The sequence below is a fragment of the Bradyrhizobium guangzhouense genome (assembly GCF_004114955.1).
In the GTDB taxonomy this organism is placed as follows: Bacteria; Pseudomonadota; Alphaproteobacteria; order Rhizobiales; family Xanthobacteraceae; genus Bradyrhizobium; species Bradyrhizobium guangzhouense.
In genome coordinates, this window is record NZ_CP030054.1 from 57,672 (window position 1) to 288,357 (window position 230,686).

183 protein-coding genes and 45 pseudogenes (2 of these 228 only partly in view) are annotated in these 230,686 nt (G+C 58.9%); 97 read left to right on the plus strand and 131 right to left on the minus strand.

What is annotated here, in order from left to right; genetic code table 11:
- From ehuD to XH91_RS34340, 6 genes are all read right to left on the minus strand, one after another.
- On the minus strand, positions 1-168 hold the 5' portion of the coding sequence (ehuD, locus tag XH91_RS34315) for an ectoine/hydroxyectoine ABC transporter permease subunit EhuD (protein ID WP_128955088.1). 492 nt of this gene lie to the left of the window's left edge; 168 of the gene's 660 nt are visible here — the first part of the coding sequence; the start codon lies at positions 166-168; the stop codon falls past the left edge of the window.
- Entirely contained in the window at positions 165-848 is a 684-nt protein-coding gene (locus tag XH91_RS34320) for an amino acid ABC transporter permease (protein ID WP_128929681.1), read from the minus strand. The genes ehuD and XH91_RS34320 overlap by 4 nt, the downstream gene beginning before the upstream one ends.
- A gap of 28 nt (positions 849-876) precedes the next feature.
- Positions 877-1,722, minus strand: coding sequence for an ectoine/hydroxyectoine ABC transporter substrate-binding protein EhuB (ehuB, locus tag XH91_RS34325; protein WP_164933832.1), 846 nt, complete (start codon positions 1,720-1,722; stop codon positions 877-879).
- A gap of 277 nt (positions 1,723-1,999) precedes the next feature.
- Positions 2,000-2,923: a LysR family transcriptional regulator gene (locus XH91_RS34330; RefSeq protein WP_128929683.1), complete on the minus strand. Its 924-nt coding sequence runs from the start codon at positions 2,921-2,923 to the stop codon at positions 2,000-2,002.
- Positions 2,924-3,006: 83 nt separating this feature from the next.
- Positions 3,007-3,912, minus strand: coding sequence for a TrmB family transcriptional regulator (locus XH91_RS34335; protein ID WP_206733164.1), 906 nt, complete (start codon positions 3,910-3,912; stop codon positions 3,007-3,009).
- A 782-nt stretch (positions 3,913-4,694) separates the two neighbouring features.
- Positions 4,695-5,579: a LysR family transcriptional regulator gene (locus XH91_RS34340; protein ID WP_232995588.1), complete on the minus strand. Its 885-nt coding sequence runs from the start codon at positions 5,577-5,579 to the stop codon at positions 4,695-4,697.
- A 92-nt stretch (positions 5,580-5,671) separates the two neighbouring features.
- Here XH91_RS34340 and XH91_RS34345 point away from each other — a divergent pair, with 92 nt between their 5' ends.
- From XH91_RS34345 to XH91_RS34355, 3 genes are all read left to right on the plus strand, one after another.
- Entirely contained in the window at positions 5,672-6,730 is a 1,059-nt protein-coding gene (locus XH91_RS34345; protein ID WP_128929685.1) for a YeiH family protein, read from the plus strand.
- Between the two features lie 185 nt (positions 6,731-6,915).
- Positions 6,916-8,157, plus strand: coding sequence for a CaiB/BaiF CoA transferase family protein (locus XH91_RS34350; RefSeq protein WP_128929686.1), 1,242 nt, complete (start codon positions 6,916-6,918; stop codon positions 8,155-8,157).
- A gap of 24 nt (positions 8,158-8,181) precedes the next feature.
- A complete protein-coding gene (locus XH91_RS34355) occupies positions 8,182-9,051 on the plus strand; it encodes an HpcH/HpaI aldolase/citrate lyase family protein (protein ID WP_128929687.1) in 870 nt (289 codons plus the stop codon).
- A gap of 54 nt (positions 9,052-9,105) precedes the next feature.
- Here XH91_RS34355 and XH91_RS34360 read toward each other — a convergent pair whose 3' ends face one another.
- From XH91_RS34360 to tcuA, 5 genes are all read right to left on the minus strand, one after another.
- Positions 9,106-9,939 (minus strand): ABC transporter ATP-binding protein, encoded by an 834-nt coding sequence (locus tag XH91_RS34360; RefSeq protein ID WP_128929688.1) that lies wholly within the window; start codon positions 9,937-9,939, stop codon positions 9,106-9,108.
- Positions 9,929-10,696, minus strand: a complete 768-nt coding sequence (locus tag XH91_RS34365) for an ABC transporter permease (protein ID WP_128929689.1) — start codon at positions 10,694-10,696, stop codon at positions 9,929-9,931. The genes XH91_RS34360 and XH91_RS34365 overlap by 11 nt, the downstream gene beginning before the upstream one ends.
- Positions 10,697-10,767: 71 nt before the next feature.
- Entirely contained in the window at positions 10,768-11,637 is an 870-nt protein-coding gene (locus tag XH91_RS34370; RefSeq protein WP_128955089.1) for an ABC transporter permease, read from the minus strand.
- A gap of 10 nt (positions 11,638-11,647) precedes the next feature.
- Positions 11,648-12,643, minus strand: coding sequence for an ABC transporter substrate-binding protein (locus XH91_RS34375; protein WP_206733163.1), 996 nt, complete (start codon positions 12,641-12,643; stop codon positions 11,648-11,650).
- Between the two features lie 54 nt (positions 12,644-12,697).
- Positions 12,698-14,206 carry an FAD-dependent tricarballylate dehydrogenase TcuA gene (gene tcuA, locus XH91_RS34380; RefSeq protein ID WP_128929691.1) on the minus strand — a complete coding sequence of 503 codons (1,509 nt, stop codon included), beginning with the start codon at positions 14,204-14,206 and terminating at the stop codon, positions 12,698-12,700.
- 130 nt (positions 14,207-14,336) lie between these two features.
- On the opposite strand from tcuA, the gene XH91_RS34385 reads away from it, so the two are divergent.
- The 5 genes and pseudogenes from XH91_RS34385 to XH91_RS34405 all read left to right on the plus strand — a co-directional run bounded on the left by XH91_RS34385 (position 14,337) and on the right by XH91_RS34405 (position 19,918).
- Positions 14,337-15,086 (plus strand): electron transfer flavoprotein subunit beta/FixA family protein, encoded by a 750-nt coding sequence (locus tag XH91_RS34385; protein ID WP_128929692.1) that lies wholly within the window; start codon positions 14,337-14,339, stop codon positions 15,084-15,086.
- The gene (locus XH91_RS34390) at positions 15,086-16,024 is read left to right on the plus strand and encodes an electron transfer flavoprotein subunit alpha/FixB family protein (RefSeq protein WP_128955090.1); all 939 of its coding nucleotides are present in this window, start codon (positions 15,086-15,088) and stop codon (positions 16,022-16,024) included. Before XH91_RS34385 ends, XH91_RS34390 begins: the two co-directional genes overlap by 1 nt.
- Positions 16,025-16,320: 296 nt before the next feature.
- Positions 16,321-17,181 carry a tyrosine-type recombinase/integrase gene (locus XH91_RS34395; protein WP_128929693.1) on the plus strand — a complete coding sequence of 287 codons (861 nt, stop codon included), beginning with the start codon at positions 16,321-16,323 and terminating at the stop codon, positions 17,179-17,181.
- Between the two features lie 9 nt (positions 17,182-17,190).
- Positions 17,191-18,369 carry an IS91 family transposase gene (locus XH91_RS34400; RefSeq protein WP_128955091.1) on the plus strand — a complete coding sequence of 393 codons (1,179 nt, stop codon included), beginning with the start codon at positions 17,191-17,193 and terminating at the stop codon, positions 18,367-18,369.
- Between the two features lie 488 nt (positions 18,370-18,857).
- Positions 18,858-19,918 (plus strand): annotated as a pseudogene (locus tag XH91_RS34405) (IS701 family transposase).
- Here the strand turns inward: XH91_RS34405 and XH91_RS34410 are convergent.
- Positions 19,807-20,043 (minus strand): response regulator transcription factor, encoded by a 237-nt coding sequence (locus tag XH91_RS34410; RefSeq protein WP_128929695.1) that lies wholly within the window; start codon positions 20,041-20,043, stop codon positions 19,807-19,809. The pseudogene XH91_RS34405 and the gene XH91_RS34410 overlap by 112 nt on opposite strands.
- A 761-nt stretch (positions 20,044-20,804) precedes the next feature.
- A pseudogene (locus XH91_RS40170) lies at positions 20,805-21,157 on the minus strand (type IV secretory system conjugative DNA transfer family protein); the annotation flags it as partial.
- An 894-nt stretch (positions 21,158-22,051) separates the two neighbouring features.
- On the opposite strand from XH91_RS40170, the pseudogene XH91_RS34420 reads away from it, so the two are divergent.
- Positions 22,052-23,166, plus strand: a pseudogene (locus XH91_RS34420) (IS630 family transposase).
- Positions 23,167-23,577: 411 nt separating this feature from the next.
- Here XH91_RS34420 and XH91_RS34425 read toward each other — a convergent pair.
- The 4 genes from XH91_RS34425 to XH91_RS39135 form a co-directional block, all read right to left on the minus strand.
- Entirely contained in the window at positions 23,578-24,372 is a 795-nt protein-coding gene (locus XH91_RS34425; protein ID WP_206733162.1) for a phosphosulfolactate synthase, read from the minus strand.
- On the minus strand, positions 24,372-25,649 hold the full coding sequence (locus XH91_RS34430; protein ID WP_206733161.1) for a 2-methylaconitate cis-trans isomerase PrpF family protein: 1,278 nt from the start codon (positions 25,647-25,649) through the stop codon (positions 24,372-24,374). The genes XH91_RS34425 and XH91_RS34430 overlap by 1 nt, the downstream gene beginning before the upstream one ends.
- Positions 25,594-27,006, minus strand: coding sequence for an MmgE/PrpD family protein (locus XH91_RS34435; RefSeq protein ID WP_128929697.1), 1,413 nt, complete (start codon positions 27,004-27,006; stop codon positions 25,594-25,596). Before XH91_RS34435 ends, XH91_RS34430 begins: the two co-directional genes overlap by 56 nt.
- A 574-nt stretch (positions 27,007-27,580) precedes the next feature.
- The gene (locus tag XH91_RS39135) at positions 27,581-27,757 is read right to left on the minus strand and encodes a hypothetical protein (protein ID WP_164933831.1); all 177 of its coding nucleotides are present in this window, start codon (positions 27,755-27,757) and stop codon (positions 27,581-27,583) included.
- Between the two features lie 355 nt (positions 27,758-28,112).
- On the opposite strand from XH91_RS39135, the gene XH91_RS34440 reads away from it, so the two are divergent.
- From XH91_RS34440 to XH91_RS34465, 6 genes and pseudogenes are all read left to right on the plus strand, one after another.
- Positions 28,113-29,039 carry a Bug family tripartite tricarboxylate transporter substrate binding protein gene (locus XH91_RS34440; RefSeq protein ID WP_164933830.1) on the plus strand — a complete coding sequence of 309 codons (927 nt, stop codon included), beginning with the start codon at positions 28,113-28,115 and terminating at the stop codon, positions 29,037-29,039.
- Between the two features lie 189 nt (positions 29,040-29,228).
- Positions 29,229-30,029 carry an IclR family transcriptional regulator domain-containing protein gene (locus XH91_RS34445; RefSeq protein ID WP_164933829.1) on the plus strand — a complete coding sequence of 267 codons (801 nt, stop codon included), beginning with the start codon at positions 29,229-29,231 and terminating at the stop codon, positions 30,027-30,029.
- A 25-nt stretch (positions 30,030-30,054) separates the two neighbouring features.
- Complete coding sequence (locus tag XH91_RS39140; protein ID WP_128958244.1) at positions 30,055-33,810, plus strand: hydantoinase B/oxoprolinase family protein; 3,756 nt, start codon at positions 30,055-30,057, stop codon at positions 33,808-33,810.
- A gap of 16 nt (positions 33,811-33,826) precedes the next feature.
- Positions 33,827-34,528 carry an RraA family protein gene (locus tag XH91_RS34455; protein ID WP_128929700.1) on the plus strand — a complete coding sequence of 234 codons (702 nt, stop codon included), beginning with the start codon at positions 33,827-33,829 and terminating at the stop codon, positions 34,526-34,528.
- 46 nt (positions 34,529-34,574) lie between these two features.
- Positions 34,575-35,776 (plus strand): annotated as a pseudogene (locus XH91_RS34460) (pyridoxal phosphate-dependent aminotransferase).
- A 236-nt stretch (positions 35,777-36,012) separates the two neighbouring features.
- Positions 36,013-37,359, plus strand: coding sequence for an IS5 family transposase (locus XH91_RS34465; RefSeq protein ID WP_128929701.1), 1,347 nt, complete (start codon positions 36,013-36,015; stop codon positions 37,357-37,359).
- 174 nt (positions 37,360-37,533) lie between these two features.
- Here XH91_RS34465 and XH91_RS34470 read toward each other — a convergent pair whose 3' ends face one another.
- The 11 genes and pseudogenes from XH91_RS34470 to XH91_RS40190 all read right to left on the minus strand — a co-directional run bounded on the left by XH91_RS34470 (position 37,534) and on the right by XH91_RS40190 (position 44,928).
- Complete coding sequence (locus XH91_RS34470; protein WP_128929702.1) at positions 37,534-38,943, minus strand: DUF2130 domain-containing protein; 1,410 nt, start codon at positions 38,941-38,943, stop codon at positions 37,534-37,536.
- 595 nt (positions 38,944-39,538) lie between these two features.
- Positions 39,539-39,718 carry an IS66 family insertion sequence element accessory protein TnpB gene (tnpB, locus tag XH91_RS40175; protein WP_128929704.1) on the minus strand — a complete coding sequence of 60 codons (180 nt, stop codon included), beginning with the start codon at positions 39,716-39,718 and terminating at the stop codon, positions 39,539-39,541.
- Positions 39,696-39,884, minus strand: coding sequence for a hypothetical protein (locus XH91_RS39550; protein WP_232995589.1), 189 nt, complete (start codon positions 39,882-39,884; stop codon positions 39,696-39,698). Before XH91_RS39550 ends, tnpB (XH91_RS40175) begins: the two co-directional genes overlap by 23 nt.
- A 65-nt stretch (positions 39,885-39,949) precedes the next feature.
- Positions 39,950-40,048, minus strand: a pseudogene (locus XH91_RS40180) (hypothetical protein); the annotation flags it as partial.
- Positions 40,027-40,295 (minus strand): annotated as a pseudogene (locus XH91_RS40185) (IS110 family transposase); the annotation flags it as partial. The pseudogenes XH91_RS40180 and XH91_RS40185, both read right to left, overlap by 22 nt.
- Before the next feature lie 873 nt (positions 40,296-41,168).
- Complete coding sequence (locus XH91_RS34485; RefSeq protein WP_128929705.1) at positions 41,169-41,609, minus strand: VirK family protein; 441 nt, start codon at positions 41,607-41,609, stop codon at positions 41,169-41,171.
- A gap of 197 nt (positions 41,610-41,806) precedes the next feature.
- On the minus strand, positions 41,807-42,781 hold the full coding sequence (locus XH91_RS34490; RefSeq protein WP_232995590.1) for an IS4 family transposase: 975 nt from the start codon (positions 42,779-42,781) through the stop codon (positions 41,807-41,809).
- Entirely contained in the window at positions 42,778-43,293 is a 516-nt protein-coding gene (locus tag XH91_RS40005; protein ID WP_232995591.1) for an IS4/Tn5 family transposase DNA-binding protein, read from the minus strand. Before XH91_RS40005 ends, XH91_RS34490 begins: the two co-directional genes overlap by 4 nt.
- A gap of 190 nt (positions 43,294-43,483) precedes the next feature.
- Positions 43,484-43,910: pseudogene (locus XH91_RS34495) on the minus strand (IS66 family transposase); the annotation flags it as partial.
- Between the two features lie 428 nt (positions 43,911-44,338).
- Positions 44,339-44,503, minus strand: a pseudogene (tnpB, locus tag XH91_RS34500) (IS66 family insertion sequence element accessory protein TnpB); the annotation flags it as partial.
- A 110-nt stretch (positions 44,504-44,613) separates the two neighbouring features.
- Entirely contained in the window at positions 44,614-44,928 is a 315-nt protein-coding gene (locus tag XH91_RS40190; RefSeq protein ID WP_128929707.1) for a transposase, read from the minus strand.
- A 2,043-nt stretch (positions 44,929-46,971) separates the two neighbouring features.
- Between XH91_RS40190 and XH91_RS34510 the strand changes: the two genes are divergently transcribed.
- The 4 genes and pseudogenes from XH91_RS34510 to XH91_RS34525 all read left to right on the plus strand — a co-directional run bounded on the left by XH91_RS34510 (position 46,972) and on the right by XH91_RS34525 (position 53,690).
- Positions 46,972-49,617, plus strand: a complete 2,646-nt coding sequence (locus XH91_RS34510; protein ID WP_128929708.1) for a PAS domain-containing protein — start codon at positions 46,972-46,974, stop codon at positions 49,615-49,617.
- A gap of 1,271 nt (positions 49,618-50,888) precedes the next feature.
- A complete protein-coding gene (locus tag XH91_RS34515) occupies positions 50,889-51,587 on the plus strand; it encodes a response regulator (RefSeq protein ID WP_128929709.1) in 699 nt (232 codons plus the stop codon).
- Positions 51,588-51,657: 70 nt separating this feature from the next.
- A pseudogene (locus tag XH91_RS34520) lies at positions 51,658-53,048 on the plus strand (type II and III secretion system protein family protein).
- Positions 53,049-53,057: 9 nt separating this feature from the next.
- Positions 53,058-53,690, plus strand: coding sequence for a CpaD family pilus assembly lipoprotein (locus XH91_RS34525; RefSeq protein WP_128929710.1), 633 nt, complete (start codon positions 53,058-53,060; stop codon positions 53,688-53,690).
- 166 nt (positions 53,691-53,856) lie between these two features.
- Here the strand turns inward: XH91_RS34525 and XH91_RS34530 are convergent, their stop codons facing one another.
- The 11 genes from XH91_RS34530 to XH91_RS39145 all read right to left on the minus strand — a co-directional run bounded on the left by XH91_RS34530 (position 53,857) and on the right by XH91_RS39145 (position 62,542).
- Complete coding sequence (locus tag XH91_RS34530; protein WP_128929711.1) at positions 53,857-54,894, minus strand: EscU/YscU/HrcU family type III secretion system export apparatus switch protein; 1,038 nt, start codon at positions 54,892-54,894, stop codon at positions 53,857-53,859.
- Entirely contained in the window at positions 54,891-55,706 is an 816-nt protein-coding gene (gene sctT, locus XH91_RS34535; protein WP_128929712.1) for a type III secretion system export apparatus subunit SctT, read from the minus strand. The genes XH91_RS34530 and sctT overlap by 4 nt, the downstream gene beginning before the upstream one ends.
- A gap of 263 nt (positions 55,707-55,969) precedes the next feature.
- The gene (locus XH91_RS34540; protein ID WP_128929713.1) at positions 55,970-56,245 is read right to left on the minus strand and encodes an EscS/YscS/HrcS family type III secretion system export apparatus protein; all 276 of its coding nucleotides are present in this window, start codon (positions 56,243-56,245) and stop codon (positions 55,970-55,972) included.
- Position 56,246: 1 nt separating this feature from the next.
- A complete protein-coding gene (sctR, locus tag XH91_RS34545; protein WP_128929714.1) occupies positions 56,247-56,912 on the minus strand; it encodes a type III secretion system export apparatus subunit SctR in 666 nt (221 codons plus the stop codon).
- Positions 56,905-57,978, minus strand: a complete 1,074-nt coding sequence (gene sctQ / locus XH91_RS34550; protein ID WP_128929715.1) for a type III secretion system cytoplasmic ring protein SctQ — start codon at positions 57,976-57,978, stop codon at positions 56,905-56,907. Before sctQ ends, sctR begins: the two co-directional genes overlap by 8 nt.
- A 44-nt stretch (positions 57,979-58,022) precedes the next feature.
- A complete protein-coding gene (locus XH91_RS34555) occupies positions 58,023-58,559 on the minus strand; it encodes a hypothetical protein (protein ID WP_128955093.1) in 537 nt (178 codons plus the stop codon).
- On the minus strand, positions 58,535-59,890 hold the full coding sequence (gene sctN / locus XH91_RS34560) for a type III secretion system ATPase SctN (protein WP_128929717.1): 1,356 nt from the start codon (positions 59,888-59,890) through the stop codon (positions 58,535-58,537). Before sctN ends, XH91_RS34555 begins: the two co-directional genes overlap by 25 nt.
- Entirely contained in the window at positions 59,887-60,510 is a 624-nt protein-coding gene (gene sctL, locus XH91_RS34565; RefSeq protein ID WP_128929718.1) for a type III secretion system stator protein SctL, read from the minus strand. The genes sctN and sctL overlap by 4 nt, the downstream gene beginning before the upstream one ends.
- The gene (locus XH91_RS34570; RefSeq protein ID WP_232995592.1) at positions 60,507-61,139 is read right to left on the minus strand and encodes a nodulation protein NolU; all 633 of its coding nucleotides are present in this window, start codon (positions 61,137-61,139) and stop codon (positions 60,507-60,509) included. The genes sctL and XH91_RS34570 overlap by 4 nt, the downstream gene beginning before the upstream one ends.
- 10 nt (positions 61,140-61,149) lie before the next feature.
- Positions 61,150-62,016 (minus strand): type III secretion system inner membrane ring lipoprotein SctJ, encoded by an 867-nt coding sequence (sctJ, locus tag XH91_RS34575; RefSeq protein ID WP_128929719.1) that lies wholly within the window; start codon positions 62,014-62,016, stop codon positions 61,150-61,152.
- A 10-nt stretch (positions 62,017-62,026) separates the two neighbouring features.
- Positions 62,027-62,542: a nodulation protein NolB gene (locus XH91_RS39145; RefSeq protein ID WP_232995593.1), complete on the minus strand. Its 516-nt coding sequence runs from the start codon at positions 62,540-62,542 to the stop codon at positions 62,027-62,029.
- 207 nt (positions 62,543-62,749) lie between these two features.
- On the opposite strand from XH91_RS39145, the gene XH91_RS34585 reads away from it, so the two are divergent.
- From XH91_RS34585 to XH91_RS39555, 8 genes are all read left to right on the plus strand, one after another.
- A complete protein-coding gene (locus tag XH91_RS34585) occupies positions 62,750-63,421 on the plus strand; it encodes a nodulation protein NolW (protein ID WP_128929720.1) in 672 nt (223 codons plus the stop codon).
- A 715-nt stretch (positions 63,422-64,136) separates the two neighbouring features.
- Entirely contained in the window at positions 64,137-65,930 is a 1,794-nt protein-coding gene (locus XH91_RS34590; protein ID WP_128929721.1) for an HrpF/NolX family T3SS translocon protein, read from the plus strand.
- Between the two features lie 1,209 nt (positions 65,931-67,139).
- Positions 67,140-67,373, plus strand: coding sequence for a hypothetical protein (locus XH91_RS34595; protein WP_128929722.1), 234 nt, complete (start codon positions 67,140-67,142; stop codon positions 67,371-67,373).
- Between the two features lie 106 nt (positions 67,374-67,479).
- Positions 67,480-68,373, plus strand: coding sequence for a SctD/MshK family protein (locus tag XH91_RS34600; RefSeq protein ID WP_128955094.1), 894 nt, complete (start codon positions 67,480-67,482; stop codon positions 68,371-68,373).
- Positions 68,374-68,405: 32 nt separating this feature from the next.
- Positions 68,406-68,942, plus strand: coding sequence for a hypothetical protein (locus XH91_RS34605; RefSeq protein ID WP_128929724.1), 537 nt, complete (start codon positions 68,406-68,408; stop codon positions 68,940-68,942).
- 2 nt (positions 68,943-68,944) lie between these two features.
- On the plus strand, positions 68,945-69,367 hold the full coding sequence (locus XH91_RS34610; protein WP_128929725.1) for a histidine kinase: 423 nt from the start codon (positions 68,945-68,947) through the stop codon (positions 69,365-69,367).
- Positions 69,368-69,377: 10 nt separating this feature from the next.
- A complete protein-coding gene (sctV, locus tag XH91_RS34615) occupies positions 69,378-71,495 on the plus strand; it encodes a type III secretion system export apparatus subunit SctV (RefSeq protein WP_128929726.1) in 2,118 nt (705 codons plus the stop codon).
- Positions 71,496-71,711: 216 nt separating this feature from the next.
- A complete protein-coding gene (locus tag XH91_RS39555) occupies positions 71,712-71,933 on the plus strand; it encodes a tetratricopeptide repeat protein (protein WP_232995594.1) in 222 nt (73 codons plus the stop codon).
- Positions 71,934-72,843: 910 nt separating this feature from the next.
- On the opposite strand, the gene XH91_RS34625 is transcribed toward XH91_RS39555, so the two are convergent.
- The 3 genes from XH91_RS34625 to XH91_RS39560 form a co-directional block, all read right to left on the minus strand.
- Positions 72,844-73,641: an effector protein NopP gene (locus tag XH91_RS34625; RefSeq protein ID WP_276575808.1), complete on the minus strand. Its 798-nt coding sequence runs from the start codon at positions 73,639-73,641 to the stop codon at positions 72,844-72,846.
- Between the two features lie 446 nt (positions 73,642-74,087).
- Positions 74,088-74,657 carry an RNA-dependent RNA polymerase family protein gene (locus XH91_RS34630; RefSeq protein ID WP_232995595.1) on the minus strand — a complete coding sequence of 190 codons (570 nt, stop codon included), beginning with the start codon at positions 74,655-74,657 and terminating at the stop codon, positions 74,088-74,090.
- On the minus strand, positions 74,623-74,877 hold the full coding sequence (locus XH91_RS39560; RefSeq protein ID WP_232995652.1) for a hypothetical protein: 255 nt from the start codon (positions 74,875-74,877) through the stop codon (positions 74,623-74,625). Before XH91_RS39560 ends, XH91_RS34630 begins: the two co-directional genes overlap by 35 nt.
- A gap of 77 nt (positions 74,878-74,954) precedes the next feature.
- Between XH91_RS39560 and XH91_RS40345 the strand changes: the two are divergent.
- The 5 genes and pseudogenes from XH91_RS40345 to XH91_RS39575 form a co-directional block, all read left to right on the plus strand.
- A pseudogene (locus tag XH91_RS40345) lies at positions 74,955-75,188 on the plus strand (hypothetical protein); the annotation flags it as partial.
- A gap of 55 nt (positions 75,189-75,243) precedes the next feature.
- On the plus strand, positions 75,244-75,411 hold the full coding sequence (locus tag XH91_RS39150; RefSeq protein ID WP_164933827.1) for a DUF2309 domain-containing protein: 168 nt from the start codon (positions 75,244-75,246) through the stop codon (positions 75,409-75,411).
- Positions 75,404-76,147 carry a recombinase family protein gene (locus XH91_RS39565; protein WP_232995596.1) on the plus strand — a complete coding sequence of 248 codons (744 nt, stop codon included), beginning with the start codon at positions 75,404-75,406 and terminating at the stop codon, positions 76,145-76,147. Before XH91_RS39150 ends, XH91_RS39565 begins: the two co-directional genes overlap by 8 nt.
- Positions 76,048-76,278, plus strand: a pseudogene (locus tag XH91_RS39570) (recombinase family protein); the annotation flags it as partial. The gene XH91_RS39565 and the pseudogene XH91_RS39570, both read left to right, overlap by 100 nt.
- A gap of 96 nt (positions 76,279-76,374) precedes the next feature.
- On the plus strand, positions 76,375-76,644 hold the full coding sequence (locus tag XH91_RS39575; RefSeq protein WP_232995653.1) for a recombinase zinc ribbon domain-containing protein: 270 nt from the start codon (positions 76,375-76,377) through the stop codon (positions 76,642-76,644).
- An 86-nt stretch (positions 76,645-76,730) separates the two neighbouring features.
- Here XH91_RS39575 and XH91_RS34640 read toward each other — a convergent pair whose 3' ends face one another.
- From XH91_RS34640 to XH91_RS34655, 4 genes and pseudogenes are all read right to left on the minus strand, one after another.
- Complete coding sequence (locus tag XH91_RS34640) at positions 76,731-77,363, minus strand: hypothetical protein (protein WP_128929727.1); 633 nt, start codon at positions 77,361-77,363, stop codon at positions 76,731-76,733.
- Between the two features lie 439 nt (positions 77,364-77,802).
- Positions 77,803-77,955, minus strand: coding sequence for a DUF2274 domain-containing protein (locus XH91_RS34645; protein ID WP_128930165.1), 153 nt, complete (start codon positions 77,953-77,955; stop codon positions 77,803-77,805).
- Positions 77,956-78,074: 119 nt separating this feature from the next.
- Positions 78,075-79,193: pseudogene (locus XH91_RS34650) on the minus strand (IS630 family transposase).
- A gap of 194 nt (positions 79,194-79,387) precedes the next feature.
- Positions 79,388-79,672, minus strand: a complete 285-nt coding sequence (locus XH91_RS34655; protein ID WP_128929728.1) for a hypothetical protein — start codon at positions 79,670-79,672, stop codon at positions 79,388-79,390.
- A gap of 330 nt (positions 79,673-80,002) precedes the next feature.
- Between XH91_RS34655 and XH91_RS34660 the strand changes: the two genes are divergently transcribed.
- The 3 genes from XH91_RS34660 to istB all read left to right on the plus strand — a co-directional run bounded on the left by XH91_RS34660 (position 80,003) and on the right by istB (position 83,639).
- A complete protein-coding gene (locus tag XH91_RS34660; protein WP_164934317.1) occupies positions 80,003-81,028 on the plus strand; it encodes an IS110 family RNA-guided transposase in 1,026 nt (341 codons plus the stop codon).
- 281 nt (positions 81,029-81,309) lie between these two features.
- Positions 81,310-82,800, plus strand: coding sequence for an IS21 family transposase (istA, locus tag XH91_RS34665; protein ID WP_128929730.1), 1,491 nt, complete (start codon positions 81,310-81,312; stop codon positions 82,798-82,800).
- A complete protein-coding gene (istB, locus tag XH91_RS34670) occupies positions 82,797-83,639 on the plus strand; it encodes an IS21-like element helper ATPase IstB (protein WP_128955095.1) in 843 nt (280 codons plus the stop codon). Before istA ends, istB begins: the two co-directional genes overlap by 4 nt.
- A gap of 706 nt (positions 83,640-84,345) precedes the next feature.
- Here istB and XH91_RS34675 read toward each other — a convergent pair.
- From XH91_RS34675 to XH91_RS34785, 24 genes and pseudogenes are all read right to left on the minus strand, one after another.
- Positions 84,346-85,068, minus strand: a complete 723-nt coding sequence (locus XH91_RS34675) for an LrgB family protein (RefSeq protein WP_128929732.1) — start codon at positions 85,066-85,068, stop codon at positions 84,346-84,348.
- Positions 85,065-85,442, minus strand: a complete 378-nt coding sequence (locus tag XH91_RS34680) for a CidA/LrgA family protein (protein ID WP_128929733.1) — start codon at positions 85,440-85,442, stop codon at positions 85,065-85,067. Before XH91_RS34680 ends, XH91_RS34675 begins: the two co-directional genes overlap by 4 nt.
- A 273-nt stretch (positions 85,443-85,715) precedes the next feature.
- The gene (locus tag XH91_RS34685; RefSeq protein WP_128929734.1) at positions 85,716-86,105 is read right to left on the minus strand and encodes an aldehyde dehydrogenase family protein; all 390 of its coding nucleotides are present in this window, start codon (positions 86,103-86,105) and stop codon (positions 85,716-85,718) included.
- Positions 86,106-86,265: 160 nt separating this feature from the next.
- Positions 86,266-87,273, minus strand: a complete 1,008-nt coding sequence (locus XH91_RS34690; RefSeq protein WP_128929735.1) for a PAS domain-containing protein — start codon at positions 87,271-87,273, stop codon at positions 86,266-86,268.
- A gap of 132 nt (positions 87,274-87,405) precedes the next feature.
- A complete protein-coding gene (gene pyk / locus XH91_RS34695) occupies positions 87,406-88,818 on the minus strand; it encodes a pyruvate kinase (protein ID WP_128929736.1) in 1,413 nt (470 codons plus the stop codon).
- A 105-nt stretch (positions 88,819-88,923) separates the two neighbouring features.
- Positions 88,924-90,702 (minus strand): FAD-dependent oxidoreductase, encoded by a 1,779-nt coding sequence (locus XH91_RS34700; RefSeq protein WP_128929737.1) that lies wholly within the window; start codon positions 90,700-90,702, stop codon positions 88,924-88,926.
- 36 nt (positions 90,703-90,738) lie between these two features.
- On the minus strand, positions 90,739-91,563 hold the full coding sequence (locus XH91_RS34705) for a phosphoenolpyruvate hydrolase family protein (protein WP_237867295.1): 825 nt from the start codon (positions 91,561-91,563) through the stop codon (positions 90,739-90,741).
- Positions 91,556-92,809 (minus strand): Tm-1-like ATP-binding domain-containing protein, encoded by a 1,254-nt coding sequence (locus tag XH91_RS34710; protein ID WP_232995598.1) that lies wholly within the window; start codon positions 92,807-92,809, stop codon positions 91,556-91,558. Before XH91_RS34710 ends, XH91_RS34705 begins: the two co-directional genes overlap by 8 nt.
- A gap of 218 nt (positions 92,810-93,027) precedes the next feature.
- Positions 93,028-93,885 (minus strand): annotated as a pseudogene (tnpC, locus tag XH91_RS34715) (IS66 family transposase); the annotation flags it as partial.
- Positions 93,886-93,964: 79 nt separating this feature from the next.
- Positions 93,965-95,218, minus strand: a complete 1,254-nt coding sequence (gene ltrA, locus XH91_RS34720) for a group II intron reverse transcriptase/maturase (protein ID WP_128955096.1) — start codon at positions 95,216-95,218, stop codon at positions 93,965-93,967.
- 214 nt (positions 95,219-95,432) lie between these two features.
- Positions 95,433-95,567, minus strand: coding sequence for a hypothetical protein (locus tag XH91_RS39935; protein ID WP_256436599.1), 135 nt, complete (start codon positions 95,565-95,567; stop codon positions 95,433-95,435).
- Positions 95,568-95,769: 202 nt separating this feature from the next.
- A pseudogene (locus tag XH91_RS34725) lies at positions 95,770-96,579 on the minus strand (IS66 family transposase); the annotation flags it as partial.
- Between the two features lie 45 nt (positions 96,580-96,624).
- Positions 96,625-96,819, minus strand: coding sequence for an IS66 family insertion sequence element accessory protein TnpB (gene tnpB, locus XH91_RS34730; RefSeq protein ID WP_128929738.1), 195 nt, complete (start codon positions 96,817-96,819; stop codon positions 96,625-96,627).
- 33 nt (positions 96,820-96,852) lie between these two features.
- Entirely contained in the window at positions 96,853-98,079 is a 1,227-nt protein-coding gene (gene ltrA, locus XH91_RS34735) for a group II intron reverse transcriptase/maturase (protein ID WP_128929739.1), read from the minus strand.
- A gap of 606 nt (positions 98,080-98,685) precedes the next feature.
- Positions 98,686-98,859 (minus strand): annotated as a pseudogene (tnpB, locus tag XH91_RS34740) (IS66 family insertion sequence element accessory protein TnpB); the annotation flags it as partial.
- Positions 98,856-99,257 (minus strand): IS66-like element accessory protein TnpA, encoded by a 402-nt coding sequence (gene tnpA, locus XH91_RS34745; RefSeq protein WP_128929741.1) that lies wholly within the window; start codon positions 99,255-99,257, stop codon positions 98,856-98,858. The gene tnpA (XH91_RS34745) and the pseudogene tnpB (XH91_RS34740), both read right to left, overlap by 4 nt.
- 296 nt (positions 99,258-99,553) lie before the next feature.
- Positions 99,554-100,255, minus strand: a complete 702-nt coding sequence (locus XH91_RS34750) for a branched-chain amino acid ABC transporter ATP-binding protein (protein WP_128929742.1) — start codon at positions 100,253-100,255, stop codon at positions 99,554-99,556.
- Positions 100,248-100,982: an ABC transporter ATP-binding protein gene (locus XH91_RS34755; protein ID WP_128929743.1), complete on the minus strand. Its 735-nt coding sequence runs from the start codon at positions 100,980-100,982 to the stop codon at positions 100,248-100,250. Before XH91_RS34755 ends, XH91_RS34750 begins: the two co-directional genes overlap by 8 nt.
- A complete protein-coding gene (locus XH91_RS34760; protein WP_128929744.1) occupies positions 100,969-102,006 on the minus strand; it encodes a branched-chain amino acid ABC transporter permease in 1,038 nt (345 codons plus the stop codon). Before XH91_RS34760 ends, XH91_RS34755 begins: the two co-directional genes overlap by 14 nt.
- 78 nt (positions 102,007-102,084) lie before the next feature.
- A complete protein-coding gene (locus XH91_RS34765) occupies positions 102,085-103,305 on the minus strand; it encodes a substrate-binding protein (RefSeq protein WP_128929745.1) in 1,221 nt (406 codons plus the stop codon).
- 4 nt (positions 103,306-103,309) lie between these two features.
- Positions 103,310-104,167: a branched-chain amino acid ABC transporter permease gene (locus tag XH91_RS34770; protein WP_128929746.1), complete on the minus strand. Its 858-nt coding sequence runs from the start codon at positions 104,165-104,167 to the stop codon at positions 103,310-103,312.
- A 33-nt stretch (positions 104,168-104,200) separates the two neighbouring features.
- Entirely contained in the window at positions 104,201-105,715 is a 1,515-nt protein-coding gene (locus XH91_RS34775; RefSeq protein ID WP_128929747.1) for an amidase, read from the minus strand.
- Between the two features lie 442 nt (positions 105,716-106,157).
- Positions 106,158-106,535 carry a nuclear transport factor 2 family protein gene (locus XH91_RS34780; protein WP_128929748.1) on the minus strand — a complete coding sequence of 126 codons (378 nt, stop codon included), beginning with the start codon at positions 106,533-106,535 and terminating at the stop codon, positions 106,158-106,160.
- A gap of 428 nt (positions 106,536-106,963) precedes the next feature.
- The gene (locus tag XH91_RS34785) at positions 106,964-107,872 is read right to left on the minus strand and encodes an AraC family transcriptional regulator (protein ID WP_232995599.1); all 909 of its coding nucleotides are present in this window, start codon (positions 107,870-107,872) and stop codon (positions 106,964-106,966) included.
- A gap of 215 nt (positions 107,873-108,087) precedes the next feature.
- Between XH91_RS34785 and XH91_RS34790 the strand changes: the two genes are divergently transcribed.
- The 7 genes from XH91_RS34790 (at position 108,088) to XH91_RS34820 (ending at position 115,193) form a co-directional block, all read left to right on the plus strand.
- The gene (locus XH91_RS34790; RefSeq protein WP_128929749.1) at positions 108,088-109,029 is read left to right on the plus strand and encodes a ribokinase; all 942 of its coding nucleotides are present in this window, start codon (positions 108,088-108,090) and stop codon (positions 109,027-109,029) included.
- Between the two features lie 25 nt (positions 109,030-109,054).
- Entirely contained in the window at positions 109,055-109,921 is an 867-nt protein-coding gene (locus XH91_RS34795) for a 3-methyl-2-oxobutanoate hydroxymethyltransferase (RefSeq protein WP_232995600.1), read from the plus strand.
- Between the two features lie 98 nt (positions 109,922-110,019).
- Entirely contained in the window at positions 110,020-111,015 is a 996-nt protein-coding gene (locus XH91_RS34800) for a sterol desaturase family protein (RefSeq protein ID WP_128929750.1), read from the plus strand.
- Between the two features lie 129 nt (positions 111,016-111,144).
- Positions 111,145-111,465 carry a Rieske 2Fe-2S domain-containing protein gene (locus tag XH91_RS34805; RefSeq protein WP_128929751.1) on the plus strand — a complete coding sequence of 107 codons (321 nt, stop codon included), beginning with the start codon at positions 111,145-111,147 and terminating at the stop codon, positions 111,463-111,465.
- A gap of 17 nt (positions 111,466-111,482) precedes the next feature.
- The gene (locus XH91_RS34810; RefSeq protein ID WP_128955097.1) at positions 111,483-112,358 is read left to right on the plus strand and encodes a sugar phosphate isomerase/epimerase family protein; all 876 of its coding nucleotides are present in this window, start codon (positions 111,483-111,485) and stop codon (positions 112,356-112,358) included.
- Positions 112,355-113,587 carry an NAD(P)/FAD-dependent oxidoreductase gene (locus XH91_RS34815; protein ID WP_128929753.1) on the plus strand — a complete coding sequence of 411 codons (1,233 nt, stop codon included), beginning with the start codon at positions 112,355-112,357 and terminating at the stop codon, positions 113,585-113,587. The genes XH91_RS34810 and XH91_RS34815 overlap by 4 nt, the downstream gene beginning before the upstream one ends.
- A gap of 454 nt (positions 113,588-114,041) precedes the next feature.
- Positions 114,042-115,193, plus strand: a complete 1,152-nt coding sequence (locus XH91_RS34820) for a glycoside hydrolase family 88 protein (RefSeq protein ID WP_128929754.1) — start codon at positions 114,042-114,044, stop codon at positions 115,191-115,193.
- A 228-nt stretch (positions 115,194-115,421) separates the two neighbouring features.
- Here the strand turns inward: XH91_RS34820 and XH91_RS34825 are convergent, their stop codons facing one another.
- On the minus strand, positions 115,422-116,744 hold the full coding sequence (locus XH91_RS34825; protein ID WP_164934143.1) for an MFS transporter: 1,323 nt from the start codon (positions 116,742-116,744) through the stop codon (positions 115,422-115,424).
- 873 nt (positions 116,745-117,617) lie between these two features.
- Here XH91_RS34825 and araD1 point away from each other — a divergent pair.
- Positions 117,618-118,610: an AraD1 family protein gene (araD1, locus tag XH91_RS34830; RefSeq protein ID WP_128930170.1), complete on the plus strand. Its 993-nt coding sequence runs from the start codon at positions 117,618-117,620 to the stop codon at positions 118,608-118,610.
- Positions 118,611-118,674: 64 nt separating this feature from the next.
- On the plus strand, positions 118,675-120,030 hold the full coding sequence (locus XH91_RS34835) for an aminotransferase-like domain-containing protein (RefSeq protein ID WP_128929756.1): 1,356 nt from the start codon (positions 118,675-118,677) through the stop codon (positions 120,028-120,030).
- 49 nt (positions 120,031-120,079) lie between these two features.
- On the opposite strand, the pseudogene XH91_RS34840 reads toward XH91_RS34835, so the two are convergent.
- A pseudogene (locus XH91_RS34840) lies at positions 120,080-121,516 on the minus strand (aldehyde dehydrogenase family protein).
- Between the two features lie 202 nt (positions 121,517-121,718).
- On the opposite strand from XH91_RS34840, the gene XH91_RS34845 reads away from it, so the two are divergent.
- The 4 genes from XH91_RS34845 (at position 121,719) to nodU (ending at position 128,242) form a co-directional block, all read left to right on the plus strand.
- Entirely contained in the window at positions 121,719-122,981 is a 1,263-nt protein-coding gene (locus tag XH91_RS34845; protein ID WP_128929757.1) for a CaiB/BaiF CoA transferase family protein, read from the plus strand.
- A 227-nt stretch (positions 122,982-123,208) separates the two neighbouring features.
- Positions 123,209-123,991, plus strand: coding sequence for an enoyl-CoA hydratase-related protein (locus tag XH91_RS34850; protein WP_232995601.1), 783 nt, complete (start codon positions 123,209-123,211; stop codon positions 123,989-123,991).
- A gap of 893 nt (positions 123,992-124,884) precedes the next feature.
- Positions 124,885-125,583: a hypothetical protein gene (locus XH91_RS34855; RefSeq protein ID WP_128929758.1), complete on the plus strand. Its 699-nt coding sequence runs from the start codon at positions 124,885-124,887 to the stop codon at positions 125,581-125,583.
- A gap of 946 nt (positions 125,584-126,529) precedes the next feature.
- Positions 126,530-128,242 (plus strand): nodulation protein NodU, encoded by a 1,713-nt coding sequence (gene nodU, locus XH91_RS34865; protein ID WP_128955098.1) that lies wholly within the window; start codon positions 126,530-126,532, stop codon positions 128,240-128,242.
- Positions 128,243-129,470: 1,228 nt separating this feature from the next.
- Here nodU and XH91_RS34870 read toward each other — a convergent pair.
- Entirely contained in the window at positions 129,471-130,676 is a 1,206-nt protein-coding gene (locus tag XH91_RS34870) for a pyridoxal phosphate-dependent aminotransferase (protein ID WP_128929760.1), read from the minus strand.
- A 1,002-nt stretch (positions 130,677-131,678) separates the two neighbouring features.
- Here XH91_RS34870 and XH91_RS34875 point away from each other — a divergent pair.
- The 4 genes from XH91_RS34875 (at position 131,679) to XH91_RS34890 (ending at position 136,257) form a co-directional block, all read left to right on the plus strand.
- On the plus strand, positions 131,679-133,268 hold the full coding sequence (locus XH91_RS34875) for an amidophosphoribosyltransferase (protein ID WP_232995602.1): 1,590 nt from the start codon (positions 131,679-131,681) through the stop codon (positions 133,266-133,268).
- Positions 133,269-133,276: 8 nt separating this feature from the next.
- Positions 133,277-133,948 (plus strand): HAD family hydrolase, encoded by a 672-nt coding sequence (locus tag XH91_RS34880; RefSeq protein ID WP_128929761.1) that lies wholly within the window; start codon positions 133,277-133,279, stop codon positions 133,946-133,948.
- 12 nt (positions 133,949-133,960) lie between these two features.
- Positions 133,961-134,866 (plus strand): NAD(P)-dependent oxidoreductase, encoded by a 906-nt coding sequence (locus tag XH91_RS34885; RefSeq protein WP_128929762.1) that lies wholly within the window; start codon positions 133,961-133,963, stop codon positions 134,864-134,866.
- An 839-nt stretch (positions 134,867-135,705) separates the two neighbouring features.
- Positions 135,706-136,257 carry a hypothetical protein gene (locus XH91_RS34890; protein WP_232995603.1) on the plus strand — a complete coding sequence of 184 codons (552 nt, stop codon included), beginning with the start codon at positions 135,706-135,708 and terminating at the stop codon, positions 136,255-136,257.
- 7 nt (positions 136,258-136,264) lie between these two features.
- Here the strand turns inward: XH91_RS34890 and XH91_RS34895 are convergent, their stop codons facing one another.
- From XH91_RS34895 to XH91_RS34960, 16 genes and pseudogenes are all read right to left on the minus strand, one after another.
- Positions 136,265-138,040 carry a phosphoenolpyruvate hydrolase family protein gene (locus tag XH91_RS34895; protein WP_188637435.1) on the minus strand — a complete coding sequence of 592 codons (1,776 nt, stop codon included), beginning with the start codon at positions 138,038-138,040 and terminating at the stop codon, positions 136,265-136,267.
- A gap of 34 nt (positions 138,041-138,074) precedes the next feature.
- Positions 138,075-139,187, minus strand: a complete 1,113-nt coding sequence (locus XH91_RS34900; protein WP_128929765.1) for an ABC transporter ATP-binding protein — start codon at positions 139,185-139,187, stop codon at positions 138,075-138,077.
- Entirely contained in the window at positions 139,187-139,429 is a 243-nt protein-coding gene (locus XH91_RS39580; protein WP_232995604.1) for an HAD hydrolase-like protein, read from the minus strand. Before XH91_RS39580 ends, XH91_RS34900 begins: the two co-directional genes overlap by 1 nt.
- Positions 139,430-139,726: 297 nt before the next feature.
- Positions 139,727-140,013, minus strand: a pseudogene (locus tag XH91_RS40195) (HAD-IIA family hydrolase); the annotation flags it as partial.
- Positions 140,006-140,638, minus strand: a pseudogene (locus tag XH91_RS34910) (SDR family NAD(P)-dependent oxidoreductase); the annotation flags it as partial. The pseudogenes XH91_RS34910 and XH91_RS40195, both read right to left, overlap by 8 nt.
- A 136-nt stretch (positions 140,639-140,774) precedes the next feature.
- Positions 140,775-141,716 carry a ribokinase gene (locus XH91_RS34915; protein ID WP_128929766.1) on the minus strand — a complete coding sequence of 314 codons (942 nt, stop codon included), beginning with the start codon at positions 141,714-141,716 and terminating at the stop codon, positions 140,775-140,777.
- On the minus strand, positions 141,713-142,474 hold the full coding sequence (locus XH91_RS34920; protein WP_237866557.1) for a carbohydrate ABC transporter permease: 762 nt from the start codon (positions 142,472-142,474) through the stop codon (positions 141,713-141,715). The genes XH91_RS34915 and XH91_RS34920 overlap by 4 nt, the downstream gene beginning before the upstream one ends.
- A gap of 110 nt (positions 142,475-142,584) precedes the next feature.
- Positions 142,585-143,520 (minus strand): carbohydrate ABC transporter permease, encoded by a 936-nt coding sequence (locus XH91_RS34925; RefSeq protein ID WP_232995606.1) that lies wholly within the window; start codon positions 143,518-143,520, stop codon positions 142,585-142,587.
- A gap of 85 nt (positions 143,521-143,605) precedes the next feature.
- Positions 143,606-144,994: pseudogene (locus XH91_RS34930) on the minus strand (extracellular solute-binding protein).
- A gap of 470 nt (positions 144,995-145,464) precedes the next feature.
- Positions 145,465-145,706 (minus strand): annotated as a pseudogene (locus XH91_RS39595) (hypothetical protein); the annotation flags it as partial.
- 13 nt (positions 145,707-145,719) lie between these two features.
- Positions 145,720-146,754 (minus strand): ABC transporter permease, encoded by a 1,035-nt coding sequence (locus tag XH91_RS34935; RefSeq protein ID WP_128929769.1) that lies wholly within the window; start codon positions 146,752-146,754, stop codon positions 145,720-145,722.
- The gene (locus tag XH91_RS34940) at positions 146,751-148,289 is read right to left on the minus strand and encodes a sugar ABC transporter ATP-binding protein (RefSeq protein WP_164934141.1); all 1,539 of its coding nucleotides are present in this window, start codon (positions 148,287-148,289) and stop codon (positions 146,751-146,753) included. The genes XH91_RS34935 and XH91_RS34940 overlap by 4 nt, the downstream gene beginning before the upstream one ends.
- A gap of 38 nt (positions 148,290-148,327) precedes the next feature.
- Positions 148,328-149,419, minus strand: coding sequence for a substrate-binding domain-containing protein (locus tag XH91_RS34945; RefSeq protein WP_128929771.1), 1,092 nt, complete (start codon positions 149,417-149,419; stop codon positions 148,328-148,330).
- A gap of 94 nt (positions 149,420-149,513) precedes the next feature.
- Positions 149,514-150,527, minus strand: coding sequence for a sterol desaturase family protein (locus tag XH91_RS34950; protein WP_128955099.1), 1,014 nt, complete (start codon positions 150,525-150,527; stop codon positions 149,514-149,516).
- 176 nt (positions 150,528-150,703) lie between these two features.
- Entirely contained in the window at positions 150,704-151,069 is a 366-nt protein-coding gene (locus tag XH91_RS34955; RefSeq protein ID WP_128929773.1) for a hypothetical protein, read from the minus strand.
- A 104-nt stretch (positions 151,070-151,173) separates the two neighbouring features.
- Positions 151,174-152,289: pseudogene (locus XH91_RS34960) on the minus strand (DDE-type integrase/transposase/recombinase); the annotation flags it as partial.
- A gap of 247 nt (positions 152,290-152,536) precedes the next feature.
- Here XH91_RS34960 and XH91_RS34965 point away from each other — a divergent pair.
- The 3 genes from XH91_RS34965 to XH91_RS34975 all read left to right on the plus strand — a co-directional run bounded on the left by XH91_RS34965 (position 152,537) and on the right by XH91_RS34975 (position 155,464).
- The gene (locus XH91_RS34965) at positions 152,537-153,823 is read left to right on the plus strand and encodes an NAD(P)/FAD-dependent oxidoreductase (RefSeq protein WP_128929774.1); all 1,287 of its coding nucleotides are present in this window, start codon (positions 152,537-152,539) and stop codon (positions 153,821-153,823) included.
- Between the two features lie 7 nt (positions 153,824-153,830).
- Positions 153,831-154,682, plus strand: a complete 852-nt coding sequence (locus XH91_RS34970; protein WP_128955100.1) for a sugar phosphate isomerase/epimerase family protein — start codon at positions 153,831-153,833, stop codon at positions 154,680-154,682.
- Between the two features lie 443 nt (positions 154,683-155,125).
- Positions 155,126-155,464, plus strand: a complete 339-nt coding sequence (locus XH91_RS34975) for a MocE family 2Fe-2S type ferredoxin (RefSeq protein ID WP_128930174.1) — start codon at positions 155,126-155,128, stop codon at positions 155,462-155,464.
- Here the strand turns inward: XH91_RS34975 and XH91_RS34980 are convergent.
- The gene (locus tag XH91_RS34980) at positions 155,461-156,696 is read right to left on the minus strand and encodes an NAD(P)/FAD-dependent oxidoreductase (RefSeq protein WP_232995607.1); all 1,236 of its coding nucleotides are present in this window, start codon (positions 156,694-156,696) and stop codon (positions 155,461-155,463) included. The two genes, XH91_RS34975 and XH91_RS34980, sit on opposite strands and share 4 nt — an antisense overlap.
- Positions 156,697-156,799: 103 nt before the next feature.
- Here XH91_RS34980 and XH91_RS40200 point away from each other — a divergent pair.
- Positions 156,800-156,922: pseudogene (locus tag XH91_RS40200) on the plus strand (LacI family DNA-binding transcriptional regulator); the annotation flags it as partial.
- A gap of 147 nt (positions 156,923-157,069) precedes the next feature.
- Entirely contained in the window at positions 157,070-157,762 is a 693-nt protein-coding gene (locus tag XH91_RS34985; protein ID WP_232995608.1) for a substrate-binding domain-containing protein, read from the plus strand.
- Positions 157,763-157,958: 196 nt separating this feature from the next.
- Here the strand turns inward: XH91_RS34985 and XH91_RS39600 are convergent, their stop codons facing one another.
- From XH91_RS39600 to XH91_RS34995, 4 genes and pseudogenes are all read right to left on the minus strand, one after another.
- Positions 157,959-158,171, minus strand: coding sequence for a hypothetical protein (locus tag XH91_RS39600; protein ID WP_232995609.1), 213 nt, complete (start codon positions 158,169-158,171; stop codon positions 157,959-157,961).
- A 132-nt stretch (positions 158,172-158,303) separates the two neighbouring features.
- Positions 158,304-158,813: a hypothetical protein gene (locus XH91_RS39605; protein WP_232995610.1), complete on the minus strand. Its 510-nt coding sequence runs from the start codon at positions 158,811-158,813 to the stop codon at positions 158,304-158,306.
- Positions 158,814-158,963: 150 nt separating this feature from the next.
- Positions 158,964-159,281, minus strand: a complete 318-nt coding sequence (locus tag XH91_RS39610) for an IS4/Tn5 family transposase DNA-binding protein (RefSeq protein WP_232995611.1) — start codon at positions 159,279-159,281, stop codon at positions 158,964-158,966.
- A 624-nt stretch (positions 159,282-159,905) separates the two neighbouring features.
- Positions 159,906-160,197: pseudogene (locus XH91_RS34995) on the minus strand (transposase); the annotation flags it as partial.
- A 52-nt stretch (positions 160,198-160,249) separates the two neighbouring features.
- Between XH91_RS34995 and XH91_RS40015 the strand changes: the two are divergent.
- Positions 160,250-160,351: pseudogene (locus XH91_RS40015) on the plus strand (transposase); the annotation flags it as partial.
- 4 nt (positions 160,352-160,355) lie between these two features.
- On the opposite strand, the gene XH91_RS35005 reads toward XH91_RS40015, so the two are convergent.
- Together XH91_RS35005 and XH91_RS35010 are read right to left on the minus strand one after the other, a co-directional pair.
- Positions 160,356-161,066, minus strand: coding sequence for a hypothetical protein (locus XH91_RS35005; protein ID WP_128929777.1), 711 nt, complete (start codon positions 161,064-161,066; stop codon positions 160,356-160,358).
- An 87-nt stretch (positions 161,067-161,153) separates the two neighbouring features.
- Complete coding sequence (locus tag XH91_RS35010) at positions 161,154-161,489, minus strand: DUF4365 domain-containing protein (protein WP_128929778.1); 336 nt, start codon at positions 161,487-161,489, stop codon at positions 161,154-161,156.
- Between XH91_RS35010 and XH91_RS35015 the strand changes: the two are divergent.
- Positions 161,488-162,330: pseudogene (locus XH91_RS35015) on the plus strand (IS256 family transposase); the annotation flags it as partial. The gene XH91_RS35010 and the pseudogene XH91_RS35015 overlap by 2 nt on opposite strands.
- Positions 162,331-162,391: 61 nt before the next feature.
- Here the strand turns inward: XH91_RS35015 and XH91_RS35020 are convergent.
- Positions 162,392-163,618 (minus strand): annotated as a pseudogene (locus XH91_RS35020) (IS110 family RNA-guided transposase).
- 244 nt (positions 163,619-163,862) lie between these two features.
- Between XH91_RS35020 and XH91_RS35025 the strand changes: the two are divergent.
- A pseudogene (locus XH91_RS35025) lies at positions 163,863-164,071 on the plus strand (transposase); the annotation flags it as partial.
- Here the strand turns inward: XH91_RS35025 and XH91_RS35030 are convergent.
- The 5 genes from XH91_RS35030 to XH91_RS35050 form a co-directional block, all read right to left on the minus strand.
- Positions 164,035-164,262 carry a hypothetical protein gene (locus XH91_RS35030; RefSeq protein ID WP_188637434.1) on the minus strand — a complete coding sequence of 76 codons (228 nt, stop codon included), beginning with the start codon at positions 164,260-164,262 and terminating at the stop codon, positions 164,035-164,037. The pseudogene XH91_RS35025 and the gene XH91_RS35030 overlap by 37 nt on opposite strands.
- A gap of 743 nt (positions 164,263-165,005) precedes the next feature.
- A complete protein-coding gene (locus XH91_RS39620) occupies positions 165,006-165,239 on the minus strand; it encodes an IS4/Tn5 family transposase DNA-binding protein (protein ID WP_246767936.1) in 234 nt (77 codons plus the stop codon).
- A 245-nt stretch (positions 165,240-165,484) separates the two neighbouring features.
- Positions 165,485-166,390, minus strand: a complete 906-nt coding sequence (locus tag XH91_RS35040; RefSeq protein ID WP_128929779.1) for an NAD(P)-dependent oxidoreductase — start codon at positions 166,388-166,390, stop codon at positions 165,485-165,487.
- A 3-nt stretch (positions 166,391-166,393) separates the two neighbouring features.
- Positions 166,394-167,074, minus strand: coding sequence for an HAD family hydrolase (locus XH91_RS35045; RefSeq protein WP_128929780.1), 681 nt, complete (start codon positions 167,072-167,074; stop codon positions 166,394-166,396).
- Positions 167,075-167,083: 9 nt separating this feature from the next.
- Positions 167,084-168,673 carry an amidophosphoribosyltransferase gene (locus XH91_RS35050; RefSeq protein ID WP_232995614.1) on the minus strand — a complete coding sequence of 530 codons (1,590 nt, stop codon included), beginning with the start codon at positions 168,671-168,673 and terminating at the stop codon, positions 167,084-167,086.
- A gap of 835 nt (positions 168,674-169,508) precedes the next feature.
- On the opposite strand from XH91_RS35050, the pseudogene XH91_RS35055 reads away from it, so the two are divergent.
- A pseudogene (locus XH91_RS35055) lies at positions 169,509-170,425 on the plus strand (IS3 family transposase); the annotation flags it as partial.
- Positions 170,426-170,476: 51 nt separating this feature from the next.
- Here XH91_RS35055 and XH91_RS35060 read toward each other — a convergent pair.
- The 4 genes and pseudogenes from XH91_RS35060 to XH91_RS35075 form a co-directional block, all read right to left on the minus strand.
- Positions 170,477-170,958, minus strand: a pseudogene (locus XH91_RS35060) (transposase); the annotation flags it as partial.
- Positions 170,949-171,278: a hypothetical protein gene (locus tag XH91_RS35065; RefSeq protein WP_128929781.1), complete on the minus strand. Its 330-nt coding sequence runs from the start codon at positions 171,276-171,278 to the stop codon at positions 170,949-170,951. The gene XH91_RS35065 and the pseudogene XH91_RS35060, both read right to left, overlap by 10 nt.
- A gap of 917 nt (positions 171,279-172,195) precedes the next feature.
- Positions 172,196-172,876: a hypothetical protein gene (locus tag XH91_RS35070; RefSeq protein WP_308421722.1), complete on the minus strand. Its 681-nt coding sequence runs from the start codon at positions 172,874-172,876 to the stop codon at positions 172,196-172,198.
- Complete coding sequence (locus tag XH91_RS35075; RefSeq protein WP_128930177.1) at positions 172,873-173,430, minus strand: hypothetical protein; 558 nt, start codon at positions 173,428-173,430, stop codon at positions 172,873-172,875. Before XH91_RS35075 ends, XH91_RS35070 begins: the two co-directional genes overlap by 4 nt.
- A 166-nt stretch (positions 173,431-173,596) precedes the next feature.
- Between XH91_RS35075 and XH91_RS35080 the strand changes: the two are divergent.
- Together XH91_RS35080 and XH91_RS35085 are read left to right on the plus strand one after the other, a co-directional pair.
- Positions 173,597-174,267: pseudogene (locus XH91_RS35080) on the plus strand (DUF6088 family protein).
- A gap of 245 nt (positions 174,268-174,512) precedes the next feature.
- A pseudogene (locus tag XH91_RS35085) lies at positions 174,513-175,579 on the plus strand (hypothetical protein).
- Between the two features lie 100 nt (positions 175,580-175,679).
- Here the strand turns inward: XH91_RS35085 and XH91_RS35090 are convergent.
- The 4 genes and pseudogenes from XH91_RS35090 to XH91_RS35110 form a co-directional block, all read right to left on the minus strand.
- Positions 175,680-176,054, minus strand: a pseudogene (locus XH91_RS35090) (IS630 family transposase); the annotation flags it as partial.
- Positions 176,045-176,859 (minus strand): annotated as a pseudogene (gene ltrA, locus XH91_RS35095) (group II intron reverse transcriptase/maturase); the annotation flags it as partial. The pseudogenes ltrA (XH91_RS35095) and XH91_RS35090, both read right to left, overlap by 10 nt.
- A 526-nt stretch (positions 176,860-177,385) precedes the next feature.
- Positions 177,386-177,889 (minus strand): annotated as a pseudogene (locus XH91_RS35105) (helix-turn-helix domain-containing protein); the annotation flags it as partial.
- Positions 177,886-178,227 carry a hypothetical protein gene (locus tag XH91_RS35110; protein ID WP_128929782.1) on the minus strand — a complete coding sequence of 114 codons (342 nt, stop codon included), beginning with the start codon at positions 178,225-178,227 and terminating at the stop codon, positions 177,886-177,888. The pseudogene XH91_RS35105 and the gene XH91_RS35110, both read right to left, overlap by 4 nt.
- Positions 178,228-178,381: 154 nt before the next feature.
- Here XH91_RS35110 and XH91_RS35115 point away from each other — a divergent pair.
- From XH91_RS35115 to XH91_RS39625, 3 genes and pseudogenes are all read left to right on the plus strand, one after another.
- A pseudogene (locus XH91_RS35115) lies at positions 178,382-178,671 on the plus strand (chorismate-binding protein); the annotation flags it as partial.
- The gene (locus tag XH91_RS40020) at positions 178,668-178,958 is read left to right on the plus strand and encodes a type 1 glutamine amidotransferase family protein (RefSeq protein ID WP_347339917.1); all 291 of its coding nucleotides are present in this window, start codon (positions 178,668-178,670) and stop codon (positions 178,956-178,958) included. The pseudogene XH91_RS35115 and the gene XH91_RS40020, both read left to right, overlap by 4 nt.
- Positions 178,930-179,325, plus strand: a complete 396-nt coding sequence (locus XH91_RS39625) for a hypothetical protein (protein ID WP_206733205.1) — start codon at positions 178,930-178,932, stop codon at positions 179,323-179,325. The genes XH91_RS40020 and XH91_RS39625 overlap by 29 nt, the downstream gene beginning before the upstream one ends.
- A 237-nt stretch (positions 179,326-179,562) precedes the next feature.
- On the opposite strand, the gene XH91_RS39630 is transcribed toward XH91_RS39625, so the two are convergent.
- Together XH91_RS39630 and XH91_RS39635 are read right to left on the minus strand one after the other, a co-directional pair.
- Positions 179,563-179,868, minus strand: a complete 306-nt coding sequence (locus XH91_RS39630; protein WP_206733204.1) for a hypothetical protein — start codon at positions 179,866-179,868, stop codon at positions 179,563-179,565.
- A 4-nt stretch (positions 179,869-179,872) separates the two neighbouring features.
- Positions 179,873-180,013, minus strand: a complete 141-nt coding sequence (locus XH91_RS39635) for a hypothetical protein (protein ID WP_206733203.1) — start codon at positions 180,011-180,013, stop codon at positions 179,873-179,875.
- A 45-nt stretch (positions 180,014-180,058) separates the two neighbouring features.
- Here XH91_RS39635 and XH91_RS39640 point away from each other — a divergent pair, with 45 nt between their 5' ends.
- From XH91_RS39640 to XH91_RS39655, 4 genes are all read left to right on the plus strand, one after another.
- Positions 180,059-180,577 (plus strand): hypothetical protein, encoded by a 519-nt coding sequence (locus tag XH91_RS39640; protein ID WP_206733202.1) that lies wholly within the window; start codon positions 180,059-180,061, stop codon positions 180,575-180,577.
- A gap of 8 nt (positions 180,578-180,585) precedes the next feature.
- A complete protein-coding gene (locus XH91_RS39645; RefSeq protein ID WP_206733201.1) occupies positions 180,586-180,966 on the plus strand; it encodes a hypothetical protein in 381 nt (126 codons plus the stop codon).
- Positions 180,967-181,359: 393 nt separating this feature from the next.
- Positions 181,360-181,722 (plus strand): ATP-binding cassette domain-containing protein, encoded by a 363-nt coding sequence (locus XH91_RS39650; protein ID WP_206733200.1) that lies wholly within the window; start codon positions 181,360-181,362, stop codon positions 181,720-181,722.
- A 14-nt stretch (positions 181,723-181,736) separates the two neighbouring features.
- Positions 181,737-182,828 (plus strand): hypothetical protein, encoded by a 1,092-nt coding sequence (locus XH91_RS39655; RefSeq protein ID WP_206733199.1) that lies wholly within the window; start codon positions 181,737-181,739, stop codon positions 182,826-182,828.
- Positions 182,829-183,180: 352 nt separating this feature from the next.
- On the opposite strand, the gene XH91_RS35130 is transcribed toward XH91_RS39655, so the two are convergent.
- Together XH91_RS35130 and XH91_RS39155 are read right to left on the minus strand one after the other, a co-directional pair.
- On the minus strand, positions 183,181-183,912 hold the full coding sequence (locus XH91_RS35130; protein WP_128929783.1) for an ATP-binding protein: 732 nt from the start codon (positions 183,910-183,912) through the stop codon (positions 183,181-183,183).
- The gene (locus XH91_RS39155) at positions 183,872-184,720 is read right to left on the minus strand and encodes a coiled-coil domain-containing protein (RefSeq protein ID WP_128958633.1); all 849 of its coding nucleotides are present in this window, start codon (positions 184,718-184,720) and stop codon (positions 183,872-183,874) included. The genes XH91_RS35130 and XH91_RS39155 overlap by 41 nt, the downstream gene beginning before the upstream one ends.
- A 104-nt stretch (positions 184,721-184,824) precedes the next feature.
- Between XH91_RS39155 and XH91_RS39160 the strand changes: the two genes are divergently transcribed.
- Positions 184,825-185,295: a hypothetical protein gene (locus tag XH91_RS39160; protein WP_128958632.1), complete on the plus strand. Its 471-nt coding sequence runs from the start codon at positions 184,825-184,827 to the stop codon at positions 185,293-185,295.
- A gap of 589 nt (positions 185,296-185,884) precedes the next feature.
- On the opposite strand, the gene XH91_RS35140 is transcribed toward XH91_RS39160, so the two are convergent.
- From XH91_RS35140 to XH91_RS39285, 3 genes are read right to left on the minus strand one after another with little or no spacing between them, the layout of a single operon-like run.
- Positions 185,885-186,661, minus strand: a complete 777-nt coding sequence (locus XH91_RS35140) for an ATP-binding protein (RefSeq protein ID WP_128929785.1) — start codon at positions 186,659-186,661, stop codon at positions 185,885-185,887.
- Positions 186,642-187,238, minus strand: a complete 597-nt coding sequence (locus XH91_RS39280) for a hypothetical protein (protein WP_488230385.1) — start codon at positions 187,236-187,238, stop codon at positions 186,642-186,644. Before XH91_RS39280 ends, XH91_RS35140 begins: the two co-directional genes overlap by 20 nt.
- 5 nt (positions 187,239-187,243) lie before the next feature.
- Entirely contained in the window at positions 187,244-187,771 is a 528-nt protein-coding gene (locus tag XH91_RS39285) for a metallophosphoesterase family protein (protein WP_167506287.1), read from the minus strand.
- Positions 187,772-187,795: 24 nt separating this feature from the next.
- Here XH91_RS39285 and XH91_RS35150 point away from each other — a divergent pair, with 24 nt between their 5' ends.
- Both XH91_RS35150 and XH91_RS35155 read left to right on the plus strand, forming a co-directional pair.
- Positions 187,796-188,323 carry a type IV toxin-antitoxin system AbiEi family antitoxin domain-containing protein gene (locus XH91_RS35150; protein WP_232995616.1) on the plus strand — a complete coding sequence of 176 codons (528 nt, stop codon included), beginning with the start codon at positions 187,796-187,798 and terminating at the stop codon, positions 188,321-188,323.
- Positions 188,313-189,231: pseudogene (locus XH91_RS35155) on the plus strand (nucleotidyl transferase AbiEii/AbiGii toxin family protein). The gene XH91_RS35150 and the pseudogene XH91_RS35155 overlap by 11 nt, the downstream one beginning before the upstream one ends.
- A 227-nt stretch (positions 189,232-189,458) precedes the next feature.
- Here XH91_RS35155 and XH91_RS35160 read toward each other — a convergent pair.
- Both XH91_RS35160 and XH91_RS35165 read right to left on the minus strand, forming a co-directional pair.
- Positions 189,459-190,593 (minus strand): annotated as a pseudogene (locus XH91_RS35160) (IS3 family transposase).
- A 137-nt stretch (positions 190,594-190,730) separates the two neighbouring features.
- Positions 190,731-191,087: a hypothetical protein gene (locus tag XH91_RS35165; RefSeq protein WP_128955101.1), complete on the minus strand. Its 357-nt coding sequence runs from the start codon at positions 191,085-191,087 to the stop codon at positions 190,731-190,733.
- Here XH91_RS35165 and XH91_RS35170 point away from each other — a divergent pair.
- Positions 191,059-191,435, plus strand: a pseudogene (locus XH91_RS35170) (response regulator transcription factor). The gene XH91_RS35165 and the pseudogene XH91_RS35170 sit on opposite strands and share 29 nt — an antisense overlap.
- Positions 191,436-191,558: 123 nt before the next feature.
- Here XH91_RS35170 and XH91_RS35175 read toward each other — a convergent pair.
- From XH91_RS35175 to tnpA (XH91_RS40205), 4 genes and pseudogenes are all read right to left on the minus strand, one after another.
- Positions 191,559-192,149: a YecA/YgfB family protein gene (locus XH91_RS35175; RefSeq protein ID WP_128955102.1), complete on the minus strand. Its 591-nt coding sequence runs from the start codon at positions 192,147-192,149 to the stop codon at positions 191,559-191,561.
- A 29-nt stretch (positions 192,150-192,178) separates the two neighbouring features.
- A pseudogene (gene tnpC, locus XH91_RS35180) lies at positions 192,179-193,742 on the minus strand (IS66 family transposase).
- Positions 193,743-193,781: 39 nt separating this feature from the next.
- Positions 193,782-194,135: an IS66 family insertion sequence element accessory protein TnpB gene (tnpB, locus tag XH91_RS35185; RefSeq protein ID WP_128929788.1), complete on the minus strand. Its 354-nt coding sequence runs from the start codon at positions 194,133-194,135 to the stop codon at positions 193,782-193,784.
- Positions 194,132-194,593 carry an IS66-like element accessory protein TnpA gene (gene tnpA, locus XH91_RS40205; RefSeq protein WP_128929789.1) on the minus strand — a complete coding sequence of 154 codons (462 nt, stop codon included), beginning with the start codon at positions 194,591-194,593 and terminating at the stop codon, positions 194,132-194,134. The genes tnpB (XH91_RS35185) and tnpA (XH91_RS40205) overlap by 4 nt, the downstream gene beginning before the upstream one ends.
- A 441-nt stretch (positions 194,594-195,034) precedes the next feature.
- Between tnpA (XH91_RS40205) and XH91_RS35195 the strand changes: the two genes are divergently transcribed.
- Entirely contained in the window at positions 195,035-195,196 is a 162-nt protein-coding gene (locus tag XH91_RS35195) for a helix-turn-helix domain-containing protein (RefSeq protein ID WP_232995617.1), read from the plus strand.
- A gap of 501 nt (positions 195,197-195,697) precedes the next feature.
- Here XH91_RS35195 and XH91_RS35200 read toward each other — a convergent pair.
- Positions 195,698-196,846: pseudogene (locus XH91_RS35200) on the minus strand (IS256 family transposase).
- 968 nt (positions 196,847-197,814) lie between these two features.
- On the opposite strand from XH91_RS35200, the gene XH91_RS40030 reads away from it, so the two are divergent.
- The 9 genes and pseudogenes from XH91_RS40030 (at position 197,815) to groL (ending at position 207,369) form a co-directional block, all read left to right on the plus strand.
- Positions 197,815-198,237 (plus strand): TlpA disulfide reductase family protein, encoded by a 423-nt coding sequence (locus XH91_RS40030; protein WP_308421721.1) that lies wholly within the window; start codon positions 197,815-197,817, stop codon positions 198,235-198,237.
- A gap of 8 nt (positions 198,238-198,245) precedes the next feature.
- Complete coding sequence (locus XH91_RS40035; RefSeq protein WP_308421720.1) at positions 198,246-198,989, plus strand: hypothetical protein; 744 nt, start codon at positions 198,246-198,248, stop codon at positions 198,987-198,989.
- Positions 198,986-200,032 (plus strand): hypothetical protein, encoded by a 1,047-nt coding sequence (locus XH91_RS35210; RefSeq protein ID WP_128929790.1) that lies wholly within the window; start codon positions 198,986-198,988, stop codon positions 200,030-200,032. Before XH91_RS40035 ends, XH91_RS35210 begins: the two co-directional genes overlap by 4 nt.
- Positions 200,033-200,314: 282 nt before the next feature.
- A complete protein-coding gene (gene aepX / locus XH91_RS35215; RefSeq protein ID WP_128930179.1) occupies positions 200,315-201,172 on the plus strand; it encodes a phosphoenolpyruvate mutase in 858 nt (285 codons plus the stop codon).
- A gap of 1,410 nt (positions 201,173-202,582) precedes the next feature.
- Positions 202,583-202,762, plus strand: a pseudogene (locus XH91_RS39945) (DegT/DnrJ/EryC1/StrS family aminotransferase); the annotation flags it as partial.
- Between the two features lie 89 nt (positions 202,763-202,851).
- Entirely contained in the window at positions 202,852-203,055 is a 204-nt protein-coding gene (locus XH91_RS39950) for an aminotransferase class I/II-fold pyridoxal phosphate-dependent enzyme (protein ID WP_256438976.1), read from the plus strand.
- Positions 203,056-203,462: 407 nt separating this feature from the next.
- A pseudogene (locus XH91_RS39670) lies at positions 203,463-204,118 on the plus strand (IS3 family transposase); the annotation flags it as partial.
- A gap of 1,249 nt (positions 204,119-205,367) precedes the next feature.
- A complete protein-coding gene (locus XH91_RS35235) occupies positions 205,368-205,682 on the plus strand; it encodes a co-chaperone GroES (protein ID WP_128955103.1) in 315 nt (104 codons plus the stop codon).
- A 46-nt stretch (positions 205,683-205,728) separates the two neighbouring features.
- On the plus strand, positions 205,729-207,369 hold the full coding sequence (groL, locus tag XH91_RS35240; protein WP_128955104.1) for a chaperonin GroEL: 1,641 nt from the start codon (positions 205,729-205,731) through the stop codon (positions 207,367-207,369).
- An 807-nt stretch (positions 207,370-208,176) separates the two neighbouring features.
- Here the strand turns inward: groL and repC are convergent.
- From repC to repA, 3 genes are all read right to left on the minus strand, one after another.
- On the minus strand, positions 208,177-209,409 hold the full coding sequence (repC, locus tag XH91_RS35245) for a plasmid replication protein RepC (protein ID WP_128929792.1): 1,233 nt from the start codon (positions 209,407-209,409) through the stop codon (positions 208,177-208,179).
- A gap of 195 nt (positions 209,410-209,604) precedes the next feature.
- On the minus strand, positions 209,605-210,624 hold the full coding sequence (gene repB / locus XH91_RS35250; protein ID WP_128929793.1) for a plasmid partitioning protein RepB: 1,020 nt from the start codon (positions 210,622-210,624) through the stop codon (positions 209,605-209,607).
- Positions 210,621-211,832, minus strand: a complete 1,212-nt coding sequence (gene repA, locus XH91_RS35255) for a plasmid partitioning protein RepA (RefSeq protein WP_128929794.1) — start codon at positions 211,830-211,832, stop codon at positions 210,621-210,623. Before repA ends, repB begins: the two co-directional genes overlap by 4 nt.
- A 1,170-nt stretch (positions 211,833-213,002) precedes the next feature.
- On the opposite strand from repA, the gene XH91_RS35260 reads away from it, so the two are divergent.
- Positions 213,003-214,205, plus strand: coding sequence for an integrase core domain-containing protein (locus tag XH91_RS35260; protein ID WP_128929795.1), 1,203 nt, complete (start codon positions 213,003-213,005; stop codon positions 214,203-214,205).
- A 1,083-nt stretch (positions 214,206-215,288) separates the two neighbouring features.
- Complete coding sequence (locus XH91_RS35265) at positions 215,289-216,476, plus strand: RHE_PE00001 family protein (RefSeq protein ID WP_128929796.1); 1,188 nt, start codon at positions 215,289-215,291, stop codon at positions 216,474-216,476.
- Between the two features lie 590 nt (positions 216,477-217,066).
- Here XH91_RS35265 and XH91_RS35270 read toward each other — a convergent pair.
- A pseudogene (locus XH91_RS35270) lies at positions 217,067-217,417 on the minus strand (transposase); the annotation flags it as partial.
- 38 nt (positions 217,418-217,455) lie between these two features.
- On the opposite strand from XH91_RS35270, the gene XH91_RS35275 reads away from it, so the two are divergent.
- The 8 genes and pseudogenes from XH91_RS35275 (at position 217,456) to XH91_RS40220 (ending at position 225,917) form a co-directional block, all read left to right on the plus strand.
- Positions 217,456-217,620 (plus strand): Trm112 family protein, encoded by a 165-nt coding sequence (locus XH91_RS35275; RefSeq protein ID WP_128929798.1) that lies wholly within the window; start codon positions 217,456-217,458, stop codon positions 217,618-217,620.
- Positions 217,621-217,753: 133 nt separating this feature from the next.
- On the plus strand, positions 217,754-218,092 hold the full coding sequence (glnK, locus tag XH91_RS35280) for a P-II family nitrogen regulator (protein ID WP_128929799.1): 339 nt from the start codon (positions 217,754-217,756) through the stop codon (positions 218,090-218,092).
- Positions 218,093-219,224: 1,132 nt separating this feature from the next.
- Positions 219,225-219,428 carry a hypothetical protein gene (locus XH91_RS39675; protein WP_232995619.1) on the plus strand — a complete coding sequence of 68 codons (204 nt, stop codon included), beginning with the start codon at positions 219,225-219,227 and terminating at the stop codon, positions 219,426-219,428.
- Between the two features lie 75 nt (positions 219,429-219,503).
- Positions 219,504-219,875: a nickel-dependent hydrogenase large subunit gene (locus XH91_RS39680; RefSeq protein ID WP_232995620.1), complete on the plus strand. Its 372-nt coding sequence runs from the start codon at positions 219,504-219,506 to the stop codon at positions 219,873-219,875.
- A 133-nt stretch (positions 219,876-220,008) separates the two neighbouring features.
- Positions 220,009-224,730: a glutamate synthase large subunit gene (gltB, locus tag XH91_RS35290; RefSeq protein ID WP_128955105.1), complete on the plus strand. Its 4,722-nt coding sequence runs from the start codon at positions 220,009-220,011 to the stop codon at positions 224,728-224,730.
- A gap of 317 nt (positions 224,731-225,047) precedes the next feature.
- Positions 225,048-225,377 (plus strand): hypothetical protein, encoded by a 330-nt coding sequence (locus XH91_RS40210; protein ID WP_371746377.1) that lies wholly within the window; start codon positions 225,048-225,050, stop codon positions 225,375-225,377.
- Between the two features lie 48 nt (positions 225,378-225,425).
- Positions 225,426-225,671, plus strand: coding sequence for a hypothetical protein (locus XH91_RS40215; RefSeq protein ID WP_371746376.1), 246 nt, complete (start codon positions 225,426-225,428; stop codon positions 225,669-225,671).
- Positions 225,628-225,917, plus strand: a pseudogene (locus XH91_RS40220) (integrase core domain-containing protein). Before XH91_RS40215 ends, XH91_RS40220 begins: the two are co-directional and overlap by 44 nt.
- 135 nt (positions 225,918-226,052) lie before the next feature.
- Here the strand turns inward: XH91_RS40220 and XH91_RS39955 are convergent.
- Positions 226,053-226,184, minus strand: a complete 132-nt coding sequence (locus tag XH91_RS39955) for a hypothetical protein (protein ID WP_256438973.1) — start codon at positions 226,182-226,184, stop codon at positions 226,053-226,055.
- 53 nt (positions 226,185-226,237) lie between these two features.
- Positions 226,238-227,095, minus strand: coding sequence for a hypothetical protein (locus tag XH91_RS35300; protein ID WP_128929800.1), 858 nt, complete (start codon positions 227,093-227,095; stop codon positions 226,238-226,240).
- Positions 227,096-227,533: 438 nt separating this feature from the next.
- Between XH91_RS35300 and XH91_RS35305 the strand changes: the two are divergent.
- The 3 genes and pseudogenes from XH91_RS35305 to XH91_RS35320 form a co-directional block, all read left to right on the plus strand.
- Positions 227,534-228,372 (plus strand): annotated as a pseudogene (locus XH91_RS35305) (DUF2493 domain-containing protein); the annotation flags it as partial.
- Positions 228,373-228,380: 8 nt separating this feature from the next.
- Entirely contained in the window at positions 228,381-228,992 is a 612-nt protein-coding gene (locus tag XH91_RS35310; protein ID WP_308421719.1) for a hypothetical protein, read from the plus strand.
- Positions 228,993-229,546: 554 nt separating this feature from the next.
- Positions 229,547-229,867, plus strand: a complete 321-nt coding sequence (locus tag XH91_RS35320) for a DUF736 domain-containing protein (RefSeq protein WP_128929802.1) — start codon at positions 229,547-229,549, stop codon at positions 229,865-229,867.
- Positions 229,868-229,988: 121 nt separating this feature from the next.
- Here the strand turns inward: XH91_RS35320 and XH91_RS35325 are convergent, their stop codons facing one another.
- Positions 229,989-230,686, minus strand: the 3' end of a protein-coding gene (locus XH91_RS35325; protein ID WP_232995657.1) for an MFS transporter. Its footprint extends 871 nt past the window's final position; 698 of the gene's 1,569 nt are visible here — the last part of the coding sequence; its start codon lies beyond the right edge, outside the window; it ends in the stop codon at positions 229,989-229,991.

A 230,686-nucleotide genomic window follows, 5' to 3' on the forward strand; every position in this document is an offset into this window, starting at 1 on the left:
GCGAACTAAGATTTTGGTCAGACGGTGCTTAGCGCTGTACAGCGCAAAGAGAAGGAGGCCGCCAAGCAGGGAGGCGATAAAACCGAGGACGGCGGCGAGCAATGTGGTTTGCGCCGCGACCACGAGTTGCGGAAGCAACTCCCAGGCATATTGGAAATCGACCTTCATGCCGACCAGCCCCTGGTTGCGCCGTGCGTTGGCTTACCCTGCCATAACCCGAGACGTCGCTCTGCGTACGCGATTGCCGCTCCTATCAATTGCGCCGCAGCCACATAGAAGATCATGACAACGAGATAGATCGGCACGGTCTGAAAGGTTCTGATATTGAGAGAGTAGGCTTCAAAAGTCAGTTCCGGAACGGTCGCCAAGGCGGCAACCGAGGTGGCTTTCAATACCAGGATGCTGAGGTTACCGAGAGGTGGTATCATCGACAGCATTGCTTGAGGAAGAATGATCCGGCGCATCATCATTGATGGCACCATATTGATCGCCAAGGCGGCGTCATACTGGCCCCGCGGGATAGCGCCGATCGCCGTCCTGACGACCTCAGCTCCATAAGCCCCGAAGCACATGCCTATGGCGAGTGTGGCCGCCCAAAAGGCGGAAATCGCAACCCCGAAGAACGGCAAAACAAAGTAGAGCCAGAACAGGACGACCACCAGAGATATGCCCCTGAAGATCTCGACATAGAGCAAACTGATGGTTCGGATCCACCAGCTCTTGGATGTCCTGGCGATACCGAAAACGAGCGCGCAAGCGAACATCAATACTGTCGAGAGCGCGTAAAGGGCCATCGTCGTTACCGCACCAGAAAGGAGCAGCCATCTACCCTCGTAGAGCGCCGACATCTGTCACCGTCCGCTTCGGGCACGAGTCCTACTGCTTACAAAGAGTATCGAGCTTGACGTCGGCCGCCGGCACTTCGTTCTGCGTCATGCCGTACTTTTTCAGGATCTCAACATATTCCGAAGAATGCACGATCTTGAGCATCTCGGCATTAAATGCGTCCCGAAGCTCCGAATCCTCCTTACGGAAGGCAAATGCGCCGTAGTCTTGCTTCGGCTTGCCATCTATGAGCAGGCCCGTGTATGGTTCGGCGACTTCCAGGGTCGGATCGTTCTTTGCGTTCCAGCGTGCAGTTACCGATATAAGCAATGCCCCGTCGATCCTGCCCGCTTTCAGGCTCGCGACATTGGAGGGGATGTCCGGAAAACGCGTGATTTGGCTATCCTTCACGCCGGCCTTGACTGCATTCTGTGTCGGCTGGCCACTTATGTTGCCACCAACCTTGATGTCCTCGTGTTTGACGATGTCGTCAAGACTATGGATTTGCTTGGGATTGCCTTTGCGAACGAGAAGACCTTCCTGAACGGTGAAGTTGGGCTCGGTGAAGAGAACCTGAAGGCAGCGCGCGGGAAGGATATAGAGTCCGGTCGCGATAAAATCGAAACGTTTGGCTTGAAGTCCCGGGATGAGCGATCCGAACGCAACCACCGTTCCTTCGATCCGCTCTACTCCAAGGCGGTTGAATGCGAGCTTTGCGAGATCGTAGTCTGACCCGGCCAATGATCCATCGGCCTGCTTGAACGCGAAGGGCGGCTCGTTGCTGAAGCCGAGGGTAAGGCCGCTCTTCTTTGCGTCGTCCAGCCTGGCACCGGCAAAACTCGATGACGAGAAAGTCAGGAAAGCGAGTGCTAGAAAAATATGCAAAGTTCGTAGCATGTGTTTCCTCATCTGTCTCGAATGCGTCGCCATTGACACACCGGCATCTCTTTTGGCTTCTGCTCAGTTTGGATTGAGCCAGACTCGCATCCTACATATCTGAAGGGTTATTCGGAACCGCAGCAATTCAATTAGCGTAATGGATGCATTACTTGCTGTAATATCGAGGACGCGCGACTTGCCGGATCCTCCCGATTCCTCAGGAAAACGTGGTCAAGTTGGCTGTGCGTACCGCCGCGACCCGCGCGTCTACAGCACTGCACGGAAGAAGTGCAATTTATCGAATTGTTTGCCCTTGCACGAATTCGAACCGCCCCATCAAATTCTCCAGAGTGCTCCTCACGATTTCGGAAAACCGGACCGCCTGCGCCGTCTTCTTCGAATGGCGCGGATAGACGAAAGCATAGTTGAGCCTTGCCGACGTCTTGCAAGGGCGAACCACGACATCTCGCTCTGCTAGCAGCGCTGCGCTGAATGGATCCGATATCGACACACCCATTCCGGCTCCCACCATTTGGCACGCGATGAACGCCGACGACACTTCAACCCAAATGTTCGCGGCAAGGCCAGCTTGTACGTACATTCCATCAACGATCTGCCGCAACAACGTCGTCCGGTCCAGCGCAATAAAACGGTCCTCGATCAGATCACTGGGGAGAATCGTCTTATTCGCCGCAAGTGGATGATCGGGATGAAGCACCGCAACGGGAACCAATTCGGCGAAGGAATGCGACGTCAACATTTCAAATTGAGTCGGGAGCATTACTATCCCAACGTCGAACCTAAGTCCCGAAGCCCAACGTTCGACTTCGCGTCTTTCCCTGACTTCCAAAGAAATCGAAACACTCGGAAACTCCTTCGAAAATTGGGCCAGTGCCGGCACGAGTAGACTTCGGGCGAGTTGTGGCATTGCCACGATCCGAAGGCGACCGCCTCGATTGGCGCGGATTTCTTTGCCGATGCGGGTAAGATCGTCGATATCCAGCAGGATACGCTCGCATTCCCGCGAGAAGGCTTCTCCTTGAGGAGTCGGAACCAGGCGCCCACCAAGCCGGTTGAAGAGCTTGAATCCCAGCTCCGCTTCAAGGGCAGACAGCGAACGGCTTACCGCTGGTTGGGTCAAATGAAGTCGAGTTGCGGCCCCGGTGACCGAACCGGTCACGATTACACTATGCAGCGCGCGCAACTTTTGAAGGTTCAAAGCCAACTCCCCCTTAAGATTGCTGCTCCTTGCAGGCGCGCGAAACACGCCGGCGAAGCGTGCCAATCGCCGCGACAGACGCGTTAGATCTTTTCTTCTTTCAGCTTGGATTTTTTCTCAACTCGACTCGCGGTAAGCCCTAGAAGGCTTTCCAGCGCCGCAACTTGCGGTGCGGGAAGATACTTCCTTCGAAGCTCGATAATAGCGGGGCCGAACGTCTTCTGGATCGGTTGCCCGAACATTTCGAATATTTCCGCGAAGTAGATCTCGTGCCGCAATAGGGAGTCAGCAAGATTAACTATCGGCTTATTTCGCGTGTAGGAGCCGCCTTGCGCACGAATCTCCGCCACCAGAGCTTCTTCGAAATCCACTGTAAGGGTTACAAGATGCGGTGCGATTCCCACGGGAATGCCGTTTCCCTCGTGGAGATAAGTTCGCGACTTCGCACCGAATTGAAACTTCTCGACTTGAGTCCCGAAAAGGATGATGAGAATCGCAACCCCGCGGTCTGCAGCACGTCGAAGCGCGTCGCGGTGCGGCAGCAGTATTTTCTCTTCTGTTTTTACCCAAATGTGTGATTTCGCTCCGTCGATCATAGCCTCCATCTTGGCGGCGATCGCGTCCTCGCCGTTAATGGTCCATACGTAGCCACCGTCGTTGGACTGTGAAACAGCCGGAATCGTTCGGATCAACTTTGCGCAGCGCTTGCTCGTCGCTGTCGCAATTCGCTCAAACAGAACCTTGGGCGCTACCGCCACATACCGCAGTGGAGTTTCGGAGATCGGTTGAGCCGCCTCCTTCTTTGCCAGACTCTCGAGGACAGAATATGCGTTCGCCTTGGGTAAGCCTGCAAGTTTGGCTACTTCGTAGGCAGTCGCCTGCGAAAGCTCATAGAGCGCGAGGTAGGCACGCGCTTCGTACTCGCTAAAACCCAGAGCGAGCAAGTCTGGCATCAACTCACTTAGATTAGCTTGCTTATCGCCGCTCACCCGATTTTTCCTGATTTGAGCCAAGCAGCGCCCCCACCCGTCGACAAGAAGTGCTTTGCCTCAGTTGATCAATTCGCCTTCGAAGCTTGATTGTCACGCCCTAGCTGACCATTCCGACGTAGCTCCTTGCCGCTCGACGCCGTCGGCGCTCAATTTTGATAGAAGCGCAAGTCTTTGATATCCAGCGGGCAAAGCGAAACTAACATGGGTAGCAGCCTTTATGACTATGGCTTTCGTGTCAAGTGCATGACTTGATCGCGATGGCGCGTTCGACCAGATCGCGACCAGCCGATCGCAAAGCCAGCCAAAGCGAGCGCTCGAGATGAGATGGCCACAATCATCGACCTAATCAGGCCCACCCGACTCGCCAGATTTTCCGGAGAGCGGACTGGGGGCACAGTCTCAGCCTCCAAGCAACAGAGGACCCTGCCCAAAATATCCTGTCGGGGCGCCCCCTCGGAGAACATATTCCCATTACGGCCGCTCAAAACGAGACCTCGCTACCATTGCATCCAACGGCCAACCACCAATAATTTGCGCGTCGGCACAAGAACCGCGATGGGATGTCCTGACTACGGACCCCTCGGACGTTGATCGGATTGCAGTGCAGCAGACATCTGGCGAACTGTCTCGCTATCTATGGTGGATCGGATAAGTTGCTCTCTGGATGTTGCTGACGCAAACTGGGTTTATCTCGCGCCGCTCGCCTTTTTTGATCCGCCGTCACGTCCAGCAAAGCCTTCCGAATGACGAGACGATCCCGCGACTCCATCATATTGATGTCATGGGGCGACACCTATGATTCGCTCAAAGGCAATCGCGGCAGGAATTTTGGTTCGTCCCCGTACTTCCACGTGCCAAAGCGTGCGCGATATCTGCAGATCCTTCATTTTTATCGCCTTGAGCCGGCCAAGCTTGATCTGATCGCCAATGGTTGATGTTGAGACGATCGAGACACCAAGACCGCATGCGACAACTTGCTTGATCGCTTCCGTGCTGCCGATTTCGAGGGTTTTGCGCGGCCGCACGCCATGGTTCAACAGCGCCTGCGCGACGATCTCCCGTGAGCCGGAGCCTGGTTCCCGAACGATCAGGATTTCATCTTCGAGGGCCGCCGCATACACGTGATTTTCCGATAATGCGAAGGCGTGAGTCGGACCTGCTATCAGGCTCATCATGTCCGTCCGCCAGGCCGTACTGACGAGATCATCGTCTTCGACCGGTCCTTCCACGAGGGCGATCTCTATTTCATGCGCGCGCATCATTCCGGCAATATCCCGCGTGTTGGCGCTTACCAGATGCACATCGATGCTCGGATACCTGCGCCGGAAGCTGCCTATGTACTCAGCGATCATGTAGGTCGCGATCGTGGTGCTTGCCCCGATGTGAAGCGATCCGCTCGCGAGGTTGCGCAGCGACGACAGTTCCTCTTCGGCGGCCCGCTCGGCAGCGAACAGATTTTCTGCGTGCCTGAGAAGTGCCCGCCCCTCGCGGGTCGTACGTACTCCTTTCGATGTACGATCCAGCAAGCGACAGCCCACTTGCAGTTCGAAATCGCGTACTCCTTTCGAGACCGCGGGCTGGCTAACGCGCAAGATGTCCGCTGCTCGCGAAAAGCTTCCAGCCTCAGCGACGGTGGTAAAGAAGCGGAGGAAATGCAAATTCATTGGCATAACGCCTGCTTATCGGCCTAGATCAAAATTCTACTGTTATGAGCCCTTGGTTCTCGGGCATAGCCTTGTCGGCTGGCGAGGGACTCATGGCTCCATGCAAAGATCTTCCCAAATCGAGCAAGGTAGACGCGCCTGCCGGTCGTTTGGTTGCATTGCTTCCCGGCATCCTCTTATGCGTGCTCCTGACGCTGCTGTCGATTGGAATCCAGGAGGCCGAGGAGCACATCTTCCAACATCCCTATGTTGAAGCCTTGGTCATCGCCATCCTGCTCGGGATGATGATCCGCAGCGTCTCAACTACTTCCGAGCGCTGGAAGGTCGGAATCGCCTTCAGCGCGAAACAACTTCTCGAAGTGGCCGTGATGCTGCTCGGGGCCTCGATCAGCTTTGGGGCAATCCTGCCTTCCGGATTATTTCTGATTGCCGCGATCGTCGGAACGGTTGCGGTCACGCTTGCCGTGAGTTTCGGCCTCAGCCGCATGCTCGGCCTACCCACTAAGCTTTCGCTCCTGATCGCCTCCGGAAATTCCATTTGCGGCAATTCCGCGATCGCCGCGGTCGCCCCCGTTATAGGGGCAGATGGCGATGATATCGCGTCATCGATTTCCTTCACCGCGGTCCTTGGCGTGCTGATGGTGCTCGGGCTTCCACTGCTCATTCCACTCTTGGAGCTCTCGGCTACTCAGTACGGGATTCTCGCCGGCCTCACCGTGTACGCCGTTCCCCAGGTGCTTGCCGCGACCGTTCCGGCAGGAATCGTCAGCACTCAAATTGGCACCGTGGTGAAGCTCGTTCGGGTCCTCATGCTAGGGCCGTTGGTGGTCGGCTTGTCGCTTGTCGCACCACGCCTGCGTGGCGAAGTCGCGCCCGGCAAGCGCATTAACCTCATCAAATTGGTACCTTGGTTCATCATCGGCTTCTTGGTACTGGCCGGCCTTCGTTCGTTGCAGATCATACCCAGCAGCGTTGCCGCCCCCGTTGCGAAGCTCGCCAGCGTGCTAACCGTAGTCTCCATGTCCGCACTCGGGCTGGGTGTCGATATCCGGGTGCTTTCGAAGGCCGGCGGGAAAGTCACGATTGCGGTGACCTTGTCTCTGATACTTCTGCTCGCGATGAGCCTCGGCCTGGTTCAACTCTTCAAGTGAGGGCACTCTCTGCTTAACTTCGGGTTGCCAGCTGCGGTGAACATCGGGTTCACCGAAAGGATGTTGCAGGATGTGGTCGTATCACTTAATACTACCCCATACAAGTCAGCTTGTTGAGGATCGATGGGGACCTCCGCGGGTACTGTACAGGCACTACTTCCGCCTTGCATCGTTAAGTCGGCGCAATGAAGGCCGTACCTAAGCAGTTCGAGCCAGAGGCTGCTGGCGCGCTTAACGGCGTCCGTGTCGTGGACCTTTCGCGTCTGGTCGCCGGGAATATGCTCACCCTGCAGCTCGCCGACTTCGGAGCCGAAGTCATCAAGATTGAGGACATCGTCTCGGGCGACCCTCTGCGCGCTTGGCGGGTCAACGATGTCAGCATCCATTGGAAGACCTACGCCCGGAACAAGAAGAGTGTCGCGCTAGACCTTCGCGACGAGAGAGGTCGGACGATCCTATCGGATCTGCTCGCGACGGCGGACGTGCTGGTCGAGAACTTCAGACCCGGAGGTCTGGAAAAGCTGGGTTTGTTGCCCGAGGTCCTTCGAGCACAGAATGCAGGACTGATCATCGTGAGAATCTCGGGATGGGGGCAGACCGGTCCCTATCGGGACAGGCCCGGCTTCGGCACTCTGGTCGAAGGCATGTCAGGCTTCGCTTCCCGCAACGGATTCCCTGATCGACCTCCGCTGCTGCCACCCGCCACGCTCGCCGATATGGTCGCGGGCATTTACGGATTTGGGGCAACCATGGTTGCGCTCAGGCATCGAGAAGTGAGCGGGGGTAACGGCCAGGTTATCGACTTGCCCTTGTTAGATCCGCTTTTTTCCCTCCTCGGTCCCGAAGCCGGAATCTATCAACTAACACAGCAGGTACGCCCGCGGACCGGCAGTCGATCGCTTACCGGAGCGCCGCGCAACACATTCCGTACCAGCGACTCTCGCTGGATCGCAATCTCCGCCTCGATGCAAGTTGTGGCCGAGAGGTTGTTCCGGACTATCGGTCGCCCTGACATGATCGTGGATCCCCGATTTTTGACGAACTCTGATCGCATCAAAAACGCCGATGCTTGCGAGGAGCCTATCGCGGAATTCATTGCCGCGCGGACGCTTGAAGATAACATGAGTATATTCGAGCGGGCAGACGTAACTGCTGCACCAATCTACGACATCGATCAATTCTTGGATGACCCCCATGTTCAAGCTCGCGAAATCGTCGTTGGGTTACCGGACTCCGAACTCGGAACGGTTTTAATGCACAACGTGGTCCCGAGGCTCGAAACTACGCCCGGAAGGATTCGGATGCCCGCTCCGGATCTCGGTCAACACACGTTTGCGATTCTGCGCTCCCTCGGCATCACGCAGGCCCGGTTGGAAGAACTGCGCGAGGCTGGCGTCATCGTGCAGGCTAAGCCATCATCCCAATGACCCGTAGGCGACCGGAAGACACCAGTGTACCGATCTCTGCTTTATGTCCCCGCCTCATCTGAGCGCTTCATTGCAAAGTCGGCGCTTTGTGGCGCCGATGCCATAATCCTGGATCTTGAAGACAGCGTCGCGCCCGCACAGAAGGAGGGGGCACGCAATAGGCTTGCGTCGTCGATAAAACGATGCGCTGCCGCAGGAGCTGACATTTGGGTGCGTATTAATCGACCTCTGTCGGCTGCCGTCCGAGATATCGAGGCTTCGGTGCTCGGTGGTGCCAAGGGCATTCTGATTACAAAAGTCGAGGGCGCCGAGCACGTGCGGTTGCTTCTAGAGGTTGCTGAGCGAACCGAACGGGATCATGACCGTCGCGAGCCACTCCAAGCGATCGCAGTCATCGAGTCCGTCAAGATTTTGGCCAAAGCGGACGACATCGCACGCGCCCACGAGCGGGTGATAGGCCTGATGGGCGGTAGTGAGGACTTAGCGCTATCGATGGGAGCTAATCCCACTCATGAGGCACTTAAGATACCCAAGATGCTGGTTCACATGGCCGCTGCCGGAGCCGGAAAATACTCGTTCGGATTGTTCGGCTCCGTTGCGGACTACAAGGATGTCCGACTAATGCGCGAGCTAGCGGAGGAGGCATTCGGTCACGGAGTTACGGGTGCGACCTGTGTCCATCCTTCAGTGGTACCGATCCTAAACAATGCCTTTGCACCGTCCGACGCTGATGTCGCAAGGGCGCAATTGATCATCGAGACCGCCCGTCAGCAAACCGAACGTGGCGTCGGCGCCTATTCGCTGGAAGGCAGGATGGTCGACGAGCCCGTCGTCGAACGTGCCCGGCAACTCTTGGAGCGGGCGCGGCGCCACCGGCGTGCCGACGCAAGCTGATCAGAGCGTTAGAGTGTCGGCCTGCGGTAATCTGGGCTATTGATTCACAGCGCTCTATGAGCGGCCAGCAAACGTCTGGCGTTCGCGCTTCATCGCCTTGTCGACTTCCGCCGACAGAAGAGCCGTAACCTCGTCTTCGTATCGCCGGACCTGCGGGTCCCTTAAGTCCCGAGGGTGGGGTAGCTTGATCGCCACGTCCGCAATTATTCGCGAGGGCCGTGAGCTCAGAATAAGCACTCGATCGGCAAGCTGAACGGCCTCTGATACACTATGAGTTATCATCACGATAGTTCGATTGGCCTCGACCCAGAGGTTTTGTAGATCCTGGATCATGTAGTTCTTTGTTTGCACGTCGAGTGCGCCGAACGGCTCATCGAGTAGCAGCACCTCCGGATCGTAACTAAGTGCCCGAGCGATGGCGACGCGCTGTTTCATGCCGCCCGACAGAGACGATGGATAGGCATTCTCGAACCCCGAAAGGCCTGTCAGACGAAGCCACTTCCTCGCCCGCTCCTCAGCTTCCTGCCGTGGCACACCTTTGATGTCCAGGCCCAGCGTCGCATTACGCAACACCGTAAGCCAGGGGAACAGCACGAACTCCTGAAAGACCACGCCACGGTCGGGTCCTGGCCCCACCACGAGTTCGTTGTTGATTAGCAGTTCCCCCTGGCTTGCCTTCTCGAATCCAGCGATCAGGTACAGAAACGTCGACTTGCCGCAACCGCTTGGACCGATGATAGCCACGAATTCCCGTTCGTTGATCGTGCAAGAAATGTCCTCCATCGCCAGCACGTTTCCGAAATACTTCTGGACATTCTTGGCGACAATCTTGGGCTTGGTACCGGCACCGTCGCGCAGCGGGAGTATTTTTGCCGTTTCAACGCTCATTGAGTACTCCCCATTTCTCGATGGTAGCAGCTTCGATCTTGCCAACCAGAACGTTCTCAAGAAGATAGCCGAGCGCCGCAATCATCATCACGCCACCATAGATGACGCCAATGTTCATGTATTCGGAGGCGTCATAGATCATGAAACCCAGGCCATAGCTGCTGGCGGCCAGCATCTCGGCGGCGATCAGAGCGCGCCAGGCGTAACCTGTACCGAGCCGTGTGCCGGTGATCAGGCAAGGAAAAATGCCGGGAATAATGACGCGCCAAAATACCTGCCGTCGGCTCGCGCCCATCGACCAAGCCACCCAAAGCATTTTGACGTTCAGCATTTCGATGCCGCTCGCGACGATGTATATCATTTCGAAAACCGCTGCGAGAAATACGACTAGGATGGTCGTGCGGTTATCGATACCCATGACCAACAGCAGGACGGGGGTCCATGCTAGCGTCGGCACAGGCATCAAGATGCTAATGATTGGCTGAAACACCAGCCGCGCCCGCTGACTCATGCCAAGTCCAACCCCGAGCAGGGTACCTATGATTACCGCAAGTGATAATCCCGAGAGCAAGCGCAGCATGCTGTCTGCCACGTGCCACAGAATTGCATATGGCGGGTTTCCGTTTGGGCCGGATTGCACCCAAAGCTTGTTGAGGATCGCGGACGGCGCCGGAAACAAGAAGCCGTTTATCAACCCTAACCGCGAGCACACCTCCCAAGCCACCAGCGGCACCAGGATCAGCGCGATACGAGCCATCGGTATCGCGAGACCGGACGAGGCTGGGGACCGAGTATATCGCTGCAGACGGATGCCGGATGTGTCCACGCTCATCGATGGCTACCCACTTTTCCGTTACCGTGCCAGCGGTGAATGGTAAGTGCTTCGAGCGAGCCAAACACGCCACGTTCGATAAGGAGACCGATCAGGGCCAGGCATACGATGCCGACGAACATCGTGGATACGTCCATATAGGAACGCGCCGCGAATATCATGAATCCGAGGCCATGGGTCAACGCAGCTAGCATTTCGGCCGCGACCAGCGTGCGCCACGAATGCGCCATTCCAAGCTTCAGCCCCGAGATCAGCGCCGGCAGCGCACCGGGTAACAGCACACGCCGAAAGATATCAAACCGGCTTGCGCCCATGCTGCGCACGACCCACAAGGAGTGTCGGCCGATTGCGCGCACGCCCTGGATAGTACTGTACAGAATCGGAAAGAAGGCACCGAGGAAACAGACAGCAATGATCGTGATATCGCCTTGACCGAAAATGACCAGGAAGATCGGAGCCCAGGCAACTGCCGGTAGCGGCAGTAACAGGCTCAGGAGTGGGGAAGCAATCAGATAGGCCGTCCTGTTGAGGCCCAGGAAGAGGCCCATTGGGATGGCCAGCACGCATGCCAGAGCGAACGAACTCAGCGCACGCCACAAACTAACGACAATATGCGTCAGCAATATGCTCTTGGCGGGATCGGCTGGATCAAGCAGCACCCACGCGCGCCGCGCGATATTTGATGGCGAAGGCAGGATCGTCGCATTGATCCAGCCGAGACGTACCGTTGTCTCCCATATTAACAGGAAGACGATGATTGGCAGCGCGAACAAGAATGCCGATGCCGCCCCGCGGTACAAGATGCTACGCAGCCTCTGCTCGTCGGCAACACCCGCGAACGGCGCCGACGGCGTCGCGTTAGACATGATGGAGCCCTTAGTTGGTAGATGACGCGAGTTTCGCCGCTTCCTCATAGAATTGATTGCGCACGAGGCTCTTGAAGTCCGGAATGTTGGGAATCTTTCCGGCCGCCTTCATAGACTCGGCAACCGGCATGAGCTCGTCGGTCATCGCGTCGGTCAGCTTTGGATCGACGTTGATCCGCGTCAAGGCAAGCTCCAGCGCCTTTGGATCGATGTCCACGCCCTGCTTGCTGATATCGGCTGCAACCTTGCTGGCGGCATCGTCCGGTTGCGTCTTCATGTACGTGCCGGCATCGATCAACGTGGCAAGATATCGCGCCACGGCCTCGGGATGCTCATCAGCAAACTTGCGGCGCACCAGCACAAGGTTCGGCGATTCACTTACGCCCTTCATCGACTGAATACGCTTTACCACGCCCATCGTCTCGCCAATCGCAACATGCGGCTCCCATGCCACTGCAGCGTCGACAACACCTTGCTGCACGGCGGCTCGCAGGTCCTCAACCTTCATATTGACGATCTGGAAGTCGCCTTCCTTCATCCCGTTCTTGTCTAAAAAGACACGGAAAGTGCTGAAAGAGCCGGATCCGGCAACCGCGCCGATCTTCCTTCCTTTGAGTTCAGCCACCGCTTTGACAGATGAATGGTTCGCGACAATTACGCCGTAGCGATCGCCCCCATACTGATCGGCGGCAATAATGTAGAACAGATTGGGCTGCATCGCAGCCATAGTGATTAGTCGACCTGAGCCTCCGTTGCCGATATCGATTTGCCCGGCGACAAACGCCTTGAGTATTTCGCTTCCAGAGCTATAGCTCCCGATGTCAACCTTAAGGTTGTACTTTGCGCCCCAATCCTTGGTGCGATAAACGTCGTCGGTTGGAACGGCTTGCAGACCTATCTTTATTGTCAGCGCATCTTTGGACGTGGCGTGCGCTGGAATCAGCATCACGCAGGATGCCACAACAAATGCTACACGACGCAACTTGTTTTGGATTGAGCGAGCCATTTTTGTGCCTCCCTGTCGGCAGTTTATGATGCAGTTTGTTCTGCAACTTATTGATCAGGCCGCTGAACGGCTCTTGCTTGCAGCGACTGCCGCAGCAGCGCTCTCACCTGCGATCTTCCCGAATACAGCGCCTGAAGTGAGCCCCGTGCCACCTGGATAGTTATGATAGAACAGCCCCCCGACCAGCTCTCCAGCTGCGAACAAGCCGGGAATCGGAAGGCCGGCTGTATCCTGCACCTGACCGCTCTGGTCAATCTTGAGTCCACCGAATGTGAAGGTGACACCGCACGTGACGGCATAAGCCTCGAATGGTCCTGTATCAATCGTGTTGGCCCAATGGGACTTGCGCGGCGAACTCTCCGCGGAGCGGCCATCTTTCGCATTCGGGTTGAAGGGAACGTCCTGCCGCACCGATGCGTTAAATTCAGCGACGGTCTTGAGAAAGGCGTTGCGATCAACGCCTTCGAGTTGGTCGGCGAGACCCTCCAGGGTATCCGACGTAATCTTGGTGATTTGCCGGATCCTGTATTCGTCGCGCAAAAGGTGATGCACCTTAGCATCGAATACCTGCCAAGCGAACTGGCCGGGTTGCGCTAGGATTTCGCGACCATACTTGGCATAGGTATAATTGCGAAAATCGGCTCCCTCATCAAGGAAGCGTTGGCCTCGGGAATTGACCATGATGCCGAATGGGTAGCTGTGCTTCTGGTAGGCATCCCCTACTGCGAGATCGCCGAACGCCGGAGCATTTTGGTCCCAGCCGACGGCATGTGCTCCGGACCAATGTCCACATGGCATTGCACCAATCGCAAGCGCCATTTGGATTCCAGCGCCGGTATTGAAGCGTGTGCCACGAACTTTCGCCAGGTCCCAGTTTGGTCCGAGATACCGCGCGCGCATTTCCGTATTAGACTCGAAGCCTCCGCACGCCAGGATGACAGCATTTGAATGCAGATCGCGCTCCTTGCCTTGATGCCGGACGCGAACTCCAACGACCCCGCTATTGTCATTGATCAAACTGACCGCGGCAGTTTCGTAAAGAAACTGGATACCCTTCCCTTCCGCGGACTCTAGCAGCATGTCCACGAGACCGGGACCACCACCCCACACTTCCACACTGAGCCCACCCCAGAATTGGAACCGTCCGTTCACTTTGTAGGCTTGCCGCCCATGACTAGTTTGAAACCTAACGCCTTGCTCTCGCATCCACCGAAGCGTCGGCAAGCTGCGCTTGACTAAAATCTCGCATAAGTCAGGATCGGTCCTGAATTGCGTCACGCGAAACATGTCATCGAAAAATTGGTCCTCGGTGTAAGTGCCGAAATCAGTATTGGCTAACGTATCGGGATTGATGTCCGGCACTACGCTTAGCACGTCCTCCACACCATTGAAGACGTATCGCATGGCGCCCGCCGTATAGGTCGAGTTCCCTCCCCGCTCGTCCCGAGGCGCCGCCTCAAGCATGAGGACAGTCGCGCCATTATTGCTGGCGGATATGGCCGCACAAGCGGCAGCATTTCCTGCCCCTACCACGATGACGTCAGCGTCGAATTCACGAGGCATAATACGAGTTCTTTCCTGGCGGGGTCTTGGGCTCGCAGATTCCGCCTTCCCTGCTTCCTGGAATATGGTAGTAGCATGAGATACTATCCTTCAACAGATGTCAACTGCTGCAATTGTTGAGGAAACCCTGATGAAGGTCTTAGTGCCGGTAAAGCGGGTGGTCGATTACAATGTCAAGGTCCGCGTCAAGGGCGATGGATCGGGCGTTGAACTCGCCAACGTCAAGATGTCGATGAACCCCTTCGACGAAATCGCGGTTGAGGAAGCGCTGCGCCTGAAGGAAGCCGGCAAGGCGGCCGAAGTCGTGGTGGTCTCCATTGGACCGGCGCAGGCGTCGGAGACGATCCGCACCGGTCTTGCCATGGGCGCCGATCGCGGCATCCTGGTGAAGGCCGAAGGCACCGTCGAGCCGCTCGCCGTCGCCAAGATCCTCAAGAAGGTTGCAGAAGAAGAGCAGCCCGGCCTGATCATTCTCGGCAAGCAGGCGATCGACGACGACAGCAATCAGACCGGCCAGATGCTGGCTGCGCTGCTGGGCTGGTCGCAGGCGACGTTTGCCTCGAAGCTCGAGGTCGAAGGCTCCGACTTCAAGGTCACCCGTGAAGTCGACGGCGGCCTGCAGACCGTCAAGCTCAAGGGACCGGCGATCGTCACCACCGATCTGCGTCTCAACGAGCCGCGCTATGCCTCGCTGCCCAACATCATGAAGGCCAAGAAGAAGCCGATCGCGGAGAAGACCGTTGCCGATTACGGTGTCGACGTCACTGCGCGCCTCGAAGTTTTGAAGACGGCTGAGCCCGCGGGCCGCAAGGCCGGCGTCAAGGTGAAGGACGTCGCCGAGCTGGTGTCGAAGCTCAAGAACGAAGCCGGGGTGCTCTGATGACTGCGTTGTTGATTGCTGAACACGAACAGGAGGTCCTCAAGGACTCCACCAACAAGGCGCTGACCGCGGCGTCCCAGCTCGGCGGCGACGTCCACGTGCTGGTCGCTGGCGGCGGGCAGGGCACCAAGGCTGCGGCCGAGGTCGCCGCGAAGCTCGCTGGTGTTGCCAAGGTGCTGGTCGCCGAAGGCGAGGCCTACGCGCACGATCTGGCCGAGCCGCTGGCCGCGCTGATCGTTTCGCTGGCCCCGTCCTACGATGCGATCGTCGCGCCCGCGACCTCGCGCTTCAAGAACGTGATGCCGCGCGTCGCGGCGCTGCTCGACGTCATGCAGGTCTCGGAGATCACCAAGGTGGTCGCGCCCGACACCTATGAGCGTCCGATCTATGCCGGCAACGCCATCCAGACGGTGAAGTCGAAGGACGCCAAGAAGGTCATCACGGTCCGCACCTCGACCTTTGCGGCGGCAGCTGCCGGTGGCAACGCGCCGGTCGAAAGCGTCGCTGCCGCGGCCGATCCCGGCCTGTCGACCTTTGTCGGTGAGGAAGTTGCCAAGAGCGACCGTCCCGAGCTGACCTCGGCCAAGATCATCGTCTCTGGTGGCCGGGCCATGCAGAGCCGCGAGAACTTCGCCAAATACATCGAGCCGCTCGCCGACAAGCTGGGCGCCGGCGTCGGTGCCTCGCGTGCGGCGGTGGACGCCGGCTATGCGCCGAACGACTGGCAGGTCGGCCAGACCGGCAAGGTCGTGGCCCCCGAGCTCTATGTCGCCGTCGGCATTTCCGGTGCGATCCAGCATCTGGCCGGCATGAAGGACTCCAAGGTGATCGTCGCGATCAACAAGGACGAGGACGCGCCGATCTTCCAGGTGGCCGATTACGGCCTGGTCGCCGACCTCTACCAGGCGGTTCCGGAGCTGACCGACGCGCTCTCATAACCCCGCTCCACAAGCTTGGTGAGGCGACCGAGAAACGCCTGCAAGTTAAAGTCTGCTGGTGTCTCAGAACAGCCAAACGCCATCCGCGACCACCTCAAAGGCCTCTCGCTCCTGCGCAGGCCACTGTTATATCGACGGCGCCTAGCACTACTTTGGCAGATTGTTGATTTTGCCGCGTTTTATAGGATTGAACGAAGCCGCTGGCGCGGCATGTAGGGAGGCATAGCAAGGATTGCCTCCTGTCTGAGAGGATTGCGGGTTTTCGAAGCCCAACCCTTCAGACAGGAGGTTTTCCGATGGCTGAGATCAGCCCACTTCGCCGCCGCATGATCGAGGACATGACGGTCCGCAATCTGTCACCGGCGACGCAGCAATCCTACCTCAACGCCGTAGCGAAGTTGAGCCGGTATTTCGGTCGCTCTCCCGACCGCCTTGACCTGGAGGATATCCGTGCCTTCCAGGTTCATCTGGTGGCGACGGGGATGTCCTGGCCGGCGCTGAACCAGATCGTGTGCGCGCTGCGGTTCTTCTACGGTGTGACGCTTGGTCATGACACCGTTCCGGAGCGCATCGCCTATGCGCGCCAACCGCGCAAACTTCCGGTCGTGCTGAGCGCCGACGAGGTCGTGCGCTTCCTGGAAGCAGTCCCGAGCCTGAAGAGCCGTACCGCGCTGACCACGGTCTATGCCGCCGGACTACGCGTATCGGAACTGGTCCTCTTGAAGGTTGTCGACATCGACAGCCAACGGATGCTGATCCGGGTCGAGCACGGGAAGGGCGGCAAGGACCGTTACGTTATGCTCTCGCCGCAGCTTTTGAGGATTCTGCGGACGTATTGGCGGCTCACTCGGCCAAAGCGATGGTTGTTTCCCGGCCGCGACGACGAGCGTCCGCTCGTCCCGAACGTGCTGCACGCCGCCTGCCGTTCAGCTTGTGCGGCGGCCGGCTTGAGCAAGTCGGTGACGGTGCACACGTTGCGGCACACATTCGCGACCCATCTCCTGGAGAGCGGGGCCGACGTGCGCATCATCCAGGTGCTGCTCGGCCATGCCAGCCTGGCCAGCACGGCGCGCTATACCCAGGTCGCCACCAAGACCATCAGCAATACGCCAAGTCCGCTGGACCGGCTCCACCTGGAGGTCGTGCCGCCCGGCTGAGCGGGCGCCATGGCTCCGGTTCTGGAAGTGGCGGATATCTTCCGCCGCCACGGCGAAGTGTTTCGACAAGCCCGTGCCGAGCATCTGGGCCGCGTCGAGCGGCGCGTCATGGGCGCGATCACGGCATGCCGGACGGCTGTGCTCGGCGGCCACGTCGAGCAGTGCGATGACTGCGGCGCCACACGCATTGCCTACAACTCCTGCCGCAATCGGCATTGCCCGAAGTGCCAGGGCGCGGCGCGCGCGCAATGGCTCGCCGAACGGCAAGCTGAACTCCTTCCCGTACCGTATTTCCACGTCGTCTTCACCATGCCGGCCCTCGCCGGAGGGATCGCCTTCCAGAACAAGGCCGTCGTCTATGCCATCCTGTTCCGCTGCGCAGCCGAAACGCTCACCACCATCGCAGCCGACCCCAAGCATCTCGGCGCTCAGCTCGGCGTGACTGCCGTCCTCCATACCTGGGGCCAGACCCTGCAACACCATCCGCATATCCACTGCGTCGTGCCGGGCGGTGGACCCTCGCTCGACGGCACACGCTGGGTCGCTTGCCGGCCCGGCTTCTTCCTGCCAGTGCGCGTCCTCTCCCGGCTGTTCCGCCGCCTGTTTCTGCAAGAGCTGCAAGCTGCCTACGCGGCTGGCCAGCTGAGCTTCTTTGGCGCTCTCGCCCATCTCACCGATCCCGCTGCATTCGCCGCGCGCCTTAATCAACTTCGACGGACCGACTGGGTCGTCTATGCCAAGCCACCATTTGGCGGGCCCGAACAGGTGCTGGCTTATCTCGGCCGCTATACGCACCGCGTCGCCATCGCCAACAGTCGGCTGATCTCGCTTGCCGACGGCAAGGTGAGCTTTCCCTGGAAGGACTATCGGCAGAATCGTAAAGCCAAAGTGATGACGCTTGATGCCGATGAGTTCATTCGGCGCTTTCTGCTACACACCCTGCCGGACGGCTTCCATCGCATCCGCCACTATGGCTTCCTCGCCAATGGCGGACGCAACGATAAAATCGCTCTCTGCCGTCAACTCCTTGCTGTCCGCAACGCGCCGACTGATCAAGAAGCCGGCGACGATCCCCTCACCACATGTCAGATCCCCGTCTGCCCGCATTGCGGCGGCACCATGCGCCGCGTCGATGTCGTCCCGCGAGCCCGTGCCCACGACCATCCGTTTCGTTGTGATACGTCATGACCAGCGCCTGCACCATCCACCTCTTCTGTGATCACCTTCGCGGTGGCAACGTCCGAAGTCGCCGTGGCCGCACTCGTCTCCGAACACCCGGCCAATCGTTCGGCCACGCATCCCAGCGCAGCAAATCGCTCGCTGGATCGCGCCCTTGGCCCGATCAATCCGGCCGCTCACATCCGATGAACGTCTCGCCGACGCCCGGCGACCACAGGCGCGCCTTCCCCGCAGCCGCACCCGCTGCACTATTCCCATAGCGCCCACAACTCCGCAGCTTCGTTCAATCCGGCTTCTATGAGGTCGCACCCACGACCGAGCGCGCGGCTCGCGCCTGCCACGCGACCTCACAGAACCCTCAAGATTCCCGAATCAATTTTTCAATGATTCATGGGTGGTCGGCTCTTGGAGGGCTGACCATGCCAGGATGGGAAGACGAACTCGAACGCTGGTTGATGCCGTTCTTGGACCGGCTGGGTCATAAGACCCGGCAGCGGATGTGTCCTCTGTATGTTGCGGGATTGATCGGTCCCGGCGATCGTAAGAGCGTTCAGCCGATGGCGGAACGCCTTGCCACCAGCACCTACGACCAGTTGCACCATTTCATTGCGGACGGTGTCTGGGACGCGACGCCGCTGGGGACAGAGTTGCTCAACCAGGCGGATCGACTTGTCGGCGGCAGGGCTGCGGTGCTGGTTATTGATGACACCTCACTTCCCAAGAAGGGTGAGCGCTCGGTCGGTGTTGGGGCTCAATACGCCTCGGCACTCGGTAAAACGGCAAATTGCCAGACACTGGTGTCTTTGACGCTTGCGAGCGGCGAAGTGCCCGTGATGGTCGCGTTACGTCTCTTTCTGCCTGACAGTTGGACAAGCGACGTATCTCGTTTGAAGCGCGCTCGCGTGCCAGTCGAACATCGAACGCCACGGTCCAAGCCGGAGATTGCTTTGGCCGAGATTGACCGCGCGATAGCAGCCAACGTGCGCTTTGGATATGTGCTGGCGGTGCAGGATACGGTCTCAGCGTACCGTTTCGACTAGGGCTAACAGAGCGCGGGCTGGTCTGGGCTGTCGGAATCCCTCGGCACCTGAAAGTGTACCCGGTCGATGTGAAGCTCATTTGGCCGATTACCAAAGCCCGCGGGAAACCACGAAAGCACCACGTGCCTGATATCTTGTCGATTGGCGCAGAACAAATGCTGGCCAGCGCCAAATGGAAAGCCGTGAGCTGGCGCAGCGGGACCAAAGGTCGGCTGACAGCCCGCTTTGCTGCTCTCCGTGTCCGCACCGCCGACGGCCCTCCTCAGCGGATTTGGGATAAGGGTCAGCAGCATCTCCCGGGCGACGAAGCTTGGCTCATTGGCGAGCAACGTGCCTCAGGGGATCGGAGGAGGTTCACATTCCCGGGACTTGAGGACGTCGCAAAAGCTCGACGTCGCGCTAGTCCTTATCCTCGTCGCGTTTCCTGCGACGGATCTGGGATCAGCTTGAGGCGTATCGCCTTGATGATACCCTGGACGCGGGTCCTCGTAGCAAGCTTTCGCAGGGCGTTCTTATGATAATTGACCGTATTCTCGCTGATCTTCAGTTCCCTCCCAATTGCCCAAGACGATCTCCCTTCTGCCGCGAACTGCAGGCATTGTTTTTCGCGCTCGGATAGCTTTATTGACGTATCGTGGCTCATGTTTGAGGCGCTCCGTATCAAGATCAGATCGCAATGCCGAGACAGCAAGCCCCATGCCAATGGGGGGTTGAGAAAATCAGGCGGGAGGAAATGATTGAGAAAGGGCGGACGATCGATTTGCGTCCCCTTAGCGGTCGAAGCATTACGACATAGGTCGGAAGCTCAACGTCCCCTTTGCAGCATCGGCTACAATGATCGATATCGATCAAGAAGAGCGCGGCCTAGAACGGGACCGTTTTGCTCTCTTCTTCTGCGGCGACAGCGCGGTGTGTAACTGAACAGTGTCCGCTGCGTTCACGAGGATATGAAAGCTCCCTACCACGATACGTGCTGGAAGATGCGTCGCACCATCATGAGCAAGTCGCGAACTCGGATCGTCTCGAGGCTGACCAGAGCTAAGACTGCTGAGTCGATTAGGATTACCGGTTGCCGAATGGATGCGCCTTTTTGACTTTCTGCCACCCAGATCCACCATCCTGTCATCCGCCGCGATCGGCTCGCGGCGGAAATACGCCATGCTTGGGTCATAGGGCATATGGTGCAGCTGCATAAGGCCGGATGCTTATAGTAGGGGTAGACGTTCGCGCCCGTGGTCCACAGCACGATCCTGGCGTCGACCCGGTCCGCAAGCTCACAAACCTGCCAAAGCGCGATTGCGCCGCCTCCTGGTCCGGCTTAAGTTGCGGAAGCCGTGGAAATACCAGGAAGATTTGCTCTATTGGCTTGGCCCTGGACTTGCAATTCAGAGAAGTAGCAGGATTCTCCACCGTCTTGAGCTCGAGGTTGATGAAGGTGTCGGTTCGACGTTCGGCGAGCTCCCGTCGTGAAGTTCGACCTCGACAGCAGCGCCGCTTAGTTGGTGTAGGAAGGTCAGTGGGTTTCCTTCATCGCGTTGGCATAGACGCCGCTGAATGTCCTCCGGCGTTATGGCATGAAAGGCGCGACGTTCTCCTCACGAACTCCGAATCCGAGTAGTCGTGGATTGCCTAAAATCGCTGGTGCAGCTTTGAGTCCGGCTCGGACAGGTTGGTGCGGTCCTCGGCAAGCGCAGGTCCTTCCTTTCCGTGTAACCGGACAGGCAGACGTCGGCGATCAGTGCGGTCAGGATCTGTAAGGGTGCTTGCGCAGCCAGCGAAGCGACAGGAGCGTTGAGCAAGCGGGCGATCCTGCTTCTGGCTCTGCTCGCATCATTATCAATGCGGAAGGGGGTTGCCGAAACCTCGAAGGTGTCTAGTGCATGCGCCCTATTGCATTGTCGTATATCCTGGCAAAGAAACCGAACCGCTTCGGCCATGGGAGGGCCGCGGGCTATCGGCCAAAGTGCGGTACCGCTGACCTCGCCCTGTCCCTTGACGGCAGCGTGAGTAAGCGCCAGCACAATGCATATGCTCCCATCGGCATTCCCATTGTTAAAACGGAAAGCAACTTCGGTTGGTCATGTGAAGCGTACGATACAATTTTTGCTGAGCTAACTCAGAGCGCAGCTGGCTTCTAAGAGCGTCTTGCGCCATTCGTCGCAGATCAAAGCATGATCGAGATCTCACATGATATCAAACGCTGGTTGCTGGTCCTGGTTTCCAAATTGCTTTACATCTCCCGCCATGTCGACGAGTTCAGAATGTTGCGCTTCAAATCTCGCAGATCAAGCGCGTCTCATTGCGACGAGAAGCCAAAAAGCCGGAAGGTCTAGTGGCTCTGCACAGTGATTTTGACGTGTTGCGCGTCCGGCGGTCAGATTAGCTCCGGCAGGCTCTTGGGATCAACGAGGACCTCGATGCTGCGGGGTATCCTTGGCTGCCGTCTGATTAGGCCAGCTCGTTCCAGAGTCAGCACCATCTGGTGAACCGAAGGCGGGCTGACGCGAAAATACTCTTGCATGTCGGTTTCCGCCGGGGCCCTGCGGTGCAGCCGCGTATAGAGGTGGATGAAGGCAAGGTATTGCCCCTGTTTGGGCGTGAAGGTTTTTGCCGAAGGACTCACGCCGGCCATCCGATTCAGTTGTACGTGCGTGCCTCGATCAAGGAAACTCAGCCAAGTCGAGCGCACCGAACTCAAGACCCTGCTCAGCGGCGGCAAGCATGCGTCCCGCAAGCTCAAGCGAGCGCAGATTTTGCTGGCTGCCGATGCCGGGGTCGGCGACGAGGAGATCGCCAGAAGTGTCGGCGTGGGCGGCTCGACCGTGTACCGGACTAAGCGACGCTTCGTGGAACGCAATCTGGAGCGGGCGCTGAGCGAAGAGCCGCGTCCCGGGGCGGAGCGCAAACTCACGGGCAAGGAAGAAGCCTTGCTGGTGGCCACCGCCTGTGCCGGTCCGCCGGAGGGCCGTGCCCGCTGGACGCTCAAGCTGCTGGCAGGTGCGCTGGTCAAGCTCACCGAGCACAAGAGCCTGTCGCACGAGACGGTTCGGCGGCGCCTGGTCGAAAATGACCTCAAACCCTGGCGCAAGGACATGTGGTGCATTCCGCAGATCGATGGCGAATACGTCGCCCGCATGGAGGACGTGCTGGATCTTTACGCCAAGCCGTCCAATCCCGAGCGGCCGGTGGTGTGCTTCGATGAAAGCCCGGTGCAGCTCATCGGCGAGGCGCGCTAGCCAATCCCGGCCGAGCCCGGGCGGCTCAAACGTTACGATTACGAGTATCGTCGCAACGGTACGGTCAGTCTCTTCGTCCTGCTTGACGTGCATCGTCCCTGGCGCAAGGTCAAAGTCACCGAGCGGCGCGCGGCAGAAGACTACGCCCAATGCATGCGCGAGCTCGTCGACATCCATTATCCGACGCCGAGACCATCCGGGTCGTCCAGGACAATCTATCGACTCATTCTGCCGGCGCCCTCTATCAGGCGTTCCCGCCTGCCGAAGCCCGACGGATCTTGCGGCGGCTCGAGTTCCACTACACCCCCAAACGCGCAAGCTGGCTCAACATGGTCGAGATCGAGATCGGCGTCTTGCGGGGACAGTGCCTCGATCGCAGGATCGATGACCCCAAGCGGCTGCGCCGCGAAATCGCCATTTGGGAACGCCAGAGGAATGCCGCACGCTCCCGCATCAAATGGATGTTCACGACAGACAGGGCCCGCGCCAAAATGGGCCGCGCCTATCCCGACACTTCCAAAGAGTCATAATAATTGTGCAGAGACACTAGTACGGCCAGCACACTATCTGGCAAACGGGGACGAACTCGCAAAAGTTCCGCAGCTGACCGCCACCCATTGCGCGCGCAGTCAAACCGGCTGGCCGCCGCAGATTCCGAGTGCGTACGTCAGATCGTGGACGGCATGCTGCGAGAGGCCAAACCCGACAATAACACGATCTACAGCCTGGCTGGCAAGGAGATAACCACAGCGCGATCTGCCGAGCTGGCGACTAAGCCTAACGCATTCAAGCGTGGAGCACGGAATGGCGGCGACGATAGAGCACGTCGCCACCTTCATGCGCCGAGGACTCGGCCCTACGTTGCAAACAACGTCAATTTCCTGCGCGCCGCATTTGCCGTCGCTGAACTTTGTTCGCAGTGATGCTGTGACTTAAGCGTATCACTCGGCGAGAATGGAATAATTGACAGCGCGACCTATCCCGCGACGCAAACCCTCCAGTCTCAGGGCCTGCCCGGGCGCGATATTGGCAAGATTGACATCCGGGCCGAAATCCTGCAGCAGGCCGACATGTTGTTTTGGGTAGCGGTACGGATCAGCCTCAATCAAAATTCGTTCGAACCAAGGCGCGGCCGCCAGCGCCTTGAGCAGATCGGGCGCGCTTTTTGCAGCCATGTCTATCTCGGACTGCTCCACGATAATATGGTCGACGCCTCGATTGGTTAACGAAGTGACGAGACCTTCAAGTTCTTCCATCCGCATCGGCTGCTCGGGGTTCTTACGCCCAAATTCGTAGATAACCGAAAGCCCAAGGCGCTGAAAGCGCTCGATGAACGAAAGACGCTCGTTGTCGTTCAGCGTGATGTAATTTTCCGAAATCTCCAGAGAAGTGAAGCCGATCGAACACAGATGACTACTGAAGCGATCGATTTCGTTGCGCTGATAAGCATATTCGAACAGAATGCCGCCTGAATAGCAGTTCACTCCCGAGTCGCGGTACAGTTTGACGATCCGCTGCACGACCGGTTTTGGCAAAAGCAGTGCGTTCATCGCATAGATCTTGGCGAAGTCGATATACTCGGCCGCGCAATCAAGCAGATCGGCCACGCCTCGCTCTCCCGTCCAACCGAAGCCGTCCGGACCGTAGTCGATAACCGCTGTCATCCCTCGCTTGCGGGGTTTCCCCTGGCGCGCGGGGGGAACAAAGCCATCGTCGTGCGATTGCATCTCACTCATCAAGCTATCTTTCTGGCCAGAGCAGCGGCCAGCTCCTCAAACTTCCGTCGGCGAATATACACGGCCCCATCCATAATGATCCGTGCCGTACGCTCGATTTGCGCGCTCTCGATGATCGGGCCACTTGCTCCCTGAGCGATACTCGAGGCTACTCGCAGCACGCCGCTCGGATGGCCAAGTCGGACGTTCTGCAACGGCTTGCCGATGGCTGCCGCAACTACCGAGTTCGGGACCGAGCAGGCCACTGCGGTACACACCGCACCGGTGACGGCGAGCGCCTTGTGGGGGCGCTGCATGGCGAGCTGCCGAACGCAGATATCGATGTCCGATGCCGCGACCTCATGGCCACCAATAGCCGAATAGGACCTCGGCGGCGAGACCATTATTACACGCGGAATGTTTGGGCTTTTGGTGCGGGCCTCGGCTTGATCTGTCACCAGACCGAGTTTAACAGCCGCCCATCCCCTAACCTGCTCCAAGCGGGACATTAGCATTTCGTTGATGCGTAGCGCGTCCGGCGACTCGGTGCCGACTGCCCCGACATCGACCGCGTTGACAAAAACGAATGGTGTGGCCGCGTCGATCAGTGACACTTCAATGGTCTTGCCATCGATCGATATAGCTTCGCGAGCGCGCCCCGTGGGCAATAGCTTGCCTGATACGGCGCCGGCACAATTGCCGAAATCTAAACGGATCGGCGCCCCCGTATCGGGCACACCGGCGATTGCGCAGTCGCCGTCTGACAGCGGCTCACCATCGCGAACCGGAATGCGGGATACCACGACCTGCCGAGTATTGGTGTTATATATCCGCACAATCGTTTCTGGCTCGACCGCATCGATCAAACCGCGACGGATAGCGAACGGCCCGACCGCGGCAAGCATGTTACCGCAGTTGCCACCTGTCGAAACCGAAGGATTATCAATGCCGACTTGGTAGAATGTATACTCGATCTCGGCATCCGGGCGCGACGACAACTTCACGACGGCGGCCTTGCTGGTCAGTGGATCTGCGCCACCGATACCATCGATCTGGCGGTCGTCCGGCGATCCATACGCCGCGAGCAGGACGGCAGCCCGTTGGACTTCATCCTGCGGCAGATCGTCGTCCAGGAACACGCCCCCCCGACTGGATCCCCCGCGCATAAATGTGCAGCGGATCGGGATTTGATCTCCGCCGCCCGCATTCATTGCGGACGGCATGACCGGATCGACGTTTGCGTTATGCTGCTCGAAGCGACGGCCCATTATCCACCACGGCAGCTTGAGGAACGACATCGGCCTTGGGTTGCTTTTCGAGCGACATCATGAGGTCGCTGATTCGACGTGCTTGCTTCTCTTCGATCACCATAGTCGTCATCGCCAAGAACTTCGCTTCCAGCTCGTCGGAGGTGAGAGGATTGGACGGTTCACCCTTCGGCTCGAGGGAGCTGCGAGTCACGACTTTGCCGTTCTTCAGCGCGATGTCGATCTGAGCCTGACGTCCGCCCAGTCCATAGGCCGCCTCCTTCTGCAACTCGATCTTCCCCATGCCCTCGTGGACAGCCGCCTGCTTGTAGCCGTCCCAATATTCCTTCAGGCCATTCTTTCCGGAGGCCAACGCCAGCGCGATGCTAAATTGCGTGCTGCCCATCGCCGCATTGAGGTTGGTAACTTTTGGCTTTGACGCCTGACGAATCGCAAGCTCGCTCATATGAACGGTAACACGATCGACATTGTCGAGACGCACGCCGTCGAGCGCGAACGCATCCTGCGCGAGGTCGATCGGGCCGTGGGCATATCGGCACGCCGCATGTGGCTTGAATCCGACTTCCATGATCGCGAAATGCTTGCCGAGGTTGTCTTGCAAGTCGTCGAGGCGGACACTGTCCGTGAAGGCATTCAAGAAGCCCTCGCGCGACTCTAGCACTTTCTTAGGACCGCTGAAGCCGCGGCTCGCCATGATCGCCGCGAGAACGCCGTTAAAGGCGGACTTACCGGGGCTAAAGGGTTTTGCCATGCAAGGATCGTCGAGATATGACTGAATGCCCGCCGACTGCATGCAAGCCAATCCGATGGCCCAGGCGATCTGTTCAGCATTGCAGCCCAGAAGCTTCGCGCACATAGCAGCAGCACCGATGGCTGAAACGGTTCCAGTCGTGTGATAACCGCGCTGGCGGTGACCGGGATTGATCGCTTTCGCGATTCGGATTGCCACGTCATAGCCTGCAACAACCGCCGTGAGGACGTCTTTACCTGAAGCGCCCGACAGTTCCGAAATTGCAAAGGCTGCCGGAACGAGAACGGAACCGGCCTTTATCAATCCAGAGCCATGCGCGTCGTCCAGCTCGATTCCGTGCCCCATCATCGCATTAACGAGCGCAGCATTGGGCGTCGGCACTTTCATGCCATGGCCAATGATGGTGCTCTGCGGCGTGCCGGCCCACTCTTTGACAAGCTCGATGACTTTATTTGCTGGCTCGCTGATAGCGGATGCAGCAATTTCATTACCAACGCCATCGCGCAGGATCAGCTTCGCCTTGTTGCTGACGTCAGCGGGAATTTCCTCGAACTTGAGCAAAGCAACGTGCTCAGCGAAACGCATCGTTAGGCCGATGAGGGCCTCAGATTGCTGGGGGGTCGACACAGAGGTCATCGAAAGGCTCCACAAAGATGATGGTAGTAGTGCATAATACTATCATTTGGCGATGTGTCAACGCTATCGGGTCTGAGCTCATGATGCGATCTCGCCCGCGGATTTCAGACGTGGCTCTGCTACAACTACTCATCTTGGCCTTTTAAGCTATCGGAACTGAACTTCCCGATGACGAAGCCATTGAAGGAGACGTCGCAAATCTAAGAAAAAGAGCGTGCGAGCGCCTTCAGGCAAGCATCGGCGGATATCGAAAGCTCCGCTGGGGCCGCTCTTTGATGCGTCGTTGCTGTGATTTTTCTGTGCGCATCCAGAAGACCCCAGATAGCGCAGGTAACGCTCGTCAGGGAGCGACGATGGCTTGCTGAGAGGCCTTCAATTCCACAGCAGCTGGTCGGCGACTCTGTTGGCTGGACGCACAAGTAGCCGCGCAGGACGTCCGAGAGCCACGCTTTGGGATCATCATCGGTCATCTTGCAGGTTCGATGATCGTGTAGACGCCCTCTAGCACGGTGATTACCGGCGTCTGAGCCGGCGAAGGTCGAGTTTCATCTGCCGGCCGACACCCTCGCGCTGTTCAGCAGCGTTGTTGGTGAGGGAAGCGGGTGAACGCGGCCCACCGGTTCAGCAGCAAGTTGATCGCTTTCGCGATGTCGGCGCGGTGCGCCGTTCGCCGGCGAATCCCTCGATCACCCCCGCGGTCGCCAGCGCAGTCGACGAACAGCTTGTCGCCGGCCGCACGCGACTGGCGCATCGCAAACCTCTCCGTCAGCATCCCGGAATTGTAGCGAGATCGTGTCGGCATCTGAGCGACCGGCGAAGAAGCTGCGCTATCGCCGCTCCTACCAACAGCGCGGAGGTCGGCATGCGCGCGAGGACTGTGCGTAATCTCGATACTTCGCTCAGCCTCTTCATCCTGGAAATGGATTCCGAGATTCTATTCTCGGGCGACGTCGGCATACCAGGGCGGGCACGGGACGACGTTTTTAGAGTTTGACGATCTCGTGCAATCTGTGCTCCACTACGTACAAATGTACGCTGAACGTACGAGCGGAGACAGCATGATTACGCGACGGTTATTCCACGTCGGCGTTATTGGGACGGCCGTCATGGCCAATGCGCCTTTTGCCCGGTCTGCCAGTTATCCGACCAGAACGATAAGGTTGGTCTGCCCATTCCCTGCCGGCGGCGTTGTCGACGTGCTGTCTCGGTCGCTAGGACAAACCCTTTCGACCGAGCTTGGCCAGACGGTGATCGTGGATAACCGCGCGGGAGCTGGGGGCATGATTGGCTCTTTAGAGGTCGCGCGCGCTAACCCTGATGGCCACACCTTGCTCTTCAATTCGTCGAGCCTTGTACAGGCGCCGGCCGTTGCCGCCCAGAAACTCTATGATGCGGTGGACGATTTCACGACGATCGGCTCGCTCGGCCGGACCGTGATGCCACTCGTGGTCCCCGCCCTGTCTCCCGCCAACACGATGGAAGAATTTGTCGCCTACGCTCGCGGCAAAAGACTTGCATACGGCACTTTTGGCGCCGGCACCACGAGCCATGCTTTTCAGCAGCTATTTTCCGACTATAACAAGCTCGAGATGGTTCATGTGCCCTACAAGGGCGAAGCGCCGATGCTCAACGATCTGTTGAGTAACCAAGTGGCCTGCGCAATGGGCACGATGAGCACGATAGCGCCTCAAATCGAGGCCCGTACGGTCAAAGCTTTGGCGATGCTATCGCCCGATGAAGTCGACGGCTTTGCAAACATTCCGACATTTAAGAACCTGGGCTATCCTGCCGAATTCGATTGGCGAGGCGGCTTCATTGGCCTGTTTGGTCCGGCAAAGCTTCCCGCGGAGATAACGGATATCCTCGAGAAGACTTTTACCAAGATCGTTTCAACCAGCGCGATGCAAAATATCATGAAGCAGAATTTCGTCGTCGGCAAGCCAAGCGTTGGTCGTGATGCCGCCTCCGAGGTCGCCGCGACGCAAGAAGCATGGACAAGTCTTGTCTCGCGGCTTGGCCTGGTTATTAACTGAAACTCAACAACCCGCCAGGAGTGAACTCCGTAATCTCGTAGAACGCCACGAGCGCAAAATGGACTTTGGCTGGTTGTCAGACGTCAGCTTCGACCCATGCAGGCACCTGCCGAATCACTGCACGCCGCAGATCGTCGTAGCCGACGCGGCAGAGACCCGGGGCTTCCGTCCAGCCGCGGAGAATGCAATATGACGAAGTTGCGAGCCGAAGACACCGAAAGACGTCAGGCAGCGGGCCGCGGGCCCGATTTCCTCGAAGTGCTATCGCGCAGCCTGAGCGTCATCGAGACACTTGGCAATCATCGCGAGCCTCCGACTATCAGCGATCTGGCAAGGGCGACGGATCTTCCCAAGCCGAGCGTCCGCAGGATCCTGCACACCCTGACCACGCTTGGCTATGCAGAGACTTCGGGTCGTACTTTCAGGCTGACGCCAAAGGTCGTCCGTTTTGCGACGTCCTACCTTGCGAGCGGCGGTCACGCCCAGGTGCTGCAGCCTGCCTGTGAAGAGCTCTCGCGGATCACAGGACAATCCTGTCTGGTCGGCGTCCTCGACGGCGCAGAGGTGCTCGTCGTCGCCTACACGATGCCCGAACAACTGATGTCGCGATCGCTAGGGGTGGGCACGCGGTTTCCCGCCTACTGCACCGCGGCCGGTCGCGTGCTGCTGGGCCAGAAGACCGAAAACGAGCTCACCTCCTACTTGGCGAAACTGAAGCCGGTCGCACAGACAGAGGCGACGCAGACCGATAAAGCAGTCATCAAGTCCGAGATCATGGCCGCGCGCAAACGCGGCTACAGCGTGATGGAAGACGAGTTCGTCATGGGATGGCGCACAGTTGCGTTCCCTTTGTATCGGCACGACGGCTCGATCTTCGGAACGCTTAATCTCAACTGCAAAAAATCGCCTACGCTGACCAATGACGAATTCGACCGCTTCGTCGGATTGTGCGGACGGAAAGCGGAATCATTGAAGTCGCTTCTCATATGAGCACCGGATCTGTCGGAGACATTCCTTGACCAAGAAGATCGAAACCCGCCTTGCCATTGACATCGGCGGCACGTTCACCGACGTGGTGCTCGATGGCCCCTTCGGCAGGGTCACCCGCAAGGTCCTCACTACGGTTGCGCAGCCCGAGGTCGGGTTGATGAACGGCGCGAAGCAGCTTCTCGCGACGGTCAACCTCGACTTCTCGAAAGTCGACGTCTTCATCCATGGCACGACGCTTGCGACGAACGCGGTGCTCGAACGTAAAGGCGCGAAGACGGCACTAATCGCGACCGCTGGCTTCCGCGACGTGTTGGAAGTCGGCAGTGAGGGGCGTTACGACCAGTACGATCTGCAACTAACCAAGCCTCTGCCGCTGATACCCAGAGAGCGCCGCTACACCGTGGCCGAGCGCATCGACGCAAAGGGCGACGTCAAGCTCGAACTGGATCTCGCGGAGCTCGCCGAAATCGTCAACAAACTCAGGAAAAGCCTTGTCGAGAGCGTGGCGATCGCTTTCCTGCATTCATATGCGAATTCGGAGCATGAACGGAAGGCCGCGCGCTTCCTCGCCGGGCAGATGCCCGACCTGTCGATCACAATGTCGTCCGACGTCTGCCCGGAAATCCGGGAGTACGAACGCACGTCAACAGCGGCCGCCAACGCCTACGTGAAGCCGCTCATCAACGGCTATCTTGAAAGGATGGAGGCGGCGCTCACGGCAGCGGGCTTCACCGGTCGGCTTTTCCTAGTGACGTCCGGAGGCGGTCTGACTTCCATCGAGACCGCCAAACGCTATCCGATCCGGCTGGTCGAGTCCGGCCCCGCGGGCGGAGCGATCTACGCCGCACAGCGCGCCCGCAGGCTTGGGGACAAGCGGGTCGTCTCTTTCGATATGGGCGGTACGACCGCAAAGGTCTGCCTAATTCAGGACGGCGAGCCGGTCACCGCCAACTCGTTCGAGGTCGACCGGACGCACCGCTTTATGAAGGGCAGCGGGCTGCCGCTGCGGATCCCAGCCGTCGAGCTCGTCGAGATCGGAGCGGGCGGCGGATCCATCGCAGGCGTCGACCGGCTCCGCAGGGTCACCGTCGGTCCGCAGAGCGCGGGCTCGCAGCCGGGGCCGGCCTGTTACCCGGGTGGTGGGTCCGGGGCGACAGTGACCGACGCCGACCTCGCGCTAGGGCTCTTGGATCCCGGCGCGTTCGCGGGCGGACGAGTTCAACTCGATCCGCAGGCAGCCTCCCGTGCGCTCGACGCCGCCGTTGGCAAGAAGCTCGGCCTTTCGAGCAAAACGGCGGCCTTCGCCATCACCGAGACCGTGTGCGAAAGCATGGCGAGCGCGGTCCGCGTGCACGCAGCCGAACGCGGCGAGCCCATCGCCGACTATACGATGATCGCATTCGGCGGTGCGGCCCCACTGCACGCCGCTTGGGTTGCCGAGAAGGTCGGCATCCGCAAGGTGGTCGTGCCGCGCAACGCGGGCGTCGGCTCGGCGGTCGGATTCCTAGAGGCGCCGATCTCCTTTGAACTGATCCGGAGCAAGCACGTCAATCTCGCTTCCGTCGATCCAGCCGAGATCGGCGCTTTTCTCGACGCCTTGGCGGCCGACACCATCGCCCTGGTGAAGACCGAGGGCGCAGAGCTCGTCGAGCGTTGCGTGGCGCACATGCGCTACGTGGGCCAGGGTCATGAAATCTCGGTTGTCCTGCCGGACCGGTCCAAGCCTCTGACGGGCACCGTGCTGCGCGAATGGTTTGAGGATCTCTACGGACGCCTCTTCACCCGGTTCATTCCGGGCGCTGCCATCGAGGTCCTGAGCTGGTCGGTGACTGTCTCGACGACGCGCAAATCCGTCGAACCGACAGCTCTCATTTGGAACATCGGCGAGCCATCGGATGCAGGCGTGCGCGAGGTCTTTGATGGCACGGCCTCGAAGTCCATCGTTGTCCCCGCCTACAATCGTTCGCAGATGGCAAATGGATTGACCATCCGCGGCCCGGCACTCATCGTGGAGGACGAGACCACGACCTTCATCACATCACGCTTCTCCGCCTCCATCGACGGGGACGGCAGCATCGTCATGCAGCGGATCGCCGCCTCGGAACAGGCGGTCGAAACCCGAAATCTAAATTCCGCGATCCACCATCAAGTCCTCTGGAATCGTCTGCTGGCCCTCGTTGAGGAGCAGGCGCAGATTCTGATCCGCACCGCCTTCAGTCCACTAGTCCGCGCCTGCGGCGACGTCTCGGTCGGCGTATTCGACCTTTACGGCCGGATGTTGGCGCAGGCCGTGACCGGCACGCCGGGCCACGTGAACACGATGGCAGAGTCCGTGAAACACTTTCTGGGTCGCTTTCCGACCACAACGATGAAGCCGGGCGACGCCTATATCACCAACGACCCGTGGCTCGGAACCGGCCACCTCAACGACTTCGTCGTTGTCACGCCTTGCTTCCACAAAGACAAGTGTGTCGCTCTGTTCGCCTGCACCAGCCATCTCATGGACATTGGCGGGCTGGGCGCGGGGACTGAAGCTCCGGACGTATTTGCGGAAGGTCTCTACATTCCGTTGATCAAGCTAATCGACGCCGGCACGGTCAACGAGACGCTCATGGCGGTGATCGAAGCTAACACGCGGCTTCCGGTCGACACCATCGGGGATACCTACTCGCTCGCGGCGTGCAACGATGTCGGCGTCAGGCGGCTTCAAGAGACAATGACAGAGTTTCGCCTCGATGATCTTTCGGAGCTCGCCGACTTCATTCTCGAGCGCTCCCGCCAAGCGGTGCTTAAGGAGATCGTGTCGCTTCCGAAGGGAACTTGGAGAAACGAGATGATCGTCGACGGCTACAACGAGCCGCTGACGCTCCGGGCCGCACTGACGATTAACGAGGACGGCATCGTTGTCGACTTTGCCGGCAGCGCCCCCGCGGTGATTAAGGGCATCAACGTTCCCTTGACTTACGCGACCGCCTACACGTCCTTCGCCATCAGTTGCGCCATCGCTGACGACATTCCCAACAATGCCGGATCTCTGTCCCTGTTGAAGGTCCTCGCGCCGGAGGGTTGCATCGTCAACGCCAGGAAGCCCTCGCCCGTCGGAGCGCGGCACGTGATCGGCCAGATGCTGCCGGATCTGGTGTTTGGCTGCCTCTTGCAAATCCTGCCGGAGCGCATCCCCGCCGAGGGCAGTTCGTGCATGTGGAATATCGCACTGCGCGGGACCTTCACAGTCGGAGAGCGCAAGGGGCGCAACTACTCGTTGACGGTTACCACCAGCGGCGGTATGGGAGCCCGCTTCACAAAGGACGGCTTGTCGGCGACAGCGTTCCCAACGGGCATCCAGTGCATGCCAATCGAGATCGCGGAAACGCAGATCCCCTTCGTGTTCTGGCGCAAGGAGCTCCGCATAGACAGCGGCGGTCCGGGGCGCACGCGCGGTGGTCTCGGCCAAATCATCGAGGTCGAGAACGCCGACGGCACCGCGTTCCGGCTCAGCGCCGCCTTCGAGCGCGTCAAGAATCCGGCGCGAGGACGCCTGGGCGGCGAGAACGGCGGGGCGGGCTATGTCGGCCTCGCGTCCGGACGGCCGATCGCCGGCAAGGGGCTTCAGACGATCGAGGCGGGCGACCGGCTGGTGATCCATACGCCCGGCGGTGGTGGTCTCGGCAACCCGAAGGAACGACCGGCGGCGTTGATCGAGAGGGACGTCTTCGAAGGACGTCTGTCGCAGGAAGCGGCCGCTCGTCTTTACGGCCACCGCGACCGCGAAGCTTCATGATCGAAAGAGAGCGGCGATGACGAATATTTCGACTGAGGCCCTGCTAACCCTCGAAAAGACGGCCGTCGCGACCGTCTCGACTGTCCTTCGGCAGAAGGGCTTCGCCCGTGTCTCGCTGCGCGGACCGCGGGCGCTGGTGGAAGGGCAGAAGCGCATCGCGGGGCCGGCCTACACGATGCGTTTTGTGCCGGCGCGCGAAGATATCACGACGACCATGGCCGTAGCCGGCCCCACGTCGCCGCGCACGGTCATGGAGAAGATTCCCGCCGGCGCCGTGGTGGTCGTGGATGCGATGGGGCTGCGGTCGGCCGGCGTGTTCGGCGACATCATCTGCGCTCGGATGCAGACGCGAGGCATCGCAGGTCTTGTCACCGACGGAGCGATACGCGACCTCGTCGGCATGAAGAAACTCAATTGGCCGATCTGGGCGGACGGCACCACCGCGCCGCCCTCGCCGTCCGAGTTCTTCTGTGCCGACACGCAGGTCGCGGTGGCGTGCGGCGGCGTTACGATATTTCCCGGCGACATCGTGGTTGCGGACGACGACGGTGCCGTCGTCGTGCCGGCCGCGATCGCAGAAGCCGTTGCGGTCGAAGCCTTCGAGAAAGATCGCTTCGAGGAGTGGGTCTACGATCAGGTGAAGGCGGGAGCATTGCTCGACGGTCTATATCCACCGAACGATGCGACCAAGGAACGCTACGCGAAAGAGAGGCGCTGATTCTATCGTCAGCGCCCTAATCAAAGGATTTTTCCAGGAAAGCAAGATGTCATTCGTGTCCGACGCGCTCGAGCGCATTCAACCCTCCGCCACTATCTTCGTCACGCGCAAGGCGCGCGAACTGAAGAAATCCGGCTGTGATGTCGTCTTCCTCTCCGTCGGGGAGCCCGACTTCGATACGCCGGACAACATCAAGGAGGCCGCCAAGGCGGCGATCGATAGGGGCGAGACCAAGTACCCAGGTACGCCCGGCGTGCCGGCGCTGCGGGAGGCAGTTGCCGCGAAGTTCAAACGGGAGAACGGGATCGACTACAAGCCGAGCGAAACCATCGTCGGGACGGGTGGCAAAAACGTGATCTTCAACGCGCTCCTTGCGACGCTCAACAAGGGCGACGAGGTCATCATTCCCGCGCCGTATTGGGTCAGCTATCCGGATCTCGTCCTGTTTGCTGGCGGCAGGCCAGTTTTGTGCCAACTTGTCTGTCTGACGGTTTCAAGGTGACCGCGGCGGCGCTCGAGGCGGCCATTACACCGCGCACGAAATGGCTGATTCTGAACTCGCCGTCGAACCCGACCGGTGCCGCCTACAGCGGCGATGAATTGAAGGCTCTTTCCGAGGTGCTGGTCCGGCATCCGCACGTATGGACGCTGTCGGACGACATCTATGAACATCTCACCTACGGCAATTTTGTCTTTACCACCATGGCGCAGGTCGAGCCGGCTCTCCGCGACCGAGTCCTCACGGTCAATGGCGTCTCGAAATCCTACGCGATGACCGGTTGGCGCATCGGTTACGCGGGTGGGCCCGAGAGGCTGATCAAGGAGCTCGAAAAGCTGCAGAGCCAGCAGACGTCGGGTGCCTGCTCGATCGCGCAATGGGCGGCTGTCGAAGCGCTAAACGGCCCGCAGGATTACATTGCCAAGAGTCGTTCTGTCTTCAAGGAGAGGCGCGATCTCGTCGTGTCGTTGTTGAACGAGGCGGATCATCTCAAATGCCCGGTTCCCGACGGGGCCTTCTACGTCTACCCGTCCTGTGCAGACGCGATCGGAAGGAGCACCCGCTCCGGTAAGTTCCTCCGGAACGACGAGGATTTTGCCGCGGCACTCCTCGAGGAGGAAGGCGCCGCGGTCGTGCATGGCGCCGCGTTCGGCCAGGGGCCGAATTTCCGATTGTCTTATGCGACCTCGACCGAGGTTCTCCTTGATGCCTGTGCACGCATTCAGCGGTTCTGCTCAGGGCTCAAGTAGGTCGGTTGTTGCGGGCGCCCAGGGTACGCACCTCAAGCCGCTACTCGCGCAGTTCGTCGCAAAAGTTAGTCGTCCGTGAAGAGCGGCTAAACGACTGAGCTGGGATCGCATTATTCGTTGTTGCCTGTTTTGGGATTGCAGGGTTTTGATGCTTCGGGCATCGGAACCCTGCAATTTCGTTTTGAGGATTCCATCGAATCGCCAGTCATGATTCCGTCCTCGCATCGGAGGTGGCGATGCGACCGAAGAAGCCCAAAGCGACGGGATCGGGCGATCTGTTCCGGGCCAGGCTGGACCAGATCATCAACATGAAGCACGAGCTGGTTCAGCTCGCCGGCAAGGTCGACTGGGACTGGATCGACGGCGAGATCGCGCCGCTCTACAGCGAGAACGGTCGGCCGGGCATCGCGACCCGCTTCATGATCGGGCTCTTGCTGCTCAAGCACATTTACGGCCTGTCCGATGAGGGGGTGTGCGAGCGCTGGGTCCACGACCCGTATTTCCAGTACTTCACCGGCGAAGAGTTCTTCCAGCACGCCTTCCCGCACGAGCGCTCGGACCTGAGCCACTGGCGCAAGCGGCTCGGCGACAAGCTGGAGCTGCTGTTGGCCGAGAGCCTGCGGGTGGCGCACGAGGCCGGCGCGTTACGCAGCCAGGACCTCAAGCGGGTCACAGTCGACACCACGGTGCAGCCAAAGGCCATCACCTTCCCGACCGATGCCAAGCTGCTGCACGCGGCAATCAAGGGGCTCAACCGCCTGGCGAGGAAGCACGGGGTCAAGCTGCGGCAGTCCTATCTTCGCATTGCCAAGACCGCGGCGATGATGGCGGGACGCTACGCCCACGCCAAGCAATTCAAGCGGCATCAGCGGCAGTTGCGCATCCTGCGCAGCCGGTTGGGCCGGATCATCCGCGATATCCGCCGCAAGATCGAAGGTCAGGCCGTGCTCGAGAACGCCTTCGCCCTGCCGCTCGGCAGGGCCTCGCAGATCCGCTCGCAGCAGCAGCGCCAGCGCGGCTGGAAGCTGTATTCCTTCCATGCTCCAGAGGTCGAGTGCATCGGCAAGGGCAAGGCCGCCGCACCCTACGAGTTCGGTGTCAAAGCCTCCATCGTCACCAACAACCGCCGTGCTCCAGGCGGCCTGTTCGTGCTGCACGCCAGGGCGCTACCCGATAACCCGTACGACGGTCACACCTTGCGGGACGTCATCGACCGCACCGAGACACTCACCGGCTGTGCGATCGAGCGGGCCTATGTCGACAAGGGATACCGCGGCCATGACGCGCAAAATCCTCGTCGCGTCTTCATTTCCGGCCAGAAGCGCGGCGTCTTCGGTGTCATCAAGCGCGAGTTGCGCCGCCGCTCCGCCATCGAGCCCATCATCGGACACCTGAAGACCGATGGTCACCTCGGCCGATGCTACCTCAAAGGCCGCCCCGGCGATGCGGCTAACGTCATCCTCTCCGCCGTCGGTCACAACTTCCGCCGGGTCCTCGCCTGGCTGAGGGCTCTTTGGTGCCTGATCCTGACCACCTTCATCGCGGCCGCCAGCGACCGCTCATCGCTACAATCGGCTTCTTAACGGACGACAAGTTAAGGACAATGTGATTGCGACCGCGCCGCCGGCCGCCATTGCGGCAATCGTCGCCTTGTTTTTGGTCATATCTTCGGCTAACGGCCCGCCTTCTTCAGTCAGGCCGTGACATCGTGAATTCGAAAACACGATTTTACGCGCAGACTCAATACTTCGACCGCCTCACTCCGCGGCTTCGGCAGGCGCGCTCTTAAGCTCCGCAAATTTCGCAGCCATTGTCGGATTGCCCCGAGTTAGCTTCTTAATCGTCACGTCCTGTGCCTTGTCATTGGCAAGACGCAGGTTGCGATCCGCACCGATCAAGGCATCCTTCGTCTTCTGCAGATGATCGATCGACTTGTCGATCTCCGTAAGAGCCGTCTGAAAGTGCCGGGAAGCAAGATCATAGTTCTTTGAGAATGCGGTTTTGAACGATTCGAGCTGGTTCTCAAACTGGGTTATATCGACATTCTGCGCTTTCACGAGCGCAAGCTCGGTTTTGTACTTCAGCGAATTGACTGCCGCGTTCCTTAGGAGCGTAATCATAGGCAGGAAGAACTGCGGCCGGATGACATACATTTTTGGGTAGCGGTGGAAGACGTCGACGATGCCGGCATTGTAAAGCTCGTTGTCCGGTTCAAGCAATGAGACCAAGATAGCGTACTCGCAGCCCTTCTCGATGCGATCCCGGTCAAGTTCTTTGAGAAAGTCTTCGTTTTTGCTTTTCGTCGCGGTCTTATCGCTCTCGTTCTTCATCTCGAACATGATCGAAATGATTTCAGTGCCTGCCTCGTCCGAGTCGCGGAAAATGTAATCGCCCTTGCTGCCGGTCCGCGCGTCGTTGTCCTTCTCGAAATAAGCGCGCGGAAAAGCCATCGACCGGACCCGGTTAAACTCAGTCTCGCAGTGTTGCTCGAGGGTCTCGCCCACCATCTTGGTCGAGAGGCGGGCCTTCATATCCTTGAGACGCTCGATGGCGTCGTCGCGATCTTTGATCTGGGTTTCGTACTTATCCTTCAACGATTGCTCGGAGAGCTGCTTTTCGAGCTGTACTCGACTGATGCCGCTTTTCAGCTCATCACGCTCTTTTTCGAGGGCACCTACCGCTTCAGTCACGGCGAGCTTCTTCTCAAGCTCAACTGCCTGAACCTTCGCCTTCAGATCCTGGATCTCCCTTTCCTTGGCAGTAGCAATCTTGTGCTGCTCGCTCGCCAGGAGCGCGTCAGCAAGCTCCGAGGCCGCCTTCTTTTCGCGCTCGGACTCAGCTAGCGCGTTCGCGAGTCTATCCCGCTCCTTTTCGACGGCGCTGAGCGCTTCAGCAACCGCGAGCTTCTGGGCAACGCCGCTCCCCTCAAGCTTGGACTTTAATTCCTGGATTTCAGCGTCCTTAGCAGCCGTGGTCTTCTGCAGATCGCTGCTTACCTGGGCCTTGGCCAATTCAACGGCGCTCTGCTTGTCACGCTCGGCCAGCTCCAACCGTTCGTGGAGCTGCTGAGCGAAATCCGCGTCACGGACTTGCTTCAGGATGTCCGCGTAACCGGCTTCATCAACCTTGAAGGCCTTGTCACAGTGGGGACAGATGATCTCGTGCATGGTTCCTGGCCGGATCGTGGCGCTGCTGTTGTCATTGAAAAGGGACGGACCGGCAGAATCGGACCCCAGGAGAACAAAATTAGAACGAGCGAACTTGGAACGTCAAGTCAAGCCCAGCAAGTTCTGGGCGCTTTGCTTGGACTATCCCCCGCTTTCATGAACGCCATAGGTCGGCCCAGATCACGACATTCGCTTTGATGACCACCAGTGCTCATGTCAATCAGAGTGTCCATTCCGAATCGTCCTTGCGGCAGGGCGGTATTGATCCCGACTGTGTTCGCGTCGCTGCTTTGCGCCGCGCTAAAACACGACACGGCCACGCTCCCCTCCGGCCAGCGCATCCAGATCGACCTTCGCCTGGCGGCACGAGCATCGACAATAAGTACGCCTCGATCGCGCGGATCGTCGCGCAGCGCCGCGATGCTCATGCGCTATTTCGAGCATATCGCGGCCGCGCCTGCTACGTTCAAAGTAGCTTTCGAGTCATTCTGCCGCAGTTGTCCCGCCGCCTGCGGGCGCCGTGCTTCTTCCGGACGGACTAACCTCCAATCCAGCCCCTCGAAAAAGGCCGCGAACATCGCCCGCGACATCCGCATCACGCCGTCCGCAATCGTTGGCCTCGGTTCGATCGGAACACGAAGGCCGCGCCGAGGAACGGGTCGAGACGAAGCATCTCCTGCACCTCCGTCGCAAGCCCATCATGGCCGCCGCGGAAGTCGATCGGCCGCGTTGCAAATCCGCACCAGCCGCGATCATCGTGACGCTCGCACCGCACGGATTACCCGGGACAGCTGCTCGGCATCAATGGCCATATCCGTCCGCAGCACGACATCGCCGATCGCGATCTCAAGCTTGATCGCCGGAACCTGACGCTCCTCCAACGCACCTTCCACGACCAGCGGCGCGAATGTCGGCTGCGACGCTTCGCACGGCGGCAACATGTCTCGCTGTCGCAACCCCCTCGCCAATCGTAGATCTGCCAGCGCGTCGCTCCGTGCTTGCGCGCCACCTCGGACACCTGAGCACCGGGCAACAGACTCTCGGCGACGATCCGAGCTCTCTCTGTCGCGCGGCGATCAGGGTGGATGGCGCCACCACCGTGCATTCGTGGCCGAGCGATTGGATCAGACGATAAAGGCCATGGCCCGTCGGGCCGGCCTCGTAACAGAAGTGGATGCGATTAAACCGGCTGGCGAATCCACACTATAATACAATACGGCGCACGTTAACGTCCGAAGCATCGACTTCACCGAAGAAGCGAACCCCTCCCTCCCAGCCTGCCTCCGCAATCGCGACGGCATTTCTCAGTTTGGCGACACGATTCCAACAAATGCTTCCCTATAATCCGCCACGGCGCCTCGGCTCGGACCTAAGCAACCTCGGACACGCAGTGTAGGGCGAACGACCCCACCGGCAGAGACGGACATGCGGTCTTACAATCAATTCCTGCCATGACGATGAGATCAATCTATTCCTTTACCGCTTGGAGCGATGAGGCCGGCTTCGACCAGCAGTTTTCCCCGAGAGAGTTCCATCACCCATGTCGTGAGCCTGACTACCATCTCGGGATATATACTCCTGCGAACGTTTAGCATGGCGCCTTGCGCCGCCTAGTGCAAGGCGCACTGGCCCGGCACTCGCGACGTTCTGACCACAACGTTCTGCGTAAGCGGCCCCCCTAGTGTCGGCACGCCCCCGGGTAACTGTTGCAAACATACTGGCCAAATGGATATGGAGCAAGATCTTCACATCCATTAGGGTCGCCGACGCAAGGACTTGATGGTCCGGCTCCGAGTGCATCGGCGTTGAGATGCTGTCTTGCGACGTAGACGAAAGACGTCGCCGCCAGCGCGAGGGCGAGGACGATCGCCGATATAATCCAAACGTTCTTCATTCCAGCCGTAACTTCCTTAGGTTGACTCGGTGACGCTTAGCCAAATGGTAACAACGCGGAGCTCAACTCGAGCGCAATTGAGCTTTCATTTCTTGGCTGCTCCACACCTCGGCCTTTGTGATGGCGAGGCTCTTCGCGTCTCCGGCTTGCGACCAGTCAGCGGCAGTCGACTCCGAACGGGTAAGTCGAGCTGCAAACCACGTTCTCATCTGCTCCGGTCAGCAAATCTCTTGAGATCGCGCCGATCACGATCTCTGTTGCGCTTCTTTGCTGACGCCCCGGGTGGCCGATGCCGAACGGCAGCTCGGCCCCTCGACGGCGGCTATTGCCCTTACCAAAGGAACTTCGCGCCGTCTGGCAGCTCGCAGACAAATTCACCCTGGATCACGGCTTCGGCCGCGCCAGCAACCAACTTTGAGGCCTTTACCTTGAGCTTGCCTTCGCGGTTAAGGCTGTGGCGGATGTATTCGGTAACAGGGTGTCCTGAGTCGTCCAAGGTTTGATGCACATTGGCGAAGCTGATTCCGTTCTGCGCGCTAACCCTGAAGGCGCTGATAATCAGACCACCTTGCATGGCTGGTCCGGGCTGACCGCCATCAACGGTTGTGCAACGATCGAGATCTAGTATTAGCGTTACTACCTTGCCGGCCCGCAGGGCACTTAGCACGTCTACATATTTTGCAGAAGGCTCGCCGGCCTTCGCTGTCGTGCTTACGCTTGCCACTAAAAGCAAGGAAGACAGTCTCGTTAGACATGTGATATTGAGCCGCATATGCTCTTCTCCAATACAAGACTCACATACGTAGCAGTACCCGTCTCGTCTCGTGCTCGGAGACTTTGGCGGGCACCGAACGTCAGGCGAACGTCGCCGTTGCGATAAACAGCATGCGCTACTACCGTACGCAAGTGGTTGCGAACGCAAACCTAACGTCACAATCTCGTATGTAAGGTACGCATACGACGAAGCTTTCAATTACCCACATTTCCAGCCGCTGCAATTTCGGCACCGAGTTTGATATCTGTGAGTCTCGAGAGACAGCGCCAGATGACAACATTTCCCGGTGGCGGATCGGCTGCCCGGGCCAAGTAGCCCCCTAATCGTGCAAGTTTGGTAAGATAAAATGCAAGGGTTCCAGGCCGACATCGTCGATGGCTGGCGCCGCTGATGAGTTGATCGAGCAATGCGATCTCGGTGTCTGTCAGTGCGAGCTTCGGTGACGCGTTTGGGGCGAGGCGATTGAGCATGGTGAGCCAGAGGACGCGCCAGCTGAGAATGCAGAAGACTGCCATTAGATTGGCAAGTCGCTCCGCGGTCCGGAGTTTTGAGTCTTCCGCCTTACAACCCGATTTCAGGATCTTGTGGAACGCCTCGATTTTCCACCGCATGGCGTACCAGTTGATCTTCTCGATTGCCTCCGAGCGCCTGCGGACGGCTAGGTCCGTGATGAGCTTCCACTCAATCGGTTTACGGCCCTTTGGCGTACCGCGCTCAGTGGCATGGATTATAGTAAGGTCGAGGGCTGGATAATGTTTCTGCTTCCCGATGGGAGGCAAGACCGCGATCCGCTTGAACTTGATTTCCAGCGCGGCCTTCGTCGTCTCGCCCTTGTCGTTGCGCACGTCGATGTAATGCAAGCCTTTGACGCTGGTCTCTTCCATCTCGGTTGCAATCGTATGACCGCCATCGCCTGCCAGCCGATCGACGCAGGCGCGGACAAGGAAGTGAGCGCCAAGCTCTTGCGTCAGGCAATACAATTCGTCGATGTCGCTTTCACGGTCACCGATATGAATGCAACGCTCCGGCTGTCGGAGCCGCTCGATCGATTGCCTGAGATTGTCGAGCCAGCGAACGCTCTCCTTCTTCTCGATCGGAACGCGGGTCGGGTTGATCTTCTTCTTGAGCTGCGCCCTGCCTTTGAACTTTTTTCGTGTCCAGAACTTCACCGCCGCCAATCCCAGCGGCAAGCCTCGACAGTCACAGCGAGACTGGAATGCATCAGCATTCCGCAGACCGTGTGATGGCGCCAACGACCGTCCTTGTTCCGACCGCTGTTGACGCTCTTGGTTAGGCCAATGGCGCTCGTGTTCGCGCGTTGATAGGAGAATTCCGTCGTGTCCTGAATGAGGAGAATTGGGCCTGTACAATCATCGTAACGTGCGCGTGTGGCGGCGAAGTGGCCGCTGAGGATGTCGGCTTCCTCCACGCGCTCGTTGGCGAAGAAGCGGTAGGCCGCCTTCGTGTTCGCCCAGTCCTGACGCGCGAACGGTATGCTCCCGCCCATACCGTCACCAATTTGCTTCAACAGCTCGCCAAATCGTTGACCAAGACGAGCATCCTTGAAAGCTGTCTTGTCGATCTCGCGCTCCGTCCAGTGTTCGACGGCGCTTTCATCACCATCATCCTGGCGACCATCCGGGCCGGCCGACCAACGAGATGTCGTTCCACTTGAACACATCAAGGCACCTCGCCGTCGCGATTCAGGTGCTCGACAATGAATCACAAGCGATTCATCCGATTCAAGATTTTTCGATCAGGGCTACCGCAATCGAATAAAGCATTCGTGGGTAATTGAAAGACGACGAAGGTCGCCTGATTGACGCATGCGCGCGGGGGCCGGGTAGCGCTATGATAGCGCTGCGTGAAGGTTAGGCAGCTTGCTGATCGGTAGGTTCGTCGGCTTGGCGCGGGAGCTTCCATTCCCAGGGCAGCAGTTCGTGCAGACGCGAAGCGGGAAGATCGACGATCCGGGCGAGGACGTCGGCAAGCCCGGCTTTGGGATCGACATCGTTAAGACGACAGGTAGTGATCATCGTCAGCATGATGGCGGCGCGTTCGGCGCCGCGCAGGCTGCCGGCGAAGGTTCAATTGCGCCTTCCCAAGGCGATGCCGCAGCGCTCTTTCGGCGGCATTGTTGCTGAGGCAGATCCTGCCATCGTCGAGGAAGCGCGCAAAGTCGGCCCAGCGCCTGAGCATGTAATTCATAGGCTTCAGGACCTCGGAAGAGCGCGAGAGGGTTTCTCGCTCGCGCAGCAGCCAGGCGTGCATGTCGTCGAGCAGCAGCTTGCTTCGCGGTGTGCGCCGCTTGAACTTCTCCCTTGGCATCACAACGACTGGTTCCTGCAGTTCTCTACAAGAGCCTGTATCCAGATCGCGTCCCCTAAACGCCGGTCGCCATCCGCGCAGTAATCCAGGCGTCTCACGGATTGATCTCAGGGATGGCACGCGCCCCTGATTTTGGCGACGCCTTAGTAATTTTCGACGCGTCATCGGAAGATTTGCTTTCGCTCGCCTTCTGGATACGTACCTGCCCCGTAAACCCGGGACTTTTGCAACACTTGCTGATGACCGCGCCTTTTAAACGAAGCCACAGTGTCGTGGTTTTGCACCTGCGCCTGGAACACCGATGCAGGAGGGCCGTCCTCCATCTCTCATAAAGCTGTACGCATCAAATTCGGATATTCACCTCCTTCATGCTCTGCAGCACACCGTGCCAGATCACCTTTCACAAGATCGCTTCGGCGACCACGGAAGACGAACAGGTGACCGCTGAGCGGGTCCTTGCGCAGCACCTCCTGCACTTGGCGCGCCAAGGACGGAAAGCCTCGGCGCATATCCGTGTGGCCGGTCGCCAGCCACACTCGCGCACCCGCCGGAACCGGAATCATCGGCGCACCAAAGCATCGAGAACACGACGCAGCGCGTCTCCATCACCATCCCTGGAATGCGCACTCCATCAACCTCGCCATCGATCCGGATGCGGGGTCCGGTACCAAGATCAATCTCGATGATGCCTTGGCTCTTCCGTCGACGCCCCGATGTCGTCGCCAAAGGGGCTTCGGCAACCTCCCGCGGCGGCACAGACGGCCGACTCTCGACCGGCACGAACGGCCGCTATACTCGCTTCACCGTGCTTACAAAGCTCTTTGCGCCACCGGAACAGCTGGCTCACATGAAGGCCGGCCGTGCGAGCCACCTCGGAAACATTGGCTCCGGGCTCGAGCGATGCTGCAACTAGCCGTTCCTTCTCATCCCGCGACCACCGGCGCCGCCGCTCGACCGATGTGATCACCTCCGCCCTCGAAATCGTCATAGCGCTTCTCCTAGGATTACCCCTAGGACCTGCAGCGTTCGCCTCCGTCAAACAAGGCGGCCCTCAACGGAGGAATACTATGTAAGTGTTACGAGCGGCACACACTTTGCAATATCGTTCGGCACTATCAATCCGGCGAAAGGCGAAGGGCAGCACGCGCACTAAACGACGAGGTCGATGATCTTCTATGTCAGCGCCAGGGGACTTACCTAATTCCGCATTGAAGATTAGCCTCTGCATCCGCGCTCGTGCTTGACGCGAGACGATTCATGATCCCGTAAGTCGAGTAACGATACGGAGGTCAGCCGTCGTGCTCTCTTGATCCCTAAATTGCATCCTCTCGACACGACGCCCCACTAGACGCGGCAAGCTCAGAAGCGTGACATTGAGGACACTTGGCGCCACATCGCTCACCTCGTCCACGACATCCAGCCTCGCGAATGCACCTGAATGCATTTCGACAACGCTTGCGAACACCCAAGTGGTCCGGACATAAAGCGCTATGTGACAAACAGAAAGCCGGCCTTAGCGGCTGGTTTCTTGAAGGCGACTAACCAATTTGCATCCAGATTGCTTGTTCTTAGGGTCGCCAGCCCCGATGCTATCCGTTTCCGTTCGGAAGTCTAAAGCCTGGCGCATCTTGACATGGGCACAGCGGACCTTGACGGCTTGATTAGACGAACGGCCACGGCGCTGGCCCCAAGCGCACTTGCGCGGGCCCACAAAAATGTTGGCCAAACCGTCTTCTCCCGCCTATTGCAAGGAGAATACAGCATATCAGTCCACTCGCCTGCTGCGCGCATTCAGCGTCATTAAAATCGGCCTTTGTGAACTTCAGCGCTTGGGCTCCGCCCCTTGCACGACGAACCCGCCCGGCTGCGACATGGCGACGAGGCGCGCCGCCGGCGGAGGAGCTGGCTAGTGACCTATTGTGGGTACCTTGGCTGATAGGCCTCGATCCGATCGAGGCAAGTTGAGAAAGCAGTGCCGCATCTGCGACTTCGCGACATCGCCAAGCCGCCAGCTTTCGCGGATAATGTCGAGGAGGTCTCCATCTTGACAGCGTCGGTCCATTTGCTGGCGCCCCCTTGCGCGAGGCCGTCGGCCGACCATTCTATGGCTCCCTTGGCGCCGACCGTTGGACGGACAATAGCGGCACGTGCCAAGTCAAGCGGCTGGCGTCCAACGCTCGGCTACCCCTCCTGTGCAACTCGAGCTGTCTGCACGCGTACACATCTTAGAAACGTTGCCAGCTACCTTCCCAAAGGCAGCTACCAATCCCGAGAAGCTCCGGGGTATCGCCGATATAGGAAACGTGAATCAAATTCTGGCCCGAATGAGCGAGCCAATTCAACAAAGGAATTGGACTTCAGTTGGTCGGAGGCATCTAGGCGGTTTGCCTTGAGCAGATCGACAAGACCGAATTAATCTCCATGGCGCTGCCTAAAATTACGGCGAGCGTCAAGGCTTGCAGGTAGACAGCGAGCTATACGGAGAGCAGAAGGGGCGCTGTGGACGAGAACGTTAGGACAGCCACCAGCCTTACAATCGGATGGCTCGAGCACATGACAAACCTGAGGAGAGCGATCCGGATCGAACCGCCGGCACGCTCTCGCGATTGGCTCACACTAGCCCGTCCACCCTCTTCCTCTCCATCAGAAGGAGCCGCTCAAAAGGCTTTCGCCCGGCCCTTTCCGGAACGACACACGGCCTCCTCAAAATCCCTGAGACTCAGCAATGCCCCGCGGCCATCCGTCCACCGTTTGGTTTTGCACTCCTCTGCCACTCGCCGCGGCAATCCAGATTGTAGCATTGCCGCCAACGAGGAGGACCGCTAAAAGCACGATACGCCATTGATTTACTATGTGAGCGTACGATTTCTACCATGTAAGAGAACTATACGAAGGTTTGTAATGCGCCTTTTTTTTTGGCTATGCTGATTTCGGCGGCCGACGTAGAAAGCGCTCAGGAGCGCTTGTCCGGCGGCTCGAACAAATTCCTGCATTTTAATCATCCCGCCAGAAGGGCCGGACGGATACAAGCATGTTTAATTGGCTCATCGCGTTTGGACGTTCATCGGCGCAATTTATTTTGGCTAGCATTACGCTCGCGGCATTGACGCTAGCTTCCTTGTATCTTCATAGCCCTTTCGCAGCCACAGCGCTTGTCTATTTGGTCGTGATTTTGGTGTTTTCGCTGATTGGCACTTTCGTCGCATCGTTGGCGCTTTCCATAGTCGCCGTCAGCGCTTTAATTTACGTCCTCACGTTCAATCCCCAGATCGACGCCCCTCACGAGCTTTTGGTGATTATCGCTTTCCTTACTGCGTCCATCATCGGAACGCGCCTGATCGCAAAACTCCGCTACGAAAAGGAAGCAGCGCGTGAGGTCGCCGCCGAGCTAAGGCACAGCGCGGACGATCTGCGCAACCGAGAGAAACTCTGGCGCGAGATCTTTGAGCATAACCCGGCCATGTACTTCATGGTCAATGAAACCGGAACCGTCCTGAACGTCAATAGTTTCGGCGCGATCCACCTCGGCTATACGCCCGCGGAACTGATCGGCCAATCGGTGTTCAGAGTCTTTCTGAAAGACGATCGCGAGGTCGTTCGCAAATCCATCGAGCGATGCCTTACATATATCGGCCAATCGCGTACATGGGAAATCCAGAAAGTCCGTAGGAACGGCTCGGTGCTGTGGGTGCGCGAGACTGCCAAGGCGATCTTGTGGGCCGACGATAAGCCCATCGTCCTCATTGCCTGCGAAGATATCACCGAACAGAAGCGGACGGTTCTTGCTCTTCAGCGGAGCGAAGCGCATTTGGCTCAGGCGCAAGAATTGAGCCACACAGGCAGCTTTGGCTGGAACGTGGCCACCGGCGAGGTCTTTTGGTCGAAGGAAAGCTTTCGGATATTCCAGTATGATCCAGAGACCAAAGTAACGGCGCAACACGTCATTGACCGCACTCACCCAGAAGACAAGACTTCTGTCCAAGACACTTTGAATCGGGCCCTTCGAGGCGAGCATTTCGAGCACGAATACCGATTGCTGATGCCCGACGGCTCGATAAAGTACATTCACGCGGTGGCACGTGCTACGAGAACCGCGTCCGGGAATATCGAGTTTGTCGGGGCGGCCACGGACGTCACGACAGCAAAGCAGACGGAACAACAACTGCGCCGTAGCGAGGCCTATCTGGTCGACGCGCAGCAGCTCAGTCGCACGAGCACCTGGTCGTGGGACTGCAACCGTCGCTGTTTTGCTTATCGCTCCGCCGAAGTCAGTCGTCTATTTGGCTTTGACCCGGATGAGCCGGTGACCATTGAGGCCATCCGATCGCGGATTCATCCAGACGACTTGCCGCGGCAACAGGAAATCCAACGTCAGGCCATTGAACAAAAAACAGGGAATTTTGAATACGATTTCCGAATCTGTCTTCCCGACGGCGCGATACGACACATACATGCTGTTGCGCACGCCGTGCTGGCAAGCGATGGCTCAACTGTCGAACTCGTCGGAACGCACATGGATGTCACTGAGCAGCACGCAGCCAAACAACAATTGGAAGACACTCTTGCTGCGCTACGCGAGAGCGAGCAGCGCTTTCGTGACTACGCCGCAACTGCTTCTGACTGGTTATGGGAGACCGGGCCGGATCACCGGTACACCTTGTCGGAGCACACCAACGCTACGGACCTCTTGGCAAGAGCGGTCATCGGCCTGCGTTGCTGGGAGATTGCGAGCGACGTTGAAGAAGAGCCCGAGAAGTGGCGGCAGCATGAAATAACGCTAAATGCCCATCTTCCATTTCGCGATCTGGTCTATCGTACCGTGGGGAGGACCAGGTCACCAATCTACTTCCAGAGCAGCGGCAGGCCCTTATTTGATGTAAGCGGCCATTTTCTCGGCTACCGAGGCGTGGCCACTGATATCACGGCGAAAGTTCGCGCCGATCAGGCTGAACAAGGACTGCGAAAGGCACAGGCGGATCTTGCGCATGTGACGCGCCTGACGGCGCTGGGGGAACTAACAGCCTCTATCGCCCACGAAGTGAACCAACCGCTCACGGCCATAATCAGCAACGCCGATGCGTGCCTTGGCTGGCTACGTCGCGAAGCTCCCGACATTTCCGCCGTGCACAGATCCGTAGAGTGGATCATTGATGACGCTATGCGCGCAAGCGAAGTGATTCGCAGGGTCCGCACACTCGCGAGGAACGGTGATATCGAGATGGTAGCGCTAGACATTAATGAGGTTGTGAACGACTCTATCGCGCTGGTAACGCGTGAGCTGATTAACCACCAAGTGACCTTGCGAACTGAGCTAGCACCATCACTTCCCAAAATTCTCGGTGACCGGGTTCAGCTGCAACAAGTAATCATCAATCTGGTGATGAACGGAGTAGAGGCCATGCAAGCTGTTGACGACAGAGCGCGCGAACTGATGATTCAGTCATCCAGAGACAATGAGAGCCGCGTGCAGCTCTCCGTGACTGATAGCGGCGTCGGCATCGCTGAGGGTGATAGGATCCGAGTCTTAGATCCGTTCTTCACCACCAAATCTACCGGCCTTGGAATGGGTCTGTCGATCTGCCGCTCGATCGTAGAAGCTCACGGAGGCCGCCTGTCGATCGTCCAGAAGCAAGAGCCGGGCGCATCCTTTCAATTTGTCCTGCCAGTCGTGTCATGATTGGAATTTGACTAGCCGTGTGAAATCGGGTCGACAAGTACGATCGTGCTTATTGTCGAAAGCTAAACGGCTCGATGCCTCGACGAAACTTTCGCTCGGCATATCTGGATATCGCCGCATTCGGATCGGCTCACGGAATGCTGCAGGGCACACCTTCGGGTCGCATGGCCATCGGGTTCTTGACACCGACTGCTGGGACCGTGAGTTTGTATCTAACCTGGCGAAGTTGAATGTTCACCCCGCATGAACCTCAAACTGAGGAAGGCGAAGCGTTCGATCGGATCGCAACAGAATCGAAGCTGAGCAGACGATCACGACGCCTCGCTGGCAAGCAGCTTTGGCACTGGGCACCACCGGCTCCGATTCAGGGCGCTTTCGCGTGCTTCCCGCTCGACGGCCCGAATGCCGCTTCCGTCCGCAGAAGGATGCACGAGCTGAGCAGCAGACCACTCGTTAGATAGCGAAGCGCTGGCGATTAGCCGCAGTCTCAAGAGCTAACGCTGCGGGTTCCCTAGTCACACCGCCGGCGCCTTCAGGGCCTTGAGTGACGGCCTTAACCGCTTTCCGGCCAGATTCGCCACAAATTCCATCGGTACTTTTTGAAGGGGTCGATCCCTTTCGGGGTGTCAGCCCTAAGAAGCTGAGTTCCTTCAGCAAGCGCGTCGTGCCGCTTCGGCTTGACCGTACAAGCTGATCAGCTTGGACTTGCACGCGTTGCTGTACGAAATCCCCGGCGCCGCGATACGATTATTACGGCTCCTCGATCTGGCCGAAGCGGAAAGAGGACGAGACGTTCGAGGCCCCCTCCTTCAAAGCGTTGAGCCGATGGGACGTCCTGGGCCATAGCGGAACACATTGACGCACAATCGAGCGCCGGCACCCAACCTGCGCGTCAACAGCGACGCCCGATGCTCGCGGTTCTGTTTTTCGACGCGGCAAGCCAACGCATAAGAGCGTTGCTGCTTCCGCTTATTCATCGGCTCGCGGCGAGCTAGGCGCTGACTCTCCGCGCCGCTACGTGCATTCCCTTTGCAACCTATTCGCGGCTTGGATGAACACTATCAAGAAAATTGATTTTTCGATCCTACCTGAAGCCTCGTAAGTCGTATCCGTTCTTTACAAGGAGGACGCAGCTACTCGTGCGGTTCGATTTTCTCTTCAGTCAAATGCTCGACAATTGCAGCTGCTCGACCAGGCGGGGGGATCATCGTAGCTCCGTGCCGACAGTGATGCGCTCAGGCCTCGACACAATCGCACTATAGGCGACCACAATGCGAATCCTACTGGTCGATCAGGACGCCGCCTTCGTGCGAGCCGCCAAGAAAACCCTGTTCGTTCGCGGTTTTGCCGTGGACCTCATCTCTACTCTTGACGAAGCGGAGACCGCGCTGAGTTGTGCCAGCTATCACATTCTCTTGCTCGAGTTGGCTCTGCCGGACGGAAATGGATTGGACTGGTTGAAACAGTTGAGACGTGAAGGATATTCAATGCCTGCCATGATGATGAGCAGCCTGAGCGATCTTGAGACCAGGATCGCGATATTCAATGGTGGCGCCGACGATTTTCTTCCTAAGCCGGTGTCTATCGATGAGCTTATTGCTCGAATGCGCGCCATTTTGCGACGATCGACGCAATTGACGGCACCCGTGATCACCTTCGGGAACTTACATTTCGATCCTATTGGCCGGCAAGTCTCAGTTGACGGTCGGCCACTCAGAATTGCGCGCCGCGAAGTCTGCATTCTCGAACATCTGCTCAGCCGAGCAGGCCGCACCGTGCCGCGAGCGTTGCTAGAGGAAAGCCTCTATGCGTTTGACGATGAAGTCTCGACCAATGCCTTAGAAGTCGGGATCTATCGATTGCGCACACATTTGAGCAAGTCCGGCACAACGCTACGAATCAAAACCGCGCGCGGCGTCGGCTACGCGCTTGAACTGAAGAACGATCCGCTGCCTTGCCGCCACACTTGAAAACGACGCTCAGTTGAAGTTCCCCCTTGATGTTCGCAGCTGCCGATGGCCGACGGCGGTCACCTCAGCTATTCGCTCGCGCCTTCTGTATGTCGTTTGCTCGCTTCCTCTCGTGCTGCCGCCCACTACCGCAGCTCAGATAAAGCGCGACCCTAATCAGGCGTCGCCACGGTCAACAACTGACAGCCTTAGCGGGGTCTTGAATCTTTCCTCCTCTCAGGGCCAGACGATTCATCTTCCGGCGCCGGCGGCCAGCATATTCGTTGCCGACCCAACGATAGCCGACTACCAGGCCCCATCGAATACAACCATCTTCGTCTTTGGAAAACAGTCGGGACGGACCAGCCTATTTGCTTTGAACGACAATGGAGAAGCGTTAGCCGAGTTACGTGTTGTCGTTACCCAGCCTATCGAGGATTTGCGTGCTGCACTAAAGGCTGAGCTCGGGGACCATCCGATCCAAGTCACCTATACGCCACGCGGCGCAATTCTGAGAGGGACAGCACCAAGTGTCGACGTCGTTGAGCGCGCCAAGAAGATTACCGAGCAATTTCTGGGCGCGGGCGCGCTGGTCGTCAACAACATCCAAGTGGCCGGCTCATTGCAAGTGACGCTTAGCGTGCGCGTGGCGGAAGTCTCGCGCAGCGCCGTGAAGGAGCTTGGCATCAACCTCTCTGCATCGGGCCAAAACGGAGCGGTCATTTTCGGGTTTAGCAGTGGCAAGCCTGGCGGTTCCGGTGCGAGCCGGGGTGGCGGCACGGCAAGTGTCGGAGTCGGCGTTGGCAGCACGAACATCAGTGCTGTACTTGACGCCCTCGCCAACGAGCATCTCGCGTCGGTATTGGCGGAGCCAACTCTTACCGCGATGTCCGGCGAATCAGCAAGCTTCCTGGCAGGCGGCGAATTTCCAATTCCGGTCATGCAGGACAATCGTCAACTCTCAGTTCAATTCCGTCAATTCGGAATCAGTCTGGAGTTCGTTCCGACCGTTCTCAGCAACAATCAGATCAATATCCACGTCAAGCCTGAAGTCAGTGAGTTATCCAAAGAAGGTGAAGTCAATATCAACGGAATGTCTCTGCCTGGCCTCTCCACGCGACGTGCCAGTACTGTTGTCGAGCTTGCCAGCGGTCAGAGCTTTGCAATCGGCGGGCTCATAAGACGCAATTTCAACACCGACATCAGCACGTTTCCCGGGTTAGGCGATGTCCCGATCCTTGGTGCACTGTTTCGGTCCTCCTCATTTCAGAAGCAGGAGACGGAGCTTGTCATCGTCGTTACCCCTTACATCGTGCGGCCAGCATCATCTGCCGCCAAGATAAGCGCGCCGACTGACCGCCTCCGGCCGCCATCAGACGGGGGGCGCATTTTAACGAATACGTTGGCGCGTCCCCCGCGAAGCCGCGAGGCTCCCGCACCGAACCAGACGCGACCGGCGGAGCCGGCTTTGTTATCGAATGAGGACCGCTAATGACCTTGCGAAACCTGGGCCACTTGATTGCCGTAGCGGCAACCGTAGGCGGATGCACACATAATGCTGCGATCTATTCTGAGCCGACTGATCAAGCGATTCAAGTGGAGCAGAAGACCAGTATCTTGCGACTACAGAGCCTTCGTCGCGCCGAGAGGTATGGTCTGCGTAATTTCATTGCGAACGCCAGCCGCGGTCGGCGGGATGCACTCCATCTGGACGTCAGTGGTTCGCCCCGGCTCATTACGCAGGTGGCTCATGAGGCCCGCGAGATGGGCGTTCCCGCCTATAATATTCGCCGGTCCGCTTCCCCCGTAGATCTGCCCAGCCATTTCGGTGTCCAAATCGAGGCGATCATTTACGAAGCACGTCCTCCGCTCTGTCCATCCCTTTCAATCATCGGCCCTTCAGTAGACGACAATTCTTTCAATCCAACGCTCGGCTGTTCGATCCGCAATAACCTCGCGGTCACGGTCAACGATCCCGGCGACTTGCTCGAGAACAGAGCTATCTTGCCAACCAGTGGTGACCGTGCGGTGCTTCCGCTTACCGCACGGGGAGGTCTCGCCGCAGGCAACAAGAGCCACTTGGAAAGTGACACTCATAATCGCATTGCGTCAGAAGCCCAATGAGCACTCTCAATGGCTGAGCGGCAAGAGCATTGGCGATACTCTGGCGGCCAACTTCCGCAGACGCCACGATCTGCTTCCGCCTTTCCAGACGACGTGACTTACAGATCAAGTAGCGACTGGACGTCTTTGACTAACACGCCCGAATGCATCGCATTGCCGCGCCAAGCTAGACCAGGCCAGCGGCAAAGACTGCCTTTGCAACCCCCTCGAAACAGTCCTTCGGAACGGCCTTGCCCATTATTCCCTTTCGGATCAGCTGACGCGCCAAAGCAGGTTCCTGAATAATGCTCAGATGCAGCGCCCTCGCCTGATCAAACAACTGTGAAGCAAGTTCGTCCTCACCGCGGCATACCAAAACCGGCACTCCGGTCTGTCCACGAACGTAGCGCAGTCCAACTAACATCGCGGGGCCCGTCAGTATCAATGTGGCCCGATTGACTCCGAGCGGCGGCTCACTCGCCGATTCCCGACGAAGCCGGCGGTGTTCGCCCTTTACATGTGGGTTGCCTTCCTGCTCCTTAGACTCGCGCTTCGCTTCACTCTCCGTCATGCGCATGTCACGCAAGAATAGCCAGCGCTGAATTAGCAGGTCGGTCAAGCCGCCGATCAGAAACGCCCCAGCAGCAATTTCAATTAAGAATTTGACCTCTTTGAATACAAAGCTGAAACAACCCAAACCGCAGACAGGCAGGTACACCAGCGCCTTCCAACTTGCGAGTGAGGTGAAAAACAGCGTTACGCCGAGAAGGAACACTTTGATCAACGACTTACCAAGCTCGACAAGCGACTTCTGAGAGACAATCCGTTTGAGCCCTTTGATTGGATCCAATTTCTTAAGGCTTGGTTTCAGCGGCTCCACGGAGAACGTCAGCCCACCAGCAGCCAAGACACTGGCTAGAATGCCTGCAGCCACGGCCGCTCCAATGATTGGGGCAACGCTCGTCAACGAAAGTTCGATCAATCCGACCAGTGCCTGCTGGACCGCACTGTTGAAGGGCTGCCCCTGCAGCTTGTCGACGAGCCGCACCCCCTCACGCCATACGCCCTCGATCGCGCCCGCTCGGAAACATAGACAGCCGAATGCGGCGCAAATGCTAAGCGCGCTCACAAAATCGGCGCTGCGCGGGATCTGTCCCTTCTTACGCGCCTGCCGTAGCTTCTTGGGAGTTGGCGGACGCTTCTTCTCTTCGCTCGAGTCGCTCATTTTAGGAACTTCCCGAGCCACTCCAGCACTCCGTAGGACTGGATAATCTCCGTTCCCATGTATTCCATGAGGAAGACGGTGTAACTCACCATGATGATGCCAAAGGCGGCGTTCTTGATGGTGGGGGAGAGGTCGTTCAGCTTAATTTGCGGCGCAAACCGCCCTAGCAACATGAGGGATATCTCAATCAGGAGCAGCAGAGCCAGCACGGGTCCGGAAAATAGCAGGGCCGTGTGCATGATATGATCGAGAAGCGCTACAACTTCCATTGCCCCTTGCATTGTCAGAGGAGGTAGTAGCCGGTACACGGGCCAGATCAGATAGCTGCCATACAGGCACCGAACCATCGTCTGTAGACCTCCAGACGCAACGAAAATAGTAACCCCAGCAGTTCCGAGAAAGAGACCCGTGGCGGAGGCCTGGCTGCGCGTCGCAGGATCGTCCAACTGGCTTGAAACGCTCCGTTGCGTGTCAATGATGTCGCCAACTGCCTGGATGCTCCATAGCGGTATACTTAGGAACATCCCGAACAGCAGGCCGACGAATATCTCTTTGAGACCGAGGAACGCGACCGCGGCCAGACGGGTGGCCGGATCTAGAGTCTGCAGACCGGCCTTGACATGCGCAAGGCATGGCAGTCCAATCACGATCGTCAAGCTTGTGCGGATCATCCCGCTAATCTGCGGCCGCGTGAATACGGGAAGCACCAACATAATGCCTAAGGCCCGCGCAGCGCTAAGGCCCGCTGCAACGACGAACTCGACAGCACTCTGAATTAGAGCTTGCGCCTCGGTGGGTGACAAAGCATGCATTCGCGGCGCTCGTTGTTCGCCTCAGCTAATCTAACCGGTTCCGCTCGCCGTGCCTTAATGTTTGACGCCAAGGCCGCAAATAGTCGGCGGTGTTCGTTCTAATAGCGCTCAACGAGAGCACCAGCCGCACTGCGAGCCCGCAGGGTAGGCCGTCGATCCCCATACTCTCATGCTCGCTCGACAAACTGGCCAGCCACTTTGGTAATTCACCGGTGATGTCGATGGGCGGTTTTGTCCTCACAAACTCGGCCTTCGGTTCCTCACTAATACCTCGATGTGAGAGAGGGGAACTCCGTGAAGATATGTTTGGCCTGTTCGATAAGCGGCGCACTCAGCACCCGAGAAAACAGAACGAGCACGGCGACGACGACGAGGAGCCTCACGGTTAGGGGCAAGGTTTGATCCTGGAGCTGCGTTGCCGCCTGTATTATGCCAACACCCAAGCCGGCCACGAGAGCTGCTAGGAGCGGTGGCAGAACCCACATCATGAAGAGGACGAGCGATCGGGTCAAATGCGTGAGGATGCTGGTCTCGTCCATATTAACCTCCGGCCGTGGCGTAACTTAACACCAACCCGTGCATGAGCCGCGACCATCCGTCGATCGTGACGAACAGAAAGAGCTTAAAAGGAACAGATATCATTGTGGGCGATACCATTGACATGCCCATGGCCATCAGAATCGTCGTTACAATCAGATCAATCGTGATGAATGGAAGATAGAGAAGGAAGCCGATTTCAAAGGCACGCTTTAATTCCGAGATCAGAAAGGACGGTACAAGAATCGCAAAATCATCCGCTGTAGCGTTTGCCCGCATCTCCTCTGACCAAACATGTTCTGTGGATGACAGGAAGAACGTGCGCTGCTCCTCACTGCTGAACTTTTTCAGGTGAGCGCGCAGCGGCTCGCTTCCCTCCTTAGCGGCTGTCGCCCAGTCATCGAGCGTTTGGTAGTGAAGTTGCGGGGCGGTAACGTGGTTGTAGATCTGCTCCAGCACTGGAGCACCAATGAAGACCGTAAGGATCAATGCAGCGCCATACAGAACGATGTTCGGGGGTATGGATTGGGTTCCGAGCGCGTTGCGCACGAGGAAGAGAACGACGGAAACTTTTATGAATGCCGTCGTCGTGACAACTGCGAACGCCAGCAGACCGAGACCGACCGTCGCTGCAAGAAGTGCAGGAATGCCTGGCTGAATGTCAGTCATTGACCGCCAACCCACCACGTAGCCTGATGGCCAGTTCCTCCCCGACACGCACGATGTCGCCGTGGCCGATCAATCGACCATTGGCAACAATGTCAACCGGACGGTCAACGGGACGGCCAAGTTCAAAGACATGCCCTTCGTTGACGCTCCTCAACGTACCCAGCGGGATAGGCCAACGGCCGCATTCGAACACGAGCGTAATCTCAATGCTGTCGATGTCGGTTTCCGAGGGCAGGGTCGATGGCTGGGTTTGGGGTCGTGTTGTCATATATGCACTCTTGAGAGGGTGGGGTTGCAGGCGGAAGGGTCCCCGCAAGATTAGTCTGTCGCCAGCAATCTCCGCCGGCGCCCACAATTTGTCCGCAGTCAGGATGACCTGACCGCTCGCAAAGGGAATGACGTCCGGCAACAGCGCATCGCCAGTTTGTGCTTGGCGAAGAAGCCCGACGGACACGCGCAGCGAGCTAATCTCGCTGGCAACCATGATGGGCAACTCCGGGGAAAGCTTGCGCATTTCTCGGGGCAATTGGCCAAGCATCTCGCCTAACTTACAGAAGGCAGCCGGAACCGGACCCTCAAGAGACGAGAATAGGAACAGCCGCGCCTTGCCCACGAGCGCCCCGTAGACGATGTCGAGTTCCAGATAAGGACCTTCCATCGTTGCTTCGTCGATGCGGATAATTTGCAAATCCTGCGCTAGCAGATGCTCTACTCGAGTGAACCATGGTTCAAGCGCAAGTTCGAGGACGAAAGAGCGGGCTGGGTCCGAAGGTAACGTAAGGCCATGCTGCACTGTCGAAATCAATGCCTCCGCCAACTGGCGCGGCACCGACAAGACGGCCATTTCGGCTCCGACGCGAAATACACAATCAAGCATCGGCGCGGTCGATTGCTGCGCCTGCCACACAAGCCGGTTAATACATATCGAGACCGGCGTATCGCCAAGGCGGCTCTTCAGAACCGTTCGCCGGGGGGCCATCAAATTGAGGCACGAGACCGCGCTATGCGACAATCTTAGCCGCGGCACGAATCGTGCCGGTTCACCGACCGCATTTTCCGCGCTCATGTTCACGGGGTCGGCAGTTCGCGCCGACATAAGAGAAGCAGCCATTAAATCAAAACGCCAATTGCCTGGCTTCGCGAGCCACTCTGATACCGGAGCAAGACCTCATCGTCCGTTTCGATTTGAGCTGCACACTCCGAGCAAGCGTTGGTCGAGCGCTGCACATCGCACTCAATCTGCTGCCATTTCTGGCTCGCCGCCGAACGCTTGGCCCACACGACCCGCGCCTCAACAACCGCCGCCTGGGCCTGCTGTTGAGCGATGCGCGCTTGCTCAAGCACCTGGCGTGCAGTTGCGATCTCAGCTGTGAGGCGTCCAATGACGAGATGAAGCCTACGGTCGAGTTCGGTGACGCACATCCTGTTAGACGATGCGAGTTCTAAATAAAGTTCAGCTTCGAGGCTTGCGCGGCGTTTCTCGGCGCTGGCGGCATTCTTGGAAGCTTTCTCCATCGCTTTAACCGCAATTTGGCGTTCGGCTTGCGTATTGGATAATTGACGAAGCGCACTTCGCTCCCTCATGTCCTTCACCAGCCGCAATTTCGACGCTTGGCTGGGATTCAGTCGGTAAGACGCGACATCCACGTGATGGCCTCCTCAAAGCTGGACGGTTCATCCTGCCCCTGGCGCAAGAAATTCCGCAAGTCCTCGATCGACGCGATTGCTCGGTCGGTCAGCGGATCGCCCCCTGGCTTGTACTCACCGACCTTGATCAAAAATTCGGCCTCATCATAGCGCGAAAGAAGATCTCGAAAGAAAGAGGCGGCCTTTCGATGTGACACAGAGACGACCGCATCCATCACGCGACTTCGGCTCGACAACACGTCGATGGCCGGAAAATGCTCTCGCGATGCGAGCGCGCGTGAGAGAATGATATGACCATCGAGAATACCGCGCGACTCTTCGGCGATTGGATCGCCTGTCCCGTCACCTTCGACAAGTACGGTATAGAAGGCCGTGATCGAGCCCTGCTCGCCCATACCGGCACGTTCCAACAGAGCCGGCAGCAGCGCAAAGACGGAGGGAGGAAAGCCTCGCCGCGTCGGAGGTTCTCCCGCGGCTAGGCCGATTTCACGCATCGCGCGGCTGAAGCGCGTCAACGAATCCATCATGAGAACGACCCGCTGTCCCTGATCACGAAAGTACTCGGCGAGTGCCGTCGCCGTATGAGCACATTGCGCGCGCTCCATTGCCGACCGGTCGGAGGTCTCAACGACAGCGATCGTCCGATCGATGGCATTGCCAATATGGCGCTCGATGAATTCACGCACCTCACGTCCGCGCTCTCCTATAAGCGCAACGACGGTGACCTCAGCGTCCGCGCCTTTAACAATCTGCGACATCAGCGTCGACTTGCCGCAACCAGCGTCTCCATAGATTCCGATCCGTTGGCCTTCGCCACACGTCAGAAGTCCGTCGAGCACGCGGACGCCGAGCGGAAAAGGCTGCTCGATCCCCCGCCGCCTCATTGGGTTGGGTGCCCTGCCGCGTAGGGGACGAGTGTGGGTCGTCTTTATTGGCCCCTTCCCGTCGAGCGGACGGCCGAAGCTATCGATGACGCGGCCCAGCAAATCGGCACCGACCGCAACTTCCTGCATTCGCCCGGTCGGAACCACTTCCGCACGGCTAGACATGCCTACCATGTCGCCGATTGGCGTGAGCAATACTCCATCCGGCAGCAGACCGACCACCTCCGCATCAAGTGACCATCCCGTACTGTGATCCTGCAATAGGCACAGCTCCCCAACGTGGGCCCCGGGCAGCACGGCATGGACCAAGGTGCCGACGGCTCGGGTGACTCGTCCGCGCACAGCACGCGTATCGACATGCTTTGCCGTAGATTTCAGAGATGATAATGCTGCGTGCACCGCGCCTTCAGCAGCCGCATTGCCATAGCTTGGCCTTTGGGAAGTCATTGTTCGTCCTCCTGAACAGGCGGAGCAAGGGCGAGGCGCAGTGTGCGGAGCTGCGCGGCAAGTCCTAGATCGACATTACCAAACTCACTCCACAAAACGCATTGGTCCGGCGTTAGAGCCGGGTCCGGATCAATTCTGACCTTCGGACGCCCATGCGTTCCATGGAATGACGCGAACTCGCATGTCATGGCATCGACGTTCACAGGAGACACATGAAGGCGCAATTCCGCACCGCCATATCTTTGCTCGATAGCGTGACGAACCGACCTCACTAACATCTCGCCCGGATCGAACGAGCCCACCAAGTCGTTCAGGACCTCAATGACAAGTTGTGGCAGCTCCTGTTCCAGCACGGCTTTTCGCCGCGCCAGCTCAGAAGCAGCTCGAGCAACCAGCCGCGCCATTTCGTCCGAGCCTGTCTTCAGGCCTTCGGAGTGCCCGCGCGCCTGCTCGCGATGATAAGCGTTCCTTGCCCAGTTGCGAACCTGCTGTAGATACCGCTGAGCTAGCGCGCGCGTCTGTACCACATCGCACCAGATCCCAAGTTCCGAGGCTGGTATGACTGGACCCACCGGACGTATCTGCGGGCGTTCTGGCAATGCTGGCTCACCCGCGGTCATGCCGGCCGTGTCTCTGCGGCCAAATGGGTCATCACCAAAGACATCAATTGGCCCGCGGCTTTGTGATGTTCGGCGGCTGGACTCTCCGCGGCAGTCCCGACAGGCAAGCAGAGAAGCACGCGCGTACGGTCGAGTTCTGAGGCTCGCTTGAGGAAAGCGCCAAGGCAGGCATATCCGTCATGTGCAATCCGCTGCGAAAGTTGCTCCGGATCGACAATCAATTGGGTTTCGACGGCGCTGGATACATGTCGGATAGCGAAAGCATGTGCTTCCGCACCAATATTTCCGATCAGTGGAGCAAGATCATGCTTTGACACCAGCTTCAGTACCGAACGGGCATGCCAAATGCCGCCAGCGAGCAATGCCGCACGATGCGGATCATGCCCAAGCAAAGCGCCCCTTCCCCAGCTACTTCCCTTCAAGACCAGTTCACTGCCTAGGAGCAGTTCGACTAGTCTTTCCTGTAGTCTGGGAGTTTTCTGCAGTTGCAGCACTGTAGACGCCGCCAGCGACGCATCAAGACGTTCAGCAAAACGGCTTGGATGGATTATCGCAGCAAGCTCCCGCGGCCGACCGGAATGTTGGTTGAGCAAATGATTTGGTTCGTTGGATGTCATCGTTGCGGACATTGCATTCGGCCTATCTCGCATCGGAGTTCCGCTTTTTGCCAGCGGCTAGGACGGCGGGCATACTCGCCGCTGTGTCAATATTCGGCACTTTCCGCCAGAATTGACCTAGCTGGCGCACACGTGTGCTCAGCAGCACGTAAGATAGAATGCCGACCGCGGCGCCGACACCCCCGACCACGATCGCAAGAAAGGTGGCTGACGTGAACTTGGTCGGGTGGATCGAAGCAGCTGCTGGTGCAGAGAACATCTCATGCTGCGCTCGCTCAACCGGCACGAAAACGACGGCCACCTTGTCGTATGATAGTCCTTCAATGCCATTGGCGACGAGCATCTTGATTTGGGGCAACAAGGCTGAGAGGTTCGCATTGGAACCATGTCGAATGAAGACCGACGCCGAGGACGGGGTCGCATCCTGTCGCAAAAGGTCGTTCTTCGGCAAGACAACATGAACCCGGGCGGAGAGAACCCCATCGATATCATTGATTGTGCGCGACAATTCTTCGCTTAGGGCATAAACGTAACGAGCGCGCTCCTCAACTGGGGACGCAACCAGGCCGGATCCCTTGAACACCTCCCCAAGATTCTTAAACACCTGGCGCGGCAAGCCCTGGCCATTCAGCAGTTCTATCGAAACGGCCAATTGCTTTTCTTCGACCTGAATCGTGCTGCTACCGTCCTTAGCGACAACACGGACTGCATCGACACCCTTACTAAGGAGAAGGGCAAGCATCTCGTTGGCTTCACGCTCCTGAACTTTCGTATAGAGATCGGCCTTGCAGCCGGCTAGCAACAGCACAAGCGGCAATAGGAGAACGGCATGCACCTGCCTTCCAGAAGTCGCGCCGCGACCGATCTTTCTTTGCGCGAAAAGAACCATCAACCGCCGCTCAGCCCGCTGATAGCAGCTTATTCAGAGATGAACCGACGGCGCCAGCACTCTTGGAGATGAGCGAAACCTGAATGACGCCGTTGTAAACATCCCGCAGATTCTGCAACGTCGACTCGAAATTGTCGGCACCTTCTGGTTTTCCGATAACATGGACATCGACTCCGTCCAAGCGCGAGATAGGCCGCGCGGCGGGCCCAAGCTGGACGCTCTTCGAAGGGCCCGGCTCGCCGATCGAAGGGAGTCCGGTCGAAGGATATGGTTTGCCTAAGTGCGCTCCAAAAAGATTCTGCAGAATGCGATCGCCCAGTGGACCTGTCTGCGCGACTGCACGCTGAACCTCCGGTACAGGTGGCGCCAACGCGCTGTCGGCCACCAAAGAGGCGGCGCCTTGTTTCGATGCCGCCTTTGCAAGATGCTCATGAAAGTTGCCCGGCGCCGATGAACACCCCTCGGTGAGACACTCGCCGAGGTTGGCAGAGATCGGCATCGCGCCAAACATCACGGAAGGAATCATTGCTCTCGCGTCTATTAGCTGTCGTTGCCGGGAACGGCTCGGCACCCTAGCGAGCCGAGCTGACCAAAACCTGACGTGGATCAAGAGCTACGTCATCCAAAAATCACGATTGGCTTCCAATTTGCGACGAAGTTCGTCTTCCAACTTTGGAAGAGTACCAGCGCATGACCGCCTGGAATACTCAACCACACCACGAGGCTGCACACGTTGAAGAACATTCTAATTGTTGGTGTTTTCATCTCCTTGAGCGCGGTTAGGGCGCTCGGCGCCACTCTAGAGCTGCCATCCACGCCTTATACTTACACAGTTCTGGATCAGGATCTCGCGGCCGCACTGCAGGAGTTCGGCAACAATTTGAATATTCGAATCAATGTCAGCACCCATGTAAAGGGGCGGATTCGCGGGCGCATGCCGGATCTCGCGCCGCGAGATTTCCTCGAACGCGTGACCACTCTTTATAATCTTCAGTGGTACTATGACGGGCTGGTGCTGTACGTATCCGACGCGCACGAGGCGGAAAGTCGCCTGCTTGTCTTAAACCCGGTCACTTTCGATGCATTCAAGGCGGCACTCGATGCACTCAAAATTTCCGATGAACGCTACGTCGTGAGAGCCGCACCGGAAGATGGACTGGTCTTCGCTTCTGGTCCGCCTCGCTTCATCGCGCTCGTCGACCAAATGCTCAACGGCCTAGTGGCGGAGGCCCAGGCGCGACGAACTCTTACGACAACCGCAAAGCCGGCGCCCGCGTCGGTCTTGATGTTGTTTCGGGGCTCCTCAAGTACGGTTATTCGTGATGGACGACCGGAGGGACCTGTTTTGCCCGAGGCGACGCATCAAGATAACGTGGCTCACGCGCCCGGCCCAAGCCAGAGATGAATTGGACAGCAAAAGTCGCTTACAACGGCGCTCAATGCGGTCGCGGCTTTCTTTGTGAGCATGTTGAAAGCTGATGCTGTCGGCATGAGAGCCCGAGACCTAGACGGTGATGCCTTCAACTGGAAAGGTGGGCAGCATCATTCTTGCGCTGGCTACGGCTTTAGCTCCACTCAACGATCGACGATCTCAACCGTTTGAGTACATTTGCCGGCAAACGGTGACTGATCCCATAATGCTTCATGGCGCTGACGGAGCAGACGCTAACCCTCTCGTAACGGGCCGTAAGCGCGCCCACTCGCCATCGCCAGACGACGCGGCAGTATCATTTAATTTTGTTGCACGAACCCGCGCCGATCTTCCGCGGATTGCAGGCCCGAGTTCCCATTTTTGCCATCTGCCGCGTGAGGACGCGACGGAGTGGCAGACACTTTTGGGGGGATGCGGGTATTGCGCAACACCGCATTCATGTCCGTTCGCGCATTCCGCTGAGCGCCGTCAGCTTCTCGAAAGCTAACTCCCGCTACTATAAAAGGGGGTGAATATCTAGCAGGCAATGAGCCTGTTGATCGGGACCTGAGCACTGGACGCTCACTCAGCCGCCGGGAGCAGCCGCCAGGAGTTGTTGGATCTGCCCATCAACACTTGGTGTTCGTCGCGAACTCGGGCTGCACGGTGTGACAGGACGGTGGCGCAATCTCACAGCACAGGATGTATAATGTCAGTCAACAACCTATCCCTCGCCGCCAACTCGAACGTGGCTTTGTCCGGGCTTGCCCCCGGGCTCACTCCGGCGCAAGAGCTGTCAAGTTTCGAGGCGGTGCTTGCGAGCTACGCCTTAAATGACACGACCGGCGATCATTCCGCACCACAGGATTCGGCCTCGGAGTCGACTAAGAACCTGACGGAGGAGCTCATACAGCTGACGGGGAATATCGTGCCACCCGACGTTAGGGCTGCATTGGACGCAGAAGCGTATAGCCAGCCCCCGCAGTCAACCTCTGCTGCGGCCTCCACTGCGATTGCAGCGGCGCCAGTACCCAGCTCACGGATTACATGGAACAGTGGCACTCTGACTGACACCGAGTTGCAGATTGTGTCGGTGCTGAACCGTCATAAAGATAAATGCCCCCTAGATTGGAAGTCGCTCGTAGATTTGGCGACGGACCCCTCCACACCGCCGGATCTGAAGACGGCGATCGAAGCATTGCAGCAGGATCCGGAGCTCTTCTATGCGATAGGCTCACAAGGCGATGGCCGCTGCGGGGGGACAATCAAGGCAGGAGATCTCTCCGGCTTCTCCGATCATCACTCACAAGTGGCTGCATTCCAGGAGCAGCAGGCGCGGCGCTACGAGCATAACTACGTTCCGTCGGACGGCACCGGAAACGGCCAGCCCTGCGTTATGACCCAGACCGACGCACTGCGTGAGCTCTATCGCTATTCTGATAATTTGCCCAAGAACCTGAGCCTCGCGGATTTCAGGCAGATCGTTGATGGCGAGGCTAAAACGGGTAAATGCCCACCTCAGGTTCTCGCAGCCGCGAGATACTTCCTCAATCATCCAGAGGAATGGAAACAGTTGTATGGCGGCTCGGTAGATAAGGTCCACAAAGAGGACTTCTTGCAGATGGCTTCGTCATCGATGAACCTCACGCATGCCGAGTTGGATACGCTAGGTACGATCAATAAGAACCAAGCGGCTTTTTTCGGGAAGGGTGACCTGACCCGGGAGACGCTCACTAGTATGGTCGATGACAAGAGTCTCGCCCCGGACGTGCGAAAGGCGGCCTCCCAGCTGTTGTCGGATCCTCTCTTGTTCGGATTGCTGAACAACTCGATCACAGGCTACAAGACCCACCACAAGTTCTTCGACTTCGGCGGCGGCCATACGGTCGATTCCGGCAACATCAGCAGTAACGATTTCACCCATTTCTTCAGCAACATGTCCGGCGCGAACCGCACCGCTCACCAATTGAAGCAGCACGCTGTTCAGCCGGCTGCCGACCAGGCGGCCGTCAAGGACATGATGACGGGCGTGGCGGACCAGCCGGACGTCAAGTCACCCAAGAAAAACGGAGGTGCCTTCATGCACGCCTTTGATGAAGTGCTCAAGGTGGGCTCCAACGTGCTTGACTGGGCTGCGACGGCAGTTGGTGTACTCGGCTTCATTCCAGGTTTGGGGGAATTGACCGATCTCGCGTCAATGATACTCGAGAGCGAGGCGCAAGCAGCAAATCTTCTGCACACAGCCATCACAGGCGGCAACATAAAGCAGGCGCTGGAAGAAGCGGGACTCAATCTTGCGGCACAGGCGGTGGGTTGTATCGGCGGCCCGGAGGTCAAACTAGCCATGCGCGAAGGCTTGACGAAGCAGGCAATTCAAGAAGCCGCGACGGCCGGCGTCAACCTTCCGGTCTCGATGGCACAATCTTACGCGGAGGACTATTTGAACTCCCTAAAGGAGCGGATTGAGTCCGCGGACATGCAAGCTGCAGGCGTTTACAGCTAGTCAGAGTGACTTGGGGCTCTCGGCTCACAACTGCGTGGCTAGACGAGCTTGCGCAGCCCTCGTGCGGTTGGGTCTCCACTCCAAACCGGTAGGGGCTCGCAAGCTTTGCCAGCATGTTCGAGCTCCTTACCCACATCCGACGACTTTGCTTCGCCGGTTTTCACCATGGCCCGCTTTATGTTTGGCTGGACTCGACCGGTGCTTCGAGAGCAGCCCCAAATGCGGCACGTCGTCGCAACAGTTCGATAGGCGGCCGTCCGGTTCCAACAGCCGACGCTGAACTTGTCGACTTTCTTAACACCGGGACAGAACGAGATGATGTCGACGAGAAGGCACACGCCGCACTGAGATGCGCAATAGGGCAGAACGAATGAGACCAAGGGCGACCGCTCGAGGCTTGCCCTTTGCCCGCTCAGCGGGAAAGTGCTCGATGACGCTGAGGGCTTAGCAGACTTGGCGGATTTGCCTTGACGCTCTAATCGCTTCAGCACGCTTAACATTCCAGGTCGTGTTTGATCCGATCTAGGCACATCGCCGCCTGCGCTTGGCAGGGAGAAATGTCTTAATGCCTTACCTGATGGAGATGCCGCCGGCGACGGCGAGCGGGACGTTATAGCATCTCGGCCTCAAAGCCTGATGATCAACGAGACCGCCCGATCAACCGGCTTCATAACATGATCGTCTTTCTTGGTGCCAACTGTCTGATCTCCACACGTGGCCGATGCACCAATCACGTCGAATTCGTTAATCCGCCAAAACCGGTTGAATTTCTGAGATCCGTCAGCTTGTCGAAAGCTAATGCTCGCACAGTGAGGAAAGCCACGACGGCATGACCACCTTGACATAGGAGACGCCTTTAATGCGCATTCCGAGTTCAAGCGCCACTGCGCGCGTTGCTCCTGACTTCCATGCTGCTCGTGGTGACAAGAACGGCTCCCGCACACCCGACGACAATGACAATCATGGTCAATCGCCTGGTACAAGCAGCGCTGGAAATGGCACGTCAACTCCGGACAGTAGCTCGCAAGAGGCCGCGTTGCGCCAAGCATTCAACGCCGCTCTCGGAGCCGCGGCTGTCCAAATGGCAAGTAATGCAATGGCTCGTTTCCATGAGGCCATTAGCGAGGAGGATTCCTGACGCCGGATGTTGCGGCGTCGGGAAATAGGAGCCGCCAGGAGCGGCGACACCCGAACACACAGGAGAACAATATGCCTTCTAAAATTGGTGCGACTACTGCCTCGGTCGCAGGGGGGGCCGCTGGCACCGCTACGGCCGCAGTTGGTGCTGCAGCTGCTGAAGTCACCGGAGACGCCGCTTGGCACGCCCAAATCGCCGCTCTGACTGCTGAAACCACCAAAGCGACTGAGAGGGATGTGCAACTTCGCATCGTTTCAACAGAGCTCACGACGATCAAGAAGGTCGCCGACGAGCGGGTGCAGTAACGGAGGAGGTGGGACGACGTCGTCGTTCCACCTTTCTTCGCCTGCGTAAGCTGCAAAGCTCGCAACGAGCCGTACGGCTCTCTCGCTGTTCAGGAGACCGTCGACCGTGAATGAACCACACTCCCTGCATTTCGAGGTGCTGTCGGGGCTTTACTCCGGGCTGACCGGCAAATTGGGCTTTGGATCGAGCCTGATTGGTAGCGACCTGGATGCTGACTTGGTTTTCATCGAACAAGGGCTCGAACGTCATCACTTTCGTATCACCCCCCATCACAATTCGATTGAAATCGAGCCTCTTGCGCCGCAAGTAAGGATAGAGGGACAACGGGCACTTCTCCCGAACGAGCGCGTTGCTGTTTCTCTTCCCGCCGTCATCCATGCGGGCGAGATGTCCATCCGTTGTTCCATAGAGGATTCCAAACAAGCTGGCTCCATCAGCCGCTGGCTCGGATCGACCGCGGTACTCGCCTCTGTCCTGATCAGTTCCGTCGCGGTCGGCGCCGTCTCAACGAGTTTCGTCGAGACGGACAGCGCTGTTGACGTGAACGCCGACTTGCACCGTAACGTCGACGTTGCACCTAAGCTGGCGCCCAACGCTCCTGATGCTCCGACCGCCGAAGCAGCTGCCACACGGCTGCAAGAGGAAGTTGATCGAGCGGGCCTTTTTGATATCAAAGTCCGATCTGAGCCGGGTGTTGTCGCTGCTGACGGTACCGTAACGCGCGCTTCTCTCCCAAAGTGGCGGGAAGTTCAAGAATGGTTCGATCGCGATCGAAAGGACGCATATGTTCTCGTCAATGCAGTCGCCATCAGGGAGGAGAAGACGCCGTCCTCGATTTCCGTCGAAGCCGTTTGGCGAGGAAGTGAGCCATATCTGGTCATCGCTGGTCAAAAGTATTTCGTGGGCGCGCTGTTGAATAACGGATGGACCGTCAATGGGATTGAGGAACGACGTCTGCTGCTGAGCAGGAACGGCCGGCTTGTTGCCCTCCCCTATTAGAGTTTCAGCCCGCGAATAAGGAGGAAAGACTCATGACTAGGCTGTCTGAGCATTCGCTTGAGCCCGGCGCCTCTTTTGAGGAGCTCAAGGTCGACGACAACCCACCTGCTATTACGCCGGCGACTGCTAGAGCCACGGAATCCGCAATCGAGAGAACTCATGCAAATGGTGGCAAGAGCTTCGCGATTTTCCAGGATGATCCCCCGCAAGATCTGCCTGTTGTCTCCGCGATCGTAACCGCACTGGACCTTACCTCTATTGATCCCGTTTCGCGCGTCAATGTCAACGAGGCGCGCGGCGAGATTGGTGAGATCAAGCCAGGCTCAGAACTTGCTTGGCTTAATGGTCCCAGTCTCGCGGACAACCTGCTCTCCTTTGTCACGCCGCGCCTATTTCATTCGCATGTTTTGCGCCCAGAGAAGCAGGGCATTCTTCTCGAGCGTTTGGCCGATACGCTCTCGGCCGCGCCAGAGAGTTCGGTGTCTCGTGAAGACCTCGCGATTGTGCAGTTGGAGCTGCGACGGTTAATTCTGCTCCGGCAGAATGACAACGGTTTAATCAAAGGCTAGCAATGGCCGCGCCTGACGGAGAGCAACACCTCACACCTGCTCCGCCGCCACACTTATCACGTGCCGGTGAGGTTTTGCACATCACAAGAAGGGAGCGTGATTTGCTCTGCGCGCTTTCGTATGTCCATCTTGCCTGCGGTCAGAGCGCACAGAGCCTGGCTCTGTTGCAAATCGTAGCTCACGAACATTCTTACGACGTCGAGCTGCTCCGCATTCTGGTCTACGCTCTGATCTCGGAGGGCCACGGTGACGACGCATTGGCGGCACTGGACAGGTTAGACAAGCTTGACGACGACCCGTCTTCGCGCCTGCCTTTGATGGTCTTGCGCAGTCATGCGCTTCGTCAGGCCGGCCGCATGGCCGAGGCACGCGCACTCTTCAAGAGCTATGTTTCATTGCGGAGCGCTGCTCCAATCAAACAATAACAGGCTTCTCATGGCCAATACCCTGCATAGTCTCATCGTGCGCGCACCAGCTAACCCAGATTTGATGGTCGCGTTGATGCTTCTTCTGGCGATCGGAATGATGATCATGCCGATCCCGATCGTATTGATCGACATGCTGATCGGCTTCAACCTCGGCTTTGCCATACTGCTGCTGATGGTGGCCCTGTATCTCAAGACGCCGCTTGACTTTTCGTCCTTGCCAGGCGTCATCCTGATCTCGACCGTCTTTCGCCTAGCGCTTACCGTCGCGACGACGCGGTTGATTCTTGCGGAGGGGGATGCCGGCAGCATCATACATACATTCGGCGATTTCGTTATATCCGGCAATATCGCTGTTGGCATCGTCATATTCCTCATTGTGACCATGGTGCAATTCATGGTTCTCGCCAAAGGCGCAGAACGGGTCGCAGAAGTGTCGGCGCGTTTCACGCTCGACGCGCTTCCGGGCAAGCAGATGGCAATCGACGCGGAACTGCGCAACGGGCACATCGATCAGAACGAATCTCGCCGTCGGCGAGCGGCGCTGGAGCAAGAGAGCCAACTTCACGGCGCTATGGATGGCGCTATGAAATTTGTGAAGGGCGACGCCATCGCCGGGCTCATAGTTATCTGCATTAACATGCTGGGCGGCATCACAATCGGCTTGCTCTCCAAGGGCATGCCCCTGGAGGAGACGCTGCATCAATATACGATCCTCACCATAGGTGATGCGCTAATTTCGCAGATCCCGGCTCTGCTGCTGTCAATTACGGCTGCAACCATTGTCACTCGTGTCAATGGTCCTTTGCAGCTCAATCTGGGTGGCGATATTGTCAGCCAACTGACGGCCAGCACGCAAGCGCTGCGGTTGGCCGCCGGCGTCCTGATTGTGATGGGGCTCGTACCGGGTTTCCCTTTGCCTCCGTTCATCATGCTGGCCGTACTCTTCGGCGCGGCGAGCTTTGTCAATGTTGGCGTGCAGCGCGCCAAGAACGCCGCCAAGACGGAGGTCAGTAGCGCCGGTACGCCTCAAGCTCCATCGCAGGGTCAGAAACAGACCTTGCCTGCAGAGGCCCTTCCAATCGCGCTGTTCCTCGCACCAAACCTTGCAGGTGCAATCGACAAAGAGGAACTCGAGCAGGCAATCGTGCGAATATCGACACTGGTCTCATCTGATCTTGGTATCACAATTCCGCGCATACCAACCAAGATAGACCAGCTTTTACCTGAATCGCAATTCAGGGTAGACGTTGAGGGAGTGCCCGTTGGGCGAGATTTTGTGGATCCGACGCAACTCATGCTCAACGACGACGTAGCGAATATTGAATTGAGCGGTATCCCCTTTCGGCAAGACGTAGAGACAAATCGGATTTGGATCGAACAACTTCATGCGCCGGCTCTCAAAGCAGCCGGGATAGGGTATCACCGTCCGAGCGAAGTCGTCGCCTTGCGCGTCCAGTCGACATTGATGCGCTATGCACAGCGCCTGGTGGGCATTCAGGAGACCCGACAATTGCTGGGCCGAATGGAGCAGGAATATGCCGATCTGGTGAAGGAGGTGCTGCGCACGATGCCGGTTCCCCGGATCGCCGATGTCCTGCGCCGCTTACTGGACGAGGGCATCCCAATTCGCAACACTCGCTTGGTCCTGGAGGTGTTGGCAGAATGGAGTGAGCGCGAACAAAATGTTGTGTTGCTTACCGAATATGTTCGCTCCGGTCTGAAACGGCAGATCTGTCATCGCTATGCCAACGCCCACCGTGTCGTGGCAGCCTTTATCGTAGAGCGCCACACCGAGGATATCGTGCGCGGTGCGGTGCGCGACACCGCCGTGGGTCCTTATCTCGTTTTGGACGATTGCGATAGCGAGATGCTGCTTTCGCAGTTTCGCAAGATCCATTCGAGCATCGCACGCGGTCAGAGCCAACCCGTCATTCTGGGTTCGATGGATATCCGGCGTTTCGTCCGGGGTTTTCTCACCCGCAACGGGATCGACCTTCCTGTTCTTTCGTATCAGGATCTCGCTGCGGATTTTACGGTTCAGCCGATTGGATCCGTCAAGCTAGAGGCTTCACAACATAAGACTTCCCCAGGAGAGCGTCGTGACCCGATCGCCGCAACCAGCTAACAAAGGCACAGCAGTGGTCGTGAGATAGCAGTTGAATTTATGTAAAATGAATGTCTGGCGGCGGTTGTTCTCACTTGATCCGAAGTTATACTCAGCCATCCTCGCTCCGCTTGCCATTCTGCTACTCGGAGGCTGCGCGAGCTCGCCTAAGCCCAGTCCTTCATCGCAGCAAGAGACCGCTCCAGAACGCTAGGCGACAAGGATATCGATCCTGCTATGCGCGACCGCATTGCCTACGCTCTCCAAGCGGACGCTGACGAGGAGACTTTTCGCGAAACGTTGAAACAACAACCGGGCAAGGTCAATGCGGCGATTCCTCTGGCGCGTGCCCTGCTGGTGCGCAAGCGCCCGGATGAGGCGCTTGATGTCCTCGACAAGGTCTTGCTCGCGGTCCCTGCAGACCTGCGCGCCCTGAATTGCGAAGGGAGTTGTGCTTGACAGTGAAGGACGTCACCGTGAAGCACAAGCGCTATATCGGCAAGCTCTCGCAACGACCCTCGATAATCCGATGCTGCGCAACAACTTAAAGCTGTCGCTCGTACTTAATGAGAAGGCCAAAACAGGAAGCGCGAGCCTACAGCAGTTTTAGCCGCCCATCAGGGGGCGCAATCTCGCTAGCGCCGTTGCTCGCTAACGATACATTTCCTGCAGGGTTTGGTAGGTTGAGCACGGCTCAGCCTGCATCCGCTGGGGTCCTTTTTCGGCTAACGGGTTAGTCGCGAGTCAATGTGCAGATGCTCTCTTATCCCCGAGGCTTGGGATTGCGTGTGCTGGTTCTGACACTCATGTCTGTCTTCCAGCGACCTAGTGTATGCGATGGAGAGAGCATTTGCTGGTTTTTCTCTACAGCAACGCCGAAGAAACATTACGCACGACGCAAGCAATTCGCATTGCTTGTCGCACCGGCCGCCGACGAACAACTTGATGGTATGCTCAGCACGAGGTGGCTCGACATCTCTCCAGATTTGGCGTCTTCGATCGAAACGGCCGAAGACACACCATCAGATTCGCTCCTCAAACGGAAATCACTTTGGACCGTTCTGATGGTGGACATTGGCGCACACCGCGACTGGGCTGGAAACCGGCACGATGACGCGTGGCCCCCATGGCGTCAATCCGCGAATGATTCCTCCTCTCCGGATGCAAATGGAAAGCCCCGGCTCGAAGCCGGGGCTTTTGTTGAGCTATCATCGCCGCGCAACTCTCATAGACCACGGTGCGGTTGTTACCAGGGATCTCATCCGGTCAAAGCGGTCGGCTTCGACCCGCCGAGGACTCAACGTAAGCCGACAATGTCGACTTACGTTGCTCCACCGCCCGCCGCGACACGAACGCTTGCAGATCCGCGCTACATAAAGTCACCGTCCTCGTCGGAATCTGCTGCAGCTTCAGTATCACTGTCCGCTTTGGAGAGATAGCGCCGAGAACTAGTTGCACGTTGCCATTCACCATCGCTGTTTAGCTCCCACTTTCCGGACTGGGTGGGATCGAGCACCATGTCGTCCTCATCCACTTCAACGAACCCCATTGCTTGCGCGCGGGCTTTCGCTTCTGGATTAGCAGGACGCCAATTCACCAACGGTCGTTCGCCGTCTTGCCGAAGTTGGTGCTCGAGCAGAATATCGCCAGCATTCGTGACAAGCGGATGAGCCACCTGAAAGTCGACAACTGAGGTGACTTCACTTCTTCCGGGGAACTGGTCTCGCCACCTACCGCTTTCGAACTCAGTCATGCTGAATCCGCGTTCAGTCCTTTGCAGGCCGACGCTCATATTTCCTAACTGGTAGCTGTAGTATCGGGCGTCCTCGGAATCTCTTCTGACGGCGTACTTCTCGGCAACCTCTACCGTGCGCCTTGCTCTTTCAGATACAAGCTCAGAGTATTCGTGAGGATTGTTGGCGATTCGATTGATAGCTTCCCCATGATAGTTCCGCGCCTCTCTCCTGAATGTCGCTTGATCGATCTCAACCACGGGTGGCCTTGCAAGGAGGGCATATTGCGGATGCGAAGATGAGCTGCCGGCCGAATCTTGCAACTGCATTCTAGCGAACGCGTCCGCGAAGTCTTGGCTTTCGCAATTCGAATGCTCCGCATCTTGCCGATAATAAGTTTCGTTCTCGGAAAAATTGTTGATTCGACCGTACATGATGAGCACTCTCCTATGGTTCACATGTCTTGCATTGTGTCGGGCCGCTGACCAACCCACTCGTAGACCCCTAAGCTGTCCATACTCTGACACCAGCCTATAAATGGAAGGGACCTGCTGCTGCGCGGTGCTGGTCAGCGAGTACAGTTTCGGCGCCATGCCTCGGAACCGGTTGATGAGCGCCGTAACGAACAGGCCTCGCCTCCGCTAGGGCGAGGACCTTCCGAATAGAGTTGCATCATCCAAGCTCGCTCCTCCTCAGCATAGGATTAAATCAGACAATTCCCCTCTGACGATGTCGATTCGGGAGAAACAACAGGCTCTAGATCGAGATCTTACTTGGCCTGTTTGGATCGTGGTCGAGTAGCTCAGCCATTTGGCTTTCGCCCTCACAGATCCGGGCAGGCGGCTTTCCCGCACCCGGCTCTTCCCGAGAGTAACCCGCGTCATATCCGCGCCTGCGCCCAAGTGCGAGTGATGCCCGGACCGGGCAGACGGAAGTGTGTCGTCAGGGTCTCGAACTCCGACCAGCCCATGCGCCGACTTTTCTGGCTACGCCGTCTCAGACAGCGCATCCACGTCCGACGCACTTCGCGGTAGAAGCCGTTGAGCGCTGGATAATTGTGCGGCCTGCCGTAGTAGCCGTAGTGTCCACGCAGAACAGCGGCGAACCACTGGTGCTGCGTGGCCAGTGACTCGTGCATGAGCCGCCAGGCGTCCTGGCGCAACGCCGTCAGCTTGCGCGTCAGGCGTTTCCCGTCCGTCTTGTGCTTCACCATGAACCGGCCGTCCCGGGTCCGCCCGCAGTAGTGGGTGAAGCCGAGGAAGGCGAAGGTCTCGGGCCGCCGCTCGCCGCGCCGCTGACGCGAGAGGGCCTCAAACCGGCCAAACTCGATCAGCCGCGTCTTGCCCTCATGAAGCATCAGGCCAAAGCTGGCCAGCCGCACCTTGAGGGCCAAGAGCATCTCCTGCGCATCCGCCTTACTCTCGAAGCCCATGACGAAGTCGTCGGGCATAGCGCACGGTGCGACCGCGTGCATGGCGACGGCGCCATTGGTGGGCCCAGAGATCGAGGACGTAGTGCAGGAAGACGTTGGCGAGGAGCGGGCTGATGCCCGCCCCTTGCGGAGTACCCCTGTCCGTTTCTTGCTTCTCGCTGCTCTCCAGAACACCGGCCCGCAGCCACAGCCCAATGAGCCGTAGAATGCGAGGATCGGCGATCCTGTGCGCCAGCATCCGCAACAGCCACTCGTGGTCGACCGAGTCGAAGGAAGCGGCCACACACTACCCATCGCCATGATATCCCAGCTTCGGTGACGATCACGCGCAAGCGTCACGCATTCGAAGGTCAGGCGTTGGCCGTGATCGGCACCATTAGGCGGCGCGGCGTCCGCTATCTCCTCACAGTTCTGCCAGATGGCAGTCGGTCGTTGATTCCGGCGAGTTGGACCGATTGGAAGGTTGAGCCGCTTGGAGGCACGCCGCCGACCGATGACGCTGTCCACGATCTCGGCAGGCTCGGTGATTTGCTCCACTTGCGCAAGCTCGTCGACGCTCTTTGCATCGGGGGTGCCGAGTCGGCGCCGTGCAAGGAGAGTCGCCATGCAATTGAACCTGGAGTTTTTCGATCAGCCCGATGTTCCACCAAGCGCGCCAGCAGCGTGGGACCAAATCGACGAAGCCGCCCGCATGGCGGCAATCGAGATTCTGGCGCGCCTCATTGCACGCCTGCTCCCGGACGACCTGGCGATGGAGGCAAGCGATGAGTGAGCGCGTCAAGATTACGTCAAGTCATCTCTCTCGACAGGCTTTCGTCTATCTGCGCCAATCCAGCGCCGCACAGGTCGAGCACAACCGCGAATCAACCGACCGGCAATATGCGCTTGCCGGCAAAGCGCGTGACCTCGGCTGGCCCGATGAACGCATCATCGTTATCGACGAGGATCTTGGCCTCTCCGGTTTGGGCTCGGTGGCGCGTTCGGGCTTTGCCCGCCTCACCGCCGAAGTGGCGCTCGCGCGCGTGGGCCTGGTGCTCGGTCTCGAAGTCTCGCGGCTCGCGCGCAATAACGCCGAATGGTACCGCCTGATTGATCTGGCCGGATTTACCGACACGCTGATCGGCGATGCCGACGGCATCTATCATTCGGCCGTCTTCAACGATCGCCTCTTGTTGAGGCTCAAAGGCACGATGAGCGAAGCCGAACTGCACGTGCTGCGGGCTCGCCTCAACGGCGAATCCGCAACAAGGCGGCGCGGGGTGAACTGCGCCGCGGGCTGCCGGTCGGCTTCGTCTGGGGCGAGGCTGATGGCGAGGTCCGCTTCCATCCTGACGAAGCTGTCGTCATCGCCATTCGCAGTGTTTTTGCACGCTTTGCCGAGATGGGATCGGCGCGTCGCGTTTGGCTCTGGTTTCGTTCCGAGGGGCTCACGTTCCCGCTGCAGCTGCACGCCCGTGCCCAGATCCGTTGGGTCGAGGCAAGCTACACCGCCATCCACCAGGTCTTGACCAATCCCGTCTATGTCGGCGCCTATATCTATGGCAAAACGCGTCAAGAGACGATTCTCTTTAGCACTGGTGCCCGCAAGAGGCGGATTCGATTCTTGCCGCGTTCCCAATGGCAGGTTCTCATCCCCGAGCATCATCCAGGGTTCATCGACTGGCAGACCTATGAAGCAAATCAGCAACGTCTCGCCGCGAACACGCGACCCCAGCCGCACAAGGGCGGCGGCGCCGTGAGAGAGGGCAACGCCCTCCTGCAAGGTCTTGTCAGTTGCGGCCATTGCGGCCGCCGCCTGCACACCCACTATCGCGGACGCAATTCTTCGCCAGGTTATCACTGTGCTGGCAAAGTGCTGGTCGAGAACCGAGGCGTTTACTGCCTCAATATCGGCGGCGTTCAGGTCGATGACGCCATCACCCGGGCGTTCATTGCCGCGTTGGAGCCCGCCAAACTGACCGCGACACTCACCGCCGAGAGGGAGGCGACGGGAAGTCTAGTGTAGTGAACACCTAACTTTCGTGCGCTAGTGTCGGGGGCCGCGTGAGCTGTCGTTGTGTGAGTGAGCAAACTGCTCGTAGATCGAGCTAATCAGCTCAACGGGGATGATATCGAAGCGGTATGGAAATAGCGAATGCTGCCCAGTCTCCGGGTCAATGGCTTCGAGAAAGTCCGCAACCGAACAAAGTGCTTATGGCGCAAGCGGCTCATTGGCATGGAGGCTGGAAACATGTCTCCGTTGAACGTGGCGCGAAGCCATGCAAATAACGCGTGCGAAGACGTCGTATTGCGTAAGGCGTCAGGCAACGTGTCTTCGCCGCAATGTTTTTTGAGCTTGCGCTTATCTACGATACCGCGGTCGACGAGATACTGGGTAAATATTACTCGGCCGATTAGACCTTGAGCGATGCCTCGCTCTAGGTCATCAGCGACGAGGTCCCGCTCGAGAGCGCTTAGATCGGACAGAAGCCTTTGATCGACGGTATTCTTCCGATTGATGGAATCGTTTCGAAGCCAGAATTGGCCGCTCTCCATTGCGAGGCGCCCGGCGAGTTCGTCCAGCGCGGTTAGCTCGCTAGCGATGATCTTGAACGTGTGGAGTCGGTTAGCTTCCGCATCGCCTTGTGCAAGCGGCCGGCCAAAGCCGTTGTAAAGCTCGATTGTGCTCGGGCTGACGATCCACAGGAGGGGCGTGTCGTGCCCATGGCGTCGCCAGCCTCTCAAGCTCGCTCGTCGATCACGCGAAGTCAAAGGAACTTGCCGTTCGCACCAGGGACGTCGCGTTACCAACGGCCCCGAGTAGAGCAGTTGTTCAATCGGTTTCCTCTTAAGCACGCAAGATGCGCTGAAAGCGCCCTGGCGTTCACCACAAGTCGGCAGCCGACATTTATCGGAAATTGAACGGTGATGGGTTGCGCCGGCTCGCCGCGAACAGAAGCCCTGCGTCCATTCCGAAGCCGAGCTTTTGAGTGTCTGCCTTTCGCAAGAACCGTTAGTTGCGGGGATACGCAACACCCGATTGTTGCGTTTGGTAGAACAGGAAATTCCGAGAGCCTCTGCATAACTGATCAGAAATGGCGACTCTGCGCCCCAACGCCTTCTAAGCTGTTGATTTAAAAGGTAGTTCATCGCTGCGCAGGTTGCTCGACCTGCTTCGCGAGCGCTAACCGGATCTCTCGGCCGCTCGAGGGACGGAATGAGTGTCACTTCGCTGGGGACATCGCAAGGCGCGGTCGGTCGCCACAAAGCGCTCGATCATGGGAGGAATCAATTTAGGGGGCTCTGTTGGCGTCGCGCTGCGGTTCCGTGTCAGAATTTCCGCGTTGTCCGGCCTCTAACGGGGCTATTTCATGCCTGTGATGTCTGGTTGCTAAGACGGTCGCCGGACATCCACACGATGACGAGGTTGGCCGAAGCGTTGAAGGAGGTCTTATCCTAGTGTCTTGAACCAGAAGTTCGCAACATCGGGTCTTGTTTTTCCGGGGCGCTGTAACGACAGAAGCGCTCGATGGAAGCAAGGATGTCGTCGGCGGATTTGGTCCATCGGAACGGTTTCGGATCGGCGTTGTGTCGTTCGATGAATGAGGCGATGTCTGCCCTGAGGGCGGCTACGCTGCGATAGACGCCGCGCCTGATCTTCTTATCGGTAAGAAGCGCGAAGAAGCGCTCGACCTGATTGAGCCATGACGAACTGGTCGGGGTCAGGTGCACATGCCAGCGCGGCCGTTTAGCCAGCCATTTCCGGATCAGCGGAGTCTTGTGGGTGGCATAGTTATCCATGACGAGATGGACGTCGAGTTGGCGGGGCACAGCGGCCTCGATCTCGTCCAAGAACTTGCGGAACTCGGCGGCACGGTGCCGTCCGTAGCACTTGCCGATAACCCGTCCGGTCGCAATGTCGAGGGCGGCGAACAGCGATGTGGTGCCGTGTCTTTTGTAATCGTGGCTCCTTCGGGCCGGCTGGCCGGGACGCATTGGCAACATCGGCTGACTGCGGTCCAACGCCTGGATTTGCGACTTTTCGTCTACACACAGAACGATGGCGTGTGCCGGCGGCGAGACGTAAAGGCCTACGACATCGCGCACCTTGGCCACGAAGTTCGGATCGGTCGAGAGCTTGAACGTCTCCATCCGGTGCGGCTGGAGGCCGAAGGCCCGTCAGATGCGTTGTACCGTCGATACGGATAGGCCGCTCGCCTTCGCCATGTCCCGGGAGCTCCAATGAGTGGCGTTCTCAGGGCAACTCTCCAACGTTCTCACGATCACGGCTTCGATGCGGGCGTCGTCAATCGTGCGAGGCGCGCCGGAGCGCGGCTCATCATGCAGCCCGGCCACGCGCTGCTCCACAAAACGTCGTCGCCACTTGCCTACTGTGCCCCGCTCCAGGCCTAGCTTGGCCGCCACGTCCTTGTTCTGACCACCTTCCGCGCAGGTCAGCACGATCCGGGCTCTCAAAGCCAGCGCCTGCGCCGTCTTCCGCCGCTTCGTCAGCGACGTCAGTTCGGCGCGCTCGTCATCGCTCAATATCAGGGGGGCAAGTTGCTGGACCGCCATCGGAGACTCCGTCGCTGTTTGCCGCCATCTTTGGCACAGCGACGCGAATCTAATGCGAATCTACGATTGCGAACTTGTGACTCAGGACACTAGAGTTTTACTTCACCGATCTGGCGAACAGTCGTTGCAACGCGACTGCAAAAAAAGGGAGGCTGCCAACTGCGCGGGTGTGAATTGGCCGGATAGCTCTCGACTTAAGCAATGGTTTCCACGATTTCATAGCGCCGGATCAGCGGTCCGATCCCCTCGTTGAGCAGGGTCAGGACGTTCTGCGTTGTCGGAGCGAGGAGTTCAATCCGCTCGATGCGAACTGGACTCCATGAAGGCTGCTTGTCCTCATCCGAGGCGATTTCCTCGCGGAGTTCGAGAACGATCTGTCGCACCTCTTCCAGCTCTGCAAAAAAGAAACTCTGGATTCCTGTGTCTTTCCAGCGATCTTCGTTCGGCTCAATCTCGCGTGAGTAGGTATATAAGATCATGGTTCCTCGCCTGCATGGGCGGCGGCGATCAAGGTGAGACCTTAGCGACAATCAGGATGAGACTGCGCGGATGGGGACGGACCGAAGGGAGGGCGTAGCCCGACCGGAGGACCGTTCCCATCGGCGTCGCGTTTTTCGGACCGGTCTGGCGGCTGGGTGCGGCTGGTGCAAGCTGTTGATTCGTCTCGACAAGAGGGAATCGATGCCTTGCCTGGCCTTCACATCACCGACCACCAGATGAGATGGGATGGTTGCCGCCCTCCCCAGACGGCATCGTAATGTGCCAAGAACGCAGTGTTTGAACCCCGAAGCGAAGAGGACGGCAAATTGATGGATACGGTGATCGGAGTGGATCTAGCCAAGAATGTGTTTCAGCTCCACGGGGCGTCAATGGCGGGACACTTGAAATTTCGAAAGAAACTGTCGCGGCTTCAGTTTCGGAAGTTCATGGCGGGCCACCCATCGGCAGTGGTGGTGATGGAAGCCTGTGGCAGCGCCCACTATTGGGCACGGGAGATGGTCAAGCTCGGCCATGAAGTGAAACTGATCGCTCCGCAATATGTGAAGCCTTTTGTGAAACGCCAAAAGAACGACGCGGCTGATGCCGAAGCAATCGTGATCGCGGCACAGCGCCCCGAGATGCGCTTCGTCGAGCCGAAATCGGAAGAACAGCAGGCCAGGGCAGTGCTCTTTCGGGCTCGGAAGCGCCTTGTTCATCAGCGCACCGATCTGGTGAATGCGCTGCGTTCTGTTCTCTACGAATTCGGCCATATCATCCCGCAAGGAATCGAACAACTTAAACGCATTGACGCAATCCTCGAAGATCCGAACAGCGATCTACCAGAACTGGTCCGCGAGGAATGTCGGAGTCTCATTGATCAGATCGCCTACAAGACGGAGCGGATCGATGCCAAGGCAGAGCAGCTCAAGAAGTTGGCGACGCGGACGGTCACGGCGCAGCGGCTGCAGACAATGCCGGGGGTCGGCCCGCTGACCGCACTCGCGATCGAGGCTTTCGCGCCCGACATGGCGGCCTTTCGACGTGGCCGAGACTTCGCGGCTTGGCTCGGCTTGGTCCCACGGCAACATTCCTCAGGGGGAAAGGAAAGGCTCGGACGCGTTTCGAAGGAAGGACAGGCGGACATTCGCCAGTTGCTCATCGTTGGGGCGATGTCGCGGCTGAACTGGCTCGGGCGCAAGTCGATCCCTAGCGGATCCTGGCTGGCGCAGATGCTGGCGAGGAAGCCGCGCATGCTTGTGGCGATCGCCTTGGCGAACAAGATGGCTCGGACGATTTGGGCCATGCTCACCCGGAAGGAGGATTATCGGAACCCAGCGCAGGCAGTGACGGCATGACTGCATGCAGCACGAAATAGCCTGACGTTGGCGAAGGGGGTGTGAGAAGGCGACGACCCGAATGGGCGCAACGATCGAACAGATCTGGATCAGGAAACCAGCTAGAGCCAAAGAGCCGACGTGCTCGGAGATGAGAATTGGACCTGGTCCGCGGATCACCATACCGGCCAGCGGCTTCTGAAAATGCCGTAAAGGAAGGCCTGACAGAAGACCGCACTCGATCACACGCCAAAGGGTCAGAAACTTCTTGCATTGCGGGCGGCAACCACAGAAGGCTGTACATGACCTACCGACTGACATTGTCTCCCGAGGCCGCGGCGGCCAAGGCGGGGTTCTCGAAAGCGAGCGCGTATCGGATCGAGGACGATTTGCGCCTGCCATCGCAGAAGAAGGTGCCGAGAGGCCGGCGACGGTCCGATCCGCTCGTGCCCTATTGGGACGCCGAGATCGTTCCGATCCTGAAGGCTGCGCCCGGCATCCGCGTGATCGGCGTGCTGGACGAGCTGCGCCGTCGGCATCCCGACCTCAACCCCAACATCCGACGCACGCTGGAGCGGCGCATCAATGCCTGGCGGGCGCTCAATGGCCCTGAACAGGACGTGATCTTCCGCCAGGAGCACGAGCCCGGTCGTCTGGGTCTGTCCGACTTTACCGATACAAGCCCGCTCGGCATTGCCATTGCTGGTGAGACGCTCGATCACCGGCTCTACCACTTCCGGCTGGCGTTCTCCGGCTTTGAGCATGCCCATGTCGTGCTCGGCGGCGAAAGCTTCGTCGCCCTGGCCGAGGGCTTGCAGAACGCCCTGTGGGCGCTCGGCGGCGTTCCGCGGGAGCATCGCAGCGACAGCCTGTCGGCAGCATTCCGCAATCTGGCGGCCGACGCGCGGGAGGATCTGACACAGCGCTACGCCGCGCTGATGGGCCACTACGGCATGGCGCCAACGCGCAACAATGCGGGCATTGCACACGAGAACGGCTCGATCGAGAGCGCGCACGGTCATCTCAAACGAGCGCTGGAGGATGCGCTGTTGCTGCGGGGCACGCGCGACTTCATCAGTCTCGATGCCTACCGGGCTTTTGTCGACGAGATTGTCGGCCGGCGCAACGCCAACCTCGCTAAGCGGATCGCGCTCGAAAAGGAAGCACTGGCGCCACTGCCGAAAGGCCGCACGACCGACTTCGAGGAGAAGGTGATCCCGGTGACGTCGTCAGGCGGCTTCATCCTGCGGCGCGTGTTCTACACTGTGCCTTCAAGACTGATTGGCCATCGCCTGCGTGTGCGCATCTTCGACGACCGGCTCGAATGCTTCCTCGGCGTCACGCCGGTCGGGACGCTGCGGCGCGGGCGGCCTGTGTCGGAGAACCACGGCGGGCATGTCGTTGATTATCGGCACGTCATCCATGCCCTGCGGCGCAAGCCGATGGCGCTCGTCAATCTCGTCTATCGCGATCAGCTCTTCCCGCGCGCGGCTTACAAGCGCCTCTTCGAGACCTTGCGGGAGCATGGCGACGACCGGCGCGCCTGCAAGGTGACGGTCGAGCTTCTGGCTCTGGCCCATGAGCGAGCCTGCGAAGCCGAGCTCGCCGAGGCGATCGCGACCGCTCTCGATGCCGGACGGTTACCCGATCTTGCGGCATTGCGCGATCGCTTCCGACCCGAGGCGGCCTCGATCCCGAGTGTCGCCGTCAAGCTGGCGTCGCTCGACGTCTACGATGAGCTGGCCTCCGTCAGCGTCGTGTCGGCCCACTCGAACCTGGGAGGAGCAGCATGACCAGCGGAGCTACCTCCATCGATGCCGCCCGCGTCGAGCTGCTGCTCAATGAGTTGCGCCTGCCCGGCGTCAAGGCGATCTGGCCGAAGCTCGCCGCGCAGTCGGACAAGGAAGGCTGGCCCGCCGCCCGCTTCCTTGCGGCCCTTGCCGAGCACGAGGCAGCCGATCGCACCCGCCGCCGCATCGAACGACACATGGTGGAAGCGCGTTTGCCCGCCGGCAAGACGCTCGCCACGTTCGAGTTCGAGAGCGTGCCTATGCTGTCAAAGGCACAGGCGATGGCGCTCGCCGCCGGTGACGTCTGGTTGAAGACCGGCGCCAATCTGCTGCTGTTCGGTCCACCCGGCGGCGGCAAGACCCATCTCGGCGCAGCGATCGGCCTGGCTCTCGTCGAGGACGGTTGGCGCGTTCTCTTTGCACGTACCACTGATCTGGTGCAGCGGCTGCAGGTGGCCCGGCGCGAGCTGGCGCTGGAGTCCGCAATCGCCAAGCTTGACCGCTACGACCTCCTGATCCTCGACGACATCACATATGTGAGCAAGGACCAGGCGGAAACCAGCGTATTGTTCGAGCTGATCGCCTCCCGCTACGAGCGACGCTCGCTGCTGATCACGGCCAATCAGCCATTTGGCGAATGGGGGCGTATCTTCCCCGATCAGGCGATGACACTGGCGGCGATCGATCGCCTGGTGCACCACGCCACGATCCTCGAGATGAACGTCGAGAGCTACCGTCGAAAAGTTGCTCTCGATCGCAGGCGCGGTCCAGGCCGGCCGCCGGTTCACGCCACTCCAAATGAACTCGAGAAGGCGGTGACTGACGCTGGCAATGCCGCTTGATTGTCGCGCAGCGTCAATCAAGCCTTGCCAAGCCCGCAGCCAGCGTCAATTATCTTCTGACTCGGCCGCCTCGTCTCATCTTGATTGACGCGCCGCTCTCATCCTGATTGTCGCGCCATACCTGCATACCTGCGATATCCCCGCCGGTCTTATACTTTCCAATTCTGCCATGGAAGATCAAATCCCTTGTTGAGGACGATGTAGTTGTCACTCTCCGGCTCGTGCGAGTCCGATGAAGTGCGTGCACTCCGGGCGGCAAACGGGCAATGGCGCGACACCTCCAGGCCTTCAGCCATCTCGTGAGGACTTGTCGACAAGATCGGACAGCTTCAGTTGGAACTGTCGCCGTCGGAATCCCTGCAAACCGTCCCTGACGGCGAGTAAATGCGTCCAGCACTATGGCCGTATGGGCGGGGGCGATAGCCAACGACAGCTTCCGTGGCGTCGGGCGCTGCATGGTACCAATCGTTGCCCACGAGTAGTAAATTCAAATTGCAGGCTTGTGTGGCAAATATCCGGTTCAGGAGGCAGCCGCACTTGCGCTCACAGCGCCGGGGCGTCCATTCCTACGCGATTGGGTTCAAGGAACCTATTCTGTGAGTGCGTAGGGTGGACTGCCCCGGCCCAGTGAAGATCGGGCCAGTGACGCTATCAACCATCAAGATCGATAGCGAGCTAGTGCGGAGCCGATACAAAAACCCGACGCTCATCTCATTAGCACTGTGAGCGCTAGCGGTACGAGGAAAGATGTGATTAGTGCGTTTAGGCTCATAGCAATTCCAGAAAACACGCCAGCCACCTCGTCCACCTGAAATGCTCGCGCGGTGCCGATCCCGTGCGCGGCGATTCCTGCCGCAAAGCCACGAGCCCGAAAATCGGTGATGCCGGTACGGTTCATCAATCGCGTGACAACGGTCGCTCCCATGATCCCGGTGAGGATGACCGCGACTGCCGTCAGAGACGGATCCGCCTGCAGCGTTTCGCTGATGCCCATTGCGACCGCGGCCGTTACCGACTTCGGGGCAAGGGACAGGATCACCTCGCGAGGCAGGCCGGCAGCCTCCGCAAGCAGCACAATCGAGAAGACGGCCGTGACCGAGCCCGCAACGAGCGCTGCCAGCATCGGCACGATCGAGGCAAGGACAATCTTGCGATTTTCGTATAGCGGGACCGCGAGCGCGACGGTTGCCGGGCCGAGCAGGAAATGCACGAACTGCGCTCCGCCGAAATAGATCGCATACGGCGTGCCAGTTGCGAATAGAAACGCGCCGATGATCCAGACCGCGTGCAGCACGGGATTGGCAAGGGCATGACGGCGAAGCGCAAGCGACACGGCATCCGCGATTGCATAGACCAGCAAGGTGACCGTCAACCAAAGCAACGGGGATTGCGAGAGATAGACCCAGAGGGAGAACGGATTGTCCTTCACGGTGCCTCGCTGAACAGCCGACTGATAAGGCGGAACGTCAGAACCGTCGCAAGCAAAGTCACCATGACCGAGACAGCAAGGATCAATATTATAGCGAGCCCGTGCGTCGCGAGGAGATCGAGCTTTTCCACGACGCCAATGCCGGCTGGGACGAACAGGAGCGACAGATGCTTGAGCAGCCCCTTGCTTGCTGTTTCCACGCCGCTATTTCGTAGTGGGCCTCGAGCGATGCTTGAAAATCTGTCACGGGCAAGCAGCAGAATCAGCAAGAGCAGGAGCCCGAGCACGGGACCTGGCAGCGGTAGGCCGAGGCCCCGGGTGATGACTTCGCCGGCGAGTTGGCAGAGCAAGATAAGACTGAGACTTGCAAGCATGAAACACCCTGAGCGGCACATTCATATCAGGAGGAGCTACCGAAAAATTGTCCATGGCCGCGTGGTCGAGAACCGACCGCCCCTTCTTCGATTTGCTCAAGTCCGAGACGGCTTCTGACCACATCAGGTGCTCGCCCGGATCACGAACTTAGTACTGAGATATCCCTCGATTGCTTCCACCCCGCCTTACGAACCGTAGCTGGAATCCCTGATGTTTCCGAACGGGACTTCTGAAAGCGCCAAGCTAGGTATTTGATGGACACCATACCGCTTTCAAGCGGTCGGCCCCGAAGGCACAAGCCGTCGATTGGCCTCCTCGGCGACCTCGTCGTAGCTCTTGAATGCAATGATCTGGCGCGAGCGGCCAAACGACTCTTCATTCATGATACACGCCTCGGGCGAGGTCCCCGTCAGGACCGTTGACTCGACGAAGAACCCTTCGTTGCCAATGCGCTTGCCATCGGTCTGCAAGAATGCGCCGCGCTGGACTGACAGCGCCGGCAACGAAGCTCTCCATCGCATCGGCCAGCCGCGAATTGGCGAGTTGTCCCCCATTCGCGTATCCTTCTCGAACACATTTCCGACCTTGATGCGCCAAGCTTCTATCGTAGTTCGCCAAGTCGGCCCTTCTCGCCACATTTCAGACCTTTCTTGATAGGGCATTGAATTCGAGCAGCAGGCAATCCGCTATGCCTTCACCATGGCTGCGACCACCAGGAAGGAATGAACGCGTTCTCTGAGAAGCGTTCGCCGAAGTTTCGGGGTAGCTAGACGAGAAAGAGAGCTGGGGAGTAGTCATCAGAGGCCGTTGGGTCTGCACCGGCTATCGCGGCCGGACACCGGGCTTGCCAACCACAGGGAACGTAAATTCGATTCCCGCTTCAGAAAACGTCTTCCGCAACGTTTCCATCAGCTCATCAGACATCTGGGGAGTGTCATTGTACTCCTCCAGCCGCCGAATGACCGCGGAAGACACGCCCGCTCGCTCCGCTAGCTCCTTTACCGACCAGTTTAACATTCCACGCGCTGCACGCAGTTGCCTCCCCGTGACCTTTGAGGCCCCTCTTCGCTCCCGCGCGAGTATATCATGGTGTGCGTCGCTCCACGTGCCGAGCCATTCTCGAACGCCACCCTCGCTGTTCTTGAGGGGCACCGCCGCGCCCTGGTGCCAGCGATAGATGCCGTCCGGCCGGCGCAAGCGACATTCGACGTTATAAGGCTGCGCTGTCTCGACCGAGACCGCCCACTCTCTTAGAGCTGCCTCGCGGTCATCCTCATGGATGAGACCGATCCAGTCCTTGAAACGTGATCCATGATCTTCGGCAGTCTCTAGCGCATTGGAAACTGCAGTGAGGCGACCATCGCTACTGCTTGTCCATGGGAAACCCCGACAGATCTCAGCCAATGCCCTGTAGCGCTCCGCTTCTACTTTGAGCGCGTCCAAGAGATTGCGCTGTTCAGTGATATCGCGCGCGAGCCCAAGAATGCACTCTGGTTTGCCGGCCTCATCGAGCAGCGGTTCGGCCCGGCCGTGGATCCAGCGCAAAGTTCCGTTCGGACGGATGACACGAAATTCACCCTCGAGCAACGATCGATTGAGCTCCCGTGCGCCGAAACAGCGCATGCTGCTGCGGTCATCGGGATGAATCCTTTTCTCGATTTCCGCGTATGCTGGCGTAGTTCGACGCGGATCCAGCCCAAATAGCTCATAAAGGCCACGGGACCATTGCATCTGGCCGTTGCCGTCGCTGCGCCACAGTCCGACAGAGAGCTTCTCTTCCAAGAATGGAAGGACATTTGCAAGGCTGAGGCCGCTCTCGAAGTCAGGCAATGTGAGCTCCTGGCCGGACCTGGGGCCGAGTTCGGTGCATCTCGCGCGCGATCATCTTTGACGCCTCGCCCTCCTCCCGACCGCAACCAAGACGCCTCGCCCGACGGTTCACGGCAAATGACCTTGTCCTTCTTAGCAGGCAGCCACGCGGAGATTGTTTGTCGCGCCTCTATGTCCGAATGGCAGGCCAAAAACCACCACCGCCAGGTCGCCCGACCGCGCATAACCTTCCCGCTGGGCCGCCACGGCGGCGATCTGGGTTATTTCCTCATAGCCAGAGGGATCGCTGGCCACCACACTGTGTACGCCCCACAACAGGCACATGCGCCGCGCCACGTTTTCATCCTGCGTCAGAGCAAGGATCGGAACCGGCGGCCGCTTGCGCGAGATGCGGGCCGCGGTCGTCCCGCTGGCTGTGAAGCCGACGATGGCTTTGGCCTCGATGGTGGCTGCAAGATCTGCACCCGCGGCAGCGACCGCATGCGGAGGCGTATTCTCCTCGTCAACTCGTGAGGCCTCAATCAGGGACCGGTAGAGACGATGCTGCTCTGTACTCCTGATGATGCGATCCATCATGGCGACGGCCTCGATGGGATAGGCGCCGCTTGCCGATTCGGCTGACAGCATCACGGCATCGGCGCCATCATAGATGGCGGTCGCAACATCTGAGGCTTCCGCGCGCGTTGGCGTCGGCGCCGCCACCATAGAGTCGAGCATTTGGGTTGCGACGATCACGGGCTTTGCGGCCAGCCGGCAGGCGCGGACGAGTTCTTTTTGCCGGCCAGGCACGTCTTCTGGGGGGATTTCGACCCCGAGATCACCGCGCCCGACCATGAGAGCGTCTGACAACTGAATGATATCGTCGATGCGATCAAGCGCCATGGGCGTCTCGATTTTGGCGACGAGGCCCGCTGCTTCACCAATGAGGGCCCGCGCCTCGATCAGGTCTGAAGGCTTCTGAACAAATGACAGCGCAACCCAGTCGACACCGAGCTCCAGGCCGAAGGCGAGATCGGCGCGATCTTTCTTGGTGAGGGGCGAGATATCGAGCGACGCCCCCGGCAGGTTTACGCCCTTATGATCGCGGATCGGGCCGCCGACAATGACGCGCGCGACCATTTCGCGATCGCCCGGTCTTTCGACGCTCAGGCGCACACGGCCGTCGTCGATGAGCAGCTTTTGGCCTGGATGCGCAGCTGCAAATATTTCCGGATGCGGCAGAGGGATTGCCTGCTTTCCACCTCTTGCTCCGTCGAGGACAAAGCGGACGCTCTCTCCAGCATGCAGGCATAGCTTGCCCTCTTCAAGCAAGCCGATCCGGATTTTCGGGCCTTGCAGATCCTGTAGCACTCCGATGGGACGGCCGAACTCTTGCTCGAGCGCGCGGATCGCCGAAAACGCGCGCGCGTGGTCGTCTTGGCTGCCATGGCTGAAGTTCAGGCGAAAGGTATCTGTGCCTGCAAGATAGAGATCACGGATTTTGTTAGCCTCGGTTGTGGCCGGACCGAGGGTTGCGACGATCTTGGCGTGGCGCGAACGACGCATCAAAATTGAATCCTGTGCAATGGGCTACGTTAGGGATCGGCGCTCATAGCTGTTGCCAATACCGGGTTTATCACGCGCCTCGCCCGCGCCATTCCCAAGTCGACATCACGCTCCCGAAGCGGCAGCAGCTTTCTCTTGCTGCGTCGAGGAAACGATACTGTTGACGGCCCGGTACGCGAACACAATGGCTGGCCCAATGGTGATGCCTGCTCCGGGATAGATCCCACGCATCGGGGAGGTCATGTCATTGCCGCAAGCATAGAGTCCTGGAATTGGCCTTTCCTGACCGTCCAATACCTGCCCGCAAGTGTCGGTTGCCAATCCGGTTGCAGTGCCGAGCGTTGCCGGAACGATTGGGAGTGCGACGAACGGGCCGGTTTTGATTGGCCCAAGGTTTGGGTTCTTCTTGCCCACGGCCGAATCGCCGAGCGTGCGATTGAAAGCCGATTCACCGCGATTGAACAGCGGATCGCGCCCCTCAGACGCATGCGCGTTGTGTTCTTCGACAGTCTTTTGAAGCGCGGCGGACTCCAATCCCAGCTGCTTCGCAAGCTCTGGAATCGTCCGGGCGACCTTGATGTAGCCAAGGCGCGCATATTTCCCGATGCTCAAGGTCCATGGCCATGGCAGCAAATGCCCCATCCCTCTCAGCCGTACGAAGTCGTGGTCGCAGATGAAATAGAACCGCTTGTCTGCCGGATACCCACCGTTGAACATCGCCAAGCAGATGTCGTGATAGGAATTGGATTCGTTGACAAAACGCTTTCCATCTGGCCCCACGGCAATGACGCCGGGACGGCCGCGGTCGAGCCAGCCGTAGGGAACGACTTGCGAGGAACTGCCGCTCTTCAGAATCGATACGGGCGTCCAGAAGCCGGCAGAGGCAACATTGTTGTCGATTGCCGCTCCGAGCCTTGTCGCAAGAGAGATGCCGTCGCCTGTCGCATCGGGATGGGCGAGCGTGTCGTCGTGCTGGTGGGGGCCACTGAGCTCGGCTCTCAATTGCGCGTTACGCGCAAACCCGCCCGTTGCGAGGATCACCCCATGGGAAGCGCGCACGCGAATCTCGGAATCGGCCGACTTAACGACCGCGCCGGTGACGCGGCCTTCTTCCTTGATCAACTCTACGAGCGGGGATTCCGGCCATATCTCGACGCCGTACTTGCGCAGGCTCACAAGCAAGCGCGCGATCAGGGCGTTGCCTCCGCTGAGCTCGGTGCCGCGCCTGTGGCCAAGCCGGTCACGCGCGTAGCGGCTGACGCGGCGCAAGACGTGCCTGAGCGAGGCAAAGGATTGAAACGGATTGAGGAAGCTTCTCACCTCGCTCGATGAGATCATCATTCCGCCGAGCACAACGCGGATGGGATTGCCTATCAGATCGAAGTCGCTGCCAAGAAGCCGTCCGTCATAAGGCGCGGGGCTCAGTGCCCGGCCCTTATCGACTCCGCCGACCTGGCTTGAATGGTAGTCGGGGGCCGAGGCCAGCGTGAACTTGACTTCAGTCCCGTTCTCAAGGGCGGCGAGCGCAGCCGGGCCGTCCTCGAGATAGGCATCAACAAAGCCTGACCGGTAATATGTGCCAAGTTCATGTTGCAGGTAGGTCTTCGACTTCGCAAGCGAGTCGTCGATCTTCGCCGAGCGCGCTTGGTTCGAGCAAGGAACCCAGATCATTCCATTGGAGAGAGCTGTCGTGCCGCCAAGCCGCGCCGACTTTTCGCAGACAGTGACGCGCAGTCCTGCCTTTGCTGCATAGAGCGCAGCCGAAAGCCCGGCCGCACCACTACCGACCACGAGAACGTCGGTTGCCCAATTGTGCTCCGGCCTCCCCTCTCGGGCGAGTGCGACGGTCTTTCCCTTGCCTGATTGGCCCATCGGGTTATTCATTCGAGCCTCGCTGCGAGTGTTCTCTTGGAGCTGACGTCAGTGATGCCGCGGAAGCGGGACGGCTTTGAACTCCTCAGCCGCCGCCTTCACTGCCCGTTCGATCGGGATTCTTTCGATGGACGAGGCGCCAACGAAACCCACGCATTGCGTTGATCGGTACACCACGATCGTATCCTCCGGCTCCGCGATTGCACCGCCATGGCAAAGCAGGATCACATCGGAGCGCACGCTCCTTGCGGCGTCGCTGATGTCGTTGATGCGCCTGATCGCCTCTTGGATGGGCTGTCCTTCCTCATGGCCGACGAGCCCGCCTCGGGTGGCTCCTACGTGAGGGACGATGCAGTCCGCACCTGCGCCCGCCATCGCTTTGGCGTCGTCAGGGCTCGCGACATAGGCAAGCGAGAAGATGTCCTTCTTGCGCGCAGCCGCGATCATCTCGACTTCGCGTTCGAAGCCTAGTCCGACGCGCCCGCGGCGATAGCGCCATTTGTCGCCCATCGTGGAGATGGTCGGATAGTTGATTACGCCGGAGAAACCGGCCGACCAGAATTTGTCGAGCAGGGCATCAAGATCGAGCCGGAGGGGATCCCATGCCTCAATGCCGCCGATCACGGGCACCGAAGAAACGACGTTGCGGACTTCCGAGGCAAGTTCGAGCGTGCGCGCATTGGAATCGCCGATCCGGCTGGTCGGAAGTCCCATTAGGCGCGACAGCCCGGTGCTGTAGACGACCAGCATGTCCGCGCCCCCGAGCACTGCACATTTCGCAACCAGACCACAGCTGCTGCCCGCGGCAAGAATGGCTTTTCGCTCCGCCACCTGGTTTGCGATCTTGGCCAGGATTTCGGTTCGCTCAAACATTCGCATCGCCATCAGCCTTCTTGCCCAATTGCTTGAGGATCCATCTCGCAGCCGCCTCCGCAAATTCGGGATCGTTGATGTGACAGTTCAATTCGCGGACCGTAACCTTGGGCGGCAGATTGTCCTTAAGCGCATCGAGCCACGCGCGGTCCGCATCAGGATCTCGAAAGATGCCGCCGTCGCGGTCATAGTCGGAGACGCCTTTTGCCGGCCAAAGGACCATGACAGGCCCTTCTGCCAACGACAGCCGCTGGGCCGTAAGCCGGCCGATGCTCGTATTCTCGGCGAGGGTTGTGCGCATCAGCGTCGTGTACGGTGTATGGGAGTAGAATAGCCGGCCGCGAAATTGATCAGGAACGCTGGATGGCGCACCAAAATTGACCATGTCCACCGCGCCAGGCGCGATAACATGCGGTATTGATTGCTCTGCCGCTCCCTTGAGCCGATCCGGCCCGGCGCTCGCGGTGCCACCCACGATTTCGTCGGCGAGTTCGGTTGTGGTCAGATCAATCACAGCATCGAATTCGCCGGCCGCGATCAGCTGCTCCATCTTGCGGCCGCCCGCCCCGTTTGCAGGAAAGACGATCGCGTCGACCCCGGCCTTGCCGAGGCGCCCAACGCACTGAGTTGCCGCCGGCGTCGTCACTCCGAAGGCCGTGATCGCAACGATCTTCGTCTTTCGCGCAGCTTTGGCGGGCGCATAGCGCATGGCGGCGATGGCCTGTCCTGCATTCTGCAAGACCCGCTCGGTAAACGCATTGATCCCGAAGAGATCGACCAATGTCGGATAGAGCATGATGTCGTTGTGGACCGCCAATTCGGCGAGAAGTGCTGGCCTTGCGCTGCTCACGAGCAGCTTGGGAAAGCCATAAGGCAAATCAGATACGACTTCGCCGAACACCGCACTCCCCTTCCCACCGGCGACCCCGACGATCGCGCCGATGGCCCCTGATGCCAGCAGATCGCGAACTTTCCCGCGTGTTGTTGCGGCGATTTCTTTCAAGAGCTCGGCGGGCGAGGCGACGCGAACGCTATGACCGCCTGCTTGATTCGTCCGGGGCGCAATCTTCGAGGTGCCGACGTCAATCAGGACGGTCTTGCGGCCACACTTACAGATGATATCGGCCAAGTAGGAGACTTCGCGGCCCTTGGTATCGAGCGTAGCCACAATCGCGACTGCGTTCGAAAGCTCGGACAGGCTACCATCCCGGACCGCCCCCTGGCCGTCCGTGCAATGGTGAGACACGATTTTTCTCCTAGATCATTCTGACCAACGCGAGGTCTAGACCGAGCGGGATCGGCGTATAAGACCGCAAAGCGTCTAAGTGGGTAAGATTGGGTAGCCTCCTCCCGAAGTTCGAGCTACGTGCGCGCGGGCTTTTCAAGTGTACGCATACGACGAAGGCCGCCTGATTGACGCATGCGCGCGAGCACGGCGAGTTCTACGATGGCGTTGCGTGAAGGTCAGGCGGCTTGCTGATCGGCGGACTTGCCGGCTTGGTGCAGGAGCTTCCATTCCCAGGGCAGCAGTTCGCGCAGACGCGAGGTGGGAAGATCGGCGATCCGGGCGAGGACGTCGGCGAGCCAAGCCTTGGGATCGACGTCGTTGAGGCGACAGGTCGTGATCATCGTCAGCATGATAGCGGCACGGTCGGCGCCACGTTGGCTGCCAGCGAAGGTCCAGTTGCGCCTTCCCAAGGCAATGCCTCTCAATGCACGCTCAGCGCAATTGTTGGTCAAGCAGATCCTGCCATCGTCGAGGAAGCGGACGAAGTCGTCCCAGCGCTTGAGCATGTAGTTCATGGGCTTCAGGACCTCGGCGGAGCGGGAGAGGCTTTCTCGCTCGCGGAGCAGCCAGGCGTGCATGTCGTCGAGCAGCGGCTTGCTCCGCTCCTGGCGCACAGCACGCCGCTCGTCGGCACCACGGCCGTTGATGGCGCGCTCGATCTCGAACAGGGCGTCAAGACGCCTGACCGCCTCCAGCGCGATCGGGGAGACCGGTTTGCCCTTGCCTTCCCGGGCGGCTTTCTCGATGTCAGCCAGCTCGAAGAATCCCCGCCGCGCATGGGCCAGGCAAAATGCCGGCGTGATCGGCATTGCTTTCCTTTTTGGATCGAACAACGGCTCGAAGCCGCCATAGCAATCCGCCTGCAGAATGCCGGCGAAGGCGGCCAGATGCCTCTGAGGATGTTCGCCCCGTCGGTTGCCCGAGGCATAATAGACCGCCGCCGGCGGCGCAGGCCCGGCGAACGGCCGGTCATCCCGCACATACGTCCAGATCCGGCCGGTCGTGCATTTGCCCTTCGCCAGGATCCGGATGGTGGGGTGAGTAGGCCGGAGGGATTTCACCTCCAGCCTCTCGCAGAACCGGGCGTGAGACTCTCGCCTCACCCGGCTCCCATCAGGCAATCTTGCCGCCATCGCCGAGTTGCCAATGCACAAAGAGCCTGCGGTTCTCACGCGCGATCTTCTCCAGGAAGAGACGCGCGCGTCCTAAACGGTGATGGAAGCGCTTGTACTTTCGCTTCAACCAAATACCTAACGTCTGGTTGATGTAGCGCGCCAGCGGATAAAGCGCTGAGCGGGTGTATTGCCCATAATAAGCGATCCACCCCCTAACCATCGGGTTTAGCTCGCGAGCAATATCGTCCAGCGTCACCTCGGCTCGCCTGCGAAGTTTCAAGCCTCGGACCTTCGCCCGCATGGCGTTCAGCGCTGGTTTGCTGACCGCCGGGGTGAACCCACAGAACATCTTCTGCGAATGCGGCCCCAGGACCGATCGTGGCCGGAAGCAATAACCGAGAAAGTCAAACATGACCGTCTCGCTTTTACCTCGGCGTCGATCATCCTTGCAGTAGACGATCCTCGTCTTCGTAGGATGCAATTCCAGATGGCACTCCGCCAGCCGAGCCTGGAGCGCTTCGCGAACGCTTTGCGCCTCCATCTCATTCCGATAATGTACCAACCCGTCATCCGCATACCGACACCACCTGAGATCGGGGAACGTCCGCGCCATCCAGAGATCAAATGCATAGTGCATGAAGAGGTTGGCGAGGATCGGGCTCACCACGCCCCCTTGTGGGGTGCCGCGGCTTCGCTCGATTATCGTTCCATCCTCTTGCACCATCGGCGCTGTCAGCCATCGTTCGATGTAGAGCAGCGCCCATGCGCACGTCACATGTTTCCGGACGGCCCGTAGCAACAACTCGTGGTCGATATTGTCGAACAATCCTTTGATGTCGAACTCTAGAAACCAATCATACTTCCAGCACCGCTGTCGCGTGACGCCTACGGCATCGAGAGCCGATTTTCCGGGTCTGTAGCCATAGGAATCCGCCAGAAAGATTGCGTCAAGAGCCGGCTCAATCAGTTGTTTAACAACTGTCTGTGCCACGCGGTCCGCCACGGTGGGCACCCCGAGGATCCTCTGGCCTCCACTCTTCTTTGGAATGGAGACAGCCCGAACAGGCGGCGGGAAGTAAGCGCCTGAACTCATTCGATTCCAAATCTTGTAGAGATTTCCCTTCAAGTCGGACTCGAACTGCTCAATCGTCACTCCGTCGACACCGGCTGCGCCACCATTGGATCGCACCTGCAGATATGCTTCGTACACCTCTCTCTTGTCGATGTTGAACGGCTTGCTCGGCTGGTTCATCGACGTCCTCCTGTTGCCAGTTGCGACGATGGCCAGCCCACCTGATCCGATCCCTTCGCTCCGGCCCCATTACGAGCCTTCGTCGCTAATACGGATCGGTCCGTCCCAGTGCTCCGCGTCGGTAATCTCGCCTCGCGGTCTTCTCCGCTTGTGCTTCTCCCTTTCCATCGGAGCGACTGGTTCCTGCAGTTCCGCGGCAGCGCCTGCATCCGATTCACGCCCCCTCAACGCCGGTCGCCGCCCGCCCGGTCATCAGGCTCCCGGCGGGCTCATCCCAGAGGGACGACACACCTCTGGTTTTGACGACGATTTCCACGTTACGACGGTTCATCGGCGGGTTCATTTTCATTCGTCTCTCGGACGCGTATCCGTTCGGGTCTCCCCCGACCGTTAGCTTCAACGCTCACGACCGCGCCTCTTAAGCGAAGCCGCTTGAAGTGATTTGAGACCTACTCCTGAAAGTCGATCCCGAGGGGCCTACCCTCATCGCTGCCACAGCTTGCGCGCACAGATTTTCAGATCATTTTGATCATCCTTTCTGTGTGCTTCTGCAGAACACTGTCATCGCCGTGCAGCCGCTCGGCGGCGAGGACATGGCGCTCAATCAGCTGGAACAACGGCATGACGGCGAAGGTTCCGTGGCCGACCTGGTCGGCCAGCGTCGACAGCGGCAGGTCGATCCGCTCAGCCTTGAAGCGCACGCTCTGGCGATTGAGCGGGATATGCATGCCGAACTTGTCGAACAGCATTGTCGCCAGCAATTGCGGACCGATGAAGCCGCGCGGCGTGGCATGGAACGGTGCCGGCGGCTGGCTTATCTTCTCGCAATCACGGCAGGTGAACTTCTCGCGTACCGTCTCGATGACCTTAAAGCGACGCGGAATCTCCTCCAGCGTCTTGGTCACATCCTCGCCTAGCTTCGCAAGGCGCGATCCACCGCAGCAGGCGCAGGTCGTTGGAGCCTCGATAACGACGCGCTCACGTTCGATGTCGTCCGGCCACGGCTTGCGCACCGGCCGCTTACGCGTGAAGGCGCTTACGCTCTGGGTTTTTGCGGCGGCAGCCTGCGCAGCCAGCTCATTCTCGGTCGCCGTGGTGGCGAGTTCTTCGAGCTCCAATTCCAACTGCTCGAGTAGCCGCGCCGTGCGCTCGGAGCGCAGCCCGTGCAGTTCGCGTTTGAGCTTCTCGATCCGTAGCTCAAGATGAGCGATCAGCACCTCGCTGTCCGACAGCTCCGCCCGCGCGTTGGCGGCATCCGCGACTGCCACATCGCGTTCAGCCTGCAACGCCTCGCGCTCGGCCAGCAGCGCAAGGTAGGCGCTCGCGAGATCCGACGGAAGATCGTCCGGCTTCGATGTCATGAAGCCATTGAATCAGATCAAGCCGCAGATTCAAACCAAAAACGGCTATCCGACACGCGTCGGACGATGAGTTTCTTGAGGGTTGCGCCAATCGATTCCGGACAACAGGTAGCTCATCTGAGCCGATGAGATCGTCACCGCTTCGCCCGCAACCGATGGCCAGACGAACCTTCCTCTCTCAAGTCTCTTAGTGAACAGGCATGCTCCCTGGCCATGGTGAGTCGGCCCCGGGAGTTGCACCCGGAGCCGCTCTCCGAACCGTACGTGACGCTCTCACGTCATACGGCTCTCAACAAGTAACGAAGCAGAACCTAACATCGTCCAATGAGCGAACAGCTTCGGCCTACGGCAGCGGATCAGCCTGAGCCTGGTGGAGGCCCTGACTTTTCCATTCTTCAGCCCTTTGTATTTGCGTCGCGCCCAGCGGTTTAGAGATTCGTCGACGTATCGATACAGGTTATGCATTTCTGACCGCCCATATCTGCCGTAGTACTGCATCCATCCACGAAGGACGGGGTTCAGTTCCAAGGCGATTGCGTCGATTTCCGTCTGCGAGCGAAGCCTGAGCCGGAGCTGCCGGATCGTCATCCGCATAGACTTCATTGCCGCCCTGCTGACCGCTGGCGAGAACGTACAGAAGTTTTCTTTCTTCTGATGGTTTCTTGCCCTGCGCGGTCGAAAGGTAAATCCCAGAAAGTCAAATGACTGACTGGCATGGCTACCCGGGCGATTGCTATCTTTGCAGTAGACGATCTTGGTCTTGTCGGGATGCATTTCGAGTTCGCATTCCCTGAACCTCGCCTGCAGCGCCGCCTTGATGGCTTCCGCTTCAGCCTTGGTTCGGCAATGTACGAGCCCGTCGTCCGCGTATCGACACCACGGTGACTGCGGGAAGTTTCGCGCCATCCATATATCGAACGCATAATGCAAGAACAAATTGGCAAGGACGGGACTGATCACGCCGCCTTGGGGTGTACCCCGGTCGCGAGCGGTGATCGCTCCGTCTTTGCCTTGCATCGGCGCTGTTAGCCAGCGTTCGATGTAGAGCAGAGCCCATTCGTCTTGCACATGCTTCCTGACGGCTTTCATAAGCAACTGGTGGCTGATATTGTCGAACAGGCCTTTGATGTCGAACTCCAGCACCCAGTCCATCTTCCAGCACCGTTGCCGGGTGATGCCGACGGCGTCCAGCGCGGCTTTTCCGGGCCGGTAGCCGTAGGAATCGGGAAGGAAGATTTTCTCGAGTACTTGTTCAATCTGAAGCTTGACGACCGTCTGCGCCACGCGATCTGCTACTGTCGGCACGCCTAGAATGCGTTGTCCGCCGTTCTTCTTGGGAATGGGGACAGCCCGAACGGCAGGTGGAAAGTAGCTGCCAGAAGACATTCGATTCCAGACCTTGTAAAGGTTGCCCTTGAAGTCCTTCTCAAAAGCTTCGAGCGATACCTTATCCACGCCGGCCGCGCCCGCATTGGCTTTGACCAGTTTGTAGGCCTTCATCACTGTCTGCTTGTCGATATCGTACTGCTTACGTCCGGTTACACTCACATGTCCTCCTGCTCATCACAGTTGCATATGGGCGCAACCCACTTGTTTCGGCCCCTTCGCTCCAGTTCCATTACAGCACCTTCATCACTACTACGAGCCGATCCGCCCCAGTGTTGTGCTTCGGTACTCTCGTCTCGCGGTGTGTGCCGCTTGAACTTCTCCCTTGGCATCACAACGACTGGTTCCTGCAGTTCTCTACAAGAGCCTGTATCCAGATCGCGTCCCCTAAACGCCGGTCGCCATCCGCGCAGTAATCCAGGCGTCTCACGGATTGATCTCAGGGATGGCACGCGCCCCTGATTTTGGCGACGCCTTAGTAATTTTCGACGCGTCATCGGAAGATTTGCTTTCGCTCGCCTTCTGGATACTTACCTGCCCCGTAAACCCGGGACTTTTGCAACACTTGCTGATGACCGCGCCTTTTAAACGAAGCCACAGTGTCGTGGTTTTGCACCTGCGCCTGGAACGCCGATGCAGGAGGGCCGTCCTCCATCTCTCATAAAGCTGTACGCATCAAATTCGGTTATTCACCTCCTTCATGCTCTGCAGCACACCGTGCCAGATCACCTTCACAAGATCGCTGCGGCGACCGCGGAAGACGAACAAATGACCGCTGAGCGGTTCTTTGCGCAGCACCTCCTGAACTTGGAGGGCCAGCGACAGGAAGCCTCTGCGCATATCCGTGTAGCCTGTCGCCAGCCACACTCGCACATTCCCTGGTACAGCAATCATCGGCGTCCAAGCACATCGAGGACCCGCGCCAGCGCCTCCGGATCGACGTGCGCATCCACCCGGATGCACCGTCGGTTGCCGAGATCGATCTCTATCAATCCAGTACGTGCGGCTGCCGCCGAGCGAACTCGGCCATCAACCGTAGGCAAAAGCTTCGCAGTTTCTTCAGCCGAGGCCGCTACGGCGGCGATCTGCACCGGCGTAAAAGATGGTGCAACTTGTTCCGATGTCCGTGCTTGTCGACGCCAGGTAAACACCAGGCTGGCCGCTACTCCGTTGCGCCGCGCGACTTCAGTTACCTTCGCGCCCGGTACTAGCGTCTCCTCGACAATCCGTGCCTTGTCGTCCTGCGACCAACGCCGCCGCCGCTCAAGCCCGCCCAAAACTTCGACCCGCATCGCCTGATGACCTTAAAGCTAGACTTAAGGTCACACGCTTCGCGAATTACCACCCGTCACGCAAGACGGTCCTCGTCGGAGGCGTACTTTCAAGTGGACGAGAATGTCGGCTCGCTTCGAACGCAGAATGGGGCCCAGCGCGCCTGTGAGCCCGTAGCGGGCGCGTCAAGTTGCTGAGGTCAAGTCAGCAAACTCCGCTGCTGGAGTTTTCCAAACAGCCGCTCAAATCTAGGGAGAAGTCAGCCGAACCGGTCTACGATTAGCGTCGGCCGTCAAAGCAATCTGGAACGCGCCACTTAAGGCGCGAGGTAGCGCAGAAGTTCCGGATTCGTGCGGATATCGGCTGCAGCGCCTTGTAGTGCGATACGGCCGCGATCAAGGACATAGGCCTTGCTCGCCACGCGCAACGCGAGATCGAGGTGCTGTTCGACGATGATGACCGCGATTTCCTTGGCGAGTTCAATGAGACGTTCGGTAATCTCTTCGATGACGCCGATCCAGACGCCCTCGGTCGGCTCATCCAGCAGCAGCAGCTTTGGGTTCCCCAGGAGGGCGCGCCCGATCGCTAACATCTTACGCTCGCCACCAGAAAGCGTACCAGCCGCCTGGTCCAGGCGGTGGCCGAGCTTGGGAAAGATCGCCAGGACCCGATCGATCGCCGAAGCGTCGGTGTTGAAGAGGGAGCCCATTGCAAGATTATCCCGCACTGAAAGGCGTGAGAACACTGAGTGCTCTTGCGGCACATAGCCGATGCCGGCGCGCACGCGTTGCTCGGTCTGGAGCCGATTGAAATCGTGGCCATCGAAGACTACCTCGCCTCTCCAGCTTGGTAGCTCGCCAACGATAGCTTTCATAAGCGTGGTCTTGCCTGCACCGTTGCGCCCAAGCACGGCGGTACCACCACGCCACGGAATGTCGAGGCTCAGGTCAAACAGCACCTGGCTGCGACCATAACCGGCGTCGAGATGTCTTATGTCGAGAAAGCGTTGTTCAAGCACGGCGCAAATAGATCTCCTGGACACTTTTGTCAGCCTGGATCTCAGCGACGCTTCCTGTCGCCAGCACACGGCCCTGGTCGAGGACGGTGAGGCGGTCGCAAATGTCGCGGATGAAATCGAGATCGTGCTCGACGATAACGAGGGAGCAGTGCTCCTTTATTGGTCGCAACAGTTCGCCAGTGACGCGACGCTCCTCCAGGCTCATGCCTCCGGTAGGCTCGTCCAGCAGCAGGAGCCGGGGTTTTCCCGCGAGCGCCATCGCAATCTCCAGCCATTGCTGCTGGCCATGGGATAGCGCTGCTGCTGCATCGAACGCACGATCGGCAAGACGAAACTGGGTGAGCATCATCATGACCTGGTCGTGCAGCTGTCTGCGGCTGCGCGAGAACACAAGATCAAAAAGAGAGCAGTGCCCCTGCAGGGCAAGGAGGATGTTGTCGTAGAGGGTGAGGGATGGCAGAACCGATGTGATTTGGAACTTCAGGCTCATGCCAGCGCGCGCGCGCTCGGTGGGGGTGAATGTGGTAATATCAGTGTTGATGAATCGGACTTTGCCTTGCGTCGGTACCTCCGCCCCCGCGATGCACTTCATCAGCGTGCTTTTCCCCGAGCCGTTCGGCCCGATCAACCCGTGGAACTCGTTCTCGCGGACGGTGAGCGCCGCACCGTCGACTGCCGTGAGCTTGCCGAAGATCTTTCGAATGCCTGCAGCTTCAAGAAGCGGCATGATGCTGCGCCCTCTTCTTGTCTTGCGCTTTGGCGGCGAAACTGCCTACCCGCTCGCGCTCCGTCAACACCAGGCTGATAAGCCCAAGCGGCCGAAAAAGGATTACCAGGAGCAGGAGCACGCCCAGGATGATCGGCCAGATATCGCGGTAATTGTCCGACAGCCAGAAGGAGAGACCTTCGACAATCGCCGTACCGATCACCGCACCGATCAGCGTGCCGGAACCGCCGAACAGAACGTAGAGCACGACTTGCGTGGAGACGACAACGCCAATCATATTGGGCCACACAAAACCCTCGTGGAAGGCATAGAGGCTGCCGCTCAGGCCTGCGATGGCGCCACCGATCGCGAACACTATGGCTTTTAGATGCTGTGTCCGGTAGCCGAAAAAGGCAATGCGTTGCTCGTTCTCGCGGAGGCCTGCGAGTGCAAGACCGAACTGCGAGCGCACCAGGAAACGGCATGCAACGTAGACGATGACAAGAAGCCCTAGTGCCAGATAGTAAAAGTTCGACCCTTCCGATAATTCGTAGGAGCCGAGCGTCATCGGCGGAATCGAGGGAATGCCGTTCTGGCCGCCGAGATAGTACCAGCCACGCGCGAGGCGATCCGCCGCATAGGCACCGGTGAGCGTACCGAGCGAAACGAAGATCATGCTGGCCGGATGCCGTCCGAGTAGGAGGAACCCACCAAGTAGCAGCGCGAATACGAGGCCAATCAGCGTGCCCGCCGGCAGTACCAAAAGGATTGAGGTGATATCGAGGTCGCGCGCAAGCAGCGCAACGCCGTAGCCTGCGGAGCCGAAGAAGAGGGCCTGCCCAAAGCTCATGATTCCGGCATAGCCCCAGACCAGATCGAACGAGAGAGCGAAGAGCGCCAGGATCACAACGCGAGTGGCAAACACCGTAAGATAGTCGTGAAGCATCACCGGAAGGACTAGTGCTCCAATCAGCACTAGTCCTTCGATGATGAGCAGGACACGTCGTGCACGACTGACCTGTCCTGCAAAGGCGATTTCAGCCATGTCAGCCGTCGCACAATTCACTTCTAGCGTGGGCACCGATGGCCTCTCTACCGCGCTTGTCGCTTTCACAGTGATTCGTCAACATTGCCCGGGATCGACAAGCCCATTGCTGCGTTGCACGACTTGAAAAACCCCGCTCTTGCACACGGCCGTGTACATGTTCATCTTACAGTGCCGCTTGCCCGGCACCATCTCGGCGGGGCCGCCCGGACCCTCCGCGATCTTTGCGTGATCGAGCGTCGCAGCAACCGACTCGCGATCGACCTTTCCGGCCTCTTTGACGGCAGCTTCCCAAAGTTTCAGCCCGCGATATGTACTGGGAGCGGCACTGCTCGCGGCAAATAGAGAATCGCCTGGATAGTCCTTATCATAGGCAGCCTGAATTCTGGCGGAGACCGGGTCATCTTTGGCGACGGCTTTGTAATAATCGAGACAACTCGCAAGCCCTTCCATCTCATTGACCGGATGGAGGCTGAGATAATTCTCGTCCTCGTTGACGGCAGCAAGCCGTCCGCCGTTCTTCAGATAGCCCGCTTCATAGAGCTGTTTGAACAAAGGACCGACGCCGGGTGGAATAACGGTGTTAAAGACGGTGTCGGCCTTGTTGGACATGATCGCGTGGACAGTGGCGGAGAAATCCACTTGGTCTAAAGGATAATACTCCTCGAACACGACCTCGCCGCCATTGGCTTCGATTAACTTGCGAGCATATGCATTCAGGTTACGCGGCCAAATGTAGTTGGAACCTGGAAGGGCAAATCTCTTGCCGCCGTTCTTGATCAGCCACGGGATAAATGTGTCGCATTGCTGCGCCGGTGTGGCGCCGCTGCAGAACAGGTATGGCGTGCATTCCCCCCCTTCATAAAATTGCGGATAGATATAGAGCGTCTTGCCCCGAGAAACGATCACATCCTTGATCGCATTGCGCATTGAGCTCGCGAGGCCGCCTAGGACCATGTCCACCTTGTCCCGCTGGATCAGCTTGCGCACGTTGCCTACAGCGACCGATTCATTGGAGGCGGTGTCTTCGATGTACAGCTCGATCGGCCGGCCCAAAAGACCACCTGAATTGTTGATCTCCTTGATGACCATTTTGGCGACGTTGGCATCCGCCTTTCCGGCAAAGCCGATCGGGCCGGTCAGATCGATCGCGATGCCGACCTTGATGGGACCTTCGGCCGCATTGGCCCAGTCGGGACGGATCACCCAGCTACTCGCTCCTGTGGCGATTGCACCGGCCGTGAAGGCAAAGTTCGAAAGGAAACGACGGCGTGTGAAATTGAGTCGATCAACAGCCATATGACTACACTCCCCCTTGCGCGATGAGGCCTTGCGGCCGACACTTGATGAAAACAATGGCAAGCAAGAAGACGAGCACATCGGCGAGGACCGGAGGGATAACCCAGGGCAGCGCCGCGCTGAGAGCGCCGATGATACCGGCTCCTGCCACTGGGCCCATAAAGGAGCCGACACCGCCAAGCATGACGGCGACAAATCCCTGGATCAGAAAGCGAATTCCGAGATCTGCAAACAGATCGAACACCGGCACGATAAGCGCCCCGGCGAGCCCGGCCAAAGCTGCGCCGAAGGCAAAGGTGGTGCCATAGATGAAATTCGTCGAAACCCCGGAGGCGCGCGCTAGCGCCGGATTTTCCAGGGTCGCCCGAACGCGCAAGCCGAAGCTTGTGCGGGACAGGAGCAGAAAGCAGCCCCCCATCACCAAAGCCGTGATCACGAGAATCGTAAAGCGCCAAGCTGAGATGTGTATCGTGGCGATATCTATGGATCCACCGATAGGCTCCGGAACCGTCAGATAAAACCCGCCAATTAGGCCCCGCACAGACTCCCGGATGATAAGACCGAGCGCATAGGTGCCGAGCATTGCAACGATCGGTGCGGCATAGAAGCGGCGGATGATGAGCGCTTCGAGTACGAAACCCAGCAATCCGACTAAGATCGGTGCCGCCGCCATACCGAGCCAAACCGGGAGACCATGACTATAGGCGAGATAAGTAATATAAGCGCCGAGCAGGACGAACTCACCCTGGGCAAAGTTGAAGATGCCCATCATGCTCGCGATGATTCCTAGCCCAAGCACGATCAACACGATAATCGCACCGAAGCTCAGGATCTCGAATGCCGCCATGAATGCACTAGTCATATGCCGCGATCCAGTCGCACTATCGTCTCGGCCTCACATCTTCTTCCAGTCGCCTATCTGTTCGAAGGCATGGGCGGCGCGGTAGATGGTGGATTCCTCGAAGTGGCGACCGACCAGCATTAGGCCCACTGGCAGGCCGTCGACCATTCCGCAGGGCAGCGACATAGCTGGATGATGCGTAATGTCGAATGGCGCGGTGTTGGTGAACATCTCAATCGCGCGCGTGAAGTAGTCCTCGCGACTGGCATTGGATGGCGGCAGCGGGGTTGCCTTCATCGGCGTCGTCGGCATGAGGAGGAGATCATAGCTCTCGAGAGCTTTGTCATATGCCGTAGCGAGGCGGCGGGAGATGTTGAGCGCCTTGCCGTAAAACCTGGACCCGAAGGTGTTGTTGATATAGGTCCCCCACAACATAAACAGCTTGTTAGTCTCGGACAATGAGTCCGCCTTCTGCCGCCACCCGCGATGGAAATCCATCAGGGAGGTTGGATAAAGATCGCCTCGGCTGAGACCATAGCCGTCACCGAACATCATGGTCTGGACAGCCCCCTCAGTTCCGATGGGGGTCCAGATCGCCGCGCCTAGAAGGTGCATCGGAATCGAGACGATCTCTACGGTCGCGCCGAGATCTTTGAAGCGCTTTGCGGCCTCACGCACGCTTTCGTTCACGGCAGCTTCTGCGGACGGCTGCTCGAAGCCCTCCTTGAGGATACCAATCTTCATCCCTTTGATGCCCGCACCCAAGGCCTTGGTGTATTCATCCACCTTCGGAGCCTTGATGCGCGAATCGTAGCCGTCGTCGCCGGCGATCACCTCGAGTAGCAGGGCGTTGTCGGCCACCGTTGCCGTAATCGGCCCGGTGTGGTCGATAAAGATCTCAATCGGCATTATTCCTGTATAGGGAACGAGACCCCAAGTCGGCTTCATACCGTACGTGCCGCAGAATGAGGATGGCATTCGGATCGAACCGCCCTGATCGCCGCCGATCGCAATGTCGACCTCGCGTAGTGCGACCACAACCCCGCTTCCGGAGGAAGAACCGCCGGCCGAATAGCCCATCTTGTGTGGATTGTGGACCGGGCCAGTCGCGTTGGTGTGGCTGCCGCCAGAGAGACAGAAGGCTTCGCAGTGAACCTTGCCCACAATTTCGGCGCCAGCATCAAGCATGCGTGTAACGATGGTGGCGTCAAAATCGGGTACGTAGCCTTCGAGGGTGGCCGAGCCATTCATCATAGGCACTCCGGCCAACATAATGTTGTCCTTCAAGGCAACGGTCTTGCCTTTCAGTTTTCCGCTGCCGGCGCCTTTGATGTTGGTTTTGCGGTACCAAGCATTGCGAGTGTTTTCGTCTGGCGATGGCCGATAGCCGGGCGTCCGCGGATATTTGACCACGGGCAACTCGTCGGGCATCGCGGCAACGAGATTGTATGCGTCCAGCGAGCCCCGCATCAAACCGCGGAACGAGGCGACATCTTCGTCGGTCAACGAAAGACCACACTGCTTGGCAACTTCGAGAAGCTGGGTGGGAGTCGGAAGGGAAACTGACACGCGGCTCTCCTGAAAGGTTGATCCCGTCATTGGGACACGCGGCGTTCTTCTGTCGTGGCCGCTTATCAGATTAGCCGTAGGTAAAGCGCAGCAGGGCGCTCGGCCCCAGAAGGTGCGCAACGCAAGTTGGGTAATATTGGGTAAAACGACGCTGAATGCGTCTGCCAGTGCAGGCGTTTCGCCGATCTGTCCTGCCTCGCCGGCTTGTCTTTGAGCCCTTAGGTCTTTTTGACGGGCTGGTAAGGCGACAAGTGAACCGGTCTCGTCACCTTAGAGTTGAAATATGGCACGGATCTGACAATGCAGCGGATTACATCAGAGGCCTAAGCATTTCAAAGTAACAACCAGCCAATTTCGGCGATCACGCGCTTCCCCTAACTGGCGCGAACTGCCGCGCGCCAAGCTCACGATCGTACGCGCATTCGCCACCACCTTAATCCACCTAAAGGGGGGTGGTAGATGAATGATGGTGTAAAATCTTCCAGGAGGCATCATGACGGCGCAGCACAAACGTAAATCGGGCGGGTGTCGCCACTTGCAGATCATGCCGCGTTTCAGAAAAGACATAATTTCCGACGGCCATAACAATGTCAGCCGCCAAGCTGACGCAATGACATACGTCAAATTTTACCCTTGCGGTGCCATGGAAGTAGGTGCGTATTTCTGCGACACCGATGTAGAGCGTGGAACTAGACGTACCGTGAAGCAAGGCATCATCTGCGTATAACGCAACAAGATACTCCGGCTTGCCAGAGTTGAACGCTCGCGCCCAAGCTTCCAAGAAGGCACGCACATCCAGCACAACTTTGTCGTTGTTCACGATGAACGCCTCTTCAGCGGAGAAATGGCGACCGGAAGCGATAAGAGTGGGTTGGCCTTACCATCTGATATAAGGAAACCTCTTGCATATGCACTGCATTTTTGATCCGTTCGTTCATGCTTCCGACTGCGCGCTCATCCACGATCTTGTTGAGGTCGCTGCTTGTCAGCGGAGCGCAACGTTTTTTGCAAGCTCGCCTCCTCTATGCAGCTTGTCGGTCATTATGTTCTCATTGCGAGCCAGCAGTACCTTCGCCACCCCGTCCGGGTCCACACCAAATTGGTGATGGGGCCGCAAAAGAATTGGCGCGAACTCAACAAGTACGGACCGAGTTCAGAAGTGTTCGCAGAGGATCAGGGGCAGCGACGTGAAGTCGCTGCTTCGAGCCCTTGATCGCCGCGTATACGACGCAGCCCTGATACACCGGCTTATCTTCCCTCAGCTCGCCGCCAGGTGCTGGGACTGGTGCCAGTGCTGCGCTTAAATTCACGGCTGAAGTGATAGACGTCACAAAAACCGCAGCGTTCGGCGATTGCGCCGAGCCCAGCGTCACTTTCCAAGAGCAGCTTTTGCGCCATCATGATCCGCTCTCGAATCAACAAGCGCCTTGGGCTGATCTGCAGATGCCCTTGAAATAGCCGCCGCGTCTGTGCGGCGCTGAGGCCAGTGACCGAGGCGAGTTCATCGGCGTGCCAGGATCGCTCCGGGGACTGCCGCATCTTTAAAATGATGGCTCGCAATGGGGCCGGGAGACGGGATTCACCGTGCTTCGAGGAAGGTGCTGCGATGAGGTGAAGCAGTTCCGCCACGAGGCAGTTAAGTGCCAAATCGACGTTATCATCCCTGGCGCGCAAGACATCAAATAGTCTTGCGAACCACCGTTCGATCTCGTTCGGCACTGATATCGTTGCTAGCGTTGCTCCGGTGCCGAACACCTTTCGCCGAATGGCCGCACAGTCGGGCCCGTCGATCCGCACCCACAGAACAGTCCAGGGATCATTTTCATCCGGCCAGTGCGCATGCGACGTTTCGTTGGCAATCCAGATCAACTGACCGCGCTCAACAGTCGATGTCCTGCCTTCGCTGACTACAAAGCCGCGCCCAGCGGAGCAGTATAGAATGTCCTGGCCCGGATAATTGTCTCGAGCGATGTGATGATCACGTGCGGTGATGGCCTTGCCCGCCCTAAGTACCGTAAAGGCGCATCGGGTCCAGGCAGCATCAGGGAGGACGTACTGATGGCTCTCAGGAAAAAGTGTGCGCTGCGGCAAGCCGGCCATGCGCGTTTTATATAAATTGAAGCGTGCTTTGTCCATTCCCGCTGGGGCTTTCTGCATCTAGGCTCGATGTCAATGACTAACAAATGAGCTCGTGATCAGGCTCCCGGATGCACGTTTTGTATCCATAGAGATCGCTGAGGGAGCTCAGGGAGGACCGGTGCCGATGCTCACGGCCCACGAAACTGCGCCACCGCGCGCAGGGCCCTTGTGGCGACGTGGTGGAGGCATTCCACGCCACGCCTTGATCTCAGGCACTTTCAGGGGAGGAATTGATGAGTAAACCGAGAATTACCGTCGTCGGCAGCTTCGCCGTAGGACTGACCATTCGCGCTCCGAACATCCCGGTCTTCGGGGTCACGATGTTAGGCAGCAGTTTCGATATGGGCCCGGGCGGAAAAGGTTCGAATCAGGCTGTTGCCACTGCGCGGCTCGGGGCGGACTCGTCGCTGGTTGCGATCATCGGCAAAGACCAATTCGCAGATATTGGCATTGATCTGTACAAGGCCGAGGGCGTCGATACGGCGCATGTCAAGCAGATCACCGAGAAGCCGACGGCGGTTGGCTTCATCATCCTCAATGAGCGAGGCGAGAACTTCATTATCATGGATTATGGCGCCACAAACGCCATGGATCCGGCTTTTGTCGATCGCGCCGAGAGCCGCATTCGCGAGAGCGACCTCGTCATGGCGGTCCTGGAGCCGCCGGTCGAGGTGGCTATGCGGGCGATGGAGCTCGGTCGCAAATACGGTAAGAAAACCATTCTCAATCCGGCGCCGGCCGCACCGCTGCCGGATGAAATCTTCCCGTTGGTCGATTTCCTGACGCCGAATGAAAGCGAACTTCGCATCCTGCTCGGTCTGCGCCCGGATGATCCGCGGCCCTCGCGCGAGCTGGTCGATCTGTTGCGCAAGCGCGGGGCCGCCAACGTGATCGTGACGCTTGGCGACCGTGGTGTACTGATCGTCACCGACAAGGTCGATACCACCATTCCGGCTGCAGTGGTCGACGTAGTGGACACGACGGGTGCTGGCGACGCGTTCAATTCCGGCTTCGCCGTGGCTCTGGCGGAAGGGCGGGATGTGATCGAGGCCGCGCGCTTCGGGGTGTGCTGCGGTGCCCTGGTCTGCACAAAGCTAGGGGTCATTCCCGGCATGGCGAGGCGCGCCGCAGCAGACGAGATGTATCGCACAATGCGCGCCTCGGCTGCAGAATGAGAGAGCAACAAGAAATCAATGCGCCTTGGGCGCGAACAGTGAGAACTGGAACGATATGCCGCGGATTTACGATTGGGCGGCGCGCGAGGCCGAGCGCACGGTGACGGTGGCCGACCTGCGCGCTTCCCGAAAGTCGGGCAAGCGCTACACTCAGGTCACTGCCGAGACCGCCGAGGAGGCAGCGGCCGCGGAGCAGGCCGGCATTGAAATGCTGGTGACCCGCGCCCGCAACGTGGAAGCCGTACGGAGGGGCTCAAAGCACCTCTTCGTCACCGCCGCGTTGGGCTTTGCCGATGCTGTAACACAGGACGACATCCTTCGTACCGCCTTGAAGGCGCTAAGCGACGGGGCCGATGCGGTGATCACCGCACGCGGCATGGCGACCGTCTCAATGCTCGCGGCCGAGGATATTCCGGTTGTCGGTCACTTGGGCCTCGTTCCCAGAAAATCGACCTGGCTCGGAAGGCTTCGCGCCTTCGGCAAATATGCGGAGGAAGCCTTGGCACTCTTCCAGCGCTTCCGACGTCTAGAAGAAGCCGGCGCTTTTGCGGTGGAATGCGAGGTCATCCCAGCCCGGGTCATGTCGGAAATTCGCCGGCGGATCGGACTGGTGACCGTCTCGCTCGGCTCCGGACCGGATGCTGACGTGATCTTTCTATTCACCGAGGACATATGCGGTGGCGAAGGCCGGCGGCCCCGGCACGCTCGGGTCTATGGAGATCTTCAGGCCCTGCAGGAGCGCATCAAACAGGAGCGCGTGAAAGCTCTCAGCGCATTCCGTGCTGACGTCACCGCAAATGGCTTTCCAGGCCCGCAGGAAATATCGGACATCGCCGACGATGAATATGCGGCCTTCGTGTCGAGACTAAAAGACTCGGGCTTTGGCGATTGATCTAAAGCTCTTGCGACGGCGACGAGAGCTGATCTCAATCAGCCGGCGAAGGATCTAACACACGAGCTGTCTGCCTTGAAGCGGCAATGGAGTGCAATATGGACGAAGCATTGTACGGCACGCGCGATAAGCGGGGCAATTGGGTACCAAAGAAGAAGCCCGAACGTGCGCCGATTTTTGTCTGGCCGGTGCAACCGCTGAAAATACTGCGCTGGTTACCGGGCTATCTCCTGCCCTGGAATACGGTCTATTTCCTGATCTCTCTTGTATCGTGGACTTATCTCACTCCATCGCTCGATACGATGCGAGAACTCCACGCCGACTGGATACTGCTCATTCTGCTTCGTAACACCGCTTTGACTCTCCTCCTCTACGGCACCTTCCATTTCATTCTTTATATCGAGCGGCGTCAGCAGACGGCGTTTAAATACAATGCAAAGTGGCCGGATGCGCACAACCCGACCTTCATGTTCGGAAGTCAGACGGCCGAGAACATATTCTGGACCATGTGCAGCGCCGTGCCTGTATGGAGTGCATATGAGGCGCTCACCTGGTGGATGTACGCGAACGACCGCTTGCCTTACGTCGATTTCGCAGCGCATCCGCTATATTGTGCTGCACTCGTGCTGGTGATGCCGGCGTGGCGCGAACTGCACTTTTACCTCATTCACCGCCTCATCCATATTGGGCCGCTGTACCATCTCATCCACAAGGTCCACCACAAGAACGTCAATCCGGGGCCGTGGTCCGGCCTCTCGGCGTCGACACTGGAACACATCGCTTACTTCTCAGGGGTATTGATTCATTTCGTTCTTCCGTCCCATCCGCTGCACGCAATGTTTCAGCTGATGCACGCGGGACTGTCCCCCGCAAAGTCACATACCGGTTTCGACCGCGTGGTCGTGGATGATGCGAAGGCGATCAGCACCGACAACTTCTACCATTACCTGCACCACAAGTATTTCGAGGTGAACTACGGTGAACGCCGCATCCCGCTCGACGAGTGGTTCGGCACGGCTCACGACGGCTCTCCAGAGGCCGACGAGAGAATGTATAAGCGCATAAAGGCCAAGAAGTGGGTGCGCGGCGGTTAGCGCCGAAGCGGGGAGGCTCCGAAGGCCTGTCACGTTGAGGCAGCCCTTGCGCCGCAACGGTACTGGCGCACGCTGCGCGACTGAGCCACAGCCGATTGATCGCCGCCAGTTGAAGATTGAGGACTAGATATGACTAAACAAGCTGAATGGGTGGCGGCCTGCGCTGCGGACGCTTTGAGGCCTGAAGAGGTTCGCCGCCTCGATCACGGCGGCCGCACGTTTGTGATTGTTCGCTCGCCCGAGGGCGATTACTTCGCGATGGACGGCCACTGCTCACACGAGAAGGTCCATCTTGCGGATGGCATTGTCGATGGCGGAATTATCGAATGCCCGAAACACTTCGGCACCTTCGACTATCGAACGGGCGAGTCGCGTGCGCTGCCCGCATGCGTCGACTTGCAGAGTTACGAGGTAAAAATCGAGAATGGCATTGTTATGGTCAAGGTCTGAGCGGGTGAGAGCTGCGGATGACCTCACAGCGTTTACTTGTCTTGCAGTCCCTCTGGGCCATGGAGCGGCGGCAGCCTGACGGTTTCGAACGTTCTCTCGATGAAAACCTGGCGATGATACAGCAAGCGGGGTTCGACGGGATCTCTACGTCCTGCAATGATCCAGGACGCGTCAACCTGATCGCACGCGCTTTGAACGGTTCCGGGCTTGCAGTCGAGGGCATGTGCTTCCCGCAGACGATCGATCACTTGAAGTCTGCCATCGACCTCGCCAAGCAGATCAACGTTCTGCATCTCAACGTCCAGCCAGACATCCGTCCGCGCAGGGTCAGCGATTGTATCCCGCTGCTGGATGGCTGGATCAGGGTGGCGGAAGAGGCAGGCATGCCGATCTACTTCGAAACGCATCGCAACAGGATGACCACGGATCTCCTCTTTACTCTCGATCTGATGGACGAGGTGCCCGGGATGCGGATCCTTGCCGATTTGTCGCACATCCTGCTGGGTCGGGAGTTCTGGTATCCCATCTCGGACGAGGATGAAGCGCTGGTGCGGCAGGTGCTCGATCGCGCTTGGGCGTTTCATGGACGGGTTGCATCTCGCGAGCAAATTCAGGTTGAGATCACGTTTCCTCAGCACAGGATATGGCTGGATCTGTTCCTGGGGTGGTGGAAATACGGGTTCCGAAGCTGGCGAAAGCGCGCAGGCACGGGTGCCTGCCTTAGTTTTACCTGCGAACTTGGCCCGCAGCCCTATGCGATCACCGATCGGCAAGGCAAGGACACGACGGATCGTTGGGAGGAAGCTCTTCTTCTTAGGTCCCTAGTCCGTGACCTCTTCGATAGCGTGGCCAGTGAGGAGCAGGCTCTGCCTGCAAGAGGGGTGGCCATTTGAGTACTCATTCGACGATTGCCATTGTTGGCGCCGGCGAAGCTGGCACGGCAGCCGCCCTGGCGCTGCGCGAGCGCGGCTGGGAAGAGAGCGTGGTGTTGATCGGCAACGAAAGCAGTCTCCCGTATGAGCGCCCTCCTCTCTCCAAAGCAGTTCTGGTCGATGAGACGAGGCCTGGGCCGAAGACGATTGTGACGTCAGAGCGGCTTTCCGAATTGAAGATCGATTATCGCCACGGCTGTGAGGTGGTCTCGATTGATCGCACGGCCAGCATGGTGATTCTCTCGAATGGGGCCAAGATAGGCTATCATCGCCTCCTCTTGGCCACTGGCGCTCGTCCGCGTGACCTGAACGTGCCAATTGCTGAGGGATCAAGGGTCGCAACGCTTAGGTCGTATGAGGATGCCACACGCCTTCGCGAGTTAATCGGCCAAGGCTGCGAGATGGCTGTGATCGGCGGCGGCTTTATCGGGCTCGAGGTTGCTGCGAGCTCGATCTTGCGAGGCGCTTCGGTCATCGTCTTCGAAGCAGGATCGCGCATACTTTCCCGGGCAGTGCCAGTTGGCATAGCTGAACTGATCAGGGCCAAGCACGAGCGTTCTGGGGTACGGATCGAGACAACGGCAGTCGTTGAACGTATCGAGCTTTGTGAAGGACGCTCCTGCGTGGTACTGGCCGGGGGCCAAAGACATCTTGCCGATCTCGTGATCGTGGGGGTCGGTGCAACCCCCAACGTCGAACTGGCGCAAGCGGCGGGGCTCGCTGTCGACAACGGCATCGCGCTTGACGAAATGCTGGCCACATCGGATCCGCGCGTATTCGCAGCGGGGGACTGCTGTTCCTTTCCACATCGCCTTTACGGAAAGCGGATCAGGCTGGAAGCTTGGCGCAACGCGCAGCGGCAAGGGGTGATTGCGGCGGCGAATATGGTGGGCGAGGATCGTCCGTATGACGATCTCCCCTGGTTCTGGTCGGACCAATACGATGAGACTTTGCAAATGGTCGGCCTCTGCTGCGGCGGAGAAATCCCGGTCGTCAGAAGCCTAGGCCCGAGGGGCCAACTTCTATTCTCCCTTGTCGACGGCGGGCGCCTCGTGGCTGCTTGTGGGTTTGGAAGCCTCGGCGCCGTTGCGAAGGAAATCCGAGTTGCAGAGACGATCATTAGGCGGGAACTGAAGGTCGAGGCAGAGGCGCTCGCTAATCCGGCGCTGAACTTGAAGCAGCTTCTTTAGTGACTACTGCCGCGGCGCAGGTCACCCGGCAAGCAAGTCACCTGGCAAAAGGACATGCGCCACGCGGGCTACCGAATGCTCGCCCATTGGGCGTAGCGGCAATCCCTCGTCAGAGGCTGGATGCGGCGTTTGTCGAGCCAGGACGACCGTTGAGAAGGCTCGATCGATAGATCAACTTCGGGCCGGCGCGCCAGCGCTCCACTGTGCGCCAATATCCCTGCAAGCAAACGCAGACTACTTTGATACCGCGCTGAACATCATGCGCTGCTTTTCGGGACCTGGCGGCATCACGCTGGGAGCCCGATTGAATGTAGCAAGACCTACCTCGTTGAGCAAATACACTATCCCAATTTCAGATTGATATAATGCAATAATCATGAGAAGCTCTCAAGTGAAGCAATGGTGAGAACCCGCTTTCAGGTGGAACCATCCTGCATTTTCACGAGGAGCTTTGATGAGCATAGACTGGGAAGAAGCGATCGCACGTATGATGCGGCGGATCGAGAATACAGCTCAACAAGTTGGCGACGCCTATCCACATTGGGCAGATCCGGAGAGCGGCACCTGGACGACAACTTCAAACGGAGACTGGACCGGCGGCTATTGGCTGGGGATGCTTTGGCTTGCCTCGCGGAGTAACGGCGGCGAGCGCTTCAGAGATCTTGCAGAACGAGGTTGCGAGCGTCTTGAACCGCGCGTCTCGGCCGATACCGCGTTCAAGGCTGCGACCTTCTATTACGGGGCCGGACTGGGTTCGCTGCTCACCGGAAGTCACCGCGCGCGGACGCTCGGCCTTGCGGCGGCACGAGATCTGAAGCAACGCTACAACCATCACCTTGGTCTTGTGCCCCTTGGCGCGAATGCCGAGGAGGGCGCTGACGTGGGAGCCACTGCAAGCAGCGTCGACAGTTTGGTCGTCTCATTGCTGCTGTTTTGGGCCGCTCGAACTCTAGACGACCGCGCGATGCGCGAAGTGGCTGCCAATCATACGGATAAAGTTCTGACCGTCCATCAGCGTGAGGACGGATCCTTCATCCAGTCCTCCTCCCTCGATCCCGAGACCGGCAAGGTTCTCCGACGCTACACACACAAGGGCTTCAGCGAGAACAGCGTTTGGGCAAGAGCACAGGCGTGGGGCGTGGTGTGCTCGACGATCAGCTACTTTTCCGGCGGCGGAGAGGAGCGATGGCGTCAAGCCGCCATGAACGGGGCCGACTGGTGGCTCGCCCATGTGCCAGATGATTGCGTGTCGTACTGGGATTTTGACGCTCCTAAAGCGCCCAACGTCGAGCGGGACACTGCGGCGACCGCTTTTATGGCATCGGCTCTTCTAAAATTGAGCTCGATTGCGCCGACTGACAGTAAGCGGCGGCAATACCGTAGCGCCGGAGAACGCACCGCTTTGGCGCTGGTCGAACGATATCTCACTCCGGTTCATAAGAACGATAGCCGTCCAGCCGGCATGCTGGTGGAAGGATGCTTCAACAAGCGCGGGGATTCGAGAGCCGAGGACTACGTCAGTAATGCCGAATTGATCTTTGGTAGCTACTACTTGTTCGAGGCGCTTCATTTGCTAACCGGCAGGTTGCGGCCTGAAGAAATCTAAAATGGCACTCGCTGCTGGCGAAGGCCAGCGGCGAGCGCTCTCTGTGTCACTCTCGCGTTACCCCGGCCGAAATCCTTAAAGCGGCTTGGAACGGACCTAGGGGCGCATTTGACGGCTGGAGAGATCAAGGGTTTCTTGTTCAGCCGCTGTTCCACTGAGACCATTGCCTTTCCAGAGGGGAGCCGCCGATCGGCCGGACCTCTCTGGAGTGCCCTAACAAGACTGTTATCACTCGCCTACATAGATGCAGCCGCGCTTTTTAGCGATCTGATATACGACCACGCTGAGCAAAGCGACGAGCGACCCGTAGATTGGGAACATCCATGCCATGTCCTCGCGTTGCAACCATACCAGCAGGTAGGGCGTGGTACCGCCGAAAATTGTCACACCGATTGCGTAACCAAGGGCGACGCCTGTCGTTCTCACTGTGCGCGGCATCAAGGTTGTGGCTATGAAGTTGTAGAGAGCCATATTGCAGCCCACCATGGCCCCGCCAACCAGCATCACCATGGCGTAGGTCAGAAGGCTTTGGTGTGAATAGAGCAGCGTCAGGAAGAATGCTGGGATGAGCAGAAGGCGCATCAAGATGAACGCGCGCGAGGGCTTTATCTTGTCTGCAAACGCACCGATGGCAGGTGAAAAGACCATCCAGCAAAATCCCATGAGGGTCAGGATGCCGTACACCCACGTGCTGTTTTCCTTGAAAACACCATTGGCGATGTTGGGCAGGCCCACGTTGTACGTGTAGTTGGCGAGCTGCACCGAGCCGATCACCAAAATCACGGCCAGAAGCGACAGTCGCACATTCCAGAGCGCCTTCCAAACGCCGCCGGTGGTTTTCTGAACGCGCGACATCTCGTCATGATGCATAGCGCGGGCGATCAATGTTTCCGGGATTGCTTGGCGCAGGAAGAAGATGAGGACGCCAAGCAGGCCTCCGACCGCAAACGGCACTCGCCAAGCCCACTCGCGCATGACCTCGGGGGCGACGGCCGCGCTCACCAGAAAAGCGACGAGGCTTGCTCCGATCGAACCCAACATGATGAATGTACCGTTGATCAAGCCGAGATACCGCCCCTCCTCACCTGGTGGTGCCAACTCGATGGCGATTGCATTGGCGACGCCCGCCTCTGCGCCAGTGGCAAGCCCTTGCATCAGTCGAAGAATGACCAGCGCTGCAGTGGCAAGGGTCCCGATGTCCTTATGAGCCGGCAAGATCGCAATCAGGAACGAAGATAGCGCCATGACCGTAACAGCGATCATCATGACGCGTTTATGGCTGATGCGATCTGCGATAGGACCAAGCAAAGCCGCTCCCAGAGGCCGCGCAATGAATCCGGCTCCAAATACGGCAAATGCTCCCAGCAGCGAAACGACCGGGTCATTTGAAGGGAAGAAGTGGGGAGATAGAAAAGCCGCCATGAAGCCGTAGACTTGCCAGTCATACCACTCCAGCGCGACGCCTCCGCCCAGACCAATAGTCATTGATCTCGTTGCAACTTGCTTCTCGGGCTGAATGAAATCGATAGAAGGTTGGGCCATTGTTTGCATGGGTCTGCTTCCGCTCATTGGGTAAGACTGCTTAAGCCTTGCGCGGCAAGCGCGAATGCGCGCCGGCCTGTCGCTTGTTGGCCTGCTCAAGGCGCTGAGATTTCTGGCGGCACGCCCGTAAATGGACGCTGGCGCGATCGAAGGCAGCTGATCGGGCTTCCTTCATTCCAATCGTCTGTGTAACAGCCCGCGGGCGGGCTTATGTCCCAACTCCATGGTCCCTCCTGTAGCAATGCGCCCTTCTGCGGGACGCTTAAGTTTTTCGATTCAAGGCAGGCGGACAAACTCCTCCGCGCTGAGACGTCCGCTCGGCTTGGCGAGGCGAACGTTTCCTACTTTTCCGCGCAAACGATGCGAGCTGATCGAGTATCTGCTTACGTAAGCCGAACTGACCTGGAAAAGGTGAATGATGAGATCGTCTCGGGGCCGCCGCTTGGATCACAAGGACTTGCGCGGAAAGACAAAGGGGCTCGCGCGAGCGCGAGAGGGATGGTTGTAAAGGGCGCGGGCTGGCGAGAAGCTTGGCATGGACTGCAATATCGCCAGCCCAGCCGCTCCTCCCATGAAACCAGTAAATCGCCTCCACCGCTTCGTCTCCCATGACGGCCGGCATCTCTGTGCACTAGCCCAATATCGAGCGAGACCATCACAATGACGGGCCAATGTCAAGCAATAGACTATCTCAAATACAATTAGGATATATCAATCTGGTAGCCATCATTCTAGCTGAAGGATTGATACATCTATACGACTGAAATCGCTCATGAAATATTGGCACCCCCGATTAGCCAAGCACATTGACCTATCTCAATTTGAATGTCAGTCTGGCTTTGCCGCAATCAGCGCGGCTGGCTCTCACCTGGAATGGATCTCGTGCGCCTCATCCAATTTGTATCTCTGAACGGTTCTCGTCATGTCGCTGCGCTCCAGGCGGGCGACGGGGTCCCTGTGCTCGTGAACAATCGGACAAGTGTACGCGAATTAGCCTTGGAGGCAGCCCGCTCCCGGCTATCGCTTGCCGAATGCGTCCAAAGGTGCGGCTTCGGAGAGAAGGTCGATTACGATGCGATCATCCGCGAGAAGCGGCTGTTGCCGCCTCTCGACCACGCTGATCCTTCGCGTTGCATGATCGCGGTGACTGGACTTACGCACCTCGGTAGCGCCGAGTCGCGCGACGCCATGCACGCGAAATTGGCCGCAGGCGAACTTTCCGATTCAATGCGGATGTTCAAGCTTGGCCTGGACGGTGGAAAGCCTCCGCCGGGATCCATCGGGGTCCAGCCAGAGTGGGCCTATAAGGGTGATGGCTCCTGGGCAGTCGCACCTGAGCAACCCCTCACGTTGCCGTCCTATGCTGAAGACGGGGGCGAGGAGGCCGAAATTGTAGGGCTTTACGTCATTGGCGAGGGAGGCGACGTACTGCGTGTCGGCTTCTGCCTCGGCAACGAATACTCCGATCATGTGATGGAGCAGCGAAACTACCTCTACCTTGCTCATTCAAAGCTGCGCCAGTGCTCCTATGGTCCCGAACTCCTCGTGGGCGATCTTCCGGACGAGGTATCCGGAACGGTCCGCGTCTTGCGAGCTGGCGAAGCGATCTGGTCCGGAAGCTTTATCTCGGGCGAGAACAACATGTCTCATTCCATTGAGAATCTTGAGCACCATCACTTCAAATACCGCGCGTTTCGTCGGCCCGGCGACGTCCACGTCTATTTCTTCGGCGCGAGCGCCTTAAGCTTTTCGGCCGGCGTCAAGCTGCGCGGCGGTGACGCTTTCGAGATCGAATCTCCGGCTTTCGGGCGGCCATTGCGCAACTCGCTCATCGAGGAAAAGCAAACAGAGATCGTGAGGGTGCGGCCGCTATGAGCTTGATCTGGTGGACCAAAAATTGGGATAGCGAAAGCGCGGTATTCTGAGATAAGCAATCAAAATGCAGAAATGGCACCCTCACCTGCGGGCTGGCACCGCTCCCCTGTTCGTCCGGCTCGTCGAGGCCATCGAACACGACATCGCGGCAGGAACTCTTGCGGCAGGAACAAGGCTGCCTACCCAGCGTGATTTGGCAGAGGAGATCGGCCTCAGCGTCGGAACGGTCATCAAGGCCTATGCAGAAGGTCAACGGCGCGGCCTGCTTCTGGGGCACGTCGGCCGCGGGACGTTTGTCGCGTCACAGAGGCCGACCCCTGCGTCCGGTGGCAAGGTTGTCGATCTCAGCCTCAACATCCCAGGGCCGGCGTTACTGCCCAAGGTGCTAGCTGAGAGCCCATCTACGTTTCCAACGGCTGACATCTCCGACTACGTGGGATACCTCTCCCACTCTGGTGTTGCCGAACACCGGGCCCAGCTCGCCGGCCTATTTCGTCAATCGGGCTTCGAAGCCAATCCGGACAACCTCGTTATTACGAATGGAGCACAGCACGGGATAGCGCTGACCTTCAGCTCGATCTGCCAGCCTGGTGACAAAGTCTTCGTCGAGGCCGGCACTTATCACGGCATGAAGTCCTATGCTCATTTCGCAAAGCTCGACCTTATCGGGCTGCCGATGGATGGCGAAGGATTGCTGCCGGGCGCTTTCGACAAAGCGGCGGCAAGCGGGGCAGCGCGGGTGCTTTTTGCTATTCCCACCATCCAGAGCCCAACCGCGAGAATCATGAGCGCGGCACGCCGGCGAGAGATCGTGCGGATCGCGCGTAAGCGGGACATCCTGATCATCGAAGATGACGCATACGGCTTCCTGGACGAGACCAGCGAGCCGCTCGCCTCATTGGCGCCGGAGCGGACCTTCTATGTCAATACGCTGTCGAAGTGCCTGGCGCCGGGTCTGCGCATCGGAATGCTCGTCGCGCCCGAGCCTTATCTTTCGCAGATTCATCAATCTATGCGCGCGACCTGCTGGATGGCCTCGCCGATTTCAACCTTCATCGTATCCGAATGGATCCGCACGGGAACAGCCGCGCGCGTGAAGCAGTCTCTGGTCCAGGAGGCGAAGAAGCGCGTGAAGCTTGCCTCCCAAATCCTCCGGCCGCATATACGTGCAGATCATCCGGCCAGCTTTCACATCTGGATGGACCTGCCAAGCGACATTGCTCAACAGGTGGCAGCCCGTTCATTGCAACGGGGCGTCATCACAACGCCGCCCTCGGCGCTCGTGGTTGATCCCTCCTTGATCTCGGGGCTGAGGATATCGATCGGCGTTCCCGAAAACATCGAAGATCTCGAATGGGCGCTCCGCCAGGTCGCAGCTTCGCTCGAAGTCGGCAACGAAGCCAGCATGTCAATCATCTGAACGTGCAGAACTGTTCAACTCGGGCGCTTTCAGGCGGCCGCCATCACGCTCATGGTGGACCTCCATCAAACGCATAGGCTGTCTTCACAGTCGCATAGAACTCTGCAGCGTAGCGCCCTTGCTCACGTGATCCATAGGACGAACCTTTGCGGCCGCCGAAGGGCACGTGATAGTCGACGCCCGCCGTCGGCAGGTTGACCATCACCATGCCAGCCTCCGCGTTGCGCTTGAAATGGCTGGCATAGTTCAGACTTGTGGTGCAGATTCCGGAAGATAGTCCGAATGGGGTGTCGTTGGCGATCTCAAGGGCCTCGTCATAATTTCGCGCCCGGATCAGTGCTGCCACGGGCCGAAAATTTCTTCGCGCGCGACCCGCATCCGATTGTCGACTTCTGCAAACAGCGCGGGCGACAAGTAGAAACCGGGCGCATCGCGTTTCAATAGCTCGCCCCCAGCGACGAGCTTGGCCCCCTCGTCCTGGCCGAGGCGGATGTACATCAAGTCTTGCTCCAGCTGCTTCTGATCAACCACCGGCCCAATCTGCGTTCCTGGCTTGCAGGCGTCATCCACGACCAGCGCATCCATCCTTTCCGTGATAGCTGCCAGGAAGGCGTCGTAAATGCCATCTGTCACGATGAGGCGAGATGAGGCCGTGCAGCGCTGGCCGGTCGAAAAGAAGGCGCTGTTGATCGCGCATTCGACGGCCACCTTTAGGTCGGCGTCGTCGAGCACCACCATTGGATTCTTGCCCCCCATCTCCAACTGCATCTTCTTCATGGGATCGGCAGAAATGCAGGTTTGGGCAATGCGCCGGCCGGTCGACAACGAGCCGGTGAAGGAGATCGCGGCCACCTTCGTACTGGCGAGCATTGTTTCGCCCACGACCGAGCCGCTCCCCATGACGAGGTTGAAGACGCCGGGGGGAACGCCGGCGCGCGCAATGATGTCGCAAAGGGCGTTTGCCGAGGCGGGGACCAGTTCTGCAGGCTTGAACACGACGGAGTTGCCATAGGCCAGTGCCGGGGCGATCTTCCAGGCCGGAATGGCCATAGGAAAATTCCATGGCGTGATCGCCGAGCGGCTCGCGGGACATCTCAACGTCTATGCCGGCTCGCACGGAGAGCAGCTTCTCGCCGCTCAGCCTCAGGCACTCACCCGCGAAGAAATGGAAGATCTGGCCGGCGCGAGCGACCTCGCCGATCCCCTCCGGCAAGGTCTTTCCTTCCTCACGTGAGAGCAGGCGTCCGAGTTCGTCCTTGCGGGCCAATATCTCGTCACCCACGGCTTTCAGAACGTCGTGGCGGCTCTGGATCGTCGAACGCGCCCAAGCCGGAAAGGCGCCATGGGCCGCATCGATCGCACGCTTCGCCTCTTCTACAGAGGCTTGGGCGTACTCGCCTACGATGTCGCGAGTATCAGACGGGTTGATGTTCGCGACTGCCTTGGCTGCCGCAATCCATTCACCGGCGATGTAGTTCTTCGTCATCAGGCCCCCCGTCACCAAGCCTTGCAGAACGTCTCAGGACGTCCAACTGCGTCGGCACCTGCTTTTCGGCGGCAGGGAGTGATCCCCTTTCCGGCAGGTGCTGGCCCAAACGCCTGTTCGGCGCCTCGATTCGGCAATCGCATTCAAAGCCGGTTTCGCAGCGCATTGCAATATATCAATTTTATAATGGGATATAGTAATCTTGACGGCGACGATCGCGCGGCATAGTATCGAGCGTTCCAATCTGAGGGAAAGGCCTGTCGTGAGCGATAAAGCAACTGCCTCCGTAGCGCGTGGCGCCCTTGACGGCTTGATCGTTCTGGAAGTCGGCATGGTGATGCAGGTGCCGCTTGCAGGACAGGTGTTGGGGGATTTTGGCGCGGACGTCATCAAGATCGAACGTCCCCAAGGTGACATCACGCGCGGGCTTGATTTTGAGGCCACCCGCGTCGGCGGGATGAGCGCGTATTACGCTGCGATGGGCAGAAACAAGCGGACACTCGCCTTGGATTTGAAGAACCCGGCCGCCTTTGAGATCTTGCTGACCCTGGTCGACCGCGCTGACGTGTTGATGCACAACTTCCGCCCCGGCGTGATGGAGCGGCTGGGCCTCGGCTATAAGGATCTTAGCACACGCAATCCCCGTCTCATCTATGCTGCGGGGTTTGGTTTCGGGGAAACAGGTCCGCTTGCAGATCGTCCGGGCCAGGACATGCTGGCGCAGGCATTTAGCGGGTTGGCACGGGGAGGACTGCAGGAGCACCAGCCTCCGCAGCTGACGAACTCTCCTATTGTCGACTATGGCGCGGCGATGTCGCTCGTCCAGGGCATTCTTGCCGCCGTCATCGAACGCCAGACCTCGGGCCGGGGACAACTGGTGTCGACGTCGCTGTTCGATGTTTCGCTCGCTATGCAGCTGTGCGAAATCGCCAGCGAGAGCATCTATGGTGTGAAAACCGACTGGACGCGTCAGGCGATGCTCGTCAGGACCGCGGACGGTTGGGTAGCCGTTGTAATGCTCTTTCGCGACAACCCGCTTGGCCTGCTTTGCCAGGCGCTCGATCTACCGGACATAAGCACGCGGCCTGAACTCGCTACACGCGAAAAGCAGATCGAAAATCTGACCGCCATTCAGGAATATTGTGCGCCGGCTTTGATGACCTTGAACACTTCGGAGGTACTCGATCGTCTGGCTTCCGTGGATCTGCTCTGCTCACCTGTGAATGAAATTCCAGAAGCGATCAGCCACCCTCAGGCAAGCCAAAACGGCATCATGTGGCAGGTTGAGGTACCCGGGCGAGGAGTCGTTTCGCTCGCCGGACTGCCAGTCCGGCTCTCACGCACACCTCCAGCCGTCCGGATTCACCCCGCGCCGATCGGTGCCGCTACCGAGGAGGTCCTGACTTCCTTTGGCTTCTCGGAGCAGGCGATTCAGGAGGCTCGAAGCAGAAAGGCTTTCGGATAGCCCGCCCAAACCACAATGTGGTGTCTGTTTTTCCTGGCCTTGCTCGCACGATAGCAACCATATCAACCTCGGGTCCTCGGCAGCTTGCCCGGATGAATGGCAGCGAATTGTGTGCAACGCAATGATCTCTCCGAAGCTCGCTGCAAGCCAGCTTACGCAAGGTGCATCCCGATCCAAGTCGAGAAGAAGTTCTGGTTCTTCTCCCATTCTCCAGGAAGAATTCTCTCGTGATCCAAAAATCCGAACTCGTGCTATCCACTTCCCCTCTCCCGCACGTCCGCCTGCTGAGCATGAACAGGCCGGCGAAGCGAAATGCCCTGAGCAATGAGCTTATCGCGGCACTTGCATCGGCCTGCCGAGACGCAATTTTGGATGAGGACGTCCGCTGCATCGTGCTTTGCGGCACCGACACGTTCTTTTGCGCGGGCGCGGATATCAAGGAGATGCAACAACGCGGCTTCGAGGCCATTAACAATCTCGCCCGACGCAATGATTGGCGCGACCTCACCAACTGTCTCAAGCCGATCATAGCTGCCGTAGAGGGCGTTTGTCTTGGGGGCGGTCACGAACTTGCAATGCTGGCCGATATCATTATCGCAGGCGAAGGCGCGCTCTTCGGTCAACCTGAAATCAACATCGGCGTTTTGCCGGGTGACGGCGGAACCCAGCGGTTGACACGCGTGGCGGGCAAATCGCTTGCCATGCTGATGATCCTCACTGGCCAATCAATTTCGGCCCGTGCCGCAATGCAGGCAGGAATGGTCTCCGAGGTTACAGAAACGGGCCAGGCGCGGGCACGCGCGCTCGAGATTGCGGAAATAATCGCACAGAAGCCGCCTCGATCGACGGAGCTTGCGAAGGCTGCCGTTCTGGCCGCCTATCAAACGAACCTCGATGCCGGTGTGGAATTTGAACGGCAAGCGATCCGGGTTGCTTTCACCACTTCTGATCAGCAGGAAGGGATGGACGCTTTCTTCGAGAAGCGGCCCCCAAATTACCAGGGGAAATAGAACCCCTTTGCAGAATTCTGCTCTTAGGAACACAATACAAAGCGAGCAGATTTGCGAGCGCCGCACGAGAGCCGTCGGGCTGCTTGTGGTGCTGAGGCATTGGAAGCTACGATGGCCTAGCCGGATCATCGTTGATCGTCTCGATCACCCTGTCATCTTCGCTCCCGGCGAGAGCCACGAGTTCAATCGGCGGCGCAACCGCGTCGCTCTGAGCTAAAGCTGGCCGCCGGTTTGCTTCTGGTCGCAATGGTCGAATTGCATCGGTACTTAGATATTCTGGGTACGATTGTCCCGGCTGAGAATATCGGGACTGCTAGGAAGGAGAAATACAGACCGCCGCGCCGTATATGCTTCAGACAAGAGGGTGCCCAGTTGGATCTAGTCGATTGAGGCGAGCCAGTCGAAGCTCAGTCGTAAGGCGACTAAGACGATGCGGCATTTGCGACCGTCGACCTTACTCGTTCGCGCGGATCTGTGCGGTTGCAGTAATACATCTCAAAGCGGCTACCGGTTTCTTGGAATAACTTGTGACCTTCCAGCGCCCGTCGGTCACTCAGCGCAAACGCCAGTACGTGACTCGTGATCCCCCGAGATCCCATCGCGCTGTTGGAGCCGTAGCGAGGGGTGCAGATGCCGGGAGAGGCTACCACACTGCCGCTGTCGGGGCGGTGGGCGGAGTCACCATCAGCCGCCGCATTTGCACGTGGGGGACGCGTTAAAGAACCGAGAAGGAGCATGCGGCGCACTGTCGGAGTCACGACACACCCGTTCTACCTGAGACACGTGCCAGATGAGAATAAGAAGGAAACTCAGACTGACGGTTTTGGTATGCTTCTTGAACTCAGAAGCTGACCCGCCGTGTAATGCTCCATCCGAGAATAGGAAATGCTGCAATGAGCGCACCGAATTTGACCAAGCGAGCTAATGCCCTCGGAACCGACAAGGGGAATGAGGTAGGCGACGCCCACGGCTACACCAGCTTCTACTCTTTTCTGTTCGAAGAATTCCGCCAGCAACCTTTCACGATGGTCGAGATTGGATTACAACACGGAAACGGCTCTCTCGATCCCGATGTAGTGGTCGGTCGCAAGGTTGACGACATTCCGTCTATTAAGATGTGGCTGGAGTTCTTTCCCAAAGCCGAGATCATCGGATGCGACGTTGCCGATTTCAGCGCCTTTAAGATGGACCGGTTCCGTTTCGAGCGCCTTGACATGGGCGATACGGTAGCCCTGGAACGCCTAGCGAACTCGCTCCCGCCCGTAAGGATCATCATTGATGACGCTTCGCACGCAGCTTATCACCAGCAGCTTGCTCTAGCGAAGCTGTTTCCCATCGTCGAGCCTGGCGGTTTCTACTTTATCGAGGATCTACATACCACGCACGGGATTGCCGCACGATTGCCTTCCTGCAATTCAACTGAGACCGTAGTTGAGAAATTCGCTCAGACACGTCGGCTCGACATTCCGTTCCTGCCCGCGATCGAGCGTAGAAACCTCGAGACTACAATCAGGAAGATGTTCATTCATCGCGACGACAAGGGGGGTGTCAGCCGCTGGACCATGAAAATGGTGGGATTTGAAAAGTACTAAAGAGTCAACCGAACTTTCCCGCGACCAACATGCCTATCTAGTCGGCGGTCTTCGCTCGCGCACGTGAGACCACTAAAATGTTGATCTCAGAAATATGAATGGGTTCACAATGGTGGAAAAATGGCGATAGAGGTGATTTGCTGGCTGGAGCGGCTTGGCAATTCCCGTGCCTCGCTGCCGCGCGATACGGCGGCTCGAAGTCTTTGTGTTGGAGTTACAAGCTGCGGGCCGTCTAGCTACTTGATCGACGATCGCCAAGCTTTCTCGACAACAACGTTAGATTGAGGCCCTGGCTCTTTACGGACTTCAAGGCCAGGCTGTACAACGAATTCGCTGGCCATGAGCGACACGTCACGCAAGGCCTCGACAGGTGCGCCGACGACGACAATAAATTTGGAGAGGCTGCGCACCTCGAGCCGCCCGTCGACGTCAACATCGCGCCGAGTCGGCCAAATTCCTTCGTCCGCTTGGCCTGCACGCGGTAGCTCTCGATGATCGATGCATCAATGATCTGCGTGTTGCGGTACTTCCGCTGTTGACCGGAGAAGCCAAACCGACCGCCGAGTCCAGTTCGCGGCGGTAGGTCGGATAGCACCTCCCAATTGGCGTAGCGCATGCTTCTGTCCGAAAACACACTCGTCTGATGTCAGGAACCCGCCAAGCAGTTTGCGAACGCGAGAGTCGGCCGAGAAACCGCGAGGGATTCCTGCGATTTGCATTGGTCTAGATCGTGCACTGCGCTACGTGCGGCATCTAGTAATCGGATCGCCGCGCTGGGGTCACGCTGCTAGTGCCGAGACGGTCGTGGGTATGTGGAATGCAACCTTAGACCGACGTCGAGCGCGAGCGGTGCCAGAATCGATCCACGACGATTTCCTATTCGCATCTTTCTAAGTTCGATTCGGTCTTTGTCAATCGAATTGCCGGCATCAGACAAGGAGGCACTATGCGCATCTGCGGTATCAAGCTGACACATGACGGCGGGATTGCTCTTGTTGAGGACGGACGGCTTATCTTTTGTATCGAGCAGGAGAAACGGAGCAACAATCCGCGGTATCAAACAATCGACAACCTCGATGCAATCGTCGTCGCTTTGACCGAACACGGTCTGGATCCGCAAGAAGTTGATCAGTTCGTCATCGATGGCTGGGCGGGGGTGGCGGAGTCGCAGTTCCAGGTTCTCAGCGGGACGACACCGATCACTCTCAAAGGGGCGCCCTATGTTGAACGCCATGCCGACGGCCTTCTCACCTCGTGCGATGGCTCTGGTCTTAGGCTCGATGGCAGCGATTTCCCTTATAGAAGCTATCCGCACGTCACAGGCCATGTAGCCTCCGCATACTGCACCAGCCCCTTTGCCAAAGCTGGACAGCCCGCCTTCTGCCTCGTGTGGGACGGCGGCACCTTTCCACGTCTTTATCACGTAGAACATCGAGGCGCTCAGTTCATCGAATGCCTGTTCCCGGTGATTGGGCATGTCTATGCCGCCGCGGGACTTCATTTTGGACCGTATAAGCAGGCGAACCGCGCTAACTGGGACCTGGGTGGCCCCGGCAAGGTGGACCCGGGCGGTGCCGGCAAGCTTAACCTGGGTGTAGCCGGCAAGCTGATGGCGTATATCGCGCTCGGGTCTGTCATTGAAAACATTGTCACGGTCTTTGAGGAACTCTACCAGGAGCGCTTTGCGGCCGACACGAAACTTGCCAGTTTCCGTACAGACATTGAGAGCATGGAGTCCGCGCTTGCGGCTGTGCATGACTTCTTCGACGCCAGCGCGCGCCACCTAAAGGCCAGGGCCCCCGAAGATGTGCTGGCATCGTTTCATTGCTTCCTCGAGCGTCTCCTCGTCCGCAAAATGGCGCTTGCTTTGCAGCGGCATTCATATCTTGGGGCGCGCAATCTGTGCGTAGCAGGTGGCTGCGGTCTCAATATCAAATGGAACAGCGCACTACGTGCGACAGGCCTGTTCGATGCCGTCTGGGTGCCCCCGTTTCCGAATGACAGTGGCTCGGCAATCGGTGCCGCTTGCTGCGCAATGGTGGTGGAAAAAGGCTTCTCGCCGTTGGAATGGTCGGTATATAGTGGTCCAGCCTTGCAACGTCGAGATGTACCCCCCGAATGGAAGGCCGCGCCGTGTAGTCTGCATGAACTTGCGACCATTCTTGCCGGCAACAAGCCCGTGATTTTTCTTACCGGCCGCGCCGAGCTTGGGCCTCGGGCGTTGGGTAGCAGAAGCATTCTCGCCCCCGCGACCTCGCCGCGAATGAAGGATTATCTCAACGACATCAAACTTCGCGAACACTTCCGGCCAGTGGCTCCGATATGCCTAGAGGATCGTGCGCCGGATATATTTAGTCCCGGAACACCGGACCCTTACATGCTTTTCGATCACCAGACACGACCAGAATGGCGGGACAAAATCCCCGCTGTTGTACATCTCGATGGATCGGCGCGATTGCAGACGATTTGCAGGACCTCTCAGCACAAAGTCGCCGAGCTTCTCGTCGAATACGAAAAGCTCACAGGCATTCCGCTGCTTTGCAATACGAGTGCAAACCACCATGGACGTGGGTTCTTCCCGCATGTCGCAGCAGCCTGCGAGTGGGGACGCGTCGAGCACGTATGGGGCGACGGCATACTGTGGACCAAAGCTCGATAACCGTGCGGCGCGACAATCAGTGACAGTGCTTCCCAACCAGATTGTCGCGCTATAATAGCCTGTTCTAGAGGGCGCACAACGCAATTTGAGTAATACTCGGTAGAGCGGCTCCGGCGACGAATGCAGCCTCCCTGAGCGTCGCCCTCATCCAGCCGCCAGGATTTGACTTGTGTCGCAGTTGGCGCGAGCGATTAGTTTTTGTAAGGCGGCACGAGTACACCAACGTGATCACTTAGAGTTGCGGCATGGCCGCAATCTGACAGTGCAACGCAATACGCACGTGGCCTCGCTTGCCAAGGGAAACGCCAACTGTTTTGGCCGGGATCAGCACAATCCACGCGCTGTAGTAAGCGGATGTGTTCGGAATGGCTTGACGCATATCCGAGTCCGAAAAGAGTACGGCTGCTTTTCGGGTGCAGCAGTCGCAGGACCAACGGCCTATGAGCTTAGCAGGGTGCGAGTGGGCATCCTGGATCCCCGACCTCAGAGGATGACACCTGATACGAATGAAGTTCGCATAGCGCGCTCGGCGATGGTGTTGAGGTGGCGGGTTCGCGCGCTTCGGTGCTTCGGTAGTACCATCGATCGGATCGAGAACGAACGCGGCGCCTCGGTGACCGACAACGTCCCTTGGTCAGCATCCCTCCTGCCGATGAACGAAAGCACGTCTGGGCCGCGCTGGCAGTGACAGTTCAAATTGACGGCAGACCTGATTCACGATTAACCCCCGCCAGCGACCGACCATGTACGGATCGTAAGCGAACAAGCTCACTTGCCGTCCGCACTCGAAGATCCTGTCGTCGCCGATTGTCCTGCTGCACCTGTCTGTGGCCGCAGCAAACCAGAGGACCGCTTAACCCTACATTGCCATCCATGTTGAACGAGCGTGGCTTATGCCGCACCAGAGCTTCCTCTGCGCTCCCCGTTGGAACAAGCCGCCGCCGCTAGTAAGGACTCTTATGGTTCGGATCGAGTTCGATTTTGCAGTTTATGACTGGCCCACGTTAGACGTTTTGAGCTCGACTCTTGAGTGAGACTCACAGCGATGCCCTTATCACGGACCAGATCAGGAGATTGATCGCCAGAAGTGGCGGCATCGCTAGGGCTTAATTTTGAAATAGAGCAATCTCGCCGTTAACAAGATATCGAAAGCCCTATCCGCCGCTTAGCGGCAATGGATGAGGTGAACGACGGACACTCAGCTCAAATTCCTTCATTTCTGATGCGGTTAGGTCCCTGGCTGCCCGCGCCTTAGACCGTTGAGCGCCTCGACGATGCGTTTGAGCCCCATCTCCAATAGCTCCGGTGGAGCACCGAAGGAGAGACGTAGGCCGTTCGCGTCGCCGAAAGCGTCGCCTGGAACACATCCTACATTAGCTTCTTCGAGGAGCACTCGTGCGATGTCATCGGCAGATCGCACTGAGCCTTCAGTCCGCAAAGCAGACAAAAGCCGACTCAGATTGAGATAAAAACAGAACGAACCATCGGCGCGGGATGGAGTTACATCGCGTAGATCAGAAAGGATGTGAAGACCTATGTTGCGAGCGTCGACAAGACGCTGATAGATCTGCTCCTCAAAGCTGCCATCGCTGGCTTGAAGGTGGTGCAGGATCGCCTGCTGCGCGATTACATTCGGAGTTGCGATTGCATGGCTCTGAAGCTTTCTTACCGCGGAAACGAGCTGCGCGGGCGCGGCGAAATAGCCCAAGCGCCAGCCGGTTATCATCAACTCCCTTGAAAACGACTTGACTATGATCGTCCGCGAACGTACCCGGGGGTGCGCCATGACGATCGACTCGTGGTGACGAAAACCAGTGAATACCAGTCCCGAGTAGCACTCATCGGAAATGATCCATATCTGGCGTTCGATAGCGAGTTCGCCGATATCTTGTAGTATCGTTCGATTGTAGACTGCGCCGGTCGGGTTATTTGGCGAATTGATTATTATAGCTTTCGTCTGCGGTGTGACAGCAACTCGGATTGCACTGATATCGGGAATATATCTCGGGCAGCGAGCATCAACGAACACTGGTGCTGCACCAGCGAGAACGACCTGGGACAGCAATATCGGCCGCCAGGGGCGAATAATGATAACCTCGTCGCCCGGCGCTAGGACAGTCACGGCCGCATAGAGCAGCGCTTGCTGCGCGCCCGTAGTGATTACGATCTCTTCCGCACTCCAACCAACGCGCGTTTCGACCGAGAGCTTTTCGGCGACGGCCCTGCGAAGGGGCGTAAGCCCAATGAGATCGACATAGCGGTTCGCTTCGGCGTTGACCGCAGCCATCGCTCCTTCGCACACTGATGAGGACGGCTCGACGACGATTTCGTCGGTTGCCAGATCAATGAACCGGCGCCCAATCACAGCTACCGTGGCTAAGTCGTGGCCGGCTTTTCGGGATCTAGAAAGGAAGGACATCGGGCGCGACGGCATAGGCGCTCTCCTGCAAAGTTGTCGCGCTTGTGAAGTGATCCCAGCCGCGTGACCGGACGTTCCTTGATCTGTTTCGGAGATATCGCTCTTCGGGTTGAACAAGCTCTTCCCAACCGCCGAGAGTTCACCGAAACCACCAAGCCCTTTCTCAATATGCACAACACGTGGTTGCGACTACTCCGGAATTGAAGCCGAACACGCACAAGACGCGGACCAGAGCCAACCGCAGCCGACCTTCAGTAGTATTGGCACGGCGATAATGCTGGGAACAAACAGATCGACTTTTGGACCCCGATGTCGCTCGGCAGGACGCCACCATGCAATGCGGGCTGGTGAGCGCGCCACGAGTCGTGCCATCTGCCAACTTGCCGAAGCTCCTGTCTTCATCAACGAGCGCATGGCAGCGTTCAGCCTCAACACGCCACAACCTCCATGTGATCGTTCTGCGACCCGCCTTGCCGCCTCGACTAGCCCGTTGACGATAGTCGATTGTGGTTGATCTTAATTGCCGACCTCCTCCCATCTGCCTTGCGATCAGCGCGTGATCCGCAGCAGTTACCCACCGTTCATTGCCAAGAAACCATCTCTTGATCAATCACTATTGTTGGTAGTTCATCCGGGCAATACTTCCTTCTGCTGGATGCCAGCAAAGCCCCGCGGCCGGCTTGGCGCGACTCGCATTGGTCATGCTCGCTAATGTGAGGACACTGCCTCGTACCCACGCGCGAGCGTGAGAGTCTCAGACCAACGGTCGGCGCCTGACACTTTTCGGACGAGCTCGTCGCACCTTAGACAGAATGTCGGGATTCGGACACGGAGCTCATCGCGGGTCGCCAAACTGTTTGCGTATCTCGACCTTCGTTGTTGCATCAGCGCGAGCCAGCTCGTCTGAGGAGTGGTACGGCGCTTGCTTAAAGAGAGCAGAGCCACGTCGTCACGCCGTGGTGCATTCGCCAATGATGCGAGCCGGGACATCGGTTCTTCGACAAGAGGGGTAAAGGCATGTCCGGCGTTGCTGCTGCGTTTTTTTGTCCTTCAAGCAATTCGCAGGCGGATGTTTATGATCGACTCGAGCACATGATCCCGAAACTTGCGCTTCGTGGCCAGGCGGCGGTCGGCGTTGCGGCTTTCATGCACAAACAAGGTATTCGATATGGGAGAGCGTTTCAGTCATCGAGCGCTTCAGTGCGCATTGATCCCAACGAACAAGATCGGCGTTTTCGGCCTCATGTTGCAATCGCTCAAGTCCGTAGCCGATGCCGCGAACTCAGTGATGGCGTCGACCTTCAGTCAATTCATAACAATGCAGGCACCAGCCGCCATCTGGCCATTTCTCTGGATGAGGCCTTGGTCAATGCTCGTGAACTCAGGGGAGCCTTTCTTGCCCAGGAGCAACGATCAACCGTCAACACAGATGCTGAGCTCTTGCTCAAGTGTATTGAACGCTGTTGTGAACGACACTACTGGCGCCACGGTCTAGCGGCCAATTACGAAACCGTTTTTCGAGAGATTGACGATCGTATTGACGGCGCTATTAGCGCGCTTTTCCTGGACGGAGACGGAAATCTCATTGCTTACCGCAATCGAAGCGGCTTGCGACCGTTGGAGACCATGCAAACAGATGACGGGTTCTTGCTCTTCGCCTCTGAAAATTGTGCCTTTGCCGCTCTCGAGGGTAAGACGCGGCAGATCTCGCCGGGCCACATAACGTATGTGGACGGAACGACGGGGGGCAGCGTTAGTCGTGCCGTGCACAACGGGCGACATAAAGCCAGGCTCTGCGCGTACGAAGCTCTCTATTTAGGAAGTCCGAATACGTCGGTCGAAGGCCATTCACATTTCGAAACCCGGTACAATATCGGTGCTGCCTTGGGTGGGATTGTTGCGCAGCGACTGCAAGCTGAAGCAGATCCTACCTGCACACTCGTTTCCTCCAAGCCGCGTACAGGTGGTCCGTTCGCCGATGGCCTGTACGCATCTCTCGCGGAATACGGGCTGCTCGCCGAGCGTCGTGAAGTGGTCGCCACGACGTTTCTTCAGCGAACGCTCATCGGCACGACCGACGAGCGAAAGTCCCGCATTTCTCAAAAGTACCGAGTACTGGAAACTGACCTGACTAAAACCAGCGTAGTAATTGTCGACGAAGCACTCATTCGCGGCGATACCAGTCGAGCTGTCACGAGCATGCTCCTTACCGCCGGAGCCAAAGCCGTGCATTGGGCGATCGGTTCGCCGCCTATAGTGGCTCCGAACTACTACGGCATGGGTATCAACACACTCGATGAGCTCGCATTCTGGCAGATTTGGAAACGACTGCCGTCCGAGCAGCGAACGCAAAGCCTTCGCTTTCACAAGATGGAACCCCACGTTTTGAGACTCATCGAAAGCAACATCGCGACATCCATCAACGCAGCCTCGATAACGTATCTGCCCTTCCCACTGCTAGAATCGTTGCTGCCCCTGAGACCGGAGAGCTTCGATCTGTCACCCTTTACATTCGAGATGCCAACTCGGGCGGGACAGGAGCGGGCGGACAGGAATCTGCGCGAATTGGTGGCTGATCTTCCCCGCATGCAATCAGTTCACGCTTGAGGTCATTAATGAAACCCGTTCTCGTCTTTGATTGGAATGGAACGTTGCTCGATGATGCGCACGCACTGCTTCAAACGACTAATGCTATTCTGAACCGCTTTGGTTACGCGCCGATCAATATGGAGACGTTTCGGGAACATTGCGACCTCCCGCTATCTCTTCTTTATCGCAATCTCGGAATGTCGCAGGACGAGGTTGCGGCCGTGGATCGCGATGGCAGCGCTGTCTTTCACAACACCTATGAACCACTTGCGGATCGCGCCGATCTGCGCGAGGGCGCGCGTAGAGTGCTGGAGCTAGCGCACCGAGAAGCAGCTTTGTCCGTCATCGTGAGCAACCATATCGTTGCCCCCCTTCGGTCCCAATTGAGAAGACTTGGAATCCATGACTACATCAACGAAGCTCTCGCCTTTGAAAGCCGCGCCACTCAATACAAATCGATGAGCAAAGGAGAGCGGCTTCGCCTCTACATGCAGAAGTACAGCCTCGACCCGGCGTCGACGTTTATCATCGGCGATATGCCGATCGAAATGGACATCGCACGCAATCTCGCACTCATAAGCATATCGATCACCGGAGGTTTTGTTTCGGACTCGCGCTTGCGGGCGGCAAATCCTGACTATTCGATTAACAACCATCATGAGCTGTTGCCTATCTTACAAAGGCACGGCTTTTTCTAGAGTGCATGAACCATGTTCAGCGAGGCATCATCACCAAACGCAGGTCCTAGCACTGCGAAACAGAGAATAGGTCTTGTCGGCGTCGGGCGAATGGGAACTGGAATGGGTATTAGCCTGATGCGTCATCAAATTGAACTGCATATCAAAGCCAACAAGAATCGTTTCGGTGCGAATCGATTTGCTTCAGCCGGTGCCCGTGAACATCCTTCGATCGCTGAGTTGGCGCAACATGTAAGCGCTGTGGTGTTGTCCCTACCGTCAAGCCGCGAGGTTGAGGCAGTGTGCCTTGGGCAGGATGGGCTTTTTGTCCATATGTCCCGTGGCGGTTTGATAATTGACTGCACGACATCTTATCCTGCTTCGACAGTTACACTGGCGGAGCAGGCTCAAGAACATGGCCTAGGTTTTGTAGATGCCCCAGTAACACGTAGCCCCGAACAAGCTGAGTTCGGCCTTCTCAATGCGATCGTTGGATCGAACGAGACGCTCTTTCCTGTGGCGGAAGGCATTCTTGCTGCATTTTGTGAGACCGTTCTTCATGTCGGAGAAGTCGGACAGGGTCATAAGCTCAAGCTTGTTTACAACAGCATGACTATGGGCATAGCGGCCGTCGCAGCAGAGGTCTGCCAATTCGCAAAGGCTCTTGACATTGATCTTGTAACACTCCGCTCTCTGGTCAGCCGCGGTTCCACTAACAGCGGAATATTCCAAGCCTTCGCTGCCTTTTTGTTGGGCGAAAAACCCGATGTTCTGGCCGTCTCAATTGCCAATTCCGCAAAGGATATTAATTGCGCTGTGCGCCTAGCGGGCGAGAACGTAGTTTCGGTGCCGATCCTAGCTGCGGCTGCGAACAAGTTAAACGCCTCGGTTGCCTCGGGCAAAGGCGAACTGACTCTACCTCATTTGTCTCACTCATAAAGTCTTCGGTCTAATCGAATTTTACTATCTCACTGCCTTTGGAGGTACGGGCGTGTTCCTTCAATGCCGAGAGCGTGGAAGGGTCCCGCCCTTGAGGATTGGCGCGCTCGTTAGCGACACTCGCGCTTCAATGAATGAGATGCCTAGTGTCCTTTAAGAAAAAGCCGCTGTCAGATTTCTCCAACAGCGGCTTAAGTTGAGGGAGGAAGGCAGACGAACCGGTCTGCCAGCGGAGCCGAAGGCTATCGTTAGCAGGCGACAAATCGGATAGTTGGTCGCCCAACGCATCGACATAGGACGCCGGAGACCACCGCGACCAAATTACCGATTGAATTAGATTTTCCTGGTGCCCCCCAGTTCGGAGAGATTCCGGACGAGACGCTGGACCAGGCTGGAGACTTGCGCCGCCACTCTCGCATTCGGAGAGCGAGGGTCGGCACGGGCTTTGGCGCTTGCGCGTGATCCAGACCATTGAAGGTTGCGGTGAAGCGGAACACCTCTTTCCCATCACTGGCGGCCGCGAGATTTCCCCTTAGTGGCCGCGAAAGGATCCAGCGGGTGATTTTTGCTTCAGCTTCAACCAACCACCGACAAGGGTGACGCCGGCTTTCACACGCACGGATTGAAACATTTACAGGCGAGGCTCCATCCGGGACCGACGCTTGGCCGTCCGCCAAATAATGAGACACGAATTTCCTCCCGGAGCATTCTCAACAATAGGAGGTCTAGACCGGGCTGAAGCATTGTATAACATCGGCGATACTTCCGGGTGGGTAAGAATGGGTATAGTCAGCTGCAAGCTTGCCACGCGCTTAACGGCCGCATCTAGAGGCGCGCCCTTGGAAATCTACGCGCCGTCCCTGCGGAGCTTTCCAGCAGACTCGATGCTCGTAATGGCGACTTTACCTGTCGTCGACTGGAATGACTGTCTTTTGCGAGATTTGCGCAGCCTCGACAAGCAAGCGTCCATTCGCGCCTACGCGGCGATGGTCATGATCGATCCCTTTGCCTGTTGGGAGGATTTTGCCGACTTGCTGAAAGAGGCGAGAATCTCCGGCGTCACAAATTTCCCACCTGCATCTATCATTGAGCAGGCTACGGATGGCATGCCAATTAACTCCGGACTGGAGCTCGAACTTCGACGTATGGAATGGTTCGCCAGCCTGGGATTCAAAATCCTGTTTGTTGCTGCCAAGGATTCTGAGATCACGATGGCAGAGACGAGACTTGGAGCGCATCTCGAAGGTATTGTGTATTTGCCCGAAGAGGCTCTTGCGCGTAGGATTTGCGACGAAATGGGGTTGATCAGCCTTGGCCAACAGGCATCGTCGATGCCAAGGTTCTCGTTTTTGCATGCGACTACGTCGCAGCAAACCCGACGCAAGAAATGAGGGTAGGCTATTCTAGGATCCGCAGTTTCTTTATCTTGTTGTAAAGCGTCTTCCTTGAAAGCCCAAGAGATTGTGCGGTCTTGCCACGGTGGAGCCTGTTTCGTTTTAGGCCTTCGATGAACCACTCGCGCTCGGAGAATGCTCCTTTGGGCCGAGCGGGCGACGTCGAGTTCAGAAGCGGCTTGAGGACGTCAGCAGTTATATGCGCGTCTTTCACCATCACCAGTTGATTGACGATCTGGCGCAATTCTCTCAAATTTCCGGGCCAATGGTGGCCCGCTAACGCCAAGAACGCGGACTTCTCTATTGCCAGCGTTTGTGCATTCGAATCCCCCTTGGCTTCGACGGCAAAATGCTGAATGAGCTGTGGAAGGTCCTCCAGACGGTTTGGCAAAGCGGGTTGTTCTATGTCAAGCCCGGCAAAGAAGGCAAGAAGGCGGGGACATAGAACACTTTCCAAGCTTGCTCCGCGGGTCACTGTCGCGGTTGCGATGATCCGGGCGTTTGACCTTACAACGGATACGCCGTTCAGCGGCGTGAAAGTACCCGTCTCGAGATAGTCCGCGAGACGCTCTTGCCCATCTCGCGACAGCTGATCGACATGCGTCAGCAGGAGCGCGGAATCACTTGCGGCTTCGAGGAGCGACAGTTGGCGCCTCCTATTCTCAGCGCTCTCGGCACCGAACAGCGCACCGACCGTGTCGATTGCCGGCCCTCGGCGGCAATGAAACAGCGCGGCCTTCGTGTGTCTCCGATCGCTAAAGGCATGGACGAGGTTCGCTATCCTTCGCTTTCCCGATCCCGCCTCGCCCCACACCAGCACAGAATTGGGATTACTTGCCAAGCGCCTTGCAGTCTCAAGCACGTGCTTCATGATCGAGGACTGCGCGATGACGCCATGCCGGAATCCGCTCAACTGGAGCTGGCGCTCGAGGAGATCGACCTTCTCTCGCAATAAGTGGATGGTCTTAAAGCCCGAGGTTACCTCGAGAACTGACATTTCGAGCGGGATGCGGTCGAGCGACGAACCGCCAATGAAACCCTGCACACCCGTTTCTCGGCAGATGTCCAGGAGTTCGTCAGGCTTCGTGATTGGCCCGCCACCAAGCAGGCAAATTGCGTTCACGTCGACGGATTGAGCGACACGCGCAACAGCGCTCGTTCGCGCGGCAAGCTCCGACAGGCTGATCGACAAGTCGCATCCGCTTTCGACAGCGCGGTTGAGATTGAAGTTGATACAGATGGCTTCAGCTCCAGCTTCAACCATGCGCCTTGCTTCGGACTGGGTGCGAGTATAAGCGATGGTCATTAGGCCGCGTTTTGCGGCTTTGACCAGGAGTTCGATTTCCCGCTCGTAGCCGAGCCCGCAACTTTCAAGCAGTGATCTCCTGTAGTCATCAATGTGGATGACGGACGGGAAATTGGTGACGCCTGAAAAACCCCATCGCATGATGCGGTCGAGAAAGCGGTCGATATCCAGCTGCGGATCGAAGGTACAAGCGCCAAAAAATACCGGCAATTTCGTTGAGGGCAGGATCTCGGTCCGGCCGAAGCCCGCCACGAATTCGTTTGTATTGCGGATTGGAAGAATTGAGGCTGGCGAAGAGCCCCCCATCGCGCGAAATCGGCCGGCGTTAAGGGCGAGAACGAAATCCGCGCCCGCCCGTTCGGCCGCTCGCGCGGTCATGCCCGATCCTATTCCAGCCCCAAGCATAAAGGAGCGGGAGTTGCGGAAGAACCGCCTGATGCCGCCGCCCTTTGCCTGGTCTGTCCGCGTGTGCATGACTTGCCCGCCTCCTGCACGGCGGTTGCGAAAACTAGCTCCAATTTGCGGGCGCGTGCAACCGGCGCAGCGCCTTTCCGTTCGTCACGAACAGGTGGCAGTCCGCCGGCGACGCCGCAAGACGAACCTTGCCAGACCTCTTCTGTGACTCCGGCTTTGGCGCCTTTGCGACCACCGATTCCTTGCCAGCGTTTCCGTAGATGTAGGTGACGCTGCCAAGATGCTCGACGAAATCGACGTCGAGTTCGATCGCGATCTCTTTCCTCTCCGCCGCAGATGGAGAGAAGTCATCGGGGCGAATTCCGAGTGTGATCGGCTTGCCGACGAGCAATTGATCCGGCTGCACGGGGACGGAGACTGTCGCCCCGGCGTCGAGCCTGACGTCCATGCCCGCCTCGTGCGCCGCCTCGATGTGGCCGCCCAGGAAATTCATCTTGGGTGAGCCGATGAATCCGGCCACAAACCGGGATGCCGGATTGTGATAGAGATCATGCGGGCTTCCCACCTGCTCGATGTTGCCGTCCTTGAGTACGACGATCTTGTCGGCCATTGTCATGGCTTCCACCTGGTCGTGTGTCACGTAGATCATGGTATTCCCAAGCTGCTTGTGGAGCTTGGCAATCTGAACCCGCATCTGCACCCGCAATTCGGTATCAAGGTTCGACAGGGGTTCGTCGAATAGGAACACCTTGGGTTCGCGAACAATTGCGCGGCCAATCGCAACGCGCTGACGCTGGCCGCCCGAGAGTTGTCGGGGTTTTCGGTCCAGAAGATGATCGATCTGTAGCAGCGACGCAGTCTCGGCGACCCTGGTCTCGATCCCGGTCTTCGCAACCTTTGCCATTCGCAGAGGAAAGGCAAGGTTCTCGCGCACAGTCATGTGCGGATAGAGCGCGTAGCTCTGAAACACCATCCCGAGGTTTCGATCCGCCGCATCGACATCATTGACGAGCTCGTTGTCAATCAGAAGCCGGCCGCCGCTGATTCGTTCTAGTCCTCCAATCATTCGCAACAGCGTCGACTTGCCCGATCCCGAAGGTCCGACGAACACGACGAACTCGCCGTGATCGATGGTGAGATCAATGTTCCGCAGGATCTGGATTGTCCCATAGGCCTTGTTGACGCCTTCCAAACGAACATCGGCCATCACGAACTCCTCTGTCGAATCCGTTCGACCAGCGCCGCCGGGACCTCAATCTCTGCCAGGCTGGAGACGATAAAATCAGGTGGCACCAGGGATGGGTCTTCGCGGGGCGGCACGCCGGTCGTGACCAGCACCGTCGGTAGCTTCGCTCGCTTTCCGGCCTGGATATCCGTCTGGATCTGGTCGCCAATCATCAATGTGGCGTTGCGCGCCGTCCCGAGACGGGAAAGTGCCGTCTCGATCATGTGCGGCTCAGGTTTCCCGACAATCAAGGGCTTCACGCCTGTGGCAGCAGCTACAGCTGTGATCGTTGCTCCTGCTCCAGGTTCGAAACCGCCTGCGGTCGGCAGGAGGAGATCGGGGTTGGTGCCGACGAATGCGGCACCGTTCAGGATCGCTTCGACCGCAATCCGCAGCTTCTCATGCGTTATCTAGCGATCGAGGCCCATGACCACGGCATCGGGTTCGCGATCGGTCACATCGAGCCCCGCTTCGGTGATGGCCTTCACCAGCGATGGCGCGCCCACGACGAATACGCGCGTTGCATCCTTGTATGTCGCGCGAATGAGCTCGGCGGCAGTGATGGCGCTCGTGACAACGTCTTTCGGCGTGACGACAAGCCCGAAACTCGCAAGTTTGCGGAGACATCTTCGGGGGTATGGGTGGAATTGTTAGTCACGAAGCAGAACGGCAATCCTGCCGTCTGCCAAGCTCCAAATGTCTGGATAGCATCTGGTATCGCCGCGTTGCCGCGATAAACCACGCCATCGAGATCCGAAATGATACCTTTGACTTGCGGCCAGTTATGGGCCGGGGCGGTATTAGCCATTCATCAGCATCCCGCCGTTCACGTGAAGAATCTGCCCGGTCATATATGAGGCCGCGGGGCTTGCGAGAAAGACAGCAAGACCCGCGATATTCTCCGGTAGACCCACGCGTCCCAGCGGGATCCGGCCACTATGGCGGGCTTCGGTCTCCTCCCGGGGACGCCCGTGCATGGGCGTGTCGATAATGCCAGGGGCGATTGCGTTGACATTGATCTTGAGCGGCGCGCATTCGTAGGCGAGCAGCTTGGTGAGATCGTGGACGATCGCCTTGGACAAGCAGTAGTCGGCGCCGCCAGCCTGATAGTTGAAGACTGCACCTTGCGAGGACAGCGAGGAGCCGACGTTGACGATACGGCCACCTTTCGCCTTCATGAACCGGTCGACCACCAGTTTGGAGGAGCGCAGGACAGCGACTGAGTTGATCTGGATCGTGCGCTCGATCTTTTCCGAATTGCCGTTCAGGAGCGGCTCGGCAGACTTGATGCCGGCGTTATTCACCAGCACATCGAGCCGGCCGAAACGTCTGGCAATCTCATCTAGCACCCTTGCGACATCGTCCTCCCGCGCGACATCCATCGCCATTGGCAGTACGCCGTTGCCATGGGGCAGGCCAGCCAAGGTCTCCCTGAGGTTTGCGAGATTAGCATCGGTGGCAAGGACATTCGCCCCTCCCGCCCGGAATGCATTGAAACAATGGCCGACCCGATGCCTCCACCGGCTCCGGTTACGAGCACCGTTCTATCCGAAACTGAGAACTGTTCAGTCATTCCAACTCCAGGATCGTTTGTGATTGCAGAAATTCGCCAACCGCCTCGCGGCTCGGCATCGAGCTTTGAGCACCGCGGCGCGTCACGCACAGGGCTGCCACCGCGAGCGCCCTTCGTACGGCTTCCCTCAAGGGCAGGCTCTCAGCCAATGAAGCGGCGAAGGCGCCATTGAAAGCATCCCCTGCGGCCGTGGTATCCACGACCTTCACCGGGAAGGCGCGCAGAGAAAAAGATTGCTTCTTGTCGGCATAGTAAGCGCCCTGCGCGCCCAAGGTGATTAGGGCGGCAGCTGGACCGAGATCGAGAAGCTTTAAGGCCGCGCCCGCGGCTGTGTGGAAGTCGAGGACTTCGATCCCTGTGAGCTCAAAGGCTTCCGTCTGGTTCGGCGTGACGAAGTCAACGCTTGCCCACGCGGCCGGTGAAAGCCCGGGCCTGACCGGCGCCGGCTTGAAGATGAGTTCAAAACCCTTGTCCGCCTTCATCTCGAAGAGCCGATTAAGGGCCGAGATCGGCATCCCCATTTCCGCAACAACGATTGCATCGCGCGCGATGAACTCGGCCGCGCGCTCGATCATCTCGGGTGTCACGTTCAAATTCGTGCCAGGGTCTATGACGATCATGTTCGAGCCGTCGTCGCCGACCATGACCAGGGCTGAACCGGAGACCTCGCCCGCAGAGATCTGAATGGCATCTGCGCGAACGCCGGCCTGCATCAGGGACTGCAACAGCCAGTGGCCGGCATCGTCATCGCCGAGACGCGTGTAGAAATGTGGCTTGAGGCCAAGCCGGGCGGCAGCAACGGCCTGATTGGCGCCCTTGCCTCCGGGGTAACGGGTCAAGCCGCCCATCAGGCTTTCACCTGGAGTCGGCAGTCGCTCGACGTTGAAGCAGAGATCGAGATTCGTCGTTCCGAAGAACATCAATGGCCGGGTGTTCATTTTACGGCACCGAAGGTGAGGCCGCGTTCGAGGTGACGCTGGCCAATGACGATCAGGATGACGGGAATGATCATCGTCACGACGAGCCCGGCCGCCATGACGGGATAGAACTGCACGCCCGGATTGAGAAGCTTGAGCAGAGCGACCGTCACCGGCGCCTTGGTCGAGCTCAGCATTAGACCGAGGGCAAAATTGTGCCAGGCGAGCAGGAAGATGAGCAATGAGGCTCCGATCAGTCCTGGCTTCAACAGTGGCAGCACGATGTGCAGCACGACGCGAACGGGTTTGGCGCCGTCCATGGCAGCCGCCTCCTCGATGTCCTTGGGGATGTCCTCGATGTAGGAGCGGCTCAGCCAGACGATCATCGGCAGTGTGACCACCTGGTAGACCCAGATCATGCCGAGATAGGTGTCATATAGCCCGATGGTCTGGAATACGCTGAAGAGCGGGATGACGACCAGGAGAACCGGGGCAAAGCGGAATCCAAGAATGAAGAACGCAATGTCCTCTTTGAGAGGTATGTCGCGCCGCGCCAGCACGTAGCCGGCCGGCACGCCCACGAGCAGAGACACGATGACCGAGCCCAGCGCTATGACGACGCTGTTGGTGATCGGCGTCAAGAAATCGACTTTGATGGTGCCATAGCTGGTCGCCCCCGCCTGGGCGACATCAAACAGCACGCGAAAATTCTCCAGGGTCGGCGAGAACAGAAAGGTCGGTGGCCAGGTCATGACTTCGGCCTGCTGCTTCAGCGACATCATCAATATCCAGATAAGCGGAAAAGCTAGGATAAATGCGCAAACGCCCACGAGCAGGTTGAGGATCAGATTGGCGGGAGTCGAACGATTGACGCGCATGCGCGGCCTCTTCAGCTGACGCGCTGGCGAACAAAGCGCCAGAGCTTGACCATGGCGAACGTCCCGACTAGCACGATCAGCCAATTGACCACCATCAGTGCGGCGCCACGCCCAAAAGCGAGATTCTGGAACGCGGTGATGTAGGCACGTACCGAAAGAACCGAAGTGCTGTTGCCGGGCCCGCCTTGGGTTGTCCCGAAGATGATGTCGAACTGGTTGAGAGACTCGATCAGCCGAAACACCGCCGCGATCAGAATGTAGGGAGCAATCAGAGGCTGCTCGATGTGCAGAAAGGTCGCCAAGCCCTTCGCACCGTTAACGCGCGCGGCTTCTCTCACCTCTTCATTGATGCCCTGAAGGCCGGCGAAGATGATGAGTGCGAAGAAGGGCGTGTAGGTCCATACGTCGATCAGGACCAGGGAGAACATTGCGGTCACGGGATCTGAGATCCAGGCAAATCGGCCGATCCCGACAAGCGACAACAGATAATTCATGATCCCGTTTTGTGGGTCCATCATGGTCGTCCACATGAGCGCTACGCTCATCGGGGGTAGGACGAGGGGCAGGAGAATGACCGGCCGCATCACGCGGGCCAGGAAGACTTCGGTCGCGAACAGCTTGGCAAGCGCGAGACCGAAGGCTGCCTCGGCAAGGACGGCGGATCCAGAGTAGACCAGCGTCGCGCGAATGCTATTCCAGAAATCCTCTGTCTTAATCAGCGCCGCGTAATTGTTGAGGCCGATGAAGTGGACCAAGGGGCGACCGAACCTGAGGTCAGTCAACGACTGATAGACGCCGTAGAAGAACAGAAGCAGAAATCCTACAAGTATGACGATGGCTGGCGCAATTGCTGCAATGCTCCACCAGTCAAGACGCGGCTCCTCAGCGCTCTTGATCCGCCGATCCTGTGAGGAGGCAAGTTGGCTGGCCGAAGACTGCAGCGTCACGATTGCGTCGTATCCTCGAAGTTCCATATGACTACATCTCTAATTGCAAGAAGGGGCAGCGGGTCGCCGCCGCCCCCTCGGCACTTCACATGGTCGATCGGATTTCGGCCGCGAGGTCTGTCAATGTCGCCTTCACGTCAGCTCCGTTGACCATTTTCTGCATGGCAACGGCCCAGGCATTCATTGCTTCGGCAAAGCCGACGCGAGCTGTAAAGGCCAGCTTTGCCCGGTCCTGCACGCTCTTGAACGTGTCGACAAAGTTGTTGAATTCAGGCTTTGCCGCGTATTCGAGCCATGCCTTGTCAGTCCAGGTCGAGGTGCGCGGAGAGTTGACGAGCTTGCCGGCCACGGCACCGTTGAGCTTCACTTGCTTCGAAGTCGCCCATTGGATGAAGAGCCACGCAGCTCCCTTCTTTTGCGATGCCGCATTCATCGCCAAAGACCAGATCCAGATGTTGGATTCGAAGTTTTTGGCATTCGGAGCACGCAAGGGCGGCGCAAATGCTATTTTGCCTGAGGCTGGCTTGCCGGCAACGTCGTTCCAAAAGCCAAACATGTTGGAATCGATCGCCATGGCTGTGCGGCCGGAATTGATGCCTTCGACCACCTGGTACCAATTGTCGTTAGCAAAGGAGGGCGCCGCGCACTTCTTGATCATGTCCACATAGTCCTTGTGGAAAGCGATCGACTCGGGTGAGTCGAGGCCGGTGTCGAGCTTACCGTCCTTGACGGTGAAATCGTGCACCCCGTAGGACCTGGCGATCGAGATTGCGGCCGTGTGGATGCTGCTCCAGAACCGCACACCGCGGACGCCAAGGGGCGTAATCGTCGGATCGGCAGCCTTCAGCTTTTCGCATGCCGCGGACATCTCCGGCGGGGTCGTAGGGACCTTGATGCCATACTTGTCGAGGATGTCCTTCCGTTAGAACAGTTGGATATTCTCGAAGCCATGCGGAATGGCCCACACCTGCCCGCTTCCCGGCTCGATCTGGCCTTCCTTGACCTTCCAAGTCAGCGCATCTCGTAGTGCTGGGAAGAAATCCTTGTAATCGTAGCCGGCCGCCGTAAGTTTCGGATCGTTCAGATAGCGGTCGAGGGGCTCAAGCAATTGACCGGGCGCAAGATCCCAAGCCGGTTGAATGCCCGTACCGACAACGTCCCAGCTTGGTGATTTGGTGCTGAGCTGGATCGTCAACTTATTCCAATACGCATCGTCCGGATAAAGCTCCGGCGTCACCTTGATGCCGGTAAGCTTCTCGAATTCCGGCAGCTGGGCTGCAACCGCATCGGCATATGGATGAATATCGGAGGCCCAGACGATCGACTCGCCTTCGAACTGGCGCCAATTGATGTCGTCTGCCTTGGCGTGGGTAAGCGCCATGGCCGTTCCGGCCAAAAGCGTGGAGCAGATAAGGGTAGCTTTCCTAGCAAAATTTGCTGAACGGTCCGGACAAGCAGCGTACTTCCTTGGCATGATTCCCCTCCGGTGAGCTCTTTGGCCCGTAAACCTCGTGCCCCCTCCTCTTCGAGAGGCCGCAGTGTCGGCAAGGCTAGCGCCCGCTGTTCCGTCGTAAGCGGTTTTCCGAACTCTCTTTGGGTAAGATTGGGTAACGTCGAACAATCGGTAGTTCAGAAAGTGATCCGCGGATCGCGTCAGGCGTACTCAAGCCACGTTGTCTACCAATTTGCTGGACTGGCAGCAGTCATCCTCAAGGATCAATTAGCAAACTTATGACGCTGACGCCTCGTAGCTTCGGCAGTCAAACGACAGTCGATTGTCCTGGGATGTGGCGGCTCCGAAATCTCTTGTGCACGCGCCGGTTAGCGAGGTTCACAATGACCGTTCTCGAGTGCGCGATAGGGCAAAGGTTTCAATCCTCCACTGCAGTACTTCACACGGTTTTCCGTCTTCCGTACCGTTCCTCCGAATGCGCCGAGACGGCTTTAAGCTGCAAGAACCGTCATCAGGAATCTCCGGACCTCTGTCTTCAGCCGCGCGCTGTCGTTGGACAGCATCTGCGCGTAGGTGAGCAGTTAACTCGAAGCCGAGCCGGTCTCCGTTGCGCGGCGCTTCACGTCGGCTATGCTCGAAGCCACTCGGCGGGCCCCGTGTGTGCCTCCTGGATATTGGAGGAGATCTCTTGCGTAACAGCTCCTTGTTCGTCAACCGCGCACAAGATCGCCGACCAAGAACTAAGTTCAACGGCGGCGTGGGCCAAGCGTGTAACTCATCAGCAACGCGACCACGAGCAGCACTCCCTGAACGAAGCTTTGCGCGTAGTACGGGAAATTGAACATTGTCAGTCCGTTGATTAGTGTGGCGACGAAGACCGCGCCAACCAGCGTACCGACGGCATTCGCTTTGTTGGCGCCAAGCACGGCATATCCCACGAGCGCGGCGGACACGGCCTGCAGCAAGTACGCGTCGCCCACATTGACGTCGCCCCGGTTGGAGCGGGCCGCTAACATGACTCCGGCGATTGCTGCCAACGCGCCGGAGATCAGGTATGCCGCCATGCGATAACGCGCCACGCGGATGCCGGCCGCCGCGGCTGCGATCGGATTGCCCCCAACGGCGTAGAAGGCCCGCCCCCACCGCGTGTAATTGAGCAGCACAATGACGACGATGAATATCAGACCTGCGACCACGACTGACGCTGGGATACCGAACAGCCGCCCACCACCTAGCCAGCCGAATAGCGGCGAGAACTTGCCCGGAGCGACATTGCCGTTGAACGACATACCCTCCGCGATCGACTGGCCCGAGACGCCGAGCAAGGTCAACCCGTTGATGAGGAACAAGCCGGAGAGCGTTGCCACCAGATCGGGGATGCGGGCGTAGACAATGAGAAAAGTGTTGAATAGGCCGACCGCGACGCCCGCCGCCACGGCGATCAGAATCGCTGGGGCGCCACCGAGGTCGCCGATCACCATCGCCGCGGTTGCTGCCATCACCGCAAGCGACATCGACGCTCCTACGGACAGGTCGAATCCGCCGACCGTCATCGAAACCGTGGCGCCAAGCCCGATCACCGCGACCACCGAGGCCGCTTGCAGGATAAACATTGCATTGGCGAACGTGCGGAAGAACGGCTGCTGCCAGGAGAAGAACAGAATCATCAGCACCAGAACGGCCAAAAGCCCGTAGCGGTAGATGAAGACTTTCAGCTTTTCCGCGCTGCCGCGGGTGGATCCAGGCTCGGCCGGCTGCGCGAGCGAGTTTTGGATTGTCATTGAAGGGTGCCCCCACTTACGCCTTGCCGAGCTGCACCGGTCCGGCTCATGATTTCAGAAAGCTCTTCGGAGCTGAGCGCATCCGCCATAACTTCGCCCGCGATCGCTCCTTCGACCATAATGAGTACGCGGTCGGCGACCTCCACCACTTCCTCAGGGTCCGACGACGAGACTACGACCGAGTTGTACTCCGAGAAAGCCCGCAGCGCGTCCGAGATGATGCCGCGCGCTCCGATGTCGATTCCCCGGAACGGTTCGTCAAGAATTAGAAGTGACCAGCCGTGCTTGAGCCAGCGGCCGACTAACAGCTTCTGCTGATTGCCTCCCGACAGCGCCTCGATGGGGGCATCCCAGCCGGGACACTTGACGTTGTAGTCACGGATGATATCCTGGGTGAATGCCACTTCTTTATGTAGGTCGATGAAGCCATAGCGGCTGAAGAATCCCATTGCGCCGATCGAGCAATGCTTCGCCAGGCCCTCGCCAGGGAAGATCGATTGCTTCGCGCGCTCCTCCGGCACCATCGCCACGCCCCTCGTCAGCGCATCGGCTGCGTCGCGCGGCTTGAAGGGCCGATCGTTGAGCAGCATCTTGCCCGAAACCAGCGGCATAGCACCGTAAATCTGTTCCAGAAGCTCGGTCTTCCCGGCGCCAACGAGCCCGGTGATACCGATCACCTCGCCCTTGCGGAACGTCAGGTCGACGGGCACCGCATCGGGCCGCACACGCAAGCCGCGTCCGACAAACACCGGCACCTGGTCCGAGCGGCGGATGACATGTTTCGCCGACAAGATCAGATCGCCGAGAATTGATGTCGCTATCGCATTCGTATCGAGCGGTGACTGGTGCTCGGAAACGATCTGACCATTGCGCAAAACGACTGCGCGGTTGCATAGTTGCTGGCTCTCGCTCATGCGGTGCGAGACGTAAAGCACCGCGATACCGCGCCGCTTGAGGTCCGCCACCGCCTCGAACAATTTTTCCGCTTCACGCGCCGACAGCGTCGAAGTCGGCTCGTCGAGGATCAACAGCTTAGGGTTCTTCACTAGGGCGCGCGCGATCGCCACCTCCTGCCGACCGCTCGCTGACAGTTCCTCCACCGGAGCTTCCAGCGGTAGCTTGAGGCCCAACTTCTGCTGCACCTGCTGCGCGCGGTCCATGACGCTGCGGCGGTTGAGAAAGAAGGGCGAGTCGGCGGTCGAGAGATCGTCGAGCAGCAAATTTTCTGCCACTGTCATGCCGAACACCACGGCATCGTCGATGTTCTGGTGAACGGTCGCGATGCCGCAGTCACGCGCTTCGGTCGGCGAGCGGATTTCGGTCCGCTCGCCCTCGATCAGGATTTCGCCGGACGTGCGCAGGAAATTGCCGGAGAGCACTTTGATGAGCGTGGACTTGCCGGCGCCGTTGGCACCGAGCAGACCCAGCGTCTCGCCCGGCATAATCGAGAAGCTCACACCCTTTAGCGCTTGCGTGGCACCGAAGCGCTTGGTGATGTTGCGGAACTCGACGAGGGCTCTCGTTCGCTCGGACATAGGGCAACCTCCAGCGAGGCTTTCCTGCGTGGACCGATTCATTTCATCTTATCCATCCAAGGGGCCTTCGCCACGTCCGGCGTCTTCAGATCCGGAAAGACCGCACCAAGCTGTTCGATGTTCTCGACTTTGTTCGTGCGCAGCTCTTCCTGAGTGATAACCAGCGGCGGCACGCTCAGCGTGTTGCCGATGAGGTCGCCGGCAATCCTGGCCGCGGCCACCCGCAGTACGACCGAGCCGACATTGGACTGGTTGGTGGTAGCCGTGACCACCCAAGGACTGTGTGGCTTCGTCATTACCGCGATGTCGGCAGTTGAGATGTCCATGCCATAGGTCTTAACCTTGTCCGCCAGACCGAGTTCGCTGATCGCTAGCGATGCGCCTTTGGTGAACTCATCATACGGCGCGACAATCGCCTTGACGTTTGGATGGGCAGTCAGCGCTGCCTTGGCCTGATCGGCCGTCTGGGCGGCAGTGTTGGCGTTGACGACGCCGATCGTCGCTACCGTATTGACGCCAGGGTTGGCCCTCAAGAATTCCTTCCAGACTTCGTTGCGCAGATCGAGCGCCTGATAGCCTGGCACATAGACATAGATGACGTCAGCCTTTGCACCGTCGCCGCCGATATGGGCCTTCAGAGCACCAAGGATGCCGGTCATCATCAGCTTGTCGCCCTGATCAACGGTGATGACCTTGTCCGACGGCTCGACCGAAACGTAGTAGGTCACGACAGGAATATTGGCGTCAGCGGCCGCCTTGATGCCGTCGCGCAGACTATCACCAAATCCCCAACCAATGACGATGGCATCCGGCTGAGTGGCTACGGCCTGCTGCAGCATCAGCGCCTGCTTCGCATTGTCGCCGTCGGCGTTGTAGACCGTCAGCTTGACGCCGAGCTTCTTCGCTTCAGCCTCAACGCCGGCAATCCACTCCTGATACACGTCGCCAGTGTTGAGCTGGCGGACAACCGCGATCTTAACCGCGTGATTCTTAAACTTTTGCGGTACCTCGGCGTGCGCGTCCGACTTAACTCGAATCGGAGTGGGCCCGTCTGCGAACGCTACACTTGTAAGGGCGATCCCCGCGACGCCTGCGAGAAATGCGCGACGAACAATCCTTGCCACAATCATAACGTTTCCCCTTTGCTGACGTGGTGCTTGGCCGCGGAGTTCTCCGTGCGGCTTGAGTTCTTCAATAGGATTCTAGGGTACGTTGAGCACCCAGTCAGGCTCGAGCGTCCTTCTTGGCATAAGCTTCAGCACGCCGTTCCATACGAAGCTTTAGACGCTCATCGGCTTCAGGGCTGCCGTCGTGAAAGCTGCCAAACCACTTGTCTAGTGGGACCGCCCCATCAGCGTAATTCACCTCGAAAAGCTTGTGGTGAAGATAATGAGCGTAGACTCCAGATGGGACGGTGCGCTCGCCCCCCAGCTCGGTTCGATCGAAACCGGTATGGGCAATTGCTGGAGCGAGGCCCGCGCGCATCACCATGGCAAGCATATGTATTGGATGTGAATTGAAGACAGCGATCAACACGATGACAGAAAAATACAGGATGTGTTCGACCGGGTGCATCGCTAATCCCGACCAGGGAAGCACGTTCGTATTATTGTGGTGCAATGAATGAACGTACTTGTAGAGGAGACGAGTATGAAGCAGGCGGTGAACCGCGTAAAAGTGGACCTCATGAATGAATGGGACGAGTAACAGCAGGACGATGAACCATATTGGGTTGTCTGACAAGGTGATGAGAGGCACGTAGCCGTTGGCATAAAGATAAAACGCCGCGACCTGATATGCTGTAAAGACCGGAACGCCGCTCGTTATCGTCCAGAAAATATTGTCCAAAGCCTGTTTGCCGAAGACGAAAACAGTAGCTCTGGCCGTGGGCCAACGCGGGTTGTACTTAAAGCGCGTCTCCTGCCGTCGCAAAACGTAGAGCCAAGAGTGCCAGGCGCCATACCAAAGGACGACGATGGCATAGTTGAGGAGAACGAGATAAAGTACCCAGCCGATCTCGAGTGTCTTCATTTGTTCAAGAGACGGCGCAAGAAAGAGCCAATAACCGATCCCGAACACGATAAGCAGCAGGTTCCAAGGCAAAAAGTACCCTGGCAACCACTTTATCACCGCCATAGGTTTCGGAGGCAACGTGAACAACGGCCCATAACTGATGAGCTCCTTAGGCGCGTAGTGACCAAACTCGTCGCGACGGCCGAATTTAGTTTCCTCCATCATCGCTTCCTCCTGGCGCGCAATCCACCCCTATATTTTCTTCAGTATATGGCAGAGCGTTGGATGGCTCGATGGTTAGGTTGATTGAAATCCATCAAAATGTCGAGCTACGGCTTACTGCATTGTCGCCACGGCCGCTAAACGCTCGTCATTGTACGGCTCGTTTGCTCCCCTGCACGCTACGTATAGCGGTCGAGAGTATAGATTGCAGATCGGCAACTGATGCAACTTAGCGTGCTCGCTATCGAAACACCGGTACACCAGACATCACTGCCTTTCGAACCGCGATGCAGCATCTGAGCGGCCACAACGGATTGCGCCGGGCGCCACTTCGAGGTGAACGACTTCGCCGCGAACCGGTCGCTCGCGTTATTAGCAGCGAACCGTTGTACGCTGAGGGCTGCGCCACCGGCGACGAACTTTGGCGTCTTGCTCACAACGGACCACACGACCTTCACCGCCGCGGCCGAACTCTTCGCCAACTTCGACCACGGCGCCGCAATGTTCGCGTTGTGTCCGTCGTCAGATAATTTGAGACCGCTCATGCATTTCGAGAAGGGAGGCTCCGGATCATCTTGGGCTAGAGGTTAAGCTGCCTGCAGTCGATGCCGCAAGCGACGGATTGCGATGGTCTCGCGCTTGATGCGCTCAGCAAGATGCGGTTCTTCAAGGTCTGATGCCAGTGCCCTGGGTCTGGCGATGATTGGCGCACCGCGCACAGGCCGTATGTCCTTGCCCTTGAGCCAGGTGGCCAGATCATCCGCGACGTAACTTGATCCGTTGTCGCTGAGAAGCCGTGACCGCTGCTTTATATTGATGTACTCCAGGCCTGAGGCGACAAGCGCCCGGTCGAGCGTGGCCGTAACGTCGGAGGCGCACATGGTTGGGCTCATCCTCAACGCCACGATATAACGCGAGAAGTCAGCGAGCACAGTGAACAGATAATACCAGCCCCAGCCGGTGATCTTGAGGTAGGCGAAGTCAGTCTGACAGAGCTGGTTGATCGCCGTGGTCTTGTCCTTGAACTCGTTGGCCGTCTTGATCACCTCATAGGCGGGGCTGGTGATCAGGTCGTGCGCCTTCAGCAGCCGATAGACCCAGCGCCTCGGAGACTAAGTACTTTCTGTCATCGGTGAAGCGCACCGCCAGCTCGCGCGGCGACAGCTCGGGAATCTCCAGCGCCAGATCGATGATCTGACCGCGGACTTCGTCAGGAACCCGATTCCAGACCATGTCCGACTTCGAGCGATACTCAGCCAGTACCTCAACGCCAACCGCACGGTAGCGATCGTACCACCGATAAAATGCGGCTCGCGGGATGCCGAGCTTCTCGAGCGTGCGTCTGGCACGCAGATGGTGATTGCTCGACCAGCGCGATGATCTCGGCCTTCGCGAACGCAGGATACCTCATGCCTCGTCCTCCCCAGCCGCGCTCAACTCTTTTTTGTAAGCGGTTCTCCAGGGTACGATCGGCGACCACCTCCTTCAATTCGGAGGCTTCACGACGAAGATCCTTGACCTCGCCGGACGTGGCTGAGCGGGCAGTGTCGCCCCCCAAGGCGGCGTTTGCCAGCCTCAAGGAACTCCTTGGACCGGCCATAATACATCGAGGCCACACAGCTCGGAGATATTCTCCTCGTCGCGCAAATCCTTCCAACACGATACGGATATTCTTTTCCGCTGAATACTGCCGAGGTGCCTGGCGTCGGTTGTCCTTCAGCACTTGTTCTGCCGGGGCTTTGTCCGGCCCGGATTTCTGCTTCAACTTCGCTCCGTACGGCAACGATGAACCAGAAATCCTCCTTCGTGAAGTCCTGGTCTCAGAGGCGCTGACGGCGAACACGCCACACTACATGGCGTTGATCCTACGCCGGCAGGCCGCCGACTCGGGGCGCCCCGCACACGAGCGAGTCTACGAATCGTAAACATGATGGAAAAACATCAGGTTCAGAATAGCCTAAATCAGATGTCGGCGACTAACCTCCAAGCTCGCACAGTTCGGACTTGATGTGATGGCTCGAAGAATTGTCATAGTTGGTGCTGGACATGCTGGGACGAGTGCAGCTCGCGCACTACGGGAGCATGGGTGGTCCGACGAGATTGTACTCCTAACGGAGGAACGGTCCGCCCCTTATGAGCGTCCGCCTCTGTCCAAGTCAGTCCTTACTCAAGAGGAGAGCTTCAGCGGCGTAGCGGCTCTTGCCCCAGGTTGGCTTGACCAGAACGGAATCCTTTTCCGCTCTGGGGTCAGAGCGGAAGCAATCGACCGGGACGCACAGAGCGTTACACTCGCTGGAGGAGATCGTTTTCGGTATGACTACCTCCTGCTCGCGACAGGAGCAAAACCGCGTTTTCCGCAGTTGCCTGGCGTCGGCTCGAAGGGAGTGATCGCGCTGCGGTCGTTGGATCAATCCGCCGTTCTCCGAGAGAGATTGATGCCGGCACGAAGGCTTGTCGTTATCGGCGGAGGACTGATCGGATTGGAAGTCGCGGCGTCTGCCCGGGCAAGAGGTGTTGACACAACAGTTTTGGAAAAGGCACCCGCTCTGCTGTCTCGCGTGATGCCGATCTCGACGTCCGATAGAATCTTAGAACTGCATCGTTCCAACGGCACCAAGGTTTTCCTCGGAGCGGACGTGGAGGCGATCATTGGTTGCGACATGGTCGAGGGCGTGCGACTCAGATCAGGACAGGAATTCGTAGCCGACACAGTTCTGGTTGCTGTTGGCGCGGATCCCGACGTTGAATTGGCGCAGAAGGCTGGCCTTGCCACTGACGACGGCATTCTCGTCAATGAATACCTCCAAACTGCAGACTCTCGGATCTTCGCCGCCGGAGACGCAGCAAGATATCCGGCGTCGACGGGTAAAGACACGATACGATTGGAGGCATGGAAGAATGCGCTGGACCAGGGGGGCACTGCCGCGTTGAACATTTTGGGACGAAAGGTTTCCTATAGGGCAGTTCCATGGATGTGGTCTGATCAATTCGACAAAGTATTCCAAGTTGCTGGCATTCCGAACAAATCGCAGGTCGAGGTAAATCGTAGTTTAGACGATGGGGGTATAGTAACGTTTCTCCTAGACAGATTTGGCGTTCTAGAGGCCACGGCGGCGTTCGGTAGCCTATCGCAAGTAGCAAAGATCGTCCGAGTCGCGACCTCGATAATTGAGAGGCGCCTTCGCCCGTCGCCTTCCGTCCTGCAGGACCCAAGCTACGATTTGAGAAAGCTCTTGCAGTCAGATGCCGTCAACGCCCACTCAACGCATGAAGCCGCTCTCTCAGCAGTTCGAAGGTAGACACTACATGAACACCATCCTGTTCTTTCAGTCGCTTTGGGCCATGGAATTGCGAAGCGCGACGGAGCCAGAACGCGGGCTTGAGGAAAACATCCGAATGATCAAAGATGCCGGCTATGACGGCGTTAGCGCAGATTGGCGGAGCCGGGAGTACGTACGCGAGCTGCATGGCCTGTTGAAGGCGAACGGGTTGACAGCCGAAGGCCAGTGTTTTCCGAAGACCATCGATGAGCTCAAGCCAGTGCTCGAAAATGCAACGGAATTCGGTCTTCATCATCTTGAGATTCAACCAGATGTACGGCCACGTCGCTTGGATGATTGCATCCCGCTTTTAGAAGGATGGCTGCGGCTTGCCGAGGAGGTCGATTTTCCCGTCTATATAGAGACACATCGCGACCGGATGACGACCGACCTGTTCTTTACACTCGATCTACTTGAACGAATCCCCGATCTCAAGCTGCTGGGGGATATTTCGCACTTCGTTGTTGGGCGCGAGTTCTCATGGCCAATTACCGAGGAGAATAACAGCCACATCCATCAAGTTTTGGATAGGTGTTGGGCGTTCCACGGTAGGGTAGCAAGCCGCGAGCAAATACAAATCGAGATTAGCTTCCCGCAGCACCAAATGTGGCTCGACCAGTTCTTAGAGTGGTGGGGCTACGGCTTTCGGAGTTGGCGCCGGCGCGCGGCGGACGGAGAGGCATTGGCGTTTACTTGCGAGTTGGGGCCGCGGCCGTACGCGATAACCGGTCGAGATGGTGAAGATACAACGGATCGCTGGAGCGAAGCCCTGATGCTTCGAGAATGCGTCAGGAAGGCTTGGGACAAGTCTGGAGCCCACCTGGAAGACAACGCGTAGAGCACAACGACAGCGCTTGAACTCAGGAAACGTTACAGCCCACTACTGCTCCGCTGCTGAAGACTGCAAACTGTAGACTGCAGATGTAGGTGTCCAGATCAAGGCGATCGCGATTTGTTGTATCGTCGATACACGCTTCGTGTGCTGATCCAGATGGCCTCTTTCTGTTGATTTGAGCTATGAGAGCGCTGGGATCTTGGTCGACATCGGTTTGGGGGGCCCGGCCGGAAGCGGCGCATGCATACATGGTCTATTGAGAAGATCCAAAGGTGCAATGAGGTCGACGGGTACGCGGGAGAACTAGAAGTCGACCTAATGATAGCCCGACTTTGCCGCCGGATCGATCGACGAAGGGTTCGATGTCAGGTGCAAAAGTGATGGCGCCAGACGTTCAGCATATTCTAAAGAGGGAAGAGAAGTTCAACATGAGCCTAGATTTGAAGATGGTTGACGACACCGCTCGTACATGGGTGTTTGCGTGCAAGGTAGAGGATATTCGGCTTCAAGACGTTCGTCGCTGGGAGTTTGACGGGCATTCATACGCAATATTTCGCTCCCCGAAGGGCGAAATCTTCGTAACAGACGATATTTGCACTCATGAACACGCCCACCTGTCCGATGGTTATGTTGAGGGCCACACGGTGGAGTGCCCCCGTCACTCTGGACGGTTCAGCTATATGACGGGAAAGGCACTTGGCGCTCCGGTATGCATAAACCTGCGCACGTACGAGGTGAGAATCGAGGATGGAGCGGTCACCGTTTTGGTACCTCGACGGGCTTAACCCGCAACGACCTCTAACTCGGCTCCGTCAAGCGTGACAGAGTTGCAGATAGCGCGTGAAGCAATCAGCTGACGCATTTTTCTCAGCTCTCGCCCGATGAGCGCCGTGGGTCCGATGGCGGTCGCGCCGACGAGTCGTTCAAGTGCGTCGCAGTGAAGCAAGATCGCGCTTCCAGACGCTGTCGGTTTTCGCCTTGTCGACGTACCGAGATGAGGTAACCCCATTATTTGAAGGGAGAGGTCGTACTGGTCAGACCAAAAGAATGGGACTGACGGCGCCGTAACTTCTTCGCCCAGCAGTACGGCGGCTAGGATTCTTGCGTGATCCTCCGCGTTTTGCCACGACTCCAAACGTATATGCCGTTGGTAAAGTGGATGCCAGAAGGCGGCAATGTCGCCACAGGCGAATATGTTGGGATCAGAGGTACGCAGCTGCTCGTTAGTTATTACACCAATGTCGATCTCCAAGCCGGCGCCAATCGCAAGGGATATCTCAGGTTCAACACCAACGGCAACGACGGCGACACTGCAGTCAACAGCATCTCCATTGCTGAGAACAGCGCGCTTTAGGCTACCATGGCCATTGGAAACGAACCTCTCGACCATGGCCCCGTACGTCAATTGCACACCAGCGTGGAGGTGCGTCTCGGCAAGGCGATCTGCTACCAGTCGCGGCACCAAGCGAGAAAGCAGTCGGTCGGAAGCTTCGATCACTCGTGGCTGGATGCCGCGCTGTGCGGCGGCCGCCGCGACTTCGAGGCCGATAAATCCGCCACCAACGACGGCCACTCGGTTTGATGCCAGGAAGTACTTAGAAACGGTTTGAGCATCGGCGTAACTTCGAAGGCTAAAGACGCCGCGGAGCTGACTTCCTTGCACCGGAAACCCGCGAACTCGAGAGCCGGTAGCGAGAACCAATCGATCGTATCTAATCACTTTACCGTCGCTAAGTCGGATGTTTTTCCGGACGCGATCAACATCTTCAACGGCGACGCCGAGATGGGTCTCTACACGCTCCCAAACTGGGTCGTTAGGCTTCCACAACACGCAGTCATCGAGCCCGCTGGTGCCCAGGAGAACTCCTTTAGATAGCGGAGGTCGTTCGTAGGGATAGATAGGCTCGGCCCCGACGAGGGTCACGTGGACGCGATCGGGGCCGCGAGACAAGAGTTGCGCCAATCTGCCGCCGGCGTGCCCCCCTCCAACGATGACTATTCTGCATCGCTCAGTCATCAGTTATAATCCTGTGCATCCATGACATCTTGGTGCGAAGTGCGGTGTTGACCTGCGATGGGCTATCGTCAACAAACATACCGCAAAACGAAAGCCGAAGCGAATGAAACCTGGGCTGAACGAGGTAGCCAAGCTCGCTGGCGTCGGAATTGCAACGGTCGATCGCGTCCTCAATGAACGAGCTAATGTATCCCCGAAGACGGCGCTGAAAGTCATCGAAGCTGCTCGTCAGCTGGGGATCAGTCGGACTCTTCCATCGCCCCATCGTCGGCTCTTTCGAGTCAAGGTAATAATGCCTTCGCAAAGGACGCCCCTTCTGTTGCGGCTTGCCCGAGCGTTTGAAAGCCAAATCGCGCAAACTACAAAATCCCTTGTGATCGAACGCGTCCTATTCGAGGAGCGGCATGCGGAAGCGGTCCCGGGTCTGATTCGCGCGGCCAAGGCAGACGCGGTGATAGTGTACGGACCCGAGACAGATCAAATGATAGATGCGATTGCCTCGGTGACCTCATCGGGGACCCCTGTCATTACTCTCGGATCAGACCTGCCGACGACACCACGGTTGGCCTACGTCGGGATTGACCACTACGGAGCCGGACGAGCTGCGGCATTCTTCATGTCCCGGATGGTCAATCGGGGAATCTACTTAGCGGTCTGCTCCGATCTGAAATACCGAGCGGAGGCCTCTAGGATTAGTGGATTTCGAGACGGTGTGAAGGCAGAACTTTCTTCTCCGATACACGTCGAGATAATGGAGAGCGATGAGTGCCCTAAAGGAATGTCCGAGGATGCTGTCAGCGGTATCTACGTCGCGGGATCAAAAAATGGGCTTGCCCACACAGTGGCACCGTGGTTGGCCAGAGCACCAATCGTGATCGCGCACGACCTTAGCGACGAGGTCAGACAGATGATGAAGACCGGCGTCGTTGCTCTGGCGATTGATCAGAACCCGGAAGAACAAGCATCGAGGTCGGTAGCTCTTCTCTTAGCCCGCTTCGGCCTAACGGCTCACGCGCCCGAGGCCGGGATAGTATCGTTTACCGTCCACACGAAATACAACATCTAAGACTGTGCAGTATCCAGAGTCCTGCGAGGGCCGCTCTTTTTCATCGCGACCGGCGCGTTCTGCGCGCTAGCGGCAATGCTGCGTTTGGCGCGGCTGACGAGCAGCCTGCCCTCGGCCGAAAGGCGCCCGAACTCGCCGTGGGCCAAGCTTGATGGTATCCGTCCGGTGATGCTTGCGATTACCCACATTTTTTGAGTCAGAGTTTCGCTCCCGTTGCGATATCGATGAATCGCGATAATCCGCGCCATATGATCAGATTCCCTGGTGGCGGATCGTTGGCGCGGGCGAGATAGCCGCCGAGCCTGGCGATCTTGATAAGATAATGCGACAATGTCTTTCGTTGTGTGTCGACTGGATTCTTGTCTTCGACGAGCCGATCAAGCAATTGGCTTTCAGCCTTGGTCAGCACAAATCCGGTGAGGCATTTGGCGCTGAACGATTAAGCATCGTCATCCAAAAAATGCGCCAGCTCACAATGCAGAATACCGAGATCAGATTCGTCAATCGCTGAGCAGTCCGCAGTTGCGAGTCCTCCTCTGCCCTACAGCCGGATTTGAGTATCTTGTGGAAGACCTCGATCTTCCATCGCAGGGAATACCATTCGAGTTTCTCGATCGCAGCCCTGCGCCGATTGCACTGGAAGATCGGTCAGGAGTTTCCATTCAATCTTCTTTCTGTTCTTTGGCGCTCCTCTTTCATCAGCGTGGATCACTGTCATAGTCAAAGTTGGATACCGCGACTGCTTGCCGATCGGTAGCAAAGTACCGATTTTACGATACCGGATTTCAAGAACAGACTGGTCTGGATTGCCCTTGCTATCCTGGACTTCGATCCGGTGGAGGCCTTTGACCACGACCTCGTCCATTATCGTTGCAACGGTATGATCGCCATCGCCTGCCAGGCGATTGACAAAGGTCCTTACCAAGAAATGCGTTCCAACCTCTTGGGCGGCGCACAACAAGTCATAAATATCGGCCTCACGATCACCGATATGGATGCACTGCGTGGCTTCTCGAAAAGCTCCGTGGATTGTTTGAGGTTCTCCAGCCACCGAATGCTCTCCTTGGTTTCAATGGGGATCCGTGTCAGGTTGACCTCGCGCCTGAGCGCGGCGCCCCCTCTGAACTTCTTTCGGTCCAGAACTTCACGGCGCTGAGCCCCAGTGGAAGCCCCTCGAGGGTCACCGCAAAGCTCGAATGCATCAATATTCCGCATGTCGTGTACGTTTGGGTTTTCCGTCCAATCTTCGGGAGTTGCTTTTGGGGATGCGCTTAATCATCCCGATCAGATCCGGGCGCTCTCTTTGATAGGTGAACTCGGTCGTATCATGCGGGACAAGAACAGGACCTTTCGCAGCCGCGATACGTTCCCGCGTCGATTTAAAGAGACCAGACAGAATGTCGGCCTCGCTTACTCGTTCATTGGAAAAGAAACGATAGGCCGCCTTGGTATTCGCCCAGTCTTGGCAAACCATCGGAATGCTCTGGCCGATGTCTCCACCGATCTGCTTCAGTAGCATGTAAATCTCTCGCCAAGTCCAGCGTCCTGGAATTCGCAAAGCGCTGCTTCACGATCAAACCAGGTCATCGCGTCGGACGCCTCCCGATGCAAGGCTCAGCCTCACAATCTCGCGCACCTGGCGCATGATAACCCTCCTCGTCGGCATCCAATCCTCCCAGCTGCTTCCAGCCGGAGAATTGGCCCAACGATCGGGCCTCACACCATCCGAATCTGCGCGCGATCAAATCCGAATGCTGCGCGGAAAATGCTCGGAATGCTGGGCGCGATCATTTCGGAACCCTGCGCGCCATCAAGTCGGTACGGTGCGCACCATCATCTCGGAATCCGCACGCATTGTCTGGGTGGTCTTGAGCTCTCTACGAACGCAGAGATCCTGCTTTCACCTGACGCTGGCTTCGATTGCATGGCTCGGGAACAGTGATGACGAAACAGTGGATCAACATGCCGTAAGGCCTGTGCAAAAAACGGGCTTCGTGCCCGAACCATTTATTGGGAACGGCGTGCGCAGATCTCATCATGGCCTGGCTGCAACAGCAGTCCACTCACGAGAGGCCGGATACATTTATGCAACTGGAAGTGTCATTTTCGTTGTTACGAACCCTTACACGGACGGGGTGAACCATACATTTTTTGACAAAAGCTCGCGCAGTGCCGCCGCATCGAGCATCTGCTCGGCCAGCAGCTTCTTCAGCTTCGCGTTCTCTTCCTCGAGCGCTTCAGCCGCTTGGCTTCGGAGACTTCCATGCCGCCGAACTTGGCCTTCCAATTGTAGATCGTCGCCTCGGAGACCCGTGTTTGCGAGCCAGGCCTGCTGTCGTCGCTCCAGCCTCATGCTCCTTCAACACTGCGATAACCTGCTCTTCCGTGAACCTTGCCCGTCCATCTTCTGATCTGAGGCCGGCAAACTGGACCATTTTTGGCTAGAGTTTTTCGCACCGGTTCCCTGGCTGGGAGGAGCGAAGGACGATGAAGGCTTCGAAGTTTTCGGACGCCCAGAAGGCGCTCATCCTGAAGCAGGGCAGTGACGGGGTTGCGGTGGCGGAGATCTGCCGCAAGGCCGGGACCAGCTAACTTATTCTGGTAGGGGCAGTTGCCAGTCCGTCCGCTCATTGATGTATTGCTTGTAGGCGGGGTGATCGAACAGGTGCAACACAAAGATCTGGTCATGCCACTGCGTTGGTGCGCCAAACTTCCAAGACAGACCGTTTATCTTTGCGATTTTCCGCGCTGCGTGAGCATCGTTAAATTCCCGGATTGCCAGAAGTTCCCCAACCCATTCGCAGTGTACTTCATCAAGATCACCGACGATATCGTCAAAGTAGCAGAAGGTCCGTGGTAGAAAATGAGATGCAGCAGAGTTGAAAAGGTTTAGTGCCGGCTTAGTACTTGTATAGAGGTCGAGGTCGAAAGACACAAAGCCGATAACAGGTGGCGAATAGCGTTCGATAAACGCCAGAACCGTCTCGCCGACGTTGCCGATTATCAGGGTGGCGCGCTTTAATTGACGCTCCAATTTAGCCCTATCCATTTTGAAAAAACCGGCGCGCCAGAGGTATGGCAGATCTCGGTAATCGTCAGAGGGTGGCAAGCCAGTTTCCAGATCGAAGCCGTAGAGTCGGAAGCGAACTCCCGTTTCAGCCTGAAGACTCTCAGCGACTTGTTCCATCTCCAGCAGTCCCATACCGCCAGCGACGCCAAACTCGATAGCGGCGATTTCGGGAATTTGGAGTGCCTTTGCTTGCCTCGCGGCTTGCCTCATTCCGAAAAGATAATTCGGGCGCATGCGTAGTCCTCGCTTTTAGTGTGGCGGCTTAATCCTGCCACCAAGCATAGGTCCTATTGTACTCAGATCGCCCCATTGGGACACCCCTTAGCGTTGGTAGGTTCGCCTTCTCGAAGACGACCTGCGGGACTTACGGCGCTCCGGATCCGCAAACCACTCCTTCAGCGATTTGCAGTAGGCCTTCCGCGTCTTCAGAGCCACGACGATCAGCAGGACGGGAGCCGTGCCTTTGGTCCAGTATTCGATGTCAGCGTCGGCGCACGCGAATTCGAACGTTTCCTCGGTCTCCACCTGCAGTCGTTCGCGCTCAGTGGCCTTGCCCTGGACCCGCAGGAGCAGGTTGCGTACAGAATCTTTCGCTCTTTCAGCACTGACGGCTTCTTCTAGAATGAAGGAGCTTTGGATGAACGATGGGAATGCCATGGGTCAGGTGATCCAGATAGATGAAGCCCGGATTCGCGATCACCTGGGCGAGATGGTCCGCGGAACGGTAGAAGAGACGCTGAATGCCATGCTGGAGGCCGAAGCGGACCTGCTGTGCGGTGTCGGACGCTATGAGCGGAGCCAGGCCCAGCAGGACACGCGGGCGGGCAGCTACGAACGAACGCTGCAAACCAAGGCGGGCGACGTCAATTTGAAGGCCAGAAGCTACGGCGGCAAACCTTCGAGACGGCGACTATCGAGCGCTACCAGAGGCGGGAGAGCTCGGTTGAGGAGGCGCTGATCGAGATGTATCTGGCCGGGATTTCAGTTCGCCGGGTCGAAGACATCACGGAGGCGCTGTGGGGCACCCGGGTCAGCCCGAGCACAGTGTCGAACCTGAACAAGAAGATCTATGCCAAGATCGAGGCATGGCGGAATCGCAGGATCGAGGACGAGCATCCGTATCTCTATCTCGATGGCATTGTGATGAAGCGCAGCTGGGCCGGTGAAGTTCGCAACGTGTCGCTGCTGATGGCCTCGGCCGTCAATGCCGAGGGATTCCGGGGGATCCTCGGCATCTGTGAAGGTGCCACGGAGGCAAGTCCGGCTGGTCATCGTTTTTGCGGCATCTCGTCGATCGTGGTCTCAAGGGCGTGCAGTTGGTGGTTTCCGATGCCTGCCGAGGTCTTGCCGAAAGCGTTACGGATTACTACGGGGGGTACGCTATCAGCGCCGCATGGTGCATTTTTATCGCAATGTCTTCAGCCTCGTGCCGTCGACCCGGGTCCGCGAGGTGAGCCACATGCTCAAGGCCATTCATACCCAAGAGAGCCGCGCCGCGGTTGGCGCGGGCGACCTCGTGGCGAAGAGCGGCGTGTCGGCTGGAAGCGCGGCCAGGCAGCCTATTCAAGCCTTATCGGGTTGAGGCGTCCGCGCGCCGCGCCCTCGGCGGACATACTTTCCAGTACGTTACAAATCGTACGTAACTCTTCTCGGCGAGTTCGGCGACCTGACGTTCCTGGTCGCGCAGAGACTTGACGTTATAGGCGTAAGTGGTCCCCCCGGCGATTGCCTTTCTTCTGCGGCCGCCCCGCCTGAGCCTCCATCCATGGCGCGCATCTTGCTCGCCACCGGAGCCGGCCGCGCCCAAAGATAGTCTTCCTGCTTGGTCAGCAGATGCCTGCATAGGACAGTGAGCTTACGGGCAAGCGCGACCGCCGCGATCTGATGCCCCCGCTTCGCCCTGATGCGAACGAACAAGGCCTCTTTGCAGCACCCCATTCCGCCTCGACCAGCATCGCCCGCGCGTGGCTGCGACCAACCTTGCTGATGCGCCCATGATGGGCAGCGCCGAGGCCCGACTGGCGTACCCGTGGATTCAGGCCGAAGTAGCTCACCAGCTTCTGTGGGCTCTTGACTCGCGTGACGTCGCCGACCGCCGCGATGATGCCGACGGCCACCGTTAGGTTGACGCTCGTGATCGTCATCAGCCTTCGCACGGGACTGTCGCCCATGACACTCAGTGCGATCTCGCGGTCCAACTCCGCCTGGTCTTCGGCGAGCCGATCGAGTTCACGGATATTCCGCTCAAGTGCCGGCTGCTCATCTGCCGGCACGACCTGCCGTGCAAGCCACACTCGGCCGCGCTGGTTGAGCAGGTCAGAGTGAAGGCACTTCGGAACAAGATGCGACGCAAGGATCGCATGCACCTCATTCTTTACGCGTGTTCGACGACGTACAATCTGGTAACGCCGCGCCACCAGCCGGCGCAATCGCTCGGTAACCGCGTCCGGCGTCCACACTTCGGGCAAGTAGCCCGCGACGTAAAGGTTCGCGAGAGTGCCTGCATCAACCTTGTCGGTCTTCACATGCGCATGGGCGATCGCCTTCACCTGCAGCGGGTTGGCGATCACCTCCCGGGCGACGAAAGGCGACAGTACGCGCGACGCTGCCATGCTATTGCCAGTCGCTTCCAGAACGACCTCGTCCGTCGGCTTAGGCGTCCTCCCGAAGCCTTCAAGTGCCACGCGGGTCATGTCGACCCGGCCTGCGTGCCGCAGCACGCCTCCTTCCCAAATCGCCACCTCCCAGAAGGTGCGGTGGATATCCATTCCGATTACGCGTCGCATGTCCGTCTTTCCTACCCGCCACGTTGATAACGAGAGCGGCGGGCGACACGACAACTACGGATTCGCGCTCTCGGCGCAACCGGGCGAGTCGTAAGAGGCGGCCACCTAACAAAACGAGCTCGCAGCTCATCGTACGAACCGGCCGCCCGCACCTTCGTGCTCCCGGAGCCTCTATCCCGGATACTCGCAGCATATGCCACCAGTTCGAAAAGCCAGTAGCGGAAACAGTGACCGCGCCATCCTCATACCGGTTAACAATCCGCTCGAGCGCATCATGAAGGAGATCCGGCGACGAACCCGTGTCATCGGCGCCTTTCCTGACGGTCAATCCTGTCTCAACTTGGCAGTGGCACGGCTGCGGCACATTGCCGGAACGCGTGGTCGACCAAATGCTACATGAATATGCGACCGCTCTATCAGCAGCAACTCTCTGAGACCGGAGTCGTCGCCTGATCAATGTGCGAAAGATACTGGACACTACCAGTTGCGACCTCGCCCGTTTCGGCGTCACGCAACTCGATGAAGCCGTCGATCTCCGCTTCGACGCCGCCGGTCGGATAGAACATGAACTCCAAGAGAACGATTCCCTCGATGAGGGACATTCCCTGCTGTCCGATGACATCGCTTTTCACGACCTTCTTCATGGCCGTATGTTGGGCGCGGGATCCGACTCCTGTCCATTGCTCGACGCCGGTCGTGCACTCCTTCGTCGGTTATCGGCGATCGACAATCCGCTTCGACCGCGGGCGCGCTCCGATGGTATGATGCCATCGGAAAGAGTCGGGAAATCGCTGGTGATGTACGTCTACTGCAATGGAACCGCCCGTATCAGACATCGACGTTTTGGCGAGATACACGAAATCGATTCGGACCTGCTGGACTGGAACGCCGTTTGCAGCGACGAGCGACAGATGGGACCGGAGCTCCACCATGAAGCCGTTATTAAGCATCCGGAATTGGGAAGACTTTCCCTAGGGTCTGGGAGTATCCGGAGGGCGTCGAGAACCATCAGGAAACCAACACCGGCTCCCACCACGTGGTCGAAGATTTCGACTACGGACTCGAGCACGACCGTCCCGAGTACGACGACGAGTGGCTGGAGCTCCCTCCGCCCGACAATCCGTTCGCACAATTCCAAACGTCGTACCGGGAAAGCACCGATCTTCTCGCGCGAAGCGGCTCAGATGCCGGCAATCGCCTGGTCAACAAAAGCGGCGGCCTTGCCGCACTTAGGTCGCCTCGTGGAATGAAGCTGCCAATCAGATGTACTCGCGCCGGTCGCCAATACGGTGAAACGCGGACGTGGCGCGGATGCATCATGTCTCGACACGATGCAACTCATGCCAAAGGCCGGCACTGTGACAGGATGTCGGCCTCGCTTACTCGTTCATTGGAGAAAGAAACGATAGGCCGCCTTGGTATTAGCCCAGTCTTGGCACACCATCGGAATGCTCTGTCCGATGTCTCCGCCGATCTGCTTCAGCAGCATGCGAATTCTCTCGCCAAGCCGAGTGTCATGGAATTCGCAAAGCGCTGCTTCACGGTCAAACCAGGTCACCGCGTCAGACGTCAACCGATCCGCCTTCTCATCCCGCGCGCGTGAAGTCAGTCCATAGAGCACCTCTTCTCGAATCAGGTACCCGTCAAAGAATCACAAGCGTTTCTGGCGACTCAAGTTTTTCGGCACAGTACACCTCAAAAAATGTGGGTAATCGTAGGGTTGCCCGGATGCGTACACTGCATCGATGAAAATGCGCAGACCGATAGAGGGCCGCGGCCCCGCCAGCTACACCTCTCCATAACGACGATCTGCACTCGCTCCGCGGTTAGAGCCCGCTCTCGATTGCTATGAATAGGCCGAGGAGCTCATGGGCGAGACAGATGAGGTAGTGTGAGTTCGCCTTTGCCCGCAACAACTGAGACATTTAATTTGTGTGCGGCGGCAGCCAAGACCGGCACCGGAACTGCGCTCTCGCCTGCCAGGCGCACAGCGCACTCAATATCCTTTGCGGAATTCGCGATTGAGATTGCCAGAACATCGGGTTTCTCGCCTAACAAAAAGGACACGAAGGCTTGAAATATTCCGCTATTGGTGGAGCCCCGACTAACCAGAGAGCGGAGTGTTACGAGATCGACGTCAAGGCCGCACGCAAACTGGCAAACCTCCGCGGCTACCGCCGCTATCCCCATAGTCATGCTGTTGTAAACAAGCTTGAGCTTGTGACCTTGTCCGACATCTCCGACATGAAGAACGGTCTCACAAAACGCACCAAGAATGCCCTCAGCGACAGGAAAAAGCTTTTCATTCGATCCAACGATCGCGTTGAGAAGGCCTAGCTCTGCTTGTTCGGGGCTCCGCGTTACTGGAGCGTCCATAAAGCTTAGGCCGCATTTTTGCGCCTGCTCAGCCAGTGCGACCGTTGAAGCAGGATAAGACGTCGAGCAGTCAATTATCAACCCTCCTCGGGGCATATGGACGAACAGCCCATCTTGCCCAAGGCATACTGCCTCAACCTCGCGGCTGGAAGGCAAGGATAACACGACGGCGTTTACATGCCGCGCCAACTCGGCGATCGAAGGATGTTCATGGGCACCTGCACCAGTCAAGCGATCCGCACCGAAGCGAGTTTTGTTCGCTTTGATATGCAGCTCGATTTGGTGACGCAATAGGCTGATACCGATACCGGTTCCCATGCGTCCAGCTCCGATAAGGCCTATTCTCTGCTTCGCCGTTTTAGGAGCGACGTTGGGTGATGATTCCTCGCCAATCATGATTTATGCATTCCGAAAAAACCCGTGCCTTTGTAAGATTGGTAACAGCTCATGATGGTTGTTAATCGTGTAGTCAGGACGCGCCGCGCGCAAGCGCGACTCCGAAACAAATCCACCGGTAATGGATATGCTTACGAGTCCGAGATTGCGCGCGATATCCGTTTCGACCGGCATATCGCCGATGATGAAGGTTGACGCCGGCTTCAGGTTGTTTTTCTGCATGTATAGACGAAGCCGCTCTCCCTTGCTCATCGATTTATATTGGGTAGTGCGGTTTTCAAAGGCGAGCACATCGTTGATGTAGTCGTCGATCCCAAGTCTTCTCAATTGGGAGCGCAGAGGATCGACTATATGGTTGCTCACGATGATGGACGAAGCTGCTTCTTGGTGCGCTAACTCCAACACCCTGCGCGCGCCCTCGCGCAGATCGGCTTTACCCGCAAGAGGTTCGTACGTGTCGTGAAAGATTGCACTGCCATCGCGATCCACCGTCGCAACCTCGTCTTGCGACATTCCGAGACTGCGATAAAGAAGAGATAGCGGAACATCGCAATGTTCCCGGAAGGTGCTCATGTCGATTGTTGCATGACCAAAGCGATCTAGTATGGCATTTGTCGTTTGGAGCAGTGCGTACGTATCATCGAGCAGCGTTCCATTCCAATCAAAGACGAGAACCGGTTTCATGATTTGACCTCAAGCAAGGATCGATTCCGAATAGGGAAGATCGGCCGCTAATTCGCGCAAGTTCCTATTCGCGCGCTTCTGCCCCGCAGGGGTTGGCATCTCGAATGTAAACGGTGACAAATCGACGCCGTCTTGCCTGCAGGGCAACAACGATACTAGAAGTGGAAACGGCAGATACGTTATCGTGGCCGCGTTGATGGATGCCGCGATATTGCTTTCGATGATTTTGAGATCTTGCGGCTCCATCTTGTGAAAGCGAAGGATTTGCGTGCGCTGTTCAGGCGGCAATTGTTTCCATATCTGCCAGAATGCCAACTCATCTAGTGTGTCGATACCCATGCCGTAGTAGTTAGGAGCCACTATGGGCGGCGAACCGATCGCCCAATGTACGGCTTTGGCCCCAGCGGCAAGCAGCATATTCGTGACAGCCTGACTGGTATCGCCACGAATGAGGGCCTCGTCGACAATTATTATCGCGGCTTCAGCAAGGCTCGTTTCCGATACGCGGTACTTTTGAGCAATGAGACATTTTCGCTCGCTGGGTGTACCGATTAGAGTTCGCTGAAAAAATTGCGTTGAGACTACTTCCCGACGCTGGGCGAACACGCCGTATTCGACGAGAGATGCAAACAGACCATCAGCGTACGGCCCGCCAGTATGCGGCATGGAGGAAACGATTGTGAGTGTGGAGCCTAGTTCTCCTTGCAGTCGCTGCGCAACAAGGCCACCAAGGGCGGCTCCGATGTTGTAACGGGTTTCGAAATGTGATTGGCCTTCGACCGATGTGTTCGGATTTCCTAAGTAAAGAGCTTCGTAGGCGCAGAGTTTGGCTTTGTATTGCCCGTTGCTCACGGAACGATCAACGCAGTACCCCATTTTCCCGTCTACATACCTGATGTGCCCTGGTAAGATTTGCTGTGTCTTACCCTCCAGATCGGCAAAGGCACAATTTTCCGAAGCAACCAGCAAGAACCCGTCATCTGTTTGCATAGTTTCCAATGGACGCAAACCACATCGATTACGGTATGCAACCAGATTTCCTTCTCCGTCCAGGAGAATCGCGCTAATAGCGCCATCAATTCGGTCATCAATGTCGCGAAAGATGTTTTCGTAATTGACGGGCAGACCGTGCCGCCAATAGTCTCTTTCACAAGAGCCTTCAATCCACTTGAGCAAGAGCTCAGCATCTGTGTTGCTGCCCAACCTATAGCCCTGGGCAAGCAATTCTCCCCTGAGTTCACGGCCATTGACCAAGGCTCCATCTAGAGAAATTGCCAAACTGCGGCTGGTGCCCGCATTGTTGTGAATTGGCTGAAGGTCCCCGCCATCGCTGATTCCGCGGCATCGGCTACGGATATGGGCGATTGCAACATGGGGCCTAAAATTCGGATCCTGTTCATCGTGCTCAATGCGCACTGAGTCGCATGAGGACTGAAGCGCTCTCGCATATCGAACACCTTCCTTGTGCATGAAAGCTGCAATGCCGACCCCCGCCTGACCGCGAAATGCAAGTTTCGGAACCATGTGCTTGAGCCGATCATAAACCGTCGCCCGTGACTTGCTTGAAGAGCATAGAAACGCAGCAGCAACACCGGACATGCTATTAGCTCCTCGTGCTAAAGAACCGATCTCCTAGGTCCATCGCAGGCGAAGGTATTTAATCGCCAGGGGGCGTAGACGTGGTTCCGCCTCTCTTTAAGCAAGCGCCATACCAGCCCTTAGATCACTCGGCTCGCGCCCCCAGAGCCGACGGAATTCGAAAAGAGTTGGCCATTTGGTTTGCCAGCGATGATTTCGCGTCGTCCGACTCCCGACACGTTGTCTGAAGCGCGACGCGTTGGTACGAAAAGAGCCAAGCTCTGACTGTTGGTTCTCGGTGTCCTATGGTCCCACGGACCCGCTCGAGCTTGCCTGCGACGCAGTCCCCTCACATGCGCGAGCATGACGATTTCGAGCCGCACCAGGCCTTCTGATCCGGCGACCGAGTCGTAATCGAGCACCTGCTTCAGGCCTACCGCCTTTTCAAACACCGCAGGATCGGAATCAGAGGCTCCAGACAGATGGCGAGCAGGTCTTGGACGCGGTCGCCGACATCTTCAGTTTCCGACTGGGATGCGAGTGAAGAGCCGCATTGAAGCCGACGCTGACGATCTCCTCTCGATGATCAACGTCCTTCGCCGCGCCGAACGGTTGTGCGCGAGCGCGACGACAACGAGCAGGCTTAGAAGCGCTCGCAACGGGGCAACACGGTAGCGACGTTAAGATCGCTCAATTTCGAGCGCTTCATGACCGAAGGCAGGGCGCCAACACTTAACCCTTTCGGTGAAACCATCGTGCGTGTCGGTTCAACGACATGATCTGAGGCCGGCAAGCTGGACCACTTTGGCTAGAGTTTTCGCTGCCGAATCCCCTCGGCTGGGAGGAGCGAAGGACGATGAAGGCCTCGAAGTTCTCGGACGCCCGGAAGGCGTTCATCCTGAAGCAGGGCAACGATGGCGTCCCGGCTGCGAAGATCTTCCGCAAGGTCGGGATCAGCCAAGCGACCTACTTCAACTGGAAGAAGAAGTGTGACGGACTGCTGCCGACGGAGATGCCGCGCTTGAAGCAGCTCGAGGCCCAGAACGGCAAGCTGAAGAAACTGGTCGCGGGCCTGTCGCTCGACAAGGAGATGCCGCAGGACGTGATCCGCCGAAGGCTATGAGGCCTTGCCGGAAGCGCAAGCTGGTTGACGAAGTCCGCAACGAATGGCAGGTCTCGATCCGCAGGGCCTGTGCGGCGTTTTAGTTTGACAGGTCGACCCACCACTACAAGTCCCGTCGCTCCGGCCAAGCTGCCCTCGAGCAGAAGATCAAGGAGACCTGTCATGCCCGCATTCGCTACGGTTATCGCCGCGTTCACGTGCTGCTGCGTCGTGAAGGATGGGCGCCGTGCCAGAACAAGACCCGGCGCGTCTATCGCGAGTTGGGCCTGCAATTGCGCAACAAAAAGGCCCAAGCGCCGCGTCAAAGTCAAGCTGCGCGATGATCGCAAGCCGGCGACGCGATCCACGAGACCTGGGCGATGGACTTCGTCCATGACCAGTTGGCAACAGGACACAAGCTTAGCGTGCTGACAATCGTCGATATCTTCTCACGGTTCTCACCGGCGCTGGCGCCACGGTTCACCTTCCGCGGCGCCGACGTCGTGGCGGTGCTGGAAAGGGCCTGCAAAGAAGCGGGCTTCCCGGCCACGATCCGCGTCGATCAAGGCAGCGAGTTCGTGTCGCGCGATCTTGACCTGTGGGCCTACCAGCGCGGCGTCATGCTGGACTTCTCGCAGCCCGGCAAGCCGACCGACACGGATGTTGTAGACAAGCCCTATGTTGCAGAAGCCTTGCTGTGTCGGGATCGCGGCTTTGGCCGCCAATCTCGTATACTCCTTCTCGGCGCATTCCACGCCTGCTCGTTCCTCAGCCCTCTTCGCGGGGATGTTGTATCATAGGCCGATCCACGCTTGGCATGGCTGGTGGGTAGTCCAGCGCGCAGTTCGATGCTCCGGAACTTGTGCGCCAGCAGGGCCGGCCTCGTCCAGATTTAGTCAGTGCTCTTGGTCAGCATATGCCAGATGATCATCGCCAGCTTCCGCGCCGTCGCGACTGCCGCGATGTGCTTGCCGCGTCGTGCAGCGACACGTTGAAGGAATGCACGCAGCGGTCCCGCCGAACGGGCTACAGCCCATGCTGCTTCGACGAGCATTCCGCGAGCTTGGCCGCAGCCCTGCTTGGTGATCCTGCCATGGTAGGGGCCCTCGCCAGACTGCCTGACGCTCGGGTTCAGCCCCAGGTAGCTCACCAGCCTGGTCGGATCGGCAAAGCGCCGAATGTCGCCGACGGCACCTATCGAACCGCGGCGCTCGCAATGCGCGCGGCATCCAACACTTGGCGGCCGATTTCGGTCACTGATGAGCTCATCTGCTCAGTGGCGCAGGCAACCGACTCTAGGTTAGCCGAAGCCTTCTCGGAAGCGACAAAGACTACGGTATTGCCGGCCAACTCGGCACTGGCGATCGCAACCGGCGTACGAAGACCCACCATCTCATTGACGGTGGTTGAGACTCCGCTAACTGCGAAAACCGCATATCCGAATGAGAGCGCTATGATCGCACATTCCGCTGCAAAACCCGCAATCAGCTGACCACGAACGCGAAGCATCAACTTGGCAAACATCCAGAACACTCCACGGTCTTCAATTGCCCGCGGGCACCGTAAGAGAAGAAATTTAGAATCTCGTTAGCCAAAAACTCGTCCATGCCAGGTCAATTCCACACAAAATCTGTCACGTCTCAACGCCACGAAATTTGTCTCGATCGAGAGGGGCAAAATTTGCGACAATTTTGCGCTTGCAGACCATGTAGATTCTGCGAGGAGGCTCGCTCCGTGAGACCTTGGACAACCCGCCTCTTCCGAGTCGTGTGATCTGAAGTACGCTGCGGTCGTCTCTCTCCGGCGTTCTCCGGAACGCGACCATGGATGAAAGCGCTCTGCTGGCGATGATCCAGCTCGGCCCAGAACCCGTCAGTCGCCACGAGCACTGGCGTGTCGTCCAGCGCAATTGAACAGAAAGCTGGCTCGACGAATTCTCGCGAGCGGAAGCTTCGCGTGAGGCGATGACGACCGCTATCGTTCGCAAGGTCGCCGATCGTCATCTGCGACACCGAGTTGGCAAGCGTGTGCGGCTGGGTTAGCCAGGACATCGGACCCGCCGGCGCCTGACGGCCAACCAGGCAATCGCCTGCGTGCAGAACGAGAGCTGTTTGAGCAGCGCCGACATGCATCAGAAGGTAACTCGCCGAATCCCTCCGAAACTGTTTCGACAGTTTAGCATGCGTCGCGCGAAGTTGAGCTGTGAGAACCCCCGCGGTGATGTTTTCGTCGGTCGACACGTACCAATCGACCATCCGACGCGCAATCTCGTGGGCAAAGGCTCCGCTCTCTGCTCCAGAGGTCGAACCGTCGAGCACTATGGCGAGGGCCGACGTCTGGCGTATGCCGATCCCGGCGCAATCCCGGTTGTCGGTCGTCCTCGTTCCCTGCTGGCTGTGCCATTGGATTGCAAACGCCATATCAGCCGTTGCCCAACTGGCTCAATGCAACGAATCGGTCGCGAACAATGTCAGCACGCCCCACCGGGCCGCGAATATTTCCTTCGAGGAAATGATCGAAGTCGCGATCTGCGAGCAGCGCTCCGAATTGCTCGGCAATGTATGAGCTAATGTCTGCATCGGAGGCGGCAACTTCGTCAAGCAGTTCCTCCCGCCCGTCGACGAGCAGGAGAATGTCCTCGGCGTCGCGGCTGCCGATAAGGTCCCACTACCTCTTCCGCGATAAGCCTCCAGCTTCGTTGCGATGAACAAGGGCGGCGTGAGGCGACGAATCGTAATGGCATCATCCAGGGGCGTCTCAACAGCTGTTTCGATGCCCTTTGCGTACCAACGATTGCTGAAACCGAGGATCTTCTCGTCGTCGGGCATGAAATCGACCTTGAGTTCATTAAGCTTCATCCGACAGATGACATTGTCCTCGGGTGTCTCGGAAAAACCCTGCGTTCGCAACTGATCCACCAGCTTTGCCCACTCCGGGAAGCCGACGAGATCCACGATCAGGTCGACATCATCTGTCGATCTGACTCCTTCGAGGGTGACCGGATCCGTTATGTAGAGAGCGGTTGTGCAGCCTCCGACGAAGACCAATCGCGCACGCAGCTCATCGCCGAGTGCGCCGGCGACTGTCTTCAGCATTTCCTTGAGATGCCCCTGGATGGTCACCCTAGTCTCTCCTTGAGCAAGTTGGCCGCGAGACTCGCTTCGCGCTGATTGCCGAGCCGTATTGCGTCGACGAGAGCCAGATAGGCATAGAGGCGATCATCCCTCTCGGCGGCTTTCGGCACAGTCTTGAACAGCGGCGCGACGGACTGCCCCATCTCGCGGCCGCGCGCATAAGGCCAAACATGAATCAGGCTACCCGCGCTGTAGAGTAAGTCCTTCAGGACCGGGGCGGCGAATGCCGTTGGCATGCCGCGCTGCATGGGACCCGGGCTTGCCGGAAAAACGAACTTCAGGCCGTATGTGATGAAGTCGCGCAGGTTCCTGCGATTGGGATCGGGACGGCTCGTCATCGGGCGCTTAATTGCCATACCCGATGCAAGGCTGCGCTTGATCGAGGCGGCGACTTCGGTTTTGCTGATTCCGAGGGACGTCTCGAGTCCCCGCACCGAGTATGGGTCTTCGCCATCTTGGCCAAAGGGGCCTACCCCGCCGGCGTGCTCATGATCCTGCAAGCACACGAGCTTCAGCAGGACGACAATATCCTGACTTTTCATGGGTTCCGCGCGCATGTCCTCTGTCCTAGGACTGAGGACAGTATGCGTGCAGACGGGTGTCCGTCAACTGGTCCGAGGTCTTAGGTCCTTTGACCGCTCAAAACGGGCGAGTTCCAGTCAAAGATTCCATCGCAGCTGAGTTGCTTCCGACCGAAATTTACATCATATTTCGGACACGCTCAAGGAGCCGACCCCGGACCTCCGATCGCGGCTCATTGCCCGCATCGACGCGGCACCCACAGAGGTATGGACAATTTCGCCGACTTCGGAAGCCGTGCGACCGTCGACAAGGCGTTGCAGCGCCTGGTCGTGGCTGGCGAACTACGCCGCTTCGATCGTGGCCTCTACGACCGGCCGCGAAAGAGCAATTTCACGGGCAAGCTGGGAATCCCCGACTATCGCGCCGTCATCAAGGCCGTGGCGCGCCGCGACCAAGCCCGCGTCGTGGTTGACGGGATGACTACCGCGAATGATCTCGGCTTCACCAGGGCCGTCCCATCGCGCATCGAGGTCCTGATCGACGCCCGCCTGAAGCCGATCATCCTTGGAAAGCAGGTCATCCATTTCAAGTCGGCAGCGCCCAGCCGTCTCTATTGGGCCGGACGTCCAGGCATGCGCGTCGTGCAGGCGCTCTATTGGATGCAGGACATGATGACAAGTAGGTATGATCGACAGCCAATAGTGAACCTCCTGAACAGACTGTTTGCAAATCCGCAGCATGGAAGGGTGATTCGCGACGATCTTCGCGCAGGTCTGTCAGCTATGCCGATCTGGATGCAGGATTTCCTTAGGCCCTTGCTCGAGCGTGACGACGCCATACCGGAGGATGGCTCGTGAGCAGCGCAGCTTGCAAGGAGGTCATCCGGCGAGAAGTTCGATCTTTTCTTAACGACAGCGAACCGGCCTCGTGCGCCGATCGACGCGCTCGCGCGTGACTATGCGAACATGACGCCAATGATCTTGCGGCGGGGCTTCGGTTCGAGCACATCCTGGCGTCAATGGAAGAGATCGAGCGCGCGGCGAAACAGGCTCCGATGATGGGATCAAGTCATGGATGAGCCTCCGGAGAATGTTCCGCACGACTGCCCGATCCCGCCACGATCGAGGCGGTCCTCGCCCGTCTTCCGATCGGAGCTAACGAAACGGCGCTGGCGGCCGCGCTGACAGAGACGTTTGCTGGATTCCCATTTTCGACGGCGGCCATCGATGACCAGTATTGGCGCGACAGACGCTCGGTGATCGCCGCTGACGGGACACGGATCGCAGAATACCGGTCGTGGATGGAAGCCGAGCTTGCCAAGAACAACGGCGACATCGGCGCGCTCTGGACGCGATTGCGCCAGAGCGATCTTCAGACTTCTGAATGGCGCGGTAAGACGGTCTACGCCTTCGCGCCGACTGGATCGGGCGCGGCGGACTATGTGCAAATCCGTCTCGGCCGGGAAGTCGAATCGCGTGCGGGGCCGATCGTCAATCGACGTACCGCCCTTGGGGCAAGGACGAATTACTCGATCCGTCATGGATCACGCACGAAGAGATGTCCGACAACAAGGTCATCGCGGGTCCGCTCTATCGGATGCTTGGGCGCGCGGGCAGCAGCGTCATCTACGTTCGGAGTTACCTTACGCGGTGCGCCCGACTCGAGCGCGAGAGGCGCGAGGCGCAGCGGCCGGAGATGGAACGTCGTGCGGTGCGTGAAGTGACACGGGAGGGCACAACCGAGACGCCGTTTCTTGAACTGGTGCCGGACTGGTTCGAGTTCGTACCGCGGGAGAACCGTTTCTTCCAGGACTGGGACGAATCGAGCGCCTCGGCTGAACGCGTCTACGCGCACTGGGCCCTCGATATTTGCGACTACGACCACAAAGGCACGCGCGAGGTTGGATTTGTGCCGCGTCCCCTTCATCTGCCGGACGAGAGGCTTGGCGTGGGAGGTGCGTCCGTCCATTTCTTGATGGACCGCGTGGAAGCGATCGACCGTGAAGTCGGCGTTCCATTCGGCTGGTTTTTTCTGATTACGCATGGCAATCGCGTCGAGCCGGAGGTTGGTCAAACCATCGCCAAGGGCCTCCGCGATCAGCGTGTCATCTTGCCCAATCGGGATGCTCGAGTGCTTCTGCGCTGGGCCGAACGGCCGTATGGATTCTAAGAGGACGACGGCTGCGGGAAGCTGGCTTTGCTCGACTTGTCGGGACGGATGTCCGTTGCAGGTCCTGCGATGATATCGACCGCGTCCTCGTTAGAGCGTTTCACATTTTGATTGAAGCATAACCTGAGTTTGCGAAGTAGTTGGCGCATTCGCGGGGCTGGACCTCCTGGACGAGGTGACCGATATGGCGCCAGGTGTCCTCGAGGGTGCGCTTCTGGGCTTGCCGCATCCAGTGTTTGATCTTGGAAAATGCCTGCTCGATCGGGTTGAGGTCGGGCGAGTATGGCGGCAGGTACCAGAGCCTGGCGCCAGCCGCCTTGATCATCTGTCTGACAGCGTTCGACTTGTGGCTTCCGAGATTGTCGAGAATGACGATATCGCCCTCGCGCAAGGTCGGCAGGAGCAGGTGCTTCACGTAAGCGCGGAAGCATTCGCCATTGATCGGGCCGTCGAAGACGAAGGGTGCCGTGAGTTGTCCTTGCAGTAAACGATCTGCGTCTTCGTCGGATGCATCTGAAGTCCGCACACTTCCAGCCTCGCTTGAAGCTCCGCCTTAATGGCTTCTGCTTCTTGCTCGGTCCGGCAGTGCACCAGTCCGTCATCGGCATACCGACACCAAGGAAGGTCGGGATGTGTCCGCGCCATCCAGAGATCAAACGTATAATGCAGGAACAGATTGGCCAGTATTGGGCTGATCACGCCCCTTGAGGGTTCCGCGGATCCGCTCAACGAGCTTCCCGTCCTTTTCCCTTGATGCCGTCAGCCATCTTTCGATGTAGAGCAGCGCCCATTTGCATTTCACGTGTCTCCGGACCGCCTTCAGCAAGAAGATCATGCGGGAGATTGTCAAACAGTCCTTTGATGTCGAACTCCAGGACCCAATCATATTTCCAGCACCGCTGACGCGTGACGCCCACGGCGTCCAGAGCCGATTTTCCTGGCCTGTGACCGTAAGAGTCCGGCAGGAAGATGGATTCCAGTTCCGGCTCAATCATCCGTTTGACCACCATCCGATCGCTGATAGTGGGCACACCTAAAGTCCTTTCGCCGCAGGTCTTCTTTGGAATGGAGACGGCGAGCACCGGAGGTGGAAAGTACACCCCCGACGACATCCGATTCCAGATCTTGTAGAGATTCCCTGCAAGGTCTTTCTCGAACATCTCGAAGGTCTGTCCGTCCACTCCAGCCGCTCCGCGATTGGATTTGACCGCCTTGTACGCTTCGTACACTCGCCGCTTCTCAATCGAGAACGGCTTGTTTATCGCACTGTTCGAAGTCATCCTGTTTCCAGTTGGTCCAAGAGTACGACTACCTGACCCGATCCCTTTGCTCCGTCCCCATTACAGGGCCCTCAACGCTCCTACGGATCGGTCCGCCCCAGTCTCTTGCATCGGTACTCCCGCCTCGCGGTTGGCACCGCTTGCGCTTCTCCCTTGGCATCAAGAGCCTGGTTCCTGCAGTTCCACGCGAAAGCCTGTGTCCGACTCACGCCCCCTCTACGCCGGTCGCCGCCCGCCCAGTCGTCAGGCATCTGGCGGACGTGTCCCAGGTTGACGAGACGGTCCTGGTTTTGACGACACTTGAATTAATAACGACGCGTCTCAGGAGGGTTCACTTTCGTTCGTCTTTCGGACACTCACCTGCTCGGTATATTCCGAACTTCTGATCCGACGCTCACCACCACAGCTCTTTACCGCAGCAGCTCGGATTGGTTTGAGACCCGCCCCTGAAAGCTGATCTCGGGGGCCCGCCCCCATCTTTCTCGCAGCTTCACCATCGGTCTTAGTTCATTTGAACTCCTTCCGCTGTCTGCAGCACACTCTCATCGATGAAGACGAGCCGGCCCGGATCGAGCCCGGCCTGCCAAGATCGCCAACGCAGGCGCCTACGAGAGACGTCGGCGCGAGCCTGTTCGAGGGCGAACAGTGTTCTTTTGAACCGCAGCCCCTCCCGGCGCAGGAACAGCCAGACTGCGTTGTGTGAGACCTTGACCCCACGGGCTGCCAGCTCTGCCTTCAGACCATGCAGCGTCAGGTGCGGCGTCTCGGTGATCCGCTCGACGATGAAGGCCCGGTGCGGATCAAGCACAGGCTTGCGGTGACCACCCATCTTGCCGGGGGCTACCGAGCCGGTCGCTCGATAACGCTGAGACCACTTCACGACTGACGAGACCGCAACGCCAAACCGTTCCGCCACAGATCGGCAGCTCTCACCCTTGGCAACAGCGGATACCGCGCGCTTACGCAAATCGTTGGAAATTGGTCGGACCATCAGATGCTGGCCTCCAGCCCAGCCAGCATCTTGAATCATATTCGCCCCAGATCCGGGATCCCTTCCGATTCAATAAATCTGTGAACCGCTCTAGGTCGGAGTTCGACCCGTACGGAGCCTCCGTTTCCAACATCCTCCAATGCGGCTTTCCAGACCCGCCGTATTGCCCGGCCGAGTGTGGCGGGATCAACTGGACAGTCTGTGACGAGCGGAACCATGACATTGCCGGTCACGCCGGCCGCTTCGTAGGCTTTGATGATCGCGAGGGTGGCGCGAGAGGCGGCGACCACTGACATCGCTTCGACGAGATCGAGGGGGACGATGCCGTTGGTTTTCGGTGTCCGGACGATGGGGATTGTGGCTGTTTCGATCGTCAAGTTCGCGTCCGCGCTCGATTGGTCTGCATCCTAGTATCGGTTGGCCATAGTGGTGCAACAAATCTTTGCGTGTCAACCCCCGGTAGTGATACCGCCCTGCGCAGTAGGGCCGCGTGATGCTGATCGATCGCGCAATGATGTATTGTCGTGTGGATGCGCCGTCGGCGGCTCCATCACCGGGGCACCGAAGGTGCGCTCGATGGAAATTATTGCGGAAATCGAGCGCGTGGCGCGAGAGGTATATTGCGGGGCGATCGGCTTCAACGGGCACATGGACACGAACATTGCGATCCGCACTGTCACGATCGACGACGACCTGGCCGTATTTCATGCCGGCGGTGGAATAACGGTGCTGTCGGACCCAGAGGCCGAATCGAGGAGACGCTCGCCAAGGCTCAGCGGATCTTTGATGCATTTCGTGCTGAAGCAGCTGGTGCACTTTGATTGCCATCATTGACAACTACGATTCCTTCGCCTTCAACATTGCCCGCTATTTCCGCGAGCTTGATCAAGCAACGGAGGTCGTCCGAAACGACTTGGCGAGCATCAGCGATCTTGTTGGCCTCAAGCCGCGCGCGGTCAGCCTTGTACTCAAGTTGCCGGTCCTGAATTTGGATCCGCAAGGAACATCGCCGCTGCCGGACCTTCAATTCGCTGGACTGATAAGCGTTCACAGGGTAAGTGCCGGCAAAGGGGGCAAACGTGAACGAAGACTCACCGGCACCGCGTGACATTCATCTGCTTACTACCGACACACTGCTCGCCGATTTGATCGGCGGGCGAGCCGTCGCTGTCGCCGCGGGCGACCATCTTTCGATAGACTCAGACGATGCCCGCGCGGTGTTGGATTGGTATCGCCGCAATCGGGGCAAGTGGGCCGGTAATCTTTCCGCAGGCGACGTCGAGGCAATCATCAACGTCATTGGGACGGAGCCGCCGACGCTGGAGACCGCGGCTGATGATGGTCAAGCTCGCACTGTCAAAGTGTTGCGGCTGGTAAAGGTCGTCGCACACCGGTTTGCTGGGCTGCACGTTTACGGTCGTTCCACCGCGCCTCCCGACACGTTCGTCTTCGAATCTGGCAAGACTGTCACCTAGGGCGCCGATGGTTCGGGCAAGACGTCCATCGCCAACGCCATCGTCTGGTGTTTGACCGGTCACCTCATCCGCTCCCAGCGCCCACCCGAGGAGGGACCGACCGAGTTCGTTTGCGAGGCCGCGCGCAACGACGACACGGTAACGACGCACCCGATGTCGGCAATCACGCCTATGCCACACAAAGCTAGCGATCTGCCTGCGGACGGCGAGGCGATTCCAGCCGACAGTTGGGTCGAGCTAACCTTCGTCGACGCCCACGGTGACCCGCTGCCACCCCTCCGCCACCAGGAGGGCCGCACCCCGCGCGGCAAGATCACCGAGACACCGCCCGATCTCGACGCAATCGGCATCGACCCAATTGCCTCGCGCATTGCGACGACCATGCCCGCGCTGCTGCCGTTTCTGGCGGTCGGCTCTACGTCGCAACTCGGCGAGGCAGTCGCCCGCCTGACCGGCCTCGCTGACCTCGTCGATCTCGCCAAGCATGCCGGTAAAGCGTCCGAGCGGATTGCCAAGCGCACGACCAAGGAACTCGAAGCCCAACGCATCAGTCGTAGAACGCTACCAGCAGGCTGCCGACGACCTCGCCGGCGCCGTCGCGGAATTTCCCGCCATCGCATTCGAAGGAGATGCACCTGCGGTCGATGCTGAGGATTCCAAAGGCGGAATCCAGAAGATCAATGAGCATTTCGCGGCCCTGAAGGCGACGGCACTGGCCAAGGCGCGCGAAGTATTGGGCGAACAATTCAACCCCGAGGACAAGAAGGCCCGCGACGACCTCGAGGCGAGCATTCGGCCAGCCATCGAACAGCTATCGAAGCATCTCAGCGAGTTGCCCTCCATCGCGCGGCTCTCGGCCCTGTCGGCGAGCGCCGACGAGATCGCGGTGGTCGCCAGACTGTTGGCGCAGATCGATGCCGAGGCGGCGACGCTGGCCGCGCTTGCTGCGAGCCCCGACCGCGCGCGGCGGGCGCAGCTGTACGCTAGGCTTTCCGCCTGGATGCACGAGCATGGCCATGCCGATGACGGCATGTGCCCGGTTTGCGTCGGCCCGCTCCACGGGGAATGCGATCCGGTTACTGGTAATACGGTCAGCGACCACCTAGCGGAAGCCACGCGAGACCGCGAGGTTATCGCGCGCACCGTCGCCGAATGTCGTCGCACTGGTGCAGTCGCCTCCTCCAAGATCTTCCGCCTACCCTCGCGAAGGAAACCCGCGGCGACTTGCCAGGGTCACCCATCGACTTATTGAGAGCTGGATTGATTGACGAACTGTTCGGGACGGAATCGTTCCGCGGTGCGCTATCGGCGCTTCGCGCCGATGCTTCGGCGCTCGTGGATGAGCGCCTCGCGACTTTGCCTGCCTTCGAAGAACCGGACACTCGTGTGCTGCCTGCCGTATTGGTGACTGGAACGACGGCGTTGCAGCGGATAGTCGACCGCACTGTGCGTGCGTTGGCGTTCGCCGAATGGCGCGGAGCCAACGCCGCAGCACTGAAGAGTTTCCTCCAGCCGTTCGGCGCGGCCAGGACGGTGCCGCCGACGCGAGCCGGGCGATCGGCCGCCGATTGTCATCGCTGCTCGCGATCGTTGAGGGCGTCGCGCCGCTTAATACCGCGATCGAATATGTTCGCCGGATAGAAGCCGCCCGCGTGGAACATGCATCGAAGCAGGCGCGTATGGACGCCTGCTGCAGGGCCGTATCCGCGCTTGATCTGCTTGTGCCACTCGCCGAGCTCGCCCAGTCTCAGGTTGAGGCGCTACGGGCGAAGCTGCACAACCGGTCGGAGCACTGGCGGCGCGCGATCTACCGCAACGCGACCGGCTTTGCTCCCGACCTTACCGGAACTGGTATGGACGCACGGGGCGTACTTGAGCTCAAGGTCGGCCGCGAGGGCGTGACCGCACCTGCCCAGCATGTCTCCAACGCTTCTGCGCTGCGCGGCGCGCTGCTCGGCTTCTTTCTCGCCTTCCGCGAGCACGTCCTCACAACCCGCGGCGGTCTGTCATTGCTGGTGCTCGACGACCCGCAGAATGCTCGACAACGACAATCGCGAGCGCCTCGCGCGAGGTTTGGCTGGGCTCGCCGAGGCGGGCGCTCAGCTTCTAGTGACCACCCACGATCGCAAGTTCGCCCGCTCGCTCGTTGCCGAGAATCGTGCCGCCGACCGCGTTGAGCATCTATCTGTCCACCCGGTGAACGCGGTGCGGCCGACTCTCATCGTCTCGCCAGCGATCGAGGAGATCGATCGCGGGCGCCACGCGTTTCATATGAACTCCGATTCCGCTTCTGACGCACAGAACTATGCGGCCTGCGCGTCTTCCTCGAATCGCGGCTCGGTGATCTATTCGATGATGTTGCTCATCCCGCGTATGCCACATCGACGAAGCCGCTGACGCTCATCCCTCTGATGGACAAGCTGCGCGGGCTCGTCTCGATCGGGACAGGCGAACTGTTTGCCAATCCGGTCGTCAAGCGGTTCGCGGAGGATACCGCCCTCGCCGAAGGGGCGGAGCCGCGGCGTGTCCTCAACACGTCGCACCACGACAAGGCGTCGATCAGCTACATGGACGTAAAGGCTGTCGAAGCCGACTTCGCGCGGCTGCGGACCAGCATCGAAAAGGTCCACGAACAATTTCGCTTGTACCGGTGGCGCGAGCCACTCGCGCCTTCCGAGAGCAGAACGGACGTCGCGCCCTTGCGGCCGATCATCCGCCCCACCTTTTCCGTTCCGCTCTGCCCAGAAATCGCCGCGTTCGTCGGCGAATTGCCCGTGGGCGGGACGCAAGATGTTGCTGTCGAACGGCTTAGTGGCGAATGGTTCGAGGGCAAAGCGCTCTTCTACGTCCGCGGCGACACGTTGGGCTTTGCTATCCCCGGCGGCGCGGTCGCGATCGTCGAGGTTGAACCTTATCCTGGCCGCGACCAACATCTTGTGATTGCTCAGTATCGCAATCGAGTGCTGGCACGACGGCTGGTGACGTCACGTGGCGCAATCGGTGTCTCGCTAGCTGCGCAGATGCCCGACCCGCGGACCTCGCGCCCGACACTGACGTTCGACGAGAGCAAGCTGCGCGTGCACCGCATTGTCGGCGCAATCTTCACCGATATGCCGCCGCCGCCTGGAAGTGGCGAGGCAACGCCTGTCGATATGGTGCCGGAGCTTGCGCACGTCGTCGTCGCTTACCGCGTCAGAGAGGACAGCGCCGTTCCACTCGCGCTTCCCGGTCAGATCATTTTGGGCGGCGCCGAGCTAACAATTGGCTATCTCGATCGATGGGAGAACACACTTGTCGCAGTAACGCTCGATGATGGTACGAGCATTCTCAAGCGGGTCGGTGCCCGTCTGCCCGGTAAGTTGGCTCACCTCCGCCAATTCGAGACGATCGGCGGCCTCGGTTCGTCGATTGTCCTCGCGACCGAGGCGACCGATATCTTCGGCGTGATACCGACCTTGGTCACTGCGCGAGGAGTCGTTGGCGTGCTGTATGATTGCGCGTGATCAGGCGACGGAGTCGTTCGGATCGTTCGCAGGTACACCGAACGCCCGTTTTCTAACAGAGAGTGCAGATAGTCGCCTCACTGCTATCGGCCAGTCTTTGCAGTTCCCGAAATTGAAGTCGCCCGCAATCTCATCCAATTTCAACCTCGCCCATCGAGATCCTAAAGAAGATCAACGCCGCTGCGGTGCTTTGTCGGCGATGCGATTACCATCGGCAAGGCCCCTGCATAGCCGATGGCGGCTTGAGGAATAGCCTCGGCAGCGCGCTCCGCGTGCTGGCTCACCGGCCGGGCTCGTGAACGAGCCCACCCGCCGTCCGGCTTCGATCCCTCGCGCTGATGCCGTCTACCCGTCAGGCCACGTTCTTTATCGGAACCCCGCGGGGTTCGAGAACCGCGGTCGCCACATGCCCGTCGAAAGCTGTGCGGGCAACGCCGACCAGATGCTGATGATGAGTGAAGAAGAGCACTTGCGTCTTTTCCGCCAGCTGTTGCAGGACTTTGAAACCAGCCGCAGCCCGCGCATCGTCATAATTGATGAAAAGATCATCGGCGATAAATGGCGCTGGCGCGGAATGCGTAAGATACTCTTCTACGGCAGCGATGCGTAAGGCCATCAACAACTGATCGGCCGCGCCTTCGCTCAGTCCTGATACTGGGACGGCGCCTCCATCCCCGCGCAGACCCGCTAGGTGCGGAACATCCTTCTCATCGTATGCGAGCGTAAGCCGTTCGAAGGAACCGGCGGTCAGGATCGAGAACAATTCCCCGGCTCGCTTGAGCAGCGGCGCCTGCTTTTCACGCCGGAACCGCTCGATCGCCCATCTGAGGATCACCGACGCCGAACGAACGCGCGCATATTGCGCGGCAGCGTCGCCGCCGACGGCCTCGAATACGCGCTCGGTATCTTTACTGTGCTGGATATTGGTCAGTTGCCGCTCCCGGACCTCTTCGAGCGATTTCTTCAAAGTCTGTTCCCGCGCCGCAGCCTGGTCGGGATCGTTGCTGTGGCACTCCTCGGCGAGAACCACTAGGCCAAGACCGTCACCATCGGCTTCGAGCGTCGCGCAACCGCGCCCGTTCATCCTTGAGCGCGCGTTGTTGGTCAGACCGCTGAATAGCTTCGCGCAACGCGTCGATCGTTCCAGCGCCGGCCGCCCGTTGGAGCCCTGTCATAATGACCCGCGCGTCATTTCTCGACCTGTCGCAGTCGTCCAGCTTCTTCTGAAGATTTTCAACCGCTTCACTCTTCTCGTTAAGTGAGTCACGCGCCTGCTTCGACGCATTCAATCGTGCATGAAGCTTGAGGGCGGCCTCGTCTGCGTCCTCACCCGCCAGCTGCACCGACACCGATGCAACGAGCCTTTCGACCTCCGTTGCAAACGCCTTGATGTCGCGCTCGATCTTTCCGATTCGCTCGTGCTGCAAGTCCGCAATCTTAACTGACGTCTCGCGCATCTGGTCGATCGCGTCGATTTGCTCCTGAATGGTCTCAATGGGACCTTCAGCCGAAAGACTGAGCGCCGCCAAGGCGTCCTTCCACTGCGCATTCCAGGCGGCGCGTTCTTTCTCGGCGCCCTCGACCACACCGCGCTTGCGCTCGACGTCGGCCTTGAGCTTCCGCTCATCGAGCGCAAGCTCGGTCCGCTTTTGCGCATTCGCCTCTTCCGTGCGGATGCGCACTTCCGCCGTCGCCAAAATGCCGTTCAGGGGCAGGCTGCCTGCCGAGGCCGCAATCGCCGTATCCTGCAGCAAGCCCACTAGCTGTCGCTTGGCTTCTGCGATTTCGTGTTGCAGCGACGTTGCCGAGCGAGCTGCGCCGTCGCGCTTGGCGATCTGATCCAGCAGATCGGCCCTCGCGTCGAGCCAGTCGAGCATCTCGTCAGGGGGCAACGGGCCATCCGTGACACCGTTCCACATGCCGGCCCAGGCATGGCCAAGGCGCTCCGCTCTGCAGCTAACGAGGCAAGTTCTTGCTTGTTGGAGTCGAGAGCGTCTTGCTGGTCGGCGATCTGCCGAGCCAGCACCATGGCCGCAGCCGTCGACTCTGCGTTCTGAAACCGCTGATCCGCCGCCGCATCGGCATGGCCGACAGCCGTTTCATAGGCGTGGAGCAGCGCGTCGCCATCTGCGAAGGCGCGCTCTTCCGATTCCGGCACTGCGATATTGTCGACATGCCGACGCCTGATGATAGGCCATCCTGCGTCCCGGCGTTCCCGCAGCTTCGTCAAATCCTCGGCCGACACGATCTTTTCATCGGATACCAACCGCGCGTAGGACTTTCGATTGTTCTCGACAGCCCGAGTCGGATCGCGGATAGCCGCTTGCTGGCTTTGAGTACGGCCTTCAAGATCGCGCACCGCGTCGCGATGTGCCTTCACTGCGGCTTCGACCAGGATTTTCATGGCGCGCAAACTCGTCTCGTCAACGACCGCGGGATTCATCATCGCCATTTGCTGCCGACATAGTTCATCCGCGTCCCGATACTCTCGCTGGGTAGCCAGGAGAGGAGCGTCAAGATCGCCCAAGGCGGAAGTGGATTTGACCACGCCCGCCAAGCCCGACAGATCCTGGGGGGTCCCGATCGCCTCAATGCGAGCCTGGAGATTGGCCAGCTTTTCGCCCGCGTCTTCAAGGGTCTTCTGGGCATTCTCGACGGCCGCAAAGCGGCCGCCGCGAGAGGTCAGCAAGCCTTGCACGGCCGAAGCTTTGGCACGCGGCGGGATTCTATCAACCAGCTCGGCGGTCTCACCCGTCCAAGCCAGTTCGGACGCGGCCCACTTGAGAGCGTCTTCCGCCGCTGCGAGCTCCGCCCGCCGCTTTGGCAATCAGCTCTTCCCGAAGCGAGCTGGATTCTGAGCTTGGACAGGCGTTCGATCTCCGCCTCATGGAGCAGAACGTTATCGTCTATCGCGATCGCGGCGCGCTCAGCGCTGAACGTTGCTATCTGTTTCTGAAAGGCTGTGATGCGCGCCTCCGCGGCGGCGTTATCGGCCGACGCCTTGTCGAATTGCTTCGCGGCATCAGCGGGCAGATCGGCAACGACGCCGAGGGCCGTTATCTCGTATTCGATTTCGCCGAGACGCCGTACGTTGCGATAAACGCGCCGGACGCGCACGATTTTGGCGAGCTCGGCGACTTGCTCTTCGATCTCTTTCTCGATCTGGACACAGCGTCGCGCGCCTCTTCATAGGCGGATTTCAGCTCCTGCCATTTGGTCGCGGTGACCGTGTGTTGGCGCAACGTCGCTTCGGCCTCTTTGAGACGTTCCTCCGCCTGGTAATATTTCCGGTGCCCCGCCCTGCGGCTGCCCCACAGCCCGTCCGCTTCTTCCTGCATCGCCGCCAGTCGATCGCGAAGACCGGAGACGCCCGCCCCCGCGGCGAACAAGGTCGCGCCGACATCGTCCTTGGCCTGGATGATGTCCCGGCCGCCATCGCGCAGGCGCTCATGGGCGAGACAGAACATCCGGCAGAAGAATGCGCGATCTATCCCGCCGACCAACGGTCCAAGCAGCCCGTCGCCCGCAGGAAGAGGCAGCTCGTCAAGGCCGAGCAGCGTGTCCTTGTTGCCCTTGCGCCGCCGGATCGATAGCTCCGTTCCCTCACGTTCCAACGTCGCGCCGATGCGCAACGCCGCGTTCTCATGAAGAACGTTTCTTGCAGACTGACCCGGAATCCCGAACAGCAGCTCTTCAATCGCCGACATCGTCGTCGACTTGCCGGCCTCGTTCTCGCCATACACGATATGAAAATCGGGCCCTTCAGACGGAATATGAAGCGAGGCTTCGGTGAAGTGTCCGTACCGGATCAGGTCAAGGGAACGGACACGCATGGATCACCGCCTCTCTCGCAGCCAAGCGCGCGCTCAGATATGCGCCTGCCTGCTCAATCACCGCGCCAAAGTCTTTGTTGATCGCCGCCTCCAGAAGCGGATCGTCGATATCCAGCGCGGCATCATGCGGAAGCCTGCGGACGAGATCGCCCAGATCGCTCGCGATCTCCGCCTGCAAGTCAGCGTCGTCCGCAGCATGAGCCAGCAGGACAGGGAGATCGTTGATCGCGCTCCCATCCGACAGAATGCAGACCGCCGATGCCGATCTGGTCACATTGATAACGCGTTCGATCCAGGCGACCTCTTCACCGAGCGCGAGGGCTGCGGCGCGCGCTTCCGCCAGCAATTGCAGCCCGGAGGCCAGCAACTCGCCATGGAGAGCGGTCGCGCCGCTCAGCTGGATGCGGCAGGCCAGCAACCGGCCCTCTGCGTTTCTGGTGGCCTCGCCGATGATGCTCTTGATTTGATCGATGACGTCCCCAAATCGTGCGCGTTCGCCAACCGGCACGTCGAGATATATCCATCGCACGACGTCGGTATGCAATGGCTCAATGCCTTGCAGCGCGCCGTCCCTCACCGTGATCAACTGCGCCGACTTTGCGCCGGCTTCGCGGATATGGCGGCCTTGCAGGTTGCCGCAGAGACGTGCGGCTGCTCGTGCAGCACGCCGCCCTGATGCACGTGTGCAAGAGCCCAGTAGTCGTAGCCCTTGTTTACCAGTTCATCGAGCGTACCCGGTGCGTAATTCTCATGGGGGCCTTTCGGTCCTCCACGGGCGGTGTGTAGAACACCGATGTTGAAATACCCCTTCACGGGCGGTGGATAAGCCGCCGCCGCGTTATCCGTCGTCGCCTGCATACGGAAGCTCTGACTGTGGATCGCAACGCGAGGATCGTCGAGTTTGAAGGTCTGGGATTTGCGATAGCTGAACACCTGCACGTTGTCCTGGAGTGGCAACCGTTTAGTGATCTGACTTTCAACGTCGTGATTGCCGTGAAGAACGAAAGCCGGGATGTTCGCCGCGCGCAGGCGCCCCATCTGCCGGACGAAAAGGAGCCCGGTCTGAAAATCGCGCCAGTCGCCATCATAGAGATCGCCGGCGATGATCATGAAAGCAACCTGTCCGTTGATCGCTTGGGTGACAAGGTCCTCGAAGGCTGCTCGGGTCGCCGTTCGGATTCTTTCAGCCGCGGGACCTTCCTGACCGCTCAGACATCCGACGCACCGTTTGGATCTCAGCCGGTCGGCGTCGAGGATGCCGCATTCAGCCTGTCGGACAACGATAACAGCGAACTTGCGCTCAGCCCCTGGAGATGGCCGATCAGGATGTCTTCGCCTGAGAGAGCGATTCTCGAAATGCTGGATGAGCTCCCTGCGGATGAAAGCTTCCAAAAGGTCGATACGCTGTTCGAGGGCTTGGTGAGCCTGCGACCAAAACTGCTGAACCAACTGCTCGAGGAGTGCCGCAGCATCAAAGTCAAGCGCTTGTTTTTCATTTATGCGGACAAGCATGTACATCCGTGGCGAAAGCACATCGACACCGCCCATATAGAATTGGGCCGCGGTGACCGCAGCCTTGTGCAAGGCGGGCGGCTTCACCCGACCTGTCGCATGACAGTTCCGGCCGAGCTCGTGCCACAGGAAACGGTCGATGGCGCGTGAACGATACATGCGCCAGGTGGAGCTGCTGGTCCGGACATTGCCCTACATCGCGAGTCAGGACAGCTTCGCTCTGAAAGGCGGCACCGCGATCAATCTCGTTTATCGCGACATGCCACGACTGTAGGTCGATATTGACCTCGTCTACTTGCCGATCGGCGACCGCGACGCAACCCTCGCAGGGATCGACGCCGCTCTTGATCGCATTCGCGAGGATATTCAGCGTGATCTCCGCGGCGTCAGCGTTCAGCGCATCGCCGGCAGCGACAATAACGACACGCGGCTCCTCGTCCGGCAGGCTGGCGCCGAAATCAAAGTCGAGACGTCACCTGTCGCATGCGGCAAGGTTCACGCTCCCGAGCTTCGCGTCGTCAGCGATCCGGCCGCCGAAGCCTTCGGATTTGCGGAGATGCAAGTGGTGGCATTCGAGGATCTCTTCGGCGGCAAGCTCAATGCTGCTGTCGACCGACAGCATCCGCGCGACCTCTTCGAGGTGAAGTTTCTGTATGACAATGAAGAACTGACCGACGCGCTCTACCGCACGTTCCTCGTCTACGTCGCAAGTTCGGGGCGTCCTCCGCATGAACTCGTCCGTCCGTCATTGTCAGAACTTGATGACATCTTTGCCAAGGAGTTCGAGGGAGTGACGGTGCCGCCCGTCGGCCTCAACGAGCTCAAGGCAGCGCGGTCGCGGTTATTGTCCGATATGCTTGCACGGCTCGACGACGCGGCGATGCGCTTTCTGCTAACGCTCCATGACGGCGAGCCGGACTTCGAGGCCTATCGGCTTACCGCAGGCCGCGCAATTACCGGCGGTTCGGCGGAAGCTGCTCAATATCGCAAAATTGAAAACGCAAAATCCTGAAAAACATGCGCAGTTGCGTTCGGAGATCGAAAAGCTGCGGTCATAGCCCCTATAGCGGGTGTCTCTTCGTGCCTCGGCGAGATGCATTTCGACCAAGGCGTGACCAAGCCATATAAATGCGCGACCCACCCTGAGACGAACTAGTGGTCGCCGCCGACAAACTTGGGTACACCAAAGAAGGCGTCCCATTCGAATGACCTTGGCCGCGTAACTGACCTGGTCCCGGTTGTCTGAACAGCAACTGCGCGTCGATAAGTGGAGCCTCTGCCGGGTTTAGGCTGCCGTGCGAAGCGGCAGCGAGGTGAAGTAGGCTTGATCCGGTGTGCCGCCGTCAAGGCTCGAATGTGGACGGCGGCAATTGTAGAAGTCCAAATAACGGCCGATCGAGGCGCGAGCTTCGCTGACGCTGTCGTAGGCCCGCAGATACACCTCCTCGTATTTGACGCTGCGCCACAGCCGCTCGACGAACACGTTGTCCCGCCAGGCGCCGCGGCCTCCATGCTGATGGCGATGTCATTGTCAGCGAGCACTCCGGTGAACGCCGCGCCGGTGAACTGCGAGCCCTGGTCGGTGTTGAAGATCTCCGGCTTGCCGTGACGGGCCATGGCATCTTCCAGTGGCGCGACGCAGAATGCGGCCTCCATGGTGATCGACAGCCGCCACGACAGCGCCCGGCGGGTCGCCCAGTCCAGCACCACGGCCAGATAAACGACGCCTCGTGCCATCGGGATGTAGGTGATGTCCATCGCCCAAACCTGGTTCGGACGCGTGATCTCCATACCGCGCAGCAGCTATGGATAGATCTTGTGCCCGGGCTCGGGTTGGGTGGTGCGCGGACGGCGGTACAGCGCCTTTATCCCCATCCGCCGCATCAGCGGTTTGAAATGCCGGCGGCCGATCTTGCACCCCTCTGCAGCCAGTAGGCGTCGCAACATACGCGAACCGGCGAATGGAAACTCCAGGTGCAGCCGGTCGAGCCGCTGCATCAGCGCGAGGTCTTTGGGCGACACCGGACGCGGCAGGTAATCGACGCTGCCGCGGCTGATGCTCAGGGCTTCCGCCTGCTTGCTGATCGGCAGATCGTGTTCACGGTCGATCATCGCTTTGCGCTCAGCAATCCCGCCTTGGTGAGCGCTCCTTCTAAAAACTCGTTCTCCAGCGTCAACTCGCCGATCTTGGTGTGCAGCGACTTCACGTCGATGGTGGGTTCGGCGATCCGACTCCCGCCGTCCGGACCGAACACATCGGCAGCGCCGCCTTCGAGCTGCGCCTTCCACGATGTGATCTGATTGGGGTGAACGTCGAACTGCTCCGCCAGTTGTGCCAGCGTGCCGTCACCCTTGAGGGCGGCAAGCGCCACCTTCGCCGTGAAAGCCGCAGTGTCGTTCCGCCGTGCTCGTCTGCTCATCGTCGCTCCTGATTCGCGGGTCAATCTTGCCCGCCGTCAGGCAGAAACTCCACTTATCGCGCTGTTCAGATTTGCGGGACCAGCTCAAACCTCGCAAACTCATGCTGATATCGGATTGATCACTCAAATCGTCAGTGTCATCGAGGGTCGCCGACCTCTGCCCAGAGGAGGCGCTCCTGCTCGGCCTTCAGCTCTTCGAGAGATACCGGGATCGGATGGAGGTCGAGATTGTACATCGGCAATGGCCAATGCCGATACAGTACATTGACATGATCCTGGGTTACGGATTCGTCCGGCAAACTTTCGGAAATCAGCCGGTCCAGAAGTTGCTCGGTTAGACGTTCCGCGTCTTGCAGCGTCTCCTTCTCCCGACACTCAAGCTGCTCCCAAACCTCTGATGTGGCTCGTAGCCCCTCTACTGTGAACATTCCGCAGGCGGAGCAGCCCGGATCACGAGCAATCAGTTTGTCAAAGCCTTCTATCATTTCGGTCATCGACAATGATCCATCCGTTCGCAGTGCAACGAGCAATCTTCTGGCATCGTACGGATACGCGGTCCTTGCCTTTGCCTCCGCCGAGGAGTTCCTGCGCGCTGCGGCATTGGCCGAGACGACCTGCGTGATTACCGACGTCCAAATGTCCATGATGAGCGGAATTGACCTGCTGATGCATATGCGAAGCCCCGGTCATCGTATGCCGTTCATCTTCATCACGGCGATGGGGTGCGCGCACGAGCGATCAAGGCTGGCGGGATCTGCTTTCTTGCCAAACCGTTTTCCACGGCTGCGTTGATCAAGTGTTTGACCATTGTACTGCCGGGGTCAGGCGACACACACGCGTGAGGACCTTGGCCCCCTCCCCACGGCCTTCAGTCCCAAAGCGGGGATGCATTGCGAGATTCCCGTAGGTTGCGCTGCCGCGGTTATTTTGAAGGTAACCGGCATGAGCTCCCACGTCCGCAGTGATCAGTGAGCGCGGGCGTAGCGGATCGGCATCCAGTATTGCCGCAAGGCTTCGACCGCCGTGGGAATATCGGCGTGGGCGTTACGCAGAAGTTTCTTGGTCTCGCGGCCGCTTCGTGGCGGTCCAAGCAGCGGTCGGCCCTGATCGTCGCGACAGTGCAGCAGGATAGGTAGAAGTAGGCCGTGATTGACGTTGCCGATGTCCAGCAACGGTGCCCACGCCAATAGCTTGAGCCGCATCGCGGCGTAGAAGCCTTGGCACCATGGTCGCGGATCGACGTCTCCACTGGGTTTACGCCGGTGCATCGGCGCGAACCTGTCGGGTGCGGTCGAGAGGGTGTTGCTGATGTCGTTGTGACGCAGGACGACAGCCGATATGGCTGCAAACTCCGGGGTGCCGCCGTGGTTGAAGGCATCGGCATCGATGGCGAGCAGCGGGCAGATCCAGTCGAGTGGGCTCATCGACACCGGTCCGGCCACGATTGCGGCGACGTAGCCGTCGAGCATGGGGAGATTGGTGGCGTCAGGATGCTGATCGACCCTAGCCTGCAGCCATCGCTCGAGCTCCTCGAGTGGCATCGCGGCTGCCGTCATTGACGACGCTGCTTTATGACGACCCGGGCTCATGCCGCGGCCTGTGCGGTGCGCTGGCGCGCCGCCTTCCAGTGCCAGGCGAGCAGTTCGCGCAGTTGATGGCTCTTGGTTCCACCGGAGACAATGCGCTCCAGCACGTCGGTCAGATAGGCTTGCGGATCGAGCTCATGGAGCTTTGCGGTGTTCATGAGCGACGCGAGGATGGCCCAGCTCTCGGCACCGCCTTCGCTCCCGCTGAACAAGGAGTTGCGTCTTCCCATGGCAATCGGGCGCATGGAACGCTCGACCGTGTTGGAATCGACCTCGACGCGGCCATCGCTGAGAAGCAGCGTCAGTCCGTCCCAGTGATTGAGCGCATAGTTGATCGCCTCTGTCAGCTTCGATTGGGAAAACAGCTCATCTCAATCAGTAGCGCATTGAGCGCCACCATCAACGGGGCGCTCCTGGTGCGGCGGGCGGCCAGCCGCTGCTCCGCACTGCTGCCGCGGATCTCTGCCTCGATCGCATAGACCGCCTGCAGCCGTTCAATCACGTCGCGCGCGAATGGCGACTGCGTGGACTTGTACACCTGGACGAATTTGCGTCGAGCATGGACGAGACAAAAGGCGAGCTGGATCGCGCCGCCATGACGGCGGGCCACGGCCTTGTAGGCGGCATAACCGTCCACCTGCAGAACGCCGCAAAAGCCCGTCAACTGTCCGGCGATCTCCTCGGTGCCGCGGCCGTCGGCGAATACGTAGGTAACCGCCGGCGGCGAGGGGCCACCCCATGGCCGGTGATCCATAGCATGCGCCCAGAACTGGCAGATGCGGGGACGATGTCGTCCTGGATCAAGCACCGGCATCGGCGTCTCGTCGCAGAACACGCGCGGCGCAGCCTGAATGATCCGCAGCTACAGCTCATAAAGGCTCCTGAGCCACCAGGCGGTACGTTTGACCCAACCGGCGAGTGTCGCGCGGTCAAGATGGATGCCGTGGCCGGCCAGGATCTGAACTTACCGGTACAGCGGCAAATACCAGGCGAACTTCGAGACCACCATATGGCTCACGAGGGCCGTCGAGGCCATACCGCCCTCAATCAGGCGCGGCAGCACTTTGGCTGGACCGCGCCATCGGTGCAGCCGCGGCAGCCGTATTTGGGACGGATCGTGCGCAGCACGCGCAGGAGCGCCGGGATCACGTTCAACACCTCGCTGACGTCCTCGCCGATCTTGTGAGGCTGGCCCTGGCAGCACGGGCAGGCCGTCACCTCCGGCTCCAGGACCTGCTCACAGCGCGGCAGATGCTTGGGCAACGCGCCGATGTTGCGGCGCGCCTTCTTACGTAGCTTATCGGACGGCTTCACCGCAGGTGCATCGTCGTTGGCAGCTGCAGGCGGCGTGACACTGGTCTCAAGATCGTCAAGCTCAAGCGCAAGCTGTTCGGCCACGAGCGTGGCAAGGCGTTCCGAGCGCTTCCCGAAGATCATCTCCTTGAGCGTCTGCACCGCAACACGCAGCTTCTCGTTCTGGGCGTCGAGCGCGAGCACCATCTCCGTTAGAGCGGCTGGATCAGTCGGGAAACGTCCCGGGGCGTATCGCCATAAATGGACCATACCTCCGCGCGCCGCAGGCTCCAGCGAAATCCTCTCCTCTCAGCCGACAATTGCCGGCTGCTTCACGAGCTTGGCCGAGACGCGCGTCCACTCGAGTCCGTCGAGCAGCATTGCGAGCTGTGTCGCACTGAGATGCACCACGCCTTCGCGGATCAGCGACCAGGTGAAGTGCCCCTGGTGCAACCACTTCGTCACCAGCACCATGCCGCTGCCGTCCCACGCCAGAAGCTTCACTCTGTCCGTGCGTTTGCTGCGGAACACGAAGACGTCACCACAATACGGATTCGCACGCAGCGCTTCGCTCACCAGTGCCGACAGTGTATGCACCGACTTGCGGAAATCGACCGGCTGTGTCGCCAGCACCACCTTGAGGTCAGAGCGTAGCGCAATCACCGGATACCCCGAAGCGCCGCCAGCACGGTCGACAGCGTCGCCAGCTCAACGCCCGGCTCGACCCGGATGCGCGCCCCGTTCACCTCGATCTCGACAACTCCGCAAACCTTGGCCGGCGGCGCGGCGATCTCCAAAGGCCTCGTCTGTAGCCCGGAAATACGTTCATGCTCGCCCGCTGTCCCGCTATCGATCCCGGGACCAATTTCGATTGGCTCGAAGTTCGGTGCCTTGCCCCCCACCGCCGCCGCAACTTGGCGGCGCCACACCGTAAGCAGCCCGCGCGAAACGCCATTGCGCCGCGCAACCTCGGAGATGTTCGCACCCTCCTCAAAGCTCTCTGCCACGATCCGGGCCTTCTCCTCGCTAGTCCACCGACGCCGTCGGCGCTCCCCGGTGATCACCTCGACGCGACGATAGGCGTCATCTTCCTGCCTGGCATCAAGCATGGCATTTGCCATCGTTCCACCTCCACCGATCAGCTCATGCCAGGCTTTATCGAGCGCAAACCGAGCGGCGGCTCGGTGGGGGCCACATGCCGGTTACTGTTCAGTTACACACCGCGCCGTCGCCGCAGATGAAGAGAGCAAAACGGTCCCATTCTAGGCCGCGCTCTTCTTGATCGATATCGACTGATGTCGCCGGTGCTGCAAAGGGGACGTTGAGTTTCCGACTTATGTCGCGATGCTTCGACCGCTAAGGCGACGCAAATCGATCGTCCGCCCTTTCTCAAGCATTTGTCGCCTGATTTTCTCAAGCCCCCAACTGGCATGCGGCTTGCTGGTTAGAGATTGCGATCTGGTCGTAATACGGAGCGCCTAAAACATGAACCACGATACGTCAGTGAAGCTATCCGAGCGCGAAAAACAATGCCTCCAGTTGGGGGCAGAAGGGAGATCGTCATGGGGAAGGAACTGAAGATCACCGAGAATACGGTCAATTATCATGTTAAGAACGCCCGGCAAGAGCTTGATACGAGGACCCGCGTCCTGGGTATCATCAAGGCGATACGCCTCAAGCTGATCTCAGATCCGTCGCAGGAGCGCGACGAGGATAAGGACTAGCGCGACGTCGAGCTTTCGCGACGGCCTCAAGTCCCGGGAATGCTGCGTGGATGGCATCATGCGAGCCTTGGCAACTAGTTCGCGTCGGCTCTCACCGGGGCCTTCATACGCGACACCCGGGACGCCCGCGCTGACGAAGTTCTCGTGCTAGCAGGCGCGCATTATTGAAATTGCCGAAGGAGCCATCACCGTGAACGCGCACAGGCCGTGCGGTCGAGTCGACGATCCGCTCGACCATGTCGATGAGTTGGCTCCATGATCCTTATTGGCGTCTCGCGAGCCGAAAGAGCAGGCAGAATTGGTAGGCCCGCCGCCCACGGGCTTCGAACCCTGCGTTCTTGGGATCACGCTGGAGAGCGCATCGTGAGCTTCCATGGAAAAGGAGAGTTCGCTGGTGGAGCATATCTGAGCGCGCGGCAGTTCTGTAGGCGACGGCTCAGCCCGTCGATCACGGCGTTTTGGGCGGATCGTGTTCCGTGGCGTGGTGTAGCTGGCGGCAGGTCACCGCCGATGTTCCGGCGGGTCGGAAGGCATCAGCCTGCCACAGCGGGCAGAACGACGATGATCGCTCAATGACGCGATGGTTTCCAGTGTCATGTAGCGGGCGCGCTGGAGGACCCATTGGTCGTTTTGCTCGAGCAAAAACGCACCAACGAGGCGACCGATGGCGTCTTCATTGGGAAGATGCCGACGACTTCGGTCCACCGCTTATTCCGCCGTTGAGGCCCTTGATCGGATCGGTCGAGTGGAGCTTGGCGTGGTGCGGAGCCGGGAAGCTCATATAGGCTCGCACGCCGAGCTCGGCTTCGTCCATGAGGGTCGCGAGCTTGGACAGTTTGAGGCCGGAGCTGATCGGCGACCTTGCGCCACTGCGCCCTGGCCGCTTCAACATTGTGTTGGGCGAACGCGGTGGCGATGAAGGCGGACACGACGCGCCGGCCGGCTCTTGCCGCATGCGCGAAGACGTTGCGCATGAAGGGGACGCGCGGCAGCGCTGCCGGGTCGCGTTGAGCGCCTTGCTGACGGCGGCCTTGATGCCCTCATGGGCATCGGACACAACCAGCTTTACGCCACGTAGGCCGCGGTGGGCGAGCTTGCGCAGAAAAGTCGTTCAGAACGCCTCGGCTTCGGACGGGCCCATGTCCATGCCGAGGATCTCGCGCCGGCCGTCGCCGTTGACACCGGCCGCGAGGAACACCGCGAGCGAGACGATGCGGCTATTCTGGTGCACCTTCAGGTGGGTGGCGTCGGTCCGCAAATACGGCCAGTCGCCTTCGATCGGGCAGGCGAGGAAAGCCTTCACACCTTGTCTTCGATGTCACCGCAGAGCCGGCTGACCCGGCTTTTGGAGATCCCGGTCATGCCCATGGCCTGCACGAGATGATCCACCGAGCGGTTCGAGACGCCCTGCACGTAGGCCTCCTCGTCACTGCGCTCAGCGCTTTCTTAGCCATGCGGCGCGGCTCCAGGAACCCGGGAAGTAGCTTCCTTGCGCAGTTTGGGAATGCGTAGTTCAACCGCTGGCACTCTGCTCGCCGTAGGCCGCTCCGGTCTGTACGGCGACCTCCAGCTTCATCAGCCGTTGGCGGCAAAGCCAATCATCTCGCGCAGGTCTGGGGCCTTCTCCACGGGCGCGCGAAGCTTCATCATCTCGTCGTTTCGGAAGTTGCGGGTGGTCGTGCGCAAGTGAATCCCATGTTCGGCTAGAGAGCCGTAGAAGGTTAGCAGCGCGGCACGATTATTGATAGACAATCTGATCACCTGGCCCTACTTGGCGCGGTAATTTTCCACTAAGACGTCGATCGCCGCTTCGCCGGACGCCGGTTCGGCGCCAGACAAACCTCACGCAGGAATCAGCTCGCCATCTCGAGCCGCCCCGCGGTTGCGACATTCGGCCGCGCTACTTCGATCGGGCCGCTGCCGGCCTGATCGTTCGCGACGGACCATAACCATGCCACAGGACACGGCGCTTTCGTCGGCTTCAACTCCTTTTACCGTGGCAAGATAATTTCGTGATAGCTTGCCCAGAAGTTGCCGCGGCGCGCAGGACATTGGTCACTGGGTCGTCGATCTCGTCGGGCTGACGAAATGGGATATGTTTGCAATCTCCTTCGCGGCATATCGCTCTCCTTGAGAGCTTCTGGCATGCTTCGGCACTGGCCTCGTTACCCCGCTTTTCTCATGCCGTGCGTAGCTCCCTTCTGCATGCCTTTAAACCTAAGACGTGCAACACAACGAAGTCGCGCGCTGGTCGGAGCTATCGAAGCAAGCCATGCTGGCGGACACACTGTTCGTCTTTGTCGGACCATCCGTCTAGCTCACCAGCTATACTTGTAAGTCGGCTCACAACCGCCACACCAGTGTTTGTAGGCGGCGCAAGGCGCGATCTGTGTCTAGTTTGTGACATTGGCGCCAAACGCGTCTGGTTCAGAACACTGCCCGAATTGGGCGCCGGGGGGTTTTCAAAAGTGCGATCATAGGCCTAACGCGCTCCGACCGCTGGCACACTCATTGCAAACACGCAGTACTAAGAGTGCTGAGTGCACGCACGCGATCGATGCTCTCCACCCGTTTCTTAGAGACAAGCGGTCAAAATAAGTCGCGTAGGGTTTGATAATATGTCGGACAGCAACGTGGCGCTGCGCATGGAATCTTTGGCTCCTCCCATCAAGGTGGGGAGTTGGCTGCGTGGCCAGCCCCTTGCGAACTTCGAGTGCGGGAAAGTCTACATTGTCGAATTTTGGGCAAGTAGGTGCGGACGATGTATGACGGCGGCGATGCCCTATCTCGTTCAACTGCAGGAGAAATATAAAGATTGCGGAGTTGAGGTCATCGGAGTCGCATGTGGCGAAGAAGCACCAACGGCGGACGAGGCCAGAACCAAGTTGGAGGCGTGGTTGACCGAAACGTCTCCGAAACTGAACTATCGGATTGCGTTCGACTTCACAGGCGAGATGAAGCAGCTTTGGGGAGACCCCAGTTTTGCTCCGGGATTCCCATCTCTTTCGTCGTCGATCGCGACGGCCACATCGCGTTCATAGGACATCCAATGCAACTCAATGATGTTTTGCCGAAGGTTCTTCAAGGGGTCTGGCGAACCAGCGAAGAAGCTAAAGCCGCCGACGCGAAGCGGATTGAGCAGAACCAACGGGTAGCCCGCGAGCTAACGCCCACCTCGCCAATCTACGCTAAACTTCGGGCGGCGCTGTGGGCAAAGGATTGGACGACGGCGCTCTCGGCGGTCCAAGAGGGGCTCGTCTTGATGCCGGACGAAATCGACCTTCGTGAGATTCATGTCAATCTGTTGCTTCACAAAATTCGCGACTTACGGGCCGGCTTGCCCGTCATGCGCCAATTGGTTCGTGACGCGATCGATAAAGGGTCCGAGGAATTGATGACGGTGGCTCTAACCCAACTCTTCGATCCGGCAAATGATGCCTCGCACCTCCCCCTTGCCGAGCGCTTTGCAATGGGCAGGGATTTGGCTGAACACATTTTATGGCTGAATCCACCGCAAGCCGATGGCTATAAGTTCCGGTCTTATGGGGCGATCGCTGAGTACTATTACGAGAGCGGCAACAAGGAACGGGCGATCGAGTTGATCGAACTGGCACTGACCTCGCTGAGCGATTCGAAGCTCATACAGGAAGAAGAGAGACAGTATTATGTGCGGCCGTTAATTCAGGCCCTGGCCAAGTACAGCACTGAGAAGGCTTTAGAGGCGCTTTTGTTTGGCTCCGCCTCACCGCCAAAGCTAAGGGCGAGTATTCAGACGCGTGAAAATGACGCATGAGCGACAATAAAATCACAGAGGCCGATCTGGCGCAGCTCGCCGGCACCGGGCATCGCCTGATGTACCAGATCGTCGAAATGCCCGCCCCCGGGACATTCGTGCCGTTCGTCGACGGTGCCAGCAAGGCGGCGCTAACCATCGCAGAGACGCGGGGGTCGAAAAAGATCGGGCTTTCCAATACCCTCAACCGTAAACTGATCCCGCGCAAGGGACCGGACCCGAACTGGCGCTGCCGCGAGCAGGCCCGCTTCGACCGGGGCGAATATCAAAAACCATTCTTTGCGTCCGGCGTCTGGTGGGCCGACCAGATTCCCAAAGACCATTTTCTGCATGTTTCCAGGAAGGACAAAAGCAAGATTGCCTTCACCGAGAGCGTGGAAAATGGTGAGCGAGACCTCCACACTCAGATGAAGGTCGGAACCTACCTGCAGAAGTACCTTGCCGACTTCGTCGGCGCGGACGAGATCACCCAACTCGCCAACCTGTTCGCGGCCGATCAGCAGGGCCTCGAACTGAAGCTAGCGCGAACACCGGACGAGATCGAGCATGTCTATATTGTCGGCCCGTCCAGCTGCATGTCAGGACCGGTCGAAAAGCTCGGCAAGTATGGCGGCTACGGCAATGCCACGGAGCACCCGGCGCGCGCCTATGGCGCCGGCGATTTGGCCTGCGCCTATGTGGAACGCAAGAATGAAATCATCGCCCGGTCGATCGTCTGGCCGAAGCGCAAGATCTTCACCCAGATCTATGGCGAGGATCACATGCTGCTGCGCTCGATGCTGATTCGTGCCAGCTACAAACCAGCCCATAGCGGCAAAGACTTCGAAGGCGCTCGCTTCCTCGAGCTTACGGTGATGCCATACCTCGACTTCGACATAAGCATGGAGCCACTGTACGAGGACGGCAGCACCGGCCGGCAATCCGCCAAGAGGCGGGCGCGGCTCCGCAACTACAAGCTTTACGTCGGCCGCTATAGAACCACCAAGTGGCTGTTAAGGGAGTATGCAAGCGGGCAGCGCTCGAGCGGCAGATCGGCGAGTTAATCAGGGCAGGTGCGATGTTAGGGCTTAACCGAACTCCCCGAAGTATCCCACAGCGCTCGCCAATAATTTGGTCGTTCGGTCAACTGCCACGTCTAAGCATTTATCTAGATAATGCATGTCAGCTATCGCTTGAGCCACACGAGCGCGATCGGCTTACCTCGATCGAGAACTGGCAGAACATCCCGAGAATGTCCGCCGGTCACATGTCCCAACAAAGGAGTCGCGATGCAATCACAGTCAGTTCTCGGCAACCGCCCTAAACCATGCGCCTCACTTGCAGAAATGCTGCGCGCTCAGATCTGCTCCAACCGCGACCTCTCCTTCCTCATGGAAGCTCACGATGCGCTCTCCGGCGCAATCGCCAAGCGCGCGGGATTCAAAGGTCTGTGGGCGTCGGGCCTCGCAATCGCCTCCTCTCTTGGCTACCGAGATGCCAACGAAGCATCATGGAGCCAACTCGTCGACGTGGTCGAGCGGATCGTCGACTCGACCGAACTGCCTGTGCTCGTTGACGGTGATGGCGGCTTCGGGAACTTCAACAATGCACGCCTGCTGGCACGGAAACTCCGTCAGCGCGGCGCTGCCGGCGTCGCGCTTGAGGACAGCTGCTTTCCGAAAATGAACTCGTTCATTGGCGATCGGCATCCGCTCGCAGATATCGATGAATTCTCCGGCCGTCTGCGGGCAGTGAAGGATACAGTGGCGGAAGACTTGGTCCTCGTGGCTCGGATCGAAGCCCTGATCGCCGGCCATGGAATGGACGAAGCACTGGTACGCGCTAGTGCTTACGCCGCTGCGGGAGCCGACGCGATCCTCATTCACTCGCGTAAGAGCACGGCGGACGAGATACTCTCGTTCGCGAGTTCCTGGCAGAACCACCGACCTGTCGTAATCGTTCCAACAAAATACTATCGAACGCCGGTCTCGTCATACCGTGATGCCGGCATCTCTACCGTGATCTGGGCCAATCACTCCATGCGAGCTGCGACTGCGGCAATGCGGCACGTCTGCGGCCGCATTATCGCTGAGGAAGGCGTTGCCAGCATTGAGCCAGCTATCGCGACCCTTGAAGAGATCTTCGAGTTATTAAGGTACGACGAACTCGCTCGCGCGGAAGAGCGATATCTTGACCCAGGATAGGTCTTCATCCACCCGATATCTCGTTCTCGATCGATTGTTGCGGTTCAATCGCCCTTGTCGATAGTCCCGCTTAAAGTATCTGATGATCGGCCAGGCAACGGATGTCGCCGCAGCAGCTCCGTTAATGAAAGGGTCGATCGTTTCTCCTGTCGGATCGTGGCTCGATTTCCGGGTTTCCGCACGAAACAAACCGCGGCAACCCTCTCGCCAATAGACCACGACCATTTAAGACGATGAACCAGGTGCAATTCTGGGCGCTACCCCGAGGTCGACAATCGTTGCGGCCCTGCACGATATCATCGAGTCCGGAGCTACAAGGCCCGCACAGAAAAGCTTCTTGCTTGTCTGTTCGAAAGTTGCAGCTCGCAGCCATGCATGCGACGATCTCAGGCGTTACGCCATCGACAGCACCGAAGATCTTTGAATTGCAGAGCGCATTCCACTGAAGCCAATGCCTTACAGGTTGTGCGATCAACTACCACACTTATCAATTGATATGGTGGCGTCGGTGCATCAAATATTTGACCGACGTGCGCCCGACTGCTCACACGTCACTTGCAAGGAATTCCGCATGCGACCCGAATCACAGTCTGTTCTTGCCAATGCACGTGATCAATGCGCTGTACAATCGACCGCAGAAATGCAGCACGGTCAGTGCGTCCTCTCCTTTAGCGTGGAAGGGCGTGATCGGCTCGCTGACACGATCATCCGGCGCGCAGGTTCCACATTCCACCGATGTGCCACGCCGATTGGCCACGACGGAGTCGCTCGCGCGCTGTTGGTGAACACCGCCTCAGTAGCGGTTTCGAGCACATTGGTTTGGCGTTGCGGTTTCCGATACTCCGGCGGGAGGACGTTCTGCTGCCCTTTTCAATCGAAAGGACGCATTGCCTGGATTGAGGAGGGAGCGCCTATCTCGAGTGGCTATGAGGCTTCATCTGCTGCGGAGTTCGCCGTAATCGAAGCGCGACCTATGACTGAGCAGATCGCGAAATGCGGCCGAGTGGTTCGATCGTGAAAGACCACAATCAGCTCAGGAGGAGCGCCTGCTGGCGCAACCACTGTCTTTGCTTTTAGGTTCGGGCACTGCCGCCGCTCGTGACGCAGCTAAGTTAGCTGCCGATGGCGCCGTCCGATCATCGATCTGGCGGCGGGTGAAGTGATCATCGATCCACCATCATCGGCCCGCGAGGGGGCAATTGCCGCCATCAAGGCCAAGATAAACCGCTATACGGATGCCATCGGCCTGACGCCGCTTCGCAGCGCCGTTGCCGAAAAGCTGTCATCGGAAACCGGCATCGGCTGGCATTTGAACGATATCGTTATAACTGCTGACCTGCCACTGAATGTTCATCCAGCGGCAGTTAGAGTCTCGAAGCGGATGCAAAACAAGGGCTGCTCAATGTTGCGTTGGCTCTGCTGGATCCGGGTGACGAGGCCATCGCCATTCGTCCCTGCCGGCCGACATTCCCGTCCCAGGTTCTTCTCGCTGGCGCAAAACCCGTGTTCGTTGATGCCCGCCCGCCCCGATATAATTCCGATATTGACGCAATCCGCGCCGCTGGTACACCGCGCACGAAATCCATTATCGTCAACTCGCCCAACAATCCTACTGGTGCAGTCTATGATCGAAGTACCCTTCGAGCTATCGGAGGCCTCGCATCAACTACCAGTTATGGATCTTTTCCGACGAATGCTATTCCAGCTTCGTATTCACTCGTGAGCGCCATGAATCGATTGTCATGGCGCAGCCCGGCGTACGTTCACGGACGATCCTGGTCAACGCTTTCTCCAAGGAACTGGCGATCACTCGCTGGCGACTGGGCTATTTAGCAGCCCCCCGGAGATCGTTTCTGCGGCCAGGAAGTTGCAGGGACATATGACCTCGAACGCCAATGTGATCGCGCAGCACGCGATCATGCACCACCTCAAAATCCATGACGGCTGCTCTGAGCGGCTGATGCATCGGCGCCTTTCTGACGCTCGTGAGATAGGACTTCTGCACCTCCTCCGAATAAGTGGACACCTGTAGTAGCTCAGAGAGCCCGGAGGTATCGAATGCCAGAACGTCAACTTCGATGGTTCACAGAGGACTACAAACGCTAGGCCGTTGAACTGGCGGTATCGAGTGGTCGATCGATCGGATCGGTCGCCAAGGAGCTCGGTCTGCGCGGTGCTGCGCCGCTGGATAGACAAATTCCGGCAGGAGCCGGCATCGGCGGCGTGGCGGCCCACCACGCAGGCGACGCCGATGCCGAGATCCGGCAGGTCCATCGCGAGAGCAGCCAGCGGCAGTTCTCGAGTCCACGCCGCCCTGCGGACGCGGGGACGTGGGCCAGCCGTGGCCGGATCGAACGGCTGATGCGACGGCATGGCATTCGGGCGATCATGGCGCCGCCATGTCGCGTCCGCACCACCGACAGTCGCCACAATCTGCCGATCGCACCAAACCTGATCGCGCGCGACTTCACCGCCGCGGCCCCAAACCGGGTCTGGCTGGCCGATATCACCTACGTCCCACGGCGGAGGACTGGCTGTACCTGGCAGCCGTCATGGACCTCTTCAGCCGCAAGATCGTCGGTTGGGCGATGCCGGATCACATGCGGGTCGAACTCGTCTCCTCCGCACTGACGATGGCGCTTCGCCAGCAGCGGCCGGACGCCGGATTGGTCCATCATTCCGATCGCGGAGTGCAGTACGCTTCACACGAGTATCGCGCGGCCCTTACCGCCGCGGGCCTGACGCATCGACTGCTACGACAATGCCCCGATGGAGAGGTTCTTCCACACCCTCAAGACCGAGCTCGTTCATCATCGTCAGTACCAGACCCGTGCCGAAGCCCGGCGCGACATCTTCGCCTTCATCGCGGGCTTCTCCAATCGAACCAGGCTCTATTCCGCCATCGGATATATCCCTCCGATCGAGATGGAGCTAAAAGCCGCTTAAACCCGTCCGCTTTCTCGGGGGAAGATCAGAGCGCAAAAAGAGGTCAGTCTGACGCACTATCGAGATTGAAGACCGCGTTGAGCGGGGCGACTAACGGCGAAAATCGAAGCATTGTTGCTGATGGATGTTAGGCTCCGAACCACATCTTTCGTCTTGTCTGCAATGTTCTTTGTCCGTCACTTGCGCTCGCTGTCGTGACAATCGGCATTTCTTCTCTCCGCACAGCCGGGACACCCGAGGACCCAACAGCATACAACCTATCGCCACGGCCGATTCAACCCTCATGCGAGCCATCCTGGTGTGAGATAGTTGCAGTAGCTACGCTATCGCCTTGTTTGCTACCTTCAAACTCGCGTCACCAATCCTCTCAAGGTGATGCGGGGGCGGACTCGGCGTATCCCCCGATCCAGTCGTGTGCCGCCCCCACTCTTCGCGAGCGGTCTGAAGAAGATGCGGTGAAACCGGGGGCGTTGCATCTCGTTGCCTCCCCGGAAGCCCATCTCGTCGCAATATAAGACGCGAGAAGCATGCGTATACGATCATCAGCATCACCGCGGAAGAAGGGCGGACGAAGCGCGATTGAACTTTGCGTGAGCGCTGATCTCGTCTTGATTCAGTTCTCCCGCGCGGGCGTTTCGTTCAGCTCCTTGAAGAGGTCGCCGCCGGCCCCTGGCCGCTTTCATCCAGCTCCGGTCAACTGCCAAGGTTAGCGATGGAGCGAGATGAAAAAAGGCGCTATTTTTCAAGATCGGCTTGCCTAGAACGAGACGGCATCCCGAACCTGTTCACACTCCTTGGCTGTTGCGGATGTCGCGGCTAACTCGATGAGAATTCCGTCCACTGAAGCAAGCCCGGCGAACTCCTGTTACGTCGCGCGTTCATCAGCGCTAGGGTTCGTTTCGGCCGGAGCCGTATCCGAGCAGTCAATGAGACCAAGAATGGCTTTAGCAACTACTAAGACTCTCGAGCGCACCAATGTCTGAGCGTTCTTCCAGGCCAAGAGCATCCGCCGCGAAATCGTGCAGACCTCGGCCGAGCAGGGCAACCTCACACTGCGCTAATAGCGGCCGGGCCAGTTAGCTACGATAAATGATTCTGGCAGAGACGACTTCTGAGTGTGATTTTTTGCTGGAAGCTCTTGCTCCTGTAGAAGCCCCGTCCTATTTCAGCTGCGTCTGCGCTAGCACTCGTAGGCATCGATTGCTCACAAGGTTGAAGTCTCAACTCGTGCAAATATTAGGAGGACTGCATGAAATTCCGTCCGCTTCACGACCGCGTCGTGGTCAAGCGCATCGACGCAGAAGAGAAGACCGCTGGCGGCATCATCATTCCCGACACTGCCAAGGAAAAGCCCTCCCAGGGCGAAGTCGTCGCCGTCGGCCCCGGTGGCCGCGACGAAGCTGGCAAGCTGATCCCGATCGACCTGAAGGTCGGCGACCGCGTGCTGTTCGGCAAGTGGTCCGGCACCGAGGTCAAGATCGACGGCCAGGACCTGCTGATCATGAAGGAGAGCGACGTGATGGGCGTTCTCGAGGTCGCCGAGTCCAAGAAGAAGGCGGCTTAAGAGCCTCCCTCCTCCCTCCAGTCAAACACCTTAAGGAAAATTCCAGATGGCAGCCAAAGAAGTCAAATTCTCGGTTGAAGCGCGCGACAAGATGCTGCGCGGCGTCGACGTCCTCGCCAACGCGGTGAAGGTCACGCTCGGTCCGAAGGGCCGCAACGTCGTGCTCGACAAGTCGTTCGGCGCTCCCCGCATCACCAAGGACGGCGTCACCGTCGCCAAGGAGATCGAGCTCGACGACAAGTTCGAGAACATGGGCGCCCAGATGGTGCGCGAAGTCGCCTCGAAGTCCGCTGACGCGGCCGGCGACGGCACCACCACCGCCACCGTGCTGGCCCAGGCGATCGTGAAGGAAGGCGCCAAGTCGGTCGCCGCCGGCATGAACCCGATGGACCTCAAGCGCGGTATCGACCTCGCGGTCGAGGCTGTGGTTGCAGACCTCCAGAAGAACTCCAAGAAGGTCACCTCGAACGACGAGATCGCCCAGGTCGGCACCATCTCGGCCAACGGCGACCAGGAGATCGGCAAGTTCCTCTCCGACGCCATGAAGAAGGTCGGCAACGAGGGTGTCATCACCGTCGAGGAAGCCAAGTCGCTCGAGACCGAGCTCGACGTCGTCGAGGGCATGCAGTTCGACCGCGGCTACATCTCGCCCTACTTCGTCACCAACGCCGACAAGATGCGCGTTGAGATGGACGACGCCTACATCCTCATCAACGAGAAGAAGCTCTCCTCGCTGAACGAGCTGCTGCCGCTGCTCGAGGCCGTGGTGCAGACCGGCAAGCCGCTGGTCATCGTCGCCGAGGACGTCGAAGGCGAGGCCTTGGCCACGCTTGTTGTGAACCGTCTGCGCGGCGGCCTGAAGGTCGCGGCCGTCAAGGCTCCGGGCTTCGGCGATCGCCGCAAGGCCATGCTGCAGGACATCGCGATCCTGACCGGCGGCCAGGCGATCTCGGAAGATCTCGGCATCAAGCTCGAGAACGTCACGCTCAACATGCTCGGTCGCGCCAAGAAGGTGATGATCGACAAGGAGAACACCACGATCGTCAATGGCGCCGGCAAGAAGGCCGACATCGAGGCGCGCGTGGCCCAGATCAAGGCGCAGATCGAGGAGACCACCTCGGACTACGACCGTGAGAAGCTCCAGGAGCGTCTTGCCAAGCTCGCAGGCGGCGTCGCGGTGATCCGCGTCGGCGGCGCGACCGAGGTCGAGGTGAAGGAGCGCAAGGATCGCGTTGATGACGCGATGCATGCGACCCGCGCGGCTGTCGAGGAAGGCATCGTCCCGGGCGGCGGCGTCGCCCTGCTCCGTGCCTCCGAGCAGCTCAAGGGCCTGCGCACCAAGAACGACGACCAGAAGACCGGCGTCGAGATCGTGCGCAAGGCGCTGTCGGCTCCCGCTCGCCAGATCGCGATCAACGCCGGTGAAGACGGCTCGGTGATCATCGGCAAGATCCTGGAGAAGGACCAGTACGCCTACGGCTTCGACAGCCAGACCGGCGAATACGGCAACCTGGTCTCCAAAGGCATCATCGACCCGACCAAGGTGGTCCGCACCGCGATCCAGAACGCAGCCTCCGTTGCAGCGCTCCTGATCACCACCGAAGCCATGGTCGCCGAGCTGCCGAAGAAGGCCGCTGCCGGCCCCGCGATGCCCCCCGCCGGCGGCATGGGCGGCATGGACTTCTAACGACGAGTCGTCCCGGACGCGGTGCAGCGCGCAAGCGGTGTACCGCCGATCCGGGATCTCGCTGAGCAAAATCCAACAGCACAAACCCTGGCAGCAATGCCGGGGTTACCCTTTTTTAGGCGTGGACCGTCTAAACGGCCGGCACGATTGGTTCCGTTGCGCATTGCCTTCGTGCCTTGGCTGATCGTCAGATCAGGTTTTTGTTTACCCACACGGCAGGTCGCAGATGAGAAACGTTAGCCTTATAATTCTCGGACCTGAGCATTTCGTTTAGACTCGCGGACGCATGGTCGCGCGGCTTATAGAGCTATGCTCGAGCGCGGCGCAGCATTATCGAGGCATATCACTCGGCCAAAACTCGTGGGCGCTGGCGGCGACGAGATGCCCGACGACACGGGCTGATACCGCAACAGGTGTTTACCTGGCGCCGGCAACAAAAGCGGACGTTCCGCAGTTCGTACCGGCGGTGGTCGACGCCATGGCGCCAGCCGTGGCTGCGCGCCATGACGTAAAGACAGCGATGCAAGGCCAAGACAGATTCGAAGGGCTTAATTGGCGGCGGATAATTGCTGCGCTGCGGCGAACGAATCAGGCGCCTTGAGGTCGTTGCAAAACGACGGCGCATACGATCTAATCTGTGGGTGTCACCGCTCATTAGCCCGTACGCAATGTTGGCCTGACGTTTCTTGAGGTGCTGTCGCCTTCGCGCCCAGTCCGTTAGCCAAGACCTCTTCAAATTGAACCTCAACATCAAACCTGCGACGGCCCGAGCCGCTGGGCCCAAGAGACACTTACCTAGACTAGCCGTTAGGCCCTTCGTTTTTCGTGCAGTCGTGAGTTGATCTGCGCCATTAGGATTGGCCCGAGCGAGAATTCGCCGGCCTCGGCTTTTCGCGTCAGCCCCCGCAGATATCCGCCGGCTGAACGGATGACCTCCCCTCGCTGCAGGATGCAGCCGACCACAATTGCAGCCTGAGTCTCCCCCATGACGCTCTGCGCCTCCTCCCACGCGCTGGGACTGATGCCAAGCATGGATCGAACGACCGCCGCAGTCGCAATGAAATCGCGCCAGTTTGAAATCCCTCCCTTGGCGTAGTCGACGATGTCTGGACATGCGCTCAAGACCATACCCAAAGGATAGGAGCCTTCCGCAAATCGCGCCGGTTGTGGTTGCGGCTCGGTACTCGCCGCCCTGCCTTCTTGGAGGCTAGGTTCAAGTTCAGTAAGAGTGTTTGGGTTTGAATTCTGTAAGTGACGCTCAGTATGGGACTCATTGGCGCTCATATTTGCTGCTTGGACGTGAGTTTCCAGCAGATTGAGGACGTCGTCGGCAAGCTGCGATAGTTCGTCGGCGATCGCCTCAAGTTCTTGGCAGGTCGCCCGGCGTGGAATCGTCTCGACGATCGAACGGAATGCCCGATGCACCTCGTCCCAATCAGCCGGCCCCTTCCATTCCCTGTGGGTCGGCACGTTTTCCTCGATGCCCGTTGCAATCATCTTGGCGATGTCACGACGGCAGAGTGTGATGCGCTCGCGCGCATGTTTGATAGCACGAGCCTCCGCTTTGATTTCCTCAGCCAGCCTCTCGAACTCTTCGGCGCGAACGACGAGTGGCGACAAGTCAAAGCCAAAGGCGCGCTCGATGTCACCGCCGCTGCCTTTGCGAGCGTAGCGCTTGCCGTTCGGACTATCCCTGCGAACGATGAGCCCGGCGTCGACAAGCACAGCGAGATGACGCCGCAACGTGGACACCGGCATGCCGTGAGCTCGCAGCGTCAGCTGATTGTTTGACGGAAACACGATGAGGTCACCCTCACCCGTGAGCGTAGTCTCGGGATGAAAGCTGAGCAGAGCATCCAGCACCGTCAGCGCACGCTCAGAGATACCGAGGCGCGGCCTTGCGATGCAGATGGCCTGAAAGATCTTCCATTTATGGACGATCTTTTCCGATGGCCTGGTCGATACTGCGACTTGTGTTGCCACATGGGCAAGCTTCAACGAGCGCCGCCCAAAGGGCGTCGTTGGGGCACGTGATTGCATGTCTTTGCCTTATGCGGGCAAAGAAAATCTGCTCGCCGAAACGGCGCCGTCTCTCACAAGACTCTTGACTATGGTGCGCGGAAGTGATTCTCTTTAGTCGCCAAACTACGAAGAGAGGCTTCCGGGACGGTGACGTTGCGGGGGCCTTTTTTCTTTTGCCGTGCTGCTCCTGGTTCGCGGTTGTTCATGAGGCGGCTAAGCCCCGGTGGTCTCCTCGGATCTGTCCGATTTGCAAAACGTCTCGAACAGGTTCGGAAGCTGGGTGATAAGAAAGTCCGCGAACAACGCCGGGACCTTCTTGTCGATGGTCAACTTGAGTTCTCGATCGCCCTGACGGACCTGAGCGATGCGCTGTCCATCTGAGGCGAGCACAGCAGACGATCGCGCGAATTGGCGAGTTGCAGCAGGTTTATTCGCGGCCGAGAACACCGTCAGAAATCTGTCGTCTGACTCACGGCCGGCGAACTTGTCGTCCCCGATCGCCGCCCTTACGCGGTCGATCACCGACGCATCCGCCAAGAGATCAGCAAAGCTCTGCCATCGCCCGCGGCCAACCTTTGGGGCCTTGCCAATAGCATCGATAATGTCGGGCGGAATGGATCTCGCAACCGCAATCAGTTTTGACGCTTCGGCCCTATCGACTGCGAGCGCGTCTTGAACGACTGCGCGCTTGTGCCCGGCATCTTCGATGCGCATTGCGAACATCGCGCGCTCGATGAAGCTCAAATCCTCCCGCGGCGCGTTCTCAAGGCCTTGTGCCACGACGAGGGCTTCGTCGGAGAGCGGTTTTAGGATCGCTTTGACGGCAATACCCAGCTCGCGCGCGGCACGCACCCGGCGATGACCATAAGCGCTCTGATATCGTCCCGGCATTGTCGGATGCTTGCGGACGAGGACAGGAACCTCCTGGCCGATCTGCGAAATCGATTGCTTGAGAAGTTCGTAAGAAGCCGTGTCGTCGTCGCGAAAACGATCAGACACGGGCGAGGGATCTATCAGACCGGGATCGATCTCTACGATCGTCGCGCCAGATGTGAGCTTGTCCCGAAGCTCCTGATTCTCCTTCTCAACTTCTGAGAAAGATTCCTTCAGCGAGCGCACAGCACCTGACGACACCCGCGCCAGCGGCGCTGGTGCTGTGTTGTCAGCTGACAACGGACTCGTCTGAGGTGCGGCAGTAAAAAGCCCCCTGATAGCATCCGTGCGCTTGCTCATCGTCCCCACACCTTCTTCAGCAGCTGCACGATCTCCGCATTGATAGCATCGACAGATTCAACCGCCCTGTCATAGGCGCCGCGTCCGACGGATCCGCGGTCAAGCTCATAGAGCGATTGTTTTGTCAGGCCAGCATTGGAGATCGCAGTGGATTTCCAGGCTGTCGCTTGCAGCACGTTTTCGCGGAACAGATTGCGCAGCAGCGCAACGATCTGAGCCTCAGGCACGTCATTCGGATCATGGCGCGTGATCACATAGCGGATGAAATCGTGATCGAGGCGGCCGCCCGCCTCCTCGATGACGGACATCAAATCCGACGTCATCAGAAGGAATTGGCTCATCGATGCGACATCGACCATCTGCGGGTGGATTGTCACCAGCATCGCCGTCGCCGCATTCAAAGCGCCCATCGTCAGGTAGCCGAGCTGAGGTGGGCAGTCGATCACCACGACATCATAGTCGTCGCTTACCTGATCGATTGCGCTCGCTAGGCGGCGAAAAAAAAGATCATGTCCACGTTCGCGGCGCTCGACCATGGCGCGCGGCGTGTGATGCTCAAACTCCATGAGTTCGAGATTGCCAGGCACTAGGCCTATACCCTCGAAATAGGTCGGCCGCACAACTTCACGCATGGGGCGGCGCTGGTCGTCATAGCGGATGGCGCCGTAAATGGTTTCGCTTTGCCCAATGTCGAATTCCGGCTGATAGCCGAACATGGCCGACAAAGAGGCTTGCGGATCGAGGTCGATGGCCAGAACTCGAAAGCCGGAAAGGGCGAGATATTGGGCCAGATACAGGGCGGTCGTTGTTTTGGCCGAGCCGCCCTTGAAATTAGCGACCGTGATGATTTGAAGCTTTTCGCCGGGGCGCCGCCGTGGGAGAAAATCAACTGCCTCCCGCGGGCGGGCTGCAGCCAGATAGGCCCGCAGCTCATTCACTTGAGCTAAGGTATACGACCGCCGCCCGCCATGACCGATCGCGGGGGCAGGTCCCAGGCCGTCGAGGGAAAGTTGCCGCAAATAGCCGTCTGACACGCGAACGATCTTGGCCACCTCTCCGGAGGAGAACGGGCGAAGAGTCTTGGCAGCCGCTGGTGGAAAAAGGGCGGCGCCCAACGAGCGGAGTTGACCAGAGAGTAGAGTGGCATGGCAGGAAATGCGCGCGCTCGCTGTCTCCGGCCACCCCTCCTCTGTCTCAAAAACTCTCATCTTTCCAATCCAAAACGGTTTTTGCAGCTCAGACGGCGGATTACCGTCTGCAGACTCAACACGATTCCCGAGTCGGCGCAAGAATGAAAGGATTAACTTTGCGCGCTCGCTCCTCCAGACCCATTCATCGCCGACCCCCCGCCACCCACAGCCACCTTAGCCGTCGAGGCATTGTGCGCGGCAGCGCCAGCGATCAAGGTGTCACCGGCCGGCGTTGGCCGCATCCTGCCCCGCTTTGGATTAAGCCGCATACGGATCTGGAACTGGCGGGCCGGAGCGCCGCTCAGCCCGGCGGGGCTTCCGTACCGACGTTAGAGGCTTCGCCAGATTCTCAGTACCGGCTATCGCATCACTCATGATTCCCAAAAGGGGACAGCCGCGGCGCCAACCATGAGTTCATCCGCGTCGCGACGCGAAGCTTCGTGCCTGGCTTTTTCCCAAATCCGCCGTGACGAGGAAAGGTGCGGTGCCTTTCTCAACACGATGTCATCACCTACTTTTGCGGCCTCAACATCCGGCATGAGCGACAACGGCTTTGTTATCGCGCCAAGCCTTCGCCAAGGGAGAGAATGGCGGTCACTAGGCCCGGCCACAAAGAAACGGGAAAGACCGAGCGCATTGCAGGCTTCGCTACGCGAGCGGCCACGCGCCTAGGACCCGCTATAACATGGTACCGTCCGCACGCGGCCCGAGGCCAAACCACCCGCCATGACCACGGATGACCTCCTCACCGCCTTAACTCCGGAAGAGGTCCGAGCGGTGAATTAGTTGGCGGGTTTTCTGATGCTCGCCGTTGGTTCAGGGCTACCTGGGCCACCCCGGACTCCTCCTTGGTCGCTCGGGGCTTCTGAGCCTAGCGAAACGAGCGGCAGGTGAACGGACCCCACGCTCCACGGTTGCCACGGCACTGTTGTCAGCTGACAACATGCGGGACAACTAGCGGCAAGGGAAACGGATGACGCCTGGAGACGGCGAATGGCGCTAGCGTTCGCGTTGCGCTGTCCAATCCATCAAGCGGGCAATGGTGCGGCACGAGCGAGGAATGCGCCACCCGCTGCTTGCATGCCGGGCGGGGGGCTGGATGGGTACAGACCGGGCTGAGTGCTGACAGATTAGACCGGGTTGATTCCTGACAGGCAAGGCTCGTCTGATTCGAAGGAGGATCAGGCGATGCCTTTCAGGGAGAGCAGTCCTGTGGAGGAGCGTGTCGCGTTGTTTCGAGAGTACGAGACGGGGGCATTTTCGGTGACGGAGCTGTGCGCGCGGCACGGCGTCAGCCGAGAGACGTTCTACGTCTGGAAGCGGCGTCGGGAGAGCGGGGAGCGGCGCTGGTTCGAGGAGCGCAGCCACGCGGCGGCGAGTTGCCCGCATGCGACGGCGGGGCGGCTGGCCGATCGCATCGTCGCGACGCGGCAGCGGTTTCCGCATTTCGGCCCGAAGAAGATCAAGGCATGGCTTGAGCATGAGCGGCCGGAGGTCGACTGGCCGGCAGCCTCGACGATCGGCGACATCCTGAAGCGTGAGGGCCTGGTCGAGGCGCGTCGGCGCCGACGCCGGGCGATTGCGCAAGGCGAGGTGGCGGCGCCGGCAAGCGCACCCAACGAAGAATGGGCGATCGACTTCAAGGGCTGGTTCCGAACCCGCGACGGCAACCGCTGCGATCCGCTGACCATCACCGATGCGGCGAGCCGCTATCTTATCGAAGTGCGCATCGTCGATCCGACGGGGGCGGGCGTCAGGAGCGCCCTGGAACGTGTTTTCAAGGACATCGGCCTTCCCGCCGCGATCCGCTCCGACAATGGTGCACCGTTTGGATCGACGGGGGCGGGCGGCCTTTCGGCGCTCTCGGTATGGTGGCTCAAGCTCGGTATCGAACCGCGCTACATCCCCCCGGCGAGCCCGCAGGACAACGGCCGGCACGAGCGCATGCACCGCACGCTGAAGGCCCAGACCACGAAGCCGCCCGCGGCAACGGTCGCCGAGCAGCAACGCCGCTTCGATGCCTTCCGCCACCACTTCAACCAGGAGCGGCCACATGAGGCGCTCGACCAGATGCCGCCCGTCAAACTCTGGCAGTCGCCCTCGCGCACCTTGCCACGCCGTCTCGATGACCCTTGGTACGACGCCGATCACGAGGTTCGCCGGGTGCGTCCCACCGGCGATATCAAATGGCGCGGCGAGCACGTTTTCGTTGGCGAGGCGCTCGCAGGTGAGCTCGTCGGCCTCTGTGAGCACGACACTAGCGGCCACCTCGTGCGCTTCTGCGGTCGCGATCTCGGGCTGATCAATTGCGAGCGGCGTTTCCTGCGCTTTGCTCCGCCGCGCGCGCGGCTCCGCATCGCGCAGGAAACGCCGCAGACAGGAGAACAATGATCGAATATTGTCAGGCATCAGCCCGGTCCAAAATGTCAGGAATCAACCCGGTGGACCATGCAACCCGCGCGATTGAAGTACTCGCATACCACGCCACTGCCCCCGAAGGGGCCTCCAACTTTTGGTCGAGCCTCGACAGTCCCAGCGGGGACTAGACTGCACCCCAAACCGACACAGATGGACTGGTCGGGTAAGGCGCTTGAGGAAACTACATTGTTGATCCGGCAATTTACCGCTCGGATGGATCCATCCCGCTCGAGACGATCCCCGCTCGGAACCGGCTCAAGAGCCTTTGTCTCGTAGTCTGCGGTCGGCCCCCGTACTGTTGTCAGCTGACAACATCTTGTGCGATGTGGGGGAGGGCAAAAGAGGCGCGATGAGAAAGCAGGCGAGTCGGCGTTGTCAGCTGACAACACCTCCTAGGTGATCTGCAGAATTCCGACGGGTCGCCCATTCGAGCACTTGTAGCCCGCGCGTCCGGCGAAACATGGTTAATGCATTTTAATGGTGAATCCGACACCAACACTTCGCAGCAAAACGTTGTCAGCTGACAACACAGCCTAGCTCAATCTAGGCCTTTGATACAGGCGTTCTCACGACTGGCCAGAGCGAGTGAAGGCCCGCGAAGCTCCAAATCGAACTACGGTTGGCTAATCGTTCGAACCCTTCTTGAAGAAGTCTCGTAACCGTTCTTTGACCATCCGCCGATACGCCGTTAGCTGGTCGGAACTGAACTCTTCAAGACGACCGTTGCCACGCCTACTCGCCAAATCTGGCTGCTATCTCCGCGAGGGGTAGTTCTCGATATGACCTTCGCACCGCCGCTACAGACTGCCTAATCATGCGCCAGACTCATGCGGGGCCCAGTGGGGGGCCATCGCCGCTTGTAGATGAGCCGCCCAGCAACTGCCCCCGCCGGTAGTAATGATGCCAACCGGGTTGCTCTACAGCTCTACAGGCGGACGGCCGAGGAAGGAGAATAGAGGCTAGGACTCCGACATCGGTTTAAAGACCGATCGGCACTAACGCTTGCACGCTCATCATAGCAGTTGAAGCTATGTCGCTATGACGGAAATTAGCGACATGATAGCTTCCGTGTCGCCGATTCTCATCAAAGTTATCAAGGCGTTGTCTAGTAGCTACAAAATACCAGAACCGTTGCCCTGGTCGGCGATTGCACTTCCGCTCGCAGCCGCGGAAGATGCTTTAGCCCGTCTAGATGAGCGCCTTGCGAAAAGCCCAATCCGAGACGGTTGGATTAGTCGGACGCACTTCACCGACGCATGCGCCACTCTATGGCTGGAAGGCGAACTCGTCCACCTCGAAGATCTCGTTCTTCATGACGCTGGCATGGATGTTCGTGCGCCAACTCACGAGCTGAGCCGAGCTCGCGATGTACTCCGCGCCCGCCGGCGCATTCACCGCGAGGGCCCCGACTGGGCTCTCTCGTCCGTCGGGATCACCGATCTGCGCGGGTTAGCCGGCACAAATGGAATAGAAGAGGAGGACTGCGAACCGCCGAACATCGGAACTACGCATCATGAGGCGGAGCAGGACAGCCATGTGCCGAGAACCCACGACTACTCTTCTGTAACTCAGAGCAATGACGGACTCGCGCAGGCTTTCGCAGAAATCGACGCCGCGATCGCCAAGACCGACCAGATCTTAACCAGCGATCTCCGTCGAATGACCGAGCGGGATCCACTGGTCTACGACCCCGATTGGGACGAAGAAAAGCGTCTTGCCGTCTGGAGACGCGGCCTTCAGCAAAGCAGGAGCCTGCCTCCGACGCTCGCGGCGGCCATTGCCGCGGACAGCTGGCGCAGTCTCGAGCCCCTTCAGCACCGACCCTGGCTTGGCCAGCTGCTTACGTCTGCGCTGCTAGGTCATCGGAGAAAAGCACGCTCACACCTGGCTTGCCTGCATGAGGGGCTGAAGACGATCCCGCGTGAGCGACGCCGCTCGCGCGACCTTGCAACCCGTCTCGTCGCGGAGCTTGAGGCCATCACGGCCGCTGGTGAGATTGGCCTGAAGACGCACGACAGGTGGCTGAACGAACGCACTCTGATGCTTCGAAGGGTGGCCGGCCATCGATCGACGTCGAAATTGCCGGCGCTTATCGATTACGTCTTCAGCCGGCCAGTCGTTTCTGCCGGCATGATCGCAGAAGAGCTGGATATCACACCGCGTGCAGCATTGAGTCTCGTAAATGAGCTTGGTCTGCGCGAGACCACTGGACGAGGGCGTTACCGAGCCTGGGGTGTTCTCTAAAAAAGATAACCTACCCGAGTGCCAGCAGACGACCAATCTGCCGGTTCCTAATGCCCGCAGGATCAACCCCGCCATCGAGAATTCCCGAGACTCTTGAAAAATACAGCTTGCGCCCAAGCGGGCCTCCGCACCGATTGATCCCCTCCTCCATGACTCGAACTCAACAAGAGAGATGGACAAACGGCCGATCTGCCGCAGGCTTCGTTCTCGTGACCTTGGAACGGCCTAAAGTCCTGCTGCCCATGCCGTTGCGGCGCTTGAGCTCGGCGGCTCTCCTAAGCTCAGCCTGCCGCGAACGGACAGGGGACTCGATGCTCGTGACCACCCACAGGCGAAAACGATAGCGGGTGGTGGGCTTGTCGATGGGGCTAAGGCCCATGTATCATCTGCATCCTTTCCTTGGGCTCCGGCGCTACGAGAATGACAGGGTATCCCGACCGCGGCAATCGTATCCCGTTGCGTGGTGTCGCTGGCGGCGATCACCGCGATCGTAGGCAGGAGCCGGGCAGATCAGCTGGCGATTGCCGGAGGGCTGAAGGCTGAAGGCTGCATCATTCATTGGCAGCGGTTTACAGAGTCATGCAACAGCCGCGTTGGACGGCCCATTCATCATTATTTTGCTCGAGCGGGATCGCGCCGATCAGGCGTACGATGGCGTCTTCGTTCAGGAAGATGCCGACCACCTCGGTGCACCGCTTAATCTCGTCGTTAAGGTCCTCGATTGGGTGGTGGAGTGCTGCTTGGTCCGGGGCTGCGGCGAGAAGGTCACATAGGCCAGCACATCGGTCCAAGCCTCGCCAGCAAGCGCGCAAGCTTGGGCAATTTTGGCGGAGCTGGTCGGCGACCTTGCACCATTGCGCCTTTTCTGTCTCCGCATCGTCTGGGCAAACGCAGTAGCAATGAACGCTGAGACGACGCGGCGTCCACTTTTTTGCCGGCATGCGCCGGGGCGTTGTTAGAGGCAATGCCGGAGACGCCGATGTCAGCGTCCGCCGAACGCCCTGAAATAGTGTTCGATCAAAAATTGCTGCAGATCCTCGTCTGCCCGCTGACTAAGGACCCGCTGGAATTTGGCTCGGCCAAGCAGGAGCTGATCTCGCGATCGCGCAAGTTCGCTGACCCGCCCGTTTTCATAATCCGTTAGGCAAAGCGGCGATCTGGCACGGGATTTGATCTCAAGAGCCTGGGTGCTCGGGTAGTGAAACTTTACCGTCGTGGCGAACAAGTCGAGAAACGCCCGGCCACTTCCGGGCCGGGCCCAAGCGGGGATAGAACCCATGAAAATGGTTATGGCAATTATCAAGCCATTCAAGCTGGAAGACGTCCGTGACGCCCTGACCGACATTGGTGTTCACGGTCTCACGGTGACAGAAGTCAAGGGATATGGCCGTCAGAAGGGCCATACGGAAATCTATCGCGGCGCCGAATATGCCGTGAACTTCCTGCCCAAGATCAAGATCGAGGTCGCTGTCGCTTCTGATCAGGTCGACAAGACCATCGAGGCCATCACGTCCGCTGCGAAAACCGGGCAGATCGGCGACGGCAAGATCTTCGTCATCAATCTCGTCCACGCGGTCCGCATCCGCACCGGAGAGACCGACGCCGCGGCCCTTTGATTTCGCGGCCTGGATCTACCTTTCGATAACCCGAGCTTCGGTGTGGTGCCGTGCCAGTTCGCGCGCAGTTCTTCCGGATCGGAACCGTGTTTTTCGCGAGATGCACCGCGGCCTATCGACAGCGGCTCGGGTCGCTGTAGTCCGATCGCGCAAACCGGCGCCGCACTCGCTAGAGCTGGCCCTCGATCGCTTTCTCGGAACCGGAAGCATCGCGTCGGGAGCATTCCTTCAATGCGGCGGAGGAACTCGGGCCGATTGCTGAGCAGCACGTCGTGCTGTTCAGCAGATCGCCTATGCGCCGCATTGCGGACCGTGTCACTAAAGGTACCGTCGCGTTCGCCAACAGTTTGGCACGTTCCAGACAGTAGGCGCGTTTGCGTTCCGACGGAAACGGGGCGGCCGTGTGGCGGTCGGCGATGATGTTTTTGAGCGTTGGGCATTCTCGTGATGAGCGCCACATCTGACCGCTTCCCGCGACAATGAGGCGCGGGAGAAGAATGCTTCGACCATGAGATTGTACCCTCGCGAGCTCCCGGGCATGCATGTAGAGGAGAGTGCCAAGCTACGATGGTCAACTTCTTGCAAAGTCCTTCGAACAACGTCGGCGCGTTTCGACATTCAGTCCAGGCGCCAGAGCATCACGCGGCGAAGTTTTCACAACTTATGCCGTCCCGCTGCAGCGAGCCTCGGGCTTTGACAGCTCGTAGCCGCCGTACTGCCTGAGCTCTTAAGACCAAGCTGCGCATCTGCGTAATCTGTATGCACGGGCTCAAGTGCACTTGCTGCCTGGAGAGCTTTATGCGGATCATCGCAAACCGCCGCTTAAGGAAGCGGGGCTGTCGATGATCTCGCTCGGCGCGACGGGCTATCATGGCGGCCGCTGGAGGCCAACCCGAGGCAATCTTTCCGGCAAATGCGGGCCAAATGTAAGGGCCAAGTACCTCGCGGCTCAAGACAATCCACCGCATCCAGACAAGTGCTAACGTCGCGGGCATTTCGATGCCGGCCGGTTGGCCGAGAATGGACGACGAGCAGGCTAGCAAGGGCTATTGCCTCTACAAAATGGCTGCAAGGGGAAACCACCTAACGCTTGCTCGACCAGAGTGCGCAGCAATTCGGTATTGAGAACACCATGGCGACGTTCGTCCATGCGGCATGTGATGGGGCTGAAATGCCTTACGAGCAAGCGCGGAAGCGCCGCCCACGAATTCAGTCGAACTCAGAGAGTACAATGATGGGCATTCAGACGCCCAACCGATTCACGCTCGGTAACTCCAGCGAGGGCGATCTTGTCGATCCGCTGACCAGGATCGAATTCACCTGCTTATCGAGGTGAATGTCGATTCCGATAATGTGATCCGCAACGCGGTCTCAACGAGACGATGCGGCGTGGTATTGGGCGCGCGATGCCTTGGCGTTCACCGAGCGAATTTGCTGGGTCTGTACCGGCACGCACGCGCCGGCACCTGCGCGCAGTAGTGAACCGCTTGGCATCGTCATCCGGGAGATTCCCAGTTTAAACCTGTTACATCATGCAACTATGCATGACTATCTCGTGCATTTTTTGTCACGTGCATGCTCTGGATTGGGCTGGCTTCGGTCGGCGCGGTCTTCGCAGTCGAGGCTGACGCCAAGGCGGCCTCAGCACTTGCGCAATCGATCTCATTCGTCGCGTTACTGCTCACCAGGCTCACCAGGCTCGTGCAAACAAAGAAACTCGATCCATTCAAGAGCGCATTTTCGAGGCACCCAGCGTACAAGCTTTCGCCGTAGGCGAACCTAATGGCGGTGGCACATTGCCTGCAGGCGCTCGATCTCTAGAAGGACGTCGACAAACTCCACGTGCTGTTACGGCGGCAAGAACCCGCATGCGAACTGGCTAGTTGGAGTGCACCCAATGTCGAAAGAGGAATACAATGAACGGGTCGCAATTCGAGCGCGGAAACATCGTGGCAGAAGAGCTGTCGGCGACGGTCGCCTCGAAAACGACCGATCCGATTCAGGAACACAATTCCCGCCCCAAAGCCGAAGGCCTGTACGATCCGAGCCTGGAGAAGGATTCCTGTGGCGTCGGCTTCATCGCCAACATCAAGGGCCAGAAGTCGCATGAGATCGTCTCGGATGCGCTGAGCATCCTCTGCAATCTCGAGCATCGCGGCGCCGTCGGCGCCGACCCGCGCGCCGGTGACGGCGCCGGCATCCTGGTGCAGATCCCGCACGCCTTCTTCAGCCGCAAGGCCAAGGAGAACAAGTTCGAGCTACCCGCGCCGGGTGAATACGCCATCGGCGCGCTGTTCATGCCGCGCGACACCGCCTGGCGCAACGTCATCAAGAGCATCATCGCCGACCAGATCAAGGCGGAGGGCCTGACCCTGCTCGGCTGGCGCGACGTGCCGACCGACAATTCCTCGCTCGGCGTCACCGTGAAGCCGACCGAGCCTGCCTGCATGCAGGTGTTCATCGGCCGCAATGGCGTTGCCAAGACCGAGGACGAGTTCGAGCGCCGGCTCTACATCCTGCGCAAGTCGATCTCGCAGGCGATCTACCAGCGCCGCGACCGCGGCCTCGCCGGCTATTACCCCTGCTCGATGTCCTGCCGCACCGTGATCTACAAGGGCATGTTCCTCGCCGACCAGCTCGGCAAGTACTACCCTGATCTGCACGAGAAGGATTTCGAGAGCGCGCTGGCGCTGGTGCATCAGCGCTTCTCGACCAACACCTTCCCGGCCTGGTCGCTGGCGCACCCCTATCGCATGATCGCGCATAACGGCGAGATCAACACGTTGCGCGGCAACACCAACTGGATGGCGGCGCGCCAGGCTTCGGTGAGCTCCGAGCTGTACGGCAAGGACATCAGCCGGCTCTGGCCGATCTCCTACGAGGGACAGTCGGACACCGCCTGCTTCGACAACGCGCTGGAATTCCTGGTGCAGGGCGGCTACTCGCTGCCGCACGCCGTCATGATGATGATTCCGGAGGCGTGGGCCGGCAATCCGCTGATGGATGAGAAGCGCCGCGCCTTCTACGAATATCACGCCGCGCTGATGGAGCCGTGGGACGGCCCGGCCGCGATCGCCTTCACCGACGGCCGCCAGATCGGCGCCACGCTCGACCGCAACGGATTGCGGCCGGCGCGCTATCTCGTGACCAAGGACGACCGCATCGTGATGGCGTCCGAAATGGGCGTGCTGACCATCCCCGAGGACCAGATCATCACCAAGTGGCGCCTGCAGCCCGGCAAGATGCTGCTGGTCGACCTCGAACAGGGCCGCCTGATTCCCGACGACGAGATCAAGGCCGAGCTCGCCAAGAGCCATCCCTACAAGGAGTGGCTGGAGCGGACCCAGATCGTGCTGGAAGACCTGCCGAAGGTGCCGACCACGGGCGTGCGATCCAACCTCTCGCTGCTCGATCGCCAGCAGGCGTTCGGCTACAGCCAGGAAGACATCGCGATCCTGATGACGCCGATGGCGGCCACGGGGGAGGAAGCCGCGGGCTCGATGGGCAACGACACGCCGATCTCGGCGCTGTCGGACAAGGCCAAGCCGCTGTTCACCTATTTCAAGCAGAACTTCGCCCAGGTCACCAATCCGCCGATCGACCCCATCCGCGAGGAGCTGGTGATGAGCCTCGTCTCGATCATCGGGCCACTGCCGAACCTGTTCGACCTGCAGGGCATGGCCACCACCAAGCGCCTCGAAGTCCGTCAGCCGATCCTGACCGATGCGGACCTGGAAAAGATCCGCTCGATCCCGGAAGTGGCCGAGTCGCACTTCAAGCCGCGCACGCTGGACACCACGTTCCACGCCGGCCTCGGTGCGGCGGGTATGGACCAGGTGCTGGACGAGCTCTGCGCACGCGCGGAAGTCGCCGTGCGCGAAGGTGTCAACATCATCATCCTGTCCGACCGCATGGTCGGCACCGACCGGGTGCCGATCCCCTCGCTGCTGGCCTGCGCCTCCGTGCATCATCATTTGATCCGCACGGGCCTGCGCACCTCGGTTGGCCTCGTCGTCGAATCCGGCGAGCCGCGCGAAGTGCACCACTTCGCTTGCCTTGCCGGCTACGGCGCCGAAGCGATCAATCCTTACCTCGCGTTCGAAACCATCATCGCGATGAAGGACCGCCTGCCCGGCTCGCTCGACGACTACGAGATCGTCAAGCGCTACATCAAGTCGATCGGCAAGGGGCTGCTCAAGGTGATGTCCAAGATGGGCATCTCGACCTACCAGTCCTATTGCGGCGCGCAGATCTTCGACGCGGTCGGCCTCAAGGCGGATTTCGTCGGCAAGTTCTTTGCCGGCACGCATACCCGCGTCGAGGGTGTCGGTCTTGGCGAGATCGCGGAAGAGGCGGTGCGCCGCCATGCCGACGCGTTCGGCGAGGCTCAGGTCTACAAGACCGCGCTCGATGTCGGCGGCGAATATGCCTATCGCAGCCGCGGCGAGGACCATGCCTGGACCGCCGAGTCGGTCGGCCTGCTGCAGCATGCCGCGCGCGGCAATTCGCTGGAGCGCTATCGCGCCTTCGCCAAGATCCTCAACGAACAGTCGGAGCGTCTGCTGACGCTGCGCGGCCTGTTCCGGATCAAGAACGCGGAGGAAGAAAAGCGCAAGCCGGTGCCGCTCGACCAGGTCGAGCCGGCCAAGGACATCGTCAGACGTTTCGCCACCGGCGCGATGAGCTTCGGCTCGATCTCGCGCGAGGCGCACACCACGCTCGCGATCGCCATGAACCGGATCGGCGGCAAGTCGAACACCGGTGAAGGCGGCGAGGAAGCCGACCGCTTCAAGCCGATGCCGAACGGCGATTCCATGCGCTCGGCGATCAAGCAGGTCGCCTCGGGCCGCTTCGGCGTCACCACGGAGTATCTCGTCAACTCCGACATGATGCAGATCAAGATGGCGCAGGGTGCCAAGCCCGGCGAAGGCGGCCAGCTGCCCGGCCACAAGGTCGACGCCACCATCGCCAAGGTCCGGCACTCGACGCCGGGCGTCGGCCTGATCTCGCCGCCGCCGCACCACGACATCTACTCGATCGAGGATCTGGCGCAGCTCATCTACGACCTCAAGAACGTCAACCCGACGGGCGACGTCTCGGTCAAGCTGGTCTCCGAGATCGGCGTCGGCACGGTCGCCGCGGGCGTCGCCAAGGCGCGCGCCGACCATGTCACCATCGCGGGCTTCGAGGGCGGCACCGGCGCTTCGCCGCTGACCTCGATCAAGCACGCCGGCTCGCCGTGGGAGATCGGCCTTGCCGAGACCCATCAGACGCTGGTCCGCGAGCGGCTGCGCAGCCGCATCGTGGTCCAGGTCGACGGCGGCTTCCGCACCGGACGTGACGTCGTGATCGGTGCGCTGCTCGGGGCCGACGAGTTCGGCTTCGCCACCGCGCCCTTGATCGCGGCCGGCTGCATCATGATGCGCAAGTGCCATCTCAACACCTGCCCGGTCGGCGTCGCGACCCAGGACCCCGTCCTGCGCAAGCGCTTCACCGGCCAGCCCGAGCACGTCATCAACTACTTCTTCTTCGTCGCCGAGGAAGTGCGCGAGATCATGGCCTCGCTCGGCTTCCGCACCTTCAACGAGATGGTCGGCCAGGTTCAGCTGCTCGACCAGACCAGGCTGGTCGCGCACTGGAAGGCCAAGGGCCTCGACTTCTCCAAGCTGTTCGTCAAGCAGAAGGAAGAGAAGGGCCAGAAGATCTATCACTCCGAGCGCCAGAACCATCATCTGGAGGCTGTGCTCGACCGCACGCTGATCGAGAAGGCGACGCCTGCGCTCGACCGCGGCGCGCCGGTGAAGATCGAGGCCAAGATCAACAGCACCAACCGCTCTGCCGGCGCGATGTTGTCGGGCGTGGTCGCCAAGATCTACGGCCATGCCGGGCTGCCGCACGACACCATCCATGTCGGCCTCAAGGGCACTGCCGGCCAGGCCTTCGGCGCGTGGCTGGCGCAGGGCGTCACCTTCGAGCTCGAAGGTGAAGCCAACGACTATGTCGGCAAGGGGCTCTCGGGCGGCAAGATCATCGTCAGGCCGCCGGCCAACAGCGGCATCGTGCCGGAAGAGAGCATCATCGTCGGCAACACCGTGATGTACGGCGCCATTCAGGGCGAGTGCTACTTCCGCGGCATCGCCGGCGAACGCTTTGCCGTGCGCAATTCCGGCGCGGTGGCGGTGGTCGAGGGCGCGGGCGACCATTGCTGCGAATACATGACCGGCGGCATCGTGGTCGTGCTCGGCAAGACCGGGCGCAACTTCGCGGCCGGCATGTCCGGCGGCATCGCCTATGTGCTGGACGAGACCGGTGACTTCGACAAGCTGTGCAATCTGTCGATGGTCGAGCTCGAGCCGGTGCTGTCGGAAGAGCTGATCAACGCCGGCACCTACAACCACTCCGGTGACCTCGAGGCGCATGGCCGGGTCGACGTCTTCAAGAACCTGCTCGACTCCGACGTCGAGCGGCTTCACGTCCTGATCTCGCGCCACGCCAAGGCGACCGGCTCCAAGCGCGCCGCCGATATCCTTGCCAACTGGAAGGAATGGCTGCCTAAATTCCGCAAGGTGATGCCGGTCGAGTACCGGCGCGCGCTGCGCGAACTGGCCGCCAACGCGGACGCCGAGCCGAAAATCTAAATCGGGGCGTAAGAAAACGATCTCATGGTGAGTGGGGCGCGAAGACCGCCTCGTAAATACACAAGGCCGTCGCCGACAGCTTTAATTACCAAATCAAACTGATCGCGATGCAACATTGAGGCGTGTTAGGCCTCGCCAGACGGACCGTGTTTCTTGGCGGCGGATCGAGGTCAAGCGACTGAAGACGCTGGAGGAGGAGAATGCGAAGCTGAAGAAGCTTCTGGCCGAGCAGATTCGATGCGGCTGCCCTTCGCGAGCTCCTTTCAAAGAAGGGGAGGGGGCCCCCCCGCCACGCGCGCTGCCGTCTGCAGGCTGTCATGAGCCTGTCGGTGCGGAGCGCCTGCTCAATCATCAGCGCGGACCGGAAGATGATCCGCTATCAGTCCAGCCGCCCGCTGGATGCGGAGCTGCGCGGCCGGTTGCGCGATCTCGCCACCGGGCGGCGGCGGTCGTTCGGCTACCGCCGGGTGTTCGTCCTCTTACGACGGGAAGCAGAGCCATGGGGGATCAGCCGGATCTACCGGCATTATCGGGAAGAAGCACTCGCGTCCGCAAGCGGTGAGCTCGCCGCAAGGCCGTGGGGACCCGGCCCCGATTCTGGTGCAGGCCAGGCCCAATGCACGCTGGTCGCTGGACTTCGTTCATGACCAGTTCGGCATGGACGGCACTTCCGCATTCTCAACATCGTCGATGACGTGACCAAAAAGTGCCGGGGGGCTGTTCCGGATACGTCGGTCTCGGGCCAGCGCGTCGCCCGCGAGCTGACGTTCGTCGAGCGACGGGGCAAGCTACGGATGATCGTGTCCGACCATGGCACCGAGTTTCACCTCCAATGCCATGCTGCCTGGTGCAAAGGACACAATCATCGACTGGTACTTCATTGCGCCCAAAAAGCCGATGCAGAACGGCTTCATCGAAAGCTCCAACGGCTCGATGCGTGACGAACTCCTGAACAAGACCCCGTTTTCGATCTTGACGACACCCGCGCCAAGATCGTCCGCTGGGTCGCTGACTACGATATCCGGCGCCCTCACTCGTCGCTAAATACCTCACCCAGCGGCCTATGCCGTCCAACTCACCGCAAGGACGACCGGTTACGCAAACCCGACCAGCTCCGCCGATCGTCCGCTGCTACACACGCGCCGCTCAGCGTACAAAACCCTGAGCCTCTAACCGCTGCCGGATGAGTGGCAGGTCATGCCGATTATACAAGGATTGATCTGTCCAGGATCAACTTATCGCCCCGCCGCTCGGGGTACTGCGATGCGTCTCGTTTGGATGCCGAGCCACGAGATGCTTGCGGATTTCCAGGCTGTTATGGCTCAAGCCGAAGGTAAGAACTGCTGAATCGCGCGCTGTTGGCATGTGATCACCAAACAGTTGCGGGGAGACTTGATATGAATGGGCTGCTTCATCAGGTCTGACAGCTGTTTAACTGCATCGATGATCATCACTGGTCGACTCCCGGCGGACCTCCTGATGTGAGGCGGCCTAATGGGCACGTCACCTACGACTCGCTGGAGAGTTTGATTGATTGTCTCACTAGCGACGCGCCGATCAGACGAGTGACTCCTCGCCTTCCGTATTTGAAAGGAACAATCAGGCGTTGGTACGACAGCTGAACTTTGTCGTTCAAATGGGGGCGAAGAATCTTGGCATCGACCTCATCTAGGCGAGGTTGGTGCGTTTCTAGGACGGACTCGTACATACGATGCACCCATCGCCCATATTCATAATCCGGTTGTTCATCAACCGGAATGCCGGGCGCATTCTCCCGCCAGGTCTTGCTGAAGATTTCGAAGCCGGCTCCGAGATCGATAATGGTGAGGCGACCAGCCACGGCCTCAATTGCGGCGAACCTGACCGCGGCTGGGGAGCACAACGCCTTCTTCAGAGCTGTCAGATCGGCGGTTCGGTCCGAACAGTCCCAGTAGGACAAAAGCATGGATAGTGGACCTTGGCAGCCTACCAAAGTCTCAATCGGCATCTGCCTGTATCGAATGTTTGTCGCCGCTCGCTGGCAAGGCTCGCCTAGCCGCTGATTTATATATGTGACCGCTTGCGAACGAGTTGAAAACAACTTGTCGGCGAGGTCTACCGAATTTGAAATGACCATTCGCTCCACCCCAAGGTCGCTGACAAGATTGATCGCCGCAGCAACGCTGACTGGGGTGGCAGTCTCAAACCGGATTCGTATCTGTGCCGACCCGGGGCGGAACAGAGCAACTGTCACGAAACCCATATTATTGATGAGATAACTCAGGAAATCGAATTCGGTCACTGGGTAGTGTAGAAAACATTTACGCAGAGCTGAAGAACATGCGTCCCAAGCGTGGCCGCGATCGTCCAGTACGATTGTCCGCATGAGGGCCTCACGGCAAATCTGAGTGCCATTGTTTGCGCCAACTATGCGACTACAAAACATCGCGCCCGCGCGCTTGCACAGTACCGCCGGCAGCTGGCAGCTGCGAAACAAGATGCCAATCCAATGCAAGCATCAACCTGCCGAAGTTGGTAGCCCAGAATGGGCCCGCACGACGGGACCTCATTGGCTGCGGGACATTCCTACCAGGGCTGGTCATTGATCGTCTGTAGCGGTCGTGTATCAACTCGTGAATGATGAAAACGGTCGGGAAATGGTCGTCTGATACTGAAATCAGTCGCCGAACAACCCGCAGAGAGTTCTTATGCATTTCCAGTCAATATCGCTCATCCCCGACACTCACGACGATCTGATTCTAATCCCCAGGGTCGAGGCGGAGATCGCGCGATATGGCATGAATGAGAGGCTGAGTCGCGCCTATACCGTCCCTTCGACGATCAGCCCGATCCAAGGCCGCTACCGGAGACCAGGATCATTACCGGCGCTGTTGCAGACATGTTTGACGCGCTGGTTGCGTCATTGAGCGATACCCGGCTGGAGCCCGACCTCGATGATCTCCTCTGGCCGACGGTCAACCTGTTCCATCGCGCCGTCGAACGCATCGAGCGCCAGCTCGACGTCAACGAACAGGCGCAGCAGAAGAGCCAGCGCGAGCAGAACGGCTCGGAAGTGCGCTCGGTCGAGCTTGAGCGCCTAACCGCCGAGGGCATCTCGCTGATCGAGCGCCGCAACTGTCTCGAACTCTTCCGCGACCAGGCGATCGAGCGCTTCGAAGTCCACACGGGGTCTGCTTGGCGCCCACGGTCGGGATCACTGGTCAGCCATCGCACGCTCACCGCGGCGATAATCGATTCCCGCGACTTCATCGCAGCCAAGCGCCGCTCGGAAACCGAGATCATGGTGCCGCCGGGTCCGAAGATCGCCCTGACCGGTGGGCTCGACTTCAACGACTATAGCCTCGTCTGGGATCGGCTCGACAAGGTGCACGCCAAGCATCCCGACATGGTTCTGCTGCACAGCGCTTCACCGAAAGGCGCCGAGCTGATCGGCTCCAAATGGGCAACCAGCAAGTGCCACAGATCGCATTCAAACCGGATTGGACCAAACACGCCAAGGCAGCGCCCTTCAAGCGCAATGACGCGATGCTCGAACTGCTGCCGATCGGCGTCCTGCATTTCCCCGGCACGGGCATTCAGGACAACCTTGCCGATAAGGCAAAGCGGCTTGGCATTCCGGTCTGGAAGTTTGGCGGCGCGTGAGCGCCGTCTTGCCGTCAACCGACGAGTGGCGAGGCCGCACCCGCCGTAACTCCGCCTCGTTTTGTTTATACGTCGGCGGCTGGGCTGCGGTGGTGGTGGAAGGCGCGAGCGCTCACACGCGTGCCTTGGAGCCACCACCATGCTCGCCCTCGGGCTTCTTCTCAATATTGCTGGTATCGGCCTATTTGCTGGCTGATCGTTGTGCTAGCGGTCTATGCGCTGCGCTTTTTGTTGCGATCAATATCGGATTGATGGCGTTCAACAGCGGTGCGGGCATTGTCGGCGCACTGCTCGTCGGCACAGTTTGCGCTGTGCTCACACTCGCAGCCGGCCAGCTGGCCATTACCCTTAGCCGCCACGTGGCCCTGCGACTTGCAATTGCGGCCGTGTTCGTCGTTCCCGCGGCCGTTGCCGGCTATCACGTGGTGTTCGCGCTCTCACAGATCGGAGCGCCGTCGCTGGCTTGGCGCGAGGTCTTCGCATGGCTGGGCGCGGTTTGCATCGGCTCGTCAACATTCACGCGCTTGACGCTCATCTCGAAGACCCGCCCGATCGAGCCGGAAAGGACGGGCGGAGAGCCGTCCCGCCCCGTTCTCACGGCCGCGGCAAACGAGGGATGAACTTTCCGCGCTTTTGTCGTCGAACAGGTCGCAGAATAAGCACCCTCGACGATGGATGATGCTCACCAGAGCAGAGGAGGCGGACGGTCCTCTCAGAAACCTTCGAACACGTGCTGGAGATTTCCGATCCGGCACACATAGCTGCCACGGCTGGACCCGCCGCACCGCTTGACCGCTTTGCCGGGACGATGCCGCCCATTCCCGCAGATTGTTTCTCTTCCTTCCCGAACCGTTCCGACCTCTTGTGCAGAGGAACCGAAATTCGCCAAGCTTCTCCCCGGGTTTGAGGTTCAGCACGCGGACGCACGAGGCCTCTTTGATGGCTCGATCTGGCCGAAGACCGGCTGCGCCTCGATCGGCTGAGCCGCAACGCCGTTGCTGCGACTTTCTTCCCCTGGGCTCACGCCCATTCCTCGCGAGACAAGAAAGTCTCTTCAACGGCGTCCTCCGCTGCGCTTCAGCCCGCGAGCGGGTGCGTCGCCGATCGTCCTCGCCCTTGAGATCGCCATCGAGGCCGCGGTGGTCGCGGGCTCGAAACACAACGGAGAAGCAAGATGGCTAATATCGGAACTTTCAAGAAGGTCGGCAATGATTTCCAGGGCGAGATCGTCACGCTGAGCTTGCAGGCTAGGGGCGTCCGCATCGTCGCCGAGACCAACCGCTCCAACGAGAACGCGCCCAGCCACCGCATCTATGTGGGTCGGGCCGAGATCGGCGCAGCCTGGTCGAAGCGCTCCGAAGAGGGCCGCGACTACCTCTCGATCAAGCTTGACGATCCCTCCTTCAACGCGCCGATCTACGCGAGCCTGTTCGACGACGAAGGTGGCGAGGGCTACAACCTGCTCTGGTCCCGGCCGCGCAAGAACGGCGAGTGAGATCCTCCGCCAAGCCCCGCCCGGTTCGCCGGGCGGGGTAATATCTCCATCGGAGAAGCATCTCGCTAATACGCGACACTGCGGTCGCATCCGCCGGTTGTCCGCAACTGCGGGCGTCAAGCTATCCCCGAGCAAAACCCTCGATCGTGCGGCGGACACGCACTTTGCCGGGACCAACGTGGTAGTCTTTTATCACAGCGCCTTCCAGAGCTTGCTCGGCCATGGTGGAGCGGTTGCGCTGGCGCAGGTAGTCGTGCCAGGTGTGGAAGTGATAGCGCTCGATCCACGCTTCTGGGTCTGCCATGTTTTGTGCGATCGACCAACCGTAGGCGCCATTGCGCTGCCTGACGAGCCGAAGCTCTTGCATGGCCTCCCGAAAGTCCGGAGCGTTTTTCTGCTCCACCCGATATTCGATCTCGATCACCACAGGTCCGTCGCGCCCCCTGACCGGCAACCGCACCTGCGGATCTTCGAGGAGGCTTCCCTCTTCGGCACCCTCACCAACAGAAGGCATCCGCAATCGTAGGCCGACCAGAGGAGATGCCAGCATCAGCGAGGCTGCGACAAGCAGCGCTGTTTCAACGCCGGCGATGTCGGTGAGATGTCCCCACCCCCAGCTGCCTATGGCAAGACCGCCGGATGCGGCGGCCTGGTACGCCGCCAGAGACCTCGCGGCAACCCAGCGGGGTGCAGAAAGCTGTACGCCGATGTTCAAGAGCGTCCAAGACAACGTCCACCCTGTACCAGCCAGAACCAATCCGAACGCAGCCATCAACGGATTGTGGCTTAGTGCCAGAGTTGCAATACCCGCTGCCATGG

What these genes read in the sequence shown, in the direction of transcription:
- XH91_RS34320 (WP_128929681.1), bottom strand. Translation starts at nt 848, where the DNA reads ATGTCGGCGCTCTACGAGGGTAGATGGCTGCTCCTTTCTGGTGCGGTA.
- ehuB (WP_164933832.1), bottom strand. Translation starts at nt 1,722, where the DNA reads ATGCTACGAACTTTGCATATTTTTCTAGCACTCGCTTTCCTGACTTTC.
- XH91_RS34340 (WP_232995588.1), bottom strand. Translation starts at nt 5,579, where the DNA reads ATGAATTTGCATTTCCTCCGCTTCTTTACCACCGTCGCTGAGGCTGGA.
- XH91_RS34345 (WP_128929685.1), top strand. Translation starts at nt 5,672, where the DNA reads ATGGCTCCATGCAAAGATCTTCCCAAATCGAGCAAGGTAGACGCGCCT.
- XH91_RS34350 (WP_128929686.1), top strand. Translation starts at nt 6,916, where the DNA reads ATGAAGGCCGTACCTAAGCAGTTCGAGCCAGAGGCTGCTGGCGCGCTT.
- XH91_RS34360 (WP_128929688.1), bottom strand. Translation starts at nt 9,939, where the DNA reads ATGAGCGTTGAAACGGCAAAAATACTCCCGCTGCGCGACGGTGCCGGT.
- XH91_RS34365 (WP_128929689.1), bottom strand. Translation starts at nt 10,696, where the DNA reads ATGGCTCGTATCGCGCTGATCCTGGTGCCGCTGGTGGCTTGGGAGGTG.
- XH91_RS34370 (WP_128955089.1), bottom strand. Translation starts at nt 11,637, where the DNA reads ATGTCTAACGCGACGCCGTCGGCGCCGTTCGCGGGTGTTGCCGACGAG.
- XH91_RS34375 (WP_206733163.1), bottom strand. Translation starts at nt 12,643, where the DNA reads ATGGCTCGCTCAATCCAAAACAAGTTGCGTCGTGTAGCATTTGTTGTG.
- tcuA (WP_128929691.1), bottom strand. Translation starts at nt 14,206, where the DNA reads ATGCCTCGTGAATTCGACGCTGACGTCATCGTGGTAGGGGCAGGAAAT.
- XH91_RS34385 (WP_128929692.1), top strand. Translation starts at nt 14,337, where the DNA reads ATGAAGGTCTTAGTGCCGGTAAAGCGGGTGGTCGATTACAATGTCAAG.
- XH91_RS34390 (WP_128955090.1), top strand. Translation starts at nt 15,086, where the DNA reads ATGACTGCGTTGTTGATTGCTGAACACGAACAGGAGGTCCTCAAGGAC.
- XH91_RS34395 (WP_128929693.1), top strand. Translation starts at nt 16,321, where the DNA reads ATGGCTGAGATCAGCCCACTTCGCCGCCGCATGATCGAGGACATGACG.
- XH91_RS34400 (WP_128955091.1), top strand. Translation starts at nt 17,191, where the DNA reads ATGGCTCCGGTTCTGGAAGTGGCGGATATCTTCCGCCGCCACGGCGAA.
- XH91_RS34410 (WP_128929695.1), bottom strand. Translation starts at nt 20,043, where the DNA reads ATGAGCCACGATACGTCAATAAAGCTATCCGAGCGCGAAAAACAATGC.
- XH91_RS34425 (WP_206733162.1), bottom strand. Translation starts at nt 24,372, where the DNA reads ATGAGTGAGATGCAATCGCACGACGATGGCTTTGTTCCCCCCGCGCGC.
- XH91_RS34430 (WP_206733161.1), bottom strand. Translation starts at nt 25,649, where the DNA reads ATGTCGTTCCTCAAGCTGCCGTGGTGGATAATGGGCCGTCGCTTCGAG.
- XH91_RS34435 (WP_128929697.1), bottom strand. Translation starts at nt 27,006, where the DNA reads ATGACCTCTGTGTCGACCCCCCAGCAATCTGAGGCCCTCATCGGCCTA.
- XH91_RS39135 (WP_164933831.1), bottom strand. Translation starts at nt 27,757, where the DNA reads ATGCGCCAGTCGCGTGCGGCCGGCGACAAGCTGTTCGTCGACTGCGCT.
- XH91_RS34440 (WP_164933830.1), top strand. Translation starts at nt 28,113, where the DNA reads ATGGCCAATGCGCCTTTTGCCCGGTCTGCCAGTTATCCGACCAGAACG.
- XH91_RS34445 (WP_164933829.1), top strand. Translation starts at nt 29,229, where the DNA reads ATGACGAAGTTGCGAGCCGAAGACACCGAAAGACGTCAGGCAGCGGGC.
- XH91_RS34455 (WP_128929700.1), top strand. Translation starts at nt 33,827, where the DNA reads ATGACGAATATTTCGACTGAGGCCCTGCTAACCCTCGAAAAGACGGCC.
- XH91_RS34465 (WP_128929701.1), top strand. Translation starts at nt 36,013, where the DNA reads ATGCGACCGAAGAAGCCCAAAGCGACGGGATCGGGCGATCTGTTCCGG.
- XH91_RS34470 (WP_128929702.1), bottom strand. Translation starts at nt 38,943, where the DNA reads ATGCACGAGATCATCTGTCCCCACTGTGACAAGGCCTTCAAGGTTGAT.
- XH91_RS39550 (WP_232995589.1), bottom strand. Translation starts at nt 39,884, where the DNA reads ATGTTGCCGCCGTGCGAAGCGTCGCAGCCGACATTCGCGCCGCTGGTC.
- XH91_RS34485 (WP_128929705.1), bottom strand. Translation starts at nt 41,609, where the DNA reads ATGCGGCTCAATATCACATGTCTAACGAGACTGTCTTCCTTGCTTTTA.
- XH91_RS40005 (WP_232995591.1), bottom strand. Translation starts at nt 43,293, where the DNA reads ATGTGTTCAAGTGGAACGACATCTCGTTGGTCGGCCGGCCCGGATGGT.
- XH91_RS40190 (WP_128929707.1), bottom strand. Translation starts at nt 44,928, where the DNA reads ATGACGATTTCGAGGGCGGAGGTGATCACATCGGTCGAGCGGCGGCGC.
- XH91_RS34510 (WP_128929708.1), top strand. Translation starts at nt 46,972, where the DNA reads ATGTTTAATTGGCTCATCGCGTTTGGACGTTCATCGGCGCAATTTATT.
- XH91_RS34515 (WP_128929709.1), top strand. Translation starts at nt 50,889, where the DNA reads ATGCGAATCCTACTGGTCGATCAGGACGCCGCCTTCGTGCGAGCCGCC.
- XH91_RS34525 (WP_128929710.1), top strand. Translation starts at nt 53,058, where the DNA reads ATGACCTTGCGAAACCTGGGCCACTTGATTGCCGTAGCGGCAACCGTA.
- XH91_RS34530 (WP_128929711.1), bottom strand. Translation starts at nt 54,894, where the DNA reads ATGAGCGACTCGAGCGAAGAGAAGAAGCGTCCGCCAACTCCCAAGAAG.
- sctT (WP_128929712.1), bottom strand. Translation starts at nt 55,706, where the DNA reads ATGCATGCTTTGTCACCCACCGAGGCGCAAGCTCTAATTCAGAGTGCT.
- XH91_RS34540 (WP_128929713.1), bottom strand. Translation starts at nt 56,245, where the DNA reads ATGGACGAGACCAGCATCCTCACGCATTTGACCCGATCGCTCGTCCTC.
- sctR (WP_128929714.1), bottom strand. Translation starts at nt 56,912, where the DNA reads ATGACTGACATTCAGCCAGGCATTCCTGCACTTCTTGCAGCGACGGTC.
- sctQ (WP_128929715.1), bottom strand. Translation starts at nt 57,978, where the DNA reads ATGAGCGCGGAAAATGCGGTCGGTGAACCGGCACGATTCGTGCCGCGG.
- sctN (WP_128929717.1), bottom strand. Translation starts at nt 59,890, where the DNA reads ATGACTTCCCAAAGGCCAAGCTATGGCAATGCGGCTGCTGAAGGCGCG.
- sctL (WP_128929718.1), bottom strand. Translation starts at nt 60,510, where the DNA reads ATGACCGCGGGTGAGCCAGCATTGCCAGAACGCCCGCAGATACGTCCG.
- XH91_RS34570 (WP_232995592.1), bottom strand. Translation starts at nt 61,139, where the DNA reads ATGTCCGCAACGATGACATCCAACGAACCAAATCATTTGCTCAACCAA.
- sctJ (WP_128929719.1), bottom strand. Translation starts at nt 62,016, where the DNA reads ATGGTTCTTTTCGCGCAAAGAAAGATCGGTCGCGGCGCGACTTCTGGA.
- XH91_RS39145 (WP_232995593.1), bottom strand. Translation starts at nt 62,542, where the DNA reads ATGATTCCTTCCGTGATGTTTGGCGCGATGCCGATCTCTGCCAACCTC.
- XH91_RS34590 (WP_128929721.1), top strand. Translation starts at nt 64,137, where the DNA reads ATGTCAGTCAACAACCTATCCCTCGCCGCCAACTCGAACGTGGCTTTG.
- XH91_RS34595 (WP_128929722.1), top strand. Translation starts at nt 67,140, where the DNA reads ATGCCTTCTAAAATTGGTGCGACTACTGCCTCGGTCGCAGGGGGGGCC.
- XH91_RS34605 (WP_128929724.1), top strand. Translation starts at nt 68,406, where the DNA reads ATGACTAGGCTGTCTGAGCATTCGCTTGAGCCCGGCGCCTCTTTTGAG.
- XH91_RS34610 (WP_128929725.1), top strand. Translation starts at nt 68,945, where the DNA reads ATGGCCGCGCCTGACGGAGAGCAACACCTCACACCTGCTCCGCCGCCA.
- sctV (WP_128929726.1), top strand. Translation starts at nt 69,378, where the DNA reads ATGGCCAATACCCTGCATAGTCTCATCGTGCGCGCACCAGCTAACCCA.
- XH91_RS39555 (WP_232995594.1), top strand. Translation starts at nt 71,712, where the DNA reads ATGCGCGACCGCATTGCCTACGCTCTCCAAGCGGACGCTGACGAGGAG.
- XH91_RS34625 (WP_276575808.1), bottom strand. Translation starts at nt 73,641, where the DNA reads ATGTACGGTCGAATCAACAATTTTTCCGAGAACGAAACTTATTATCGG.
- XH91_RS34630 (WP_232995595.1), bottom strand. Translation starts at nt 74,657, where the DNA reads ATGCCCGACGACTTCGTCATGGGCTTCGAGAGTAAGGCGGATGCGCAG.
- XH91_RS39560 (WP_232995652.1), bottom strand. Translation starts at nt 74,877, where the DNA reads ATGCTGGCGCACAGGATCGCCGATCCTCGCATTCTACGGCTCATTGGG.
- XH91_RS39150 (WP_164933827.1), top strand. Translation starts at nt 75,244, where the DNA reads ATGCAATTGAACCTGGAGTTTTTCGATCAGCCCGATGTTCCACCAAGC.
- XH91_RS39565 (WP_232995596.1), top strand. Translation starts at nt 75,404, where the DNA reads ATGAGTGAGCGCGTCAAGATTACGTCAAGTCATCTCTCTCGACAGGCT.
- XH91_RS34655 (WP_128929728.1), bottom strand. Translation starts at nt 79,672, where the DNA reads ATGATCTTATATACCTACTCACGCGAGATTGAGCCGAACGAAGATCGC.
- XH91_RS34660 (WP_164934317.1), top strand. Translation starts at nt 80,003, where the DNA reads ATGGATACGGTGATCGGAGTGGATCTAGCCAAGAATGTGTTTCAGCTC.
- istA (WP_128929730.1), top strand. Translation starts at nt 81,310, where the DNA reads ATGACCTACCGACTGACATTGTCTCCCGAGGCCGCGGCGGCCAAGGCG.
- istB (WP_128955095.1), top strand. Translation starts at nt 82,797, where the DNA reads ATGACCAGCGGAGCTACCTCCATCGATGCCGCCCGCGTCGAGCTGCTG.
- XH91_RS34680 (WP_128929733.1), bottom strand. Translation starts at nt 85,442, where the DNA reads ATGCTTGCAAGTCTCAGTCTTATCTTGCTCTGCCAACTCGCCGGCGAA.
- XH91_RS34685 (WP_128929734.1), bottom strand. Translation starts at nt 86,105, where the DNA reads ATGCCCTATCAAGAAAGGTCTGAAATGTGGCGAGAAGGGCCGACTTGG.
- pyk (WP_128929736.1), bottom strand. Translation starts at nt 88,818, where the DNA reads ATGCGTCGTTCGCGCCACGCCAAGATCGTCGCAACCCTCGGTCCGGCC.
- XH91_RS34700 (WP_128929737.1), bottom strand. Translation starts at nt 90,702, where the DNA reads ATGAATAACCCGATGGGCCAATCAGGCAAGGGAAAGACCGTCGCACTC.
- XH91_RS34705 (WP_237867295.1), bottom strand. Translation starts at nt 91,563, where the DNA reads ATGTTTGAGCGAACCGAAATCCTGGCCAAGATCGCAAACCAGGTGGCG.
- ltrA (WP_128955096.1), bottom strand. Translation starts at nt 95,218, where the DNA reads ATGAACCAGCCGAGCAAGCCGTTCAACATCGACAAGAGAGAGGTGTAC.
- XH91_RS39935 (WP_256436599.1), bottom strand. Translation starts at nt 95,567, where the DNA reads ATGAAAATGAACCCGCCGATGAACCGTCGTAACGTGGAAATCGTCGTC.
- ltrA (WP_128929739.1), bottom strand. Translation starts at nt 98,079, where the DNA reads ATGAAGGCCTACAAACTGGTCAAAGCCAATGCGGGCGCGGCCGGCGTG.
- tnpA (WP_128929741.1), bottom strand. Translation starts at nt 99,257, where the DNA reads ATGCGGGTCGAAGTTTTGGGCGGGCTTGAGCGGCGGCGGCGTTGGTCG.
- XH91_RS34755 (WP_128929743.1), bottom strand. Translation starts at nt 100,982, where the DNA reads ATGCCGCTTCTTGAAGCTGCAGGCATTCGAAAGATCTTCGGCAAGCTC.
- XH91_RS34760 (WP_128929744.1), bottom strand. Translation starts at nt 102,006, where the DNA reads ATGGCTGAAATCGCCTTTGCAGGACAGGTCAGTCGTGCACGACGTGTC.
- XH91_RS34765 (WP_128929745.1), bottom strand. Translation starts at nt 103,305, where the DNA reads ATGGCTGTTGATCGACTCAATTTCACACGCCGTCGTTTCCTTTCGAAC.
- XH91_RS34770 (WP_128929746.1), bottom strand. Translation starts at nt 104,167, where the DNA reads ATGACTAGTGCATTCATGGCGGCATTCGAGATCCTGAGCTTCGGTGCG.
- XH91_RS34785 (WP_232995599.1), bottom strand. Translation starts at nt 107,872, where the DNA reads ATGCAGAAAGCCCCAGCGGGAATGGACAAAGCACGCTTCAATTTATAT.
- XH91_RS34790 (WP_128929749.1), top strand. Translation starts at nt 108,088, where the DNA reads ATGAGTAAACCGAGAATTACCGTCGTCGGCAGCTTCGCCGTAGGACTG.
- XH91_RS34800 (WP_128929750.1), top strand. Translation starts at nt 110,020, where the DNA reads ATGGACGAAGCATTGTACGGCACGCGCGATAAGCGGGGCAATTGGGTA.
- XH91_RS34805 (WP_128929751.1), top strand. Translation starts at nt 111,145, where the DNA reads ATGACTAAACAAGCTGAATGGGTGGCGGCCTGCGCTGCGGACGCTTTG.
- XH91_RS34810 (WP_128955097.1), top strand. Translation starts at nt 111,483, where the DNA reads ATGACCTCACAGCGTTTACTTGTCTTGCAGTCCCTCTGGGCCATGGAG.
- XH91_RS34820 (WP_128929754.1), top strand. Translation starts at nt 114,042, where the DNA reads ATGAGCATAGACTGGGAAGAAGCGATCGCACGTATGATGCGGCGGATC.
- XH91_RS34825 (WP_164934143.1), bottom strand. Translation starts at nt 116,744, where the DNA reads ATGCAAACAATGGCCCAACCTTCTATCGATTTCATTCAGCCCGAGAAG.
- XH91_RS34835 (WP_128929756.1), top strand. Translation starts at nt 118,675, where the DNA reads ATGCAGAAATGGCACCCTCACCTGCGGGCTGGCACCGCTCCCCTGTTC.
- XH91_RS34855 (WP_128929758.1), top strand. Translation starts at nt 124,885, where the DNA reads ATGAGCGCACCGAATTTGACCAAGCGAGCTAATGCCCTCGGAACCGAC.
- nodU (WP_128955098.1), top strand. Translation starts at nt 126,530, where the DNA reads ATGCGCATCTGCGGTATCAAGCTGACACATGACGGCGGGATTGCTCTT.
- XH91_RS34870 (WP_128929760.1), bottom strand. Translation starts at nt 130,676, where the DNA reads ATGCCGTCGCGCCCGATGTCCTTCCTTTCTAGATCCCGAAAAGCCGGC.
- XH91_RS34875 (WP_232995602.1), top strand. Translation starts at nt 131,679, where the DNA reads ATGTCCGGCGTTGCTGCTGCGTTTTTTTGTCCTTCAAGCAATTCGCAG.
- XH91_RS34880 (WP_128929761.1), top strand. Translation starts at nt 133,277, where the DNA reads ATGAAACCCGTTCTCGTCTTTGATTGGAATGGAACGTTGCTCGATGAT.
- XH91_RS34885 (WP_128929762.1), top strand. Translation starts at nt 133,961, where the DNA reads ATGTTCAGCGAGGCATCATCACCAAACGCAGGTCCTAGCACTGCGAAA.
- XH91_RS34895 (WP_188637435.1), bottom strand. Translation starts at nt 138,040, where the DNA reads ATGCACACGCGGACAGACCAGGCAAAGGGCGGCGGCATCAGGCGGTTC.
- XH91_RS34900 (WP_128929765.1), bottom strand. Translation starts at nt 139,187, where the DNA reads ATGGCCGATGTTCGTTTGGAAGGCGTCAACAAGGCCTATGGGACAATC.
- XH91_RS39580 (WP_232995604.1), bottom strand. Translation starts at nt 139,429, where the DNA reads ATGATCGAGACGGCACTTTCCCGTCTCGGGACGGCGCGCAACGCCACA.
- XH91_RS34915 (WP_128929766.1), bottom strand. Translation starts at nt 141,716, where the DNA reads ATGAACACCCGGCCATTGATGTTCTTCGGAACGACGAATCTCGATCTC.
- XH91_RS34920 (WP_237866557.1), bottom strand. Translation starts at nt 142,474, where the DNA reads ATGTCGCTGAAGCAGCAGGCCGAAGTCATGACCTGGCCACCGACCTTT.
- XH91_RS34935 (WP_128929769.1), bottom strand. Translation starts at nt 146,754, where the DNA reads ATGACAATCCAAAACTCGCTCGCGCAGCCGGCCGAGCCTGGATCCACC.
- XH91_RS34940 (WP_164934141.1), bottom strand. Translation starts at nt 148,289, where the DNA reads ATGTCCGAGCGAACGAGAGCCCTCGTCGAGTTCCGCAACATCACCAAG.
- XH91_RS34945 (WP_128929771.1), bottom strand. Translation starts at nt 149,419, where the DNA reads ATGATTGTGGCAAGGATTGTTCGTCGCGCATTTCTCGCAGGCGTCGCG.
- XH91_RS34950 (WP_128955099.1), bottom strand. Translation starts at nt 150,527, where the DNA reads ATGATGGAGGAAACTAAATTCGGCCGTCGCGACGAGTTTGGTCACTAC.
- XH91_RS34955 (WP_128929773.1), bottom strand. Translation starts at nt 151,069, where the DNA reads ATGAGCGGTCTCAAATTATCTGACGACGGACACAACGCGAACATTGCG.
- XH91_RS34965 (WP_128929774.1), top strand. Translation starts at nt 152,537, where the DNA reads ATGGCTCGAAGAATTGTCATAGTTGGTGCTGGACATGCTGGGACGAGT.
- XH91_RS34970 (WP_128955100.1), top strand. Translation starts at nt 153,831, where the DNA reads ATGAACACCATCCTGTTCTTTCAGTCGCTTTGGGCCATGGAATTGCGA.
- XH91_RS34975 (WP_128930174.1), top strand. Translation starts at nt 155,126, where the DNA reads ATGGTTGACGACACCGCTCGTACATGGGTGTTTGCGTGCAAGGTAGAG.
- XH91_RS34980 (WP_232995607.1), bottom strand. Translation starts at nt 156,696, where the DNA reads ATGACTGAGCGATGCAGAATAGTCATCGTTGGAGGGGGGCACGCCGGC.
- XH91_RS39610 (WP_232995611.1), bottom strand. Translation starts at nt 159,281, where the DNA reads ATGCTACTGAAGCAGATCGGTGGAGACATCGGCCAGAGCATTCCGATG.
- XH91_RS35005 (WP_128929777.1), bottom strand. Translation starts at nt 161,066, where the DNA reads ATGCGCCCGAATTATCTTTTCGGAATGAGGCAAGCCGCGAGGCAAGCA.
- XH91_RS35010 (WP_128929778.1), bottom strand. Translation starts at nt 161,489, where the DNA reads ATGGCATTCCCATCGTTCATCCAAAGCTCCTTCATTCTAGAAGAAGCC.
- XH91_RS35030 (WP_188637434.1), bottom strand. Translation starts at nt 164,262, where the DNA reads ATGAAGAAGGTCGTGAAAAGCGATGTCATCGGACAGCAGGGAATGTCC.
- XH91_RS35040 (WP_128929779.1), bottom strand. Translation starts at nt 166,390, where the DNA reads ATGATTGGCGAGGAATCATCACCCAACGTCGCTCCTAAAACGGCGAAG.
- XH91_RS35045 (WP_128929780.1), bottom strand. Translation starts at nt 167,074, where the DNA reads ATGAAACCGGTTCTCGTCTTTGATTGGAATGGAACGCTGCTCGATGAT.
- XH91_RS35050 (WP_232995614.1), bottom strand. Translation starts at nt 168,673, where the DNA reads ATGTCCGGTGTTGCTGCTGCGTTTCTATGCTCTTCAAGCAAGTCACGG.
- XH91_RS35065 (WP_128929781.1), bottom strand. Translation starts at nt 171,278, where the DNA reads ATGTTTGCCAAGTTGATGCTTCGCGTTCGTGGTCAGCTGATTGCGGGT.
- XH91_RS35075 (WP_128930177.1), bottom strand. Translation starts at nt 173,430, where the DNA reads ATGAAAAGTCAGGATATTGTCGTCCTGCTGAAGCTCGTGTGCTTGCAG.
- XH91_RS39635 (WP_206733203.1), bottom strand. Translation starts at nt 180,013, where the DNA reads ATGCTCATTGATCTTCTGGATTCCGCCTTTGGAATCCTCAGCATCGAC.
- XH91_RS39650 (WP_206733200.1), top strand. Translation starts at nt 181,360, where the DNA reads ATGCTCGACAACGACAATCGCGAGCGCCTCGCGCGAGGTTTGGCTGGG.
- XH91_RS39655 (WP_206733199.1), top strand. Translation starts at nt 181,737, where the DNA reads ATGGACAAGCTGCGCGGGCTCGTCTCGATCGGGACAGGCGAACTGTTT.
- XH91_RS35130 (WP_128929783.1), bottom strand. Translation starts at nt 183,912, where the DNA reads ATGAACGGGCGCGGTTGCGCGACGCTCGAAGCCGATGGTGACGGTCTT.
- XH91_RS35140 (WP_128929785.1), bottom strand. Translation starts at nt 186,661, where the DNA reads ATGCGTGTCCGTTCCCTTGACCTGATCCGGTACGGACACTTCACCGAA.
- XH91_RS39285 (WP_167506287.1), bottom strand. Translation starts at nt 187,771, where the DNA reads ATGATCATCGCCGGCGATCTCTATGATGGCGACTGGCGCGATTTTCAG.
- XH91_RS35165 (WP_128955101.1), bottom strand. Translation starts at nt 191,087, where the DNA reads ATGACCGAAATGATAGAAGGCTTTGACAAACTGATTGCTCGTGATCCG.
- XH91_RS35175 (WP_128955102.1), bottom strand. Translation starts at nt 192,149, where the DNA reads ATGACGGCAGCCGCGATGCCACTCGAGGAGCTCGAGCGATGGCTGCAG.
- tnpA (WP_128929789.1), bottom strand. Translation starts at nt 194,593, where the DNA reads ATGGCAAATGCCATGCTTGATGCCAGGCAGGAAGATGACGCCTATCGT.
- XH91_RS35195 (WP_232995617.1), top strand. Translation starts at nt 195,035, where the DNA reads ATGGGGAAGGAACTGAAGATCACCGAGAATACGGTCAATTATCATGTT.
- XH91_RS40030 (WP_308421721.1), top strand. Translation starts at nt 197,815, where the DNA reads ATGTCGGACAGCAACGTGGCGCTGCGCATGGAATCTTTGGCTCCTCCC.
- XH91_RS40035 (WP_308421720.1), top strand. Translation starts at nt 198,246, where the DNA reads ATGCAACTCAATGATGTTTTGCCGAAGGTTCTTCAAGGGGTCTGGCGA.
- XH91_RS35210 (WP_128929790.1), top strand. Translation starts at nt 198,986, where the DNA reads ATGAGCGACAATAAAATCACAGAGGCCGATCTGGCGCAGCTCGCCGGC.
- aepX (WP_128930179.1), top strand. Translation starts at nt 200,315, where the DNA reads ATGCTGCGCGCTCAGATCTGCTCCAACCGCGACCTCTCCTTCCTCATG.
- XH91_RS35235 (WP_128955103.1), top strand. Translation starts at nt 205,368, where the DNA reads ATGAAATTCCGTCCGCTTCACGACCGCGTCGTGGTCAAGCGCATCGAC.
- groL (WP_128955104.1), top strand. Translation starts at nt 205,729, where the DNA reads ATGGCAGCCAAAGAAGTCAAATTCTCGGTTGAAGCGCGCGACAAGATG.
- repC (WP_128929792.1), bottom strand. Translation starts at nt 209,409, where the DNA reads ATGCAATCACGTGCCCCAACGACGCCCTTTGGGCGGCGCTCGTTGAAG.
- repB (WP_128929793.1), bottom strand. Translation starts at nt 210,624, where the DNA reads ATGAGCAAGCGCACGGATGCTATCAGGGGGCTTTTTACTGCCGCACCT.
- repA (WP_128929794.1), bottom strand. Translation starts at nt 211,832, where the DNA reads ATGAGAGTTTTTGAGACAGAGGAGGGGTGGCCGGAGACAGCGAGCGCG.
- XH91_RS35260 (WP_128929795.1), top strand. Translation starts at nt 213,003, where the DNA reads ATGCCTTTCAGGGAGAGCAGTCCTGTGGAGGAGCGTGTCGCGTTGTTT.
- XH91_RS35265 (WP_128929796.1), top strand. Translation starts at nt 215,289, where the DNA reads ATGATAGCTTCCGTGTCGCCGATTCTCATCAAAGTTATCAAGGCGTTG.
- XH91_RS35275 (WP_128929798.1), top strand. Translation starts at nt 217,456, where the DNA reads ATGTCAGCGTCCGCCGAACGCCCTGAAATAGTGTTCGATCAAAAATTG.
- glnK (WP_128929799.1), top strand. Translation starts at nt 217,754, where the DNA reads ATGAAAATGGTTATGGCAATTATCAAGCCATTCAAGCTGGAAGACGTC.
- XH91_RS39675 (WP_232995619.1), top strand. Translation starts at nt 219,225, where the DNA reads ATGGCGACGTTCGTCCATGCGGCATGTGATGGGGCTGAAATGCCTTAC.
- gltB (WP_128955105.1), top strand. Translation starts at nt 220,009, where the DNA reads ATGAACGGGTCGCAATTCGAGCGCGGAAACATCGTGGCAGAAGAGCTG.
- XH91_RS40210 (WP_371746377.1), top strand. Translation starts at nt 225,048, where the DNA reads ATGAGCCTGTCGGTGCGGAGCGCCTGCTCAATCATCAGCGCGGACCGG.
- XH91_RS35300 (WP_128929800.1), bottom strand. Translation starts at nt 227,095, where the DNA reads ATGCGGACAATCGTACTGGACGATCGCGGCCACGCTTGGGACGCATGT.
- XH91_RS35320 (WP_128929802.1), top strand. Translation starts at nt 229,547, where the DNA reads ATGGCTAATATCGGAACTTTCAAGAAGGTCGGCAATGATTTCCAGGGC.